At 63.6% G+C, this 226,914-nt stretch carries 209 protein-coding genes, 3 pseudogenes and 1 riboswitch (1 of these 213 only partly in view); of the genes and pseudogenes, 104 read left to right on the top strand and 108 right to left on the bottom strand.

Annotation, left to right across the window (positions count from 1 at the left end; translation table 11 throughout):
* Positions 1 to 1,214 carry the 3' portion of an HlyD family type I secretion periplasmic adaptor subunit gene (locus tag EOA16_RS01795; RefSeq protein ID WP_127255061.1) on the top strand. The gene continues 163 nt to the left of window position 1, outside the view, so the window shows 1,214 of its 1,377 coding nt (coding positions 164-1,377); the start codon falls outside the window, past its left edge; its stop codon occupies positions 1,212 to 1,214.
* 366 nt (positions 1,215 to 1,580) lie between these two features.
* Here the strand turns inward: EOA16_RS01795 and EOA16_RS01800 are convergent, their stop codons facing one another.
* A complete protein-coding gene (locus EOA16_RS01800) occupies positions 1,581 to 2,531 on the bottom strand; it encodes a LysR family transcriptional regulator (RefSeq protein ID WP_127255062.1) in 951 nt (316 codons plus the stop codon).
* A 93-nt stretch (positions 2,532 to 2,624) separates the two neighbouring features.
* Between EOA16_RS01800 and EOA16_RS01805 the strand changes: the two genes are divergently transcribed.
* The 34 genes from EOA16_RS01805 to EOA16_RS01970 all read left to right on the top strand — a co-directional run bounded on the left by EOA16_RS01805 (position 2,625) and on the right by EOA16_RS01970 (position 38,471).
* Positions 2,625 to 3,530, top strand: a complete 906-nt coding sequence (locus EOA16_RS01805; protein WP_127255063.1) for a dioxygenase — start codon at positions 2,625 to 2,627, stop codon at positions 3,528 to 3,530.
* Positions 3,531 to 3,533: 3 nt separating this feature from the next.
* Entirely contained in the window at positions 3,534 to 4,493 is a 960-nt protein-coding gene (locus EOA16_RS01810; protein WP_127255064.1) for a VOC family protein, read from the top strand.
* Positions 4,490 to 5,149, top strand: coding sequence for a dienelactone hydrolase family protein (locus tag EOA16_RS01815; protein ID WP_127255065.1), 660 nt, complete (start codon positions 4,490 to 4,492; stop codon positions 5,147 to 5,149). Before EOA16_RS01810 ends, EOA16_RS01815 begins: the two co-directional genes overlap by 4 nt.
* Positions 5,146 to 6,210 carry a maleylacetate reductase gene (locus EOA16_RS01820; RefSeq protein ID WP_127255066.1) on the top strand — a complete coding sequence of 355 codons (1,065 nt, stop codon included), beginning with the start codon at positions 5,146 to 5,148 and terminating at the stop codon, positions 6,208 to 6,210. Before EOA16_RS01815 ends, EOA16_RS01820 begins: the two co-directional genes overlap by 4 nt.
* Before the next feature lie 26 nt (positions 6,211 to 6,236).
* Positions 6,237 to 7,511 (top strand): ABC transporter substrate-binding protein, encoded by a 1,275-nt coding sequence (locus EOA16_RS01825; protein WP_127255067.1) that lies wholly within the window; start codon positions 6,237 to 6,239, stop codon positions 7,509 to 7,511.
* Positions 7,512 to 7,570: 59 nt separating this feature from the next.
* The gene (locus EOA16_RS01830) at positions 7,571 to 8,287 is read left to right on the top strand and encodes an ABC transporter ATP-binding protein (protein ID WP_127255068.1); all 717 of its coding nucleotides are present in this window, start codon (positions 7,571 to 7,573) and stop codon (positions 8,285 to 8,287) included.
* Positions 8,287 to 8,988, top strand: coding sequence for an ABC transporter ATP-binding protein (locus EOA16_RS01835; RefSeq protein ID WP_127255069.1), 702 nt, complete (start codon positions 8,287 to 8,289; stop codon positions 8,986 to 8,988). Before EOA16_RS01830 ends, EOA16_RS01835 begins: the two co-directional genes overlap by 1 nt.
* A 67-nt stretch (positions 8,989 to 9,055) precedes the next feature.
* Positions 9,056 to 9,919 carry a branched-chain amino acid ABC transporter permease gene (locus EOA16_RS01840; protein WP_127255070.1) on the top strand — a complete coding sequence of 288 codons (864 nt, stop codon included), beginning with the start codon at positions 9,056 to 9,058 and terminating at the stop codon, positions 9,917 to 9,919.
* Positions 9,920 to 9,929: 10 nt separating this feature from the next.
* On the top strand, positions 9,930 to 10,979 hold the full coding sequence (locus EOA16_RS01845) for a branched-chain amino acid ABC transporter permease (RefSeq protein ID WP_127255071.1): 1,050 nt from the start codon (positions 9,930 to 9,932) through the stop codon (positions 10,977 to 10,979).
* On the top strand, positions 10,979 to 12,733 hold the full coding sequence (locus EOA16_RS01850; RefSeq protein WP_127255072.1) for an FAD-dependent monooxygenase: 1,755 nt from the start codon (positions 10,979 to 10,981) through the stop codon (positions 12,731 to 12,733). Before EOA16_RS01845 ends, EOA16_RS01850 begins: the two co-directional genes overlap by 1 nt.
* 10 nt (positions 12,734 to 12,743) lie before the next feature.
* Positions 12,744 to 13,634 carry an intradiol ring-cleavage dioxygenase gene (locus EOA16_RS01855; RefSeq protein ID WP_127255073.1) on the top strand — a complete coding sequence of 297 codons (891 nt, stop codon included), beginning with the start codon at positions 12,744 to 12,746 and terminating at the stop codon, positions 13,632 to 13,634.
* Positions 13,634 to 14,452 carry an SDR family NAD(P)-dependent oxidoreductase gene (locus tag EOA16_RS01860; RefSeq protein ID WP_127255074.1) on the top strand — a complete coding sequence of 273 codons (819 nt, stop codon included), beginning with the start codon at positions 13,634 to 13,636 and terminating at the stop codon, positions 14,450 to 14,452. Before EOA16_RS01855 ends, EOA16_RS01860 begins: the two co-directional genes overlap by 1 nt.
* A gap of 73 nt (positions 14,453 to 14,525) precedes the next feature.
* Positions 14,526 to 15,833, top strand: a complete 1,308-nt coding sequence (locus tag EOA16_RS01865) for an ABC transporter substrate-binding protein (RefSeq protein ID WP_127255075.1) — start codon at positions 14,526 to 14,528, stop codon at positions 15,831 to 15,833.
* Positions 15,834 to 15,858: 25 nt separating this feature from the next.
* Positions 15,859 to 16,587: an ABC transporter ATP-binding protein gene (locus tag EOA16_RS01870; RefSeq protein WP_127255076.1), complete on the top strand. Its 729-nt coding sequence runs from the start codon at positions 15,859 to 15,861 to the stop codon at positions 16,585 to 16,587.
* Positions 16,584 to 17,312, top strand: coding sequence for an ABC transporter ATP-binding protein (locus EOA16_RS01875; RefSeq protein ID WP_127255077.1), 729 nt, complete (start codon positions 16,584 to 16,586; stop codon positions 17,310 to 17,312). Before EOA16_RS01870 ends, EOA16_RS01875 begins: the two co-directional genes overlap by 4 nt.
* Entirely contained in the window at positions 17,299 to 18,162 is an 864-nt protein-coding gene (locus EOA16_RS01880) for a branched-chain amino acid ABC transporter permease (protein ID WP_127255078.1), read from the top strand. Before EOA16_RS01875 ends, EOA16_RS01880 begins: the two co-directional genes overlap by 14 nt.
* Entirely contained in the window at positions 18,159 to 19,184 is a 1,026-nt protein-coding gene (locus EOA16_RS01885; protein WP_127255079.1) for a branched-chain amino acid ABC transporter permease, read from the top strand. Before EOA16_RS01880 ends, EOA16_RS01885 begins: the two co-directional genes overlap by 4 nt.
* Positions 19,185 to 19,197: 13 nt before the next feature.
* Complete coding sequence (locus EOA16_RS01890) at positions 19,198 to 20,214, top strand: alcohol dehydrogenase catalytic domain-containing protein (protein ID WP_127255080.1); 1,017 nt, start codon at positions 19,198 to 19,200, stop codon at positions 20,212 to 20,214.
* A 27-nt stretch (positions 20,215 to 20,241) separates the two neighbouring features.
* Positions 20,242 to 21,030: an alpha/beta hydrolase gene (locus EOA16_RS01895; RefSeq protein WP_127255081.1), complete on the top strand. Its 789-nt coding sequence runs from the start codon at positions 20,242 to 20,244 to the stop codon at positions 21,028 to 21,030.
* A 27-nt stretch (positions 21,031 to 21,057) separates the two neighbouring features.
* Positions 21,058 to 22,278 (top strand): acyl-CoA dehydrogenase family protein, encoded by a 1,221-nt coding sequence (locus EOA16_RS01900; RefSeq protein ID WP_127255082.1) that lies wholly within the window; start codon positions 21,058 to 21,060, stop codon positions 22,276 to 22,278.
* A gap of 80 nt (positions 22,279 to 22,358) precedes the next feature.
* Positions 22,359 to 22,889: a flavin reductase family protein gene (locus EOA16_RS01905; RefSeq protein WP_245455829.1), complete on the top strand. Its 531-nt coding sequence runs from the start codon at positions 22,359 to 22,361 to the stop codon at positions 22,887 to 22,889.
* 393 nt (positions 22,890 to 23,282) lie between these two features.
* Complete coding sequence (locus EOA16_RS01910; RefSeq protein ID WP_127255084.1) at positions 23,283 to 24,818, top strand: FGGY-family carbohydrate kinase; 1,536 nt, start codon at positions 23,283 to 23,285, stop codon at positions 24,816 to 24,818.
* Complete coding sequence (locus EOA16_RS01915) at positions 24,815 to 25,591, top strand: DeoR/GlpR family DNA-binding transcription regulator (protein WP_127255085.1); 777 nt, start codon at positions 24,815 to 24,817, stop codon at positions 25,589 to 25,591. Before EOA16_RS01910 ends, EOA16_RS01915 begins: the two co-directional genes overlap by 4 nt.
* Before the next feature lie 50 nt (positions 25,592 to 25,641).
* A complete protein-coding gene (locus tag EOA16_RS01920) occupies positions 25,642 to 27,300 on the top strand; it encodes a glycerol-3-phosphate dehydrogenase/oxidase (RefSeq protein WP_164754084.1) in 1,659 nt (552 codons plus the stop codon).
* Between the two features lie 385 nt (positions 27,301 to 27,685).
* Positions 27,686 to 28,696, top strand: coding sequence for a sugar-binding transcriptional regulator (locus EOA16_RS01925; RefSeq protein WP_127255087.1), 1,011 nt, complete (start codon positions 27,686 to 27,688; stop codon positions 28,694 to 28,696).
* A 33-nt stretch (positions 28,697 to 28,729) separates the two neighbouring features.
* Positions 28,730 to 29,386: a DUF2291 domain-containing protein gene (locus EOA16_RS01930; protein WP_127255088.1), complete on the top strand. Its 657-nt coding sequence runs from the start codon at positions 28,730 to 28,732 to the stop codon at positions 29,384 to 29,386.
* Positions 29,383 to 30,924, top strand: a complete 1,542-nt coding sequence (locus tag EOA16_RS01935; RefSeq protein WP_127255089.1) for a sugar ABC transporter ATP-binding protein — start codon at positions 29,383 to 29,385, stop codon at positions 30,922 to 30,924. Before EOA16_RS01930 ends, EOA16_RS01935 begins: the two co-directional genes overlap by 4 nt.
* Positions 30,925 to 30,949: 25 nt before the next feature.
* A complete protein-coding gene (locus tag EOA16_RS01940) occupies positions 30,950 to 32,080 on the top strand; it encodes an ABC transporter permease (RefSeq protein WP_127255090.1) in 1,131 nt (376 codons plus the stop codon).
* A gap of 32 nt (positions 32,081 to 32,112) precedes the next feature.
* Complete coding sequence (locus EOA16_RS01945) at positions 32,113 to 33,060, top strand: D-ribose ABC transporter substrate-binding protein (RefSeq protein ID WP_023756738.1); 948 nt, start codon at positions 32,113 to 32,115, stop codon at positions 33,058 to 33,060.
* Positions 33,061 to 33,156: 96 nt separating this feature from the next.
* Entirely contained in the window at positions 33,157 to 34,716 is a 1,560-nt protein-coding gene (locus tag EOA16_RS01950; RefSeq protein WP_127255091.1) for an FGGY-family carbohydrate kinase, read from the top strand.
* A complete protein-coding gene (locus EOA16_RS01955) occupies positions 34,713 to 36,230 on the top strand; it encodes a glycerol-3-phosphate dehydrogenase (RefSeq protein ID WP_127255092.1) in 1,518 nt (505 codons plus the stop codon). Before EOA16_RS01950 ends, EOA16_RS01955 begins: the two co-directional genes overlap by 4 nt.
* Positions 36,230 to 37,168, top strand: coding sequence for a TIM barrel protein (locus EOA16_RS01960; protein WP_127255093.1), 939 nt, complete (start codon positions 36,230 to 36,232; stop codon positions 37,166 to 37,168). The genes EOA16_RS01955 and EOA16_RS01960 overlap by 1 nt, the downstream gene beginning before the upstream one ends.
* Positions 37,169 to 37,231: 63 nt before the next feature.
* Positions 37,232 to 37,999 carry a triose-phosphate isomerase gene (locus EOA16_RS01965; RefSeq protein ID WP_127255094.1) on the top strand — a complete coding sequence of 256 codons (768 nt, stop codon included), beginning with the start codon at positions 37,232 to 37,234 and terminating at the stop codon, positions 37,997 to 37,999.
* Between the two features lie 34 nt (positions 38,000 to 38,033).
* Positions 38,034 to 38,471, top strand: coding sequence for an RpiB/LacA/LacB family sugar-phosphate isomerase (locus EOA16_RS01970; RefSeq protein ID WP_127255095.1), 438 nt, complete (start codon positions 38,034 to 38,036; stop codon positions 38,469 to 38,471).
* Positions 38,472 to 38,493: 22 nt separating this feature from the next.
* Here EOA16_RS01970 and dhaL read toward each other — a convergent pair whose 3' ends face one another.
* The 4 genes from dhaL to oiaX form a co-directional block, all read right to left on the bottom strand.
* Complete coding sequence (gene dhaL, locus EOA16_RS01975) at positions 38,494 to 39,135, bottom strand: dihydroxyacetone kinase subunit DhaL (protein ID WP_127255096.1); 642 nt, start codon at positions 39,133 to 39,135, stop codon at positions 38,494 to 38,496.
* A 26-nt stretch (positions 39,136 to 39,161) separates the two neighbouring features.
* On the bottom strand, positions 39,162 to 40,169 hold the full coding sequence (locus EOA16_RS01980) for a dihydroxyacetone kinase subunit DhaK (protein WP_127255097.1): 1,008 nt from the start codon (positions 40,167 to 40,169) through the stop codon (positions 39,162 to 39,164).
* Between the two features lie 131 nt (positions 40,170 to 40,300).
* A complete protein-coding gene (locus EOA16_RS01985; RefSeq protein ID WP_127255098.1) occupies positions 40,301 to 41,635 on the bottom strand; it encodes a four-carbon acid sugar kinase family protein in 1,335 nt (444 codons plus the stop codon).
* Positions 41,636 to 41,639: 4 nt separating this feature from the next.
* Positions 41,640 to 42,890: a 3-oxo-isoapionate-4-phosphate decarboxylase OiaX gene (oiaX, locus tag EOA16_RS01990; protein WP_127255099.1), complete on the bottom strand. Its 1,251-nt coding sequence runs from the start codon at positions 42,888 to 42,890 to the stop codon at positions 41,640 to 41,642.
* 173 nt (positions 42,891 to 43,063) lie between these two features.
* Here oiaX and EOA16_RS01995 point away from each other — a divergent pair, with 173 nt between their 5' ends.
* The gene (locus EOA16_RS01995; protein WP_023808899.1) at positions 43,064 to 43,777 is read left to right on the top strand and encodes a transcriptional regulator NanR; all 714 of its coding nucleotides are present in this window, start codon (positions 43,064 to 43,066) and stop codon (positions 43,775 to 43,777) included.
* Between the two features lie 2 nt (positions 43,778 to 43,779).
* Here EOA16_RS01995 and EOA16_RS02000 read toward each other — a convergent pair whose 3' ends face one another.
* From EOA16_RS02000 to EOA16_RS02050, 11 genes are all read right to left on the bottom strand, one after another.
* A complete protein-coding gene (locus tag EOA16_RS02000; RefSeq protein ID WP_127255100.1) occupies positions 43,780 to 45,618 on the bottom strand; it encodes a hypothetical protein in 1,839 nt (612 codons plus the stop codon).
* Positions 45,615 to 46,649, bottom strand: coding sequence for a Gfo/Idh/MocA family oxidoreductase (locus EOA16_RS02005; RefSeq protein WP_127255101.1), 1,035 nt, complete (start codon positions 46,647 to 46,649; stop codon positions 45,615 to 45,617). The genes EOA16_RS02000 and EOA16_RS02005 overlap by 4 nt, the downstream gene beginning before the upstream one ends.
* 2 nt (positions 46,650 to 46,651) lie before the next feature.
* Entirely contained in the window at positions 46,652 to 47,716 is a 1,065-nt protein-coding gene (locus EOA16_RS02010; protein WP_127255102.1) for an ABC transporter permease, read from the bottom strand.
* Positions 47,709 to 49,265: a sugar ABC transporter ATP-binding protein gene (locus tag EOA16_RS02015; RefSeq protein ID WP_127255103.1), complete on the bottom strand. Its 1,557-nt coding sequence runs from the start codon at positions 49,263 to 49,265 to the stop codon at positions 47,709 to 47,711. Before EOA16_RS02015 ends, EOA16_RS02010 begins: the two co-directional genes overlap by 8 nt.
* The gene (locus EOA16_RS02020) at positions 49,262 to 49,906 is read right to left on the bottom strand and encodes a DUF2291 family protein (protein ID WP_127255104.1); all 645 of its coding nucleotides are present in this window, start codon (positions 49,904 to 49,906) and stop codon (positions 49,262 to 49,264) included. Before EOA16_RS02020 ends, EOA16_RS02015 begins: the two co-directional genes overlap by 4 nt.
* A gap of 92 nt (positions 49,907 to 49,998) precedes the next feature.
* Complete coding sequence (locus tag EOA16_RS02025; RefSeq protein WP_024502459.1) at positions 49,999 to 50,940, bottom strand: D-ribose ABC transporter substrate-binding protein; 942 nt, start codon at positions 50,938 to 50,940, stop codon at positions 49,999 to 50,001.
* 330 nt (positions 50,941 to 51,270) lie between these two features.
* Positions 51,271 to 52,098, bottom strand: coding sequence for a phosphogluconate dehydrogenase C-terminal domain-containing protein (locus EOA16_RS02030; RefSeq protein ID WP_127255105.1), 828 nt, complete (start codon positions 52,096 to 52,098; stop codon positions 51,271 to 51,273).
* Positions 52,099 to 52,208: 110 nt separating this feature from the next.
* Positions 52,209 to 53,228 carry an ABC transporter permease gene (locus tag EOA16_RS02035; protein ID WP_127255106.1) on the bottom strand — a complete coding sequence of 340 codons (1,020 nt, stop codon included), beginning with the start codon at positions 53,226 to 53,228 and terminating at the stop codon, positions 52,209 to 52,211.
* Entirely contained in the window at positions 53,225 to 55,708 is a 2,484-nt protein-coding gene (locus EOA16_RS02040; RefSeq protein WP_127255107.1) for an ATP-binding cassette domain-containing protein, read from the bottom strand. The genes EOA16_RS02035 and EOA16_RS02040 overlap by 4 nt, the downstream gene beginning before the upstream one ends.
* 74 nt (positions 55,709 to 55,782) lie before the next feature.
* A complete protein-coding gene (locus EOA16_RS02045; RefSeq protein ID WP_127255108.1) occupies positions 55,783 to 56,805 on the bottom strand; it encodes an ABC transporter substrate-binding protein in 1,023 nt (340 codons plus the stop codon).
* A gap of 204 nt (positions 56,806 to 57,009) precedes the next feature.
* Positions 57,010 to 57,684 (bottom strand): GntR family transcriptional regulator, encoded by a 675-nt coding sequence (locus EOA16_RS02050; RefSeq protein WP_127255109.1) that lies wholly within the window; start codon positions 57,682 to 57,684, stop codon positions 57,010 to 57,012.
* Between the two features lie 226 nt (positions 57,685 to 57,910).
* On the opposite strand from EOA16_RS02050, the gene EOA16_RS02055 reads away from it, so the two are divergent.
* The 8 genes from EOA16_RS02055 to EOA16_RS02090 all read left to right on the top strand — a co-directional run bounded on the left by EOA16_RS02055 (position 57,911) and on the right by EOA16_RS02090 (position 67,424).
* Positions 57,911 to 59,038: a sugar ABC transporter substrate-binding protein gene (locus EOA16_RS02055; protein ID WP_127255110.1), complete on the top strand. Its 1,128-nt coding sequence runs from the start codon at positions 57,911 to 57,913 to the stop codon at positions 59,036 to 59,038.
* A gap of 83 nt (positions 59,039 to 59,121) precedes the next feature.
* Positions 59,122 to 60,654 (top strand): sugar ABC transporter ATP-binding protein, encoded by a 1,533-nt coding sequence (locus EOA16_RS02060; protein ID WP_127255111.1) that lies wholly within the window; start codon positions 59,122 to 59,124, stop codon positions 60,652 to 60,654.
* A complete protein-coding gene (locus EOA16_RS02065; RefSeq protein ID WP_127255112.1) occupies positions 60,651 to 62,735 on the top strand; it encodes an ABC transporter permease in 2,085 nt (694 codons plus the stop codon). The genes EOA16_RS02060 and EOA16_RS02065 overlap by 4 nt, the downstream gene beginning before the upstream one ends.
* A 13-nt stretch (positions 62,736 to 62,748) precedes the next feature.
* Positions 62,749 to 63,555, top strand: coding sequence for an SDR family oxidoreductase (locus EOA16_RS02070; protein WP_127255113.1), 807 nt, complete (start codon positions 62,749 to 62,751; stop codon positions 63,553 to 63,555).
* A 10-nt stretch (positions 63,556 to 63,565) separates the two neighbouring features.
* Positions 63,566 to 64,513 carry a 3-hydroxyacyl-CoA dehydrogenase gene (locus EOA16_RS02075; protein WP_127255114.1) on the top strand — a complete coding sequence of 316 codons (948 nt, stop codon included), beginning with the start codon at positions 63,566 to 63,568 and terminating at the stop codon, positions 64,511 to 64,513.
* Positions 64,510 to 65,472, top strand: a complete 963-nt coding sequence (locus EOA16_RS02080) for a 3-keto-5-aminohexanoate cleavage protein (RefSeq protein ID WP_063167527.1) — start codon at positions 64,510 to 64,512, stop codon at positions 65,470 to 65,472. Before EOA16_RS02075 ends, EOA16_RS02080 begins: the two co-directional genes overlap by 4 nt.
* Before the next feature lie 47 nt (positions 65,473 to 65,519).
* A complete protein-coding gene (locus EOA16_RS02085) occupies positions 65,520 to 66,398 on the top strand; it encodes an SMP-30/gluconolactonase/LRE family protein (RefSeq protein ID WP_127255115.1) in 879 nt (292 codons plus the stop codon).
* Between the two features lie 369 nt (positions 66,399 to 66,767).
* Positions 66,768 to 67,424, top strand: coding sequence for a GntR family transcriptional regulator (locus EOA16_RS02090; protein WP_127255337.1), 657 nt, complete (start codon positions 66,768 to 66,770; stop codon positions 67,422 to 67,424).
* Positions 67,425 to 67,454: 30 nt separating this feature from the next.
* Here the strand turns inward: EOA16_RS02090 and EOA16_RS02095 are convergent, their stop codons facing one another.
* The 8 genes from EOA16_RS02095 to EOA16_RS02130 form a co-directional block, all read right to left on the bottom strand.
* The gene (locus EOA16_RS02095; RefSeq protein WP_164754085.1) at positions 67,455 to 67,910 is read right to left on the bottom strand and encodes a MaoC/PaaZ C-terminal domain-containing protein; all 456 of its coding nucleotides are present in this window, start codon (positions 67,908 to 67,910) and stop codon (positions 67,455 to 67,457) included.
* A complete protein-coding gene (locus EOA16_RS02100) occupies positions 67,907 to 68,983 on the bottom strand; it encodes a Gfo/Idh/MocA family oxidoreductase (protein WP_127255117.1) in 1,077 nt (358 codons plus the stop codon). The genes EOA16_RS02095 and EOA16_RS02100 overlap by 4 nt, the downstream gene beginning before the upstream one ends.
* Positions 68,976 to 69,305 (bottom strand): L-rhamnose mutarotase, encoded by a 330-nt coding sequence (locus tag EOA16_RS02105; protein ID WP_127255118.1) that lies wholly within the window; start codon positions 69,303 to 69,305, stop codon positions 68,976 to 68,978. The genes EOA16_RS02100 and EOA16_RS02105 overlap by 8 nt, the downstream gene beginning before the upstream one ends.
* Positions 69,306 to 69,314: 9 nt before the next feature.
* Complete coding sequence (locus EOA16_RS02110) at positions 69,315 to 70,427, bottom strand: mandelate racemase/muconate lactonizing enzyme family protein (RefSeq protein ID WP_127255119.1); 1,113 nt, start codon at positions 70,425 to 70,427, stop codon at positions 69,315 to 69,317.
* A 5-nt stretch (positions 70,428 to 70,432) separates the two neighbouring features.
* The gene (ugpC, locus tag EOA16_RS02115) at positions 70,433 to 71,530 is read right to left on the bottom strand and encodes a sn-glycerol-3-phosphate ABC transporter ATP-binding protein UgpC (protein WP_127255120.1); all 1,098 of its coding nucleotides are present in this window, start codon (positions 71,528 to 71,530) and stop codon (positions 70,433 to 70,435) included.
* Between the two features lie 4 nt (positions 71,531 to 71,534).
* A complete protein-coding gene (locus tag EOA16_RS02120; RefSeq protein ID WP_127255121.1) occupies positions 71,535 to 72,401 on the bottom strand; it encodes a carbohydrate ABC transporter permease in 867 nt (288 codons plus the stop codon).
* 2 nt (positions 72,402 to 72,403) lie between these two features.
* Positions 72,404 to 73,300, bottom strand: a complete 897-nt coding sequence (locus tag EOA16_RS02125) for a sugar ABC transporter permease (RefSeq protein WP_023808865.1) — start codon at positions 73,298 to 73,300, stop codon at positions 72,404 to 72,406.
* Between the two features lie 153 nt (positions 73,301 to 73,453).
* Positions 73,454 to 74,773, bottom strand: a complete 1,320-nt coding sequence (locus EOA16_RS02130) for a sugar ABC transporter substrate-binding protein (protein WP_127255122.1) — start codon at positions 74,771 to 74,773, stop codon at positions 73,454 to 73,456.
* Positions 74,774 to 74,942: 169 nt separating this feature from the next.
* Between EOA16_RS02130 and EOA16_RS02135 the strand changes: the two genes are divergently transcribed.
* Together EOA16_RS02135 and EOA16_RS02140 are read left to right on the top strand one after the other, a co-directional pair.
* Positions 74,943 to 75,728 carry an IclR family transcriptional regulator gene (locus EOA16_RS02135; protein WP_127255123.1) on the top strand — a complete coding sequence of 262 codons (786 nt, stop codon included), beginning with the start codon at positions 74,943 to 74,945 and terminating at the stop codon, positions 75,726 to 75,728.
* Between the two features lie 65 nt (positions 75,729 to 75,793).
* Positions 75,794 to 76,633: an amidohydrolase gene (locus tag EOA16_RS02140; RefSeq protein ID WP_127255124.1), complete on the top strand. Its 840-nt coding sequence runs from the start codon at positions 75,794 to 75,796 to the stop codon at positions 76,631 to 76,633.
* 9 nt (positions 76,634 to 76,642) lie between these two features.
* On the opposite strand, the gene EOA16_RS02145 is transcribed toward EOA16_RS02140, so the two are convergent.
* The 8 genes from EOA16_RS02145 to EOA16_RS02180 all read right to left on the bottom strand — a co-directional run bounded on the left by EOA16_RS02145 (position 76,643) and on the right by EOA16_RS02180 (position 84,227).
* Positions 76,643 to 77,614 (bottom strand): ABC transporter permease, encoded by a 972-nt coding sequence (locus tag EOA16_RS02145; protein WP_127255125.1) that lies wholly within the window; start codon positions 77,612 to 77,614, stop codon positions 76,643 to 76,645.
* Position 77,615: 1 nt separating this feature from the next.
* Complete coding sequence (locus EOA16_RS02150; protein WP_127255126.1) at positions 77,616 to 78,566, bottom strand: ABC transporter permease; 951 nt, start codon at positions 78,564 to 78,566, stop codon at positions 77,616 to 77,618.
* Positions 78,563 to 79,321, bottom strand: coding sequence for an ATP-binding cassette domain-containing protein (locus EOA16_RS02155; RefSeq protein WP_127255127.1), 759 nt, complete (start codon positions 79,319 to 79,321; stop codon positions 78,563 to 78,565). The genes EOA16_RS02150 and EOA16_RS02155 overlap by 4 nt, the downstream gene beginning before the upstream one ends.
* A complete protein-coding gene (locus tag EOA16_RS02160) occupies positions 79,314 to 80,051 on the bottom strand; it encodes an ATP-binding cassette domain-containing protein (protein ID WP_127255128.1) in 738 nt (245 codons plus the stop codon). Before EOA16_RS02160 ends, EOA16_RS02155 begins: the two co-directional genes overlap by 8 nt.
* 82 nt (positions 80,052 to 80,133) lie before the next feature.
* Positions 80,134 to 81,321, bottom strand: a complete 1,188-nt coding sequence (locus EOA16_RS02165) for an ABC transporter substrate-binding protein (RefSeq protein ID WP_127255129.1) — start codon at positions 81,319 to 81,321, stop codon at positions 80,134 to 80,136.
* A 25-nt stretch (positions 81,322 to 81,346) separates the two neighbouring features.
* Positions 81,347 to 82,516, bottom strand: a complete 1,170-nt coding sequence (locus tag EOA16_RS02170; protein ID WP_127255130.1) for an extracellular solute-binding protein — start codon at positions 82,514 to 82,516, stop codon at positions 81,347 to 81,349.
* Positions 82,513 to 83,673 (bottom strand): CaiB/BaiF CoA-transferase family protein, encoded by a 1,161-nt coding sequence (locus tag EOA16_RS02175; RefSeq protein WP_127255131.1) that lies wholly within the window; start codon positions 83,671 to 83,673, stop codon positions 82,513 to 82,515. Before EOA16_RS02175 ends, EOA16_RS02170 begins: the two co-directional genes overlap by 4 nt.
* 2 nt (positions 83,674 to 83,675) lie before the next feature.
* Complete coding sequence (locus EOA16_RS02180; RefSeq protein WP_127255132.1) at positions 83,676 to 84,227, bottom strand: MaoC family dehydratase; 552 nt, start codon at positions 84,225 to 84,227, stop codon at positions 83,676 to 83,678.
* Positions 84,228 to 84,426: 199 nt separating this feature from the next.
* Here EOA16_RS02180 and EOA16_RS02185 point away from each other — a divergent pair, with 199 nt between their 5' ends.
* Positions 84,427 to 85,524: a lactonase family protein gene (locus EOA16_RS02185; RefSeq protein ID WP_127255133.1), complete on the top strand. Its 1,098-nt coding sequence runs from the start codon at positions 84,427 to 84,429 to the stop codon at positions 85,522 to 85,524.
* A 45-nt stretch (positions 85,525 to 85,569) separates the two neighbouring features.
* Here EOA16_RS02185 and EOA16_RS02190 read toward each other — a convergent pair whose 3' ends face one another.
* The 3 genes from EOA16_RS02190 to EOA16_RS02200 form a co-directional block, all read right to left on the bottom strand.
* Positions 85,570 to 86,556 (bottom strand): Tim44 domain-containing protein, encoded by a 987-nt coding sequence (locus EOA16_RS02190; protein WP_127255134.1) that lies wholly within the window; start codon positions 86,554 to 86,556, stop codon positions 85,570 to 85,572.
* Positions 86,557 to 86,630: 74 nt separating this feature from the next.
* Positions 86,631 to 86,933: a zf-TFIIB domain-containing protein gene (locus EOA16_RS02195; protein WP_127255135.1), complete on the bottom strand. Its 303-nt coding sequence runs from the start codon at positions 86,931 to 86,933 to the stop codon at positions 86,631 to 86,633.
* Positions 86,934 to 87,165: 232 nt separating this feature from the next.
* On the bottom strand, positions 87,166 to 88,155 hold the full coding sequence (locus EOA16_RS02200; protein WP_127255136.1) for a zinc-dependent alcohol dehydrogenase family protein: 990 nt from the start codon (positions 88,153 to 88,155) through the stop codon (positions 87,166 to 87,168).
* A gap of 102 nt (positions 88,156 to 88,257) precedes the next feature.
* On the opposite strand from EOA16_RS02200, the gene EOA16_RS02205 reads away from it, so the two are divergent.
* Genes EOA16_RS02205 through EOA16_RS02215 form a run of 3 tightly spaced genes read left to right on the top strand, consistent with a single transcriptional unit; the run spans position 88,258 to position 91,256 of the window.
* Positions 88,258 to 89,160, top strand: a complete 903-nt coding sequence (locus EOA16_RS02205) for a LysR family transcriptional regulator (protein WP_127255137.1) — start codon at positions 88,258 to 88,260, stop codon at positions 89,158 to 89,160.
* 42 nt (positions 89,161 to 89,202) lie between these two features.
* The gene (locus EOA16_RS02210; protein ID WP_164754064.1) at positions 89,203 to 89,577 is read left to right on the top strand and encodes an SRPBCC family protein; all 375 of its coding nucleotides are present in this window, start codon (positions 89,203 to 89,205) and stop codon (positions 89,575 to 89,577) included.
* Positions 89,578 to 89,609: 32 nt separating this feature from the next.
* A complete protein-coding gene (locus EOA16_RS02215; protein WP_127255138.1) occupies positions 89,610 to 91,256 on the top strand; it encodes an acetolactate synthase large subunit in 1,647 nt (548 codons plus the stop codon).
* 48 nt (positions 91,257 to 91,304) lie between these two features.
* Here EOA16_RS02215 and EOA16_RS02220 read toward each other — a convergent pair whose 3' ends face one another.
* From EOA16_RS02220 to EOA16_RS02255, 8 genes are all read right to left on the bottom strand, one after another.
* Entirely contained in the window at positions 91,305 to 92,474 is a 1,170-nt protein-coding gene (locus EOA16_RS02220) for a substrate-binding protein (protein WP_127255139.1), read from the bottom strand.
* 42 nt (positions 92,475 to 92,516) lie between these two features.
* On the bottom strand, positions 92,517 to 93,218 hold the full coding sequence (locus EOA16_RS02225) for an ABC transporter ATP-binding protein (RefSeq protein ID WP_127255140.1): 702 nt from the start codon (positions 93,216 to 93,218) through the stop codon (positions 92,517 to 92,519).
* A gap of 2 nt (positions 93,219 to 93,220) precedes the next feature.
* Positions 93,221 to 93,925: an ATP-binding cassette domain-containing protein gene (locus EOA16_RS02230; RefSeq protein ID WP_127255141.1), complete on the bottom strand. Its 705-nt coding sequence runs from the start codon at positions 93,923 to 93,925 to the stop codon at positions 93,221 to 93,223.
* Positions 93,922 to 94,908: a branched-chain amino acid ABC transporter permease gene (locus EOA16_RS02235; RefSeq protein WP_127255142.1), complete on the bottom strand. Its 987-nt coding sequence runs from the start codon at positions 94,906 to 94,908 to the stop codon at positions 93,922 to 93,924. Before EOA16_RS02235 ends, EOA16_RS02230 begins: the two co-directional genes overlap by 4 nt.
* A complete protein-coding gene (gene urtB, locus EOA16_RS02240; RefSeq protein ID WP_127255143.1) occupies positions 94,905 to 95,762 on the bottom strand; it encodes an urea ABC transporter permease subunit UrtB in 858 nt (285 codons plus the stop codon). Before urtB ends, EOA16_RS02235 begins: the two co-directional genes overlap by 4 nt.
* Before the next feature lie 4 nt (positions 95,763 to 95,766).
* The gene (locus EOA16_RS02245; RefSeq protein WP_127255144.1) at positions 95,767 to 96,888 is read right to left on the bottom strand and encodes a class II histone deacetylase; all 1,122 of its coding nucleotides are present in this window, start codon (positions 96,886 to 96,888) and stop codon (positions 95,767 to 95,769) included.
* Between the two features lie 84 nt (positions 96,889 to 96,972).
* Entirely contained in the window at positions 96,973 to 99,699 is a 2,727-nt protein-coding gene (locus EOA16_RS02250) for a LuxR C-terminal-related transcriptional regulator (RefSeq protein WP_127255145.1), read from the bottom strand.
* Positions 99,700 to 100,398: a GNAT family N-acetyltransferase gene (locus tag EOA16_RS02255; protein ID WP_127255146.1), complete on the bottom strand. Its 699-nt coding sequence runs from the start codon at positions 100,396 to 100,398 to the stop codon at positions 99,700 to 99,702.
* A gap of 159 nt (positions 100,399 to 100,557) precedes the next feature.
* On the opposite strand from EOA16_RS02255, the gene EOA16_RS02260 reads away from it, so the two are divergent.
* From EOA16_RS02260 to EOA16_RS02275, 4 genes are read left to right on the top strand one after another with little or no spacing between them, the layout of a single operon-like run.
* The gene (locus tag EOA16_RS02260) at positions 100,558 to 101,853 is read left to right on the top strand and encodes an ArgE/DapE family deacylase (RefSeq protein WP_164754065.1); all 1,296 of its coding nucleotides are present in this window, start codon (positions 100,558 to 100,560) and stop codon (positions 101,851 to 101,853) included.
* Positions 101,850 to 102,908 carry a phosphotransferase gene (locus EOA16_RS02265; protein ID WP_127255148.1) on the top strand — a complete coding sequence of 353 codons (1,059 nt, stop codon included), beginning with the start codon at positions 101,850 to 101,852 and terminating at the stop codon, positions 102,906 to 102,908. Before EOA16_RS02260 ends, EOA16_RS02265 begins: the two co-directional genes overlap by 4 nt.
* On the top strand, positions 102,909 to 104,219 hold the full coding sequence (locus EOA16_RS02270) for an aspartate aminotransferase family protein (protein WP_164754066.1): 1,311 nt from the start codon (positions 102,909 to 102,911) through the stop codon (positions 104,217 to 104,219).
* A 16-nt stretch (positions 104,220 to 104,235) separates the two neighbouring features.
* Positions 104,236 to 104,892: a GntR family transcriptional regulator gene (locus EOA16_RS02275; RefSeq protein ID WP_127255150.1), complete on the top strand. Its 657-nt coding sequence runs from the start codon at positions 104,236 to 104,238 to the stop codon at positions 104,890 to 104,892.
* An 8-nt stretch (positions 104,893 to 104,900) separates the two neighbouring features.
* Here EOA16_RS02275 and EOA16_RS02280 read toward each other — a convergent pair whose 3' ends face one another.
* Genes EOA16_RS02280 through EOA16_RS02300 form a run of 5 tightly spaced genes read right to left on the bottom strand, consistent with a single transcriptional unit; the run spans position 104,901 to position 109,633 of the window.
* Complete coding sequence (locus EOA16_RS02280; protein WP_127255151.1) at positions 104,901 to 106,205, bottom strand: FAD-dependent oxidoreductase; 1,305 nt, start codon at positions 106,203 to 106,205, stop codon at positions 104,901 to 104,903.
* The gene (locus EOA16_RS02285; protein ID WP_164754086.1) at positions 106,202 to 107,185 is read right to left on the bottom strand and encodes a branched-chain amino acid ABC transporter permease; all 984 of its coding nucleotides are present in this window, start codon (positions 107,183 to 107,185) and stop codon (positions 106,202 to 106,204) included. The genes EOA16_RS02280 and EOA16_RS02285 overlap by 4 nt, the downstream gene beginning before the upstream one ends.
* On the bottom strand, positions 107,182 to 108,090 hold the full coding sequence (locus EOA16_RS02290) for a branched-chain amino acid ABC transporter permease (protein ID WP_127255153.1): 909 nt from the start codon (positions 108,088 to 108,090) through the stop codon (positions 107,182 to 107,184). Before EOA16_RS02290 ends, EOA16_RS02285 begins: the two co-directional genes overlap by 4 nt.
* Positions 108,087 to 108,836 (bottom strand): ABC transporter ATP-binding protein, encoded by a 750-nt coding sequence (locus EOA16_RS02295; RefSeq protein WP_127255154.1) that lies wholly within the window; start codon positions 108,834 to 108,836, stop codon positions 108,087 to 108,089. The genes EOA16_RS02290 and EOA16_RS02295 overlap by 4 nt, the downstream gene beginning before the upstream one ends.
* Complete coding sequence (locus EOA16_RS02300; RefSeq protein WP_127255155.1) at positions 108,833 to 109,633, bottom strand: ABC transporter ATP-binding protein; 801 nt, start codon at positions 109,631 to 109,633, stop codon at positions 108,833 to 108,835. Before EOA16_RS02300 ends, EOA16_RS02295 begins: the two co-directional genes overlap by 4 nt.
* 126 nt (positions 109,634 to 109,759) lie before the next feature.
* Between EOA16_RS02300 and EOA16_RS02305 the strand changes: the two genes are divergently transcribed.
* The 6 genes from EOA16_RS02305 to EOA16_RS02330 are packed head-to-tail and all read left to right on the top strand — an operon-like array spanning position 109,760 to position 114,114.
* Positions 109,760 to 110,494 carry a GntR family transcriptional regulator gene (locus EOA16_RS02305; protein WP_127255156.1) on the top strand — a complete coding sequence of 245 codons (735 nt, stop codon included), beginning with the start codon at positions 109,760 to 109,762 and terminating at the stop codon, positions 110,492 to 110,494.
* Positions 110,491 to 110,973, top strand: coding sequence for a DUF3830 family protein (locus EOA16_RS02310; protein WP_127255157.1), 483 nt, complete (start codon positions 110,491 to 110,493; stop codon positions 110,971 to 110,973). The genes EOA16_RS02305 and EOA16_RS02310 overlap by 4 nt, the downstream gene beginning before the upstream one ends.
* A 1-nt stretch (position 110,974) precedes the next feature.
* On the top strand, positions 110,975 to 111,328 hold the full coding sequence (locus tag EOA16_RS02315) for a TIGR04076 family protein (protein WP_027036144.1): 354 nt from the start codon (positions 110,975 to 110,977) through the stop codon (positions 111,326 to 111,328).
* Complete coding sequence (locus EOA16_RS02320) at positions 111,325 to 112,380, top strand: aldo/keto reductase (protein ID WP_127255158.1); 1,056 nt, start codon at positions 111,325 to 111,327, stop codon at positions 112,378 to 112,380. The genes EOA16_RS02315 and EOA16_RS02320 overlap by 4 nt, the downstream gene beginning before the upstream one ends.
* Positions 112,377 to 112,805, top strand: coding sequence for a hypothetical protein (locus EOA16_RS02325; RefSeq protein WP_127255159.1), 429 nt, complete (start codon positions 112,377 to 112,379; stop codon positions 112,803 to 112,805). The genes EOA16_RS02320 and EOA16_RS02325 overlap by 4 nt, the downstream gene beginning before the upstream one ends.
* A gap of 49 nt (positions 112,806 to 112,854) precedes the next feature.
* Complete coding sequence (locus EOA16_RS02330) at positions 112,855 to 114,114, top strand: ABC transporter substrate-binding protein (RefSeq protein ID WP_127255160.1); 1,260 nt, start codon at positions 112,855 to 112,857, stop codon at positions 114,112 to 114,114.
* Positions 114,115 to 114,206: 92 nt separating this feature from the next.
* Here EOA16_RS02330 and EOA16_RS02335 read toward each other — a convergent pair whose 3' ends face one another.
* From EOA16_RS02335 to EOA16_RS02370, 8 genes are all read right to left on the bottom strand, one after another.
* Entirely contained in the window at positions 114,207 to 115,007 is an 801-nt protein-coding gene (locus EOA16_RS02335; RefSeq protein ID WP_127255161.1) for an ABC transporter permease, read from the bottom strand.
* A complete protein-coding gene (locus tag EOA16_RS02340; RefSeq protein WP_127255162.1) occupies positions 115,004 to 115,876 on the bottom strand; it encodes an ABC transporter permease in 873 nt (290 codons plus the stop codon). Before EOA16_RS02340 ends, EOA16_RS02335 begins: the two co-directional genes overlap by 4 nt.
* Complete coding sequence (locus tag EOA16_RS02345; protein ID WP_127255163.1) at positions 115,873 to 116,976, bottom strand: ABC transporter ATP-binding protein; 1,104 nt, start codon at positions 116,974 to 116,976, stop codon at positions 115,873 to 115,875. The genes EOA16_RS02340 and EOA16_RS02345 overlap by 4 nt, the downstream gene beginning before the upstream one ends.
* Before the next feature lie 75 nt (positions 116,977 to 117,051).
* Positions 117,052 to 118,077: an ABC transporter substrate-binding protein gene (locus EOA16_RS02350; protein ID WP_127255164.1), complete on the bottom strand. Its 1,026-nt coding sequence runs from the start codon at positions 118,075 to 118,077 to the stop codon at positions 117,052 to 117,054.
* 52 nt (positions 118,078 to 118,129) lie between these two features.
* Positions 118,130 to 119,128: an AraD1 family protein gene (araD1, locus tag EOA16_RS02355; RefSeq protein WP_127255165.1), complete on the bottom strand. Its 999-nt coding sequence runs from the start codon at positions 119,126 to 119,128 to the stop codon at positions 118,130 to 118,132.
* Between the two features lie 32 nt (positions 119,129 to 119,160).
* Positions 119,161 to 119,937 (bottom strand): SDR family oxidoreductase, encoded by a 777-nt coding sequence (locus EOA16_RS02360; protein WP_127255166.1) that lies wholly within the window; start codon positions 119,935 to 119,937, stop codon positions 119,161 to 119,163.
* Positions 119,938 to 119,948: 11 nt separating this feature from the next.
* Positions 119,949 to 121,676 carry an IlvD/Edd family dehydratase gene (locus EOA16_RS02365; RefSeq protein ID WP_127255167.1) on the bottom strand — a complete coding sequence of 576 codons (1,728 nt, stop codon included), beginning with the start codon at positions 121,674 to 121,676 and terminating at the stop codon, positions 119,949 to 119,951.
* Complete coding sequence (locus EOA16_RS02370; RefSeq protein WP_164754067.1) at positions 121,673 to 122,464, bottom strand: FadR/GntR family transcriptional regulator; 792 nt, start codon at positions 122,462 to 122,464, stop codon at positions 121,673 to 121,675. The genes EOA16_RS02365 and EOA16_RS02370 overlap by 4 nt, the downstream gene beginning before the upstream one ends.
* 61 nt (positions 122,465 to 122,525) lie before the next feature.
* On the opposite strand from EOA16_RS02370, the gene EOA16_RS02375 reads away from it, so the two are divergent.
* Positions 122,526 to 123,452: an aldose 1-epimerase gene (locus tag EOA16_RS02375; RefSeq protein ID WP_127255168.1), complete on the top strand. Its 927-nt coding sequence runs from the start codon at positions 122,526 to 122,528 to the stop codon at positions 123,450 to 123,452.
* A gap of 18 nt (positions 123,453 to 123,470) precedes the next feature.
* Here EOA16_RS02375 and pcaQ read toward each other — a convergent pair whose 3' ends face one another.
* Positions 123,471 to 124,388 (bottom strand): pca operon transcription factor PcaQ, encoded by a 918-nt coding sequence (gene pcaQ / locus EOA16_RS02380; RefSeq protein WP_127255169.1) that lies wholly within the window; start codon positions 124,386 to 124,388, stop codon positions 123,471 to 123,473.
* A 93-nt stretch (positions 124,389 to 124,481) separates the two neighbouring features.
* Between pcaQ and pcaD the strand changes: the two genes are divergently transcribed.
* From pcaD to pobA, 6 genes are read left to right on the top strand one after another with little or no spacing between them, the layout of a single operon-like run.
* Complete coding sequence (gene pcaD / locus EOA16_RS02385) at positions 124,482 to 125,291, top strand: 3-oxoadipate enol-lactonase (protein WP_127255170.1); 810 nt, start codon at positions 124,482 to 124,484, stop codon at positions 125,289 to 125,291.
* Positions 125,284 to 125,691, top strand: a complete 408-nt coding sequence (pcaC, locus tag EOA16_RS02390) for a 4-carboxymuconolactone decarboxylase (protein ID WP_127255171.1) — start codon at positions 125,284 to 125,286, stop codon at positions 125,689 to 125,691. The genes pcaD and pcaC overlap by 8 nt, the downstream gene beginning before the upstream one ends.
* Positions 125,681 to 126,436, top strand: a complete 756-nt coding sequence (gene pcaH, locus EOA16_RS02395) for a protocatechuate 3,4-dioxygenase subunit beta (RefSeq protein WP_127255172.1) — start codon at positions 125,681 to 125,683, stop codon at positions 126,434 to 126,436. Before pcaC ends, pcaH begins: the two co-directional genes overlap by 11 nt.
* The gene (gene pcaG, locus EOA16_RS02400; RefSeq protein ID WP_127255173.1) at positions 126,436 to 127,050 is read left to right on the top strand and encodes a protocatechuate 3,4-dioxygenase subunit alpha; all 615 of its coding nucleotides are present in this window, start codon (positions 126,436 to 126,438) and stop codon (positions 127,048 to 127,050) included. The genes pcaH and pcaG overlap by 1 nt, the downstream gene beginning before the upstream one ends.
* Positions 127,051 to 127,069: 19 nt before the next feature.
* On the top strand, positions 127,070 to 128,122 hold the full coding sequence (locus tag EOA16_RS02405; RefSeq protein WP_127255174.1) for a 3-carboxy-cis,cis-muconate cycloisomerase: 1,053 nt from the start codon (positions 127,070 to 127,072) through the stop codon (positions 128,120 to 128,122).
* The gene (gene pobA, locus EOA16_RS02410) at positions 128,122 to 129,294 is read left to right on the top strand and encodes a 4-hydroxybenzoate 3-monooxygenase (RefSeq protein ID WP_127255175.1); all 1,173 of its coding nucleotides are present in this window, start codon (positions 128,122 to 128,124) and stop codon (positions 129,292 to 129,294) included. Before EOA16_RS02405 ends, pobA begins: the two co-directional genes overlap by 1 nt.
* Positions 129,295 to 129,304: 10 nt before the next feature.
* Here pobA and EOA16_RS02415 read toward each other — a convergent pair whose 3' ends face one another.
* The gene (locus tag EOA16_RS02415) at positions 129,305 to 129,775 is read right to left on the bottom strand and encodes an NUDIX domain-containing protein (RefSeq protein WP_127255176.1); all 471 of its coding nucleotides are present in this window, start codon (positions 129,773 to 129,775) and stop codon (positions 129,305 to 129,307) included.
* Between the two features lie 173 nt (positions 129,776 to 129,948).
* Here EOA16_RS02415 and EOA16_RS02420 point away from each other — a divergent pair, with 173 nt between their 5' ends.
* Positions 129,949 to 130,482: a sterol desaturase family protein gene (locus tag EOA16_RS02420; protein ID WP_127255177.1), complete on the top strand. Its 534-nt coding sequence runs from the start codon at positions 129,949 to 129,951 to the stop codon at positions 130,480 to 130,482.
* Between the two features lie 26 nt (positions 130,483 to 130,508).
* On the opposite strand, the gene rsgA is transcribed toward EOA16_RS02420, so the two are convergent.
* Complete coding sequence (gene rsgA, locus EOA16_RS02425) at positions 130,509 to 131,519, bottom strand: ribosome small subunit-dependent GTPase A (RefSeq protein WP_164754068.1); 1,011 nt, start codon at positions 131,517 to 131,519, stop codon at positions 130,509 to 130,511.
* 435 nt (positions 131,520 to 131,954) lie between these two features.
* On the opposite strand from rsgA, the gene EOA16_RS02430 reads away from it, so the two are divergent.
* Positions 131,955 to 132,989 (top strand): LacI family DNA-binding transcriptional regulator, encoded by a 1,035-nt coding sequence (locus EOA16_RS02430; protein WP_127255179.1) that lies wholly within the window; start codon positions 131,955 to 131,957, stop codon positions 132,987 to 132,989.
* Here the strand turns inward: EOA16_RS02430 and EOA16_RS02435 are convergent.
* The 3 genes from EOA16_RS02435 to EOA16_RS02445 all read right to left on the bottom strand — a co-directional run bounded on the left by EOA16_RS02435 (position 132,986) and on the right by EOA16_RS02445 (position 136,118).
* On the bottom strand, positions 132,986 to 133,933 hold the full coding sequence (locus EOA16_RS02435; protein ID WP_127255180.1) for an alpha/beta hydrolase: 948 nt from the start codon (positions 133,931 to 133,933) through the stop codon (positions 132,986 to 132,988). The genes EOA16_RS02430 and EOA16_RS02435 overlap by 4 nt on opposite strands.
* A gap of 10 nt (positions 133,934 to 133,943) precedes the next feature.
* Complete coding sequence (locus EOA16_RS02440; protein WP_127255181.1) at positions 133,944 to 135,092, bottom strand: Gfo/Idh/MocA family oxidoreductase; 1,149 nt, start codon at positions 135,090 to 135,092, stop codon at positions 133,944 to 133,946.
* A 264-nt stretch (positions 135,093 to 135,356) separates the two neighbouring features.
* Positions 135,357 to 136,118, bottom strand: a complete 762-nt coding sequence (locus EOA16_RS02445; protein ID WP_127255182.1) for a DeoR/GlpR family DNA-binding transcription regulator — start codon at positions 136,116 to 136,118, stop codon at positions 135,357 to 135,359.
* A 162-nt stretch (positions 136,119 to 136,280) separates the two neighbouring features.
* On the opposite strand from EOA16_RS02445, the gene EOA16_RS02450 reads away from it, so the two are divergent.
* The 12 genes from EOA16_RS02450 (at position 136,281) to EOA16_RS02505 (ending at position 147,874) form a co-directional block, all read left to right on the top strand.
* Entirely contained in the window at positions 136,281 to 137,081 is an 801-nt protein-coding gene (locus EOA16_RS02450; RefSeq protein ID WP_127255183.1) for a class I fructose-bisphosphate aldolase, read from the top strand.
* Positions 137,082 to 137,084: 3 nt separating this feature from the next.
* On the top strand, positions 137,085 to 138,035 hold the full coding sequence (locus EOA16_RS02455; RefSeq protein WP_127255184.1) for a PfkB family carbohydrate kinase: 951 nt from the start codon (positions 137,085 to 137,087) through the stop codon (positions 138,033 to 138,035).
* 89 nt (positions 138,036 to 138,124) lie between these two features.
* The gene (locus EOA16_RS02460; protein WP_127255185.1) at positions 138,125 to 139,270 is read left to right on the top strand and encodes an ABC transporter ATP-binding protein; all 1,146 of its coding nucleotides are present in this window, start codon (positions 138,125 to 138,127) and stop codon (positions 139,268 to 139,270) included.
* Between the two features lie 110 nt (positions 139,271 to 139,380).
* Entirely contained in the window at positions 139,381 to 140,628 is a 1,248-nt protein-coding gene (locus EOA16_RS02465; protein ID WP_127255186.1) for a sugar ABC transporter substrate-binding protein, read from the top strand.
* A gap of 137 nt (positions 140,629 to 140,765) precedes the next feature.
* The gene (locus EOA16_RS02470) at positions 140,766 to 141,662 is read left to right on the top strand and encodes a sugar ABC transporter permease (protein WP_127255187.1); all 897 of its coding nucleotides are present in this window, start codon (positions 140,766 to 140,768) and stop codon (positions 141,660 to 141,662) included.
* A gap of 5 nt (positions 141,663 to 141,667) precedes the next feature.
* Complete coding sequence (locus EOA16_RS02475; protein WP_027036113.1) at positions 141,668 to 142,510, top strand: carbohydrate ABC transporter permease; 843 nt, start codon at positions 141,668 to 141,670, stop codon at positions 142,508 to 142,510.
* Positions 142,511 to 142,569: 59 nt separating this feature from the next.
* Positions 142,570 to 143,391, top strand: a complete 822-nt coding sequence (locus EOA16_RS02480) for a sugar phosphate isomerase/epimerase (RefSeq protein WP_127255188.1) — start codon at positions 142,570 to 142,572, stop codon at positions 143,389 to 143,391.
* Positions 143,392 to 143,402: 11 nt separating this feature from the next.
* Positions 143,403 to 144,479, top strand: coding sequence for a Gfo/Idh/MocA family oxidoreductase (locus tag EOA16_RS02485; RefSeq protein ID WP_127255189.1), 1,077 nt, complete (start codon positions 143,403 to 143,405; stop codon positions 144,477 to 144,479).
* Positions 144,479 to 145,297, top strand: coding sequence for a sugar phosphate isomerase/epimerase (locus EOA16_RS02490; RefSeq protein WP_127255190.1), 819 nt, complete (start codon positions 144,479 to 144,481; stop codon positions 145,295 to 145,297). Before EOA16_RS02485 ends, EOA16_RS02490 begins: the two co-directional genes overlap by 1 nt.
* The gene (locus EOA16_RS02495) at positions 145,297 to 146,130 is read left to right on the top strand and encodes an alpha/beta hydrolase (RefSeq protein ID WP_127255191.1); all 834 of its coding nucleotides are present in this window, start codon (positions 145,297 to 145,299) and stop codon (positions 146,128 to 146,130) included. The genes EOA16_RS02490 and EOA16_RS02495 overlap by 1 nt, the downstream gene beginning before the upstream one ends.
* Positions 146,127 to 146,849, top strand: coding sequence for a ribulose-phosphate 3-epimerase (locus tag EOA16_RS02500; protein WP_127255192.1), 723 nt, complete (start codon positions 146,127 to 146,129; stop codon positions 146,847 to 146,849). The genes EOA16_RS02495 and EOA16_RS02500 overlap by 4 nt, the downstream gene beginning before the upstream one ends.
* Positions 146,846 to 147,874, top strand: a complete 1,029-nt coding sequence (locus EOA16_RS02505; protein ID WP_127255193.1) for an ROK family protein — start codon at positions 146,846 to 146,848, stop codon at positions 147,872 to 147,874. Before EOA16_RS02500 ends, EOA16_RS02505 begins: the two co-directional genes overlap by 4 nt.
* A gap of 69 nt (positions 147,875 to 147,943) precedes the next feature.
* On the opposite strand, the gene EOA16_RS02510 is transcribed toward EOA16_RS02505, so the two are convergent.
* On the bottom strand, positions 147,944 to 149,272 hold the full coding sequence (locus EOA16_RS02510) for a dicarboxylate/amino acid:cation symporter (protein WP_127255194.1): 1,329 nt from the start codon (positions 149,270 to 149,272) through the stop codon (positions 147,944 to 147,946).
* Between the two features lie 302 nt (positions 149,273 to 149,574).
* Here EOA16_RS02510 and EOA16_RS02515 point away from each other — a divergent pair, with 302 nt between their 5' ends.
* The 3 genes from EOA16_RS02515 to EOA16_RS02525 are packed head-to-tail and all read left to right on the top strand — an operon-like array spanning position 149,575 to position 153,205.
* On the top strand, positions 149,575 to 151,395 hold the full coding sequence (locus EOA16_RS02515) for a sensor histidine kinase (protein ID WP_127255195.1): 1,821 nt from the start codon (positions 149,575 to 149,577) through the stop codon (positions 151,393 to 151,395).
* Complete coding sequence (locus EOA16_RS02520) at positions 151,392 to 152,783, top strand: sigma-54 dependent transcriptional regulator (protein ID WP_127255196.1); 1,392 nt, start codon at positions 151,392 to 151,394, stop codon at positions 152,781 to 152,783. Before EOA16_RS02515 ends, EOA16_RS02520 begins: the two co-directional genes overlap by 4 nt.
* Complete coding sequence (locus tag EOA16_RS02525) at positions 152,780 to 153,205, top strand: GNAT family N-acetyltransferase (RefSeq protein WP_127255197.1); 426 nt, start codon at positions 152,780 to 152,782, stop codon at positions 153,203 to 153,205. Before EOA16_RS02520 ends, EOA16_RS02525 begins: the two co-directional genes overlap by 4 nt.
* On the opposite strand, the gene EOA16_RS02530 is transcribed toward EOA16_RS02525, so the two are convergent.
* A complete protein-coding gene (locus tag EOA16_RS02530; protein ID WP_127255198.1) occupies positions 153,206 to 154,321 on the bottom strand; it encodes an anhydro-N-acetylmuramic acid kinase in 1,116 nt (371 codons plus the stop codon). It lies immediately after the preceding gene.
* Positions 154,322 to 154,694: 373 nt separating this feature from the next.
* Here EOA16_RS02530 and EOA16_RS02535 point away from each other — a divergent pair, with 373 nt between their 5' ends.
* On the top strand, positions 154,695 to 155,384 hold the full coding sequence (locus tag EOA16_RS02535) for an SDR family NAD(P)-dependent oxidoreductase (protein WP_127255199.1): 690 nt from the start codon (positions 154,695 to 154,697) through the stop codon (positions 155,382 to 155,384).
* Between the two features lie 283 nt (positions 155,385 to 155,667).
* On the opposite strand, the gene EOA16_RS02545 is transcribed toward EOA16_RS02535, so the two are convergent.
* Together EOA16_RS02545 and EOA16_RS02550 are read right to left on the bottom strand one after the other, a co-directional pair.
* Positions 155,668 to 157,023, bottom strand: a complete 1,356-nt coding sequence (locus EOA16_RS02545; RefSeq protein ID WP_127255200.1) for a glutamine synthetase family protein — start codon at positions 157,021 to 157,023, stop codon at positions 155,668 to 155,670.
* 246 nt (positions 157,024 to 157,269) lie between these two features.
* Positions 157,270 to 157,968: a GntR family transcriptional regulator gene (locus EOA16_RS02550; protein WP_127255201.1), complete on the bottom strand. Its 699-nt coding sequence runs from the start codon at positions 157,966 to 157,968 to the stop codon at positions 157,270 to 157,272.
* A gap of 386 nt (positions 157,969 to 158,354) precedes the next feature.
* Between EOA16_RS02550 and ftsZ the strand changes: the two genes are divergently transcribed.
* On the top strand, positions 158,355 to 159,392 hold the full coding sequence (gene ftsZ, locus EOA16_RS02555; RefSeq protein ID WP_127255202.1) for a cell division protein FtsZ: 1,038 nt from the start codon (positions 158,355 to 158,357) through the stop codon (positions 159,390 to 159,392).
* Positions 159,393 to 159,444: 52 nt separating this feature from the next.
* On the opposite strand, the gene fba is transcribed toward ftsZ, so the two are convergent.
* Positions 159,445 to 160,509 (bottom strand): class II fructose-bisphosphate aldolase, encoded by a 1,065-nt coding sequence (fba, locus tag EOA16_RS02560; protein WP_013532928.1) that lies wholly within the window; start codon positions 160,507 to 160,509, stop codon positions 159,445 to 159,447.
* Between the two features lie 296 nt (positions 160,510 to 160,805).
* Between fba and EOA16_RS02565 the strand changes: the two genes are divergently transcribed.
* Entirely contained in the window at positions 160,806 to 161,321 is a 516-nt protein-coding gene (locus EOA16_RS02565; protein ID WP_127255203.1) for a hypothetical protein, read from the top strand.
* A gap of 95 nt (positions 161,322 to 161,416) precedes the next feature.
* Here the strand turns inward: EOA16_RS02565 and EOA16_RS02570 are convergent, their stop codons facing one another.
* Together EOA16_RS02570 and EOA16_RS02575 are read right to left on the bottom strand one after the other, a co-directional pair.
* Positions 161,417 to 161,890: a 6,7-dimethyl-8-ribityllumazine synthase gene (locus tag EOA16_RS02570; protein WP_127255204.1), complete on the bottom strand. Its 474-nt coding sequence runs from the start codon at positions 161,888 to 161,890 to the stop codon at positions 161,417 to 161,419.
* Positions 161,891 to 161,966: 76 nt separating this feature from the next.
* Positions 161,967 to 162,111: riboswitch (FMN riboswitch) on the bottom strand.
* Between the two features lie 67 nt (positions 162,112 to 162,178).
* Entirely contained in the window at positions 162,179 to 163,348 is a 1,170-nt protein-coding gene (locus tag EOA16_RS02575; RefSeq protein WP_127255205.1) for an MFS transporter, read from the bottom strand.
* A gap of 49 nt (positions 163,349 to 163,397) precedes the next feature.
* Here EOA16_RS02575 and EOA16_RS02580 point away from each other — a divergent pair, with 49 nt between their 5' ends.
* Complete coding sequence (locus EOA16_RS02580; RefSeq protein ID WP_127255206.1) at positions 163,398 to 163,937, top strand: Lrp/AsnC family transcriptional regulator; 540 nt, start codon at positions 163,398 to 163,400, stop codon at positions 163,935 to 163,937.
* A gap of 135 nt (positions 163,938 to 164,072) precedes the next feature.
* On the opposite strand, the gene mtnA is transcribed toward EOA16_RS02580, so the two are convergent.
* Together mtnA and mtnK are read right to left on the bottom strand one after the other, a co-directional pair.
* Positions 164,073 to 165,167: an S-methyl-5-thioribose-1-phosphate isomerase gene (gene mtnA / locus EOA16_RS02585; RefSeq protein WP_127255207.1), complete on the bottom strand. Its 1,095-nt coding sequence runs from the start codon at positions 165,165 to 165,167 to the stop codon at positions 164,073 to 164,075.
* On the bottom strand, positions 165,164 to 166,438 hold the full coding sequence (gene mtnK, locus EOA16_RS02590; RefSeq protein WP_127255208.1) for an S-methyl-5-thioribose kinase: 1,275 nt from the start codon (positions 166,436 to 166,438) through the stop codon (positions 165,164 to 165,166). Before mtnK ends, mtnA begins: the two co-directional genes overlap by 4 nt.
* A gap of 135 nt (positions 166,439 to 166,573) precedes the next feature.
* Here mtnK and EOA16_RS02595 point away from each other — a divergent pair, with 135 nt between their 5' ends.
* From EOA16_RS02595 to EOA16_RS02610, 4 genes and pseudogenes are all read left to right on the top strand, one after another.
* A complete protein-coding gene (locus EOA16_RS02595) occupies positions 166,574 to 168,085 on the top strand; it encodes a sugar ABC transporter ATP-binding protein (protein WP_127255209.1) in 1,512 nt (503 codons plus the stop codon).
* 78 nt (positions 168,086 to 168,163) lie between these two features.
* Positions 168,164 to 169,159, top strand: coding sequence for an ABC transporter permease (locus EOA16_RS02600; RefSeq protein WP_127255210.1), 996 nt, complete (start codon positions 168,164 to 168,166; stop codon positions 169,157 to 169,159).
* Positions 169,160 to 169,209: 50 nt separating this feature from the next.
* A complete protein-coding gene (locus EOA16_RS02605; RefSeq protein ID WP_127255211.1) occupies positions 169,210 to 170,262 on the top strand; it encodes a substrate-binding domain-containing protein in 1,053 nt (350 codons plus the stop codon).
* A 101-nt stretch (positions 170,263 to 170,363) separates the two neighbouring features.
* Positions 170,364 to 171,207, top strand: a pseudogene (locus tag EOA16_RS02610) (acyl-CoA thioester hydrolase/BAAT C-terminal domain-containing protein).
* 14 nt (positions 171,208 to 171,221) lie between these two features.
* Here EOA16_RS02610 and EOA16_RS02615 read toward each other — a convergent pair.
* From EOA16_RS02615 to EOA16_RS02630, 4 genes and pseudogenes are all read right to left on the bottom strand, one after another.
* A pseudogene (locus EOA16_RS02615) lies at positions 171,222 to 171,535 on the bottom strand (type II toxin-antitoxin system YafQ family toxin).
* On the bottom strand, positions 171,507 to 171,764 hold the full coding sequence (locus EOA16_RS02620; protein WP_023758994.1) for a type II toxin-antitoxin system RelB/DinJ family antitoxin: 258 nt from the start codon (positions 171,762 to 171,764) through the stop codon (positions 171,507 to 171,509). The pseudogene EOA16_RS02615 and the gene EOA16_RS02620 overlap by 29 nt, the downstream one beginning before the upstream one ends.
* Positions 171,765 to 171,836: 72 nt before the next feature.
* Positions 171,837 to 173,891: a bifunctional aldolase/short-chain dehydrogenase gene (locus EOA16_RS02625; RefSeq protein ID WP_127255212.1), complete on the bottom strand. Its 2,055-nt coding sequence runs from the start codon at positions 173,889 to 173,891 to the stop codon at positions 171,837 to 171,839.
* Positions 173,892 to 173,981: 90 nt separating this feature from the next.
* Positions 173,982 to 174,947, bottom strand: a complete 966-nt coding sequence (locus tag EOA16_RS02630) for a sugar-binding transcriptional regulator (RefSeq protein ID WP_127255213.1) — start codon at positions 174,945 to 174,947, stop codon at positions 173,982 to 173,984.
* 190 nt (positions 174,948 to 175,137) lie between these two features.
* On the opposite strand from EOA16_RS02630, the gene EOA16_RS02635 reads away from it, so the two are divergent.
* The 4 genes from EOA16_RS02635 to EOA16_RS02650 all read left to right on the top strand — a co-directional run bounded on the left by EOA16_RS02635 (position 175,138) and on the right by EOA16_RS02650 (position 182,162).
* Complete coding sequence (locus tag EOA16_RS02635) at positions 175,138 to 176,778, top strand: acyl-CoA synthetase (protein WP_127255214.1); 1,641 nt, start codon at positions 175,138 to 175,140, stop codon at positions 176,776 to 176,778.
* A gap of 231 nt (positions 176,779 to 177,009) precedes the next feature.
* Complete coding sequence (locus tag EOA16_RS02640; RefSeq protein WP_023808749.1) at positions 177,010 to 177,615, top strand: TetR family transcriptional regulator; 606 nt, start codon at positions 177,010 to 177,012, stop codon at positions 177,613 to 177,615.
* Between the two features lie 55 nt (positions 177,616 to 177,670).
* Positions 177,671 to 178,822, top strand: a complete 1,152-nt coding sequence (locus EOA16_RS02645; RefSeq protein WP_127255215.1) for an efflux RND transporter periplasmic adaptor subunit — start codon at positions 177,671 to 177,673, stop codon at positions 178,820 to 178,822.
* A gap of 199 nt (positions 178,823 to 179,021) precedes the next feature.
* Complete coding sequence (locus tag EOA16_RS02650) at positions 179,022 to 182,162, top strand: efflux RND transporter permease subunit (protein ID WP_127255217.1); 3,141 nt, start codon at positions 179,022 to 179,024, stop codon at positions 182,160 to 182,162.
* 49 nt (positions 182,163 to 182,211) lie between these two features.
* Here EOA16_RS02650 and EOA16_RS02655 read toward each other — a convergent pair whose 3' ends face one another.
* Together EOA16_RS02655 and EOA16_RS02660 are read right to left on the bottom strand one after the other, a co-directional pair.
* A complete protein-coding gene (locus EOA16_RS02655) occupies positions 182,212 to 182,745 on the bottom strand; it encodes a cytochrome b/b6 domain-containing protein (protein WP_127255219.1) in 534 nt (177 codons plus the stop codon).
* Complete coding sequence (locus EOA16_RS02660) at positions 182,726 to 183,202, bottom strand: MarR family winged helix-turn-helix transcriptional regulator (protein WP_127255221.1); 477 nt, start codon at positions 183,200 to 183,202, stop codon at positions 182,726 to 182,728. The genes EOA16_RS02655 and EOA16_RS02660 overlap by 20 nt, the downstream gene beginning before the upstream one ends.
* A gap of 98 nt (positions 183,203 to 183,300) precedes the next feature.
* On the opposite strand from EOA16_RS02660, the gene EOA16_RS02665 reads away from it, so the two are divergent.
* The gene (locus tag EOA16_RS02665) at positions 183,301 to 183,669 is read left to right on the top strand and encodes an antibiotic biosynthesis monooxygenase family protein (RefSeq protein ID WP_127255223.1); all 369 of its coding nucleotides are present in this window, start codon (positions 183,301 to 183,303) and stop codon (positions 183,667 to 183,669) included.
* A gap of 150 nt (positions 183,670 to 183,819) precedes the next feature.
* Here EOA16_RS02665 and EOA16_RS02670 read toward each other — a convergent pair whose 3' ends face one another.
* The 16 genes from EOA16_RS02670 to EOA16_RS02745 all read right to left on the bottom strand — a co-directional run bounded on the left by EOA16_RS02670 (position 183,820) and on the right by EOA16_RS02745 (position 201,388).
* Positions 183,820 to 185,529, bottom strand: coding sequence for an APC family permease (locus tag EOA16_RS02670; RefSeq protein WP_127255225.1), 1,710 nt, complete (start codon positions 185,527 to 185,529; stop codon positions 183,820 to 183,822).
* 389 nt (positions 185,530 to 185,918) lie between these two features.
* On the bottom strand, positions 185,919 to 188,288 hold the full coding sequence (locus tag EOA16_RS02675) for an aminomethyltransferase family protein (protein ID WP_127255227.1): 2,370 nt from the start codon (positions 188,286 to 188,288) through the stop codon (positions 185,919 to 185,921).
* Positions 188,289 to 188,429: 141 nt separating this feature from the next.
* A complete protein-coding gene (locus EOA16_RS02680; protein ID WP_127255341.1) occupies positions 188,430 to 189,059 on the bottom strand; it encodes a sarcosine oxidase subunit gamma family protein in 630 nt (209 codons plus the stop codon).
* Positions 189,052 to 192,033, bottom strand: coding sequence for a sarcosine oxidase subunit alpha (locus tag EOA16_RS02685; RefSeq protein WP_127255229.1), 2,982 nt, complete (start codon positions 192,031 to 192,033; stop codon positions 189,052 to 189,054). The genes EOA16_RS02680 and EOA16_RS02685 overlap by 8 nt, the downstream gene beginning before the upstream one ends.
* Complete coding sequence (locus EOA16_RS02690; RefSeq protein ID WP_127255231.1) at positions 192,033 to 192,308, bottom strand: sarcosine oxidase subunit delta; 276 nt, start codon at positions 192,306 to 192,308, stop codon at positions 192,033 to 192,035. Before EOA16_RS02690 ends, EOA16_RS02685 begins: the two co-directional genes overlap by 1 nt.
* A gap of 17 nt (positions 192,309 to 192,325) precedes the next feature.
* Positions 192,326 to 193,579 carry a sarcosine oxidase subunit beta family protein gene (locus EOA16_RS02695; protein ID WP_127255233.1) on the bottom strand — a complete coding sequence of 418 codons (1,254 nt, stop codon included), beginning with the start codon at positions 193,577 to 193,579 and terminating at the stop codon, positions 192,326 to 192,328.
* Positions 193,580 to 193,615: 36 nt separating this feature from the next.
* Positions 193,616 to 194,923: a type III glutamate--ammonia ligase gene (gene glnT, locus EOA16_RS02700; RefSeq protein ID WP_127255235.1), complete on the bottom strand. Its 1,308-nt coding sequence runs from the start codon at positions 194,921 to 194,923 to the stop codon at positions 193,616 to 193,618.
* Between the two features lie 61 nt (positions 194,924 to 194,984).
* On the bottom strand, positions 194,985 to 196,313 hold the full coding sequence (locus EOA16_RS02705; RefSeq protein ID WP_127255237.1) for an FMN-binding glutamate synthase family protein: 1,329 nt from the start codon (positions 196,311 to 196,313) through the stop codon (positions 194,985 to 194,987).
* Positions 196,314 to 196,319: 6 nt separating this feature from the next.
* Positions 196,320 to 197,045, bottom strand: coding sequence for a GXGXG domain-containing protein (locus tag EOA16_RS02710; protein WP_127255239.1), 726 nt, complete (start codon positions 197,043 to 197,045; stop codon positions 196,320 to 196,322).
* Positions 197,046 to 197,049: 4 nt separating this feature from the next.
* Positions 197,050 to 197,946: a glutamine amidotransferase family protein gene (locus EOA16_RS02715; RefSeq protein ID WP_127255241.1), complete on the bottom strand. Its 897-nt coding sequence runs from the start codon at positions 197,944 to 197,946 to the stop codon at positions 197,050 to 197,052.
* Between the two features lie 103 nt (positions 197,947 to 198,049).
* On the bottom strand, positions 198,050 to 198,373 hold the full coding sequence (locus tag EOA16_RS02720; protein ID WP_127255243.1) for a hypothetical protein: 324 nt from the start codon (positions 198,371 to 198,373) through the stop codon (positions 198,050 to 198,052).
* A complete protein-coding gene (locus EOA16_RS02725) occupies positions 198,370 to 199,059 on the bottom strand; it encodes a hypothetical protein (RefSeq protein ID WP_164754070.1) in 690 nt (229 codons plus the stop codon). The genes EOA16_RS02720 and EOA16_RS02725 overlap by 4 nt, the downstream gene beginning before the upstream one ends.
* A gap of 45 nt (positions 199,060 to 199,104) precedes the next feature.
* Complete coding sequence (locus tag EOA16_RS02730; RefSeq protein WP_127255245.1) at positions 199,105 to 200,499, bottom strand: amino acid permease; 1,395 nt, start codon at positions 200,497 to 200,499, stop codon at positions 199,105 to 199,107.
* A gap of 13 nt (positions 200,500 to 200,512) precedes the next feature.
* Entirely contained in the window at positions 200,513 to 200,674 is a 162-nt protein-coding gene (locus EOA16_RS02735) for a hypothetical protein (RefSeq protein ID WP_013532900.1), read from the bottom strand.
* Positions 200,675 to 200,710: 36 nt separating this feature from the next.
* Positions 200,711 to 201,088 (bottom strand): hypothetical protein, encoded by a 378-nt coding sequence (locus tag EOA16_RS02740; protein WP_013532899.1) that lies wholly within the window; start codon positions 201,086 to 201,088, stop codon positions 200,711 to 200,713.
* 12 nt (positions 201,089 to 201,100) lie between these two features.
* Positions 201,101 to 201,388: a hypothetical protein gene (locus tag EOA16_RS02745; RefSeq protein ID WP_127255247.1), complete on the bottom strand. Its 288-nt coding sequence runs from the start codon at positions 201,386 to 201,388 to the stop codon at positions 201,101 to 201,103.
* Between the two features lie 287 nt (positions 201,389 to 201,675).
* Here EOA16_RS02745 and EOA16_RS02750 point away from each other — a divergent pair, with 287 nt between their 5' ends.
* The 4 genes from EOA16_RS02750 to EOA16_RS02765 are packed head-to-tail and all read left to right on the top strand — an operon-like array spanning position 201,676 to position 205,458.
* Positions 201,676 to 202,809, top strand: coding sequence for an aminomethyltransferase family protein (locus EOA16_RS02750; RefSeq protein ID WP_127255249.1), 1,134 nt, complete (start codon positions 201,676 to 201,678; stop codon positions 202,807 to 202,809).
* Positions 202,810 to 202,849: 40 nt separating this feature from the next.
* Positions 202,850 to 203,446: a dimethylamine monooxygenase subunit DmmA family protein gene (locus tag EOA16_RS02755; protein ID WP_127255251.1), complete on the top strand. Its 597-nt coding sequence runs from the start codon at positions 202,850 to 202,852 to the stop codon at positions 203,444 to 203,446.
* Positions 203,443 to 204,408, top strand: coding sequence for a PDR/VanB family oxidoreductase (locus EOA16_RS02760; protein WP_127255253.1), 966 nt, complete (start codon positions 203,443 to 203,445; stop codon positions 204,406 to 204,408). Before EOA16_RS02755 ends, EOA16_RS02760 begins: the two co-directional genes overlap by 4 nt.
* Positions 204,409 to 204,417: 9 nt before the next feature.
* Complete coding sequence (locus EOA16_RS02765; protein WP_127255255.1) at positions 204,418 to 205,458, top strand: DUF3445 domain-containing protein; 1,041 nt, start codon at positions 204,418 to 204,420, stop codon at positions 205,456 to 205,458.
* A 128-nt stretch (positions 205,459 to 205,586) separates the two neighbouring features.
* On the opposite strand, the gene EOA16_RS02770 is transcribed toward EOA16_RS02765, so the two are convergent.
* Entirely contained in the window at positions 205,587 to 205,958 is a 372-nt protein-coding gene (locus EOA16_RS02770) for an endonuclease domain-containing protein (RefSeq protein WP_127255257.1), read from the bottom strand.
* A 161-nt stretch (positions 205,959 to 206,119) separates the two neighbouring features.
* Complete coding sequence (locus EOA16_RS02775; protein WP_127255259.1) at positions 206,120 to 206,836, bottom strand: XRE family transcriptional regulator; 717 nt, start codon at positions 206,834 to 206,836, stop codon at positions 206,120 to 206,122.
* A 315-nt stretch (positions 206,837 to 207,151) separates the two neighbouring features.
* On the opposite strand from EOA16_RS02775, the gene EOA16_RS02780 reads away from it, so the two are divergent.
* Positions 207,152 to 208,510, top strand: a complete 1,359-nt coding sequence (locus EOA16_RS02780) for an NAD(P)/FAD-dependent oxidoreductase (RefSeq protein ID WP_127255261.1) — start codon at positions 207,152 to 207,154, stop codon at positions 208,508 to 208,510.
* A 14-nt stretch (positions 208,511 to 208,524) separates the two neighbouring features.
* Here EOA16_RS02780 and EOA16_RS02785 read toward each other — a convergent pair whose 3' ends face one another.
* The 6 genes from EOA16_RS02785 to EOA16_RS02810 form a co-directional block, all read right to left on the bottom strand.
* Positions 208,525 to 210,507: an ABC transporter permease subunit gene (locus EOA16_RS02785; RefSeq protein ID WP_127255263.1), complete on the bottom strand. Its 1,983-nt coding sequence runs from the start codon at positions 210,505 to 210,507 to the stop codon at positions 208,525 to 208,527.
* A complete protein-coding gene (locus tag EOA16_RS02790; protein WP_127255264.1) occupies positions 210,504 to 211,589 on the bottom strand; it encodes a glycine betaine/L-proline ABC transporter ATP-binding protein in 1,086 nt (361 codons plus the stop codon). The genes EOA16_RS02785 and EOA16_RS02790 overlap by 4 nt, the downstream gene beginning before the upstream one ends.
* Before the next feature lie 78 nt (positions 211,590 to 211,667).
* The gene (locus EOA16_RS02795) at positions 211,668 to 212,642 is read right to left on the bottom strand and encodes an ABC transporter substrate-binding protein (RefSeq protein ID WP_127255266.1); all 975 of its coding nucleotides are present in this window, start codon (positions 212,640 to 212,642) and stop codon (positions 211,668 to 211,670) included.
* Between the two features lie 421 nt (positions 212,643 to 213,063).
* Positions 213,064 to 213,828: an SDR family oxidoreductase gene (locus EOA16_RS02800; RefSeq protein WP_127255268.1), complete on the bottom strand. Its 765-nt coding sequence runs from the start codon at positions 213,826 to 213,828 to the stop codon at positions 213,064 to 213,066.
* Positions 213,829 to 213,917: 89 nt separating this feature from the next.
* Positions 213,918 to 214,808, bottom strand: coding sequence for a DUF427 domain-containing protein (locus tag EOA16_RS02805; RefSeq protein WP_164754088.1), 891 nt, complete (start codon positions 214,806 to 214,808; stop codon positions 213,918 to 213,920).
* On the bottom strand, positions 214,805 to 216,460 hold the full coding sequence (locus EOA16_RS02810; protein WP_127255270.1) for an ABC transporter substrate-binding protein: 1,656 nt from the start codon (positions 216,458 to 216,460) through the stop codon (positions 214,805 to 214,807). Before EOA16_RS02810 ends, EOA16_RS02805 begins: the two co-directional genes overlap by 4 nt.
* A 113-nt stretch (positions 216,461 to 216,573) precedes the next feature.
* Here EOA16_RS02810 and EOA16_RS02815 point away from each other — a divergent pair, with 113 nt between their 5' ends.
* Positions 216,574 to 217,476, top strand: a complete 903-nt coding sequence (locus EOA16_RS02815) for a LysR family transcriptional regulator (RefSeq protein WP_127255272.1) — start codon at positions 216,574 to 216,576, stop codon at positions 217,474 to 217,476.
* Between the two features lie 33 nt (positions 217,477 to 217,509).
* Here EOA16_RS02815 and EOA16_RS02820 read toward each other — a convergent pair whose 3' ends face one another.
* From EOA16_RS02820 to EOA16_RS02850, 7 genes are all read right to left on the bottom strand, one after another.
* Entirely contained in the window at positions 217,510 to 219,540 is a 2,031-nt protein-coding gene (locus EOA16_RS02820; protein WP_127255274.1) for an ABC transporter ATP-binding protein, read from the bottom strand.
* Positions 219,533 to 220,411 carry an ABC transporter permease gene (locus EOA16_RS02825; RefSeq protein ID WP_127255276.1) on the bottom strand — a complete coding sequence of 293 codons (879 nt, stop codon included), beginning with the start codon at positions 220,409 to 220,411 and terminating at the stop codon, positions 219,533 to 219,535. The genes EOA16_RS02820 and EOA16_RS02825 overlap by 8 nt, the downstream gene beginning before the upstream one ends.
* On the bottom strand, positions 220,408 to 221,361 hold the full coding sequence (locus tag EOA16_RS02830; protein ID WP_127255278.1) for an ABC transporter permease: 954 nt from the start codon (positions 221,359 to 221,361) through the stop codon (positions 220,408 to 220,410). Before EOA16_RS02830 ends, EOA16_RS02825 begins: the two co-directional genes overlap by 4 nt.
* A 71-nt stretch (positions 221,362 to 221,432) precedes the next feature.
* Positions 221,433 to 223,097 (bottom strand): ABC transporter substrate-binding protein, encoded by a 1,665-nt coding sequence (locus EOA16_RS02835; RefSeq protein WP_127255280.1) that lies wholly within the window; start codon positions 223,095 to 223,097, stop codon positions 221,433 to 221,435.
* A 249-nt stretch (positions 223,098 to 223,346) separates the two neighbouring features.
* Positions 223,347 to 224,531: a mandelate racemase/muconate lactonizing enzyme family protein gene (locus EOA16_RS02840; RefSeq protein WP_127255282.1), complete on the bottom strand. Its 1,185-nt coding sequence runs from the start codon at positions 224,529 to 224,531 to the stop codon at positions 223,347 to 223,349.
* Between the two features lies 1 nt (position 224,532).
* Positions 224,533 to 225,639 carry a mandelate racemase/muconate lactonizing enzyme family protein gene (locus EOA16_RS02845; protein WP_127255284.1) on the bottom strand — a complete coding sequence of 369 codons (1,107 nt, stop codon included), beginning with the start codon at positions 225,637 to 225,639 and terminating at the stop codon, positions 224,533 to 224,535.
* Between the two features lie 35 nt (positions 225,640 to 225,674).
* Positions 225,675 to 226,367, bottom strand: a complete 693-nt coding sequence (locus EOA16_RS02850; RefSeq protein ID WP_127255286.1) for a GntR family transcriptional regulator — start codon at positions 226,365 to 226,367, stop codon at positions 225,675 to 225,677.
* Between the two features lie 247 nt (positions 226,368 to 226,614).
* On the opposite strand from EOA16_RS02850, the pseudogene EOA16_RS02855 reads away from it, so the two are divergent.
* Positions 226,615 to 226,914: pseudogene (locus EOA16_RS02855) on the top strand (IS110 family transposase); the annotation flags it as partial.

Below are 226,914 nucleotides of genomic sequence, written 5' to 3' on the forward strand. Positions count from 1 at the left end.
GCCTGTGGCTGGGGTTGACCAACATCGCCGGCGCTGTGGTTGCACCAGCCACCGTGGTGGTAGAAACCAACGTCAAGAAGGTCCAGCATCAAACCGGAGGCACAGTGGGCGGGATCTTCGCGCAGGACGGAGATCATGTACGAGCCGGCGACGTGCTGGTCAGGCTGGATGACACGCTGACTCGCGCGAACCTGCAAATCATCAGCGAGGATCTCGATCGCGCGACCGTCCGCCTCGCCCGGCTGGAGGCCGAGCGCACGGGCCTGGCGGAAATGCAGTTGCCGGTCGGCCTGAAGGCGCGAATGAACCAACCGGAGCTGGCTGCGCTCGTCAACGGCGAGCGCGCCCTCTTTGAAACGCGCGCCTCGGCTTTGGCTGGGCAGAAGGCACAGTTGAGAAGCCAATCCCAGCAACTTGAACGTCAGATCGACGGTCTTAAAGCGCAACAGAGCGCGGTGGATGAATCGGTTGCTCTGCTGAATAAGGATTTTGCCGATGTTGATTCCCTCTACGCCAAAAAACTCGTCTCCAAGGAGAGGGTGAGCAACATCAGGCTGGATGCCACCCGGGCCAGGGGAGAATCGGGGCGCCTCGCTGCATCAGTAGCTGAAGCCCAGGCGCGCATCAGCGAAACGGGGTTGCAGATGCTGCAGCTGGATGACCAAAGGCGCACTGACGTGACGACCGAACTCCGCGAGACGGAAGCCAAGCAGACCGAACTCAACGAACGCAGGATTGTGGCGCAGGATGAATTGACCAAAACAACGATCCGCGCGCCGCAGTCCGGAACGATACAGGAATCGGCTGTCCACACTGTCGGCGGCGTTATCGCGCCTGGCGAGATGCTTATGACCATCGTACCTGATGCCGACGATCTTGTGGTGGACGCACTGATCCCTCCGTCGCGGGTCGACGACGTCCGGCCTGGGCAGCCGGTATCGATCCGTTTTCCGGCGTTCGACGTGGGAACCACTCCGGTCTGCCAAGGGTCGGTGAAACACATCTCGGCAGATCTGATTAAAGACCCGCAACGTCAGCTTTCCTATTTCTCGGCGCGTATCAAGGTTGAAAGCAAATCGAACTGCCTGACTGAAGCGAAGGTGCTGAGGCCAGGTATGCCCGCCGAGGTTCATATCCGCACCGACGAACGCAATGTCTGGTCTTATCTGTTGAAACCCTTTGCGGATCAGATGTCCAAAGCGTTTACGCAGTGATGGCGAGGTGGAGGAGGGCGTAACCAATAGGATATCGGGATTTCTGGCGGCCCGACGGCTTTTGGGGGCGGGCGGCCGTCGAGCCTAACCGGCGACGCGGGGATGAAGCGCCTCCGGCTGGAGGAAACATGCGCGTTGTGTGACGCTACCGCATCATTCGAATAGCGCGGCAGCTTGTCCGCTGTTGGCAGTGTTTTGCTCAACGAATAAACGAACGCGGATGGCGTCTTGAACGCCGCCCGAACGGAACCGCAAGATCACCCATTAAAGATTACCTTGCTATGGTGCGGATGGTCGGGACCCAACCGCCGGAGGCGGCGTCGATGGCAGGAGCTGGCGCGGCCAAGGGGCGCTATGTCGGCTGGATTACCGCCCCCAGACGACGGCATTCTCGTGCCGTTTGATGATGTGCTTCAGATTCTCGAAGGCGGTCGTGACGTGGCCCGCGAAGCGCTCTGCCGCCGGTGAGCGTGGCCCGCTGACCCGGCGCAGGATGCCGAGTGAGCGGCTGGGCTGCGGGATTTCATAAGGCAGCACGGTCACCCGGTTTTCCCTGCGCTGTGCGAAGACCACGGAGAAGGGCAGCACGGCCAGCGCATCGGTTTCGGCAAGGAAGTTGATCACGCTCATCAGCGAGCCTCCTGAATAGCGGATGTTGAGATCCGACATGCCGATGCTCATCAGGATCATCTGCAGGTCCGACATCAGCGGAGAGCCGGGCAAGGGAGCCACCCAGGGAAAGCTGGTCAGGTCATGCGCCCTGAGGCGGCGATTTCGCAGCAGGGGATGGTCTGGCCGGCAAGCCACGACGTTGCGTCCGGGCAGGATTTCGGTGAATTCGAAGCCGGGCCCGAGGTCGAGCACGCCGATCGGTACGATGCCGAGGTCGATCTGGTTGCTCTCCAGCGCCGCGACCATCTCGGGCAGGTTCATATAGCTTTGCTGAACGGTGACCTCTGGCTCGAGCTTCTGGAATTCTCCGATCATCCGGCTGATCATCGCATCCATGAAGAAAGGCACGCCGCCGACACGGACGACGCCTTTGGTGCCTTTCATAAAGCCCTGCACCGCATCCGAAGCCTTGCGCGACGCGGTGATGATCGTGCGGCCCTGCGCCGCCAGCTGGAAGCCGAGCGGTGTCGCCTGCAGCGGCCGGCGGCCCTTGAGGAAGAGCGGCTCACCCACCCGCGCCTCCAGCATGGCCAGCGATCGGCTGACCGCCGGCTGGGTCAAGCCCAGCATGGCGGCCCCTTCCGACACGCCGCCGGCATCCAGCACCGCGGCGAGCTGCATCAGGTGGCGCTCGTTCAGCTTCATAGCAAAACGCTATACAAGGGACGCCACATCTCATCAAGCATCGCGTCGGGCCGTGCTATCCCGCTTGGCAAGGGGAAGGGAGGCCCCGGCGGAATGCACGGCCAGCACGACCCGAAGCGGGATGAGTTCACCAAGGCGATCTCGACGCAGGCCGAGGAATTCTCGCGGCGCCTGACAGCAATGGGCCAGTCCCGCCTGGCAGCGGCGGCGCAGGCTGCTGTGGATGGTTTGCACGCGCTGATCGTGGAGTTGCGGCCCTCCGGCGAGGAGTTCCGCCAGGCGATCGATTTTCTGACCGAGCTTGGCCACTACGCCGATGCGCGGCGCCAGGAATGGGTGCTGTTCGCCGATGTCCTGGGTGTGTCGTCGCTGATCGAGGATCAGAACAGCCCGCGCCCCGCCGGGGCGACACCAAACACCCTGGCTGGGCCCTTCTACCGCGCCGATGTGCCGGAGATGGCGCCCGGCGCGAACATCTCGCGCGATCACAAGGGCGAGCCGCTGGAGGTTGCGGGCAGGATCGTCGCGCTCGACGGCGCAGGGATCGGCGATGCGACGGTCGAGATCTGGCAGGCCAATGCCGAGGGTCTCTACGAGAACCAGGAACCCGACCGGCAGCCGGAATTCAATCTGCGCGGACGGTTCCGTACCGATCCGCAGGGGCGGTTCCGTTTCGCGACGGTGAAGCCGAAGGGCTACACGCTGCCGTCGGACGGACCGGTCGGTCAATTGATGTCAGCGCTTGGCCTTGGCCTCGAGCGGCCGGCCCATATCCATTTTCGCGTCTCGGCGGAGGGCTTCGAAACGCTGACCACCCACATCTTCGACCGGTCCGACCCTGCGATCGGCCGGGATGCCATCTTCGGGGTCAAACCCGAACTCATGGCCGAGTTCCGCGCGCTGCCGCCCAATGCAGGAAAGCGGAAGTACGCGCTCGACCTCAACCTCGTGCTCTGCCCGCAACGGCGGGGCGAAACCGAAACCTCTGGGAGGAGATGACCGATGGCACGTGTCAGCGGCTACCACCATTTGACGCTCTCGACCGACAGCGCTCAGGAAGATTTTGATTTCTATACCAAGGCACTGGGCCTGCATTCGGTGAAGCGCACCGTCTTGTTCGACGGCGTCATCCCGGTCTACCACCTCTATTACGGCTCGCCCTCTGGCGATGCCTCGACGATCATCACCACCTTCCCGTTCCGCAAGCCAGGCGTCTATGGCCGCCGTGGGTCCAACCAGTCGCGCACCATCATGCAGTCGATCCCGAAGGGGGCCGCGGATTTCTGGGTGGATCGGTTGAATGCGCGCGGCATCGAGGCGATCAAGATCACCCGTTTTGGCGCCGACCGTGCGGCTTTCGCACATCCCTGCGGTATCCCGCATGAGCTGGTGGAAAGCGACAGGGATCCACGCGCGCCCATCACCAACGAGGCGCAGGGCATCGGCAAGGCTCACGGCATCAAGGGAATCTACGGCGCCGTGGTGGCGGTGATGGACCGCACCGCCATGGACGACTTCCTGACCATCGCATTGCCGCTGGAGAAAGAGGCCGACGACCATGAGGGGCTTGTGTTCCGCGTGCCCGACGCGGCCGGCGTCGCACAGCGCGTGGAGGTCATTGTCGACCGCGACAGCCCGCAGGGCACCTGGACGCTGGCGGGCGGCACGATCCACCACCTCGCCCTAAACACCGGCGACGAAGAGAACCAGCTGAAGCTGCGCGCTCATATCGAGGGCCTCGGCTTCACGGATATATCGGAGCAGAAGGACCGCAACTACTTCAAGTCCTGCTATGTCCGCTCACCCGGAGGCGCGCTGTTCGAGATCGCCTGGACCACGCCGGAAGGCTGGGCCAAGGACGAACCCCCGGGCCAGATCGGCAAGACGCTGGTCTTTCCGCCATGGTTCAAGGACCGCGAAAGCGAATTGCAGGCCGGCCTGGAAAAGGCGGATTTCACGTGAGTTCAGGCAGCGGTCCGCTCCGGCTTGGGCCAAGAGGCCCGGAGGCAAAGGCGATCTGCGTCTTCGTCCACGGTCGCGGCCAATCGCCCGAAGAGATGCAGTCCCATGTGCTGTCACGACTATCCGCGTCGGCCGTGGCCTTCATCCTGCCGCGCGCACCGCTCGGCATGTGGTGGGAGGCGCGTGCCGTCGACCCGCTGACGCCGGTCGCCCGCGCGCAGCTTTCGGATGCGCTCGATCACCTTGCGGCCGCAATGGCCGCGGCGCGGGCTGAACTGCCCGGACTGCCGCTGCTTCTCGCGGGCTTCTCGCAAGGGGCGTGTCTCTCGATCGAATATCTCTGCGCGGGGCTGCCGCCGCCCGACGCCTTGGCGGCCTTCACGGGCTGCCGTGTCGGTGTACCAGCGGACGAAAGATCCGAGGCGGCGCCGGCCGGAATGCCGATCTATCTTTCCGGCGGCGATGCCGATCCCTGGATACCGGTCTCGGCGTTTGCCGATGCCGCGCAGTCGCTGGGCCGGATTGGCGCAAGCCTGCGGGCCGATCTGTTCCCGGGCCGCGGCCATGAGGTCTCGGACGCCGAGATCGCTATGCTGGGCACGATCCTCGACGACCTCGCCGCCGGGCGTGGCCCGCGCATGGAGGCGGCGCGATGATGGACGGCTTCACCTTTCCAGGCCTGACGACACGGGTGGTCTTCGGTGCCGGCACCATGGATCGTGTCGAAGAAGAAGTCCGGCGGCTCGGTCATAACAAGGTGATGGTGCTGTCGACACCGCATCAGAACGGCGATGCGGAAAGACTGGCCGCAAGTCTTGGCGGCCTCGCCGCCGGGATCTTTGCCGGCGCGGTCATGCATACCGCTGTCGAAGTTACGGAAAAGGCCGTCGATGCCTTCCGCACCAGCGGCGCTTCGGCGGTCGTCAGCCTCGGCGGCGGCTCGACTACCGGGCTCGGCAAGGCCATTGCCGTGCGCACGGGCGCCGACCAGGTGGTCATTCCCACCACCTATGCCGGCTCGGAAATGACCGACATCCTCGGCGAGACGGCGGCCGGCGAGAAGACCACTCGCCGCTCGCCGGACATTCGCCCCGAGACGGTGATCTACGACGTCGATCTGACGCTGAGCCTGCCGGTAAGCCTCACCGTCACCTCGGCGATGAACGCGATCGCCCACGCGATGGAAGCCTTGTATGCCCCCGATCGCAACCCGGTCATCGTGCTGATGTGCAGGGATGCCATGGTTGCCTTCCGGGACGGCATTCCAAGGCTGATCGGCAATCCGCAGGATCGCGCGGCGCGGACGCAGGCGCTCTATGCCGCGTGGTGCTGCTCGACCGCACTCGGTTATGTCTCGATGGCGCTGCATCACAAGCTGGCGCATGTCTTCGGCGGCTCGTTCGACACGCCGCATGCCGAAACCCACGCCATCCTGCTGCCGTACACGACCGCCTTCAACGAAGCGGCGGTGCCCGATCTGCTGCGCCCGATCACTGAGGCATTCGGCGGTGGCTCGGCGGGTGGTGGGCTCTGGGATTTCGCGCAGTCGGTCGGCTCTCCGCTGAGCCTGAAGGCGATCGGCATCGAGGAGGCCGATCTCGACCGCGCGGCGGCGATCGCGGTCAAGAATGCCTATGCGAATCCGAGGCCAATCGATCCGGGATCGATAAGGGAACTCCTTCAGGCGGCGTGGGAGGGACGCCGTCCGGGGGCTTGAGGAAAAATAAGAGGGAGGAACTACACATGATCACAAGACGCAGCCTACTGAAAGCCTCGGCGGCGACAGGCCTGGCGCTCGCCGGTTCGCGCCTGGCGACGCCGGCCATCGCGCAAGGCGCCAAGATCCGCCTGGGCTATGTTTCGCCGCAGACGGGGCCGCTCGCCGGCTTCGCGGAAAGCGATGCCTACAACATCGAGGCCTTCCTCGCTTCCGAGGCGGGCAAGAACTTCGAGGTCATCGTCAAGGACAGCCAGTCGAACCCCAATCGCGCGGCCGAGGTGGCGAAGAGCCTGATCGTCGATGACGAGATCAACCTGATGCTCGTCGGCTCGACGCCAGAGAACACCAACCCGGTGGCCACCACCTGCGAAGCGGAGGGCGTGCCGGTCATCTCGACGATGGCGCCATGGCAGCCCTGGTTCATCGGCCAGCAAGGCAATCCGGCCGATCCGTCGTCGTGGAAGCCTTTCAATTTCGCCTATCATTATTTCTGGGGCCTCGAAGACATCATCGCCGTCTACACCGGCATGTGGAAGCAGCTTTCCACCAACGGCAAGGTGGGCGGGTTGTTCCCCAACGATGCCGACGGCAATGCCTGGGGCGACCCGAAGAACGGGTTGAAGCCGGGTCTCGATGCTGCCGGTTTCAGCCTTGCCGATCCTGGCCGCTATCAGAACCTTTCGGACGATTTCACCGCGCAGGTCAACGCCTTCAAGGCGGCCAATGCCGAGATCGTCACCGGTGTGGTGATTCCGCCCGATTTCACCACCTTCTGGAACCAGGCCCGGCAGCAGGGTTTCAAGCCCAAGGCGGTGACGGTGGCCAAGGCGATCCTCTTCCCGCAATCGGTCGAGACGCTCGGCGACGCCGGCCACAACCTTTCGTCCGAGGTCTGGTGGTCGGCCTCGCATCCGTTCAAATCGTCCGTGACGGGCGAGAGCTCGGCGGAACTCGCGGCGGATTTCACCGCCAAGACCGGGCGTCCCTGGACCCAGCCGATCGGCTTTGTCCATTCGCTGTTCGAGGTGGCGGCCAATGTCATGGGCCGTGTTTCGGATCCGACCAACGCCGAGGCGATCGCGGCGGCCATAGCGGCCACCGACATGACGACCGTGGTGGGCAAAGTGGCCTGGAGCGGTGCGGGACTGCCGCCTTTCGCCGCGAAGAACGTCTGCAAAACGCCGCTCGTTGGCGGGCAGTGGCGGAAGAAGGCCGGTGGTGGCTTCGATCTGGTGATCGTCGAAAACGCCGGCGCCTCCGAGATACCCACCGCCGGCAAGATGGAAGCCCTGGCCTGACGCTGCCGAGGGCGGCTGATACCGCCGCCCTCGTTCGGCGCGACCCAAGGATGACAGTGATGATACTCAGGCTGGAAAACGTTTCGAAGTCCTTCGGCGCCCTGAAGGTTGCGGATTCCGTGACCGTCAGCGTGCCGCGCGGCGAAGCGCTGGGCATTATCGGCCCTAACGGCGCGGGGAAATCGACGCTCTTCAACCTGATCACCGGCAATTTGTTTGCCAATGAGGGTCGCATTGAATTCCTCGGCCGCGACGTGACCCGCGCTCCGGCGATGGAGCGGGTGCGCATGGGCGTTGGCCGCAGCTTCCAGATTCCGCAGCCTTTCGAGGGGCTGACCGTGTTCGAAAATCTCCTGACCGCCGCCGCCTTCGGCCGGGGCGGTCGCGAAGCCGAGATGGTTGACGATTGCGCTGGTATCCTCGAGGAGACAGAGCTTCTCAGGAAGGCCAATTTCGTGGCCGGCTCGTTGAGCCTTCTCGATCGCAAGCGCCTGGAACTCGCCCGCGCCCTGGCGACGGGCCCTGAGCTTCTGCTTCTGGACGAGATCGCGGGCGGTCTGACAGAGGGCGAATGCAAGGCCCTTATCGCGACGATCAGAGCCGTCCACGCCAGGGGAACCACCATCATCTGGATCGAGCATGTGCTGCACGCCCTGACGTCGGTGGTCGAGCGGCTTCTCGTGCTGGATTTCGGGCGTGTGATCGGGATCGGTGCGCCTGATGAGATCATGGGCTCGAAGGCGGTTCGCGAAATCTATCTGGGGCTCGAGGTCTGATGCTGGAAACGCGTGGCCTCACCGCGAATTACGGCCAGTTCCGGGCGCTGTTCGGTGTGGATATCACCGTGGCCGCGGGCGAATGCGTGGCGATCATCGGCGCCAACGGCGCCGGGAAATCCACGCTGATGCGCTCGATCACGGGCGTGATCGGCAACGCGCCCGGTATGGTGCTGCACAGGGGCGAGCCGATTGGCGCGCTGTCTTCGGCCGAGATCATGAAGCGCGGCATCGCCATGGTGCCGGAAGGGCGCCGGCTGTTTCCTTCGCTGACCGTCGAGGAAAACTTGCTGGTCGGCGGGCAGGCGCGCAAGGTGCCCGGACCGTGGAGCCTCGACGCGGTTTATGACCTTTTCCAGATCCTGCGCGAACGGCGCAAGAGCCCCGGCATCGCGCTCTCGGGCGGCCAGCAGCAGATGGTGGCGATCGGCCGGGCGCTGATGTCGAATCCCGAATTGCTGCTCTGCGACGAGATCAGCCTGGGCCTCGCGCCGGTCGTCATCCGCGATATCTACGCAGCACTTCCCAGGATCCGCGAAGGCGGCGCCGCGATCGTGCTGGTGGAGCAGGATATCGGCAAGGCGCTGGCGGTCGCCGACCGCGTCTACTGCATGATGGAGGGTCGCGTCACGCTGGCCGCCAGGGCGGCCGAGGTCACGCGCGAAGATATTCACTCTGCCTATTTCGGAGTGGCGGCATGACGCGGGAACCAAGGCTCGGTCGTCTGCTCGCACGGCGCTCTTGTGGCCTGATCGAGGTGGCGCGGCGATGATCTGGCTGGACACCCTCGTGCAAGGGATTCTGCTGGGCGGGCTCTATGCCCTGTTTGCAGCAGGGTTGAGCCTCGTCTTCGGCATCATGCGGCTGGTGAACCTCGCCCATGGCGACCTCATCGTTCTTGCCGCCTATCTGGTTTTGATGGGCGTCACGCTGCTCGGCCTGTCGCCCTGGATCGCTACCCTGGTCGCCATGCCGATGATGTTCGCGCTCGGCTGGCTGCTGCAGGCCGCCGTTCTGAACCGCGTGCTGGGCAAGGACATCCTGCCGCCGCTTCTCGTCACGTTCGGCCTGTCGGTCGCCCTGCAGAACGGCCTGCTCGAGGCCTTCTCCGCCGACAGCCGCCGCATTCCGGTGGGCGCGTTGGAAGGGGCGTCGCTCGATCTCGGGCTGGTCACGGTGGGGATTATGCCGTTGATGACCTTTGCCTCGGCGATCGTGATGATCATTGCCCTGAACGGGCTCTTCTACCACACCGCCCTTGGCCGTGCCTTCCGCGCCACCTCGGACGACGCGGTGACGGCGGGGCTGATGGGGATAGAGCCGAAGCAAATCTTCGCCATCGCCACCGGGATCGCCATGGTCGTGGTGACGCTGGCGGCGCTTTATCTCGGCATGCGCGCGAACTTCGATCCCTCGATCGGACCGGCGCGGCTGATCTATGCCTTCGAGGCGGTGATCATCGGCGGCCTCGGCAGCCTGTGGGGAACGCTTGCCGGCGGGATCATCATCGGCGTGGCGCAGACATTCGGTGCCGCGCTCAATCCGGAATGGCAGATCCTGGCCGGCCACATCGCCTTCCTGGCCGTGATGCTGCTCAAGTCGCGCGGGCTTTTTCCGCGCGCAGTGGATTGAGGGGGGCGGCATGTATCGACTGACAACCCGCACCCGCGCCGGAACCGTAACCGCGATCATCGTGCCGATCTTCATCGTCGCCGCGCTCGCGCTCCCTATCGTGGCCTCGCGTGGCGTCATACAGGATCTGTTCTTCATCCTCACCATGCTGACGCTGGCGCAGATCTGGAACCTACTGGCGGGCTATGGCGGCCTGGTCTCGGTGGGCCAGCAGGCCTTCGTCGGCATCGGCGCCTATGCGATGTTCGCCGGCGTGATCCTGCTCGGCTGGAATCCGGTCTTGGCGATCCCGCTGGGCGGCCTTGCGGCGCTGGTGCTGGCGGTTCCGACGGCCTTCTTCGCATTCCGTTTGCAGGGCGCCTATTTCGCCATCGGCACCTGGGTGATCGCCGAAGTGACGCGCCTGCTGGTTGCGCAATGGAAGGCACTTGGCGGCGGCACCGGCACTTCGCTGCCGCGCGAGGCGACGAGCAGCATCCTGGGTACCGATGCGATCCGGGCGCTGTTCGGCGTCCGCGAGGCCGCGGCACGCGATGTCATGGCCTACTGGCTGGCTTTGGCGCTGGTCGTGGTCGTGACGGGCGGCATCTATTGGCTGCTGCGCAGCCGCCTCGGGCTGGCGCTGGCGGCGGTGCGCGACAATGTCGACGCGGCGCAATCGGTGGGCGTCGATACCGGCCGGCTTAGATGGGCGGTCTTTCTGATCGCCGCAGCAGCCACCGGGCTGACCGGCGCGCTGATTTTCCTGCAGACGGCCCGCATCTCGCCGAGCGCGGCCTTTGCCGTCACCGACTGGACCGCCAACGTCATCTTCATTGTCGTCATCGGCGGCATCGGCACCATCGAGGGACCGATCCTCGGTGTGCTGGTCTTCTTTGCGCTGCGCTCGGCGCTGGCCGATTACGGCAGCTGGTACTTGATGACGCTCGGCCTCATCGCCGTCGTCGTGATGCTTTTTGCGCCAAAGGGGCTGTGGGGCCTGATCGCGTCCCGCAATGGCCCGCACCTGTTTCCGGTCCGCCGCAGGCTGACCGGTCCGAAGATCGAGGGAGGAATTTGATGGCGGATATCGAAACCGACGTGCTGATCGTCGGCACTGGCCCGGCAGGCTCGACCACCGCCGCGCTGCTGTCCAGCTACGGCGTGGCCAACATGATCGTCAATCGCTATCGCTGGTTGTCGAACACGCCGCGTGCCCACATCACCAACCAGCGCACGATGGAAGTGCTGCGCGACCTCGGTCCGGATGTCGAGGCAGAGGCCATGATGCACGCCTCGCCGCAGGAACTGATGGGCGAGAACGTGTTCTGCGAAAGCCTGGCCGGCGAGGAGATCGGCCGCATGAAGAGCTGGGGCATCCACCCGCTCTCCAAGGCCGAACATCTCCTGTCGTCTCCCTGCCTCATGAACGATCTGCCGCAGACCTTCATGGAGCCCATCCTGTTCAAGGCGGCCTGCGCCCGCGGGGCGCAGGCACGCATGAGCACGGAATATGTCAGCCATGTCCAGGATTCGGACGGCGTGACCACGACCTGCCACGACCGGCTGTCGGGCAAGGATTTCACCGCGCGGTCGAAGTTCCTCGTCGGCGCCGACGGCGGCAACTCGCTGGTGGCAGAGCATCTGGGCCTGCCGCTCGAGGGCAAGATGGGCGTCGGCGGCTCGATGAACATCCTGTTCAGGGCCGATCTTTCGAAGTATGTCGCCCACCGGCCGAGCGTCCTCTACTGGGTCATGCAGCCCGGCGCCGACGTCGGCGGCATCGGCATGGGTCTGGTTCGCATGGTGCGGCCGTGGACCGAGTGGCTCATCGTCTGGGGCTACGACATCAACCAGCCGCCGCCTGAAGTGACGCCGGAACTGGCTACCGAGGTCGCGCGTCAGCTGGTCGGAGATCCCGCGCTCGAGATCGAGCTCCTGGGCGCCAACACCTGGACCGTGAACAACTGCTTCGCCACGCAGATGCAGAAGGGGCGGGTGTTCATCATGGGCGACGCCGCGCACCGGCATCCACCCTCGAACGGGCTCGGCTCAAACACCTCGATCCAGGACGGGTTCAATCTCGCCTGGAAGCTTGCCATGGTCGTCAAGGGCCAGGCGGGGGTAGGGCTTCTGGACAGCTTCTCGGCCGAGCGCGCGCCGATCGCGCGCCAGATCGTGACACGCGCGAACCGGTCCATCGCCGAATTCGGACCGATCTTCGAGGCGCTCGGGATGGATGGCGGCGTCGATCACGACAAGATCCAGAGGAACATGGAGGCTCGCGCCGATGCCACCCCTGCGGCCGAGGCGCAACGCGAGGCGCTCCGCAAGGCCATCGCCTTCAAGAAGTACGAATTCGACGCCCATGGCGTCGAGATGAACCAGCGCTATGCGTCGGGCGCGGTGGTGACCGACGGCCAGAGCGAGCCGGCTTTCGAGAAGGATCGTGAACTGCACTATGCACCAACGACCTGGCCGGGTGCGCGCTTGCCGCATGTCTGGGTCTTCGAGCGCTCGGGCAGGAAGGTCTCGACGCTCGATCTTTGCGGGCATGGCGAGTTCACGCTGTTGACCGGCATTGGCGGCGAAGCGTGGGTCGCCGCGGCGGAAACGGTGGGCGCGGAGCTCGGTCTGCCGATCCGCTGCCATGTGATCGGCCCGCGCCGCGCGATCGAGGATCATACCGGCGACTGGGCCGGCGCACGGGAGATCCGCGACACCGGCTGCCTGATCGTCCGTCCCGACCACCACGTCGCCTGGCGCTCCGAAACGCTGGCGGCCGATCCGGCGGCCGAACTGCGCCGGGTCTTCAAATCCGTTCTGGCGCGCTGAGGAGGATCCCATGATCGACGAACACGAATCCGGCTATTTCACCGAAGCGAACTCGGCCGAGGTCGTGGTGGCGCGGAACAGGAACGCCAAAGACGAGCGGCTCAAAGAGGTGATGGAGGTCGTCACCCGCAAGCTGCACGAGGCGGTGAAGGAGATCGAGCCGACACAGGAGGAATGGTTCGGCGCGATCATGTTCCTGACGCAGACGGGCCAGATCTGCAACGAGTGGCGGCAGGAGTACATCCTGCTGTCGGATGTTCTCGGCGTCTCGATGCTGGTCGATGCGATCAACAACCGCAAGCCGTCGGGCGCCTCGGAATCCACGGTTCTGGGACCCTTCCACGTCGCCGATGCGCCGGAACTGCCGATGGGATCGAACATCTGCCTCGACCAGAAGGGCGAGCCGATGTTCGTGCATGGCCGCATCCTCGATACCGAGGGCAAGCCGATCGCAGGCGCCAAGATCGACGTCTGGCAGGCCAATGACGAGGGCTTCTACGACGTGCAGCAGAAGGGCATCCAGCCCGACTTCAACCTGCGCGGCGTGTTCCGCACCGGCGCGGACGGACGCTACTGGTTCCGCGGCGTGAAGCCCAAATACTACCCGATCCCGGATGACGGCCCGGTCGGCAAGTTGCTCGGCGCTCTGGGACGCTACCCCTTTCGTCCAGCGCACCTCCACTACATCGTTGGGGCTGAAGGCTTCGATGCGCTGACCACGCACATCTTCGATCCGGACGATCCGTACATCGATTCAGATGCCGTCTTCGGCGTGAAGAAGAGCCTGCTCGCCGAATTCCGCAAGGTCGAGGACGCCGAAGCCGCCGCCAGGGCCGAGGTCGCGGCGCCGTTCTACGACGTGGAGTTCGATTTCGTGCTGTCGCGCAAGGGAGAAAACTGATGGCCGCACTTGAGAAGATGTTCGATGTCAGAGGCAAGTCGGTGATCGTCACCGGCGGCGCCAGCGGCATCGGGCAGGCCTATGCCGAGATCATGGCCGAGCACGGGGCGAAGGTCTGCATCTTCGACCTGAACCCTGCCGGGTTGGAGAAGACCGTGGCGGCGATCAGGGCGGCGGGCGGCGATGTCTGGGGCCAGGTCGTCGACGTCGGCGACCGTGCGGCCATGGAAGCAGCCTTCGACAAGGTGGCCGAGAAGGCCGGCTTGATCGATGTCGTGTTCGCCAATGCCGGGATCGACGCCGGTCCGGGATTCAACACCCCGACGGGCGAAAGGAACCCCGACGGCGCCATCGAGAACCTGCCCGATGAGCACTGGGACAAGGTGATCGAGATCAACCTGACCTCGGTCTACACCACGATCAAGCATGCCGTGCGGCACATGAAGCCGAATGGCGGCGGCCAGATCATCGTCACGTCGTCCATCGCCTCGCTGATCAACGAGAGCATCGTGGGCACACCTTACATGCCCGCAAAGGCCGCGGTGAACCATCTCGTCCGCCACATGGCGATGGAACTCGGCGCCTACAACATCCGCATCAACGCCATCCTGCCAGGTCCGTTCATCACCAACATCGCCGGCGGCCGGCTGCGCAATCCGGCGGACCGCAAGGCCTTCGAGGCCCAGTCGCTTATCGGCCGGATCGGCGACCCGGAAGAGATCAAGGGCCTGGCGCTTTATCTGGCCTCGCCGGCCGCGTCCTACGTCACGGGCTCGCTGATCGTCATCGATGGCGGCTCTCTGCTGCGGATGACCTAGGCCTTGTCGAATTGAGGCCGGCACCGTCGATGAGGGCGGGCCGGGGAGAGCTTAACAACGGGAGGAACCGACAATGACCTATTACAACAGACTGGTGAAATCGGGCTTGCGGCCCAGCCGGCGAAGCGTCCTGAAGGGGATTGGAGCCGGCGTTGCCGCCAGCACGCTGGGCATGCCGACCTATCTGCGCGCCGCGACGGCGGGGAAGATCAAGCTCGGCTATCTCAGCCCGACGACCGGGCCGCTCGCCCTGTTTGGTGAAACGGATGGCTACACCTTGCAGAAGATACGCGCCCTGCTCGGCGGCCAGCTGCAATGCGCCGACGGTAATACTTACGAAATCGAGATCCTCGATCGCGACAGCCAGTCCAATCCGAACAAGGCATCGGAAATCGCCGGAAACCTGATCCTCAACGACGAGGTGCATCTGCTCGTGCCGGCCTCGACCACCGACACGATCCTGCCCGCGGCCGAGCAGGCCGAGCTTTATGAGACCCCCTGCATTTCCTCCGGTGCTCCCTGGCAGGCGGTGATCATGCCGCGCGGCGGCGGCAAGCAGACCTTCGACTGGACCTATCATTTCTTCTGGGGCCTCGACGAGGCGTTGAACACCTTTGTCGGACTCTGGAACCATCTGGAGACCAACAAGAAGGTCGGGATGCTATTTCCGCAGAACATTGACGGCGAGACCTGGGGCAACGACGAATACGGTCTGCCGGCGCCGACCCGCAAGGCCGGCTACGAGGTCGTGGTGCCCGGCTATTTCCAGCCGCGCACCAATGATTTTTCCGCACAGATCGCCGAGTTCAAGAAGCAGGGCTGCGAGATCATCGGCGGCATCACCTATCCGGACGATCTGAAGACCTTCGTCACCCAGTGCAACCAGCAGGGCTTCAAGCCGAAGGCGGTCACGGTGGCGGCGGCACTCTTGTTCCCGGGTGGCGTCGAGGCCATGGGTCCTCTAGGCAACGGCATGTCCTCGGAGGTCTGGTGGACCCCGGCGTTCCCGTTCAGGTCGTCGCTGACCGGGCAGGTCAGCAGCGACATCGCCAGCCAATGGGAAGTCGATTCGAAGCGCCAGTGGACGCAGCCGCTGGGCTATTCGCATGCCTTGCTAGAGGTCGCGCTCGACATCCTGAAGCGCTCTTCCAATCCGCTGGACCGTACGGCCAACCGTGACGCTTTGGTCGCTACCGATCTGCAGACGCTGGTCGGTCATATCAAGTTCGATGGCTCGCCCCACAAGAACATCTGCAAGACGCCGATCTTCGGCGGCCAGTGGGTGAAGGGCGAGAAATGGCCTTATGACCTGAAGATCGTCGACAACACGGTCAATCAGCTCTTCGCGCCGCAGCAGGCTATTCAGCCGATCGCCTGGTGACATGAGCGGGGACGCGGGCAGAGTTATGGGTAGGGAAATCCTGATGAAAGCGCACGGCGTGTCGAAGTCCTTCGGCGCTGTCCGCGTCCTGCATGACGTGACTTTCGACGTGCATCGGGGCGAGGTGCTTGGCATCCTCGGCCCGAACGGGGCGGGCAAAACGACGCTGTTCAACATGATCAGCGGCGATTTGAAGACGTCCGGCGGCGAGATCCAGCTCGGCGACACCGCGCTTCGCGGCGAGCCGCCCTTCCGGCGCTGCCAGATGGGGATCGGGCGGACCTATCAGATCCCGCGTCCCTATTCCGGCATGACCACCTTCGAAAACCTGCTGGTCGCCGCCGCTTTCGGCGGCGGCCGGTCCGAGAAGCAGAGCTATGCTTTCTGCGCCCAGGTCCTGCGCGATTGCGAGCTCTCCGATAAGGCCAATGTCTCGGCCGGCGCTCTGACGCTGCTCGATCGCAAACGGCTGGAGCTGGCGCGCGCGCTGGCGTCGGATCCGAAGCTGCTGCTGCTGGACGAGATCGCGGGCGGGCTGACCGACGACGAATCGAAGGCGCTGGTAGCGCTGGTGCGCCGCATCCGCGACCGCGGCATCACCATCGTGTGGATCGAGCATGTGCTGCACGCGCTGCTGGCGGTGGCCGACCGGCTGCTGGTGCTGAATTTCGGCGAGAAGATCGCCGAAGGCGTGCCCGCCGAAGTGATCGCGCTGCCCGAGGTCCAGCGCGTCTACATGGGGATCGAGGGATGACGGCCGTTCTTTCCACCCACGGGCTGTTGGCACGCTATGGCGATTTTCAGGCGCTCTACGGCGTCGACATCGAGCTGCACCAGGGTGAGGCCGTGGCTCTGATCGGCGCCAACGGGGCCGGAAAATCCACCCTCCTGCGTTCGATTATGGGCCTGCTCCCGGTCGGGCGCGAGATGGTGTTGCTGCACGGCGAGCCCGTCGGCGGCACCGCCACCGACCGCATGGTGCAGAAGGGTGTCGCCATCGTGCCGGAGGGCCGCCGGCTCTTCACCGGCATGTCGGTCGAGGACAATCTGCGCGTCGCCATCGACCAGGCCGCGCGCATGGGCGCCAAGGGCGGATGGACGCTGCCACGGTTGCATCAGCTGTTCCCGATCCTCAAGGAAAAGGCCCGCACGCAAGTGCAGAGCCTCTCGGGCGGGCAGCAGCAGATGGTGGCGATCGGCCGCGCGCTGCTGTGCCAGCCGCGGGTGCTGCTCTGCGACGAGATCAGCCTCGGCCTCGCGCCCAAGGTGATCCGCGAGATCTATGCCGCCTTGCCCGAAATCCGCGCCACCGGAACGGCGATGATCGTGGTCGAGCAGGATGTCGGCCTCGCTCGCACCGCCACGGACCGCCTCTACTGCATGCTGGAGGGCCGCGTGACCCTGACCGGCAGGTCCGCCGAAATCACGCGCGAGCAGATCGGCAAAGCCTATTTCGGAGCGGATCATGGAGTGGTTTGACGCCTTGGTGCAGGGTGTCCTGCTGGGTGGCATGTATGCCCAGTATGCGCTCGGCATGGCGCTGATGTTCGGCGTCATGCGGATCGTCAACATCAGCCATGGCGATCTGGTGATCCTTTTGTCGCTGATAGGCATCTCGATCGCCACGGCCTGGGGTCTGGGACCGCTGCCTGTGCTAATCGTGCTGGTGCCGCTCGCGGTGCTGATGGGCTGGGTGCTGCAGAAGGCCGTGCTGAACCGCGTGGTGGGCAGCGATCCGCTGCCCTCGCTGATCGCGACCTTCGGACTGTCGATCGCGCTGCAGAATCTGATGCTCCAGATATGGTCTGCCAACAGCCGGTCGTTGCCCGGCCATGGGATCGAGAGCCAGTCCATCGAGATCGGAGGTATCTATGTCGGCCTCCTGCCGCTGATCGTGCTCGCCGTCGCCACGGGACTGACATGGGGCCTCGACCTGGCGCTGAAGCGCACGCGCTTAGGCCGGGCGCTCCGCGCCGCGTCGGCCGATGTCGAGGCGGCGGCGATGACAGGCATCAACCCGCGCGCCGTCTATGCGATGGCGACAGCGGCGGCGGTCGGCATCCTCGGCTTTGCAGCCGTCTTCCAGGCGTTGCGGTCGACCGTTGCGCCGGCCGATGGACCTGCCCAGCTGATCTACGCGTTCGAAGCGGTGATCATCGGCGGCATGGGGACGGTATGGGGCGCCTTCGCCGGCTCGATGGTGCTCGGCATCTCGCAAGCCATCGGCTTCCGCATCGATCCGGGCTTCGGCGTGCTTGCCGGACATATCGTCTTCCTGATCGTGCTGGCGACCCGCCCTCAGGGCCTGTTTGGAAAGGCATTGTCATGAGTGCGATCCCCTATACGGCAACCGAGGTGCCCGAGGTCCTGGTCCAGCGCCAGACCCGGTCCGGTCGCATCGCGATGACGCTGGCGGTACTGGCCATGATCGGTGTCGCTGCCATGCCGTGGTGGGCCTCGACTGGCACGATCCGGTCGGTTCTGGTGCTTTGCTGCTATATCGCCGTCGCGCAGATGTGGAACCTGCTCGCCGGCTATGCCGGCCTCGTCTCGGTGGGCCAGCACGCCTTCATGGGTGCTGCCGGCTACGCGCTTTTCGTGCTGGCGCAGACTTACGGCATCAATCCGTTTGTGGCGGTCTTCCTTTCGCTTCTGGTTCCGGCCGCGCTGGCTGTGCCGATCTACCTGCTGCTGCATCGCCTGGATGGCCCCTATTTTTCGATCGGCACATGGGTGGTGGCCGAGGTCTTCCGGCTGACCGCTTCGAACCTGCCGCTCGTCAATTCCGGTGCCGGCATGTCGCTGCGCGTGATGAAGGACTATTCGGCCTTCGAGCGGAATGTCGCCATGTCGCTGCTTTGCGCGGGGATGCTGCTCGTCACGCTGGGCGGCAGCTACTGGCTGCTTCGTTCGCGCTTCGGCCTTGCGCTGATCGCCATGCGCGACAATCCGGTCGCGGCCGCCAGCCAGGGCGTGAATGTCGTCAAGCTGCGCTTCCTGATCTACGTCGCCTCGGCGGTCGGTTGCGGCCTCGCGGGCGCGATCTATTTCATGGCGCAGCTGCGCATCACTCCGGGTTCGGCCTTTGATCCGATGTGGGCGAACGTCGCGATCTTCATCGTCATGGTCGGCGGGATCGGGTCCATCGAGGGCGTTCTGATCGGATCGCTGATCTTCTTCATCGCGGACCGCTGGTTCGGCGAATACGGCGCAACCTATTTCGTCGTCCTCGGCCTAATGACGCTTCTGGTCGCGCTCTACGCCCGGACGGGCATCTGGGGCCTGATCTCGAAACGGTGGGATGCACCATGGTTCCCGATCCGACGCAAGCTCGTCGACCCGAACCGCTGACGAGGAGGATTTCATGAGAGCCGCCATCTTCGATAGGGTCGGCGTCCCGCTGCGGATCGGCACGGTGCCGGACCCGACGCCGGCACCGGACGAGGTCGTCTTGCGTGTCGCCGCCTGCGGCATCTGCGGCAGCGATCTGCACATCACCGAAGATCCCGTGCCTTTCGGCATTGAGGCAGGCTTCGTGCTCGGCCATGAATTCTCTGGTGACATCGTCGCGGTCGGATCGGAGGCAACGGGCCTTCGGACCGGCGACCGTGTCGCTGTCGCGCCTATGCGCGGTTGCGGACACTGCGAGGCCTGCGAGCGCGGCGATCCGGCGCGCTGTCACGAGATGGAGCTGATCGGCGGCGGCTATGCGCAATACGCGACCGTGGCCGCACGCCAATGTCATATCCTGCCCGACGATGTGGCGCTCGAGGATGGTGCGTTGGCCGAGCCATTGTCGGTCGCTCTGCATTGCATCGTCCGCTCGGGCATGAAACCGGGAGATCGGGTCGCCATCCTGGGCGCCGGGCCGATCGGACTGCTCGTCGCCTTCTGGGCGCGGCGGATGGGGGCGTCGCGTGTCGTGGTGGCCGACATCCACGGCCATCAGCGAGAGCGTTCGCTTGCTCTCGGCGCGACCGGCTTCGCGCTTTCGGGCGAAAGGCTGACCGAGAACCTCGCCGATCTCTGCGGCGGAGCGCCCGACATCGTCTTCGAATGCGTTGGCAAGCGCGGCCTCATCGGCGCGGCGGTCGAAGCGGTGCGGCTGCAGGGTACGGTGGTCGGGGTCGGCCTCTGCATTGGCGGAGATCAGTGGGACCCGTTCATTGCGCTGATGAAGGAAGTGAACCTGCTGTTCTCGGTCTTCTTCCATCAGCGCAACGAATTCGGCGTTGCCCTCGATGCGCTGCGCGGCGGACCTTTCGCGCCGCAGGCTCTGATCACCGATCGGATCGACCTCTCGCCGGTTCCGCAGATATTCGAGAGCCTTCGCCGTCGCACCACGCAATGCAAGGTGCTGATCCAGCCGGACCTTGTTTGAGGCCGGACCTGTTTGAGGAGAGTGTAAATGGCCGTTCAATTCGAAACGCTCGAATACGATATCGGTGGCACGAAGACAGTGGTGAAGACCATCGGTCAGGGCAAGCCCGTGCTGTTCCTGCACGGCGCCTCGACGCTTGAAGGCTTCGACTTCGCGGAGGGCCTCGCCGACCGCTTCCGCGTGCTCTGTCCGAGCCATCCGGGCTTCGGCTTTTCTGGTCCGGCGCCGCATGTGGCAGGGATGTCCGACATGGTTCTGCACTATCTGAACCTGCTCGATGTCCTGGATCTGCCGGAGAAACCTCATCTCATCGGCTTTTCCATGGGCGGCTGGATGGCGACCGAACTCGCCGGCCTTGCACGCGAACGCTTCGACAAGGTCGTGCTGATCGCGCCGGCAGGGCTCAACGATCCCGCGCACCCGGCCACCGATCTGGGCGCGGTCGCACCGCAGGAGCTGCCGGCCTATCTGGCGCATGATGTCTCGGTGGCGCTGCGTTATTTCCCGGATGGATCGGACCCCGCCTTTGCGGAGGCCTTCGGCGCCGATCGCGCCCGCGAAGGCGAGACGCTCGGCCGGCTGCTGGCGTCGTTTGGCATGGGCCATCCGAACCTGCGGCGCTTTCTGGCGCGCATCGCCAATCCGACGCTGGTCGTCTGGGGCACCAGGGACCGTCTGCTGCCGGCGAGCCAGGCGCCGCTCTTCGTCGAAGCCCTGCCCGACGCACGGCTGATCCTGGTCGAGGACGCCGGTCATTTCGTCATGCAGGAAAAACCCGAAACGCTCAGGAAGATCGGCGACTTCCTCGCCGGCTGACCGCATTTTAAAAAGGAGGAGAAGACGATGAACAAACCCATCAAGCACGGCTCGTGGGGGACGACCACCGACTATCGCGACTTGCTCAGGCAGATCACGGAGATCGGGCCGGCCCTGGAAGCCAACGCCACCGCCGATGAGGAGAGCGGCGAACTGACTGCGGCCACGTTCGAGCTGCTGAAGCCGCTGCGCATGTCGCATATCTTCGCCGCGGAGAGCCTCGGCGGTGCGCAGTTGCGACCCACCCAGGGTCTCGAACTGCTGGAGACGATCACCTGGTATTCGGGAGCGGCTGGCTGGGTTTCCATGGTGCATTGCTGCATCGGTGCGATGTCGGCGGCCTTTCTGCCGGACAGCGCGGTCGAGCGGCTGTTCGCGCCGGGCACCGACAACCGTTTCTCGGGGCAGGGCGCGCCGCTTGGCATGCTGAAGAAGGTCGACGGTGGTTACCGGCTGAACGGCAAGTGGAGCTATGGCAGCGGCTTCAGCCACGCCACTTATAGCCACAGTGCCGCCTTCGTCGATGACGGCACCGGCAAGCCCGCCAAGGACGAGAAGGGCAACTTGATCATCATGTGCGCCCATGCGCCGATCTCGCAGCACAAGCAGCTCGGCAATTGGGACGTTCTGGGCCTCGGCGGCACCGGCAGCATCGACTATGCGGCCGAGGACGTCTTCATCGCCGACGATCTCGTCTTCCCGATCCTGACCGCACCGCCGCTGCGCCAGAAGGAGTTCTTCAGTCTCGGGGTCGTTGGCCTCGCCGCCATCGGTCATACCGGCTGGGCGCTCGGCACCGGGCGGCGGATGCTGGACGAGATCGCCAAGTTCGCCCGCTCGAAGTCAGGCCGCGCCGGACTGATCGGCGAAAGCGAGAAGTTCTGGCACGACTATGGCCGCGCCGAAGCCCGCTATCGCGCTGCTCGCGCCTTTGTCTTCGAAGTCTGGCGCGACATCGAGGCGACGGTCGAAGCCGGCAACAGCGTATCGACGCGCCAGATCAGCCTTGTCCATCTGGCCAAATCCGAGATTCACGAGGTGGGCGTCGATATCTGCAACTTCGCTTACCGCGCCGGCGGCGGCGCGTCGCTGCGCGCCGGTGTGATCCAGCGCACCTTCCGCGAAATGATGGTGGCTGCCAACCACTTCACGATCGCGCCGTCGATCGTCACCTCGGCTGGTCGCGATATCGGCGGCCTGTGGAGCGATCGCACCTGGCAGTTCTACGACCTGATCGAGAAGAAGTAGTCGCAAGGCCGGACCGCGGACGCTGTCCGGCCCTTATTTTACGCTGCAGAAGAGAGACGTCGATGAGCTTCCCGCATCCGATGACCAACGCCTTCCGCGAAGCGTTTCGCCACCACCCGGCCGGCGTTGCCGTGATCACGGCCGATCCCGGCGACAGACCGGTGGCGATGACCGTATCCTCGCTGATCTCGGTAAGTGCCGCGCCGCCGGTCGTCGCTTTCTCGCTTTCGATGAAGTCAACTTCGTCGGAGCCCTTGCTACGGGCCGAGACCATGGTGATCCACCTGCTGCGCTTCACTGATATCGACCTGGCGCAGCTCTGCGCGTCGAGCGGCGCGGAACGCTTCCCTCCGGGAGGCGCCTGGGCGCGGCTGCCCACGGGCGAACCGCGCTATACCGGCGTTTCGACCTGGTTCCGCGCCCGCCGGCTTGGTATCTTGCCGATCGAGGGCGCGACGCTGGTCGCGGCCGAACTCCTTGACGGCGAGGTGCAGCCGGACGAGGTCCCCCCGGAGGCGCATTCGCTGGTCTATCTCGACCGTCGCTGGCATCGCCTGCACAAGGAACTGGATGGGGTGGCTGAGCTTCTTGAGTCGTCGCGTTTTCTTTGAACGGCGCCGAAGCGGCGCGGGTTGTCCGGTCGTTGCGCACGGAACTCGCAAAGCCAGTCGAAGCGCGTCCGGCGTCAGTCGCACCGCGCTCCCTGGCTCGCCGCGCAGGGTTGAGGGTCATCAGGCCAGCTGGCACTGGCCGGAACTTCGTCCCGCATCGGATGCCGTGCGAGTGGATGGCAATTTTTTGTCGCAGATGATGTAAGAGTTTTCCGCAAAATATCTCACATGTTGACGTTAACTTAACATGCTATTATGGTCTGTTTGCCGCGCCGGATGCGTCGCTTTTGTATCACCGTTGCTCGTTGATTGTCGTCATGTCTGTCATCCCTATCCCAACCTGCAGGATTGCCTTGCAGCGCCCTTCACCAGTTGCTGAAAGCGGCGGCGCCCATGCCCAGTTTGCTCGGAATCGATAACGGTCTCACGGTCACCAAGGCGGTGATCTTCGATGCCGATGGCACGCAGTTGTCCGTGGCGCGTCGGCGGGTTCCGCAATCGATGCCCCATGCACACTGGGTGGAGCGCGACATGGCCGGCCTCTGGCAAGCGACCGCCGATGCAATCAAGGAGGCGATCGCGCTGTGTGGCCGCCCGGCGGACGACATCAGGGCGGTGGCGGCGACCGCGCATGGCGACGGTCTCTATTTGCTCGACAAGGATCGTCGGCCGCTAGGCCCCGGGATCCTGTCGCTCGACAGCCGCGCCGGCGAGATTGTCGAACGATGGTCGGCGGACCGGGTCTTCGGAGACGCGCTAGCGCGAACAGGCCAGGCGCCCCACGTCTCGGCGCCGTCGGCGCTGCTGGCCTGGATCAGGAAGCACGAACCGGAACGCTTTAGTCGCATCAGACACATACTGGCCTGCAAGGACTGGCTGCGCTTTTGCCTGACCGGCACGATCGGCACCGACCGTACCGAGGCCAGCACCTCATTCACGGATTTCCGCACGCAGGATTACGCGCCGGAAGCAATGCGCATCTTCGGGCTGGACGATCTTTTTGACGCGCTGCCTCCGATAGCGCATTCGGCTGAAATCGCCGGGCATGTCACGGCCGAGGCAGCCGAAATGACCGGCCTTGCCAAGGGAACACCGGTTGCGTGCGGGCTGCATGACGTGACTGCCTCCGCACTTGGCATGGGCGGTCATGAGGAGGGCGTGCTCGCCATCGTCGCCGGGACCTATTCCATCAACGAAGTCGTCTCTTCGCAACCGCGCGTCGACCCGCGTTGGCTCTGTCGCAACGCCATCGACGCAGGCCGCTGGAACAACATGGCGATCTCGCCGGCCTCGACCGCGAACTACGACTGGTTTCTCGACACGTTCTGCCGCTCGGAGCAGGAAAAGGCATCGGTCGATGGTGACTCGATCCACGAGTTTCTGGCAGGGGAGATCGACGCGGCGCTGAAAAAGCGGTCGACCATCCTGTTTCATCCCTATCTGTTCGGCTCCCCCTTTGGCGATGTTGCCAGCGGCAGCTTTGTCGGCCTGCACGGCTGGCACGATCGCGGCGATATGCTCAAGGCGGTTCTGGAGGGCATTGCTTTCAATCATCGCACCCATGTCGAAGCCTTGCGCGACGGATTTGCCATCAGCGAAATCCGCCTGACCGGCGGCGGCTCGCGCAATCCGGCCTTCGTTCAGATGTTTGCCGATGTACTGAACGCCCCGGTCATCGTCACCTCGACCGACGAGGCCGCGGCCTTTGGCGCTGCGCTTTGCGCCGGTGCGGCGGTGGGCATCTTCGCGACGCCGCAACAGGGCGCCAGGCAGGTCGGCATGACGGTGCGCCAATACGAGCCTGTGCCCGCCTCGAGTGCTGTGTTCAACGAGCGCTTTTCCCTCTATGGCCGCATAGCCGGTGCGCTCGAACCGCATTGGCCTGAGATCGAGAAGCTGGCGCGGCCAGACACTGGGAGAACCGCATGATCAAGGCCGATGAACGACGCGAAGAGATCGCCGACTATGTGATCAAGCTCGGCCAGGTGCGCATCGACGATCTGGTCGAGCATTTCGGCGTGTCGCGCATGACCATCCACCGGCACATCGACCGGTTGGCGCAACAGGGCGTGCTGCGCAAGCTGCACGGTGCGGTGACGGTTCAGCCTTCCGGCCTCTACGAAAGCGCTTTCCGCTACCGGGTGACGGTCAACCGGGCCGAGAAGGATGCCCTGGCGCGGGCAGCACTCGATTATGTCGAAGCCGGCCAGGTGGTGATGCTGGACGATTCCTCCACGGCAAACGCCGTCGCCACACTGCTGCTCGACGTCAAGCCGCTAACCGTCATCACCAATTCAGTGGCGACGGCTTCCCTGCTGACCAATGTCGACGAACTCGACTTCATCTGTCTCGGCGGCCAGTACCACGGCACCTACAACGCCTATATCGGCATCGTCTGCGAGAACGCCGTGGCGCAGCTGCGCGCCAATGTGCTGATCTGTTCGGCTTCGGCCATCACCGGAACCACGGCCTTCATCCAGGATCCCAATGTGGTGCGGGTCAAGCAGGCGATGATGGCCGCATCGGTCAAACGCATCCTTCTGATCGACCATGCCAAGTTCGACAGAATCGCACTGCATGTCTTCGACGATCTGACCAGCTTCGATGTCGTGCTGGTGACCGAAAGCCTGGGCGATGCGCGGGCGCAAGCCCTCGAACGGGCAGGCGTGAAGCTGCGCATCGTCAAGACGAAAGCGTCATGAGCTCGAGCGAAGCAATACGTACGGAAAATTCCGCCGGGCGTCTGGCCGCCATGGCCGGGACCGGCGAGGTCGACGTCGTCATTCTCGGCGCCGGCATCAACGGGGCTGGTCTGTTTCGCGATCTGTGCGCGCAAGGCGTCAGCTGCGTGATCGTCGACAAGACGGATTTCGGCTCGGGCACCAGTGCCGCGCCATCGCGGCTCATTCATGGTGGCTTGAAATACCTCGAAACCGGCGAGTTCGGTCTGGTGGCGCAGTCGACGCTCGAACGCAATCTGCTTTTGAAGAACGCGCCACACTATGTCAGCCCGCTGCCGACCGTCATCCCGATCTTCTCCTGGAGCAAGGGAATGCTGGCGGCGCTGCGAACGCTGTTCGGCTCGACCAGTGCGCCACGCAGCCGCGGCGCCATCCTGATCAAGATCGGCCTGATGATCTATGATTTCTACGGCTCGCGAAACCAGGTCATGCCGCGCCACCGCATGGTCGGGCGGCGCCACGCGCTCAGCGAGATGCCGGCGCTCAACCCCTCGATCGTCGCCACCGGCACCTACTACGACGCCAAGATAAGCCACCCCGAAAGGCTGGTGCTCGAACTGATCCTCGATGGGTTGCAGGCAAACGTGGCCTCGGCCAGCGCGAACTACACGGCGCTTGTGAAGTCCACCAATGGCATTTTGACCTTCCAGCCGGAAAACGGCGCGGCTTTTTCGGTCCGGCCGAAGCTGGTGGTCAATGCCGCCGGTCCGTGGATCGACAATGTCAACGATTTGCTTGGCGCGCCGTCGAAGATGATCGGCGGCACCAAGGGTTCGCACATTCTGTTGAAGCACGACGAATTGGTCAAAAGCCTTGCCGGGCGCATGCTTTATTTCGAGGCTGATGACGGCCGTATCTGCCTCGTCTACGACTATCTCGGCCTGGCGCTGGTCGGCTCCACCGACATCAAGGCCGACAATCCCGACGCGGTGCGCTGCGAGCCTGACGAAGTCGAATACCTGCTCGACAGCGTACGGACGCTGCTGCCGGGGATGGCGTTCGAGCGCGACCAGATCGTCTACGCCTATAGCGGCATCAGGCCGCTGCCAGCCTCGGATGCATCGGTGCCCGGGCTGATCAGCCGTGACCACTCGGCGCCGGTCGCCGAGCCGGATCGAAACAGACCTTTCGCGGTGATCTCGCTGGTCGGCGGCAAATGGACGACATTCCGTGGCTTCGCCGAGGAAGTCGCCGACACCGTGCTCGATCGCCTGCAGCGCTGCCGCAAGGTGACGACGCAAGCCATGCCGATTGGCGGCGGCAAGGATTTCCCGCTTGACACCGCAACGCGAGCAACCTGGCTGGCTCTGGCTCACTCGGAGACGGGGGCCGAGGAACGGCGTCTCGATGAGCTGCTGTCGCGATACGGCACCAGAGCCACGCAGATCGCCACGCACGGGTCGGGTGATGAGGGTCGGCTGCCGGATTCAGAAAGCTACAGCCGGTCGGAAATTGACTACATCGTCCGCAACGAGTTCGTCGAACATCTGGCTGATATCGTTATGCGCCGCAGCACCCTGGCGATATCAGGTTCCCTGACAGGCCGGGATCTGCAGGAGATCGCCGCGATTGCCGGACGGGCGCTGGGCTGGAGCGCCGTGCGCCTTGCAGAGGAAGTCGCGGCCGCCGTTGTGGAACTTGAGGGCCGGAACCTGATGCGGTTGGACTGATCGTTCCGTCGCCGGTGCTCTTCCCACGGCAATCCGGTCGGTTTGCCCAGGGATGTGCCGCGTGCGCAATCGCCCAGCTCACAGACAGATTGGGATTTCCCCAGAGCGGACATTATTTATTAAAAACAAATAGTTGATGCAAAACAGAATGGCGTCAGACTGTCCAATTTTGCTCGTTTAAGAAGGAGGTAACACAGATTGACGTTAAATTAACAGCGTCATACGATCGAATAATATGCTTATCTCCTAATAGGCCGATGCTGCCTGCCGAGATCTGTGAATCTCCGCAGGCGTGCGCCAAATCCAGCGAGGGATTGACAGCAATGCAAGGATGTGAAAATTTTTGCAGACAAAGATAATAATATCATCTCAGGGAGGAGATGGCTTGAAATCCGGCGGAACCGCTAACCGCGACCATGAATCCAGCCTCGCCACCCGCGCGGCCTGGCTTCATTATGCTGGAGGTCTGACGCAGGCCCAGGTGGCCAAGCGGCTCGGCCTGACCAGCCTCAAGGCGCATCGGCTCATCACCCGGGCCACCCAGGATGGCCTTGTCAGGGTGATCATCGACGGCGACGTCGGCGAATGCATCGACCTTGAGCAGCAGCTGATCGATGCCTACGGGCTCGATTACTGCGAGGTCGTTCCTGATCTCGATCAGGACGAGCTGCCGCTGAAGCCGCTTGGCATCGCCGGCGCTCAGTTTCTGAAGCGGGAGATCGATCGCGGCGAGGACATGCTGATCGGCGTCGGCCATGGCCGTACCCTTGCCGCAAGCGTCGAGTATCTGACGCGCACAGCCGCCGCCCATATCCGTTTCGTCTCGCTGCTTGGCGGCGTGACGCGCAAATTCGCGGCCAACCCGCACGATGTCATGCATCGTCTGGCCGAGCGGACCGGCGCGCAGGCCTACGTGATGCCGGTGCCCTTCGTCGCCAACACCGCCGAGGACCGTGAGGTGCTGCTTGGCCAGCGCGGCATCAGCGATGTCTTCGACCTCGCAAGCCGGTCCGACCTGATGTTTGTCGGCATAGGGACCGCCGAGCGGGAAGCTTCGCTGGTCGCTACCGGCATGATCGAACATTCCGAAATCGATGAGGTCAAACGGGATGGCGGCGTCGGCGAGCTGCTCGCCCACTTCTTCGATGACAACGGACGCCCGGTGGAAACGGCGCTGTCGGACAGGATTTTGGCGCTTCCGCGGGACCAGTTGAAAGGCCGCCGGATCGTCGCTGTCGCCGGCGGCAAGGTGAAGATACGCGCCGTCAAGGCGGTGCTCGAAAGCCGTTATCTCAGCGGCCTGATCACCGACGAGTCCACCGCCCGTGCCCTTGTCGAACAGAACAAACCCAATGGTGCCAAGCGCCATGTGAACGGAGGATCGTCAAATGCGTGACAAGCGCGGATCAGCCTTGCTGGCGGTTGCGTCATGAGCGCGAAGGCCGCCACCGCATCGACCAGGCCGGCTTCGCCCGGCCTGCGTCGGGCACTTGCGGGCGCCGCGGTTGTCGTCCTGCTCGGCGCCATGGCGCTCGACACCAAGGTGGTCAGGATCGGCTCTGCCGGCGATGTCCGCAGCGCCGTCTTTTCCGCCGCCGACTACGGCAAGTCGGAGTTTCCCAAGGTGCAGGCCGATGTCGAGGCGCGTGCCGCCGACGCGGTGACGGTGGCGAGGGCGATCGCCAAGGACAGGGCAACGGCGGAAAAGGAATACGGTGTGCCTGCGGGCGTCGGACCGGTCATCTCGGTCAAGTTCACCGGTATCGTCGGCGAAGGAAAATCCGGCATCTACAAGGTCGCAGTCGAGGGCGTGCCGGACACGCTGATGATCCGCGTGCAGACCGGGCCGGCGATCAACGGCACCGAGCTTCGTGACGCCACCGGCAAGATCACATTCGGCCAGTTCACCAATCAGATCGAATATCAGGACGCCGGCTCGGCGCTGAACAACGAGATGAAGAAGGAAGTGCTGGCGAAGGTCGACACCAGCGCCTTGACCGGCAAAACCATATCGGTGGTCGGTGCGTTCAAGCTGGTCAACCCGAAGAGCTGGCTCGTCACCCCCGTGAGGCTGGACGTCAAATGAAGCCGGCTGCCGACAACGGACCCGCGAATGGCGACGCCGTGCTTTCGGCGCGCAACATCGTCATGTCGTATGGCGGCGTCCATGCGCTCAAGGGCGTCAATTTCGACATCCATCGCGGCAAGGTCACCACGCTGTTCGGAGAAAATGGCGCCGGCAAGTCGACGCTGATGAAGATCCTCTCCGGCGTGGTCACGCCGACATCCGGCGAAATCGTGCTCGACGGCAATCTCGTCAGTTTTTCCTCATCCTCGGACGCACGCGATCGCGGCATCTCGATCATCCACCAGGAACTGAGCCTGGCGCCCAATCTCAGCGTTCGCGACAACATCTTCATGGGCCGCGAACTGCGCACCAGGACCGGCCTCGACTTCGCCGAAGAATCGCGCCAGGCGCGCGCGCTGATGGCCGACCTTGAAGAGGACATCGACCCGATGACCCTCGTCGAGGATCTGCGCCTCGGCCAACAGCAGATCGTCGAGATCGCCCGGGCACTGTCGGTCGATTCCCGGATCCTGATCATGGACGAGCCGACCTCGGCGCTCAGCGCGACAGAGGTGGAGGTGCTGTTCAAGGTGATCCGCGATCTGACCAGCCGCGGCGTCTCGATCGTCTACATTTCACATCACCTCGAAGAGGCGCTGCAGATCACCGACTATGCCGTTGTCCTGCGCGACGGCGCGATAACGGCGACGGCCGAAGCCAAGGATATCGATCTCGAGTGGATCGTGCGCAACATGGTCGGCGAGAATTTCGATCTCGGCTCGCCGCCGAGCGGTCATGAATTCGGCGAAGTCGCCCTGTCGATCGAGGATGTCAGCGTCGTCGACACTTCGGGCTCAGGTTATTCCGTCGTCGATCACCTGTCGCTGGATGTGCGAGCAGGCGAGATCGTCTGCATCTACGGGCTGATGGGCGCCGGGCGCACGGAGTTGCTGGAAGCCGTCGCCGGACGAGTGCCGATGGCGGGCGGCCGCGCGCTGCTGGAAGGCGAGGACGTCTCGGGGTTGAGCATTGCCCAGCGCATCTCCAAAGGGCTTGTGCTGGTTCCCGAGGACCGCCAGCGCGACGGGCTGGTGCAAACGATGACCGTCGGCCGCAATCTCTCGCTCGCCAGCATCGAAGCGTTCGCCAAGGGCCTGTTTCTGTCTCGTTCGAGAGAGCGAGAGCTGGTCGAAGACTCGATCCGCAAGGTGACCGTCAAGACCGCTGGCGGCAACGCCATGATCGGATCGCTGTCTGGCGGCAATCAGCAGAAGGTCGTCATCGGCAAGATGCTGACGACCAACCCGAAGGTCATCCTTCTCGACGAGCCGAGCCGCGGCATCGATGTCGGCGCCAAGGCCGAGGTCTTCCGCTTGCTGAGCGAACGCGCTGCGCAGGGCCTTGCCGTCGTCTTCTCGACCTCCGAGGTCAACGAGTGTCTCAGCATTGCACACCGCATCGTCGTCATGCGGCGTGGCAGGATTTCAGCTGAATTCGGCGCCAACGCCACCAAAGAGCAGATCATGGCCGCCTCCGGCGAAGCCGTGGTCGCCTGATCACCAGAATTTCGGAGCCCACACCATGACCGATGTCAGCCAGGCCAGAAAACAGTCCAGTCCAAGCGCGAGCGAAGGCTTCGATCTCGCCAAGCTGCTGCTCGAGGGCCGCGCTTTCTTTGCCCTGATCGTCATCATTGTCGTCTTTTCGATCCTGTCGCCCTACTACCTCTCGGTGGCCAACTTCCTGACCATGGCCTCGCATGTCGCCATCTTCGGAATCCTCGCGATCGGCATGCTGCTCGTCATCCTCAATGGCGGCATCGATCTGTCGGTGGGATCGACTCTGGGCTTGGCCGGCGTCGTTGCCGGTTTCCTGATACAAGGGGTGACGCTGACCTGGCTGGGCGTCGTTCTCTATCCGCCGGTCTGGGTGGTCGCGGTGCTGGCCTGCATGCTGGGCGCCGTCGTCGGGCTGATCAACGGCGTGCTCATCGCGCGATTCAAGGTTCCGGCGTTCGTTGCCACGCTCGGCGTCATGTACATGGCGCGCGGCCTGGCGCTGCTGATGACCAGCGGTCTGACCTACAACAATCTCGGCGGCAAGCCGGAGCTCGGAAACACCGGCTTCGATGCGCTTGGCTTCAACCGCCTGTTCGGCGTGCCGACGGGCGTCGTGGTTCTCGTGGTCATCGCGCTCGTTGGCAGTATCGTCCTGAACCGCACCGCTTTCGGGCGCTGGCTCTACGCCTCGGGCGGCAATGAACGCGCGGCCGAACTCTCCGGCGTTCCGGTCAAGACGGTGCAGATTTCCGTCTATGTGCTGTCGGGTATCTGTGCCGCCATTGCCGGTCTGATCCTGTCCTCGCAGTTGACGTCGGCGGGACCGACCGCCGGCACCACCTACGAATTGACGGCCATCGCGGCCGTCGTCATCGGCGGCGCGGCACTGACCGGCGGCCGCGGCAACATCCGCGGAACCCTGCTCGGGGCCTTCGTCATCGGCTTCCTGTCCGACGGTCTGGTGATCATCGGCATCTCATCCTACTGGCAGACAGTGTTCACGGGCGCGGTCATCGTGCTCGCCGTGCTCCTCAATGCCGTTCAGTATCGCCGCCGCAGCAAGCTCCCAAGCGCGACAGGTGGCCAACCGACTTCTCAGAAACGGGGGAAGGCCGAACCGGCCAATCCTGCCCAAGGGAAGACTGCCAGGTGAACTGGCAGCAACACCGCGTAATCATTGGAGGAATGTACATGAAAACCATGCTGAAAAGTCTGCTCGCCGCCGCGATGGTCGTCGGGTTCACGGCCGCCGCGTCGGCCGCGGGCCTGATCTCGATCATCGTCAACGATCCGGCCAACCCCTACTGGCTGACCGAGGGCAACGTCGCCAAGGCCGAGGCCGAGAAGCTCGGCTATACGGCCAATGTCGGCGCCCACAAGGGCGATACCAATACCGAAAGCAACCTGATCGACACTGCCATCACCAACAAGTCGGTGGCGATCATCCTCGATCCGGCCAACGCTGACGGCTCCGTCGGCGCGGTGAAGAAGGCGATTGCAGCCAACATCCCGGTGTTCCTCGTCAATGCCGAGATCAATCAGGAAGGCCTCGCCAAGGGGCAGCTCGTCTCCAACAACGCGCAGGGTGCTGCTCTCGGTGCCCAGCAGTGGGTGCAGGCCGTCGGTGAAAAGGGCAAATATGTCGAACTGCTCGGCGCCCCGTCGGACAACAACGCGGCCACGCGCTCGAATGGTTACGCGACTGTGCTGAGCCAGTATCCGGATCTCGAAAAGGCTGCCTCGCAGGTCGCCAACTGGGATCGTACCCAGGGCCACGACAAGATGCAGAGCATGCTGCAGGCCAATCCCGACATCATCGCGGTGATCAGCGGCAATGACGAAATGGCTCTCGGCGCGGTTGCGGCGCTGAAGGAAGCCGGCAAGCTCGCCGGCATCAAGGTCGGCGGCTTCGACGGTTCCCCGGACGCGGTTGCGGCGATCAAGTCTGGCGAACTGCAGTACACGGTGCTTCAGCCGGTCGCCATCTTCTCGGCCAAGGCCGTGCAGCAGGCGGACTCGTTTATCAAGACGGGTGCCACCGGTGCGGCGACCGAGAAGCAGCTGTTCGATTGCCTTCTCATCACCAAGGACAATGTCGACAAGTACACCGCTCCCTTCGTGCTGTCGGAATGAAACCTGCACAGGGGGTGTCCTTGCGGACACTCCCTGCCTCTTCTACGAAATGACTGCCCTCGTGAACTGCCTTCGAAACCAATCGGAATTTGCGGCATGAAAGACCTGCTGATCGGCATCGACGCGGGAACGTCGGTGATCAAATCGATCGCTTTCGATCTGTCCGGGCGGCAGCTCGCCATGACGTCGGTGCCCAACAGCTTCGTCACGCTGGAAGGCGGCGGCGCCGAGCAGGACCTCGATCAGACCTGGCGCGACATGGCGCGGACCGTTCGCGATCTCGCGGCCAAGATTCCCGACCTCGCGCAACGAACCGCGGCGGTGGCCATCACCGGGCAGGGCGACGGAACCTGGCTGATCGATGGCGACGGCTTGCCTGTCTCGCGCGCCTGGCTGTGGCTCGACGCCCGCGCCGGACATTTGGTGGACGAGATGCGCGCCGATCCCCGGGATCGCAGGCGGTTCGATCTGACCGGCACGGGGCTGAATTCCTGCCAGCAAGGCGCCCAGCTTGCCTTCATGAAAAAGAACCATCCCGACATGCTGGAGCGGGCGGCGACCGCACTGCATTGCAAGGATTGGCTCTACTTCAAGATGACGGGCGAACGCGCCACGGATCCCTCCGAGGGAACCTTCACCTTCGGCGATTTTCGGTCGCGCACCTATTCCGACGAAGCCCTCGACATCCTGGATCTGACGACGCATCGCCGCCTGTTGCCTCCCATGCTCGAAGGCACCACCGACCATCATCCGCTGTCGCGATCGGCGGCGGCGGAGACTGGCCTGCTCGAAGGCACGCCGGTGGTGCTGGGTTACGTCGATATGGTCATGACAGCGCTTGGAGCCGGCCTCTATGATCCCTCGGGTAATGTCGGCTGCACGGTCATCGGCTCGACCGGCATACACACGCGCTTCGCCGCCACTCCCGACGATGTCGTGCTGAACGACGATGGCTCCGGCTACACGATCGCCATGCCTATTCCGGGCGCCTTTGCACAATTGCAATCCAACATGGCGGCGACGCTCAACATAGACTGGGTGCTTGGCCTTGCGCGCGACGTGCTCACGACGGCTGGCGGCAAGCCTTCCCATGACGAGTTGCTGAAGGCCCTCGACGCTTGGGTGGAAGCATCGGAGCCGGGATCGCTGATCTACCAGCCCTACATATCGCTGGCCGGTGAAAGAGGGCCTTTCGTCGACCCTGACGCACGCGCCGGCTTCATCGGCCTTTCGGTCAAGCATGGCTTTGGCGATCTGGCACGCGGCGTGCTCGAAGGGTTGGCCTTCGCCGCCCGTGATTGCTACCAGGCGATGGGCGCCGTGCCGAGCGAGATCCGCCTGTCGGGCGGCGCCGCACGCAGCCCGTCGCTACGCCGCATCATCGCGGCGGCGACCCGGGCGCAGGTGCGCACCAGCAGCCGCCAGGAAGCAGGTGCTGCGGGTGCCGCGATGATGGCCGCGGTCGGGCTCGGCGTCTATGGCTCCATGGAAGACTGCGCCGCCGAGTGGGTGACACCGCTTCTCGGCGACTGCGATGCCTATGACGAGGCGCTGTCGCAAACCTACGATGCGCTCTTCCCTTCCTTCGTTGCGGCGCGCCAGGCGCTTCGACCGGTGTGGAAGGGCATGGCGCACCGCACAGGAGCAAGATCTTGAGCAATACAACAGATGTCGTCGATCTCTTCGTGATCGGCGGCGGCGTCAATGGGGCAGGCATAGCGCGTGATGCGGCAGGTCGCGGGCTGTCCGTCATCCTGTGCGAAAAAGACGATCTCGCCCAGGGCACCAGTTCGCGCTCTGGCAAGCTGGTGCATGGCGGCCTGCGCTATCTCGAATATTATGAATTCCGGCTGGTTCGCGAAGCGCTGATCGAACGCGAGGTGCTGCTCGAGGCGGCGCCGCACATCATCTGGCCGATGCGCTTCGTTCTTCCGCACAGCCCGCAAGACAGGCCGGCATGGCTGGTCCGGCTCGGCCTGTTTCTCTACGACCACCTTGGCGGCCGTAAACGCCTGCCGGGGACAAGAACGCTGAACCTCAGGACGGCACCCGAAGGCGCGCCGATCAAGGACGAATTCAGGCGCGGTTTCGAATATTCCGACTGCTGGGTCGACGATGCGCGCCTGGTGCTGCTCAACGCCCTGGACGCCAGGCAGCGCGGCGCCAGAGTGCTCACGCGCACCGCCTGTGTCGCGGCCCGCCGAGAAAACGGACTGTGGTCGATCGACATGCAGGACGGCCGCACGGGCGCCGTCACGAAAGTCCTCGCGCGCGCGCTCATCAACGCGGCAGGGCCCTGGGTCAACGACATTGTCAGCCGCGTTGCCGGGCAGAATTCGACGCGCAATGTTCGGCTTGTAAAGGGTAGCCATATCGTCGTGCCCAAATTCTGGGAGGGACGGCAGGCCTATCTCATCCAGAACAGCGACAAGCGGGTGATTTTCGTCAACCCCTATGAAAACGATCTGGCGCTGATCGGCACGACCGACATTCCCTATGAAGGCAGGCCCGAGGAAGTGGCTGCCGAGGCAAGCGAAGTCGATTACCTGATCAAGGTGGTCAACCGCTATTTCAAGCGGCAGCTGACGTCACAAGACGTGGTCTACAGTTTCTCGGGCGTGCGTCCGCTCTATGACGACAATGCCGACAATCCAAGCGCGGTGACGCGCGACTATATTTTCGAACTCGACGCCTCCAACGGCAACGCACCGCTGCTTTCGGTGTTCGGCGGCAAGATCACCACCTTCCGCAAGCTCTCCGAACACGCGCTGGAAAAGATCCAGCCGTTCTTTCCGGCGATGAAGAAAGCCTGGACGGCCAAAATTCCCTTGCCGGGGGGCGACCTCCCCAATGCGGACTTCGAGCAGTTCCTGAGCGATCTGCATTCCGAGTTTTCATGGCTCAGCCCGTCGCTGGTGAAGCACTACGCTCGAAGCTATGGAACCCGTGCCAGACAATTGCTCGCCGGCGCGCAAAGCGAGGTTGATCTCGGCCGCCGTTTCGGTCCCGATCTCTATGAGCGGGAGGCAAGGTTCCTGGTCGAGACCGAATGGGCAAGCACTCCTGCCGATATACTGGAACGCCGCACAAAACATGGCCTGCATATCAATGCAGCCGAGCGCAAGACATTTGAAGACTGGTTCTCCAACATCATGGCGAGGGCGGACTGATGGCCTTCACGCTTTCCCTCAACACCAATCCGCTGGTCAACCGCTTCGCCGATCCGGACGATCTGATCGACGCGATCGCCTATGGCATCGGCATCCGCGACGTGCAACTGACGCACGAATTCGTCAATCCGGGCTGGCCGGCGGCGGCGATTGTCAAATTCCTGCGCCTGTTCAACAGCGCGCTGTCGCGGACCGGTGTCAGGATCACCTCCGGCATGACCGGACCCTATGGCCGGCTCAATCATTTCGGCCATCCGGACGCGGATGTCCGGCACTACTATGTCGACTGGTTCAAGACGTTCGCCGACATTTCCGCCGAACTCGGCGCCTCAGGCATGGGCACGCAGTTCGCCATCTTCACCTACAAGGACTTTGACGATCCGCAACGGCGGGCAGCGCTTCTCGACATCGCGCTTGAATGCTGGCGCGAGGTGGCCGAACACGCCAAGGCGGCGGGCCTGTCCTATCTGTTCTGGGAGCCGATGTCGGTGGGTCGCGAGTTCGGCCACACGATCGAAAGCTGCGTCACGCTGCAAGGCGCCATCGATGCCGCGAAGCTGCCTATCCCGATGCAGATGATGGTGGATATCGATCATGGCGACGTGACCTCACCCGATCCTGCCGATACCGATCCCTATGCCTGGGCGAAAGCGTTTCCATTGCAATCGCCGATCATCCACATCAAGCAGTCTTCCATGAACAAGGGCGGGCACTGGCCGTTCACGGCCGCCTACAACAAGGACGGCCGCATAGTCCCGCAGAAGCTGCTGGATGCGGTCCGGCAGGGCGGCGGAACCGACAATGAAATTTGCCTTGAACTTTCCTTCAGGGAGAGGGAACCAGTCGATCATCAGGTTATCGAGATGATCCGCGAGTCTGTGGATTTCTGGGCGCCTTACGTCGACAGCGGCCGCGACAGTCTCAAGCCTCGGGCCTGAACGAATACGCCGCCCGAAAGCCGGCGCCGATGTCGGCCGGAAAAGTATCGAAGGAGAAAAAGAATGGCCCCATATTGGGTCGGCACGAGCTGGAAGATGAACAAGACGCTGGTGGAGGCGCTGCAGTTCGCCGATGCGTTGGCGGCCTTCGTGCCGGGTTTCGATCAGGCGGTACAACCTTTCGTCATTCCACCGTTTACCGCTGCGCGGCAGGTGAAAGCGGCGCTGGCCAACACCCACGTAAAGGTCGGCGCCCAGAACATGCATTGGGCTGACGCCGGCGCCTGGACGGGCGAAGTCTCGCCGGTGATGCTGAAAGATTGCGGGCTGGATGTAATCGAACTCGGCCATAGCGAGCGCCGCGAGCATTTCGGCGAGACGGATGCGACTGTGGGACTGAAAACGGCGGCGGCTGTCAGGCACGGTCTCGTGCCGCTGATTTGCGTCGGCGAGACGCTGGCTGAGCGTGAATCAGGCCGCGCCGGGGCGGTGTTAACGGCACAGGTTCTCGGCGCGCTGCAAGAGCTGAGCGGCGATCAACTGAAGGCGGAAATCCTCTTTGCCTACGAGCCCGTCTGGGCGATCGGCGAGAAGGGCATTCCCGCAAGCGCCGACTACGCCGACAGGCAGCAGCAGCTGATCAAGAAGGTTGCCGCCGACCGGCTGCCGATTGCCCCGCCTGTGCTCTATGGCGGCAGCGTCAATCCCGGCAACGCGGCCGAATTGATCGGCCAGCCGCATGTGGATGGTCTGTTCATTGGCCGCTCGGCATGGCAAGCGGAAGGCTACATCGACATTCTGAAAAAGGCGTCGGCCGCCATCGCGCGTTGACTGCTACGACACGGAAGAAAAGGAGTTCATCATCATGAAGATCGCACTCGGAGCCGACAGCGCCGGCAAGCCACTGCTCGACGTCATCGCCAAGCATCTCGCCAGCAAACCGGAGCTGCAGGTCGTCGACCTCAGCCAGGCCGGATTCTACGCCGATATCGCTGCTGCGGTCGGCCACGAAATTCTCGACGGCAACTACGACCGGGCCATCCTGTTTTGCGGCACCGGCATCGGCGTCAGCATCTCCGCCAACAAGGTGCCGGGCATTCGCGCCGCATTGACGCACGATACCTATTCCGCTGAGCGCGCCGCCAAGTCCAACAACGCCCAGATCATCACCATGGGCGCGCGCGTCATCGGTCCCGAACTGGCGAAATCGATCGCCGACGCATGGCTGGCCTCGGAGTTCGATCCGAACGGCCCCTCCGCCACAAACGTGCAGGCCATCGACAAGCTCGACGCCAAGCGCTGAGGCGCGGAAGGTCCGTTGCTGATCATGTGGTCAAGGCGACCCGCATCGCCTCGATCACGGTCACGGCGGAGGCGGCACCCGGGTCCATATGGCCAAGCGAACGCTCGCCAAGGCGGGAGGCCCGACCCTTGGTGGCGACCATTGCCTTGGTCGCTTCCGCGCCTGCCTTTGCCGCTTGTGCAGCAGCTTCGAGACTGCCCGCCAGATCCTTGCCGGAGGTCAGCGCTTCGCCCGCCGCCTGTGCGGCCGGCACCCATGCATCGATCATCGTCTTTTCGCCAAGCTCTGCCTTGCCGCGATCCTGAATGCCCTTGGCCATGGCCTGGAACAGGGCGACCACGTCCGCGTCGTCGAGCGTCGCCTTGCCCTTGACCGCTGCCGCGCCGCGCATGAACGCGGTCGCATAGAGTGGACCTGAGGAGGCGCCGACGGCATTCAGGAACGATTTTGCCGCCGTGTTCAGCAAGGTGGCCGGATCGGTGGTCTCGGTGTCCAGTGCGGCGACTGCATCGCGTGCCGCGGAAAATCCAAGCTCCATCGCGATGCCGTGGTCGGCGTCGCCGATAACTCCGTCAAGCGCACATAGTCGGTCCCTGTCGGCGGACATTGCGGTTGCGATCGCCGCGAACATCGCGACAAGGTGGGAGGTGTCGATTGTCGTCATGTCTAGTCCTTGCCACAGAAGTGGGTTTAGCCGGCGCGAAACATGGCGCAGTCGCAGGGGTGGTCCAGCATCGTCTGCAACTCGCCGTCCAGCCGATGCAGAGTGATCGAGGCCCCGGCCATTTCGAGCGAGGTGCAGTAATTGCCGACCCAGCTTGCGTGTATGGACACACCGATCTGATCGAGCCTCTGCTTCACGCGCCGGTTCATGATGTAGAGTTCCATCAGCGGCGTTGAGCCCAGCGAATTGACGAGCACCGCGACCTTGTCGCCGCGCGCCGGCGCCATCTCGTCGAGGATCCTGTCCAGCATCTCGTCGGTGATCTCGTCGGCTGTTTTCAACTTTTCGCGCGCGATGCCGGGCTCGCCGTGGATGCCCATGCCGATCTCCATCTCATCCGGCCCGATCTCGAAATTCGGCCGGCGTGTCTGCGGCAGCGAACAGGGCGACAGCGCCACCCCCATGGTGAAGGTGTGGTCGTTGGCCTTGCCGGCGATGCGCTCGCATTCGTCGAAGGACAACATCCGGTCGCAGGCGGCACCGGCCGCCTTGAAGATGAAGAAATTGCCGGCGACGCCGCGCCTCTTGTGCCGCTGGTCGCGCGGTGCCGAGGCGACGTCGTCGGTGCTCAGCACCGTGCGCACCTCGATGTCGTCCATGGCGGCCATCTCGGCCGCCATGTCGAAATTCATCACGTCGCCGGCATAATTGCCGTACATGAAGAGCACGCCGGCGCCGCCGCTGACTGCCTTGGCGCATTCGAGGATGGGGTCCGGCGGCGGCGAGGCAAAGACATTGCCGATGGCCGCAGCGTCAGCCAATCCCTTGCCGACAAAGCCGAGAAAGCTCGGCTCGTGGCCCGAGCCGCCGCCGATCACGAGGCCCACCTTGCCCTGGCGCGGTCCGTCGCGGGCGACGATGGAGCGTGGACTGCCGTCCACGCTTTTGAGATGGCGGGGATGCGCTGCCAGGATGCCTTCCAGCATCTCGTCGACGGCGCGGTTGCCATCGTTGATGATCTTCTTGGTCTGCACCCGGCATCCTCCCGATTTCGGCATTTTCGCAGATAATACCGGGTGTTACCGGGATTTCCACCCGGCAAGGCGCATTTCGCGTGTTGAAGTGCTCTCGCACAGCGGCACCTGAAATCCAGGTGTCGCCTGGTTCAAGTGCCGAGGCCGTCGCGGATGGCTGAGAAATAGCGATCGGTTCCGACCTGGCCGCCCTTGAGGGCGACCTCCAGTCCGTCGATCGCTTTGACGCGCGAGTGGGCAACGCAGAGCGGCGAGCCAGGCGAAGCGGGCAGCGGCATGCGGATTGTCAGGGCATCGACACCCATTTCGCCGAGTGCATGGCTCGACGTGTCGCCGCCGGCAATGACCACGCGTCGCAGGCTCTGTTCGATCGTCAGCGCTCGAAGGATTTCTCCAAGGCCGCGGCCAAGCTTGTGGCGGGCGCCTTCCTGCCGGTCGATTTCGGCGCCCCTGTCGGCACTGGGGCCAAGCGCGGTGTAGAGGATGACGCTGCGCCCGGCTTGCAGACTGGCACGGCCGCTTGCCATTGCGCGCGTGATAGCCTGCTGCGAAGCCTCCGAAACCAGTTCGACGGGATCGACCTCGATGCCGTCGAAACCGTCAGTCAGGGCATGCCGGATCTGCCGTTCGGTGGTCGGCGAACAACTGCCCGACACGACAGCTATTCGGTCGGCAGCGCCCGGCGGCATGAAACCTTGTCCATCGCCGACAATGTCATTCGACGCCCATTCGCCCAGCAACGCATACTCGACCCCGGACGAGCCGACGACAAAAGAACCGCCGGGCTTGCGAACGCGCCACAGCTCCTTGCCGGCCAAGGCCTGGGTTTCCAGATTGTCGACATCGACAAGCACGATGGCGGCGCCGTTTCCGATCAGGCGATCGAACGCCGCCGACCGTGACGCGGACTGCAGCGTCGCGAGGTCTACCAGCCCGGAACTCAGCGCCGTCTGCCGCGACAGATGGATCAGCAGATCGGATTCATCCATCGGTGTCGTCGGGTGGCGGCTCATCACTGGGTGGCGGTCGATGCGGAAATATCGATCGCGATAGGCGGCGAACAAATGGCCGAAGGCGGTGTAGCGCTTGAGCTGCGGCGCGCCGACCAGCAGCGGCACGCTGTCCTGCGCGAACACCGAGCGGCCGATTTCGATGGCCCGGCCGATGCTGCCGATCGTCGGGCTGGAATCGAAGGTCGAGCAGACCTTGTAGTGGCAGATCGCGGCGTTGAGCGTCTTCAGCCAGGCGAAGGCGTCGCGCAGATGCGTATCCATCCACTGCGGCGCCTCGCTGCGGCTGGTGCCGGCCAGCCCGATCGCCCGGCAATGGCCAAACCGGGACAGCAGGGCCGCGTCCGGCTGGCGCATGAACAGCACGGTCGATACGCCACCGAGCTCGAGCGCTTCCATGACGTCGGTCGAGCCGGTCAGGTCGTCGCCATAATAGCTGAGAAGCAGGTTCTGCATGGCGTCAGGCTGCCTTGCCGTCGCCGAATTTTTCGATCGACCGCGCCAGTTCGGGATGGTTCAAGGCGAAGTCCGCCAGCGGAATGCCGTCGACCGCTGCTTGCCAGGCTTGCTGCACGGCACGCACGCCGGCGCCCGGTCCGTCCGGATGGCTGACGATGCCACCGCCGCAGAGATAGAGAAGATCGACGGTCCGGCCGGTCCGCGCATATGTCTCAGGCGCCTGACCGCCCCACTGGCCGGAGCCCGCCACCGGCAAGGCGCAGTCCTCGGGTGAAAAGATCGGCATCGTCACTGACTTGAAGGATTCGACGAAAGAGTCATCCGGCTCCCAGTATTTCGAGGCGATGCCGTTGATCTGGAATTGGTCGACGCCGAGGAGCCGCCAGAACTGCTGCCAGACCTTGAAGTCCATGCCGAGGCCCGGGTGACGGGTCAGGATGTCCCAGCCGTTGCGGTGGGCATGCAGCACCAGACTGGAGCGCTTCCTTAGGAACGCCATGCCACCGAAGCCGATCGAATTGATGTTGATAACAGCGCAATTGCCGCCAGCCTTCGCCACCAGATCGTGGTTGCGCATCATCTCGTCCGGATCAGCGTGCGAAATGCCGAAGGCATACATCACCTTCTTGCCGGTCTTCTGCTCGTGATCGAGGATGAGCGGCATGATCGCATTCACCCGCTCGGCTAGCGGCGAATAGGCCGGGCTCATCAGTTTCTCATCGTCCTTGATGAAATCGACGCCGGCGGCGATCAGTTCCGCCACCATTGCCGCCGTCTCATGTGGCCGCAGGCCGAGCGCAGGCTTGACGATGGTGCCGATAATCGGGCGGTCCGTCACACCGGTTAGCCGGCGGCTGCCGGCGACACCGAACTGTGGACCGGGATGCGCGCCGCGAAAATCCTCCGGCAGCTTCATGTCGACGACGCGAATGCCGGTGAGGCCCTTGATCGAATAGGTGCCGCCGATGGCGATGGTCATCAGCGCCGAAAGGTCGGTGCCGATGGCATCGAACGGAAAGGTGATGTCTACATCCGCACGCTTGAACGGCCCGTTGCCGTCATCGGGCAGCGATGGCCGCTCGGCGTCGGGCAGAGGCCGGATCGCCAGCACGCGCGCCGCTACCCGGGCCTTTAGTTCCTCGGTCTCGCCGGGCAGCGCGACGAAGGTACCGGTCGACTGGTCGCTGGCGATCTTGGCCGCCAGCGCTTCGATGCTTCCAGGCGTTTCGATGCGGTAGGTGAGGGTGATCATGGTCCGCTGTTTCAAGCCGAGGCGTTCGAAAAAGGTTCACTGGTGTTTCAAATCTGGTATAATGAGTACATAAGTATTGCAAGTCATATCGGCAGCGGGATCGACAGACGGCAATTCCGGGAATTGCGGCGGCAGTGTTAGATAGGGCCGGGTCAAGGGAGTGATTCGCGACGATGAACCGTTCGGAACCGATTGTCCGGCGCAAGCTTTCCGATGAGGTCTTCTTGCGGCTGAAACGCCTGATCACCAGCGGCGAGCTGATGCCGGGCGACGACATGCCGTCGGAGCGCGAACTGATGGAGCGCTTCGAGGTCGGCAGGCCGGCGATTCGCGAGGCGATGCAGGCGCTGAGCAATATGGGCCTGGTCGCGATCTCGCATGGCGAACGCGCCAAGGTGCTGCAGCTCACCGCCAAGTCGATCATCAAGCAGGTCGACGGCGCCGCCAAGATCATCCTGTCGTCGTCGAAGGACACGCTGGAACACCTGAAGACCGCGCGCATCTTCTTCGAACGCGGCATGGTCAGGGAAGCCGCCGAAAAGGCCACCGCCGAGGATGTGCAGCGGCTGCGGGCAACCGTTGCCGAACAACGGGGCTTCCGGGGCGACTCCGAAGCCTTCATCTCCGCCGACATGAAATTCCATACCCAGATCGCGGCGATTTCCGGCAACCCTATCTATGTCGCCGTCAGCGAGGCGATGCTGGGCTGGCTGAAGGAATATCACACCGAGATGCTGATCTGGACCGGCAAGGAAAAGTTCACGCTCACCGAGCACGAAGAGATCATCGGCCGCATCGAGAAGAAGGATGCCGACGGCGCCGAGAAGGCGATGATCAAGCATCTCGAACGCTCGCGCGCGCTCTACGTGATGAATTCCGAAAAGTAACTTCAGCCGATCCGAACGATCGCGTAAGGCGTCATGACGAGATGGCCTCGGCCAAAAGCTGAAATGTCGACCGGCACGTCGTCCGCCGTCAAGTTCGCCAGCCACACGACAGTGTCGCCTGAGGCCGAGCGCCCAGCCAGCGCCAGCACCTTGGTCTCATCGCTCGTCCTTGCCGCCACGTGCGCAAGGCCGGCCAGTTCGCAAAGCCCCCTGATGGCCTTGAAGAGCGGTCGGGGCGATCCTTCCACGACGGGTTCTCCGGATGACGCCAGCACGCCGAAGGGTCCAGTGAAGCTGGAGAGCGTGAGCTGTTCCAGTCCAGCGGGCGCGACGCACGCGGCATAGCCGATCGTCCATGCCGCCGCGAACAGGCCGGCATGGCGAGGATCGCTGTCGGCCATGGCGATGCGCTGTCCCTCGGGATTGGGTTTGGTCGCGCCGCCATAGGGGTTCTGACGCATGGCAATCGTCGACGGGCCGATCCGATAGGGTTTTGCCCCGAAGATCGCCCGCGCCGATTGGGTGATGAAAGGCAGCGCTTCCAGCGACTGCATGATGCTGAGATCGTCGGCGGCGTGCACGATCGGGCAGGTACAATGGGTGATGAAATCGAGCTGGTCCGCCGGCACGCGCTTGCGGTTGAGTTCGGTGAAATAACTGAACATGCCGCCGCCGAGGCGGATATCGGGAAAGGCGCGCCGCGCCGCGGCATAGACGTCGTCGAGCGGCGGGCAATCCGGCCACGCGCTGCCCGGCGGCGTCGACTGCCGGTCGACCGAAGGCGACACGGCAATGGCCGAAAGCTTCAGCCCGGCCCGACGCACCAAGCCGGCGACGCCTGACAGCTCGGCGTCAAGATCGCCAGCGCAGGCAGCGACGCATTCGAGGGTCGTTTCAGCTGGGCAAGCGGTTGCAAGTCGGGCGAAAGCGCGCAAGGCGTCGAGCCCATGGCCGCGCGTCGGATCGTAATGGAACAGCAGCTGTTGTGGGCCGAGTGTCGAGAGCGTGGAAAGGTTCGCCAGTGCCGTCTCGACATCCTCGGGATAGATGATCACGCCGACATCGGGCAGCCTTGGTCCGGCCTCGCCGAGTTCGACGCGGACCGGTTCGCTGGCCACTGCGGCAGCCGGGGCTTTACCTTCACCCGTGATGCGTAGGCTGATCGTCTGGCGCAGGGGATGGCCGGCAGGCAGCACATAGGGCCAGGGCAGCGCCAGCGGCCGCACATAGGTCTTGTAGGATGCATCCGACCAGTTGCGCTGGTCTTCCATCTCGAATGTATCGCCTTCCATCCGGCATTCGGCAGCGACACCAGGCCGAACCTGATGGGTGATGGCGCGGATATCCTTGAAAGGCTGCCAGGGGTCGATCAGTTCGGGAAGCTTCGTCGCCATCACACTGCCGTCTGTGTGCTCGACTGTGACCGGGCCGCCGGCGAGGTCGGCAATCGGGTGCAGGATGCAGAAGCCGCAACGGTTGGTTTCGAAATCGCTTTCGGGAAGGGCGCTTACGTCGAAGACCAGACGGCCATCGGCAGAGCCTTTGATGGTGGCGCGGAAGCCGAGCCGGCTTCCATCGGGGGCCAGGCAGCTTGCCGAATAGCTGACCGAAAAAACGTCGGCACCCTGGTCGATGATCAGGTCCGTTAGCACCGGTTCGTAGGTACCCCAGTCGCGGTCCCTGACGATATAGGCGATGGCGCGCAGCACTTCGGTGCCGCCACGGCGGATGGTGCGCAGATTGCCGTTGACGAAGTCGGCGCTGAGCGCGCCTGCGCTGAGCCTGACCGGCTCGGCCTCGACCGCACGCGTGCCGTAAAGGAGGAAGGCGTCGTCGGTCATTTCAGCAAGGCGTCGAGTTGCACCGGTTGCCGGCTCGCGGCCCCAGCATAGGCTGCCTCGACCAGCGCGAACGTCTTGAGATTGTCCGCGCCCGAGGTCGCCGGTTGTAGGCCCTTTACCAGGCAATCGACCCAATGCTGCTGGATGGCGACGACGCTTTCCTGGATGTTGTGCCAGGGCCGCGACGCCCATGGCAGCAGCGGCGGCGAGACGTCGGTGACGGCCGTGCCGCTCTTGCCGGTGACAGTCAGTCGGTAGCCCTGCGCCAGCCGGATCGTGCCGTCGCTGCCGTCGATCTCGATCAGCGTTTCGGGAAATGGCTCCGTGGCGAGCTTCGTCGCGTAGCTGCAATCGACCACAGACGTCGCACCGCTGTTGTGATCCATCAGCATCGTCGCGACGTCCTCGCCTGATATGCCGGGGTTGATGCGCACCGTTCGCGTGGTGATGACAGACACGTCGCCGAGCAGGAAACGGGCGATGTCGAGGATATGGATGCCGAGGTCCTCGATGATGAAGCGTTTTCCCGTCGCCAAATAGGGCTGACCGGAAAACACGTCATAGCCGGAGCGGAAGGAGATACGCCCGAAGAAAGGCGTGCCGATCTCGCCGCTGTCGAGCACGGCCCGCACCGCCTGGATTGGCGACTGCCAGCGAAAATTCTCATGCACCATCAGCGGCACGCCGGCTTCCGCGCAGGCCCTGACCATCCCCTTGGCGTCGGCAAGCGTCGGCGCGAACGGCTTTTGGCAGATCACCGGAACGCGATGGGCGGCCGCCATTTCGACCAGCGGGCGATGGCTGGGCGCAGTGGTGGCGATATCGACGAAATCCAGGCTTTCGCCGGCAAAAAGTTCCGCCGCATCGGTGTAGCGCTTCGCAACGCCGAACTGGTCGCCGACGATCTTGAGGCGTTCCGGATCGCGGTCGCAGATGGCGACGATCGAGGCGCCCGCTATGTCGCGCCAGGCATGCATCTGGTTGACGGCAAAGAAGCCGCAGCCAATCACGGCTCCCCGCAACTCCGCCATGCTCAGCCTGCCTTTGCCATCTGCATCAACGTCACCCGGCTCTGCAGCCGGCGCTGTGCCTGGTCGACGACGACGGCGACGATGATGACGAGGCCCTTGATCACCATTTGCCAGAACGAACTCACACCCATCATCACCAACCCGTCCGAAAGAATGCCGATGACGAAGGCGCCGACGATGGTGCCGCCGATCGTGCCGCGACCACCCGACATCGAGGTGCCGCCGAGCACTGCCGCCGCAATGGCGTTGAGCTCGAAACTCTCGCCCGTTGCCGGATGCGAGGCCATCAGCTCGGACGAGATGATCAGGCCGACGATCGCCGCGCAGAAACCGGAGAACATATAGACGAACATCTTCACCATGTTGACACGGACGCCCGAAATCCGCGACGCCCTTTCATTGCCGCCGACGGCGAAGATGTGGCGGCCGAGCGGCGTGTATTTGGCGAGATAGGCGGCTCCCAGCGCAACCACGATCAGGATCCAGATCGCCACCGGCAGGCCGAGCAGCCGGCCGGCACCGAGGAAGCCGAAGCCGGTGGTGCCCAGTTCCGGCTTGCCGACGAGGTTGGGGAAGGTGCGGCCGTCCGACGACAGCAGCGCCAGGCCGCGCGCGACATAGAGCACGCCGAGCGTGGCGATGAACGGCGCGACGTTCAGCCTGGTGATCAGCAATCCGTTGACGGCGCCGATCAATATGCCGACGGCCAGCGTGATCAGCGCGATCTCGAAGACGTTGAAATAGATGGTGTAGCCGATCTGCAGGTCGATGCCGTTGAGCACGAGATAGCCGGCCACCATGCCGCACAGGCCGACGATCGAGCCGACCGAAAGGTCGATGCCGCCGGTGATGATGACGAAGGTCATGCCCATCGCCAGGAACGCGTTCAGTGCCACGTGCTTCGACATCAGGATCAGATTGGCGGTCGACAGGAAATTCGGCGCCGCGATCGAGAAGAAGATCAGCACGGCGATGAGCGCGATGAAGGTCCTGAGCTTCATCAGCGTCAACAACACCGAGCCGCTGGAAGCCGAAGGAACTGACGCCTTGGCTGGGATGTCAGTCATGGGCGGGGCTCTCCGTGTATGGGGCCGGTCCGTGGCCAAGCGCCGACGCGGCGACGAGTGCCGCCTCCGTCGCTTCAGTGCGATCGAATATGCCGGTCAGTTTTCCGTTGCTCATCACTGCGATGCGGTCGGACAGCGCCATCACCTCATCGAGGTCGGAGGTGGCGAACAAAATCCCCAATCCGTCGCGGGACAGTTTGCGCATGGTGCGGAAGACGTCGGCCTTGGCGCCGACATCGATGCCTCGGCTGGGTTCGTCCATCAGCAGCACCTTGGGTTCGGTGAGCAGCGCCTTGCCGATCACCACCTTCTGCTGGTTGCCGCCCGACAGCGAGGACACCTCCTGCGCCGGGTCGGCGACCTTGATCGCCAGCTCCCTCACCATTTGCGTCACCGCCTGCCTTTCGGCGGCGCCACGGATATGGAATAGGCGGGCAAATCGCGACAGGCTGGCCAGTGTCAAATTGCTGGCGACCGAGAGGATCGACACCAGCCCTTCGCGCTGGCGATCCTCGGGGATCAGCGCCAGCCCGCGCCGGATGCGCCGCGTCGTATCGCGCTCCTTGACCTTTATGCCGCCAATGAAGATCTCGCCCGTCGAATGGCCGTGACGGCCCATGATGCAGTCGAACAATTCGCTGCGCCCTGCGCCCATCAGGCCGTAGATGCCGAGGATCTCGCCGGCACGCAGCGATAGCGAGACATGGTCGACGGCAAGCCCGCCGGTGGCGCGCGGCAGGCAGATCTCCTCGGCGCGGAAGATCTCCTCGCCCGGAAGATGGCCGTCGGCCTTGGCGAAGTCCTTGGCGTCGGAGCCGATCATCTGGCGAACGATCCACTGCGTGTCGACGTTCTTCATCTCTTCCTGGCCGGTGATGCGGCCGTCGCGCAGCACGGTGATGTAGTCGCCGATGCGGATCAGCTCTTCGAGCCGGTGCGAGATGTAGACGATCGCCACGCCGCGCGCCTTGAGGTCGGCGATCACCTTGAACAGGATCTCGACCTCAGCCGCGCTCAGCGCCGAGGTCGGCTCGTCCATGATCAGGATGCGCGCGTCGAGCGAAACCGCCTTGGCGATCTCGACCAGCTGCTGCTGGCCGATGCGCAGGTCCTCGACCAGCATGTCGGGCCGTATGCCGGCTTGCAGGCGTTCTAGAAATTCCGCCGCGCGGTTTTCCTGTTGCTCGCGGTCGATTTTGCCGAAGCGGTTGGTAATCTCCCGGGTGGCGAAAATATTTTCGGCGACGCTCATATTGCCGAACAGGTTCAGCTCCTGGAACACCATGCCGATGCCACGGTTCACCGCATCGCCCGATGACGAGAAGGAAACCTCTTCGCCTTCCAGCAGGATGCGGCCGGCGGTCGGCCGTTCGACACCGGCGATGATCTTCATCAGCGTCGACTTGCCAGCGCCGTTTTCGCCGACCAGCACGTTGACCGCGCCCTTGCGCACCTCGAAATTGGCGCGCTTGACCGCGACGGTGCCGGAATAGACCTTGGAGACGTCCTCGAGCTTCAGGATGATTTCGCGCTCTGCGGCAGCACTCATGGCTTCGGTCCGATCTCTGCCTCCGCCGGCGTCACCAGCGGCAGGTCCTGGCCACTGCCCAGCGTATAGGCGCCCACCACCTTGGCGGTGCGGCCTTCCAGCGCTTCGCGCGGCAGCTTCGACAACACCGTCTTGTCGGTGTAGCTGTTGAACGCCTTGCCGAACTGGGCGAAGTCGATCTGATTGGTGAAGTCGTTGAACTGGATGAAGTCCAGGCTGTCGCGCAGCGCGGTGCCCCGCACCGCCGGTCCGATCTGGACCCGCGCATCGGCCTTGCCATCGCCGTCGACATCGACATCGACGGTTGCCGCCCGCGACTGCGTGTTGGCCGCGACGATCTTGCCTTCCAGGCGAACAGCGAAGGTCCACGGCGAATTCGCCTGCTTGTTCGGATTGCCATATTTGGCGCCGGCAGAAGCGGCATCGGTCGTTGCCAACGCATGAACCTGCGGAAGCGGTCCGGCTTTCTGCTGCAGATAGGGCACGACCTTCGCCGCCCAGATCTCCTCGACCATCTTGTCTGGATTGAAGGCGGGAGCGTTGTTGCCGTCGTCCGATTTCGTCGGCAGGATCTTGCAGGCGGTCAGGCTGATGCCAACCATCACGGCAAGGATCGGCCAGTTCGGCTTGTTGTTCAGCATGGCGGCCTGTTCAGGATTTGGTCGGCATCCACGGAAAATGGAGACGAGGGGCGAAACCGATGTTCGCCCCTCGCTATTCATCTCGCGCGGGCTCAGTTCGTCAGCGCGAAGGTCTCCAGCTTGGCGGCATTGTCGCCATTGACCAGGACGCAGTCCATCAATTGCTTTTCCTTGGCCGGCGACTTCTTGTTCTTGATGAAGTCGTTGGCCTGCTCGACGGCCATCTGCGCCTGCGCGAAGGCAGGCTGCAACACGGTCGCCTTGATGCCGCCGGAAGTGATGGAGTCGCGCACGTCGTTCGATCCGTCGAAGCCGACGACGATGACATCCTTGCGGTTCGCCGCGGCAAGTGCCGCATAGGCGCCCATCGCCATCGTGTCGTTGCCGGAGATCACGCCCTTGATGTCGGGATTGGCCTGCAGGATCGATTCCATCTTGGAATAGGCTTCCGTCTGGCTCCAGTTGGCCGACTGCTGCGCGACCATCTTCAGGTCGGGATAGTCGTCGATGACGTCGTGATAGCCTTTGGAGCGAATGCCGGCATTGGTGTCGGATTCCTTGCCGACCAGCTCGACGAAATTGCCCTTCTCGCCCATCAGCTTGACGAATTCCTGCGCGCCGAGCTGGGCGCCCTGGTAGTTGTTGGAGACGATCTGCGCCACAGCGACGCCGGTGGCGTTGATCTCGCGGTCGATCAGGAAGGACGGAATGCCTGCGTCCTTGGCCTTCTGCACGGCGGCGACGGTGGCGTCGGCGCCGGCATTGTCGAGGATGATCGCCTTGGCGCCGCGGCCGATCGCGGTGTCGATCAGCTCGGATTGCTTGTTGGCGTCGTCGTCATGGACCAGCACCAGCGCCTCGTAGCCGAGTTCCTTGGCCTTGGCTTCGGCACCGACGGCTTCGGCCTTGAAGAACGGATTGTCGTGCGAGGGCGTGATGATGGCGATGAGATCCGCCGCGTAGGCAGGAACGGCCGTGCCAAGCGCCAGCATGCCGGCGAAAGCCGCAAGCGTCATTCTGCGTGTGAGTTTCATGAAGTCCTCCCATTTGAAAAAATGCCTTGGTCAACCAAGGCCTCTGTCGGCTTCCGAATTCGTCAGCGGCGCGGGTGGCGGATCGCTTTCGGGCCCAAAAGCCGTCGTCGGCTTCCCCTCGACGGATCGTTGCTCCCCAGCCATCCTCCACTCGCCCAGGCTTCGAACTCCCTGCGAAACCTTGTCGATCCGAGCCATCAACAGCTAAGCCAACTGGTATGATGAGTCAATCACAAATTCAGATGACATGTACCTGATGAGCGGAAAGAACCGAGCGTCGGCCACGGTACGCCGACGCATCGAGGCGCTGCGGCGCGCGCTTGTCCTCTTTCAGGTGATGCGCTGAATGCTGGCGGCGATCTCTTCCGGCTCGAACACGCGTTTCCAGTCGTCACGCATCAGCACCGGCTTGCCGAATTCGATCGCCTTGTTGCAGGCGTCCGAGAAAACGCCCTTGGTCTCGCCGAAGATGACGGCGCCGAGCACGTTCATGTGGCCGAGCAGGAAGTCGAGCGCCGCCTGCTTGTCGACGCCGCGTGCCACGACCTCGTCGACGGCTTCCTTCATGACAACCAGCAGTGAGGCGCACACCGTCTCCGAAAGGCCGGGCTCCAACAGCGCCATCTGATCGACGGTGACGCGGTGCGAGCGCATGACCGGCGCCCAGATGATTTTCGCGATCGCCTCGCCCTTGGCGTAATCCTCTTCCGGTCCCTGCATCAGCGCGCTGACCATATGCTGCTTGGCCTTGACGCCGCCGAAATAGTCCTTCTTGGCCGCCATGTCCGTCTCGTCATTGAAGATCGGCGGATGGCAGGGGTGGGTGACGAAATAGGTGAGGTCCGGACGCTTCGGCAGATGGCCGGCAAAGGGTGCCGCCGCGTCGAGCACCACCACCATCGTGCCTGGCGCCAGCTTGCTCTCGATGCTGGTCGCCACCTTGCCGATATGCGTGTCGGGAACCGCCAGGATCACCACGTCGGCGCCCTTAAGCGCCTCGTCGGCGCTGACCGTATCGAAACCCAGTCCGGTCTTCAGCCGTTCGCGGCCGGCATCGCTGACCTCGACATGGCGTATCGTGTAGGGCGATCCGCGAAAATTGGTCGACAGGCGGTAGCCCATTTTTCCGCCGGCACCGAACAGCGCAATCGTTGTCATCTGGTCACTACTCCTGATCTCGGTCGACGGTATCGCCCGTCGTCAACTTATCAACTGGTATAATCACGCTACCAGATTTTGGCAATCCGATAATGGCGAATGCGGTGCGGTCATGACTGCCGGTCTCCCGCCGGCACCGCGACGTCGCCGCCTGCAGGCTCGACCGGCGCTCGCCGCGTCATCGCCTGTCGTCCGGCAAGCGCGAGCACGAAGATGACGACGATGCCCTGCACGATGTCCTGGGCGCCGGGAGGCAGGCCGATAATCTGCATCGTGGTGACGATCAGGATCAAAAGGATGCTGGCGAACAGGGTGCCGACGGCGGTTGCAGAGCCGCCGAAGATCAGCGTTCCGCCGAGCACCACCGCGGCGATCGACTGCAACAGGTAGGGCTGGCCCATTTCGAGGAAGGCGCCGCCGATATAGGCGCCGAGCAGCAGCCCGTTGAGGGATGCCAGTACCGACGAGATGATGAAGGCCGATGCGATCACCGGGCCGGTCCTGATGGCGGCGAGCCGCGCGGCAGTGCGGTTCTGGCCGACCGCCGACAACAGCTGGCCGAACACCGTGTAGCGCAGCGCGAACGAGGTTGCCGCCACGCCAAGGATTGCAATGACCGCCATGATCGGCACGCCCAGAATGCGGCCCGATGCCAGGTATTTCAGCGCAGGGCTGACGGCGAAGCCCGAGATCGCCCGGTTAGACAGCAGCGTCGCGGTGGCCAGCACGTAGCCGGTGGCCAGCGTGGCGATGATGGCTGGGATGCCGAGCCCGACGACTAGCAGCGAATTGAGCGCACCGACAGCAAGGCCGAGCAGGACCGCGGCGGCAACGCCGATGGCGAGATTGGCATCCTGGCCCTTGATGGTGAGCAGCGCGACGAAGGCGCTGAGCGTGATCACCGAGGCGACCGAGAGGTCGATGTTGCCTCGCCCTGTCGTCACCACGAACATCTGGCCGATGCCGACAATCGTCAGGAAGGACGCCGACAGGACGATGCCCGACAGGCTGGACAGGCTGAAGCGGTTGGTGACGATCGACAGCACCAGCCACACAAGCAGCACGCCGATCGCCGCCCAGATCCAGCGGTTCCTCTGCGACCAGAGGCTGAAGACGGTCAGAGCGTTCACTGTTCGCTCCTGCGGTCGGCGGTCAGGCTGCGCAGTGTCAAAAGAGCAATCAGGATCAGGCCTTGTGTCGCGGCGTTGAAATCGCTGCTGACGTTCAGCGTGCCGAGAAGCGCACCGATCAGCGACAGCGTCACCGCCCCGGCAACGGCGCCGACCGGCGAGATGATGCCGCCCAGCAGCGAGCAGCCGCCCATCACCACGGCGGCGACGCTGAGCAGCGTGAACGAATTGCCGGAGTTGATGTCGCTTGCCGTGTTGATCGCCGTCAGGGACAGGCCGGCTGCACCCGCAAACAGCCCGGCGATGAGATAGCGCACCAGCGCATGGCGCGTCGGCGACCATCCCGAACGGATCATCGCCGTCGGATTGTTGCCGAAGCCGCGCAGCACCACCCCAAGCGGCAGCCGGTCGATGACGAAGACGATCAGCGCGACGGCCGCGATGAGGATGATGGAGGTTGGCATGAAGCCGAGCGACCAGCCAAAGAGCGCCGTCAGCCATTCCGGGCTGGCGCCGCCGGGCGTCGGCTGCAGCGCATAACCCAGCCCGACCCAGATGAAGGACGCGCCGAGCGTGACGACGATGGCCGGGATCTTGCGCGCCTGGATCACCCCGCCAAGCCCGGCATAGGCGGCGAGCGCCGCCACCAGCGCCAGCGCGCCGAGCCATGGCTGGTCGTAGAGCAGTGTGGCGCCGAGCACGCTGACGAGGCCGGCGAAGGCGCCGACGCCGAGGTCGATCTCGCTGCCGCCGACGATGAACATCTGTGCCGCCGTCACCAGCACCAGCGACAGCGCCGGCATCAGCAGCAGATCTAGCCCGAAGATCGATGCGACGGCCGGATTGGCTGAGATCATCACGGCCAGCACGGTGGCGAGCCCGATGAAGGGTGCCGCATCCACCAGCCTGCGGCCGAGCCTCGTCGCTGGCGCATCCTTGTGTCGGGCAGATGCGATCCGGTCCGCCGGCTGGGCGAAAGATGCGCCGACAACAGCCGATTCCGTGATCGCATCGCCAGTGAGTTCCCTGACGATGCGTCCGCCGGCGAAGACCAGCACGCGGTCGCAGGCCAGCAGTTCGGCATCCTCGGTCGTATGCCAGACCAGTGCGCGGCCGCTGCGCGCAATCTCGTTGCACAGCCGGTAGAAATCCTGCTTGGTGGCGATGTCGACGCCGCGCGTCGGGTCGTCGAGCAGGATGATCGGGGTGTCGGCGACCAGCGCTCTTGCGACCAGCGCCTTTTGCTGATTGCCGCCGCTGAGTTCGGTGATGTTGGACTGGAAGCGGCTGTCGTCCAGCCGCAGTTTGCTGGCGGCACCGGCGGCCATCTCGCGGTTGGCGCGATCGGAAACCAGGCCCAGCGCCGGGCGGCGAGCCAGTGCGCCGATGCTGATGTTTCCCAGCACGCTCCACAGCGGGAACACGCCTTCCTTCTGCCGGTCGCCGGCGACGAAGCCGGCCTGCGCATGTCTTGTGACCGCGCCATTTTGCTTGGCGTCGGCGCCGAAGATCCCATGCAGCAGCTCCTTCTGGCCGCTGCCTTCGAGACCGGCAAGCCCAACGATCTCGCCGCGCACGATCTCGATGTCGCGGCCGAGTTCCGATGTCAGCGGGCCGGAGAGCCGCACCAGCACATCCTGGGCCGAGGCGGCGGAGACGGCGTGCTGGTGCACCGGGTTGGCATCGCCGCCCATCAGCTGCACAAGCCTGCCGATCGAGGCGTCCGCGACCTGGCCCTGCCATGCCGTGCGTCCGTTGCGCAGCACCACGATCTCGGTGGCGATGTCGATGATCTCCTGCAGCTTGTGGCTGATGAAGATGAAGGCAAGGCCCGCCTTTGCCCGCTCGCGAATGAAGGCGCGCAACTGTTTCGAGCGGTCGAGATCGAGCGACGAGGTTGGCTCGTCGAGCACGATCAGCCTGACGCCGGGCGTTGCCGCGGCACGCGCGATCTCCACCATCTGCCGTTCGGCGATGGAGAGGTGGCCGACTTCAGCGTTGGCATCGATGCCGTTGCCTGGAAAGACGGCGTCGAGTGCTGCGCGGGCGCGGGCGCGATAGAGTGCGCGCCAGCCGGGCCGGCTCGCAGCGTCGCCGGGAGTTTCCAGAAAGAAGTTCTCGGCGACGGACAGATTGGCGCAGAGCGAAAGCTCCTGATGCACCATGCGGATGCCGCGCCGTTGCGCTTCGCCGGTGCCGTAGTCGGCGAAGTTGACGTCGTCGTCGGCGAAGGAAATCGAACCCAGCGTCGGCCACATCGCACCGCACAGGATACGCATCAGCGTCGATTTGCCAGCGCCATTGCCGCCGACCAGCCCGATCACGTTGCCGGCACCGACGCAGAGGTCGATGCCTGCATTGGCGAGCGTCGGTCCAAAGCTCTTGGTGATCCCGGTGAGCGAAACGACGCTTTGCCGGACTGGAGCGGCAGGCGCCTTGGCGGCGGCCCTGTCCTGATCGGCGACGACAGGCTGGGACATTCGTCCTCCGTTTCTTCGACAGCGACGATCGAACGGTGCTGCGGCACCGCTCGATCCGGCAGCGCTGGGTCGCGTTACTTGCTCAGCAGGTTCTGTTTCACCCAGTCCAGCGAATAGCTGGGGCTGATGATCTGGCCGCCCGGCAGCTTGGCGTACTCCTTGAGGTTGCCGGCATCGACCGTCGCCACTGGCATGATCATCAGCTTGGGCGCCTGGGCGCCCTTCAGCAGCGACAGGCCGAGCCAGAAGGCAGCACCGCCGATGCCGGGCGTGGTGTTCATGGACACCGTCTGGTAGCCGTTCTTGGCGTTCTCCTCGGCCCACCATTTGACGAAGTCGGTGCCGCCGCCGCCTTCGATGATCGGCATCTTGCCGGCGTAGTCGCCGCCATACTGGACGAAGGCCTGCGCTATGCCGACATCGTCGCTGCCGCCCTGGCCGAGCACGGCGTCGACATGCGGCAGCGAGGGCAGCACATTGGCGATCGCCGCCTGCGCCACCGAGGCGGTTGCCTGGCCATAGACGGTCGCGACCACCTTGATGTCAGGATATTTGGCCAGCACCGACTGCTGCGCGTTGAACATATCGTTGTCGGGCGCCGAGCCCTTCACACCGCGCACCTGCAGGATGTTACCCTTGCCGCCGAGCATCTTGAAGACGGCCTCGGCCTGGGTTGCCTTGTAGCCCTTGAAGTCGAAATTGAGCTGGTAGTTGCAGGGCGCCGAGGCCACCGAATCGAAAGAGATGACGATGATGCCGGCTTTGCAGGCCTTTTCGATGATGCCATTGACCGCCGTTTCCGAGGCGGCGTCGACGGCGAGCACGTCGACCTTTTTCAGGATCAGCTCGGCGATCTGGCTGTTCTGCTGCGCCACCGAACCGTCGCCGTTCATGACGATATAGTCGGCGATCTGACCGGCGGCCTTCGCTTCCTTGGCGGAGGCTTCGAACGCTTCGACCATCTGGTGCCGCCAGGTGTTGCCGTAATAGGCGTTGGCGAGCGCGATGACCGGCGCGTCCGGTGATGCCATTGCCGGCAACACGGAGACACTCGCCAGCGCGGCGCCGGCAAGCGCCGCCACAGTTACAAATCTCATGGTATTTCCTCCCAAAAACACGATCGGCTTGGCTTGCCACGCGATCATAGCGCAACCTCCCAGAGACACGCTATGTCAGGTACATATTATACCAGCATACCAAATAGGCAAGCGTCGGCGTGACACTGCCCTGCATCGCCTGTTGTTGCGGCTGCCACCTCGGTGGAATGGTAATTCGTGATCGCTTTCTAGGGAGTCGGGGCGCTACTTCAAAAGATCGACCAGTACGTCGAAAGCTGCATCGATATCGCCGCGGACCGCCGCCTGAACTGCCTGCTCGTTTCGGTCGCGCAGGGCCGCAAACATCTGTTGATGGTACGTGTTCGCGGTCGAGTAGGACCCATGCAGCATATTGAAATAGGGGCTGATCTGCAGCCATAGATCCTTGATAATCTTGAGCAGGGTTTCGGATCCCGCTGCTCGGTAGATTGCGAAGTGGAAGGTGTAATTCGCCCTGAGGTAAGCCTTTACGTCGTCCGCGCCATTCGCCCGTTCCAGCGAGTCCAAATCGCGCGCGAAAATCGCAAGATCCGCTTCACTGCGGTTCTGTGAGGCCCAGCCGGCAGCAATAGCCTCTATCTCAAAACGTACATTGCGCAAATCGGTGAGCCGCTCGCGGCTGAGCGCCGGAATACCGATGGAGCGCCCAGATACTACGGTCAGCGCGTTGGCTGCCGTCAGTCGCCGCAGCGCTTCCCTGACCGGCATCGGACTGACGCCAAAGGCGTCCGCGAGGCTCTGAACCGTGACCATCTCGCCCGGCACGATGCTGCCGTCGAGGATCAGTTCGGTGACCTGATTATAGACCCGGTCCTGCAGAGTTTCCTTGGACAGTGGAATGATCTCGACACCAGGCTTCCTGAACGCGGATCCAGCCATCTCCTGTCAACCTTCCCGCCTGAGGGCGACACCTTGCTTGTGTGCTTGTGTCGGAATGCAAGGTTCGCGGTGCCACGTCAAGCGGCTGACATAGCCTGTTTTGATATAAGCACTTTCATCATTGATATTTGATCAAATCATGTTACGGTCGCGGGCATCGAATGACAAGGGTTACGTTTTGTGCCCTTGGGAGGCATTCGATCGTTCTGTTTGGGAGGAGTTTCACATGGGTATCGGATCGAAAGTCCGGCGGCTCGCGCTGCTGGCCGGCATGGCTGCGTGCGCCTTCGGCCTCTCCGCCGCGCAGGCCGCCGAGAAGCACAAGATCTTTCTCAGCATGAGCTACATCGGCAATGATTGGCAGGCGGAGGCGGCCAACATGGTCAAGGCCATGGCCGCCCACAAGAGCCTGGCCGACAAGGTCGACTTGCAGGTCCAGGTCGCTGGCCCCAACGCGCAACGCCAGATTCAGCAGATCAACGCAATGGTGCAAAGCGGCGCCGAAGCGATCGTCGTGTATCCGATTTCACCGACCGCGCTCAACCAGGTCGTCAAGAATGCCTGCGACAAGGGTGTGAAGGTCTTTGCCTACGACGCCGAGATCACCGAGCCTTGCGCCTACAACGTCCACATAGACCAGTTGGAAGCGGGCAGGGTGACCGCCGAATGGCTGGTCAAGAAGCTCAACGGCAAGGGCAACATCATCGCCATCACGGGCGTCCCGGGAACATCCGTTGACGATCAGCGGACAAAGGCCGCCAAGGAAGTCTTCGCCAAATACCCTGACATCAAGATCGTCGGCGAGGCTGTCGGCATGTGGAGCCAGGCGGTCGCCCGCACTGAGCTTTCGAAGATCCTGGCCACCCGCAATTGGGACGACATCAACGGTCTGTGGATGCAGGTCGGCTGCTTCACCGCCAACTCGATGCAGCTCGAGGCTGGCAAGAAGACCAGCGAACTCCTGCCTTGCGCCGGCGAAGGTTCCAATGGCGGCCGCATCCAGATGCTGCCGGAGGGCACCGAAGTCGAAGGTGCCGCTCCCCCTTATGCACCTGCGGGCGCACAACGCATTTCCTATGCCTCGCCGCCTTATTCGGGTGCGCTGGCGCTGAAGCTTGCCGTCGAGGCGATCGAAGGCAAGGACGTGCCGAAGACCACCATCCTGCCGCTGCCGGTCGTCACCAATGAGACGATCAAGCTGTGCGACGAAGGCACATGGGCGGAGATGAAGGCCGGCTGCAACGCCTTCAAGCCGTCGCTGGTCTCCAATCCGGGCTGGTTTGCCTCGATCTTCTCGGACCAGACACCCGAGGTCGGCCTCGCGGCTGCCCTCGTCGGACAACCGGAAGAATAAGCCTCCCAAGGCGATCTTGACGATGCGCGGACATTTTCTGTCCGTGCATCGTCGGTCCATGCCAAGCCCGGCGATCGAGGACAATGACAGAACATTCCGAGCTTCCCGCCATCGAGATCGACGGCATCAGCAAGGCGTTCGGCCCGACCGTCGCGCTGGATGGCGTGTCGTTTCGGATCGCGTCCGGCAGCGTCCATGCCCTGCTCGGTGAAAACGGAGCCGGCAAGTCGACACTGGTGAAACTGCTGTCCGGGCTGGTCCGGCCGAGCCAAGGCCATGTCCGTGTCCTCGGCAAGGAGATCGCTTACGGCGCGCCGCGCGCAGCACATGCGCTGGGCATGCAGACAGCGTTCCAGGAGATGACCCTGGTGCGCGACCTCTCGGTCCTCGACAACATGATGCTGCCTTATGCCCCCATCGGCATCTCCGGCCTGATCCGCCGCGGTGCTGCCCGCAAGGCCGTCCGTCGCCATATCGAAGATCTCGGTTTTTCCGTCGATCTCGATGCCGAGGTGAGCGAACTCGAGCTTTCTGTGCGCCAGAAGATCGAAATCGCGCGCGCTGTCTACAGAAAGCCGCGCATCCTTTTGCTCGACGAACCGACCTCGACGCTCGCCGGCCGCGACGTTGACTGGCTGGGCGACATCATCGCCAGGCTGAAGGCGGCGGGCACCACCATCGTCTTCATCACGCACCGCATGCGCGAGGTCCGCGCCTTTTGCGACGCGCTGACGATCCTGAGAAACGGCCGCCACATCGTCACCGCGCCGGTTGCCGACGTCTCGGATGGCGACGTCATCGAAAAGATCATCGGCCGCAGCATCGAGCAGACCTTCCCGCCCAAGCCGGACAGCGCCCAGGCTTTCGGTCCGCCGGTTCTGGGCGTGCGCGACCTCAAAGTCGGGCGCAAGCTCGACGGCGTCGGCTTCGACCTGCGCAAGGGCGAAATCCTCGGCGTCGCCGGATTGCAGGGCATGGGCCAGCAGGACCTGTTCCTGGCCTGCTTTGGCATGGCCGAGATCGAGCGCGGCCACATCCTCGTCGACGGCCGCAAGGTCTGGCTCGGTTCGCCGGCCGATGCCCTGCGCCCCAACATGGCCATTGGACTGGTGCCGGAAGACCGCAAATCCGAAGGCCTGTTCCTGAAGCTGTCGGGCAGCCAGAACGCCACCCTGCCGGTGATATCGCGCTTCACACGGCTAGGCCTTGTCGACGCGCAGGCTGAGACCCGCTCCGTCGAGGCGGCATTCGCCACTGTCGAGGTCGACCGTCGGGCGCTGTGGACGCGGGCCGGTGCGTTTTCCGGCGGCAACCAGCAGAAGATCGCCATCGCCAAATGGCTGGTGGCGCAGAGCCGCATCCTGCTGTTGTTCGATCCCACCCGAGGCATCGACGTCGGCACCAAGCACGAGCTTTATGTGATGATGCGAAACTACGTGGCTTCGGGCGGTTCGATCCTTCTGCACTCGACCGAGATTCCCGAACTCGTCCACCAATGCGACCGGGTCCTGGTTCTTTACGACGGGCGCATCGCGGCCGAACTTGAAGGCGACGCCATCACCGAACCGGCCATCATGCGCCCGGCGCTCGGGCATGCCGGGGAAGCCGCCGCATGAGCAGCGCAGCAGCCTCATCCCCTGTTCCCGGCGGCTTCGGACTGCGCCGTGCGCTGATGCGCAATCGCGGCGCGCTGATCGCAGCTGTCGTCCTGGCGATCCTGCTCTTCGTTGTCGACTGGATCAGCGCCGGGCCGCTGACCTATTTCGATGTGTCGTTCCTGTCGAGCGGCGGCGCCACCTCGGCGCTCGCGGCGATCGGCCAGACCATCGTCATCCTGTCGGGTGGCTTCGACCTGTCCGCCGGCGCGGTGATATCGCTGGTCAATGCCGTGATGGCATCGAGCATGGATCCGATGGCGCCAGGCGCCAGCATCATCCTGTGGACCGCCGTCGGCATCGGCGTCGGCATGGCGGTGGGCGCCTTCAACGGCTTCTTCATCGCCGTGCTGCGCATGCAGCCCATCGTGGTGACGCTGTCGACCATGTTCATCCTGCAAGGCGTGACGCTGCTTGTGATGGACAAGCCCGGCGGCTTCGTGTCGCCCGATCTCGGCACCTTCTATCTTGGCGACGCGATCACCGGCTGGCTGCCGATGCCGCTGGTGGTGATCGGTGTCGTGCTGCTCGCCTGGTTCTGGCTGAAGGGAACCCGCTTCGGCACAGCACTTTACGCGGTCGGCAGCGATCCGGAGTCTGCCGCTGCCGTCGGCATCAATGTCGTGCTGGTGCGCTTTGCCGTCTACGTGATCGCCGGCGGCTGCTATGGCCTGGCCGGCGTGTTCATCAGCGCCCAGACCGGCAGCGGCGATCCGCTGGTCGGCAATCCGCTGCTCTTGTCGATGTTCGCGGCGGTCGTCGTCGGCGGCACGCGTCTCGGCGGCGGGCAGGGTGGCCCGGTGGGTTCTGTCTTCGGTGCCTTTATCCTGATGATCGTGGTGAACATCCTGCTGGTGCTCAATGTGTCGGCCTATTATGCGACCATCGCCGAAGGCACCATTCTGGTGCTGGCGGCACTTGCCGGCTCGATCTCGCACGCATCGGTACTTGCCGTGCAATTGCGCGCCGCGCGCGCCCGGCTTGCTGCCTGGCGCGCCGGCATATTGCCCTCGCAGCTCGAGCGCGTGGACCGGCGTCTCAAGATCGCCGAACCAGCCCATGGCCAACGCAGTCCGGCATCGCCGCGCCCCGCCTTCCATCTGCGCAACGCGGAAACGCTGCGCTATGCGCTGCCCGCCTATGTCTGCCTGCTGCTCATCGTGGTCGTCACCCAGATCTGGCTCGGCCGCGCCATTCTCAATCCGGGCTACTGGAATTCCCTGCTGGTCCTATCGTCCTTCCTCGCCGTCCTGGCGCTCGGGCAGGGAACCGTCATCTTGACCGGCGGCCTCGACCTCTCCGTGCCGTGGACTATCGGCATCTCCGGCATCATCCTGGCCGGCATGGTCAACGGCTCCGACGCGGCCCTTGTCTACGCCTTGCCGGTCGTTCTGGTGATGGCTTGCGCCATTGGCTTCGCCAATGGTTTCGGCATCGTCTATCTCGGCATCTCGCCGATAGTCATGACGCTCGCCACCAACGGCATTCTCCAAGGCTGTGCGCTGCTCTATTCGCAGGGAACGCCGGCCGGGTTTTCCTCGCCGATGCTGCGCTGGGTCATGACGGCCAAGCTCGCCGGCCTGCTGACCCCAATCGTGCTGCTGATGGTCGTCTTTGTCGTCGCAGCGGTACTGCTGCTTGGCCGCACCCCGTTCGGTAGGCGCGTCTACGGCATCGGCAACGGGCTGCGCGCGGCGCGATTGTCGGGCATCGGCGTCGAGCGTACGCTGATCCTGGTCTACATGCTCTCGGCCGTCTGCGCGGCTGTTGTCGGCATCATGCTGACCGGCTTTTCCGGCCAGGCGAGCCTTGGCATGGGCGACGACTATTTGTTGCCGTCGATCGCCGTGGTGGTGGTCGGTGGCGCGCTGATCACCGGCGGGCGCGGCCACTATCTCGGCATGCTGGGCGGCGTGCTGTTGCTGACGGCATTGCAGATGCTGCTGGCCGGCACCACGCTTCCCTACGCCACGAGGGCAATTCTTTACGGACTGGTCGTTCTGGGCGCCGTCATGGCGCTGCGCGAACGGCGGCTGCAATGAGAAGGACAGGACCATGAGCACAAGGGCGCCGGCATCGGCGGACGAATTTCTGACTGGGCTGAAAGGCCAGCGCGTGCTGGTGACGGCAGGTGCCGGTGGTATCGGTTTTGCCATAGCCGACACGCTGTCACGCCTCGGCGCCCGCATCGTGGTCTGTGACGTTTCCGACGAGGCGCTGGCCGCTGCTCCCGGCAAGATCGGCCTCGTCGCCGCGGTCAAGGCCGATGTTTCGCGCGACGAGGACGTCGACCGCCTGTTCGAGACGGTCGAGAAAAAACTCGGAGGGCTCGATGCGCTGATCAACAATGCCGGCATCGCAGGGCCGACCGGCGGTGTCGACGAGATCGATCCGGCCGACTGGCGGCGCTGCATCGACATCTGCCTGACCGGCCAGTTCCTGTGCGCCCGTCGCGCCGTGCCGCTGATCAAGGCGGCGGGCGGCGGTTCGATCGTCTCGATGTCGTCGGCCGCCGGCCGCCATGGCTACGCCTTCCGCACGCCTTATTCGGCGGCCAAGTTCGGTGTCATCGGTTTCACGCAAAGCCTGGCCAAGGAACTCGGGCCGCACGCCATCAGGGTCAACGCCATCCTGCCCGGCATCATCGAGGGACCACGCATCGAAGGTGTTATCTCGGCGCGCGCCAAGCAGGTCGGTATCAGCCACGAGGAGATGACCGGACGCTATCTCCAGAACATCTCGCTGCGCCGCATGACCAGCCCCTATGATGTCGCTGCGATGGTCGCCTTCCTGCTCTCCGATGCGGGCATCAACATTTCCGGCCAGTCGCTCGGCGTCGACGGCAACGTCGAAACACTTTGAGGAACAAGCCATGGCCAATGTCGCGATCGTCGGAAGCGGGTTCATCGGGCGAGCTTGGGCGATCAGCTTCGCCCGCGCCGGCCATGATGTGCGGATGTGGGACCAGTCGCCGGCAGCGACAGGTGGCGCCCGCGACTACATTGCCGGCGTGCTCGGCGATCTCGTCCAGAACGACCTGCTGCGAGGACAGGCGGTCGACACCGTGCTCGGCCGGATCGCCATTGTCGCCGAGATGGCAGAGGCGCTGGCTGGTGCGGTCCATATCCAGGAGAACACGCCTGAAAACCTCGAGGTGAAGCGGGAGGTGTTCTCGCTGATCGACAGCCTTGCCGATCCGCAAACAGTCATCGCCAGTTCCACTTCGGCGCTGTTGCCGTCGAAATTCACCGACCATCTGCAAGGACGGCATCGCTGTCTGGTCGTGCATCCGATCAATCCGCCCTATCTCATTCCGGCGGCTGAGGTCGTGCCGGCGCCGTGGACGTCTGCTGACACGCTCGAGAGAACCCGCGCCTTTCTTGTCGACGCCGGTCATGCGCCGCTGGTGATGAAGCGCGAGCTCGACGGCTTCATCATGAACCGCCTGCAAGGCGCATTGCTGGAGGAAGCTTTCCGGCTTGTCGCCGACGGCTTTGCCAGCGTCGAGGATGTCGACATCGGCATTCGCGACGGGCTGGCGCTGCGTTGGTCGTTCATGGGGCCGTTCGAGACCATCGATCTCAATGCACCCGGCGGCGTGCGCGACTATGTCGAGCGCTATCAGGGCATCTATTCCAACATCTTTCCCCAGACGCAGCGGCGCGTCGACTGGGCCGGCAAGGTCATCGACACGGTCGAGGCTGATCGCCGCAAGCGACTGCCACAGCAAAGCCTAGGCGACCGGCAGGTGTGGCGTGACCGCCGGCTCATGGCGCTCGCCGCCCACAAGAGAAAATCGGATCAGGAGTTTGGAGAATGACGCAAACCAGCCGCAAGCCGGGGCCTGCACAGACCAGGGGCAAGGTCATCATCACCTGCGCGGTGACGGGCGCCATCCACACGCCGACCATGTCGCCCTATCTGCCGATCACGCCCGACCAGATCGCCTCGGAGGCGATCGCCGCTGCCGAAGCCGGTGCCGCGATCCTGCATCTGCACGCCCGCGACCCGGAAACAGGCAAGCCCGACCAGACGCCGGAGGCCTTCGCCCGCTTCCTGCCGCGCGTCAAGCAAGGCACCAACGCCGCCATCAACATCACCACCGGTGGCAGCCCGTACATGAAGGTCGAGGAGCGCGTGCGCCCGGCCGCCCAGTTCAAACCCGAAGTCGCCTCGCTCAACATGGGCTCGATCAATTTCGGGCTCTATCACCTCGCCGACAAATACGAGACCTTCAAGTTCGACTGGGAAAAGCCGCATCTGGAAGCGACCCGCGACCTTGTCTTCCGCAACTCGTTCAAGGACATAGAGTACATTCTGGCGACCTGCTACGACAACGGCACGCGCTTCGAGTTCGAGTGCTACGACATCGCCCATCTCTACAATCTTTCCCACTTCGCCGACCGCGGGCTGGTGAAGCCGCCTTTCTTCGTGCAGTCGGTGTTCGGGCTGCTTGGCGGCATCGGCACCCACCCCGAAGACGTCGCCCATATGAAGCGAACCGCCGACCGGCTGTTCGGCGACCAGTTCCGCTGGTCGGTTCTCGGCGCTGGCGCCAGCCAGCTGCGCATCGCCGCGCAATCGGCAGCCCTTGGCGGCAACATCCGCGTCGGGCTGGAGGACAGCCTTTGGGCGGGCAAGGGCAAGCTTGCCAAATCGAACGCCGAGCAGGTCTTGCTGGCCCGCAAGATCATCGAAGGGCTCGGCATGGAGGTCGCGACGCCCGACGAGGCACGCGAGATCCTGTCATTGAAAGGCGGGGACAAGGTCGCTTTCTGAGGCAGCCCGAACAATCGCCGCGAGACACAAAAACGGAGGAGGACGGCATGAAGATCGAAGTCGTGGTGGACGTGAAGACCACATTGGGCGAAGGACCGTTGTGGGACGTCGAACAGGAGCGCCTCTACTGGATCGACAGCTTCGACGGGCGCGTGTTTCGGGCGACCGCCGACGGACGCGAGATCCGGTCATGGGACGTGCCGATGAAGATCGGCTCAATGGCGCTGCGCAAGGACGGTAGCGGCGCCGTGGTGTCGCTGCAGCGCGGTTTCCATCTGCTCGATTTCGCCTCTGGCGATGTGACGCTGATCCACGATCCCGAGCCGGACAAGCCGATGAACCGGCTCAACGACGGCAAGGTCGACCGGCACGGCCGCTTCTTCGCCGGCTCCATGGATACGATGGAAGAGGGGCCGTCCGGCGGGCTCTACAGGCTCGATCCGGACTTCTCCGTCACCCGGATCGATTCTGGCATCATCTGTTCCAACGGTCCATGCTGGAGCCCCGACGACCGCACCTTCTATTTCGCCGACACCTGGACCGGCGAGATATGGGCCTACGACTACGACATCGCCACCGGTGCCGCCACCAACAGGCGTACCTTCGTGCGCGTCGACACCAGCCGGGGCGGTGCGGCGGACGGCTCGACCGTCGATGCCGAGGGCTATCTGTGGAATGCGCTGGTCTATGACGGCCGACTGGTGCGCTATGCGCCCGATGGCAGCATCGATCGCATCATCGACATGCCGGTCAAGAAGATCACCAGCGTCATGTTCGGCGGACCGAAGCTCGACACCCTCTATGTCACCTCGATGGCCAAGCCGCCGCTGCCGCGTTTCCCCGGCGACGGCGTCTTGCGCGGCAGCCTGTTCGCCATCACGGGTCTTGGCGTCAACGGCGTTGCGGAACCCCGCTTCGGTGGTTGACGCCAGGCAAGCGAAGCGCCCGTAGCATACGCGGATCAGCCCTTGGCGCGCAGGTTCCTCGCTGAAAATATGGGCCGAAACCAAGCTGCGTTCGAGAAGTCGCCTGTGCGCGGCTTCTACGGTCGGATCAGGTCTCAGGGGGAGCGTGAGGGCCGCAGAGGTCGAGCGTCCACAGGATGGTTCCGCAACGGTCCCGACATAGCCGTGGTAACTGCCATGGCCATTGCCATCTATCCAACCGGGTAAGTTCGGCAATTAATGCCGGACGTGGCGTATACAGGCATACATATATCCACACAGAGGGGTTTCCGTTAGACTGAGCGTCGCGTGAATTGGGAGCATCGATTGCGAGGATTTGCGGAAAGCGTGATGCAGGGGCCGCGGACCGTGGCCGAACAGGTCGCCAATGTCCTGCGCGAAGCGATTGCCGGTGGAACCATCAAGGCGGGCACTCCGCTGCGCCAGGATGAATTGGCCGAGCAGTTTGGCTTTAGCCGCATGCCAATCCGTGACGCCCTTCGCCAATTGGAAGCCGAAGGTATTGTTTCCATCCATCCGACAAAAGGCGCGCAGGTCGCCCGGATGGACAGCGCCGAGATCAGTGAAATCTACTCACTGCGCGAACTGCTCGAAAGCGAGGCACTCCGGCTCTCTGTACCCAACCTCGCCGGTGCCAGGCTCGATGAGGCGGAACAGGTGCTCGATCAGATCGACGCTGAGCGCAATGTCGGCCGATGGGGCGCGCTGAACCGTGCCTTTCATCTGGCTCTCTACGACGCCTGTGGCAACCATCGATTGCTGGCCTTAATCGAGGCGCACCACAATGCCGCCGATCGCTACGTCCGCATCCTGCTGTCGAACCTGGACTATCGCAGCCGCTCGCAGAGGGAGCATCGCGACCTGCTGGCCGCCTGCCGGCGGCGCGACGGCGACAGGGCCACAAGCATTCTGAGGCAGCATCTTCGCGAGGGACGCGAGACGCTGGTCAGCGCGATCAGGGAAGATGGCCTGTCGCGAAAATCCTGACGGCGTGGCTCATGGGTATCGCGCTGGGCTTCAGCCCTGCGCCGGCCTGCGTTCGACGATGTAGATGTGGTCGGCCGCCAGCACCACTTCGCCGCGCTGGTTGATCACCTCGCAGTGCTCGATCACCCGTCCTGAACCCGGCCGCTTGGGATCGTCCTCCTTGGCCGCGATAGTGGTGCGGGTGCGGATCGTGTCGCCGATGAACACCGGCTTGATGAAGCGCAACCGGTCGTAGCCATAGGAAAATGCGACGGGATTGACGATGCTTGCCGTCAGACCGATGCCGACCGAGAACACCAGCGTGCCGTGCGCGATGCGCTGGCCGAACGGCGTCGTCTTCATGAACTCGGCGTCCATATGATGCGGAAAGAAATCGCCGGTGTGGCCGGCATGGACGATGAAGTCGGTCTCGGTGATGGTGCGGCCGCTGGTCAGGCGTGACGAGCCGATCTCGTAGTCCTCGAAATACTGGATCTGTTCCATCAGGGTCTTTCCGCGATCGGTGTCGCCGGTGCCGCACTCGACTGATACGCTGCCTCGACCAGCGCCATCGTGCCCCACGCATCCTCGACGGGGCTTATCAGCGTAGCATCTTCGCCTGCGGCAAAGCGCTGGACATTGGCCATGCGGCCGACGAAGGCATCGGGAAACCACTCGCCGGCCAAGGGCACCGCGATCCAGTCCGTCCCGCCCTTCGGATAGATCTCCAGAATATCCGGCTCGCCTGTGGGATAGTCGAGGTTGAGGCCGAGCTTGAGGTAGGCGGCACCCTCGGTGCCACAGATGCGGAACTCGCAGGCCTGATATCGGCGGCCGAATTTGTGGTCGTGGTTGATCGACAGGGCGCAGCGCACGGTGTCGCCATAGTCGAGAATGGCGCTGGTGCGCGTCTGCGCCACCTTATGGTTGGGATGGCCGAGCGTCTTGGCGTGGACGCCCTTGGGATCGCCGAGTAACTGCCGGATCAGATCGAGGTAGTGGATCGAATGCATGGCAATCTCGACGCGCGGCGCCTTGAGCAGGAATTCCCACAGCTCCCACGGTGTCGCCAGCGCCAGCCACGCGTCGAAGTCGACGATCTCGCCGAGCCAGCCCTTGGCGATGGCGTCCTTGAGCGCCAACATCATCGGCGCGAAGCGCAGCTGGAAGTTCACCGCCGCATGGAGCTTCCTGGCGCGGCAGATCTCGAGGATCGTGGTTGCCTCGGCAAGGTTGCTGCCCATCGGCTTCTGGATCAGCGCCACCGCGCCATCGGGCAGGGATTTCAGCACATCGGCATGACGCGAGGGCGGCGTCGCGAGGTCGAAGATCGCACCCTCGACGGCGGCTGCCTCCTCGGCCGAGCGAAAGGCTGTCACGCCCCATTGACTGGCCAGTTTTTCAGCTCTGGCGTGGTCGGGGTCGTAGAGGCCGGCGATAGGAAAGCCGGCCTTCCGGTAGGCCGGGAAATGCGCGTCGCCGACGATCGACCCGGCGCCGAAGGTGACGATTGGGCGGGGCTTGGAGGGTTTTGGCCAGGATTGAACGAGCAAGGCAGGGTCGAAACCGCCTTCAGTCATGATGGAAGACCTCATCCATCTCGGCCCACCACTCGCCTTCCCCACGCGTCGCCAGCGGCTCCTGGCAGGGCATGCAGACTGCCCACCATTCCTGCGTCGTGGGGTCGGCTGCCATCTTGGCCATGTCGGCTTCGTAGTCGCTGCCGTGATATTCGAAAGTGCTGAACAGCAGGTTCTCCGGACGCTTCAGGTAGATGGAATAGTGCTTGATGTTGCAGGCCGAGATCATGGTCAGCACGCCAGGCCAGACGGCGGCATGCAGGCGGACATACTCCTCGACCTTTTCAGGCTTCAGCCCCAGAACCATTCCCATCCGCTGCATGCCCGTCTCCTATTTCGTGATCGCCGTGGTGAATTCGGCGATGCTCATGGCCTTGACCGCGTCCCAGTCCCAATCGATGCCGATGCCAGGCTCGTCGGGCGCCAGCGCCTGGCCATCCTCGATGCGCATGCGCTTACCGGTCAACTGGTCGAGTTGCGGAATGTACTCGACATATCGGCCGTTCTGAACAGCGCAGGTCAGGCTGACATGCAGCTCCATCAGGAAATGCGGACAGACCGGAATGTCGAAGGCCTCCGCCGCGTGCGCGATCTTGAGCCAGGGCGTGATGCCGCCGATGCGGCCGACATCGACCTGCACGATCGAGCAGGCGCCTTTCTGCATGTATTCGCGGAAATGGCGGATGGAGTAGAGCGATTCGCCAATGGCGATTGGCGTCGGCGTCGAGTTCGACAAGCGCACATGCCCGTCGATGTCGTCGGCCGGCAGCGGCTCCTCGATCCAGGCGAGATCGAGTTCACGCAGCCTGGACGCGCGGCGGATCGCCTCATCGACCGAAAATCCCTGATTGGCGTCAGTCATGATCTCGTAGCCGTCGCCGACCGCCTTGCGTACCGCCGACAAGCGCGCCAGATCTTCCGAGCCGTGCGGCCTGCCGATCTTCACCTTCGAGCCTCGAAAGCCCTTCGCCTTGGCGGCGAGCGCGTCGTCGACCAGCGCCTGCGTCTCGATGTGCAGCCAGCCGCCTTCGGTCGTGTAGAGCGGGCAGCGGTCCTTGGCGCCGCCGGCCAACTTCCACAAAGGCAGGTTCTGCTTCTTGGCCCGCAGATCCCACAGTGCGGTATCTATGGCCGCAATCGCGATGGCCGTGATCGCTCCAATCGTGGTGGCATGCGTGGCAAATTCGAGGTCGTGCCAGATCGCCTCGATCCTCTCGGGGTCGCAGCCGATCAGGCGTGGCACCAGATGGTCAGAAAGTAGCCGCATCACCGACGAGCCCCCGGTGCCGATCGTGTAGCTATAGCCGGTGCCGACCGCGCCGTCGGAATCGGTGATTGTGACGATCGGCGTTTCCTGGCTGACGAAGCTCTGGATGGCGTCGGTGCGCTTGACCTTGGGCACAAGGTCCACCATGCAAAGGTCGACTTTCTCAATTTTGGCCATGCCGATCAGCTCCGCAATGTCTTTCCGGTCTCAGTGGCAAACAGATGCGCCTGCGACATGTCGAGGCTCATGGCGACCCGCTCGCCCGGCCTCAATGGCCTCGGGTTCAGCATGCGCGACACCCAGTCCGTACCGTTGAATTCGACGAACACCAGCGTCTCGTTGCCGAGCGGTTCAGTCACCGTGATCGGCAGTTCGATCTGGTGGACGTCTGCCGCGCCACCGGAACTGATACCATGGCCGGTCGGATAGATGTCGTCCGGCCGCAGCCCGAACACAACCTTGTCGCCGGTCGTGACATTGGCCTTGAACTGAGCGGGCAGCGGCAGCTTTTCACCGCTGGCGAAAACCATCTGGCCGTCATCGATCGTGGCCTCGTGCAGGTTCATCGGCGGCGAGCCGATGAAGCCGGCGACGAAACGCGTTGCCGGCCGCCGGAAGACCTCGTCGGGCGTGCCGACCTGTTCGATATGGCCGTCGCGCATGATGACGATACGGTCGGCCAGCGTCATCGCTTCGACCTGGTCGTGGGTGACGTAGATCACCGTCGACTGCACCTTGGCATGCAGCTTCTTGATCTCGGTGCGCATCTGCGTGCGCAATTTGGCGTCGAGATTGGAAAGCGGTTCGTCGAACAGGAAGACATCGGGGTCGCGCACGATGGCGCGGCCCATGGCGACGCGCTGGCGCTGACCGCCGGACAGTTGTGAGGGGCGGCGATCGAGCAACATGTCGAGGCCGAGGATGGCCGAGGCTTCGGCGACACGGCGGACCATGTCTTCCTTGGCGGCACCGGCGATCTTCAGCGAGAAGCCGAGATTCTCGCGCACCGTCATGTGCGGATAGAGCGCGTAGGACTGGAACACCATCGAGATGTTGCGCGAGCGTGGCGGCAGGTCGTTGACGATGCGCCCGCCAATCTCGATCGAGCCGGCGCTGATCTCTTCCAGCCCGGCGATCATGCGCAGCGTCGTCGACTTGCCGCAGCCGGACGGGCCGACCAGCGCGATGAATTCGCGGTCGGCGATATCGAGATCGATGCCGTGCACGATCCCGATGTTGCCGTAGCGCTTGGTCAGCTTGGTGAGGGTAACGGTTGCCATGGTATCAGCCTTTCACCGCGCCGGAGGTCAGGCCGCCGACAAGGTGTTTCTGGACGACGTAGGTGAGCGTGAGCGCCGGGATGATCATCACCACGGCGAGCGCGCACATGCCGCGCCAGTCGATGGTGAACTCGGCGGTATAATCGAGCAGGCCAACCGGCAGCGTTTTGGCGCTGACCGAGCGGGTCAGCTGCGAGGCCAGCGCGAATTCATTCCAGCAGGTCAGGAAAGCGAAGATCGCCGCGGAGGCGATGCCCGGACCGGCGAGCGGAAACTCGACCTGCCAGAACGCCTGCCAGCGCGTGCAGCCGTCGATCTGCGCGGCTTCCGCGAGGTCCTTGGGCACCTGGCGGAAGAAGCCGTCGATCAGCCAAATCGTGAACGGCACATTGAGCGCGACATAGGCAAGAATCAGTCCGAAATGGGTGTCGATGATGCCGAGCCGCACATAGAGGAAGAACAGCGGCAGCGAGAGCGCAATGCCCGGCACGGTGCGCGTCAGCATCAGGCCGAGGAAGACGCTCGATTTGCCGCGGAAGCGGTAGCGCGCGAAGGCATAGCCGCCGGCCATGCCGATGGCCACCGCAATGACCGTGGAGGTCACCGAGATGATCAGCGAGTTGCGGAAATATTCGATCACAGGGATGCCGCCCTTGCCGATGCCTGAGAACATCGCGACATAGGCATCGAACGAAATCTCCTGTGGGATCCACACCGGCGGCTTGGCCATGATCTCGACGGTCGGCCGCAGCGAAGAGATGACGATCCACAGGCCCGGCAGGCAGATCGTCAGCATCGCCAGGAACAGGCCGATGCGATAGACGATATCAAGCAGCCGGCGCTTCAGGCGGGCGGAAGAATTCTCGTCCATCTTCACCACTCCGCACCGATCTGCGTGCGCGCCGCGGCGAGCTTGTTGAAGAAATAGACGGTGAAGGCGATCGACAGCAGGATCGAGAAATAGGCCATGGCGTTGGCCATGCCCATGCGCCCGTCGCTGTAGGCGGTGCGTGCCACCAGGGTCCAAAGCAGTTCGGTGCGGCCCGCCGGTCCGCCATCGGTCATGATCTTGACGATGTCATAGGCGCGCGCGACGTCGAGCGAACGGATGGTCATGGCGATGTAGGCGAAGGGCATGACGAATGGCCAGGTCACATAGCGGAATGTCTGCCACGGCGTGCAGCCGTCGACCCGCGCCGCCTCGATCGGCTCCTTGGGCATGGCGAGCAGACCGGCGAGGATCAGGATGGCGAAGATCGCCGTCGACGACCAGATCTCGGCGATCGAAATGGCGATGAAGGCGAGATGGCCCTCGATCAGCCACGGTATGGCGTCCTGCGTGATGCCGAGCGACTGCAGCGCATTGTTCACAAGGCCGATATTGTCGTTGAACATGAACTTGAATTGGAAGCCAACCAGGATCGGCGAAAACATCATCGGGAACATCATCAGCGTGCGCAGGATGCGCTGGCCCCGCGTCGCCTTCTCGACCAGCATGGCCAATCCGAGGCCGAGCAGCATTTCAAGATTGAGCGCGATGGTCAGCAGCAGCACAGTGCGGCCGAAGGCCCACCAGAAATCGGTGTTGGACAGGATCGAGAGATAATTCCGGATGCCGATGAAGACATAGAATGTCTCTGGCCGCGTCAGGCGGAACGGCGTGAAGCTGGAATAGAGCGACAACAGCAACGGCACCACGACAACTGCCGCCAGCACGATCATGGCCGGAAGCAGCAGCAGGAATGGCGCGGATGGCTTGAAGCCCTTCATCAGAATCCTTGAGGTGTTTGCATTCGGACGGCGGTGCCTGGGCCGGGAGATGCGTGGGCGAGGGACGTAGGATTAGCGCGAACCGCCTAGCATCCTGCGAAACGCGATCGCCTCCCCCATTGCTGATGGGGGAGGCAGCCTTGGGAGCCGTTGCTAGAGCTTGCCGGCGTCCTGGAGGATTTGCGTCGCCTTGGCCGCCGCTTCATCCAGTGCCTGCTTCGACGTCTTGTCGCCGAGGATCGCCGCCTGCAGTTCAGGATAGACGGCGTTCGAGATCTCGATCCATTCAGGCGTCTGCGGCACGGCAAACGCGTGCTTGGCCTCTTCCTGGAAGGCGGTAAGAACCTCCTTTTTGTAAGGATCGTTTTCGGCCTGCTTCAAATCCCAGTCCCAGACCGCGGTGCGGGTCGGCAGCGGGCCGGCGGCGGCCTCGAGCTTCTGGCTGTCCTCGTTGGTCAGCCACCACACCAGGGAAGCCGCGGCCTCCTTGTTCGGGCAGTTCTCGGTCACCGAGAAGCCGTGGAAACCGGACCAGCCGGTGCGCTTGCCGGACGAACCCTTCGGCGCGACTTTCACGCCGACATTGCCGGCGACCTTCGACGACTTCGGATCGTTGAAGAAGCCTGCCCAGCCCGGCCAGTCGAGGTTGATGGCTACGGTTCCGGAAGCAAAACCCTGGCCGAGATCGTCCCACAAATAGTTGGTGGTGCCGGCCGGCACGGCCTTGGCCTTGTAGAGGTTGACGAACCAGTCGAGCGCGCGGATGCCGGCCTCGGAGTTGAAGACCGGCTTGCCGTCCTTGTCGAGATACTCGCCACCCTCGGCGACCACCATCTCGTAGAAGCGGCCGTTGATCGCCTCTTCCTTGCCGGCGAACTGCGTGCCGTAGAAATTGGGTGGGTTGGCGAAGAATTCGGCCTGGTCTGTGACTTCTTTCCAGGTGTCCGGCGGTACCAGATCATAGCCGTATTTCGCCTTGAACCTGGTCTTGTTGTCGGCGTTCTCGTAGAGGCTCTTCTGGTAGTAGAGCGCCGAAACGTCGAACTGCGCGCGCGGCAGCATCTCCAGCTTGCCGTCGATGGTCGCCGACTTGATGGTCGACGGCACGAAGGCGTCGATCTCTTCCTTGGGCAGCAATTTGCTGAGGTCGGTGTAGAGGCCCGTATATTGCGGCGCGAACGACGAATGGTTCCAGCCGACGCACCAGTTGGTGCTGCCCGAGGCGATGTCGGATTTGAGCTCCTTGTCGATGTCGAAGCCGTTCTTCTTGGTCAGGATGTTGACCTTGGCGCCGGTCGCCTTTTCCCATTCGGGAATGCGCTCGTAGAGCTTTTCATATTGCTGGCCGCCGATCAGCTTCACGTCGATGGTCACGCCTTCGAACTTGCCGGGCAGGTCGCCGGCAAGGGCAGCGCCCGCACCTGACGCAAGCAACAATGCACCGGCGCACACGCCGGAAAGCAGTCTGTTCATTGGTATCCTCCCTTGGTGCCGCCTCCGCGGCGACCGCAACTCGTCTGATGACAAGAAGTGCTACATTCATATACAAACAAAACATTCATATAAACGTCAAGGCGAAATTTGTTTCCGCCTCGCACGTTCCTGCGTATATGAAGGGTGAAATTCACTGGAGGATGAGCCCATGGACGACAGCGAAGACGAGCGCTATCGCGCGCCGGCGCTCGACAAGGGGCTCGATATCCTTGAACTGCTGGCGGGCGTCGACGGTGGCCTGACCCAGGCCGAAATCGCCAAGAAACTCGAGCGCAGTCCCAACGAATTCTATCGCATGCTCGACCGGCTGGTGCGGCGCGGCTACGTCACGCGCCTCGACGGCGACCGCTATTCGCTGACGCTCAAGCTGTTCGGCCTGGCACAGTTGCATGCACCGGTGCGGCGGCTGGTATCCTACGCCACGCCGCTGATGCGCGAACTGGCCGAGACCTCGCAGCAGGCCAACCAACTGGTTGTTTTTGATCGCGGTTCTGCCGTCGTCATCGGTCAGCAGGAAGCGCCAAACTACTGGGGCATATCGATCCGGGTCGGCTCCCATATCAGTCTGTTCGACACCGGCTCGGGACATGTTCTGCTCGCCTTCCGCTCACCGGAAGAGCGCCAGATGATGATTTCCGAACACGTCCGCAGCACCGACAAGACGGCGCAATCGACCGAGTTCTTCACCCGTCTCGACCAGATCCGCGACCGTGGCTACGAGATGATGGCCTCGATGCAGACAGCCGGCGTCTTCAACCTGTCGGCCCCGGTGCGCAGTTCCGACGGCAAGGCGATCGCCGCGCTGTCGATTCCTTACATCACGGTGGTCAATGCGCCTTCCGCGCCCGACATCACCAGGACGATCGAACTGTTGCTGGCAACGTGTGAAAAGCTGTCGCACCTCGCTGGATCAGCAGTCGGCTCATCGGTGTGAATTCTTATTTGAATGAGGAATTCTCCCGTGAGATGATTTGAAAATCCATAGGGAGGAGCCTCACCATGATCATCGATACCCATCTTCATCTCATCGATCGCTCGGCCCTGCGCTATCCCTGGCTCGCCGGCGTGCCGGCGCTCAACCGCGATTTCTCTTATGAAGACTACGCGACGGAGGCGCAGCGTGTCGGCATCGGGCGTGTGCTGCATATGGAGGTCGATGTCGATGCGGCCGACATCGAAGCCGAGACCGCTCGTGTGGAAGGACTGTCACGGCAGCCCGGCAGCATGCTGGCCGGGGTGATCGCGTCCTGCCGTCCTGAGGAAGGGGACTTCGCGGCCTATCTCGAACGGCAGCGGGCAAACCCGTTCATAAGGGGCTTTCGCCGCGTCCTCCATGTAGTGCCCGACGAGCTCTCGGAAGGTGCGGTGTTTCGCGACAGCATCAAGCGGCTTGGCGGCACCGGCCTGACCTTCGATCTCGTCGTGCTGCCGCACCAGATCCCCAGGGCGATCGTGCTTGCCGACCTGGCACCCGATGTGACGTTCGTCCTTGATCATTGCGGCGTCCCCGACATCAAGGGCAAGAGCGAACATCCATGGCGCGAGCATATAAGCGACATCGCCCGGCGCCCAAATGTCATGGCCAAGATTTCCGGTGTCGTCGCCTATGCCGATGCCGGTAGCTGGACGGTCGAGACGTTGCGGCCGTACGTTGAGCACACCATCAATTCATTCGGCTGGGACCGCGTCGTCTGGGGCAGCGACTGGCCGGTCTGCACGCTTGGCGGCGGCCTGTCGACCTGGGTGGCGGCGACCCAAGCATTGCTTGAGGGCTGCAGCATTGGCGAGCGCGACAGGCTGTTGTCCGGCAATGCCCGCAAGCTGTGGCGGCTCGACTGATGGGTCCTTTCAGATGGTTGTCGAGACGTGCCGTTCGCGGCCATAGAGCGAAACCAGCAGCACGATGACGAAGCCGAGCGCGGCCTGCACCGCTGCGGGCTGAAAGCCGAGGCCGATCAGCAGCGTGTTGATCTCGGTCAGCACCAGCACGCCGGCGATCGTGCCGAGATAGCTTCCCCGGCCACCGACAAGTGCTGCGCCTCCTACGACGACCGCCGCGATGGTCTGGAACAGATAGGGTTGGCCGACATCGCCATAGGCCGAACCGGTGAAGCCGAGCAGCAGCACCCCTGCCACGGCGGCGAAGAAAGCGCTTGCCGCATAGGTGATCACCCACATGCGAACCGGATCAATCAGCGCCAGCGGCGCCGCGCCCGGATTGCTGCCCAGCGCATAGAGCCGGCGGCCATAGGGTGTCCGCTCCAGCACCAGCACGACGAGCGCGGCCAGCACCACCAGGCTCGGCACCAGCCACGGCACCGGCAGCGGTCCGGCCGACCCGCCGATCGAGACGAAGCTGGATACCGCTTGCGGTGCGGAGCCTGACGGGAAGCCGGCTGTCCACAGCAACACCAGCCCTTGCACGACCATGCCGACGCCGAGCGTGACGATGAGCGGCTGGATGTCGAGGCTGCGCGAGATCAGCCCGTTCAGCCCGCCGATGAAGAGCGCCAGCATGCCGACAAGGCCGCAGACCAGGACAAAATTCCAGCCATCGCCATAGAGCTGCGCCGCCACGACATTGGCAAAGCCGATGACGAAGGGGATCGAAAGGTCGATGCCGCCCATGATGACGACCAGCGTCTGGCCGATCGACGCGACGGCGAGCAGCGAGGCGAGCACCAGCATGGCGCGTATGGCAAACGGCGCGGAGTAGCCAGGAATGAGGACCGTGCCAGCGAGATGCAGAAGGGCGGCGACGCAGAAGGCGCCGACGACGCGGGCGTTGGTGGTTGCGAAGAGATTTCGGCGCAAAACCATGTCAGCGTCTCCCCATGGCAAGACGTTCCTGCAACGCTGTCAGCATCACGGCCAGCACCAGGATCGCGCCGTAGGCGATCTGCAGCACGAAGGTCGAGACGTTGAACGTCGTCAGCACGCTTTGCAGCAGGAAAATGTCGATGGCGCCGATGGCGGCACCCGCCACGCCACCACGGCCGCCGACTAGGCTGACGCCGCCGAGCGCTACGGCGGCGATGGCGATCAGCGTGTAGGTCGGCCCGATGTTGGGGTCGGCGGAACCGATCAGCGCGGTCAGCATCAGCCCGGCGCATCCGCCGAGGACGCCAGTCATGACATAGGCGATGAAGCGCACGCGCGTGACGTCGACGCCGGCGGTGTAGGCGGCGCGGTCGTCGCTGCCGACCGCCATCAACTGGTCGTAGTAAGGGGTGCGCCGCACCAGCCACCAGGCGATGCACATCAATGCCAGCGGCAGCATCGACAGCGGGCCGGACAGTGCCTTGAGCCAGGCCGGCGCCGGGCCGATCGGCGCCGGCAGGATTGTCAGCGTCACGCCGGTGAGGATCAGATAGGTGCCGAGCGTGGCGACGATCGGCTGGATGCGCACGATTGTCGCCAGAAAGCCGTTCGCGGCACCCACCAGCGCGCCGACGAGCAGCGCCGCCGGAACGAGCACCAAGGGCGATGAGATGCCGGCGCCGAGGAACAGCAACTGGATCGCGAAAGCATTGACGAAGCCCATCAGCGGCCCGACCGAAATGTCGATGCCGCCACGGCCGGCGAGGATGACAGGCGTGGACGCAATGGCCGCACCGACCAAGGGCGCCGCCAGTCCGACCAGCGCGCCCCAGGAACCCGGCTGGAACCGTCCGGGGCTGAGGATAAGATTGACCGCAAGCAGGACGACCAGCAGCACGACGGCGAAGCCGAAATTTCGCCCAAGGGATAGGAGACGCGCAACAGGGCTCATGCCGCACGTCCGAACATGGCTGATATCACGCCGTCGGTGGTGAGCGTGTCGCCGGCGATCTCGGCCGCGATTTCATTCTCACGGAACACCAGCACGCGCTGGCACAGGAGAAGAATCTCCTCGATCTCGCTGGACAGGATGACGAGCCCCATGCCGTCGGCCGCCAACCCGCGAAACACGTCGTAGAGCACATGCCGCGTCGCCACGTCGACGCCACGCGTCGGATCGTTGAGGAGCAGGATCGCGGGCTCCAGCGCCAAGGCCCGCGCCAGCAGCACCTTCTGCTGGTTGCCCCCCGACAAAGTGGTGATCGGCGCATCGGGCCGGGGGGCGGCGATCGACAGTTTTTCGCGGTAGATGTCGTAGCGCGCCTTGCGCGCCGCCGGGCTGATCAGGCCGAGCCGTGTGTCGCGCGACAGAGTCGAAACGGCGAAATTGTCGAGCACCGACTGCGTCGGGAAAATGCCGTTGGCGCGTCGGTCGCGCGGCAAATAGGCGATGCCGCTGGCGACAGCCTTGCGAAACCCGGTGATCTTGCGGGACACACCCGATGCACCGAGTTCGATCGAGCCGCCATGCGGCGGTTCCAGGCCAGCAAGCATCTTGAGGAACAGCTCCTGGCCATGACCATCGAGGCCGGCAAGCCCGACGATCTCACCCGGAGCGATTGCTTGGGTGATCGGGCTGGCGCCGGGCGCGATGACGAGCTCGCGAACGGCAAGACCACCAAAATCGAGCGCGGTGCGATCAGCCATGCGCAAGCTCCGCGGCGGTACGTGGCGCCATCGCCTTGAGAAGTTCCGCCGGCGTTGAAGCGCCGCGCTCTTCGGTGCGCACCACGCTGCCGCCTCGCAGGATCGAGATGCGATCCGAAAGCGACATCACCTCGTCCATGCGGTGGGTGATGAACAGGATCAGGCAGCCTTCACCGGCAAGCGCATGCATCAACGAAAAAACGGATTCGCGATCGGCGAAGTCGAGCGCGGCGGTGACCTCGTCGAGGATCAGGATCTTTGGGTTGCGCACGATCGCGCGGGCAAGGACGACCAATTGCTGCGCGGCTAGCGGCAGCAGCCCGGCTGGCTTGTCGAGGGGGACGTCGGTGACCGCAAAGCGCTTCAGCGCAGCTTCCGCCTTGTCACGGCGCTCATGGCGGGGAACGGCACGCCGGACCAGTCCGTCGAGGCCGAGCAGGATGTTGTCGGTGACGCTGCGGTCCGGTGCGATCAGCACCTCCTGGAACACCGTGGCGAAGCCTTGCGCCTGGAAGGCAGATGGATTGGCGCCAGAGAATGGTTTGCCGTGCAGCAGGATCGCACCGCTGTCCGGCTGGACGATGCCGGACAACAGCTTGACCATCGTGCTCTTGCCCGAACCGTTCTCGCCCAGGATGGTGTGGATGGTTCCCGCCCGAAACGCGATCGATGCGTCCGCGAGCGCGATCGTCTCGCCATAGCGTTTGGATATGGTTTTGATTTCAAGCATGTCGCATTTCGATGCTGGCAGGCCGGCTCCCCGAAAGGAGCCAGCCTGTTGAGAGATTGGCAGACCTCACTTTGCGCAGGCGTCACTTTGCACAGGCGTCGGGCACTTTCGAATAATCCCAGCCCTTGGTCGGCGCCGGGTTCGAGAAATAGGCGTCGAGCCATTCCTCCGGCATCGGATCTTTCGGTGGGATCGGGAAGATCGACACGGCATCCGTCGTCATGCAGTCCCTGTACCAGGCACCGAGATCGGCGGTGTGGACAGGCGGGATCGGGATCAGCAACGTGTTCAGCTTCGGCTTCTGTCCGTCGAGCATGCGCTCGCCGACGCGGAACAACGTTTCGGCGGTCCAGTGCGGCAGAACCGCATGGCCTTCGAAGCGGTACTTGTCGGGGTTGGCCTTCCAGTAGCCCAGTGCATCGCCGGTGATCGAGCCGGTGATCAATGGCGCCGGTCGGCCGGCTTCCGCGAAGGCCTCGGCAACGACGCGACTTTCGCTGCCTGTCGTCCACACCGCATCGATCGGCGCCGGGTTGGTGGCGATCGCCTGAAGCACCACGGTCTTGGTGACGTTGGCTGTCCAGTTGCCGTTGACGTTGCGTGAAACCTTCAGCTTCGGATTTTCGGCCAGCGCCTTGTCCGCGCCCTGGCGCTCCTGCACCACGATCGGGTGTCCGGCGATGCCTTCGACCAGAAGGATGCTGGCGCCGTCCGGCTGCGCCTTGCCGATCGCCGTCATCATGTCGTAGCCCCAGCGCGCATAGTTGGAATCGACATTGATGGCGTTCGGGCTGGTCACCGAGCCGGCCGCGGTGATAAACGGAATGCCGGCTTTGGCGGCAGCGTCGATCGCATCATCGAGTGCCGTCGCCGAGCCCGGGATCGAGGTGATGATCGAGCACTTCTTGTCGATGAAGGCGCGGATCTGGTTGATCTGCTGGCTGGCGTCGTTGTTGGAATCAGACACTTCGAAGCTGGACACCGTTCCGTCGGCGATCAGCCCGTCAACAAGACGCTTCAACTCCTTGGTCACCGTGACCCGCCACGGATTGCCCTGGTAGGATTCCGAGTGGCACCATTTCCACGGCTTCGGCGGCGCGGTGAAATTGTCCCAGGCCGAAGGCAGCACCTTCTGCGGCGCGCCGTCATACTGTGCCTTGAGTTCGGTCGGCAGTCCGCCGATGACGCCTTGCACATCCTGGGCAAAGGCGGTCGTCGCAAGCGAGGCAAGCGCCGTTGCGGCCAGTAGGCCGCGGATCATTCCTGTCATCTCGTTCTCCTCCGTTCGGTTTGGTTCAGGCTCCTCCACCGGCAGCGCCGGACACCTGCGCCGGGGAACTCTCCCGAAACAGGCGATTGAGATCGGCAACGACCTGTCGGGCTTGATGCCGGGAGGTCATGCCGGAAAGGATGCGTTCGGACGCGGCCTGCTGGAACGCCATGTAGCCGTCATGGCGCGGCCGCACCCATGCGCCCTCCAGCGTCGCGCGCGTATCCCGATAGAAGTTGCCGGTTGCCGCATTGACGGTCTGGTCCTCCCAGGCCGCTGCATGGCCGGGCTGGCCGCCGGCGGCGGCATAGGGGCCGCGCTGGACATCGCCGCTCGCGACCCAATAGGCAAAATCGATCGCGGCATCCCTGGCCTTGGAGAATGCCGATACGGCTATGCCGGTGCCGCCAAGCGCCGAACCGATCGGGCCGCCGGAACCGATGACCGGAACATCGGCAAAGGCCAGCCGGTTCGCCCGAAAGCCAGCCGTCGCATAGGAAACGTAACCGTAGATCAGTGGCGCGCAGACGAGCCTGGAACCGGCCTCCGCCATACGTTCGGAGACGGCAATCGGATCCATCTCGAAACACGCGGGATCGACCAGCGCTGCAATCTCGCGCATTGTCTCGAAGACCTGGCTACCGATCTCCACATCGATCAGATCGTGGGACGGATCGGTCATGCAGGCATGCCCGAGATTGCCGGCAAGCGTGTAGAACACCATCAACACGTGAGGCGGTCGCAGCGGCAGCAGCACGCGGCCTTGCCGGGCGAGATCGAGCACCTCGCTCCAGCGCGCCGGCGGCGCCTCGAGCGCATCCGGACGCCATGCCTGGGCCTGGGTTGCCGCATCGATCGGGAAAGCCCATTGCCGTCCTTGCCAGTTGTAGCTCGGATAGGATTGGCCGACGCTGCCCGAGGCAAGGGCTGTGCGCTCCGCCTCGCGGCCGGTGACATCCAGCGGCTCGAGGCAACGCTCAGCCGTGATCTGGCCGACATGCGGATGGTCGATGACGATGAGGTCATAGGCGCGCGCCAGTTCTTCGACCGGAAAGGATTCGAAGTCCTGCAGCGATCGCTTGTCCCATTCGATGGCAATACCGGTCTTCTGCTGCCACAGAGCCGAGCAGGCGACCATCGGATCGTAGCCACGCGGATGGCTCCAGGTCATACCTTTGAGCTTGGGCGAACTCACAGGCCGAACTCCGCGCGGATGGCGGCACTGTGCTCGCCGATGCGGGGCGCCGCCCGATCGACCTTGGCCCTTATGCCATCGACCCGGAGCGGCGAACTGGTGGTGAGGATCGACACATCGTCCTCGCGCGTCACAGTCTGCAGCATGTCGAGGGACTGGAACCCTTCGCTCGCCAGCATCTCCGGCCAGGTCAGCACTTTGGCGCACCAGATGTCGGCCGGCTCGAGGATATCAAGCCACTCGTCGATCGTCTTGGTGGCGATCCGCTGTGCGATGATCGCCTTGATGTCGTCGCGCGCGGTGAACCACGACGCGGGCTTGTCGCGATAGGGTGCGAGTTCGCTGAGCGACAGGAGATCGGCCAGCTTGGGGATCGGCGTCATGGCGATGGCGAGGTATCCGTCCTTGGCCGGGTAAACACCGTAAGGCGCCGACAGATAGGCATGCGCGCTGCGGAAGCTGGAGCGCCTGGGCAGCCGGCGGCCGTCATTGAGATGCGTCGTCAGCACCTCGAATTGGAAATCGACCAGCGCTTCCAGCAGGCTGGTTTCGATATGGCTTCCCTGGCCGGTGATGCCGCGCCGCACCAGCGCCGCCAGTATGCCTTGCGCGCAGGCAGCACCGGCGAGCATGTCGCCGATGGCGAGGCCGAACGGCACCGGTCCCTGGTCCTCGTCGCCGTTCAGCCACATCACGCCGGAACGCGCCTGCGCCAGGAGATCCTGGCCGGGTCTCTTGACCCATGGTCCGTCTTCGCCATAGCCGCTGATCGAGGCATAGACCAGCCGCGGATTGATCTTGCGGACCGCCTCATAGTCCAGGCCGAGCCGCTCGATGACGCCCGGCCGGAAATTCTGGATCAGCACATCCGCCTTGGCCAGAAGGCCGCGCAACGCCTCGAGATCGGCCTCGTTCTTGAGGTCGATGGCAAGACTTTCCTTGGCCCGATTGATGGCGTGGAAGATGGTGGAATCGCCGCCGATCTCGGTGTCGCTGAGGTAGAGCCGGCGCGACAGGTCGCCGCCATCCGGACGCTCGATCTTGATGACGCGGGCGCCGAGATCGAGCAGTCTGAGTGAGCAATAAGGTCCTGACAGGAACTGGCTCATGTCGACGACGACGAGACCGGCGAGCGGCAATTCGGCTGCTGCCGGCATCTTCACTTCTCCGTCTTACCGACAAAGTCGGCCGGGTTGCGGTACTTCACCGTCTGCAGGTGTTCGCAGTAGAGAACGAGTTCGCCTTCGCCCTTGAACACCTCATAGCTGGCGCGGATCAGCCCCATCTCCTTGTAGCGGGGTGTCTTGTCGAGGTTGGAGCGGATCGAATAGATCGTGTCCCCAATGAAGACGGGCTTTATAAAGCGGAGCCTGTCGTAGCCATAGGAAAAGGCGTTGATGCAGTTGGTGGCGACCAGTCCCAGGCCAGCCGAAAAGACGAAGGCGCCGGCGATCAGTCGTTTGCCGAAAATGCCTTCGCTCTCGGCAAACATCTGGTCCTGCACATAGGGGTGGATGTCGAGCACCAGCGTGTTGAACAAATGGCTGTCGCCTTCAGCCATGGTGCGTCGCAACGAGCGGATCTTCTGGCCGACCGGCCAGTCCTCATAGAACCAGTTTTCGGCGTTCCACACCGGCAGCGCGGCATGGTCCCTAGGCATGTTGTTGGGATGCGTCGAGGCGACGCCGACGGTGGGCGCGAAATCGTTCATGGCCGGCACCGCCAGGCGTGGATGAGGTACGTCACAGCTGTCGGAGAACGCATCAAGGCGTCGAAATGCAAGGCGTTTCCTCCCATCAATCTTCTTTTGTGAATAGTATTTTCACATATGGGATTGCCTTGCAAGCGTGAACAGGCGAATTTTGGCTGCTCCCGCGCGCCGAAGCGCAGGCGGGCAGGGGAGGAAAATCATGCGCAAGGATTGTCTGGTCTTTGTCGGCAGCCTGAACCGCGAGGCGCCGTATTTTCAGGGCGCTCGGGGCGTCGGCCTCAGCGTCTACAGCTTTGACGAGACGACGCTGGGAACACGAAAACTGGCCGAGACCAACGACGTCGACAATCCGACCTTCCTCTCGGTGACACCGGACGGCTCGCACGTCTATGCCAATTCGGAAGTGTTCACCTGGCGCGAGGGAACTGTCTCCGCCTACAGCTTCGACCGAGCTTCGGGTACGCTCATTTATCTGAACAAGCAGCCGTCGCTCGGCAGCATCACCGCCCACAACACCATCACCCGCGATGGGACGAAACTGCTGGTCGCCAATTACGGCATGGGCGAGGGCGGTCCGGATCGTGCCGTGGCTGTCTATGGTTTCGAGAAGGACGGCGCGCTGTCGGCGCCGCTGGCCAGCATCTCGCATAAAGGCAGCGGCCCGAATGCCGCGCGGCAGGAACGTTCGCACGCCCATAGCGTCACCGAAACCATTGCCGGCGGCACAGCCATCGTCGCCGACCTCGGCATCGACCGGCTGGTGTCTTACCGGATCGAGCGCGACGGCAATCTGGCCAAGCTAGCCGAATCCGGTTTGCCATCCGGCGCCGGTCCACGCCACCTCGCACTGCATCCGAACGGACGCTTCGTCTTCGTCATGAACGAACTGGATTCGACCATCGTGTCGATGGCGCTGGACGAAGCCTCGGGCAAACTCACGCTCATCGACGCCAAGCCGGCGGTGCCATCCGAGGCGCGTGACAGCAACCATTGCGCCGACGTCCAGATCTCACCGGATGGCCGTTTTGTCTACGGCTCCAACCGTGGCCACGACAGCGTCGTCATCATGGCGGTCGACCAGCAGGCAGGGTCTCTAAGCCTCGTCGGCTACGTCCCTTGCGGCGGTGCCACGCCGCGCAACCTGGCCCTGACGCCGTCAGGCGGCCATCTGTTCTCAGCCAACCAGAATGCCGACCGCATTTCGATTTTTGCGCGCGACGCCGACAGCGGCATGCTGACCGACACCGGATGCGCCATCGAGATCGGCACGCCGATGTGCGTCAAGCTCGTGCGCTGAACCACCGCAACTCGCATCGAAGCCTCGGAGACGGCCAGCCGGGGCTCAGGCCTGTTGTATTGCCGAGAGCTTCCAATTCGAGCCATTATCACGCACGAAGGTCCACAGCTCGGTCGTCTCTGTCGGATGGTCCTCGTCGCCCTCGACGATTTTGCCGCTGGCCCGTTCGCGCGTTACGTCGCGAGACTCGTAGCGCAATGCGGCCGTGGCGTAGTCGCGCTCATCCTCGCGCCAGCTTTCTGCAATGTCAGCCTGCAGCAAGGTGATATCAGTCACCTCGTTCCTGAGACCTTTCTGAGCATTGTCGGCCAGTTCCTCGGACAGATAGGACACCATTTCGGGGGTCACCGCCCGGCGCAGAGCAGCATGGTCTTCGCGCCCGAATGCTTCCTGGACATCAGTCAACAGCTGCTGGAATGCGTCGAGGTCGGCCTGGGCCAGCGTGATCTCATCGGATACGGTGGCCGCAGAGCTTCCGCCCGAACCGCCACCGAAACCGGGAATTGTGAAGGAGCCTGCAGTCTGCTGCCCTGCCGTTGCGCGGTTCTCAAATCGCGAAGCCTGGGCATTACCGGCACCAGCGAACGCAGGGGTAGGACCGCGCGCCGATTGCGACCGGAAGAACCTGATGGCCAGCATGATCGCACCACCGATGAGCAGGGCCTGAAGCAGGAAACCGAACATGCCGGCCAGGCCGCCGAAGCCTTGGCCGACGAGCAAGCCGATCAGGCCGCCGAGCAGCAGGCCGCGCATCATTGTTCCACCGAAGCCGCCCATGAAGCCGGGCCTCTGCAGGCCGGCCTGCGGCTGCCGGGCCGCGTTGTTCACACCGGTGTTGGGCGTCATCGACCGCTCGACCGGAGCGGTCGGCGCTGGTGCGGTCCTGGTCGGCGGTGCCGATTGGAACGTACGCATGCCACGACTGCCGAAACTGCCGCCGCGACGGGCCTCGGCGTGATCCATCGCAACCATGGAAAATGCAAGGAACAGTCCTGCAAAGAGGGCTGCAAATCGGCTGGTGCGGGAAATCATCAGAGATGGACCTTTGTCGATGCGGTTTCGGAAGTTTCCAGCAGGCGCCGGCCTGGACGCCGGGCGTCATGCGGTCAGTCGAACAACTCTTCGAAGAACGATTTCTTCCGCTTCGGATAGCGGTGACCGTGCGAGCGGGAATAATCGTCGTCGCGGCTCTGGCCATGCTGCGGCAGGGAGAATGCTGCCGGCTGTGGCTGCGGCGCGGGCGCCGCTTCCCTGCCGGACCGCTCGATGATCTTGTCGAGTTCTCCTCGATCAAGCCAGACGCCGCGGCACTGCGGACAGTAGTCGATTTCGATACCCTGGCGTTCGCTCATCACGAGCGCGACGCGGCAGGAGGGGCAAGTCATGCCAAGGAGGGAAGTAGATGTCATACGGGGCTCCAAACCGAAAAAGATTGAGCCCGCTTGACCGAAAGAATGGAAACGGGCCCGTTAAAGCGGTCCGACATCACGATCGCCAAAAGCGACAGTCAGAGGGGCCCGGCCCGCACCGGACAGTTAGGAATGCAGAGCCGTGCCTTCAAGAGCGATATTGCCCTGCAAGAATGATTTGTCGCCATCGTTGCTCAGACCGTCTCCACGATTTCAGATCGTGACCACGATCTCAGATCGTGACCACGATCTTGCCGAACTGCTCGTTCGACTCCAGGTAGCGGTGCGCCTCGACGATCTGGTCGAACGCATAGGTCCGGTCGATGATCGGCTTTAGAGTCCCGGTCCCGAGTCCTTCGAGGATGAACGCCTTGGCGGCCTCCAGTTTCGCCGGGTTGCCGGTGATCTCGTGGACGAGGTAGCCGCGCAGTGTCAGGGTCTTGCTCAGAACGGTCGACAGTGGAAACGGCGTCGGCTCACGGCTGAGGCCGCCATACTCGATGAGGATCCCGCCACGCGACATCGCCGCTGTGAGCGGCTCGAAGATCGGGCCGCCGATCGGATCGAACACGACGCGCACGCCTTCAGGCCCAGCGATCCCGTTCAGCCGTGCCGCCGGGTCCTCCTCGGCCAAGGCGATGACATGCGCCGCGCCGGCGTTGAGCAGGGCCTGCCTCTTCGCCGATGTCCGCGTCACCGCAATCGCGGTCGCGCCGACCTTGTTGGCGATCTGGATCGCCGCAAGCCCGACACTGCTCGATGCTGCTGTGATGACGAGCGCGTCTCCGCTGTGCAGCCTGGCGATATCGATCAGCGCGCCGTAGGCGGTGAGATACTGCATCCAGACGGCCGCTGCCGTCTGCCAGTCGAGCGACGGCGGATGCTTGACGACAAGTCCGGCGGGGTAGGTGGCAAACTCGCCATAGGCCGGCCAGCGGATCATCGATTGCGGCGGGATGACACTGACGCTGTCGCCCGGCGCGAAATCCTTCACGCCGTCGCCAATAGCCTCGATGACGCCCGCCGCTTCAAGACCAAGCCCCGAGGGGAGCGTCGGCGTCTCGATATAGGAACCCGCGCGAAGCAGCGCTTCGGCGCGATTGAGGCCGAGTGCCTTGACCCGGATTTGAACTTCGCCCGGACCCGGTGGGGAAAGCGCGACGTCCTCGATGCGCAGAACCTCGGGGCCACCATGCTGGCGAAAGCGAACTACGCGTATCATTCGGGATACTCCAAATCATCTGAACCGAATGAGCTATGCAGCTAGGCTTGCCGGGGATAAATGGCTGTAAGGGAAGAACAGTAGAAACCAGGAGTTCCGAATATGGATCGGCTTGAGAGCATGGCCGTGTTCGTCAAGGCGGTCGATCTCGGCTCGTTCGCGGCCGCGGCGGTCGCGCTCGACCTGTCTGGCCCGATGGTCGGCAAGCATGTCCGGTTTATCGAGGAGCGGCTGGGCGTGCGGCTGCTCAACCGGACCACGCGGCGGCAGAGCCTGACCGACTTCGGCCGCGCTTACTATGAACGCTGTCGGGTGGTGCTGGCCGAGGCCGAAGCCGCCGATGCGCTCGCCGCTGACCAGTTTTCGGAACCACGTGGAAAACTGCGGGTCACCATGCCGGCGCATTTCGGCCGCCACTGCGTGACCCCCGTGCTGCTGAAGCTCGCCCGGCAATATCCGATGCTGGAACTCGACCTGTCGCTCAGCGATCGTTTCGCCGATCTCGCCGAGGACGGCTACGATCTGGCCATCCGCACCGGTGTCTTGGACAACAAGGCGGGAGTGATCGCGCGTCGCGTTGCGCGTCAGGGCATGGTCGTCTGCGCGGCGCCCCCCTATCTCAGAGTTCATGGCGAACCGCGGCGTATCGAGGATCTCGCCGACCATCAGGCGATTGTCTACCGCCGGCTCGGCCAAGTCGTTCAGCCGTGGCTGTTTGTGCGCGAAGGGCAACCCACGCTCGAGATCACGCCAACCGGGCGGCTGCGGCTCGACGATCTCGATGCCATCGCCGATGCAGCTGTTGAGAGCATGGGGCTTGCCTGGCTGCCCTGGTGGCTGGTGCGCGAGCGCATCGAAGCCGGCGCGCTGGTGGCGCTGTTGCCGGACCAGCCGCGATATCTCTACGACTGCCACGCGCTTTGGCTGCAGACGCCGCATCTGCCGCTGAAGGTGCGGCTGGCCGTCGATGCGCTGGCGACGGCCCTGCCGAAATCGATGGAGTGATCGTCAATCGCCGCCGCTCAGTTGAGATCGCGCGGATACTCCTTGACCTCGCTGCCCGGCATCCAGCCTGTCGCGGACGGACTGACCGGCGGCTTGCGCGAAAACGGTCTTGACCGTGCACGCATCGTCGCGCGCAAGAATTATCTCACCAAGGCGAACTGGAAGCTGGTGCTCGAGAATTTCCTCGAATGCTATCACTGCCGGCCGGCCCATCCGGAATATTACCGCGTCAACGGCCATGTCAAAGTGACCGCGACCCGCGACGCCGACAAGGCGGTCGAGTGGCAGAACGAAATCGAAGCCTGGCACAGCGTCATTGGCGATGCCGAGTTCCACAAGGGTGCATGGCAGGCGGGCGACCTCGACACCCGCGGCCGAAGATGCCTCTTTGAGGCGTCGCATTCCGATGCCATATGAAGGTGGCCGACGGAATGTTGCGGGAGACGGTTATGACCAAAGGTTCGGATTTGTTCGTCGCGGCCCTCGAGAACGAAGGGGTCGAACGGATTTTCGGCATTCCGGGCGAAGAAAATCTCGATATCGTCGAATCCATCCGCCGCTCCTCGATCCAGCTGATCCTGACCCGCCACGAACAGGCGGCGGCCTTCATGGCCGCCACCTATGGCAGGCTTACCGGCAAGCCGGGCGTGTGTATCACCACGCTTGGCCCAGGCGCGCTCAATCTCTCGACCGGTTCGGCCTATGCGCTGCTCGGCGCGATGCCGATGATCATGATCACCGGCCAGAAGGGCATCCTGTCATCCCGGCAGGCGCGCTTCCAGATCGTCGATATCGTCGCGGCGATGAAGCCGCTGACCAAGCTGTCGCGCCAGATCGTCTCGCCGAAGATGATCCCCTCGCTGGTGCGCGAAGCTTTCCGTGTCGCCCAGGAAGAGCGTCCCGGCCCCGTGCATCTGGAACTGCCGGAAGACATTGCAGCGGCCGAGTGTGAACCGATCGCGCTTGTCCCGACGCACCCGGTCGAACTGCCGCTGGCCAGCCCGGGTGCGCTTGATCGCGCCGCCCGTATGATCATGGAAGCCAGGCGCCCGCTGCTGATGTTCGGCGCGGCGGCGTCGCGACCGCGCGTGACCCCCGATGTCGCCCAGTTCGTGCTGCGCACGCAAATTCCCTATTTCACCACGCAGATGGGCAAGGGCACCGTGCCCGGCGGCACGGAGCTCTATATGGGAACGGCAGCCCTTTCGGAGCGCGACTATGTGCACGAGGCCATAGAGCAGGCCGATCTGATCATCACCATCGGCCACGACACGGTCGAGAAGCCGCCCTTCATCATGGGGGCCAAGGGGCCGCAGGTCATTCATGTTGGCTACCAGTCCGCGGATGTCGAGCAGGTCTATTTCCCGCAAGCCGAGATCGTCGGCGACCTTGGCCCTTCGCTGGCGCTGCTGGCCGATCGCATCGAGGGCAAGATCCCCAATGCGCAGGCCCTGCTGCCGCTGCGGGAAGGCATTCTGAGCCGGATCGCCGCGCGCGCCACCGAAGACCGCTTCACGCCGCAGCGCATCGTGCATGACGTGCGCGCCGTGATGCCGCCGGACGGGATCCTCGCCCTCGACAACGGCATGTACAAGATCTGGTTCGCGCGCAACTACCGGACGCGCATGGCAAACACGATCCTGCTCGACAATGCGCTGGCCACCATGGGCGCGGGCCTGCCGTCGGCGATGATGGCGGCACTGCTCTATCCGCAGCGCCGTGTCATGGCCATCTGTGGCGACGGCGGCTTCATGATGAACAGCCAGGAACTGGAGACCGCCGTCAGGCTCAAGCTCAACCTCGTCGTTCTGCTGCTCGAAGACCATGCCTATGGCATGATCCGCTGGAAGCAGGCGGTCGATGCGTTCCCGGATTTCGGCATGACCTTCGGCAATCCCGATTTCGTCAAGTATGCCGAGGCGTATGGCGCCAAGGGGACCAGGGTTGGCGAGATCGCCGACTTGCGGCCGGTGCTGGAACAGGCCTTCACCGGCGGCGGCGTGCATCTCGTCGTCGTGCCCATCGACTATTCCGAAAACACCAGGGTGCTCGTAGACGAACTGCGCGAGCGGCTGCCTGCGCCGCAAGCGAGCTGACGGCGGCAAAGCCGCCGTCAGGATTACCTGGAGCCGTTGCCGAAGCTCCTACAGCTTGCAGTAAGGCGTGACCGGCGCGATCGTCCCGAAATCCTTGACGATCTCGTAGCCGATGCCGTCTGCCGCCGCCTTGCCGACATAGGAATGGCAGAGCGTGTGGTTGTTGCTGGCGTCGACACGGATCTTGCCTTGCGGCGCATCGAACTCGATGGACGGCAGCGCCGCCAGCACATCGTCATCCTTCAGCGATCCGGCCTTATCGGCGGCCAGCGCGTACAGATGCAGGCCGTTGTAACCGGCCTCGCCGATACCATTGACCATCTTCTCCTTGCCGAATTTTTCGCGGAAGCTCGAGATGAACTTCTTGTTGACCGGATTGTCGAGCGCCATCCAGTAGGGCTGCGGCGCGTAGGTGCCGGCCGCGACGCCCGGCGGCAGAGCGTCCTTGTTGAAGACTTCGTCCAGCGGCGCGATCAATGGCTGCTTGATGTCGAAGCTGCGATACTGCTTGAGCTGGGTGACGGCGTCGTTGCCGACCACCATCGACCAGACGACATCGGGCTTCAGCGACTTGATCTTCTGGAAGGCCGGGCCGAAATCCGTGGTGCCGAACGGATAGTAATCGGCGCCGATGATCTTGCCGCCGGCCTTCTCATAGGCCGCTGTGATCGCCTCGGTCATCTTCTGCGGCCAGGCATAGTCGGAGGCCATGACATAGATCGTCTTGCCGAGGTTCTCGGCCACCCATGGCATCATCGGATCGACCTGCTGCATCGGGATCGGGCCGGTGGCGACGAAGTAGCGGTTGCATTCACCGCCTTCGAAATTAGTCGGGTAGAAGAACAGCTTCTTGGCCTTCGATGTCACTGACAGCGTCGCACTGCGCTCTGGCGAAATGATCGTGCCCATGATCACGTCGACCTTGTCTTCGTTGATGAGCTTGCGCGCCTTGTCGATGGAGCCCTTGGTGGTGGTCTGGTTGTCTTCGATGATGAGCTCGACCTGACGCCCTCCAATGCCGTTGGCGGCGTTGAGTTCGGCGGCGGCGAGCTTGTAGCAATTGAGCAGCGTCTCGCCGAGGATCGCCTGCAGCCCGGTGATCGGGATCGACAGGCCGACCTTGACGGTGTCGGCGGCGCGCAGGATCGATGGCGCGCCGATGATGGCGAAAGCGGCGGCAGCGCCACCTGATTTCAAAACAGTTCTTCTGCTTATCATTGTTGTGTTCCCTTCCAGTCCCAGGCGCGCCCCATGCACGCCTTACAAAGCCAACAGGTCCTTCAGCAGGGTTTCGTCGGCGAACGCCTCCGGTGCGCCTTCATGGACGATCCTGCCCTTCTCCATCACCAGGCAGCGGTCCGATGCCTTGAGAACGAGATCGAGATTCTGCTCGACCAGAACGATCGCGATGCCGCGCTCGCGGGCGATGCGCGGCACCAGTTCGGCGATCGATTGCACAATGTTCGGCTGGATGCCTTCCGAGGGTTCGTCGAGCAGCAGCACCGACGGCAGGCCGCACAATGCGCGGCCGATCGCCAGCATCTGCTGCTGGCCGCCCGAAAGTGTGCCGGCGATCTGCGCTTCGCGCTCCCGCAGGATCGGAAAATAGCCGAAGATGTCGGCCGGAATGCCGCTGTCGCCACGGTCCTTGGCCGCGCGGGTGCCGACCTCCAGGTTTTGCCGCACGGTCAGCTGGTTGAAGATGCCACGTCCCTGCGGCACATGCGCGATGCCTGCGCGCGCGCGGCGGAAAGCCGGCGCGTTGGTGAGGTCCTTGTCACCGAGAACCACCGCACCGCCACTTGCCCGCAGCGCACCGGCGATGACGCGCAGCAGCGTCGTCTTGCCGGCGCCGTTGCGGCCGAGCAGGCCGACGACCTCGCCCGGGGCGACACTCAGGTCGATGCCGTTCAGCACCGGGAGCAGGCCGTAGCCGGCCGAGACCGCAAGCGTCCGCAGCATGGTCAGCGCCTCCCCAGATAGACGTCGCGGACCATCTCGTCAGTCTCGATGTCATGGAAAGGACCGCTGCGCAGCCGGCGTCCCTGGTGCAGCACCAGCGTCTCGCAGTTCAGTGCCCGGACGAAGCGGATGTCGTGCTCGACGGCGACGATCGAGAATTCGCCCTTAAGCCGCAGCAGCATCTGCGCCGTCGCCAGCGTTTCCTGCGGCGTCATCCCGGCGGTCGGCTCGTCCAGCAACAGAAGCCTCGGCTCGATTGCCAGCGCCATGCCGATCTCCAGCCATTGCTTTTGGCCGTGCGCGAGTTCACCGGCGAGTGTGGCGGCGCGGTTGGTCAGCGCGACCAGTTCCAGCAGTTCACCAATCGGGCGCACAGGCGAGGGCGCGCCCCAACGCGCGACTTTCACATTGTCCTCCACCGAGAGGCTGGGGAAGACCGACGGGATCTGGAATTTGCGGGCGATGCCGAGCCGGGCGATGCGATGCAATGGCAGGCCTGCTATGTCGTGGCCGAGGAAGCGCACGCTGCCGCTGGTCGGCCGAAGCGTGCCGGTCAGCACGTTGAGGAAAGTGCTCTTGCCGGCGCCGTTCGGCCCGATGATGCAGCAGAGCTCTTTGTCGCGCACGGTGAGGTTCAAGGCTTCCAGCGCCTGCAGCCCGCCGAAGCGGATGCCGACATTCTCGGCCTGGAGCAGGATGTCGCTCATTGCGCCCGCCTTCCGCCTTTGAACAGGGCCTTCAGCCGTGCGTAGATCGACAGGATGCCATCCGGCAGGACGAAAACGATGATGACGAAGACGCAGCCCAGCAGCAATGGCCACAGGCTCGGATTGAAGCTGCTGATCGTCTGCTGCGCCCGCTGGATGAAGATGGCGCCGAGCACCGGCCCAAGCAGCGTGCCGCGGCCGCCGACCGCCACCCAGACGATGACCTCCGTCGACAGAAGCAGCCCGGACAGATCCGGCGCCACCAGTCCTGCCATGCAGACATAGAGCGCGCCGGCAAGTCCGGCGATGGCTGCGGACAGAACGAAGGTGACGAGCAGCCGCAACGGCGCATTGTGGCCGAGCGCTGCCGCCCGGATCTCATTGTCCTGTATGGCGGTCAGCACCGTACCCCAGCGGCCACGGCTGATCGACCACAGCGCCAGCACAACCACCGCAACGATGGCTGTGACAAAGATATAACTGGGTAGATCTTGGCTCAGATCGACGTGCAGCCCGCCAAGATCGAACTCGATCGGCGGGATGCCGATCAGGCCGCTGTCGCCGCCGGTGACCGAGCTCCACGAGACCGCGGCCTGCTGGCAGATGACGCCCATGGCCAGCGTGACGATGGTGAAATAGCTGCCACGGATGCCGCCGAAGAACAGGAAGTAGCCGATGATCGCGGCGACGAAGGCCGCACCGGCCACCGCACCGACGATGCCAAGCAGGCTTCCGAAGGGGATGGCGTCGTTGAGCGTGACCAGCGCCATGATGTAGCCGCCAATGCCGAAGAAGGCGGCGTGGCCGAAACACAGGATTCCGGTTCGGCCCCAGAAGAAGTCGAGGCTTGCGGCGAACAGGCCGAAGATCAGCGCATCGCGGATCACGGTCAGCTGATAGCCGCCGGCAAAGAACGGATAGACGACCGCGAGCGCCACGCAGACGGCGAAGATCAGCAGCCAGTTGCGATCGCGGGCGATCATCGCGACGCTCCGTTGAACAGGCCGTTGGGTCGCAGACGGACAGCGACGATGGCCGCCAGCAGCACGATCGCCTGCGCCAGCGACGGCGAGATCTGATAATTAAGGATGCTGGTCAGCCCGCCGACGAAGACGCTGCCGGCGACAAGGCCGCCGATCGAGCCTACGCCGCCGACGATGACGACGAAGAAGGCGTTGGCGAGATAATTCACTCCCATCTGCGGCAGCACGATCGCCAGCGGCGCGACCAGTCCGCCGGCAAGCCCGGCGATGGCTGCGCCGAAGGTGAAGGCGATGGCGTAGGTGCGCCGCGTGTTGATGCCGACGCCTTCGGCCATCTCGCGGTTCTGGATGACGGTGCGGATGTCGAGCCCGAAGGAGGTGCGGCTGATCAGCAGGACGACGCCGAGCAGGGTCAGCATGGCGATGCCGATCAGGATCAGCCGGTAGGCCGGATAGACGGTGAAGACGAGATCGAGCGTGCCCTCGATCGGCGGCGTCACCGGCTTGGCGCCAAGACCGAAGGTCAGTTCAAGCCCTTGCTGCAGGATCAGGCTGACGCCCCAGGTGGCGAGCACGGTCGAGACCGGTCTTGAGTAGAGATGGCGGATGATGGCGAATTCGAGGATACAGCCGACCACCGCGCCGGCGATAGGCGCCGCGGCCAGCCCCAGCCAGAATGAGCCGCCCATGCTCTGGACGAAATAGACCGCGAAGGCGCCGACGGTGACGAACTCGCCATGCGCCAAATTGGTCACGTTCATCAGCCCGAAGCTGATCGCCAGCCCGAGCCCAACCAGCATCAGGATACTGATCAGCGTCAGCGCATTGAGCAGCGTGGTGATGACGAAATCCATCGCGTCAAGCCGCACTGGCGAGACGTTGGCGCAGGCCGACGAGCAGCCCCTCCGCGGCATCGATCACCGCGGCCTGATGTGGTTGCAGGCCTTGCCCCGCCCATTCGTCGATATGGTCCGACAAAGGGTCGACCACTTCGGTCCGATGGTTGGCCAGGGTCTCGATGACGGCATGGCCGCAGAACGGCACGTAGCCTTCGGAGTAGCCGCCTTCATGGGTCATCATCAGGCGCCCTTGCGAGGTTTCGGCGGCCAGCGCCACCATGCGCGCGGTGAGACGCCGGAAGCATTCGCTGTTGAGCATCATGCGGCCGAGCGGATCGAAGCCGGACGCATCGAAGCCGGAAGCGACGATGACGAGGTCCGGTCTGTAGGCGCGCAGCGCCGGCGCGACGACGCGGTCGAAGGTCGATTCATAGGCGCCTGTGCCGCTGCCGGCCGGCAGCGGGATATTGATGTTGTAGCCTTCGCCGGCATCTTTCCCGCTGTCGGCCAGCGCACCGCGCCCGGTCGGATAGAGATTGTCCTGATGCACGGAAATGGTCAGCACTGAAGGGTCGGAATAGAACACCGTCTCGGTACCATTGCCGTGGTGCACATCCCAGTCGACTATCGCCGCGCGCCCGAGCAGGCCTTCATGCTGCAGCCGGCGGACAGCGACGCCGATGTTGGAGAACAGGCAGTTGCCCATCGCCTGGTCGGGCTCGGCATGGTGTCCCGGCGGCCGCGCCAGCGCATAGGCATTGTCGACCCGGCCGGTCAGCACGGCGCGCATCGCGGCATAGGTGGTGCCGGCCGACAGCAGCGCGATGTCGAAACTGTTGAGACCGATCGGCGCCTGCGGACCGGCGAAACCGCAGCCACGTTCGCTGAGCATGCGGATATCGTCGACATGGCGTTGTGTGTGCACGCGCAGCAGGTCCTCGACCGAGACCGGCTCGGGGATGATCGGCACCAGATGGCGCGACAGGCCGCTGACCTGGATGAGGTTGTTCAGCCGGCGCTTCGAGCCGGGCGATTCCAGATGTCGGCCGGGTTCCACAAAGCGGCCGGGCGGCATCATGTCGGCGCTGGAGCCGGTGTCATGCCACATCAGCTGTTCGTGAAAAACGTAGCCTGTTGCCATCCGCAGCGTCCTCTGAAAACCAGGTGACGCTAGCAGGCTAACGATCATGTGGCCCGACCCGAAAGAGGGGGTTGTGCCTGTTATCTATGCCCCTCCTTTCGGAGGGGTATGGGCACCTGCGGACCCTTGCGCGGCGCGCACCGCCTGGACCCGGTTGGTCACCGCCAGCTTGCCGAAAATGTTCTTCAGGTGCCACTTCACCGTGGTTTCGCTCACCGACAGCGCAAGGGCGATATCGCGATTGGACATGCCCTCGGCGAGATAGCGCAGCAGTTCGGCTTCGCGCTGGGTGAGCTGTTCCTTCTCAACAGCTGGTGCGGCCAACTTGCGCGTCGAGACGGGCATCGCCTGCGCTGCATCGATGATGCGCGTCGCATAGGCCGACAGCGCGGGATCGGTCTTTGCCTGGGCCGCACGCAGCCGCATCAACGCTTCGACGACAGGCCTTCCCTCGTCGACGAAGGAACGGATGAAGCCGGAGGATTGGGCAAGGCGCAACGCATCGAGCAGTGTGCGGTCGGCCTCGCGTTGGTCGTGGGCAGCGCTGGCCGCTTTGGCGCGCAGGATCAGCGCCAATATATGGCGGCGCATACGCCCGCTGTCTTTCGTGCGCTCCAGCAGCGCGTCGAAAATCCGCGCGGCATCGGCATAGGATTTCTCCGCCGTCAGCAGGCGGGCCTCGGCGAAGAATTCGAACTCGTTGGCGGTGGTGATGGCCATCGAAGCCTCGGTCCCTTCGCCGCGATGCTCGGTCAGCAGCGCGCGCGCTTCGGCGGCACGGTTCTGGTCGAGCAGCACACGTATGCGGTCATGCATGACCATCGATGCCAGGCGGCGATACACAGTGCCGCGTACGCGCTGATAGACGCGCTCCAGCATATCCAGTGCCGCTTCGGTGCGACCGGTCAGCTGCAGCACGCGGGCATAGGTCGGCACGCTGGCCAAGGGATAGACGATGACCGCCGCGCCTTCGATCTGCGGTCCGAGATTCTCGACCAGGGTCAGCGCCTCGCCCGACGCATTGGTTTCGTAGGCAAGTTCGGCAAGCAGCGTTCCGGCCAGGGCCTCGGCATAGGAGTTTGCGCCGATCCGCGCCCTGGCCTCGATGATGGCGTTGCGCAGCAGCCGCTCGGCGGCGGGCAGGCGCCCCGCCGAACGCTCGATCACGGCCATGTAGCAATTGGCAATGGTGACGCCGAGCAGGCTGCCGCTGCGCTCGTGCGCCCGTCGCGCGGCATCGATCGCTGCGCGAGCCCCATCGAGATCACCCAGCGCATAGAGGTTGTAGCCGACAACGTTGGCGGTAGCACCCTCCATGAACCAGGCATCGGGCGCGATGACGCGCAGGGCCGCAAGGGCTGTGTCGCGCGCCTGATCGAACTGCTCCAGCGTGCTGTGGACGGCAGCGGCGAGAACCATGAGCTCGGCCTCGATCGTTGTGCCGGTCACGGTGCCCGGGTCATTGCTGTCGGTCGGTCCGGCCTCGACCAGTTTGCGCGCATTGCTCAGCGTTTGCTGGGCGATCTCGGGCTGGCTGCTGTGCACCGCCAGCCACAGCACGACGAGTTGCAGCCGGATGCGCTGGTCGATGAGCTGCCTCGGCAGCAGCGCCAGCAACTGGCGCACGTAAAGAAGCTGGCACTGGGCGATGAGGTCGAGCGCGTTGTTCTCGACGAACACCGCCGCGCGTGCCTGGTCGCCGGCCGCCAGCGCGTGCCCGATCGCCTCGGTCAGCATCTTGCGCTCGCCGAACCATTCGGCTGCCGCCAGATGCAGCGGCGCGATCATCTCCGGTTCGCGCCGTTCCATTTCGCGGCTGAGGAAATCGCGGAACAGATGATGGTAGCGGAACCAGCGCCGTTCTTCATCGAGCGGCACCAGGAACAGGTTGCGCGTCTCGACCTCGGTAATAGCCGCCTCGGCATCGGCCGCCCGCATCACCGCCCGGCAGGCTTCGGCGCTGAAGCGTTCGAAGATCGAACTGTAGAGCAGGAACTTCGCGATTGCCGGCGGCAGTTCCAGGAACACTTCGCCCATGAGGAAGTCGGCGACGTTTCGGTTGGCGCCGGTGAAATTGCCGATCACGGTTTCCGGTGCGTGCGCGGCACTCAGCGAGAGCGAGGCCAGTTGCAGGCCGGCGGCCCATCCTTCAGTGCGCGAGCACAAGGTTTCCACCGTGCCGCTGCTGACGCTCAAGCCCAGCTTCTCGTTGAAGAAGGCTTCGGCCTCGGACGAGGCGAAACGCAGATCGTCGGGGCCGATCTCGAAAACGTCGCCAAGCACCCGGAGCTTGCCGAGCTGCAGATCAGGCAGGCTGCGCGAGCCGATGATGAAGGCGACGTTTGCCGGCGCCTGCCGGGTCAGACGCTCCATGAACCGCTTCACCGCGGGTGCCTCGATGGCGTGGTAGTCGTCGAAGAACAAGGTGATGTCAGCCTCGCGCGCCGCCAGACCCGCCACAAGTGCTGCGAGCATGACATCGAGCTGCGGGATTGGGCTCGACTGGAAGGCGAGGTCGAGTTCCGCCGGGCTCTGCACCAGATGGCGCAGCGCGCCCACCAGATGCGACAGGAAGGCGCCCTCATCATTGTCCGTTGCCTCGCAGGACAGCCATGCTGTCAGCCGGCCGTGGCGCGCGACTTCCGCGGCCCACTGCGCCATCGTCGTCGACTTGCCGAAGCCGGCGGGCGCGGCGAACAGCACGATGCGCGTGTCGATATGGCGCTCCAGCGTCGACAGGATGGTCTCGCGGCGCACCCATCGGCGATGGTGCGGCGACGCTGGGCTGACGGATTGCGGAGCTGCTCTCATCTAGGTCCGCGCAACCTGTCGCTTTTCCGGGGAGAGTGAGGCTCCCTTCCCATTGCTCCACTCCGTTTCGATCAGGGGAATCTGCGGTGCGGCATGGCGCGGCAAGGTTCCCTTGATCCGGGGATCGTCGACGATTTCAAATCCTGTCGCGAAGGGCACGAACCCGCAGGCGCTGTAGAAACCGATGACACTGTGATGATCAAAGCTGCTTGTATGCAGCCAGATGCGGCTCGGGTTGAGACGCCATGCAAGGTCCAGGGCCCCGGCCATCAGCCGTTTGCCGAAACCCCTGCCGGTCAGGGAGGGGAACAGGCCGAAATAGGTGATCTCGATCTCGCTGCTGTCGGCAACGAAGAATTCGACCATGCCGAGATGGGCGCCGGTTTCGTCATGGGCGTAGTAGAGATGCTGGCGTGGGTCGGCGAAATGCTCGGTGATTTCGGCATCGGACATTTCGGAAACGCGGTCCCAAAGCCAGGGCGCGCCGATCTCGAGGAAGATCGCCCGGTAGGAAGCGCAGTCTGGCGTCGTGATCCGTGTCATGGCCAAGGGGTGCGCGAGACCGGGCTGCGGCGCGCACGCTTCCATCCACGTCACCGCATTGGCAAGCTTGCCCGCCGGCAGGCGATGGTAGCCAATGGCGAGATCGGTGATTTCGGCCGGCATCGTGTCTTCGGTGATCAACGCATTCCTCGTCATGTCTTCCAGAGATAGCAGTATCGGCTTGCTGCATCCGATGCCAACTCCCCAAGCATCGAACGGCAAGTCCTGGACTGAAAGTTTGGCGCGTATACCTCTTGCATTTCACAGGAATGGCATATGAGATATGATACACCATCCAGATGAAAGCGAAATATGATGCCTGAGCGGATTGCGGACGAGGCCATTCTCAGCGCGGTCGATGACGGCTTCGCCCGACAGGTCGCGTTCCTGGCCGATCTCGTGCGCTTTCCCTCGCAGCGCGGCGAGGAACATGCCGCGCAGTCGTTCATGGCCGCTGCCTACGAGGCGGATGGCTACGCGGTCGACATGTGGCGCGTCGATGTCGATGCGATTCGCGACTTGCCGGGTTTTTCACCTGTGACGGTGTCCTATGCTGATGCCTTCAATGTCGTTGCCTCGCACACGCCGACAAACGCGACCGGCCGCTCGCTGATCCTCAACGGCCATATCGATGTCGTGCCGACCGGACCGCTCGACCGCTGGGTGCGCGACCCCTACGATCCGGTGATCGAGGACGGCTGGATGCATGGCCGCGGCGCCGGCGACATGAAGGCCGGCCTGTCCGCCTGCCTCTATGCGCTGGCCGCCCTGCGCGGCCTCGGCTATCAGCCGGCCGCGAACGTGTACCTCCAGTCGGTCGTCGAGGAGGAGTGCACCGGCAATGGCGCGCTTGCATGCCTGCAGCGCGGCTATCGCGCCGATGCCGCCTTCATTCCCGAACCGCTGGAGCCGAGACTGATGCGGGCGCAGGTCGGGCCGATCTGGTTCCGGGTCGAGGTCGACGGCGATCCGCAGCATGCCTCTGGTGCATTCTCGGCCGGCGCCAATGCCATCGAAAAAGCCTTCGTCATCATCAAGGCGCTGAAGCAGCTCGAAATCGTCTGGAACGCGCGCAAGGTCGATGATCCGCATTTCCATGATCATCCGCACCCGATCCGCTTCAATCTCGGCAAGATCGAAGGCGGCGAATGGACATCGAGCGTTCCGGCGCGATGTGTCTTCGAGATGCGCGTCGCCACCTATCCCGGCCAAAGGCTCGAAGACGCCAGAGCCGAGCTTGAAGCCTGCGTTGCCGACGCGGCGCGCGCCGATCCGTTCCTGGCCAATCGTCCGCCGACGATGACCTACAACGGCTTCATGGCCGAGGGCTATGTGCTGGAGGGCGCCGACGAGATGGAAGCGGTGCTGCGCCGCAGCCACACCGCCGTCTGGGGCGAGCCGCTGACCGAGCACGTCACCTCGGCGACGACGGATGCACGCTTCTTCGGCCTCTATGCCGACACGCCGGCGATCGTCTACGGCCCGATCTGCCGCATGCCGCATGGCTATGACGAGGCCGTCGATCTCGACTCGGTGCGCAAGGTCACCCAGACGATCGCGCTCTTCATCGCCGACTGGTGCGGCCTCGAGCCTATCGAGGCTAAGCCATGAATGCGGCCGTCCCCGATGCGTTCGGCGAAACGCTCGCCGAGGATGCGCCTGACGTGTCGACGGCCGACGCGCTCGCCATCCTGCGCCGGCACTATGGGCTCACCGGCACCGCGCGTCCGCTGCCTGGCGAACGCGACCACAACTTCCACATCCAGACCGACGGCGCAGGCGAGTTCGTCCTCAAGATTTCCCATCCGGCGGAAGAGGCCTGCTTCACCGACTTCCAGAACAAGGCGCTCGACCACATCCTTGCGGTCGACCCCACCTTGCCGATTCCCTCGGTGCGCAATAGCCTTGAAGGCGAAGCGCAGTTCGCGGTCAGCGTCGCTGGCTCGGCGCCACGCATCATCCGGGTGGTCACCTATCTGCCCGGCCAGCTGCTGTCGCGATCGCCGACTTCCGAGGCGCAGGATCGCAATCTCGGCGTCTTCCTCGCCCGCCTCGGCAGGGCGCTTCGCGGCTTCTTCCACCCGGCCGCCGGCAGCGATCTGCTCTGGGACATCCGCAAGGTCGCCAAGACACGGCCGATGATGGCCCATATCACTGACGTTGGCCAGCGGGCGATGGTCGAACGCGCGATCGACTCCTTCGAGGAGCATGCTGCGCCGGTCATCCCGACCCTGCGCGCGCAGATCGTCCACAACGACATGAATTCCTACAATGTGGTGATGGACGCGTCGCGGCCGGAGGTCGTCAGCGGCATCCTCGATTTCGGCGACATGATCCATTCGCCGCTGATCTGCGACCTCGCCATCGGCGCCGTCTACCGCTGGCCGTCGAAAGGCCATCCGCTGGCGCCGGCAGCGCGCTTTGTCGCCGGCTATCAATCGGTGCAGCCGCTCGAGGAGGACGAGATCGGCATTCTCTTCGATCTGATCCGTGCCCGGCTTGCGCTCATCGTCAACATCGCCAGCTGGCAGGCAGAGCGGTTCCCGTCCAAGCGCGACTATGTGCTGCGCCTCGCCACCGAGGTCTGGGCTTCGCTCGAACGGCTGGACGGCCTGTCGTCCACTGATGCCCGCCGCTATTTTCTCGACCATTCCAATCCGGAGTAGATGCTCGTGTCCCAGTCCTCGCCTTACCCTGCAAATGCCGACGCGGCTGCATCGGAGCGCGCGCTGCTTGAACGCCGTGCCAGGCTGCTCGGGCCCACCTACCGCGCCTTCTACCGCAACCCGACCCATCTGGTGCGCGGCAGCGGTGTGTGGCTCTACGACGCACAGGGCCGCAAATTCCTCGACGCCTACAACAACGTCGCCTCGGTCGGACACTGCCATCCGCGTGTCGTCGAGGCGCTGTCCGCGCAGGCCGCCACGCTCAACACCCACACGCGCTATCTCAGCGAGATCATCCTCGATTACGCGGAAAAACTTCTGGGCACCGTTCCGGCCCATCTCGGCCATGCCATGTTCACCTGCACCGGCAGCGAGGCCAATGATCTCGCCATCCGCATCGCCCAGCATTCCAGCGGCGGCACCGGGGTGATCATCACCGATTTCGCGTATCACGGCGCCACCATTGCGACGGCGCAACTGTCGCCGGCGGCGGTCGGGGCTAAGGGCGTGCCCGCACACCATCGCACCGTGTCGGCGCCGGACACATTCCGAGATCATGGCCGGGCCGCGCATGATTTCGCCAAAAATGTCGCCGCCGCCATCGAGGACATGCGCACAAAAGGCATCAAGCCGGCGGCGCTGCTTCTCGACTCGGCCTTTTCCAGCGACGGCATCTTCTTTCCCGATGCGGCGGTGATGCGCCAGGCGGCGGACCATGTGAAAGAGGCCGGTGGTATTGTCATCGCCGACGAGGTCCAGTCCGGCTTCGGCCGGCTCGGCCAGGGCATGTGGGGCTTTGCCAATTATGGCATCGAGCCGGATATCGTCACGATGGGCAAGCCGATCGGCGATGGCCATCCGATAGGCGCCGTGCTGGTGCGGCCGCAGCTTGTCGCCTCCTTCGGCTCGAACACCGGCTACTTCAACACTTTCGGCGGCAATCCGGTCGCTGCCGCCGTCGGCCTCGCCGTGCTGGACGTGATCGACGGCGAGGGGCTGATCGAGAATGCGCGCAACGTCGGCGCCTATACGAGTGAACTGCTGCGCGCCCTGCAGGGCAGGCATGGCGCGGTCGCCGACGTCAGGCACAACGGCCTTTATTTCGGCGTCGAACTGACGGCGGACGGTAACGAGGCACTGGCCGCCACCAAGACATCGGCGGTCGTCGAAGCCATGCGCGAGGACGGCGTGCTGATCTCGTCCTGTGGTCCGCGCGGCAATGTGCTGAAGATCAGGCCGCCACTGCCGTTTGCCAGGGACAATGCCGAGCAACTGGCCGAGACGCTCGATCGCGCGCTGTCGAACTGGTGATCGGAGCAGGCCGCGCATGCTGAAGCTTGAACATCAAACCCTGAATGACCGCGCCTATGGCGCGCTCAAGCAGGAGTTGATTTCAGGAGGCTTCAGCCCGGGCCAGACGCTGGTCATCCGTAAGCTCGCCGAGACCTTCGGCATATCGACGACACCGATCCGCGAGGCGCTGCAGCGGCTTGTCGCCGAGCGGCTGCTCGAGATGCAGAACAACCGCTCGGTCATCGTGCCGTTGCTGTCCGCGCCTGCCTTCGAGGAGCTGACGCGCATCCGCATCGCCGTCGAGGGACTGGCGGGCGAGATGGCGGCGACCAGGATGAGCAAAAGCGGGCTGGCTGACATACAGGCGACGCTCGCCGGCATGCAGCGAGCCATCGAGGCCGGCGATGCCGGGACCTATCTCTCGTTGAACGAGGCTTTTCACTTCGCCATCTACCAGCATGCCGGCGCGCCGATCCTGCTCAACATGATCCGCGACCTCTGGGGGCGGGTAGGACCTTATCTCAAGCTGCTGATGCAGGCCGACCGCTACATTCCGCGGTCGAACGACGCCCACCGCAAGATCGTCGCCGCGCTGGAGCGGCGCAACGGTCCCACGGCGCGGATGTTCATAGAAGAGGACATCATCATGGCAGCCGCCGTGCTGTCGGCAAACCTTGACCCTGCCGGCTGACTATCCGCCTAGCTCGTCCCGTCCAGCCGGTCGCGCAGCATGCTCCAGCCGAGCAGCATGTTGGGCGCGTGCCGGAGCACGGCGTGGAACGGGATCGGCGCCGGCGCAGCAAAGGGCAGCGGCAGGTCGCGGGCGTCGGTTCCAGCGGCCCACTCGGCGAGCACCTTGCCCATCGCCGTGGTCATGGCGATGCCGCGCCCGTTGCAGGCGCGGCCGGCGATCAGGTCTGGCCCGAGGTCGATCAGGTGCGGCAGGAAATCCGGTTCGACCGCTGCCATTCCCGACCAGCTGTAGGCAAGCGGCGGCAGATCGGGCAGGTCGAGATGCCGGCCAAGCCGCCGCCAGATCGACTGCGGTACGCGCGTATCGGCACCGGCGCCAAGGATATGCATGCCGCCGCTGATCAGCCGGTTTTCGGCGTCGAAGCGGAAGGTGAACAGATTGCGTCTGGTGTCGCCGACGCCTTGCCCGCCGGGAAGCAGCCGGCTGCGCACTTCACGAGGCACTGGCGCTGTCGCGATCTGGAAGACTTTCAGCGGAAAATAGGTTCGCTGCAATGACGGATTGAGGGACCAGCCATAGGCGTTGGTGGCGATCAGCACCTTTGCGGCGCGTACCGATCCTGCCGGTGTTTTCAGCATCCAACCATCGGCTATGCGATCAACCGAGGTGACGCGCGTCTGCTCGAAGATCTTCGCGCCGGCCTTCTCCGCCGCATCGGCAAGCCCGCGCGCATAGGCGACCGGATTGAGCACGCCGCCGGAACGATCCATCCAGCCGCCGACATAGCCTGGCACGCCCGTCAGGGCTTCGATTTCCTGCCGATCCAATGTGACTGCCGGTCGGCCGCGCTGCGCCCATTGCCCGGCACGTGATTTGACCTTCTCGAAGGCGGCAGGCGAATGCGCCGGCTGGACCCATCCGTTCTGCACGGCGTCGCAGTCGATGCCGTGCTGCCGGATCAGGCGGAAAACCAGGTCGGCGCTGCGGGCGGCGAAATCGATCAGCCTGTCGCCGCGCGACGGTCCGAGATGGGCCAGTATGTCGACTGGATCCATCTTGGCGAAGTTCGGCACGACAAAGCCCGCATTCCTGCCGGTCGCACCCCAGGCGATGAATTCGGCTTCGAGAACGGCGACGGAAAGGCCTTTGCCCGCCGCATGCAGCGCGGTTGAAAGGCCGGAAAACCCGCCGCCGACGATGGCGAGGTCCACATCGAGTCCGCTCTGCAGCGCCGGCCGGCCACGGCGATTGCGGCTGACCGCGTGCCAGAGCGAAGCGTCATGCGCCTCCTGCCGGATCGCGGCATTCATGACGGGGAGATGCTCTTGGCCGTCGCTACCTTCGCCCGCTTGCCAAACCACGGCCGCCGCGGCCTGTCGCCGAGCAGGCCGTTCGGCCGGATCAGCAGGATGACGCAGAGCATGACGCCGATCGCGGCGATCTGTAGCGCGGCGGCGCGCGCCTGCTGTTCCGGCGGGAACAGGATGCTGGTCAGCGTGCCTGATCCGGCCCATATCGCCCACACAAGGATGCTGCCGATGACGGCGCCGAGATTGCTGCCGGAGCCGCCGACGATCAGCATTACCCAGACCTGGAAGGTCAGGATCGGCAGGTAATTGTCCGGCGCGATGAAGCCGGTGAAATGCGCCTGCAGCGCGCCGGCCAGTGCCATGATGGCGCCGCCGACGGCAAAGGCTTGGACGCGATAGAAACGCGCGCTCTTGCCAAGCGAGATCGCCGCCCGCTCATCCTCGCGCAGCGCCTTCAAGACACGTCCCCACGGGCTGCGCGACAGGTGCTCCAAAGCGAGATAGGCGATCAGTGTGACGACCGAGACCACTGCAAGGTTGGACAGGTTGAACAGCAGCGGCGTCTCGGCAAGGCTGCCGAAGGGGCGCGGGATGAAACCGATGCCGAACGGCCCGCCGGTCAGCTTCTGCGCGTTGAGCGCGACCAGTTGCACGACGACGGCGACGCCGAAGGTGGTGATCGCCAGATAGTCGGATCTGAGCCGCAGCGTCGCCATGCCGGTTAGCGCCGCGGCGATGCCGCCGACGACCATGGCGCCGAGCCAGCCGACAAGGATCGGCAGGCCGAAGCCGCCAAGCCGCGCAGCATCGTCCGGAGTGGTCAGCAGCGCCGAGGTGTAGGCGCCGATGGCGACGAAGCCGGCGAGGCCGACATTGAACAGGCCGGTCAGCCCCCATTGCAGGTTGAGCCCCAGCGTGACCAGCGAAAAGATCAGCGCGGTGGTCAGGAAGAAGGCGCCGTAGCCGAGCAGATCCATCAGCGTTCCCTCACACCAAACAGGCCGATCGGCCGCACGAACAGCACCGCCATCAGGATGATGAAGGAGACGGCGGCGCGCCACTCGGCGCCGATCAGTTGCACGGCACCGGCTTCGGCGAGCCCGATGATCAGGCCGCCGAGCACCGCGCCGGGGATGCTGCCGATGCCGCCGAGAATGGCGGCGGCAAACATCGGCAGCAGCATGTCGAAGCCCATGAACGGGCGGATCTGCACCAGAATGCCGATCATCACGCCGGCGACGCAAGCCAGCGCGCCGCCGATGATCCAGGTGACGCGCACCACGCTGGCGACGTCGATGCCGACGATGCGGGCCAGTGCAGCGTTCTGGCTCAACGCTTGCATCGAGCGGCCGGTCTGCGTGCGCGTCATCAACAGATGCACGCCGAGCACGAGCACGGCGGTCAGCAATAGCAGCGCGATCTGGTCGGGCGTGATGCGGATGCCGAAGCCGACCGGCATGGCGATCTGGATCGCCCGGCTGAAATAGGTCGGCCGCGAGGTGAAAGTGAATTCGAGCAAGCTCCTCAGCGCCATCGAGGCGCCGAAGCTCGCCATCACCACGATGATCGCCTGGCCTTGCGAACGAAGCCGCGAAAACAGCACTCTGTCGAGCAGCAGCGCCAGCAAAGCGGTGAACGCCATGCCGACGACCAGCGCGACAATCAGTGGCCAGCCGAAGGACAGCGGTGCGATCGGGGCCACCTTCCCGAATGTTGCGCCGATGGCGCCGACGACGGCCAGCGTCGCATAGGTGCCCCAGGCCATGAAGTCGCCATGGGCGAAGTTCGAGAAGCGCAAGATCGAATAGGTGAGCGTCACGCCAATGGCGCCCAAGCCGATCATCGAACCCGTCAGCAATCCGTCGACGACAAATTGCAGGCTCATGCCGCGCTTCCTCCTTCGGACTTGAGCGGGCGCTGGCCGAGATAGAGTTCGGCGACGACCGGATCGTTCCACAGTTCGGAGGCAATGCCCTCGTGCCGGTCCTTGCCCTCGACCAGCACATAGGCGCGGTCACCGATGGCGAGCGCCGCCTTGGCATTCTGCTCGACCAACAGGATGGTGACGCCGGACTTGCGAATGTCGGCCAGCATCTCGAACACCATCGAAACGAATTTCGGCGACAGGCCGGCCGACGGCTCGTCGAGCACCAGCACCTTGGGGTGGACAATCAGTGCGCGGGCGACGGCCAGCATCTGCCGCTGCCCGCCCGACAAATTGCCGGCGGCGGTGCGGCGCTGGCGGACAAGGTCGGGGAAGGCGGCATACATTTCCTCGATGCGGCCGGGGATTTCGCGCCGCTCGAGGATGCCGCAGGCAACCCTGAGATTGTCCTCGACCGACATCAGCGGGAAGATGTTTTCGGTCTGCGGCACGAAAGCCAGCCCAAGGCGTACCATGGTGTGCGCGGGGGCGGCCGTGATGTCCCTGCCGTCCAGAAACACCGTGCCGCGGGTGATTGGGACGAGGCCGGCGATGGCCTTGATGAAGCTCGACTTGCCGGCGCCGTTGGGGCCGAGCACGACGACGATCTCACCCTTGGCGACGGTGATCGAGGCGCCGCGCACGATCGGCACGCCGGGCTCGTAACCGGCTTCGAGGTCGCGGACTTCGAGGACGGTCTCGCTCATGCCGCTCCTCCGAGATAGGCCTCGATGACACGCGGGTCGCGAGCGACTTGTTCCGCCGTGCCTTCGCTGAGCAACTGGCCGCTCGCCATGACGAGAACGCGATGGCAGAGCCGTGTCACCATGTCGATGTTGTGCTCGATCAGCAGGAAGGTGATGCCGCGCGCATTGATGTCGCGGATGCGGTCGATGATGACTTCGAGCAGCGTCGCGTTGACGCCCGCCGCCGGTTCGTCGAGCAGGATGATCGCCGGGTCGGCCATCATCACGCGGGCGAGTTCGAGCAGCTTGCGCTGGCCGCCGGAAAGCACGCGCGCCGGCTCCTGCGCGAGATGGGTGAGGGTGACCAGTTCCAGCAGTTTGAGCGCCTTTGCCCTGGCGGCTCTTTCCTGCGCCGCCACCCGCCATGGCGTGACGAAATTGGCGAGCAGCTTTTCGCCGGCCTGGCCCTGTGCCGCCAGCATGATGTTTTCGATCAGCGTCAGATTGGGCAGCGGGCGGGGAATCTGAAAAGTGCGGCCAAGGCCACGACCGATGCGCAGATGTGCGGCTTCGCCCGAGACTGGCGTGCCGTTGAGAAGGATTTCGCCGCTGGTCGGCAATATGCTGCCGGCGAGCAGATCGAACATCGTCGTCTTGCCGGCGCCGTTCGGTCCGATGAGGCCAAGGATTTCTCCCGCTTTGACGTCGAAGGAGACATCGTTGACGGCGACGAGGCCGCCGAACCGCCTGACGACATTTTTCGCCGTCAGAACTGGCGCGCGGGTCTCCTGCTTTTGCCTTTCGGCTGACTCGCTCATCAAACCCTCTGGCCGAAGACGATCGTTGCCGTCTCCTGATTATGATTTGTGATCACACTTGCTTTGATCACGCTATTCGGCTTTAATTTCATCCGCAAGCCGAAAACCGGCCAAGAACGGAATTCCATGCAAAAGGCTGCCATCGAAAAGAACAACGAGGCGATCGCGGCCCAGCTTGCGCCGGTCGGCCGCGAAACGGTGCAGGACCGCGTCTACTCCGAACTGCGCCGTGCCCTGATCGGCGGCCTGTTCGAGCCGAGCCAGGTGCTGACCATCCGTGGCTTGGCTGACGCTTTGGTCACCTCGACCATGCCGGTGCGCGAAGCGCTCGGCCGGCTGATCACGGAAAAGGCGCTGGAGGCGCTGCCCAACCGTTCGGTGCGCGTGCCGCCGATCACGCTGGAACGCCTCGATGATCTCTTGCGCGCCCGCATCCTGATCGAGGGCGAGGCGATCGCGCTTGCCGCCGCCCGCATGGGGCCGCGCCAGATCGCCACCATCGAGACCATTCTCGGCGAATGGGACGAGATGCGGGCGCTGAAGCACAAGAAGGACGTCGATCGCGAAGTGACGCTCAACCAGAGCTTTCACTTCGAAATCTACCGCTCCTGCGGTTCGGCCGTGCTGATCCCGATGATCGAGAGCCTGTGGCTGCAATCGGGCCCCTGCATTCGTGTCGCCATCTATGCCTTCTCGGAAGCCGGCGAAGTCGACACCGCCCAGTATCACCGCCGCATCGTCACGGCGCTGTCCACACAAGATGCGCAGACCGCGCGCGAGGCGCTGGTCGCCGACATCAGCCGCCCCTTCACCTTCCTGCGCAGCAAGCTGCAGGCAGCCGCCGCGAAAGACCAGACATGACCGCCATCAGGATCACCGAGCCGCGCTCACAGCTTTCCGTCACCGCGCTGTTGCTGCCCGAGAAGGCCCCGGAAAACGCTGCCTTCCTCTTGGCCTATCTCGGCACGCCACGTGTCGTCCCGGGCATCCATGCGATGTGGACAGGGCCGGAAATCTCCTGTCCGGTTCCATCAGCCGATCTCGAGGGCCAGGCCTATGCCAGGCCGTTGCCAGCCGAGAACGCGACGCTGACGCCGCAGCCGGGCGACATCGTGCTGTCCTATGTGCCGCCACGCATGTGGGGCGGCAATCCCAATGCGATCTTCGACATCGGCCTCTATTACGGACAGGGCGCGCGGCTTTTGTTCCCGATCGGCTGGTTGGCCGGCAGCGTGGTGGCGCAAGTGCGTGGCGAAGAGCGCGATCAATTCGCCGCCGCATGCGGTGTCATCCGCCGCAACGGCGCCTGCGATGTCACCTTCAGCCTGGTGGAGGCCTGAAATGGCCGACGACAGTTTCGAGCTGTTCGATCTTCGCGTCGAGGCGGTCATTCCTGAGGGCAAGCCGATCTATTGCGGCGCCAAGGCCGGCGACTATTTCGAGCTCAAGGGCGAGATGCTGTCGATGCCGGCAGGGCAGGGGTTTTCGATTTATTCGCTCGCCGCCGTCTTGCCGCTGCTGGCGGCCAAGCAGCGCCCGACCCACCCGAACGACTGGATGACATCGGACGCCGAGATCGCTTGTCCCGATCCCAATTGCGCCAGCCGCCTCCGGATTGTCAGGGTGGCCAAGCGACGGTTCAGCCACGCCGAGACCACGGCGGTGCCGCTGCCGAAGGAGGATGACCTGACATGACCGCCAAGACCTTCGACCTCGGCCCCGGCTACACCATCTCGCGCGTCATCCGCGGCGGCTGGCAGTTGGCTGGCGGCCACGGCGCCATTGACCGCGGCCAGGCGGTAGCCGACCTGATCGCCACCTTCGATGCCGGCATCTGGACCTATGATTGCGCAGACATCTACACCGGTGTCGAAGAACTCATAGGCGCGGCGCGTCTGCGGCTGGCCAGCGAGCGCGGTCTCGACGTCGCGGCCAGGATGAAGGTGCACACCAAGCTGGTGCCGGACCTCGAACGGCTGGCCAGCATAAGCCGCGATTACATCAGGGGCATCGTCGACCAGTCGCTGCGGCGGCTGAAGACCGAACGGCTCGATCTCGTTCAGTTCCACTGGTGGGACTATGCGCAACCTCGCTATGTCGAGGCGATGGGCTGGCTCGACGAGCTTCGGCTGGAAGGCAAGGTGCGCAATCTCGGCGCCACCAATTTCGACACGCCGCGGCTGGCCGAAATTCTGGCGGCCGGCATCCCTCTTGTCAGCCAGCAGCTGCAATATTCGGTGCTCGACCAGCGGCCCGGCAACAGCCTTGCCGCACTCGCAAAGCAGAACGGCGTCTCCTTCCTCTGCTACGGCTCGGTGGCCGGCGGCTTCCTCAGCGACAAATGGCTCGGTGCGGTCGAGCCCGCCACGCCGCTCGAAAACCGCTCGCTGGTCAAATACAAGCTGATCATCGATGATTTCGGTGGCTGGGACCTGTTTCAGCACTTGCTTCAGGCGCTGAAGGCCGTTGGCGACCGCCACGGCGTCGATATCGCCACCATCGCCAGCGCTTGGGTGCTGGAGCAGCCGCAAGTGGCGGCCGTCATCGTCGGTGCCCGCAATCAGGCGCATGCGCTGGCCAATGCGAAAATCATGGACGTTGCGCTCGACGCCGAGGACCGGGCGCGGATTGCGGCCGTCATCGCGCAAGGCACCAGCCTCGAGGGTGATGTCTACACGCTCGAGCGCGACCGCCGCGGTCGCCACGGTTCGATCATGCATTACAACCTCAATGCGGGGAAGAAATGAGCGGCGAACCCTCCCTGTTTTCACGCGCAAGTGCCGAAATCATCGACCTGCACCGCTTCTTTGTCGACTGGTTCGTTGCCGCGCGCGCCAACACGGTAGATTTCGGCCGCTTCGAACGCGCGATGGGCGAAGACCTCAGCATGGTGGCGCCGGACGGGCAGGCCCTCGATCGCGAAGCGGTCGTCGACCATGTCCGCTCAAGCCGCGCCTCTTGCGACGACGGTTTTGCCATTTCGATCGAGGATATCCGGCCCGGCTGGCAGGACGCCGATACCATCGTCGTCCTTTATGTCGAAGCGCAGCTGCGCGCAGGCAAGCACAGCCGCCGCCAGTCGAGCGCCGTCTTCACCACCAGTTCATCGGCGCCCAACGGCGTCGAATGGCGACATCTGCATGAAACCTGGCTGCAGGTGCCGGAACGCTGAAACAGGTTCCAGAGATCAAATACAGTTGAGTAACGAAAGGGGAACAACAATGAGAAAGACGATACTCCAACTCACCACCGCACTCGCCCTCGTGACGATGACGGGTGCCGCGCAGGCAGCCGATTGCAAGATCACCGTCGGCCTCGTCATGGAGCTGACCGGCCCGGCTGGCGAATACGGTCAGGCCGGCGCCAAGTCGGTCGAGATGGCCTTCCGCGACATCAACGAAGCCGGCGGCGTGCGTGGCTGCGATCTTGTCACCGATACGCGTGACAGCCAGAGCCAGGGCAACATCGCCGTCGACGCCGCGACCCAGCTGGTGCAGGTCAAGAAGGTGCCGGTCATCATCGGCGGCATCATCTCCTCGGTGTCGATCCCGATCCTGACCTCGGTTACGGCACCGGCCAAGATCGTCCAGGTCTCGCCGGCGTCGTCCTCGCCGACGCTGACCGCGCTCGGCCGCGACGGCAAGACCAACGGCATCTTCTTCCGCACCATCACTTCGGATGCGCTGCAGGGCGTCGCCGCCGCCAAATACGCCATCGACAAGGGTTTCAAGAAGCTGTCGATCATCCACGTCAACAACGATTTCGGCGTCAACATGGTGGCCGAATTCTCGCGTGCCTACAAAGCGCTCGGCGGCACCATCGTCTCCGACACGCCTTACAACGAGAAGCAGTCGAGCTATGCCTCGGAAGTCACGGCTGCCATGGCCGGAGAGCCCGACGGCCTTTATCTAGTCAGCACGCCGGTCGACGGCGCAACGGTCGCTCGTACCTGGATCTCGCAGGGCGGCGTGCAGAAATTCCTCCTCAATGACGGCATGAACAGCCCTGACTTCATCGAATCCGTCGGCGCCGATTATTTGAAGGAAGCCTATGGCACGTCGTCGGGCACCAGCCCGACCGCCTCGACGGAGTATTTCACCAAGAACTACAAGGAATTCTCCGGCATCGAACCGACCAATCCAGCGGCCGACCGTTCCTATGATGCCGGTGCGATTGTTGGTCTGGCCATCGCCATTGCCGGCTCCGAGGATCCGGCCAAGATCAAGGACGCGATGTACAAGGCGGTCGATCCGGCCGGCAAGCCGATCTTTGCCGGCAAGGAAGAGTTCGCCAAGGCGCTCGGCCTGATCAAGGACGGCAAGCCGATCCGCTACGAAGGCGTCATCGGCCCGGTCGCCTTCGATAAATATGGCGACATCACAGGCCCGTTCCGGCTGTGGAAGATCGTCGACGGCAAGGTGGCGACGGACGGTGAAATGACCACCGACGATGTCAACGCCTTGCAGGCGAAACTTCAGTAGGCGTCATTCTGTTTTGTCCGGCATCGATTGCGCCAGCGTCGATGCCGGGCGAAGACTATGGCTGCTTCGTTGCACCTCTTTTGTCCAGCGACTCAGCTTCGTTCCGTCGCGACTTGCCTCGGGATGAGGAAGCGAGCGGCGAGCGCGCAGAGCAGCACGGTGAACATCAGGATCAGCGCCACCAGCGCGTTGATGTCGGGTGAGAAACCAAGCCGCATCATCGCCCACAGCCTGACCGGCAGGGTGCTTTGCGTGCCGGTGACCAGGATGGTGATCATGGTCTCGTCGAACGACAGCGCGAAGGCCAGGATGGCGCCGCCGACCATGGCGCTCGACAGGTTCGGCAGGGTGATACGCCAGAAGGTTTGCCAGCCCGTGGCGCCGAGATCGTAGGACGCTTCGACCAGCGTGCGGCTCATCGACTGCAGGCGCATCAGCACCGTGCGGTAGACGATCGCCAGCACGAAAACCGTATGGCCGATGACGACCGTCAGCAGCGAGCGTTCGAGACCGATTTCGCGAAAGAAGATCAGCAGCGCCAGGCCGCTGATGATCGGCGGCATCAGGAATGGCAGGAAGATGATGAACTGCAGCAGCGAGCGTCCGGAACGGCGCCCATGATAATAGAGCGCCAGCAGCGTTCCGCTGACCACCGACAGGATCACGGTGCAGACGCCGACGATCAGTGTGGTGCGCAAGGCGACCAATATGTCGTGGTTTTCAGCCAGCGCCACATAGGTCGACAGGGTCGGGGACGACCAGTCGACGGAGCCATGCGAAATGGTGAAGAACGACGACACGATCGGCACGAACAGCGGGCTGTAGAGCAGGACCGCAACCAGTGTCGTGATCGCGGCCAGAAAGATCGTGGACAGTCGGGGCGGGGCGCTCATACCGAAGTCCCCCGGTTGCGGCCAAAGCGTTCGCCGACGAGGATTGCGGCGATCACCACGACGGCCAGCGCCACCGACAGCGCCGCGCCGAACGGCCAGTTATAGGCCGTGCCGAACTGGCTGTAGAGGATGCGGCCGAAGGTGAAGCCGCTGATCCCGCCGACCATCTGCGGCGTCAGGAAATCGCCGATCGCCAGCACGAAGACGAAGCTCGCCGCCGAGGCGACGCCGGGCAGGCTGAGCGGCAAGGTGATGCGCAGGAAAGTCTGGGAGCCGCTGGCCCCCAGATCGTCTGAAGCTCGCAGCAGCACCTGCGGAATCCGCTCCAGCGACAGGAAGATCGGCAGGATGGCGAAGGGAATCAAGAGCAGCGTCAGCGTCAGCAGGATGGCGTTCATGTTGAACACGAAAAGCGTCGACGGTTCCTGCAGGATGCCGAGGGCCACCAGCGCCTTGTTGAGAAAGCCGTTGAGGCCGAGGATGCTGCGGATCGCATAGATCTTGATGACATAGCTCATCAGCAGCGGCACCAAAAGCAGCATCAGCAAGGCGTAGCGCCAGCGGCCTTTCAGCGTCGTCAGGAAGTAGGCTGCGGGATAGGCAAGCAGGATGCAGATGATGGCCACCGAGACGCACAGAACGATGGTGTTCCAGAACACCGGGAGAAAGACCGGATCGGTGAAGAACCTGACATAGTTGCCCAGTGACAAGTCGTAGACGATCGTACCCTGGTCGACGCTGAAGAAACTGTAGCCGAGGAAGATCGCCAGCGGCACCAGGACGAAGACCACCGGCAAGGCAAACGCCAGCACTGTCACCAGCAGCGACAGCCGTCTTTCCGCAGGCTGTGTCGATCCGGCTTCGCTCATGCCAGCACCAGATGGCCTTCATGCGGCGCAAACGAAAGCGATACAGCTTCGCCGGATTTGAGCGCGCTGCCGTCCACCCGGCTCGGCACGCGCAGCCGCAAGCGTTGCGCGGCATTGTCGGCGCCGGCCGTGATGGTGGCGACGGTCGACGACCCGGCAAACGCCAGATCGGAGATCGTGCCGGAAAAATGGTTGTCGGTGTCCTTTGCATCCGCAAGGTGCAAGGCTTCTGGACGGAACGCGGCGAAGGCGCTGGCGCCTTCGGCTGCGGCTTTCAAATGCGGCTGGCTGCTGATCGAGCAGACCAAGCGCCCGAGCGCCGTCTCGATCGATCGCAGCTCGCCTTGGACAGCCCCAAGTTTTCCGGCCACCAGATTGTTCTCGCCGAAGAAGCGCGCGACGAACTCGCAGTTCGGTCTGTAGTAAAGGTCGTGCGGCGTGCCGAGCTGGCGAATATGGCCGGCCTCCATGACACAGATCCGATCGGCCATGCCGATGGCTTCCTCCTGGTCATGGGTGACGAACAGGAAAGTGGTCTTGATTTCGCGCTGGATGGATTTCAGGAAGACCTGCATCTGCCGGCGCAGTTCGAGGTCGAGCGCCGCCAGCGGCTCGTCGAGCAGGATCAGGCGCGGCTGGCAGATCAGCGCACGGGCGAGTGCGACGCGCTGGCGTTGGCCGCCGGAGAGCTGCGCGGGAAAGCGGTCGGCGAAACGTCCGAGCTGGACGAGCTCCAGCGCCTCCGCGACACGGCGCGCAATCTCCTTGCGCTGGATATGGCGAACCGAAAGACCGTAGCCGACATTGCCGGAAACGGTCAGGTGCGGAAACAGCGCATAGTCCTGAAACACGGTGTTGAACGGCCGCCGGTTGATCGGCATGCGGCTGATATCCTGGCCGTCGAGGCGGATCTCGCCCGACGTCAGCGGCTCCAGCCCGCCGATCAGCCGCAACACCGTGGTCTTGCCGGAGCCGGATGGTCCAAGAACGGTGAGGAACTCACCGTCCCGGATCGACAGGTCGATGTCGTGCAGCACGGGGACCGTGCCGTAGGATTTCGAGACGGACCGCAGCGTCAAGAGGTCGGTGTTCTGGTTCATGAAATACTCTCGCATACGCTTCGGCGGTCCGGAACTCCGGACCGCCGGGTCCTTCGAAGACATGGTGCGGAAAGATCAGGGCGTCGCCTTGACCTCGTTCCACATGTCCGAACGCTTGAGCGGGTCCTCGACATTGTTGAGCCAGACCAGCTTGTCGTTGCCGCCGGCGCTGCCGGTTTCCGTCACCGTGTTGCCGAAGCCGGTGCGCTCGGAAAGCTCGCCGCCGACCTTCTTGCTCAGCATGAAGTCGATCCATTTCTCGGCCGCCGCATTGTCGCGGACACCCTTGGAAATGACCCAGTTGTCGAGCCAGGCGAGCGCGCCCTCGCTTGGATTGACGTAGGCGACATGAGCGCCGATCTTCTGCAGTGCCTTGACCTGCTGTTGGCCGTAGTTGGCCCAGATCAGGGCCACATCATTGTTCTGGTAGATCTGCTGCGCCTCGTCGGCGGTGGTGTAGAAGCTCAGCACGTTGCGCTTGAGTTCGACCAGCTTGGCCTTGACTGCCGCCATCTGCTCTTCGTTGAGATTGAACGGATCCTTGTAGCCGAGCGTCAGTGCGGTGAACGAGAAATTGTGCTCGCCATTGTCATAGGCCAGCACCTTGCCCTTGTAGGCCGGGTCCCACAGAACCGACATCGAGGTCGGCGCCGGCTTGACCTTGTCGGTGTCGTAGATCAGGCCGATGGAGTCGAAGCAGAACGGAATGCCGTAGACCTTGCCGTCCTTGGTCACTCCGCTGACCGCCGTCAGGTCGCGGAAGCGCGGCAGCACTTCCTTTTGGTTGGCGAGCTTCGTCACATCGATCGGCGACACCAGGTCGGCCTTGATGTAGCGCTGCAACTGGGCGGTGTTGACGGCGAAGACGTCGAAGTCCTGGCCTTCGCTGCCCTTGATCTTGGCCCAGATCTCATCATCGCTGCCGATGAAGACGACATCGACGCCGATGCCGGTCGCGGCGGTGAAGTCCTTGACCCAGTCGGCATCGGCGTAGCCGTCCCAGGCCAGTACCCGCAGGTTTGCGGCGAGCGCCGCCGATGTCATCAGGCCGATGCCGAGCCCGATTGTCGCCAGTCTTAGAAACGCTTTCTTCAGTCCCATTTTTAATCTCCCATTGTCGTTCTGGTGGACCGTAATTTTCGGGCCTGCGCCGTCACAGCTGGGTAACAGCGACCAGTCCCTCGTCCGGCACCGACACCATCCGGTTGCGCAGTGGCTTGCCGAATATCGGTGCTTGGATTTCATACTCGTCGCCGGAAGCCGTCTTGACGCCGGAGGCGTAGCTCATCACCGCCGCGCCGAAGAAATAGGCGTGCAGGTCGCCCGCCCTGCGGTGCATCGGGTAGCGGAAATGGAAGTGTTCGAGATTGGCGATCGAGTGCGACATGTGCGCTTCGCCCGACAGGAACTCCTGCTCCCAGAAGACAGTGCCGTCGCGCAGGATGCGCGAATGGCCGCGCACTTCTTCGGGCAGGTCGCCGATCAGCAGTTCCGGACCGATCGAGCAGGAGCGCAGCTTTGAATGGGCGAGGTAGAGGTAGTTCTCGCCCTCCGTAACGTGGTCGGAATATTCGTTTCCGAGCGCATAGCCGATGCGGTAGGGGCGGCCGTCCGGCCCGTTGAGATAGAGGCCGACGATCTCAGCCTCTTCGGCGCCGGCGCGCGCGAAGGCCGGCATCGGCAGGTCGGCGCCGGGCGGTACGACACAGGTGCCGACGCCCTTGAAGAACCACTCCGGCTGGATGCCGATCTTGCCAGCGCCAGGCTTTCCGCCCTCCAGCCCCATGCGGAAGATTTTCAAGGAATCGGATTCGTCGCCACCTTCGCCATGGGTCAGAACATGCATCTGGTTGCGGGCGGCGGCGCTTCCGGTGTGGGTCAGGCCAGTCCCGGTGACCAGGAAGCGCGCCGGTTCCGGATGGTCGACCGGAGCGAGCACCTGGCCATCGCGTAACAGCTGGTCGTAGTCGATCGTTGCGGCGCCCGCCCGCTTCTCGACCAGTGCGGCGATCGACGTGCCCTCGGCGATTGCCGCTTCGGCCAGCTCCAGCACGCTGCCGGTCCTATCGAGCGGGTGCAGGTGATTGCCGTCGTCGGAGACGCGGCCGACCCGTCTGCCGCCGTCGGCCATTCTGAACTGAACAAGACGCATGAACTAACCTTCTTTCCCTAGGGCTGTACGGGTCACACCCAGCCCGCATCGACGATGAACTGCTGGCTCGTGCACATGCGGCTGTCGTCGGCTGCGAGGAACAGCGCCATGCGCGCGATATCCGAGGGTTGCAGCCGGTCGGGCAGGCACTGCCTTTCCGCGATCTGGCGTTCGCCGGCCGGGTTCAGCCACAGGCGCATCTGGCGCTCGGTCATCACCCAGCCCGGCACCATGCAGTTGACGCGGATGCGTTCGGGGCCGAGTTCGCGGGCCAGCGCCCGCGTCATGCCGTAAACGGCGGCTTTCGCGGTGACATAGGCCGGGCAATCCGGATCGCCGACCATCCAGGTGATGGAGCCGAAATTGATGATCGAGCCGCCGCCCAGCGTGCTCATCTGCGGACGCACCGCCTGCGCCGCGAAGAACTGGTGGCGCAGATTGACCGCCATGCGGTCGTCCCAATAGGCAACCGTCACATCCTTGGTCTGGTGACGGTCGTCATTGCCGGCATTGTTGCACAGCGCCTGGATCGGGCCGTTGTGCTGCATCGCCTGGACGGTTGCCGCCTGCAACTCTTCGACGTTGCGCAGGTCGCAAGGAATGAACAGCGGCGCGGCATGTCCCTCGGCCGCAATCGCATCGACCAGACGCCGTGAAGGCTCCTCGGCCATATCGACGAAGGCGACGCGGCTGCCTTGCGCGCAGAAATGGCGTACCAGGCTTTCGCCGATGCCGCTGCCGCCGCCGGTGATGAACACGCTGCGGCCCTTGAGGCTTGGATAGATCGCGTAGCCGATTTCATCCGTCATCGCGCGCCTCTCTAATGCGAATGCCGAGGAATGCCGGCATCGCGCCGGCCGACGAGAAAGTCGAAATCGCAGCCCTTGTCGGCCTGCAGAACACGCTCGACATAAAGGCTCTGATAGCCGCCTTCCGGCGGCGCCGGGGGCTTCCAGTCACGCCGGCGGATTGCGAGCTCTTCATCCGATACCAAAAGCTCCAGCCGACGGCCGGCGACGTCGAGCTCGATGAGGTCACCGTCGCGCACCAGCGCCAGCGCGCCACCCGCGGCCGCTTCCGGTGCCACATGCAGAACCACGGTGCCGTAGGCGGTGCCGCTCATGCGCGCGTCCGAAATGCGCACCATGTCGGAGACGCCTTGCTTGAGCAGTTTGGCCGGCAGCGGCATGTTGCCGACCTCGGCCATTCCGGGATAACCGCGCGGCCCGCAATTCTTGAGCACCATCACCGAGGAGGCGTCGATGTCCAGCTCCGGATCGTCGATGCGGGCGTAGTAGTCCTCGATGTTTTCGAACACCACCGCTTTGCCGCGATGCTGCATCAGTTCGGGCGTTGCCGCCGACGGCTTGATGACCGCCCCGTCAGGCGCCAAATTGCCGCGCAGGATCGAGATGCCGCCCTCTTTGGTCAGCGGCTGGCTCAGCGGCCGGATCACCTCACTGTTGTAGTTGGGCGCGCCGTCGATCAATTCGCCTATGGTCTTGGCGCTGACGGTCATGGCGTCGCGATGAAGAAGCCCCACTTCATCAAGCGACGCCATGACCGCAGCTAGCCCCCCGGCGTAGTAGAAATCTTCCATCAGGAACCGGCCCGACGGCATCAAATCGACAATGGTTGGAACGTCGCGGCCAAGGCGGTCCCAGTCGTCGAGGCTGAGGTCGACACCGACCCGGTTGGCGATGGCGATCAGATGCAGCACCGCGTTGGTCGAGCCACCGATGGCGCCGTTGACGCGAATGGCGTTCTCGAACGCTTGCCTGGTAAGGATCTGCGCGATCGTCACGTCCCTGCGGACGAGATCGACGATCTGGCGTCCGGCCATCTGGGCGAGCACTCCACGGCGCGAATCCACCGCCGGGATCGCGGCATTGTCCGGCATGCCGATGCCGAGTGCTTCGACCATGCTGGCCATGGTCGAGGCCGTTCCCATCGTCATACAGCTGCCCGCCGATCGGCTCTGACCCTGCTCCGCGGCGAGGAAGTCGGCGACCGGCATGCGGCCGGCCTTCACTTCCTCGGCGAATTTCCAGACATGGGTGCCCGAGCCGATATCCTGTCCGCGGAACTTGCCGTTGAGCATCGGCCCGCCGGAAACGGCGATGGTCGGCAGATTGCACGACGCAGCACCCATCAGCAGCGCCGGCGTGGTCTTGTCGCAACCGACCAGCAGGATGACACCGTCGATCGGATTGCCGCGGATGGACTCTTCGACATCCATGCTGACCAGATTGCGAAACAGCATGGCGGTGGGGCGCATGTTGCTCTCGCCCAGCGACATCACCGGGAATTCGAGCGGCAGGCCGCCGGCTTCATAGACGCCGCGTTTGACGTGATCGGCCAGCGCGCGCAGATGGGCGTTGCACGGGGTCAGTTCCGACCACGTATTGCAGATGCCGATCACCGGCCGGCCGTCGAAAGCGTCGGCGGGGATGCCCTGGTTCTTCATCCAGCTGCGGTGCATGAAGGCGTTCTTGCCTTCGCCGCCGAACCAGGCCTCGGACCGCAGTTTGTGTTTGGTGTCGGTCACGATGTCTGTTCCCGATCCTGGCGGCGCTTGTTGCGGTTCTCGACGCTGCGGCGCACGTCTTCCTCGGCATTGTCGATGAGCACCAGCAGCGCTTTCTGCGCGCCTGCCGCGTCGCCGGATGCAATCTTTTCGGCCACTTCCCGATGCAGCGGCAAAGAGTGGCGCTGCCCGTCCGGATTGTCGTTGGAAAGACGAAAGCTCATCACCAGTGCGGTTTCGACCAGTGCCGCCAGCGAGCCGATCAGCTCATTGCCGGTCATGCGCAGAATGGTCTGATGGAACAGAAGGTCGGGCTTGGCGAAGCGGTCGCCATCGTCGACCACGGCCTCCATTTCGGCCAGCGCGGCATTGATCTCGGCGATTTGCGCCGGCGTGGCGCGTTGGGCCGCGAGTGCGGCCGACATCGGCTCGATGGCTCGCCGCAATTCGAACAGCGCCCTGACATCGTCGGCGCTGACACCGCCGGCGTAGCGCCATGACAGTACATCCGGATCGAGGAAATTCCAGTCGGCACGGGGACGCACCCTTGTGCCGGTCTTCGGCCGCGATTCGACCAGTCCCTTGCCGGCCAGCACCTTGATCGCCTCGCGCAGCACCGTGCGGCTGACCCCCAGCATCTCGCTGGAATCGTCGGCATTGGGCAATGCCTCGCCGGGCAGGAAATCGCCTTGCACGATGCGCAATCCGATCTGCTCGACGACAGTCGCATGCAGCGCCGTCGAGCCGCTGGAGACCGCCACCGCAACCCTTGACGTGCGCGCCGTGCTGAAAGATTTCTTATTCTTCATACTATTCATATGATATGTCTTATCGGCATTATGATGGGAGTCAAGGGATGGGGGAGTGCCGATGACGAAGAATTCCGCTGCCGTTGCCGAGCGGCATCAAGAGCTGGTCTCGATTAGCGACGGCATTGCGACTGTAGAGATAGCCCCGGCCGCCGGCGGCGCCCTGGCCTCGTATCGCTGGCGGCAAAACGGATCCGTCGTGGACTGGCTGCGCCCTGCGGATCAGGCGGCGATCGACAGCCGCGATGCCGGCGCAATGGCCTGCTTCCCGCTGGTTCCCTATTCCAACCGCATAAGGGGCGGCCGCTTCGCATTCGCCGGCCGCACCGTCGAACTGCCGACCAGCTCGGACGATCCGCATCATGAGCATGGCCATGGCTGGCGTCGGCCATGGACAGTCGTGCGGCACGAAGCTGGCGCCACCGTCCTGTCCTATCGCCATGTCGCCGATTCCTGGCCGTGGAGCTATGAGGCAAGGCAAGCGATCTCGCTGGTCGATGGCGGCCTGGTCATCGCCCTCTCGCTGCGCAACCTCTCGGACGCGCCGATGCCGGCAGGCTTCGGCCTCCCTCCCTATTTCCCGTCGACATCATGGACACATGTCCAGGCGCAGGTATCCGGCATGTGGGAGACCGATGCGGAAATCTTGCCCACCCGGCACGTCCTACCACCCGCTGGCGCGAACCCGACCACGGGCTTCGACGTGTCGGAGACGGACTTCGACACGGTCTTTACCCGATGGTCGCGCCGCGCCCGGATCTCCTGGCCGGAGCATGGGCGGCAACTGGACATCGAGGCCGAGGCGCCACTCGATTTCCTTGTCCTCTACACGCCGCCCGGCGAGCCGTTCTTTTGCGCCGAACCGGTCAGCAACATCACTGATGCCTTCAATCGCAGCGACGCGGGCATCGACACTGGCTGCATCGTACTGGCACCCGGACAGATGCGATCCGCAAGCGTTCGCTTCACGCCTTCGCAGGCGATCTGATCGCCAGTCTGAGCCGCATCAGCTGCCTTGCCTTGCCGCTTCGCGGATGGTCTGCAGCAGGATGGAGAAGGCCGGTGAGGGCGCCATGTCGGTCCGCATCGTCAAGCCGACCGGTCCCTTGGTTTCCTCGGTGTTGACCGGCAAGGCGACGAAGGCGCCGCTGCCGAGTTCGTTGGCAACGACGCCAGCCGAAATGATCCAGACGGCATTGCTCTGCCGCAGGAAGGCGCGGCCGAAGGAGTCCGAGACGGTTTCGATCTCGGTTGCCGGCGCGGTCATGCCGTTGGTGATGAACAGGCGGTCGACAAACGGACGGATGACCGATTCCCGCGTCGGCATCAGCATCGGGAATTCGTCGAGCCGTGCGAACACATCCTGTCCCGGGTCAAGCAGCGGATGTCCGGCTCGCACCACGAACAGTACCGGTTCGGAATAGAGGTGCTCGAAGAAGAAGCCGGTCATGTTTTCCGGCGCCGCCAGCCGTCCGACGACGAGATCTAGCGCGCCGGTGCGCAACTGTTCGAGCAGCACCGCATTCTCGCCGGTGACGATCTTGATCGCCGCACCGGTACCCTCTTTGAGGAACAGGCTCATGGCGAGCGGCATCACCCGCGCCGACACCGTCGGCAGCGCGCCGATGCGGATCGGATGCCGGCTGACCGCTCCGTCCTGGCGAACGGAATCGACGCCTTGCTTGAGCGCCGTGATCGCCGTGCCGGCATGGCGAAGGAAGATTTCGCCGATGCGCGTCAGTCGGATGCCGCGGCCGTCGCGCTCGACCACCGCAACACCCAGCGCCTCTTCCAACTCGCGCAATGTCTTGGTCACCGCTGGTGGGCTGACATGCAGCAAGTCAGCCGCCCGCGCCACGCTTCCTTGTCGCGCAACTTCAAGGAATGCCTGCAGGTGACGGAACCGGATGCGGCTCTCGGACATGGATTTGATAACCCCTGAGTTAATGAAACGGCGCAAAATATCATTTTACTGAACCAAACGCCTTGTGCAATGTGGGGGCGGAGGACCGAAACCGTGCCATTCGTCACCATCGGCGGCATCACGCTGCACCATCGCCACATCAATGCGGCCGGCAATGCGCGCCCTATCATCTTCATCAATTCGCTCGGCACCGACTTCCGGATCTGGGACGAAATTGTCTCGGCGCTTGGTGGTGAAATACCGCTGCTGGTCTACGACAAGCGCGGTCATGGGCTGTCCGATATCGGCGACATCAGATCGATCGACGATCATGTCGACGACCTCTCGGCGCTCATCGATCATTTCGGGTTGAGCAAGGTCGTGCTGTGCGGACTGTCGGTCGGTGGCCTGATCGCCCAAGGCTTCTATCGCAGGCGCCCCGATATCGTAGAGGCCATGATCCTGTGCGACACGGCCCACAAGATCGGCACGATAGAGAGCTGGAACACACGCATCGCGACGGTCGAAAGCAAGGGTATCCAAGCCATTGCGGATGGCGTGCTCAAAGTGTGGTTCACGCCCGCCTTCCACGCAACGCGTCTGGCCGAGCTGGACGGTTATTGGAACATGATGACGAGGCAAGCGCTCGCAGGTTACATCGGGACTTGCGCGGCCGTTCGCGATGCGGATTTCACCGACAGCGCGCGCCGCATCGCGGTGCCGACGCTTTGCATCGCCGGCGATCAGGATGGCTCGACGCCTCCCGATCTCGTCCGCTCGCTTGCCGAGTTGATCCCCGGCGCGCGCTTCGAGATCATCCGCGACGCCGGACACATTCCGTGCGTCGAGCAGCCCGAAGCGCTGACCGCGCTGATCCGCGATTTCATCGCATCGCTTGCCCCTGGAGCGGAAACCCATGGATGAAGTCCCCGGCAACGCAGCCAGATATCGCACCGGCCTCGCGGTGCGGCGCTCCGTGCTCGGCGACGGGCATGTCGACCGGGCCGAGGTCGCGGCGACCGATTTCGACCAGCCTTTCCAGGAGTTGATCACCGAAGCCGCCTGGGGAACGGTGTGGGCGCGGCCGGGCTTCACCAAGCGTGAGCGTTCTATCGTCACGCTGGCGCTGCTGGCGGCACTCGGCCATGATGAGGAGGTTGCCATGCATGTGCGCGCCACCGTCAACACCGGTGCTTCGCGCGACGATATCTGCGAGGCGTTCCTGCATGTCGCCATCTATGCCGGCGTGCCGGCCGCCAACCGCGCCTTCAGAATAGCCAAGGACGTGTTTTCGGAAATGGACGGAAGCCAGAATGCCCGCTAAATCCGGCTCGAACCGGAGACCCGAGACCGGCGCCTTCTTCCAGCGCGACCGGCCCTGGCATCCGCCGGCGCTGACGCCGAATTACAAGACCTCCGTGCTGCGTTCGCCGCAGAAGGCGCCGCTGTCGTTCGACAACACGCTGTCGGAGATTGCAGGCCCGGTCTTCGGTCACGCCATGCTCGGCGAACTCGACGCCGACCTGATCCACAATTTCGCCAGACCCGGCGAGAGCGCGCTCGGCGAACGCATCATCGTCTACGGCCGGGTGCTCGACGAACGCGGCGTTGGCGTGCCCGGCGCGCTGCTCGAATTCTGGCAGGCCAATGCCAGTGGCCGCTATCGCCACAAGAAGGACGGCTATCTGGCGCCGCTCGATCCGAATTTCGGCGGCTGCGGCCGCGCTATATCAGGCGATGATGGCGGCTATGCCTTTCGCACCGTCAAGCCCGGCTCCTATCCCTGGCCGAACGGGCCAAACGACTGGCGGCCCTCGCATATCCATTTCTCGGTCTTTGGCCACGGCTTCGCGCAGCGGCTGATCACGCAGATGTATTTCGAGGGCGACCCGCTGATCTGGCAATGCCCGATCGTGCGCGGCATCCCCGACAAGGCAGCCGTTGAGACGCTCATCGCCACGCTGGACATGCAGTCGACAATCCCCTTCGACGCGCGCGCCTACAAGTTCGACATCGTTCTGCGCGGCCGGCGCGCGTCGCTGTTCGAAAACAGGCTGGAGGGCAATTGATGGCCAAGTCGCTCGACCGGCTCAAGGAGAGCCCTTCGCAGACCGCGGGACCTTATGTCCATATCGGGCTGACGCCCAATTTCTGCGGCATCGGCGGCGTCTATCCCAGTGATCTCGGCGCGACCATGGTCAATGACAAGACCAAGGGCGAGCGCATCGGCCTGCGCATCCGGGTGCTCGACGGTCCCGGTACGCCGCTCAAGGACGCGCTGATCGAGATCTGGCAGGCGGATGCGGACGGGCTCTACAATTCGCCGGCCGAACTGCGCGGTGCCGCCGACCCGAACTTTTTTGGCTGGGGCCGTTGCCCGACCGACATGGACACCGGCCTGTGCGCGTTCGAGACGATCAAGCCGGGCCGCGTGCCGTCCAGGGATGGCAGCCTGATGGCGCCGCATATCACGCTGTGGATCGTTGCGCGCGGCATCAATCTCGGCCTGCATACGAGGCTGTATTTTTCCGATGAGGAAAAGGCCAATGCCGGGGATGCGATCCTGGCGCGCATCGAACACCGCGTTCGCGTGCCGACGCTGATCGCCGAGCGCAAGGGCGATATTTACGTCTTCGATGTCCATCTCCAAGGGGAGAAGGAAACGGTCTTCTTCGACAGCTGATGGTCAGGAGGAGCAGGACATGACCGTATCGCCCTTCGACCACCCACTGCTCTCCGCTCTTCTCGGCGACGAAGAAGCGGCGAGGCATTTTTCCGTCGAGGCGGAAATCGACGCGATGCTGGCCTTCGAGCGTGCGCTGGCGGAGGCGGAGGCCGAAAACGGAATCATAACCAAGGATGATGCCGCAGCTATCGTGGCGGCGCTGGCCAAGTTCCGTCCCGATACCGCCTTGCTGCAGGTTGCCGTCGCCAGGGACGGCGTCATCGTGCCGGAACTCGTGCGCCAGATCAGGGCAGCGGTTGGCGAACCGTATGGCCAGAAAGTGCATTTCGGCGCGACTAGCCAGGATGTCGTCGACACCGGCCTGATGCTTCGGCTCAAATCCGTTGTCGAACATCTCGATCTGCTGTTGACCGAAACAGTCATGCGACTCGTCTCGCTCGAAGAGCGCTTTGGAAGCAGGGCGCTGACTGGCATGACGCGCATGCAGAAGGCGATTCCGATCAAGGTGCAGGATCGTGCGACAGCGTGGCGGGCGCCGCTACAACGACAACAGGAGAGGCTGTCGGAACAGTCGAGGCGCCTGCTGGTGGTGCAGTTCGGCGGTGCCGCCGGCACACTGGAGAAGCTCGATGACAAGGGGCCGGCGGTGCGCGCAACACTAGCCGCAAAGCTCGGCCTTGGCGACGCCCCGCAATGGCAGAGCCAGCGTGAGTCGCTCGCCGATTTTGCCGGCCTGATGTCGCTGGTTTCAGGCAGCCTCGGCAAGTTCGGCCAGGACATCGCGCTGATGGCACAGGGTGGGACCGAGATCGAGCTTTCCGGTGGCGGCGGCTCGTCGGCCATGCCGCACAAGCAGAACCCGGTGAAGGCCGAGGCGCTGGTGGCGCTTGCCCGCTTCAACGCCACGCAGCTTTCCGGCATGCATCACGCGCTCGTGCATGAGCAGGAGCGGTCGGGCGCGGCCTGGACGCTGGAGTGGCTATTACTGCCGCAGATGGTCGTCGCAACGGCCGCGTCGCTGCGCCTTGCCGCTGAGCTGGCCGCACAGGTCGAAAGTCTCGGCCGCTGATGCGCACGCAAATCGTCATCGTCGGGTCCGGACCGTCCGGCCTGCTGCTTGGGCAGCTGCTGGCCGGCATCGGCGTCGAGACGGTCATTCTGGAACGTGCGAGCCGCGAGCACGTTCTTGGCCGCGTGCGGGCAGGGGTGCTCGAACAGGGCACGGTCGAACTGCTGGAACAGGCCGGCGCGGCGGCAAGGCTGCATGCCGAAGGGCTGCCGCATTCCGGCATCTCGCTCGCCTTCGACGGACGCCTGCACCGCATCGACCTCAAGGCACTGACCGGCGGCAGGCATGTCACCGTCTATGGCCAGACCGAGGTGACGCACGATTTGATGGACAAGCGCGACGCCGCAGGGCTGACCACGATTTACGAGGCGGCAAATGTAGCTCTGCACGATTTCGACGGCGCCGCACCTTTCGCCACCTATGGCCGGGACGGGGTCACGCATCGGATCGATTGCGACTTCATTGCCGGCTGTGACGGTTATCACGGCGTCAGCCGCAAATCGGTGCCCGAGCGTGCGCTGAAAATCTTCGAGCGGCAGTATCCGTTCGGCTGGCTCGGCGTGCTGGCCGAAGTGCCGCCGGCCGATCACGAACTGGTCTATGCCAATCATGAAAGGGGTTTTGCGCTGTGCTCGATGCGCTCGACGCACCGGAGCCGCTACTATGTGCAATGCCCGCAAGACGATCGCGTTGAGGCATGGTCTGACGACCGCTTCTGGGACGAATTGCGCCGCCGCTTGCCGGAGCAGACAGCCGCAAATGTCGTCACCGGGCCATCCTTCGAGAAATCGATCGCGCCGCTGCGCTCCTTCGTTGCCGAGCCGCTGCGTTTCGGCAGGTTGTTGCTGGTCGGCGATGCCGCCCATATCGTGCCGCCCACCGGAGCCAAGGGCCTCAACCTCGCCGCCAGCGACGTTCGCTATCTCTTCTCGGGTTTGCGCGACTTCTACCGCGACAAAACCATGGCCGGCATCGACGTCTATTCCGGCAAGGCGCTGGCGCGAGTCTGGAAGGCGGTTCGCTTTTCCTGGTGGATGACGACGATGCTGCACCGTTTTCCCGACACCGGCGACTTCGGCCAGCGCATCCAGGAGGCCGAGCTCGACTATCTCGTGCAGTCGCGTGCCGCATCGACCGCACTCGCCGAGAACTATGTCGGCCTGCCCTACTGAGGGCTGCGGATCATCCGGCGCCTTGCTGCCTGGCAAAATCCAAAAGCATCGGACGTTGTCCCCTGAGGATTTTCACCTCGGCCTCGGGCAAGGTGAACCAGCCCGCTCTGTCGACCTCCGGGAACGCCTTTAGGGATCCCGACCTTGGCGGCCATTCCATGGTGAAGCTGTTGCTCTTGATGGCGGCTACATCGATGTCGATGGTCGCCTCGACAGACCAGGCCGTGACGATCTTGCCGCCCGGTTGCCTGTAGTCGCCAAGCCGCGCGAAGGTGCCGTCGACCCTGACGCCGAGCTCTTCCTCGGTCTCGCGTTGCGCTGCCGTCAACTCATCCTCGTCCTCGCCGACGAGGCCCTTCGGTATCGACCAGGCACCATCGTCCTTCTTCGCCCAGAACGGTCCACCCGGGTGGACCAGCAGCACCCTGAGATCGTCGTCGCTGCGGCGATAGATCAGCAATCCCGCACTGCGTTTTGCCATTTTTGCATGTCCATTTGCGAAGCCGGCAGCCTGCCGATGGTCCTTGAATCGTTGACGCGAACATTGCACTAGGGGATTGCGACGCTATGTCAGGCACGTCTGCATTGCACCTCACCCGCGAGTCCGGCAATCTGATACCATCGCTTATTTGGCGGCTCGAAGGCTAGGTGACGATGCAACTCGGTCTTATTGGCTACTACAGCGACTTCGTCGTGTATCCGCTGGTGATCGCCGTTCTGGCAGTGGCCGGGCTGCTCGAGGCCGGCGAAGAGAGTGCGCCAGGATGGATAGGCACTGTCCTCGCCTGTCTAGGCCTCTGGACGCTGATCGAGTATGTGCTGCACAGGTTCGTTCTTCACCATATTCCTTACATCAAGGACCTGCACGACCGTCACCATGTCGAGGAACGCAGTTCTGTGGGCACGCCGACCTGGCTCAGTCTCGGGGTGCATGCCCTGGTCGCGTTCCTGCCGGTATGGATGGTCTCCGATTTCGCCACCGCGAGCGCGGTGAGCTGCGGGTTGATGCTGGGATACCTCTGGTACATCAGCATCCACCACATGATCCATCACTGGCATCCCGCGCATCCGAGCTACCTCTACACCCTCAAGCGCCGTCATGCAGTGCATCACCACATTGAGGAAACGGCCAATTTCGGTGTGACGTCGGCGTTCTGGGATCGCGTTTTCGGCACGGCGCGGCTCTAGTCTGAAGCCAGTTCAGCCTCGGCCGTTCAGCGCCTCTTGCCGCGACCGCCGGGGGATTTGGCCCCGCGGGGGCCGCTCTGAACCGGCGTGTTGTTCTGGTTCTCGTCGGACAGTTTTCGCCAGCGAGCGAGGCGCTCCGGATCGAGGGTTCCTGCCTTCAAGGCAGCCTGCACCGCGCAGCCCGGCTCATGCACATGCGTGCAGTCGCGGAACTTGCACAGCGGCGCGAGCTCGGTGATTTCGGCAAACAGCGTGTCGATGCCATGGCCGACATCGCTGACCTGCAGCGTCCGCATGCCCGGCGTGTCGATCACCCAGCCGCCGCCGGCAATGGAATGCAGCGATCGCGACGTCGTGGTGTGGCGTCCCTTGGCATCGTGCTCGCGAATGCCTCCGGTCTGTTGCGGCGATTGCTGCGCCGATCCGGCCAGCGTGTTGACCAGCGTCGATTTGCCGACGCCGGAGGAGCCGATCAGCGCCACCGTCTGGCCGGCACCGCACCATGCAGTCAGGACGGCTGCCGCATCCGATGTGCGGGGGTTCAGCATCACGACCGGCAATCCACGCTGCAACGCGGCAGCCTGCCTTGCATACGCCTCGGCGTCTTCAGCGGTATCGGCCTTGGTCAGCAGGATCACCGGCGTCGTTCCGGCCTCGTTGGCCAGCGCCAGATAGCGCTCGAGCCGGGCTGGGTTGAAGTCGGCATTGCACGAGGTGACGATGAACAGCGTGTCGACATTGGCCGCGGCAAGCTGCGGCACCCTGCCGCCCTGGGTGCGGCGCTCCAGCACCGACTTGCGGGATAGGCGGCGCTGCACAAGGTGTTCATGCCGATCGACCAGCACCCAATCGCCGACGGCATAGTCACCGGTATTCGCCTGCGCCGGCAGCGTCAGATCGACCGGCCCTGCCTGGGACAGGCCGGTCAGGCGATCGCGGTGGACGGTGGCGATCCGCGTCGGGACGAGATCGGCGTCGCCGGGCTCGAGCTGATCAGTGAAAAAATCCGTCCAGCCCAGGCTGGCGAGAGATGGCATGGAAGAATCCGTCACGGCTTTGACCACGGCGTCGCAGACATCGGACAGTATCCCTGGCAGGTGAGACGCGAATGCGGCGGGCGATCGCCCAGGCCGTGTATGGGCGGCATGGCGACTTTTGGCAAGCAGGCGCGTAGCCGGGGGCCGAACAGCAAGCTTCTGCAGCCTAACCCATGATCGTCGACCGATGATGGGGTCGATGAAACAGTGCCGTCCGAAGGCGTTGGCGCGAAATGGCGAGCTGCGTCGGTTTTTCTGCTGACGCCATCAGTTTTTGAAGTGTTAACAAATAATTTGACGCATGGAATGTTTTTGCGTTCTATTGGGAACTGTGAAAATTGACTGAATAAGTGCCGTCGAGCATTGTCGCGTCCGGTCAACGGCCGCATGACTGGTGGCGGCTCCGATCGTTGGCAAGGGATCAGGAATATACCGATGGCGGAGAAGACGCACCGCACGATGGATGACTTCGCCCAGGCATGTGGCGTGTCCCGCCCGACGCTGTCCAAATATTTCGACGATCCGGCGAGCGTGAAGCCGGCGACGCGGGCGCGCATCGAAGCCGCCCTGCGCTCCTCGGACTATCAGCCCAACCTTTTCGCCCGCAACCTCAACCGCAAGCGCACCCGCAACATCGGTATCGTCGTGCCGACGATCACCGATCCGTTCTACGCCGAGATGGTCAGCCGCATCGAGTTTCGCTGCCGCGACGAAGGCTACTGGCCGATCGTCATCTCCTCGCATGGCTCGCCGAAGCTGGAAGCGGAGTCGGTCAGGACGCTGCTGTCGCTGAAGGTCGCCGGCGCGATCATCGCCCCGCTCGGCCTGGCCTCCGACCGCAGCGTTTTCGACAAGCTCGGGCAGGACATTCCGATCGTCTATTTCGACACCTATATCGAGGGCGATACGCCGTTCGTCGGCAACGACAACCGGCAGAGCGTGTCGACCATCGTCGACTATCTCTGCCGCTCGGGCGAACCGCCTGCCTATCTCGACATTCCCCATGTCAACCACAACTCCGGCGAACGCCAGGAAAGCTATATCGTCGCCATGGAGACCGCCGGTTTCAAGCCGGTCGTCATCGAGGCCGCGCGTGATTACACCTGGGACTTCGAACGCATCGGCTACGAGCAGACGGAAAAAATGCTGGAGGCCGGCACCTTGCCTGGCCGGACCATCCTGTGCGCCAATGATCGGCTCGCCTTTGGCGTGATGGCGGCCGCGTACTCGCGCGGCCTGAAGGTCGGCCGCAGGCCCGATTGCGATCTGCGCGTTGCCGCACATGACGATCATCCGCTGAGCCGTTACACCTGCCCGGCGCTGACCACCATGGCGCAGGATTTCACCGCCATGGCCGGCCGCAGCGTCGAGATCCTGCTGGCTCTGCTGGACGAGGCCGATCCGCCAAAGCAGGGCATGGCGCGCACCGTCAAGCTCGGCGCCACCCTGGTGATGCGTCAGTCGGCCTAAGCGTCGCTATCCTTCTCGAAGTGACGCCAGGCAGCCACCGCCTCGGCCACCGCTTGCCGGGCAGCGGGAATATGGCGTCCCATCGAGACGAAGCCGTGGATCTGGCCCGGCCATTGCCTCAGGATCACAGACACGCCCGCGGCTTGCAGGCGCGCCGCATAGGCTGCTCCTTCGTCGGCGAGGATGTCACAGCCGGCAAGCGCGACGTATGCCGGCGCGACATCGGCGAGATCAGGCGCCAGCAAGGGCGAGACGCGCCAGTCCATGATGTCGCCGGGCGTTCGCACATAGTGGTCACGGAACCATGCCATGGTGGTTGCGGTGAGGCCGAAGCCGTCGCCGAAACGCTGGTAGCTATCCGATGTCTGCCGCGCGTCGGTGTTGGGATAGATCAGGAGCTGCGCCGCAAGCGCTGGAGCCAGCCCATCGCGGGCAAGCAGCGCCAGCACGGCGGCGAGATTGCCGGCGCTGTCGCCGGCGACAGCGATGCGGACCTTGTCGATGCCGAGATCGGCGGCATTCTCCGCCATGAAGCGCAGCGTCGCCAGCCCATCCTCGAGCCCTGCGGGAAATTTGTGTTCCGGCGCCAGGCGATAATCGGGGCAGACAATGACGGCGGCGCCGAGATTGGCCATCTGGCGGCAGATCTCGTCATGCGAATCGAGATTGCCGATGACCCAGCCGCCGCCATGCAGATAGAGCAGCGCCGCCGCCCCGCTTTGTGGCGCGCCGATGCCGCGATGGATGCGGAGCACAACAGGCCCGTTCGGCCCTTCGATCTGCTGTTCCAAGGTCGTTGCGACCGGCTCGTGCTCACCCTGTAGAGTCGGGGAAGAAGCATTGTAGGCGGCTCGCGCCGCCGCCACGCTGCCGGTCTCGAACGGCTCGCCACCCGCTGCACGACCGATTTCGAGGACGCGCAACGCGTCCGGATCGAGCGTCATGATCATACCTTCAGGCCAGCAGGTCGCTTGCCTCTTCCTCGGTCAGCAGGGCCGGCTGGACGCCATCGCCCGCGATGGCGACCGAGCCCTGTGTTTCACCGGAGCGCAGGATCGCCTCCATGATCTCCAGCACATGCAGCGCCAGATTGCCGGAGGCGCGTGGCGCGTTGCCGGTTTGAAGCGATCGCACCAGATCGGCGACGCCGAGCATGCGGTAGTTGGCGCGGTCTGGCGCGGCATAGGGCCAGTTGCGTGCGCCGTAGAGCTCGCCTTCGCTGGCGAAGTCCTTCCACTCAGTGCCGCGTTCGGACAGCGACACGGTGCCGCCGAACGTGTCGGGGTCGGGCAGGCGCAGCGAGCCCTCCGTACCGTGCAGCTCGATCGGGTGGTTGGAGTGGCGAAAGACATCCCACGAGGCGCCGAAGGTGACGGTCGCACCGGAGCGGAACTCGAGCAGCGACAGCACATTGGTCGGCGTGCCGACCTTGAATGTGGTGTTCTTGAATGGACCGTCGGCAGTGATCAGCCGCTCCTCCTGGCCGCGTGTTGCCATAGCCATGACGCGCTCGACCGGGCCGAGCAGATTGACCAGCATGGTCAGATAATATGGGCCCATGTCGAACACCGGGCCGCCGCCCGGCTGGTAATAGAATTGCGGGTTTGGATGCCAGTGCTCCATGCCGCGTCCCATCATGAAGGCCGTGCCGGTGACCGGGCGGCCGATGGCGCCGTCGTCCATCAGCCGCCGCGCCCGGCGTCCGGCAGCGCCGAGAAAGGTGTCGGGCGCCGAGCCGAGCAGCAGGCCGCGTGACCGCGCCTCGTTGACCAGGCGCCGTCCATCGGCGGCCGAGGTGGCGAGCGGCTTTTCGGTGAAGACGTGCTTGCCGGCCGAAAGCGCGGCAAACGAAATATCGAAATGCGCCGCCGGAATGGTCAGGTTGAGGACAAGATCGATCTCGGGGTCGGCCAGCAGCGCATCGACGCCGAGCGGTCGGATGCCATATTCCTTCGCCCGCAGCGCCGCCATGTCGGCGGAAATATCGGCGCAGGCGCGCAACTCGACGCCGCCGAAGAGGGCGGCATTGCGCAGGTAAGTCATCGAGATATTACCGCATCCGATAACGCCGATTCCGAGTTTCGTCTTTGATTTTCCGTGCATTTTCGATCGTACCTCCCCGACGCGGTCATGGTCTGCCGGATCCGCCCACCGGTAACGGATCGCTTTCCCAACGGCTATACAACATTTTAAATATTGACGCGCGTAAAATTTTTATACAACATGCGAAAACGCTGGCGCGATATCGGGAGGCTGCCAGCCTAGGAGGAGAAAATGACAGACATGAAAAACGGCCGACTGCCGATGCGAATCCCGTGGTTCATGCGCGCATTGGACATTTCCGCCGTGGCTAGGGACGGCTGCGGGTCAGGCATAGATCACCTTGGCCCCGGTCCTATCAAGCTGGCTGCGTATTGGGCCGGACAGGCCATCGTCCGTGATCACGACATCGACGCTCGACAGCGAAAAGGCCTTGGAGGTTCCGCTGACGCCCCATTTGCTCGAATCCGCAAGGAGGACAACGCGCCGGGCCATACGCACGAGGTTTCGCTTCGTTCGCGCCATGTCTTCGTTCACGTCGACCACATCCAGTGACGAGTCAATCGCATGCGCTCCAACAAAGACCTGATGCGCTACCAAGCCGCCGAGAGCCGTGTCGGCATCGGTGATCAGCGTGCTCACCGTGTCTGGATAGACCCGGCCACCGATCATGTGAACGTCGAGCCCGGGCCGATGCATCAGATGCTGCACGATATTCATCGCCGTGGCCGCGACCACGACATTGCTGAGCGGCGGTAACTGCATGGCAACCTGCATCAATGTCGAGCCGCCGTCGAAGATGACCGATTGGTTGTCCTCGAACAGTTCTATCGCTGCCCGGGCGATGCGTTTCTTTGCATCGAGGTTCGTTTGCATCCGCCGGGCGAACGCGGCCGTGGTCGAATCCGTGGTCCGGGTCACCGCGCCTCCGCGGGTCTTGGTCAGCAGTCCCTTGCGGTCCAGTATCTCGAGGTCGGAGCGCACCGTGACCTCCGACACGCCAAAATCGTCAGACAGGTCCTTGATGCGAACCTGTCCGCTGCGTTGCACTTCACCCAGGATCGATTGGCGTCTCTGCTCTGACAACATTTCCCTGTCCTTGCCTCCATGCGCCAAGCAATCACCCTGGCCTCGGTCCACTCTACCAAAAATATGCAAATTCGAAAGATTTCGAAAGATTGCGTTTGTCTTTTCTTTCGCAAACACTGAGGTCAGGATTTTGAAATCAATCGATTGGAGAGTTTTGGACTCATGAGCCTCGGAACCAAGGTGCGCCTGGCGCGCCTCTTCTCACATCCATCGGGTAATCTTTTTGGCGGCGCGGTCGACCACTTTGTCGGCTATGGCGACGTGCGCAAAGGAGGTCTTGCCGACCTGCCGGGCGCGCTTGCACGCGTCATGGTAGGCAAACCCGACTATGTCAGCATCCAGCCTGGCACCGCGCGCCATCTGTGGCCGCAATACGCGGGCAAGGCTTGCCTGGTGATCCAGGCCGGCTGCTTCACCCCGGACGATCGCATCAGTGAACTGATTGCAACGCCCGAGGATGCGGTGCGCGCTGGCGCCGATGCGTTGGCCGTGGCCATTCCGGTGCGCGGCGCGACCGAGGGAAAATACATACGCTGGCTGACCGATTCGGTGAACGCGGCGGCCCGTTACGGCATGCCGGTGGTGGCGCATATCTACCCTCGCGATTTCACCGACGGGGCAAAAATCGTCTTTACCCCCGACGAGATCGCCTATGCGGCACGCATCGGCTACGAGTCCGGCGTCGACGTGATCAAGATCGGTTACACGGGCGATTTCGAGTCTTTTCGAGAGACCGTTCGGACCTGCCCGGTGCCGGTTGTGATCGCCGGTGGTCCGAAGACCGACACGCTGCTCGGCGCCCTTCAGCAGACGGCGGACGCCATCCGTGCCGGCGCGCGCGGTGCCGTGGTGGGCCGCAATCTCTGGGGGCACGGCGATCCGGAAAAGGCAGCGATCGCCTTTCGGGGCGTCATCCATGACGGCCTTTCGGCGCAAGACGCCCTGGCGAAGGCGGGTGCCTGAACGATGCCCACTGTCCCTTCAATCCTCGGCTTCGGAGCTATTGCGATCGACGACATCGTCTATGTCGATCAGCCGTTGTCGGCGGGCAAGGGGAAGGTTGTGCAAAGCGCCCGAGCTTTCGGGGGAAATGTCGCGACGGCACTTGCCGCCGTCGCGCGGCTCGGCGGAAGCGCCGGGTTCGTCGGATGGTTGGGCAGTGCCGCCGACGACGCCGTGTTGTGCGATCTCGTTGCGAGCGGCGTTGAAACCGCGTTCGCGCCGCGCCACCCGCACGCGCGCCCGGTGCGCTCGCGGATCACCGTCGGTTCGGATGGGGAGCGATTCATTGCGTATGACGACGAAGCGATGCTGGGCACCGCGCCGGACTTTCCGGACGAGGTTCTCAGCCGCGCGACCGTCCTGATCGTCGACAGTTACGGGATCGGGTCGCTGGATGTCGTGGCTCGGGCTCGTGATCTCGGCCTTGCGATCCTCGGCGATGTCGAATGGAGCCACGGCCCAGCCACCGAGAGACTGATCGGGCTCTGCGACCATCTCATTCTTCCGCTCGGCTTTGCGCGGACCGCCACAGGCCGCCGGGAGCCGGCCGAGATACTCGATGCGTTGTGGTTGCCGTCGCGGTCCGCCGTGGTCCTGACGGATGGCGGCAGGGGCGTCTTCTATCGCGGACGCGACGAGACAGGGCTCTGGCACCTGCCTCCGCACCGGGTTGCCGTCGTCGACTCGACCGGCGCCGGTGACTGCTTTCATGGCGCCTATGCCCTTGCATTGACGCGCGGGGCCGACACCGCAGGCCGGGTCGCGTTCGCGGCCGCGGCGGCGGCCCTTTCGATAACGGGGCGGGGCGGGCGCGAGGCGCTTCCGACCGACGCCCAGGTCACGGAACTCCTGGCATCGACGAACGCGCCGTCGGCAGTCGAACTGAAATGTGCGCGGCCCCATACCGGAACATAGCCCGAACTATCCGAGGAAATATTTCGCAGGTGAACGTAAGCCGAGGACAATCATAAAAATCAGTGGCTTGGACTTGTGGAGGGAGGAATATGGCAGAAGTCGTTCTTGAGAATATCTGCAAGACATACGGGAACAATTTTCACGCAATCGACCAATTGAACCTGTCGGTCAAGGACGGCGAGTTTTTGATTCTCGTCGGGCCGTCCGGCTGTGGCAAATCCACCGCGTTGCGGATGATCGCGGGATTGGAGGACGTCACCAGCGGCAGCCTTCGGATCGGCGGAATAGACGTCGTCGACATGCCCCCCAAGGACCGCGACATCGCGATGGTCTTCCAGAGCTACGCCCTCTACCCGCATATGACGGTGTTCGAAAACATCGGCTTTTCGATGCGGCTGGCAGGCAAGCCCAAGGCCGAGCGCAAAAAGCGCGTGGACGAGATCGCCAAAACCCTTCAACTGACGTCTTTGCTGGACAGCAAACCCGCGAACCTTTCAGGCGGACAGCGTCAACGGGTTGCCATGGGCCGCGCCATGGTGCGCGAGCCGGCAGCGTTTCTCATGGACGAACCCCTTTCCAATCTGGACGCGAAACTACGTGTTCAAATGCGCGCCGAAATCACCAGTCTGCAAAAGCAGCTCGGCGTAACGACCATATATGTGACCCACGACCAAACCGAAGCCATGACGATGGGCGACAGGGTCGCGGTGTTGAAAGGCGGCGTTCTGCAGCAGGTCGACACACCCAAGAGGCTCTATGAATCTCCGGTGAACGCCTTCGTTGCCGGCTTCATCGGATCTCCTTCGATGAACCTTTTCGAGGCGGCCCTGACGGGCGACGAGCTGATGTCCGGCGCCTTGGCCATCCGGCTGCAGGATGCAGCCTTCGTGCGCAGGCCGGGCTTGAGGTCGTATGCGGGGCGCAAGGTCGTGTTCGGGATACGGCCGGAGGATCTCTATGACAGCAGCCTCGAATCCGGCCGCAAGTATCAGACGATACCGGCAAAGGTGACCTCGATCGAAGAACTTGGATCCGAACAAATCGTCCATCTCAACATCGACGCGGTCCGGGTGGACTCCGGCGACCCTGACGCGGTGCAGGATTTCGGCCTGGCGTCGAATGCGGTGGCGAAATTCGAACCGGTCAGCACAGTCCGCTCCGGCTCGGAAATCAGGTTGGCCCTGGATGATACCAAGCTCCATTTCTTCGACCCGGAGACGCATCTGGCAATCTGAATATCAGCGATAAGATCCGCGGGTGAGGGTGAGGCGCCTGCATAAGAAGACTTCTGAATAATCAGACGATCGGCCGCATTGTGCGGGCGAATATAAAGAAGGAGGAGAAAATGACGTTTCGTATTAAACCCGCGATGCTGAAAATAGCCGCGGCCGCATGGTTGCTTGGCGCAACCGGCGCCATGGCGGATACGACGCTTGAATTCACCCAATGGTGGGAGCCCGAATTGCCGGCAGGCTCGCTCAGGGCAATCATGGATGACTTCGAGGCCGCAAACCCCGGAATCAAGGTGACGCTGGTCAGCGGCCCCTACGCGACCACGCGAGACCAGATCTCTGTTGGTGCTGCAACCGGAACGCTCAGCGACGTCGTAGGTCTCGACGGTGCCTGGGTGAACAATCTGAATGCGCAGAACGCACTCGCCGACATGAATCCGATGATGGATGCGGGCGGTTTCGACAAGAGCCAGGTCGCGGACATCATCAAGGTGGACGGCAAGGCGGTGATGTTTCCAGTGGCTTCCTTCGTCTATCCGGTCTTCGTGAATTTGGACCTCGCCGCCCAGGCAGGCGTGACCAAGCTGCCGTCGACCCGTGCGGAGTTTCTCGAAGCCGCCAAGAAGATGACGAAAGCCGACAAGAACCAGTATGGCTGGGTGCTGCCCCTGTCACTGCAAACGCCGTCCGGCGTCCAGAACGACATGATGTCGTGGGTTTGGGCTTCGGGCCAGTCGATGATGGCGAACGGCAAGCCAGACCTTGAGGGCAGACCGGTGGTGGATATGCTCACCTTCGTCAAATCACTCAACGACGCCGGCACCATCTCGCCCGGCATCGCCACCAAGACCGAGCAGGAAAAGGTCGAGGAGTTCGTCAACGACCGCGTCGGGATGATGATCGACTCGCTCGCGCATGTGAACCTCATCCGCAAGCGCAATCCCAAGCTGAACTTCGACCTGATCCCCGTCCCGGTCGTGGAAAACTATACCGGCAAGCGCGGCCTTCCCTATGCTTCCTGGGGCATCGGCATCTCTGCGGCTTCGAAACATCAGGAAGAGGCCTGGAAACTCGTCCAATATGTGATGAGTGAAAAGGTGAACGCCAAGCTCGTGTCGCTTGCAAACGCCTTCCCGGGCAACGTCAACGCCAAGCCCGATTTCGTGACCTCGGACAAGGCTTTTGGCAAGGCTTTTGAAATTTTCAAGACCGGTTATCTCGCCAATGAGTTCACGGGTCTGCCGGTGGCTGAAGACCTGATGACCCAGTTCGACGTGCAAGCCCAGAAGATGCTCGCCGGCGAGCAGTCTCCCGAACAAGCCGCGGCGGCCGCTCAGAAGGGCTGGATGGCGAAATTCTGATCGGCCTGTTCCCGTTTGCTGTCTTAGACCGGGTGGCCTGACTTCGGACAGGCCACCCGGCAACAACGGATCGGCAATTAGAGTGGACCTGTTTTTGAAGCTTACCTTCCCTTGAAGGCGTATCCCAAGGTTGGCACATGACCCAGCACAAGCGCTCCCACCACAAGCTCAAACGAGCGGTCGCGCCCTACCTCTATCTGTCGCCCTCACTGCTCATAATCGGGCTTTTGATGCTGCTGCCGATGGTGACGGTGATCGGCTACTCGTTCCAGAACAGCGCGGTGCTGCGTCGTGACCCATCCTTTGCCGGACTGAAACACTACCAGGCGATCTTCAACGACCCCGTGTTCTGGGCTTCGCTATGGCACACGCTCTACTTCACATGCATGAGTGTCATTTTCCACATGACCATCGGCATGGTTTTCGCGCTCATGCTGAACAGCGACCGCATCAATCCGACGCTGCGCAATATTCTGCGCGTGCTCTATATACTGCCCTGGCTGTTCACCGCGGTGATTATCGCCGTGATCTGGCGCCTCCTGCTTGAGCCGAACGGTGTCGTGAATAGCATTCTCATGCAAATCGGCATCATCGGTTCCAAGGTCGAATGGTTTTCCTCGCCTGCGACCGCCCTGCACGCCGTCACCTTTGCCAATATCTGGGCGGGCTATCCGCTCTTCATGGTCAGCCTGCTCGCGGGTTTGCAGGGCATTCCCAAGGATTTCTACGAGGCCGCCGATATCGACGGGGCGAAAGCCTACCAAAAGCTGATCTTCATCACCATTCCGCAGCTGATGCCGATCATCATCAGCATCTCGCTGCTCGACTTCATCTGGACCATGCAGGTCTTCCCGTTAATCTGGATAACGACGGGCGGTGGCCCGATCTATTCGACCGAGGTCCTCAGCACCTACACGTACAAGCTGGCGTTTTCGAGCTACAACCTGTCGCAGGCTTCAGCCAGCGCTGTGGTTATCTTGCTGATCTCTCTCGGCCTGACGCTGTTCTATATTCGCTATCAAAAGGCTCGGTAGTCATCATGAGGAAAAGGCACACGCCGAAAGACAGGCTGATCACCGTCGCGCTCCATGTGGCGCTTGCAGCGGGGCTCTTTTTCGCGGCATTCCCGATCTACTGGATGCTGAGCAGTTCGTTCAAATCGAATACCGAAATCTTTGCCCTGCCACCAACCATCCTGCCAAAGGCGTTCACGCTGGAAGCGTATGCAGCCATTCTTGGCGACCCGGTAAAGCTGCGCTTCTTCTTCAACAGCTATTTCGTGGCGGGAGCGGTGACCGTGCTGACGGTGCTGATCGCCTTGCTGGCGGCCTACGGATTCAGCCGCTTCAACTTCCGCGGCAAGGGCATCCTGAACACAATCATCATCAGCACGCAGACGATTCCGCCGATCACACTTTTGATCCCCTTCTTCGGGCTTGTCGTCTCATACGGTATCTTCGATACCTACGTCGCACTGATCCTGACTTACCTGGTGTTCACGCTGCCGTACGCGATCCTGCTGATGACGGGATATCTGAACACCTTGCCCCGCGATCTCGATGAAGCCGTGGCTGTCGATGGCGGCTCCAGTTGGACAGCGCTTTGGCGGGTGATCGTCCCGATTTCACTGCCTGGTATCGTGGCGACGTCGGTCTACACCTTCCTGTTGTGCTGGAACGAATTTCTCTTTGCGCTGACGCTGACGAAATCGACGTCCATGCGCACCGTCCCGATCGGCATCCAGCTGTTGATGGGGCAGCACGCCTTCGAATGGAACCAGATGATGGCGATGAGCGTGCTCGGCTCGCTACCGCTCTTGCTCATCTACCTCGTTGCCCAGAGGTACTTCCTCGCCGGCATGACCGCGGGCTCGGTCAAGTAGGATGTTCATCCCAGGGCGACGGTGGCATCAAGCAATAAGCGGTATCAAGGAATGAAAGGATGAACGTGAAAGACCTCAAAGTCGGCTGCCAGACCTTCACCTGGGAAATGCTGGGAGAGCGGTTCAGCGGCGGCCCCGACGATCTGCTGAAGGCGATCTCTGACGGTGGCTATGCCGGCATCGAGATCACCGACACCATGATCGGGCACTATGGCGACAAGCCGGAGGAGTTCGCCGCCGCGCTGAAGGTTTCGGGGCTGACTCTGGTTTCCTTCGCCTTTGGCTCGAACAGTGGTTTTACGCTGAAGGAGGAGATCGGCGCCGACCTCGAAACCGCCAAGCGCTGGATCGACTTCGCCTCCGCATTTCCTGGCGCGCTGGTGTCGATGGGTTCTGCGACGGTGGTGTCCGACGGTCCGCGCGAGGACAAATTCGCCATCGCGGCCGAGGTCTACAACAAGGCCGGCGAGATCGGACGCAAGGCCGGCGTCCAGGTTGCGGTGCATCCAAGCTCGCACCACAACACGCTGCTGTTCGACCGCGCCGATTACGACGCGATCTTTGCCTTGCTCGACCCCGACCTGGTCGGCTGGGTGCCGGATACCGGCCATATCCTGCGCGGCCACAGGGACATGGCAGACACGCTGCGCACCTACCGTGATCGCATCCGCTACATCCACCTCAAGGACGTCGATGCCAACGGTACCTGGGCCATGCTCGGCAAGGGCGTCTGCGACACCCCGGCGGTGATCGAGATCGCCAACACCGCACCGCGCTTCAACGGCTGGCTGGTGCTGGAGGAAGAATCCGAAACGGCCGCCGCCGATCCCGCCGGCGCGGTCAAGACCAACCGCCAGACAATGCGCTCCTACGGCGCCTGAAGAACGAGACGATGATCAAGAAACAGGACAGACGCCTCAGGGTCGGCGTGCTCGGCTGCGGCCCCATCGCGCAGTTCGCGCATCTGCAATCCTGCGTGAAGGCCGGCAATGCCGACCTCTACGCCATTTGCGACGCGGCGCCCGATCTGCTTGCTCGCATGGGCGCCACTTACGAGCCGCAGAAAATGTATTCCGACTATGAGGCAATGCTCGCCGATCCTGAGCTGGAAGCGGTGATCGTCGCCACATCGGACGCCTATCACGTTCCGATGTCGATCAGGGCGCTCAACGCCGGCAAGCATGTTCTCTGTGAAAAGCCGATCGGCACCTCGGTTGAGGAAGGCGAGGCGCTGGCCGAAGCGGTCAGGCGCTCGGGCAAGATCCTGCAGGTCGGGCACATGAAGCGCTTCGATCCGGCACTGGAGGCGGCGCGCGACTTCGTTCGCGACGAGATCGGCGAAGTGCTGGCGCTGAAGGCCTGGTATTGCGATTCAACCCATCGCTACACCAACACCGATGCCGTGCAGCCGCTGCCCGTCACCAGCAAGCTGGCGAAGAAGCCGGCGGGCAATCCCAAAGCCGATCTCAGGCAATACTTCATGCTGGCCCATGGCTCTCATCTCGTCGATACGGCGCGCTTCCTGTGCGGCGATATCGTCGCCGTGCGAGCCCGCCTCAATGAGAAATTCGGCGCCTGTTGCTGGTTCGTCGAGACCGAGTTCGCCAGCGGCGCGCTCGGCCACCTCGACCTTACTGTCGCCGTCCGCATGGATTGGCATGAAGGCTTTCAGCTCTACGGCGAGAACGGCTCGGTCATCGCCAGGACATTCAACCCCTGGTACTTCCGCGCCAGCGAGGTCGAGATATTTCACGAGAAGACCGCCACCGCCCACAAGCCGCTCGGCGCCGACGGTCATTTCTTCCGCCGCCAGCTGGAAGGCCTTGCCGACACGGTGCTGAACGGCGCGCCGATGCGCGGTGCCAATGTCGAGGACGGCATCGCCTCGATCCGCGCCATGGTCGCCATTGCGCGTTCGGTCGAGACTGGTGAGCGGGTCGAACTCGCCTCGGTTTCGGGGGCGGTGTGATGCGTCTCGGCATTTTCGCCAAGACTTTTCCGGGCACTGAGCCGGCTGCCGTGCTGACGACGGTGCGCCAGGCTGGCTATGAGACGACGCAGTTCAATCTCGCCTGCGCCGGCCTGCCGTCGATGCCGGATGCGGTGCCGGCAAATGCCGTCGCTTCCATCCGCATTGCGGCGCAATCGAGCGGCATTTCACTTGCAGCGCTATCGGGCACCTACAACATGGCGCATCCCGACAAGGCTGTCCGCGACGATGGCCTCAGGCGTCTCGCGGTCGTCATCGAGGCTGCTGCTGCCCTGGACATCCCGCTGGTCACACTCTGCACCGGCTCGCGCAGCGCCGCCGATCAGTGGGCGTATCATCCCGACAATGCCGATCCGGCCGCCTGGTCCGACATGGCCGCCGAGATGGCGAAGGCGCTGGCGTTGGCCGAAGAGGCCGGCGTTGATCTCGGCATCGAGCCCGAACAGGCCAACGTCGTCACCTCGGCCAAGGATGCGACGCGGCTGATCGCCGAGATGGGATCGAAGCATCTGAAGATCGTGCTTGATCCGGCGAACCTGTTTGAGCACGCGACGCCGGACGAGGCCCGCGCCATCATTGCCTCTGCGATCGACGAGGCCGCCGGTCATATCGCCATGGCGCACGCCAAGGACCGTCATGGTGACGGCCGCTTCGCCACCGCGGGACAAGGCATCGTCGACTTTCCGGATTTCGTCGCGCGGCTGAAGGCAGCGGGCTTCGACGGATCGCTCGTCACCCACGGCCTGTCCGCCGATGAAGCTCCCGGCATCGCTGCCTTCCTGCGAGGGCTGCTCTGATGGGCGCCACGCCAACGATCCTGCTTGGCGACGATGCAGCGCTTCGTGTCTTCGATACGGGGCAGGGCAGGCTTCCCGTCGTGTTCCAGCATGGCCTCGGCGGTGACGCAGCGCAGGTCGCGCAGAACTTTCCCGACAGGCCGTCATACCGCCGGCTCACCGTCGAATGCCGCGCGCAGGGCGGTTCCGACGCCGGCACGACACGTCCCTTTTCGATCGTGATGTTCGCCGACGATGTCCTGGGCGCCGCGGATGCGGCCGGCCTCGACCGTTTCGTCGCCGGCGGCATCTCGATGGGTGCGGCCATCGCCTTGCAGCTTGCCGCCCGGCACCCGGACCGCGTCCTGGGTTTGGTGCTTGTTCGCCCTGCCTGGGCTTTCGATACAGCGCCGCAAAACATGCGTCCTTACGTGGAGGCGGCGGAGCTCATCCGCAGTCGTCCACTGGATGAGGCGCGCGATGCCTTCGCGGCCTCGGCGACAGCGGCCCGCTTTCGCATCGAAGCGCCGGACAATCTTGCTTCCTTGCTCGGCTTCTTCGCGCGCGAGAACGCGGCCGTCTTTGCCGAGGTGATGCAGGCGATTGCAACCGACGGGCCCGGCGTCACGCGGGCAGCGGCCGCTGGGCTCGCGCTCCCCACGCTCGTCATTGGCAGCGGCATCGATCTCGTCCATCCGCTGGCCACCGCTCGCAGCCTTGCCGATGCTATCCCCAACGCGGCCTTTAACGAGGTGACGCCGAAGGCTGCCGACAAGGATCGTCATTTCGCCGAGATCCGCGCCGCCATCGGCAGCTTCCTCGAAGATCGTTTCAACAACCAGGACCAATCATGATCTCGAAATCTCTCTCCGGCCCAGCCGCCATCGCCGCATTGCCGCGTGACCGTATGATCGCCGAATTCTCGCTGTGGTCCGCCGATCTCGTCAATTTTGAGAGCGATCTCAGACGTATCGAACCCTATGTCGATCTTCATCACATCGATGTGGCGGACGGGCATTTCGCCCCGTCCTTCCTGTTCTTCCCCGATCTCGTCGCCCGCATCGCCGGACTGACGGAGAAGCCCATCCATGTCCATCTGATGGTCGATGACGCAATCGTCGAGGCGCAGACGCGCCAGTTCATCGAAGCCGGCGCCGACATGGTCAGCGTCCATGCCGAAAATGGCGAGGCGGGATTGCGCGCCGTTCGGCTGGCACGCGAACTCGGCGCCGAGGCCGGCGTCGTGCTCAGGCTGGAAACGCCGGTCGAGGTGGTGACGCCTTTCGTCCCGGAGGTCGCGTTCGTTACGCTTCTGGGAACTGCCATAGGCGTCAAGGGCCAGAGCCTGTCGGACAAGGCCTGCGACAGGCTGGGCGCTGCCCGCGCCATCCTGAGAAAGGCCGGCCGCGAGGCGCAAGTGGTTCTGGCCGCTGATGGCGGCATCCGCCATGAGACCGTGCCGTTGCTGCGTGCAGCCGGTGCCGAAACCGTGGTTCTCGGTTCGCTCGCCTTCGGCGACAAGGATCTCGCCGGCCGCATCGGCTGGCTACACGGATTGAAGGTCGCGGCATGACAATGGAAGCCGCCCTCGCGATCGATCTTGGCGGGACGGAGCTTCGTGCCGCCCTGGTCGACCGTGAAGGCAAGATCCTCGCATTCGGTGCTGTGGCGACTCAGGCGCAGGCTGGCCCCGACGTGGTGATCGGCCAGATCGAGGCGCTGGCGGCGACCGTCCATGCCGGGGCCCCGGCACTTTCGATCGTCGGCGTCGGCGTCGGTGCGCCGGGACCGCTCGATCCGCTGGCCGGCATCGCCGTCGGCCCGCCGACACTCGCCGGCTGGCTGGATGTGCCGCTTGCCGACATCCTCGAACGCCGGCTCGGCCTGCCGGTGCGGCTGGAGAACGATGCCAATGCGGCGGCGCTCGGCGAATGGCGCTTCGGCGCCGGCCATGGCGCTCGCTCGCTGGTCTTTGTCACGGTTTCCACCGGTATCGGCGGCGGTGTCGTCGTCGACGGGCGCATCCTGCATGGCCGCCGTGGCCTGGCCGCCGAGATCGGTCACATGACCATCACCAATGAAGGCGAGCGCTGCGTATGCGGTGTCGTTGGCTGCTTCGAGGCCATCGCCTCGGGAACAGCACTTGGCCGCCGAGCCAGCGCCGCCACGGCCGCCGGAGACGGCTCGGCCTTGCGGCGCTTGTCATCGGACGCGGAGGTGACCGGCCGCCATGTCGTCGACGCGGCACGGCTGAGCGACGCTCTTGCCTCGGTCTTGCTGGAGGAGGAAGCGCGCTGGCTGGGCGTTGGCTTCACCAACCTCTTGCATCTCTATTCGCCCGATGTGCTGGTCGTCGGCGGCGGCATTGCCAATGGGCTCGACCTGATGCTGCCGACCATCGAGGCGACGATCAGGCAGCGGGCCATGCGCGCCTATCGCGACGTGCCGGTTGTTCCAGCCCAGCTCGGCCGCCATGCCGGGCTGGTCGGCGCGGCCAGCCTTGTCCTGTTCGACGACGTCGGCACGATTGCCGCCCGTATGCCCGTCGGCCCAAGCACATTTCCGGACACGCTGCTGAGCAAGGCCGGCACCGTCTGACGTTGCGACCTGCATGACAAAGGCCGGAGGCAGCTCGCCTCCGGCCTTTTACGCATTGACCGCGCGTGATTACTCGGCGGGAACAATATCAGCCGGCAGGCTGTCGTCGGCCGTGCCCGCCAGGGCCCTGGCCAGCTTGGCTTCGTCGAGTTCGCCTTCCCAGCGCGCCACCACCAGCGTGGCGACGGCATTGCCGACGAAGTTGGTCAGCGCCCGGCACTCCGACATGAAGCGGTCGACGCCGAGGATCAGCGCCATGCCGGCGACCGGCACCGCCGGAACCACCGACAGCGTGGCGGCAAGGGTGATGAAGCCTGCCCCGGTGATGCCGGCGGCGCCCTTGGACGAGAGCATCGCAACCAGCAGCAGCAGGATCTGGTCGCCGATCGACAGATGGATGTTGGTTGCCTGCGCGATGAACAGCGCCGCCAGCGTCATGTAGATGTTGGTGCCGTCGAGGTTGAAGGAATAGCCGGTCGGGATGACCAGACCGACCACCGAGCGCTTGGCGCCGGCCTTCTCCATTTTTTCCATCAGCGAGGGCAGCGCGGCTTCAGATGAGGAGGTGCCCAGCACCAGCAGCAACTCTTCCTTGATGTAACGGATCAGCGACAGGATGGAGAAGCCGTTGTAGCGGCAGACAGCACCCAGGACGACGAACACGAACAGAAACGCCGTCACGTAGAAGGTGCCGACCAGCATGGCGAGGTTGATGACCGCGCCGATGCCGTATTTGCCGATGGTGAAGGCCATGGCGCCAAAGGCGCCGATAGGGGCTGCCTTCATCAGCACGCTGACCAGCTTGAAGATCGGCGTGGTCAGCGCCTGCAAGAAGTTGAGGACGGGCGTGCCCTTGTCGCCGACCAGCGCCAGCGCAATGCCGAACAGCACCGACAAGAACAGCACCTGCAGGATGTCGCCGTCGGCGAAGGCGCCGACGATGGTCGACGGGATGATGTTCATCAGGAAGCCGGTGACCGACTGGTCGTGCGCCTTGGCGGCATAGGTGTTGACGGTCGAGGCGTCGAGTGTCGCCGGGTCGATGTTGAAGCCGGCGCCCGGCTGCACGACATTGGCCACGACCAGGCCGATGATCAGCGCCAGCGTCGAGAAGGTGAGGAAATAGAGCATCGCCTTGCCGGCGACGCGCCCGACTTTCTGCAGATCGCTCATGCCGGCAATGCCCGTCGTCACGGTCAGGAAGATGACCGGGGCGATGATCATCTTGACCAGCTTGATGAAGGCGTCGCCGAGCGGCTTCATGCTCTCGCCGACCGAGGGATAGAAATGGCCGAGCAGGATACCGACGGTGATCGCGACGAGCACCTGCACGTAGAGTTGGGCATAGAAAGGTTTGCGCTGCGCGGTAAGCGCGCCTGATTGGTCTGCGATGTGCATCGAACTCTCCCTGGCCGGATGGGCGGACCGCCCTGCGTGACTTCTCCCGTCGCGGCGCTCCGGTCGCACGCCGCTGCCAGGGAGTTTTGCAAGCGCTGTGCCAATTCGCGGAAAGGCCGGAATCCCGGCAATTCCGCCTTTGCTCGAAGCCATGCGGCAAATGTCTGTGCGGATTTCCGCACAAGCAACGTTTGCCTGGGCGGATTTTCGCATTACACTGATCGGAAAGCCGCGAAGAAAAGGAGAGGGCAACGCAGCAGGTAGGTACCGATAGCGAATCCCCTGGATTTGCCGGCCGTGAAATGCTGCGCGAAGCGGTGGCACGGCTGCGCGATGGCCGCTGGCTTGCCGTGGTCGTCGCCTTTGCCTTCCTGGCCGGCGCGATCGCTATCGCCGGCCGCATCGCCTCCGGCCAGGCTGCCGACAATCTGCGCGACACAGCACTTGCCGCACTGCCGCTGGCGGCGGGAACGTTGACCGGCGAAATCGAAAAGCAGCGCTTGGTTCCCCTGGTGCTGGCCCGCGACGATGCTGTGCGCGGCGCGCTGCGCCGGGCCGGAAAGATGCAAGAAGCGGCCCTCAACGACAAGCTCAAGGCGATCGCCGGCGATGCCTCGGCATCCGCCATCTATGTCATAGACACAGCGGGCATCGCGATATCGGCCAGCAATGCCGGCGAACCGACGAGCTTTGTCGGCATCGATTATAATTTCCGTCACTATTTCCAGGAGGCGATGGCGAAGGGCGCGGCCAGCCAATATGGCCTCGGCACGATCAGCGGCAGACCGGGTCTTTACCTCGCGAGCCGCGTCGACGACGGCGGCAAGCCGCTTGGCGTTGCGGTGCTGAAAGTCGAACTCGACGGCGTCGAAGCCAATTGGCGCTCCAGCGGCTTTCTGGTTTTCGTCACCGATGAACGCGGTGTGGTGCTGGCCACCAGCCAGCCCGACTGGCGGTTCCGTGCACTGGCGCCACTCTCCGCCGAAGACGCCGCCGCAGCCCATGACCAGCTTCAACTGGCCGATGCCGGCTTCGAACCGCTGCCGATATGGCGCGGCGCCGGCGACGGCCTGGCGACGATCGACAACGCGGGAAGACCACGCCAGTTCGTCGAGGTGGTGCAGGATTTGCCCGGTGCAGTCCCAGGCTGGCGTCTGTGGCTGCTGACGCCCGCCGACGCTGCCCTCTCCTCCGCCGCCAACACGGCGCGGCTGACCACGTTGCTCGGGCTCCTGCTGACGGGCCTGCTTGCCTACGTGCTCACCCGCCGTCGGCGCACCCGCCGGCTGCGGCAGGAGGCGCTGGCGCGGATGAATGCCGAGCTGGAGAGCCGGGTCAGCACGCGAACGGCCGAGCTGACGCGCTCCAACACCGCACTTGCCGGCGAAATCGCCGAGCGTGAAAATGCTGAGGCCAAAGTCCGCCGGCTGCGCGACGACCTCGCCCAGGCCAACCGGCTTTCCATCCTCGGCCAGATCGCCGCCGGCGTAGCGCACGAGATCAACCAGCCGGTCGCCGCCATCCGCACCTATGCCGAGAACGCCGGCCGCTTTCTCGAAACCGGCAAGACCGGACCGGCGAGCGGCAATCTGACGTCGATCGTGTCGATGACCGAGCGCATCGGCGCGATCACGGGCACCCTGCGCACCTTCGCCCGCCGGCCGGGCGTCGCCGCGTCGCCGCTGCCGGTGCGCGAGGCGATCGACGGCGCGCTGTCGCTGCTGTCCGGGCGCATCCGCGATTCCGGCGTGACCATCGTCAAGCCGCGCGGCAGCGCCTCGCCGGCGGTCATGGCGAGCCGCATCCGGCTGGAGCAGATCCTTGTCAATCTGTTGCAGAATGCGCTGGATGCGATGAAGGACCAGCCCGATCCCCGCATCGAGATAGACCTTGCGGAGCGAGACGACAGGGTGCTGATTTCGGTGCGTGACAATGGTCCCGGCCTCGGCCCGGAAGCAGCCGGCAATCTGTTCATGCCGTTCCAGACCACCAAGGAGAAGGGGCTCGGTCTCGGGCTGGTGATCTCGCAGGAGATTGCCCAGGAGTTGGGCGGCACCTTGCAACTCGATCCCGGCACCGGCACCGGCGCATCCTTCACCATCGACTTGAGGCGAATTGAATGATTGAGGGATCGGGGCTGGTGGCGCTCGTCGACGATGATGCGGACCTGCTGCACGCCACAACGCAATTGCTCGAGCTTGCCGGCTTCACCGTGGTCGCGCGCGACGCCGCCGAGGCAGCGCTTGCCGTCGTCGACAGGATCTTTGAAGGCGTGGTGGTCAGCGACATCCGCATGCCGGGCATGAACGGGCTCCAACTGTTCGATCGCATCAAGGCGATCGACCCGGATATACCGGTGATCCTGGTCACAGGGCATGGCGACGTCGATCTCGCAGTGGCCGCGCTCAAGGACGGCGTCTACGATTTCATCCCGAAACCCTATGCCGGAGACCGTCTTGTCGAGGCGCTGAAACGGGCATCGGAAAAGCGACGGCTGGTGATGGAGAACCGGCGGCTGCGCGAAGCCGCGGCACTGGCCGCCGACGGCCTGCCTCTGATCGGCGAGGCGCCCGCCATCAAACGGTTGCGCGAGACCTTGCGCCAGATCGCCGACATGGATGTCGATGTGCTGGTCGAGGGAGAGACCGGAACCGGCAAGGAAGTGGTGGCGGACCTCCTGCACAGATGGGGGCGGCGGCGCGCAAAACCCTTCGTGGCGCTGAATTGCGGCGCCCTGCCGGAGACGGTCATCGAGAGCGAACTGTTCGGCCATGAGGCGGGCGCGTTCACCGGCGCGCAGCGGCGGCGGATCGGCAGCATCGAGCATTCGAGCGGCGGCACGCTGTTTCTCGACGAGATCGAATCCATGCCGCCGGCGCTCCAGGTAAAGCTGCTGCGGGTGCTCGAAACGCGCAGCCTCACCCCGCTTGGCTCGAACGAGATCCGGCGCGTCGACCTCAGGGTCGTCGCGGCGACGAAGGTGGATCTCGGCCGGCCGGACCAGCGCGGCGATTTTCGCGAGGATCTGTATTTTCGCCTCAACGTGGTGACGCTGCGCATTCCTCCGTTGCGCGAACGGCGCGGCGACATCCCAATGCTGTTTGGGCATTTCCTCGGCAAGGCGGCGGAACGGTTCGGCCGGCCTGTCGCCAAGGTAAACGCCGCAGTCAGCGACCATCTCCAGTCGCATGACTGGCCAGGCAATGTGCGCGAGCTTGCCCATTTCGCTGACCGCGTCGCGCTCGGTCTCGGCCCGGACGATGAGGTGAGGGCGGTCTCCGCGCACGCGCCGGAACCTGCGGCAGCATTGCCTGAACGGGTCGGCCAATACGAAGCGCAGCTCATCCGTGACGCGCTGCGCGATCATGCCGGCGACGTGCGCTGCGCCATCGACGCGCTCGGCGTGCCGCGCAAGACTTTTTACGACAAGCTCAAGCGCTACGGCATTGCCGCGTCCGAATTTCGCAATGGCGGTGATCCGGATCCACAACCTGTCTCGGAAAAGCGATGAACAGGACACTGGAAACGACGGCAAATCCCTTGCCGGAAGAACTCGTCTTTCTCGGCGAAAGGCTGACAGCGTTCAACGACGGCGATGTCGGCGCTTCCGAAAGGAAGGCGCTTGCCGTGTTCGTGCGAGACGAGGATGGCGCGGTCGTCGCCGGCATCTCTGGCTATACCGCCTGGGGATGGCTTTATGTGCAATGGCTCTGGGTGGATGAGCGGCTGCGCGGCCAGCACATGGCCGGCACAATGCTGGACGCGGCTGAACAGGAAGCCGTCGTACGTGGCTGCCGGAACGCCTGGATCGACACCTTCAATCCGAACGCCGCCAAGGTCTATCAGCGCCAGGGATATCAGCCCTTTGGCACGCTTGCCGATTTCCCTGTCGGCCGCAGCCGCATCTTCCTGCAGAAGAAGCTGGCTGGCTGATTACCCTGCGAGTTTTCCGCCGCGCATCGGCTGCGGTGCGCCGGTCGTGCTCGGGAAACTGATCGGCAGGCCACGCAGCACGCGAACCGCGAGGAAGGCAAAACACTCCGCCTCCACCGCGTCGCCGCTCCAGCCAAGGGTCTCGGCCTGCACCACCTCGACGCCGGCGCGGCTGGCTAGCATCGCCATCATCGTCGGGTTGTGGCGGCCGCCACCGCTGACCACCAGTTTTTTCGGCCGGCTTGGCAGAAGGTCGAGAGCCTTGCCGACCGCGGCGGCGGTGAAGGCGGTGAGCAGGGCCGCACCATCCGGAGCGTTCAGGCCGTCCGCCATCGCGGCGCCGAAGTCGAAACGGTCCAGCGATTTCGGATAGGCTTTGCTCAGATAGGGGTGCAGCAGAAGCTTGGCCAGCCGCGCCTCGTCGAGCGTTCCCGCTCGGCCAAGGGCGCCGTCGCGGTCCATTTCGCCGAGCCCTTTCGACTTGATGAAATCGTTGAGTGGCGCGTTGGCCGGCCCGGTGTCGAAGGCGACAACATTGTCGGCGCCGTCCCACCAGGTGATGTTGGCGACACCGCCGAGATTGAGCACGGCCACCTCGCCACTGGCGCCGGCGCTGCGCATCAGCGCGGTGTGATAGGCTGCGGCCAGCGGCGCGCCTTGGCCGCCCGCGCGTATGTCGGCCGAGCGGAAGTCGTATGCGACCTTGGTGCCCAATATGGCGTGCATCAGCTCACCGTCGCCGAGCTGCCGGGTCTGGCCCAGCCGTCCAACCTGCGGTGCGCGATGCAAAACGGTCTGGCCGTGAAAACCGACGATGCCGATATCGGCCATCGTCATGCCATAGCCTTCGACCAGCTCCTTGACGGCCGCCGACTGCGCGCGTGTCAGGGCTTGCTCGGCGGTACGAAAGATTGCCGGCTCCGGCCCGACGAAATTCCACGCCCGCGCCTCGGTCAGCGTCTCTTCCAGCAGGGAGCGGATCGACGCGGGATAAGGCATCAGCCGATAGGTGCCGAAATCCTCGATGCGCTCGCCATCGGTCTTGATCAGCGCGACGTCGATGTTGCCGTCCAGCACCGTGCCGGTCATCAGGCCGACGGCCCAGATTGGTTCCATAGTCGTTTCCTTGTTGAACATGATCTTTTCCGAAAACCGTTTCCCACTTTTCAGGACCATGCTCCAGTCCCCATTGATGAGATCGCCGACAGCTTTACGAAGCCTAACGATTCTATCGTCAAAATGTCGGTCGGATGAATCCGGTGGCGGGCAAGGTCAAGCCTTGCCACTGTCGAAGTGGCGGTCTCGGTGCTGAAGGCCGAGCAGCGGCCTTCGTAGCGCCACAGGCGATGCTGGACCGCGCAACGCCGGTTCTGCAGCCCGTCTGGCTCAACAGCCGCCGAGATGCCACCTCTTGCCTGTCAGCGCGGAAGGCGCGACCTTGCCTGATCTGGCGAACGCTTCCGCCGAAATCCGCAAGGAGAGAAAAATCATGACATCCGATGTGGTCGTTATTGCAGGCGCCGGCGCCGGTCTGAGCGCCTCACTTGCGCGCCTTCTCACCCGGGAAGGCTTTCGTGTGGTTCTGGCCGCCCGCAACGTCGAGAAGCTAAGCGCGCTGGTCGACGAGACCGGCGCGCTGGCCGTCGAGACGGATGTCGCCGACGTTGCGTCCGTTGCCAGGCTGTTCGACACCGCCGACAAGGCCGGCTCGCTGGCACTTGCGGTGTTCAACGCCAGCGCGCGCACCCGCGGCCCGGTCGCCGAACTCGATGCCGAAGCGGTCAAACAGGCATTGCTGGTCGGCGCCTATGGCGGCTTCCTGGTCGGCCAGCAGGCGGCGCGCCGGCTGCTGGCGCGGGGTTCCGGATCGATCCTGTTCACCGGCGCCACCGCCAGTGTGAAGGGGTTTTCCGGTTCGGCCGGCTTTGCCATGCCGAAATTCGGCCTGCGCGGCCTGGCGCAGTCCATGGCCCGCGAACTCGCTCCGCAGAACATCCACGTCGCCCACTTCATCATCGACGGCCAGATCGGGCCGCCCGGACAGGTGACCGATCCCGAACGGCCGGACCGCCGCCTATCGCCGGATGCCATCGCCGAGGCCTATCTCACAACCCATCGCCAGCATCGCAGCGCCTGGAGCTCGGAGCTTGAGCTGCGGCCCTGGATTGAGACGTTTTGACAATCCAGATGATCGCCTAAGGGCCAGCTGATCGCCTGGCGGGAAGTAAGCGGCCGGCGCCGATGCCGCCCTGCTCGGCTGCACCGAACTGTCGGTGGTGGCGGCCAGCCTCAACGACGTGAATGGATTGCTCGTCATCGACAGCAATGCGGCCCTGGCGCGAGCCTGCCTGACGCGATTGGGTTTCGGTGCGCAGGAAGCCCGAGGGTTGCCGACCGTATCGCGGCTGCCAGGACATGACCGACCGATGCGCGCCAGCGTGGCCGTACTGGCCTAGGCCGATCTAGACGCTTTCGAGGTATGTCTCGATCTCGAAATCGCTGACATTGAGCGCGAACGTGTTCAGCTCCTGGCGTTTGCAGGCCACGAAAGAGTCGCGCAGGATTGCCGGGAATATCTCCGCCACATACGTCCCGCTCTCGAAGGCGGCAATCGCGGACGCCCAGTCCGGCGGCAGCTTTGCCGGCGGAAGTCCCTGGCCGTCAGTGCCGATCGGATCACCTGGCGACAACTGTCTTTCAATGCCTGTCAGCGCGGCGCCCAATATGGCCGCAAGCACCAGATAGGGATTGGCGTCGGCTCCCGAAACGCGATGCTCGATACGGCGCGCAGCGGTCGGTCCGCCCGGAATGCGGATCGCGACCATGCGGTTCTCATAGCCCCAGGCGACCGCGGTTGGCGCATAGGATCTTGGGCGCAGCCTGCGGTACGAATTGAAGTGCGGTGCGAACACCAGCGTGCTTTCGGCCATTGCCGCGAGCAGGCCGCCGACCGCATGGCGCATGGTCTCCGAGCCCTGGTCGGTGCCGTCGTCGAAGACGTTGCGCCCTTCACCGTCGACCAGGCTGAAATGGACGTGGAAGCCATTGCCGGCGCGGTCGCCATAGGGCTTGGCCATGAAGCAGGCGGCAAAGCCGTGCTTGCGGGCAATGCCTTTCACCGTGCGCTTGAACAGCACCGCATCGTCAGCCGCCCGCAAGGCGTCCGCGACATGGTTCAGATTGATCTCGAATTGACCGACGCCGTTCTCGGCGATGGCGGTGTCGACGGGAATGCCTTGCGTCCGGCAAGCCTCGTAGACGTCATGGATGAAGGATTCGAAATCGTCGATCTCGTCGATCGACAGCGCCGCGTCGGAATCGAGACGGCGTCCAGTCACCGGCGAGACAGGTCCGACCGGCCGCTGCGATTGCGGATCGACGAGATAAAATTCGAGTTCCGTTGCCGCGACCGGGGTCAGGCCCAAGGCCTTGTAGCGATCCAGGATGCGGGCCAGCGCCCGTCGCGGGTCGCCGAGATAGGGCGCGCCGCTTTCGTCGGCAAGCCAGAGCGGGACAAGTGCCGTTGGATGCGCCGTCCAGGCCACCGGCAGAATGCCGCGTCCTGTCCACTGGCACAGTCCATCGGCATCGCCGGTCGAGAAAACCAGGCTATTGCCTTCGATGTCTTCGCCCCAGACATCCAGTCCGATCAGCGAAAAAGGCATGCGCAGCTTGCCTTCCAGCGCCTTCCTTGCCTGCTCGACGGGAATGCGCTTGCCACGCATGATGCCGTTGAGGTCGCACACCGCGGCCCTCAGGCTCTGGATGTCGGTCCTGCTTTCAAGCCAGTTCAAAACGTCCGCAATTGCATCGCTCAATTTATAACCTCTGGTTTTTGAAGGTGCCGCAGCCTGACCGGCCGCACGTCCCCGGTAAAAATAGCTCGTGAGTTTCAGGAAACCAGACTTGGCTATGGCCAAGTGCTTTTCCTTATTTTTTCAATTCACTAGCTGGGATGTCGGGAGGCATTTCAAAACCAATTGCGCGATCTGCGATCGCAACATAGAGGGAAGAGGGCGGAAAGCCAAGGGGCGTTGCCCGAATCCGCACAAACGCGACGCGCATCAGTTTCTCGCCTTCGGAAATCTCGCCTGCTGCAGTATGTGCGAGGCCCCTTCGTCAATGTCGCGCACGATGGCCGCGCGGGCGCGCTCCCCGTCCTGGGCCTCGATCGCCGCGACGACTTCCTCGTGAAAATCGATGTCGAGGATGGAAGCGAGGTTATCCTCGAAACCCATGGCAAGGTTCCTGAGGAAAGGGCCGACCTGCATCCATACGGTTTCGATCAGGAATATCATCTGCTCGTTGCCGCAATGGCGATAGATCGAGAATTTGAAGTCGTGGTTCTTGCGCAGATAGTCGTCGATATCGCCTTTGCGGGCCGCCAATGTCAGGTCGGTGGCGTGGCGTCGGATCGTGCGCAGATTGTTGCCGTTGATGCGTTCTGTCGCCAGTTCGGTCGCCGAGCCTTCGAGGATCGTCCGCACCGCGGTCAACTGCGAAAACCGTTCGGCCGATATCGCCGGCACCTCGACGCTGCCGTTCGGCATCGGGCTGAGCGCCCGCAGCGCCTGCAGCCGCATGAAGGCGCTGCGCACCGGCATGTCGCTGGTGCCGAGTTCCCTTGCGAGTTTTCGCGACGTCAGCTTCTGGCCCGGCGTGAACTGGCCGGACATCAGCGCCCGCACAAGTTCCAGATAGACTTTTTCATGCAAGGGAACGGTGTCAACGGCGGTCAACCCGAATTGTGTTTTGTCGGCCATTGGCGGGGCGCTGCTTCATCGGTTCAGAAATCTGTACGGCCGGCTGGTTTCGCCGCTGGGGATTCTGCGTGGCCGAGCCCGACGAGAACGCCGAAGTCAGCGATTTATCAAGTACATGATAGACGCTTCGATCGTTGCGCGGCAAGCCGACGCGTCGCACCAAGGCTGACGCTTGATTGTCAGGCATGCGGCGTCTCTGCCACGCTGTGCAAAACGGTCATCACAAATCTTGACCTCGCATGCACTTGCACCTCTGGCCGCTGTCTGGCTTTTTGGGGTACCCATCGCAACGGACTGATTCGCGTCATGCCGCTCGATTGCAATATGCCCAAGGCAGTCTGCGGGTGGGTCGTGAAGCGCGCGCAATTGACGAAGGAGAAACAGGCATGGCCGAGTTCAAGAAGCCCGAAATCTCCGAGATGAGACCCAAGATCACCGTTATCGGCGTTGGCGGCGGCGGCGGCAATGCCGTCAACAACATGATCGCCGAGCAGCTTCAGGGCACCGAATTCATCGCCGCCAACACCGATGCGCAGGCGCTGACCATGTCCAAGGCAACGCGGCTGATCCAGCTTGGCGCGCATGTCACCGAAGGATTGGGCGCCGGATCGCTTCCCGAGATCGGCCGCGCCGCGGCCGAGGAATCGCTTGACGAGATCATGGACCATCTGGCCGGCACGCATATGTGTTTCGTCACCGCCGGAATGGGCGGCGGCACGGGAACCGGTGCAGCTCCAATCATCGCCCAAGCGGCGCGCAAGGCCGGCATCCTGACTGTCGGCGTCGTCACCAAGCCATTCGCCTTTGAAGGCCGGCGCCGCATGCAGATGGCCGAAGAGGGCATTGAGCGGCTGCGCGAGAGCGCCGACACGGTGATTGTCATCCCGAACCAGAACCTGTTCAGGATCGCCGATGCCAAGACCACCTTCGCCGACGCGTTCGTCATCGCCGACCGGGTGCTCTATGCCGGCGTCAGCTGCATTACCGACCTCATCGTCAAGGAAGGCCTGATCAATCTCGACTTCGCCGATGTGAAATCGGTGATGCGCGACATGGGCCGCGCCATGATGGGCACCGGCGAGGCGTCCGGTGAAGGTCGGGCGATGAAGGCGGCGGAAGCCGCGATCGCCAACCCGCTGCTCGACGAAGTGTCGATGAAAGGCGCCAAGGGCGTGCTGGTCTCGATATCGGGCGGCAGGGACATGACCCTGTTCGAGGTCGATGAGGCTGCCACCCGCATCCGCGAAGAAGTCTACGAGGATGCCGACATCATCGTCGGCGCGATCTTCGACAAGGGCATGGAAGGCCGCTTCAGGGTCTCGGTGGTGGCGACGGGCCTCGATCGTGCGTTTGGAGCAGAAGATGCCGATGCCGGCATCGCCCGCGACCACGCCGGCCAGCCGCCAGCGCGGACGCTTCAGTAGGATCTGACAAAAGGGCAGGGGGCCGTCGCGCTCCTGCCCTCAGGCGTTCAGTTCAGCCGAACTTCGGATCGAGGCTGCCTGACTTGTAGCGCTTGGCCATCTCGGCAACCGGCAGCGGCTTGATCTTCTGCGCGTTGCCGGCGGTGCCGAACTGTTCGAAACGCTCCTTGCAGAGCTTGCGCATGGCCGCCATGGCCGGCGTCAGGTACTTGCGCGGATCGAACTCGCTCGGATTCTCGGTCAGCACCTTGCGGATCGCGCCGGTCAGCGCCATGCGGTTGTCGGTGTCGATGTTGATCTTGCGCACGCCGTGCTTGATGCCGCGCTGGATTTCCTCGACCGGCACGCCCCAGGTCGGCTTCATCTGGCCGCCATATTTGTTGATGATCTCCTGCAAATCCTCCGGCACCGAGGACGAGCCGTGCATGACCAGATGCATGTTCGGCAGGCGGCGATGGATCTCCTCGATGACGTTCATGGCCAGCACCGCGCCGTCGGGCTTGCGCGAGAATTTGTAGGCGCCGTGGCTGGTGCCCATGGCAACAGCCAGCGCATCGACATGGGTGTCCTTGACGAACTCGACCGCTTGTTCCGGATCGGTCAGCAACTGGTCGTGGCTGATGGCGCCTTCGACGCCGTGGCCGTCTTCCTGTTCGCCGCCGCCGCTCTCCAGCGAGCCGAGCACGCCGATCTCGCCTTCGACGGACACGCCGCCCCAATGCGCCATGTCGACGACACGCTTGGTGATGCCGGAATTGTAGGCGTAGTCGGCCGGCGTCTTGCCGTCTTCCTTCAGCGATCCGTCCATCATGACCGAGGTGAAGCCGTACTGGATAGCCGTCACGCAGGTGGCTTCGTTGTTGCCGTGGTCGAGATGCATGCAGACCGGAATGTCGGGATGGATTTCGACCAGCGCGTCGATCAGCTTGGCCAGCACCACGTCATTGGCATAGGCGCGCGCGCCTCGGCTTGCCTGCAGGATGACCGGCGACTTGGTCTCCTCGGCGGCCTCCATGATGGCGAGGCCCTGTTCCATGTTGTTCATGTTGAAAGCGGGCACGCCGTAGCCGTATTCGGCGGCGTGGTCGAGCAATTGTCTCAGTGTTATGCGAGCCACCCAATAGTCTCCCGTATCTGGTTTCAAGCGCAACGTCGCGGGCCGGCCGGCCCTTGATGCTTCTGGCCGGATTTCGGCGGAACCGCAACCTTCAGAAGTCGTCTCGATCGCAATTCTTGTTGCAGGGCTGAAATCCGGGCTCTTTGGTCATGTAGCGCGCGAGCAGGTCGGACCTTGGTCTAAGATATGGCGAGCATAGGTCCTATGCGTCGCCTCAATGGCCTTTCCTGGGCAGGCTCAGGAATATTCGAACATTTGGCTGCGTTGCCTCCAGGTTAGCAATGGAGAATCCAGCCATGCATAAATCGACCTCAAGCCGGTTCATTTGGTTCGCACTGCGTGCTTCGACGGCGTTGGCCCTGACCGTAGCGCCTTATCATCTCAGTCTGGACGCCGCGTCCAAGATCGCACCCGCGGCGGCTTACGCTGAGAGTGGGGATGGCGGTAGTGGCGGAGAAGGCCATGACGGTGGGGGGGCAGGCGGCTCGGGTTCCGGTGGCAATTCCGGCTCCGAGGGTGGCGATGACGGTGGTGGCCATGACAGTGGCAATTCCGGGTCCGGGGGTGGTGGAGATGATGACCCAGGTGACGATCACGACGCAAACGACAGCGGCCACCACGGCCACGAGCATGTGAACCCTGCGACTGGCGACAAAGTCGAAGTGGACGGCAACAAGATCGAGGTCACTCATCCTGACGGGACCAAGGAGGAGATAGAGAACGGTAGGCTTGAGACAAAAGATGCGTCAGGCCGCACCATTGTCGAGCGTCGAGCCACTCCTGAGGACATAGCCCGGCTCAGCAGCCTGTAATTCCGCTGGACCTTTTCAAATCAGCAAAGGCCTGCCGCCCGAAGGGAGGCAGCAGGCCTAGTTTAGGCAGCGTGAGCGATCTTGCGCGTCACACCTCACGCCGCGATCTGTTCGCGCGCCGCCAGGATCTGCACGCAGGCATTGGCCGCTTCCTTGCCCTTGACCGTGAAGTGCTCGAAGAAGAAGCGGTGGTGCTCGGCGCTGTCGTGGTAGTTGTGCGGGGTGAGTACCGCCGACAGTACCGGAACGCCGGTCGACAGCTGCACGTTCATCATGCCGTCGATGACAGCACTTGCGACGAACTCATGCCGGTAGATGCCGCCATTGACGACAAAGGCGGTGCCGAGAATCGCGGCATAGCGGCCGGTCCCGGCCAGGGTCTTGGCATGCAGGGGAATTTCATAGGCGCCCGGCACGTCGAAGACGTCAACAGTGAAGCGCTCGCCTCCGATGTCGGCCAGTTCCGCCTCGAAGGCCTGCACGCACTGGTCGACGATGTCGGCATGCCAGCGCGCGCGGATAACGGCGATGCGAACAGTTTCATAGTCTTTATGGGAATGCTGATTCATGGGTCCATCCTTCCGTTTCGAACCAGAATCAGGACGCACGATACGGATTAGACCCGCGAGAGCGGGCCGGCTTCCGTTTCGTTCTCTTCCATCCGGACTGTAACCGTCGGCTCCGGAATCACACCGGATCTGCTGACCTTTCCGAAACCGGAAAGCGCTCGCGGGCTTGGGCCGAAACCCTTACCGCCGGTGGGGACTTTCACCCCGCCCTGAGAACATTAACGAGCTTTGTATGAAAGGGCAGGGCCCTGCTGTCAACCGTGAGAAGGTTGGGCCAACAACGTTCGACTACCGCGTGCGCCATGCCGCCGCCGATGCGGCTACCAGCGTCAGCAACGCTGCAACCATCGTGCAGACAGCAAAGCCGAAGTTGGAGTAAAGCGGTCCGAAGCTGGTGGTGCCGACGAAGACCGCGAGGTAAGTCACCGCGCTGTTCAGGCCCATGATCGTGCCGCGCCGCGACGGATCGAGTGCAGACAGGCGCGTCACCAGGACATTCAGGCCGAAATGATTGGCCAGTCCCCAGATCGCCACCATGGCCAGGATCAGGCTGAAGCTGTTGCTCGTCACGGCCATCGCGACATAGACGGCGGCGACAAGAAGATAGGCAAATGGCATGACGCGGCGCGCGCCAATCCGGTCGATGACACCGTCGAGAAGTGCTGCCATGCCGAAACCCACGCCATAGGCAAGCGCCGCCAGGCCATTGGCGCTCACCGGCTGTCCAAGCCCGACATGAAGATGGTCGCCGAGATAGCCATAGACGCCGTAGAACGAAGTCATGAAGGCCGCGCACGCGACCAGCAGCGGCAGGATTCCGGGAATGCCGAGCGCTTCCAGCGGAGCTGGCGCCGGCCCGGCCTTCCTGATGTCGCTGAGCGAGGTCACTGTCAGCCCCATCCATGCAAGGGCCGCAAGCACCGCGACCGCGGCAAAGACGGCGCGCCAATGCACGAGATCGGCAAGCACGGCCGACAGCGAGACGCCAGCCACCATGCTGAGCGTCCATCCGGTCAGCACGACGCCGATCGTGCCGCTTTCCCGACCGGGCGGAGCGATGGCCGCGGCGCTGGCATAGATCGCCGGCATGGCGATGCCGGCAGCGATGCCGGCCAGCAGCTGTGCGGAGACCAGCAGGATCACCGTGGGTGCCGCGGCGCTTGCAACCAGCGCCAGTGCCAGCAGCAATAGGGCGCCCTGCAGCATCCGGCGGGCGCCGAGCCGGTCGATGTAGCGGGCCAGGAACAGGGCGCTTGCGGAGGTGCCAAGGCCGAATGCGGCCGCCGCAATCATCACGGCCGGCACGCTGGTACCGAACGACGAGGCCACGGCCGGTGCGATCGGACCCAGCACAAGCGAGTTCGAGCCGATGACGGCGATGCAGCCCGTCAAGAGATAGGCAAGCGCCGGAATCGGTGCTCGGGCAGTCAATGGTGCAACTTGATCAATGTTCGACATATCAGCATAATGGCCGTATTCTATTCAGCGGAGAACCAGGAATTTCGCCATGGATCAAGAAACAGATGGCATTCTGCAGAACAGGCCAGCGGCCCGCGACCTCGACGCGATAGACCGAAGAATATTAGGCGTCCTGGTCGATGATGCCACGATCAGCTACGCCGAACTCGGCGATCGCGTCGGCTTGTCGCCGCCGGCGGCGCATGAGCGGGTCAAACGGCTCCGGCGCAGCGGCGCCATCCGCAACACGGTCGCCATCATCGATCCCCGGGCGGTGAAAAAGCCTTTGCTTGCCTTTGTCCACATCGACACCAGGGGCTGGGGAAAGACGCCGGAACTGATGGCGGTCTCGCAATATCCCGAAGTCGAGGAGATCCATACCGTCGCCGGTGATACCTGCATGCTGCTGAAGGTCCGCACGGAAGACACCAGAGCCCTCGAAGGTCTTTTGGCGCGCCTGTACGAAACGCCGGGGGTCACCTCGACGCGCAGCTATGTGGTTTTATCGACCTATCTGGAGCGGCCGGTGCAGCCGGGCATTACCGAGACATGGCCGACGCCGAAGCACATGGCCGAGCCTCTGTACTGAGCAATTCCAGGAAAAGTGTGAAACGGTTTTCTCGGGAAAAGCGCGTAGCGCTTTCCCTTGGGAGTTGCGTCAAAACGAGGAGTTAGAGCGGCTAGCCGTTTCCGTGAAACTGTGAGCTGCTCTGGAAGCGAGCGGCTACGCGCGCTCGGGAAACATCGCCTTCAGGCCCTCGCGCGACGCCTTGGCAACGCCGCGTTCGGTGATCAGGCCGGTCACCAGCCGCGCCGGTGTCACGTCGAAGGCCGGGTTTGCCGCCGGCGTCGTCTCGGGCGAAATGCGCACCTGGGCAATCTCACCGGCGGCGGTCTTGCCCCAGACCAGCGAGACCTCGTCGGCCGAGCGCTGCTCGATCGGGATCTCGGCCAGGCCGTCATGCACAGTCCAGTCGATGGTCGGCGACGGCAGCGCAACATAGAACGGCACGTCATTGTCGGCGGCGGCGAGCGCCTTCAGGTAGGTGCCGATCTTGTTGCAGACGTCGCCGTCGGCGGTGGTGCGGTCGGTGCCAACGATGACCATGTCGATTGCGCCGCGCTGCATCAGATGGCCGCCGGCATTGTCGACGATCAGCGTGTGCGGCACGCCGTGGCCGGCCATCTCCCAGGCGGTCAGCTGGGCGCCCTGGTTGCGCGGCCGTGTCTCGTCGACATAGACGTGGACCGGAATGCCGGCCTCCGTCGCCAGGTAGATCGGCGCGGTCGCCGTGCCGTAATCGACTGTCGCCAGCCAGCCGGCATTGCAATGGGTCAGGATGTTGACCGGCTCGCCCTTCTGCTTGCGCGCCGCGATCGCCTTGATGATGGCAAGACCGTTCTCGCCGATGGCGCGGTTGAGGCCGACATCTTCGTCGGCGATCTCACCAGCGCGCCGATAGGCGGCTTCAGCGCGTTGTTCCCTTGGCAGGGGCCGCAGAAAGCGCCGCATTTCGTCGAGCGCCCAGCGCAGATTGACCGCGGTGGGGCGCGTCTCGTGCAGTGTTTCCCAGACCGCATCGAGCGCTGCATCCGACGCATCGTCGGCCATCTGCATGGCGACGCCATAGGCAGCGGTGACGCCGATCAGCGGCGCGCCGCGCACCCACATGTCGCGGATGGCGGTGGCGATGCCGGCAACCGTGCCGATGGTCTCGATGCGGAAATCATGCGGCAGCCAGCGCTGGTCGATGATATCGACCGAACGGCCGTCGTCGCTCAGCCAGATGGTGCGATAGTGGCGGTCGCCGACGTTCAAATGCTGTTCTCCTGTTCGATCAGCGTGGCCAGTTTGTTGACCTCGTCGATGCTGTGGATCTGGCGCCGGTTGACGGCGAGATGGCGGCCGAATTTCAGCGCCTTTGCTTCACAACTGGCGCGCAGATCCTCGTCGGCAATGGTCTCGAAATCGGCATTGTGAGCGAGGCCGAGGATGCGCCTGTGCACCTCGATGCCGGCAAAGCCGAGCAGATCCGTCCACATCTGGTGCAGCACATGGTCGAGCGCCTGCTCTGAGGCAAGGATGTCGCCCTGATCCTCGAACAGGCTCTTCTGGTAGAGCATGCCGGTGCGCTCGGTGCGCCATAGATGCGAGAACTCGGCGCGGAACACCGCCCAGGTCTCGGTCGTCACACCGAGCAGATAGGCGCGCATGGCGTCGCGCTTTCCCTCCTGCTCGTGGCCGCGCTGCGAGAAGAAGGACATCCAGAAATTGGCAAGCAGCATGCCGACATCGAAGGCCATCGGACCGTAGAAGGCGAACTCCGGGTCGATCATGCGCGTCTCAGTGTCGGTGACCATGATCGAGCCGGAATGCAGGTCGCCATGCAGCAGCGTTTCGGCATTGGCGGCGAAGATGTGCTTCAGCCGCTGCGCCTCGACCTTGAGGTCGCGGTCGGCGCGCAGTTCCGCGACGAGGCCGTCGAGCTGCGGCGAAGTATGCCGGTTCAGCTTGGCGTCGAAATAGGGGTCGGAAAACACCAGGCTCTCGGTGATGTCGCAAAGCTCGACATTGTCGGCGAACAGCGCCAGATCGGCCTTGCGGTCCTTGGCAGCCATATGCAGGTCGGAGCCGCGAAACAGCGTCCGGGCCATGAACAGGCCGATATCCCGGGCGATACCAGGCAATTGCCGGCCGTCGATCAGCGCACGGCGCAGGATGATATGCGGCGGCGCAAGATATTCCATGATGATCAGCGCCTGACCTTCATCGAAATAATGGATCGCCGGCACCGAGCCCGGCGCGCGTGCCTCTTGCCTGGTCAGCGCGTGATATTCGAAGAAGGAGCGTTTTAAGGGCAGCGGCCAGCTGTCGCCGACCAGGCGAACATAGGGCAAGGCCTGCTTGACCACTGCGGCACCGCCGGCGCCCTCGACGATGAACACCAGGTTGAGATTGCCGTCGCCGACCTCGCGGACCTTCCAGGCGCCAGTGTCCTTGCCGATTTTCGCGCGCAACGCGTCGTTGCCGCCAAGGCGGGCAGCCAGGGTTTCGACCGACAGGGCTTCGAACGGCAATTTTTCAGTCATGGTCATCCTCCCGCATATGCGCTCCGAACATAATTGAGGCATGGCGGCCGGGCCAAGCTAGGAAGCGATCTGGCAATTGTCAATCGTGTTGACAATTGCCGATGCAGCCCATAGCGTCATGTCAGGGAGGAACGCATGGTCGGCAATGCCGTGTTCCGCGTAGAGGGACTGAGGAAATCCTTTGGCCATAACGAGGTGCTTGGCGGCGTCTCGCTGGAACTGCATGCCGGTGAAGTCACCGTGCTGATGGGCGCCAATGGCGCCGGCAAATCCACCCTCGTCAAGATCATCTCCGGTGTCTACGAACGCGGCGGTGGGACGATGGCTCTTGCCGACCAGGATTTCGCGCCGAAAACCCCGGCTGAAGCGATCCGCGCCGGCGTCGTCACCGTGCACCAGAACATCAATGACGGTGTCGTCGCCGATCTCGACGTCGCCACCAACCTGACGCTGGACCGGCTGAGCGGCAGCGGTGCGCCGACCCTGTTCAATCCAATGCGCGTGCGGCGAGAGGCCAAGGCGGTCGCTGACCGCATGGGGCTAGCCATCGATTTGAAGGCGCGGGTGAGCGATCTTTCGCTAGCCGATCGCCAGATGGTGGCGATTGCCCGCGCGCTGGCGCACAAGCCGAAAGTGCTGATCCTTGACGAGCCGACCTCATCGCTCTCCAGCGCTGAGGCTGATCGGCTGTTTGCACTGATCGACAGGCTGCGCGAGCAGGGCGTGGCGATCCTCTACATCTCGCATCGCATGTCGGACATCAGGCGGTTGGCCGATCGCATCGTCTCGATGCGAGACGGGATCATCTCAGGCATTCTCGACAGGAAGCCGCTCGACTATGAAGGCGCGGTCAACGCCATGCTCGGCCGCAAGATCCATCTCGACCAGATCGTCGTCAGGAATTCGGCCAAGGCAGTCCTGACGATCGAGGGTCTACGCATTGCGCCAGGCGCCCGGCCGATCTCGCTGACGCTCGGCGACGGCGAGGTCGTTGCCATCACCGGCCTCGTCGGCGTCGGCAAGACGGCGCTTGCCGAGACGCTGTTTGGCGTGCGCCGGCCGCTCGCCGGCACAATGACGCTGAACGGCAGGCCTTATGCGCCTGAAACAGCCGGCGAGGCGATCGCCGCCGGCGTGTTCCTCGTCGCCAAGGACCGCGGCGAGAACGGCATCGTCCAAGGCTTCAACATCCAGGAAAATATCAGCCTGCCGTTTCACAAGCGCATGTCACGGTTCGCTGTTCTCAAGCGCCGTCTCGAACGCGCCACTGCGCGCCGGCAGATCGAGGAACTGGGCATAGTCTGCCGCTCCGAGAAGGACGAGATGTCGGAGCTTTCCGGCGGCAATCAGCAGAAGGTGATGGTCGCCCGCTGGATGGCGCAGGATGCAAGGCTGTTCATTCTGGATGAGCCGTTTCAGGGCGTCGATATCTCGGCCCGGCGCGACATTGCCGCCAAGCTCAGGGCCAGTGCCAACGGACGCGCCACGCTTTTGTTCGTCACCGAGCTCGACGAGGCGCTGGAGACCGCCGATCGCATACTGGTCATGTCGGAGCAGACCATCGTCGGCGAGCACCGCAATGCCGATGTTGATCTCGACCGCCTGCTGGCCGAGGTCGCCGGCGGGCCGTTGCACAGCGCGGCCTGAGCGCGGCGATAGGAATTGGAATGGAGAGAGCATGGGTTCGGGTTGGGTAAAGACGGCAGCAGCGCGCGGGAGCGCCGAATGACATTGCGTGACCACGCCATCCGCTACGGCTTCATCGTGCTCCTGTTCGGGCTCGTCGCCTATTTCTCGATCGCGGCCGACGGTTTCGTTTCGCCGCAAAGTGCGGTGTTCATCTTCCAGTCGGTCGCCATCACCGGCGTGCTGGCGCTCGGTGTCACCGCCACGCTGGTCGTCGGCGGCTTTGATCTCTCGATCGGCTCGGTCGCCACGTCAGCCATGATGGCGGCCGCCTATGTGATGGTGGTGCTGGAGCAGAACGCCCTTGTCGCGGTCGTCGTCTGCCTGCTCATCGGCGCCATTGTCGGCCTGATCAACGGCTGGCTGATCGTCTACATGCGCGTGCCCGATCTGCTGGCGACGCTCGGCATGATGTTCCTGCTCGTCGGCCTGCAGCGCATTCCGACCGAAGGCCGCTCGATCGCCACCGGCATGACCATGCCCGACGGTTCGGTCGCCAACGGCAAATTCTCCGACGCCTTCCTGGCGCTCGGCCGCCACCGCTTCGACTTCTTCGTCCCGAACCTCATTCCGGTGTCGGTGGTGGTCTTGCTCGTGCTCGCCGTGCTGATCTGGTTCTTCCTCGAATACACGCGTTTCGGCCGCATGATGTATGCGGTCGGCTCCAATGAACGCGCCGCCGAACTCGCCGGTGCGCCTGTCAAGGCATACAAGATCTGGGCCTACGTTATTTCAGGTGTTTTTGCCTCGATCGGCGGCATTTTGCTGGCTGCCCGGCTTGGACGCGGCGACATCGCCTCGGGTAATAATCTGCTGCTCGATGCGGTCGCCGCTGCGCTGATCGGCTACGCGGTGCTAGGTGCTGCCAAGCCGAACGCCTTTGGCACCGCCATCGGTGCGCTGTTCGTCGGCATCTTGCTGCAAGGCCTGACGATGATGAACGCGCCCTATTACACGCAGGATTTCGTCAAGGGCGTCGTTCTGGTCGTCGCCCTTGTCTTCACCTTTGCGCTTTCGGGCAGGGGCAGGAGGTAACTTTCGGCCGGAACAGGATTTTGGGTTCAACAAGAGTGGAGGAAAACAAAGTGAGCATTACAAGAAGACTTCTGGGGAAGGTGGCGCTCGGATTGGCCGGCGCAACCATGCTGATGCAGTTCCCGGCGCTGGCCGCGGACAAGCCGGCGCCTTTCGACAAGCCCGGCGTCAAGATCGCGCTGGTGCGCTATCTCTCGACCGGCGACTTCTTCCAGGCCTATCTCTCGGGCGTCGAGACGCAGTCGAAGGCGCTCGGCATCGATCTGCGCGTGCTCGACAGCCGCCAGGATGCAGCCCTTCAGTCCGACATGGTCGACCAGGCCATCGCTCTCGGCGTGCAGGGCATCATCATCCAGCACGGCCTGACGGAATCGATGAAGGACGCCGCCCAGCGTGCGGTCGACGCCGGCATCAAGGTTGTGGCCTTCGACGTCAATGTCGAAAACCCCAAGATCCCGCAGATCGAACAGTCCGATCGCGACCTGGCCCGCCTGGCGCTCGAGCAGGCGGTCAAGGACAATGGCGAGAGCTGGAATGCCGGCTATGTCTATGTCGCCGGCATCGCGCCGCTCGACCGCCGCAACGAGACCTGGGTCGACGTGAGGAAGAAGTATGCCGGCATCAAGGAAGTCGCGATGTTCGGTACGCTCGACAATCCGATCGCCAACTCCGTCGCCAACCAGGCGCGTTCGGTGCTGACGGCGCATCCCGACATCAAGGTGATGTTCGCTCCCTATGACGAATTCGCCAAGGGCGTGAAGATCGCCGTCGACGAAGCGGGCCTCAACAAGGGCATCAAGATCTATTCGGCCGATATCTCGACGTCCGATATCGCTGCGATGCGTGAGCCCGACAGCGCCTGGGCCGCGACCGCCGCGACCAACCCGGCCGTCGTCGGCCAGGTCTCGGTGCGTGCCCTGGCGCAGTTGCTGGCCGGTGAAGATCCGGGCCACAACGTCGTCGTGCCGCCGACGCTGATCACCCAGAAGGACCTCATCGATAAGGACATCAAGAACATGGAGGACCTGTCGGCCAAGCTGCCGCAGTTCGCCCACGCCGATGTCGCGATGCCGGCCTGGATGCCGAACCCGAACGCCAAGTAAATTTCGCTATCGAAGGCCGTCTGCAGCCGCTTGCTGCAGGCGGCCTTTTTGCCGAATATCTGCAGCCGGCGCCAGGTTCCGGCCCAAGGTTCGGTGCGTATATGGAAGCTCAGGCGGTAATCGAGGAAGACCTGTCCGGTGCCGTCGCCGGAACCTTGCTTCGATGCCCGCAGGCCACCACCGGTGTCGTGGTGTTGGGTGGGTCGAGTGGCCGCATCGATGTCGCGCGCGCACGGCTCTTTGCAAACCAGGGTTCGTCGGCCCTTGCCCTGCAATGGTTTGGCGGTGAGGGCCAGCCTCCCGGAATATGCGAAATTCCCCTCGAAACCTTCTTTGCGGCAACCGACTATCTCAGGAACGGGATGCCACCGCATGGTCTATGTCGGCACATCCAAGGGTGCCGAGGCCGCATTGCTCGCGGCGGTCCACGATCAGCGTGTCAACGCTGTGGTCGCGATCAGCCCGTCATCGGTGACTTGGGGAAATATCAGTGCGGGCCGGGATGGCGTCAGCTGGCCTGAACGATCCTCATGGTCGCTTGACGGCGTCTCGTTGCCGTTCGTGCCGACGGACCCGAATTGGAGCCGAGAGTATGAGGATGGCCTGGTGTCCTACCGAGGGCTTTTCGAACATTGCTTGAAAACCTTCGAGCGCGAAGCAAAGGCGGCAGCCATCCCTGTTGAGACTGCATTGGCCGAGATCCTGCTGGTCGCAGGTGGCGACGATGCGCTGTGGCCCTCTCTGTGGTTCGCGAGGGATATCGTCCGGCGGCGCAGCGAAGCAGGTAAGCACACACATCTCGTTTCGTTGCCGGATGCGGGTCACCGCATTCTCTTGCCGGGCGAGGACACACCGCGCTCGACATTGCATGCGCATGGCGGCAATGACGACGCTGATTCAAGGCTGGGCAGAAAGGCTTGGGAATACATCCAAGGTCTGCTGTAGCGGACCGGTTTTGGCTACTCGTTGAACAGATCGGAGTGAGAGCCGGTGCGAGCAAGCTGTAATTCGTCGCTGGCCACCCGATAGATCAAGAGCCAGTCCGATTCTATGTGCGCGTCACGATAGCCTTTCCAGTCGCCTTTCAAGGGGTGATCCTTATATGATCCTTATAACTGGCCGGTAGCTCATCTCCGGCGATCAGCCGGCCGAGCAGTTCGCGCAATTTGCCAAGGTCTTTGCCGCGCTTTTCCGCACGTTTCACGTCGCGACGGAATTGCCCGGAGCGAACAGGCGTCAGCACATCAGATGCCCAAATCCTTGAACAGCTCATCGGCCGAGGCGAAACGCTTGCCCTTGCCCTGTTCCAATTCGGCCATGGCCTTTCGAGTGGTTGCGTTAGGCACCTTCACCGGAAAGGGAAATTCCTTGTCGGCAGCGACGCGGACCAGCAACAGGCGGATGGCGTCGGAAACGGACAACCCCATTGCCGCCAGGGCTTCCGTTGCCTGATCTTTTGTCGCCGTATCGATCCGAGCGCGGACTACGGTATCTGTTGCCATGCTATGACTCCTCTAGTCGAGCCACAATGTAGCTACAGACCACCAACTACGCAAGCCTTTTGAGATTTTCGTCTACCGCATAGCCGCCGCGATGTTGCCGCCATCGACCGTCGTCACATCGGCGGTGGTCCTGTCGGCCAGCGCGTGATGCAGGAAGGCCTGCGCCACGTCTTGCGCCGTCACTTCCTGGCCGAGCAGATTGCCGGACATGTAGTCCTTCTCCGACACGCCGCGCGCGCCCGAACGGCTGGCGATCATGGCGTCGGTCAGAAGCCCTGAGCGGATGCGATCGGCGTTGACGGCGTTCGAACGGATGCCGTGCGCGCCATAGTCGAGCGCGTATTGCCTGGACAGGAACAGCGTCGCTGCCTTCGGCACGCCATAGGCGCCGAACTTCGGCCCCGGATTGACCGCCTGCTTGGAGGTGTTGAACAAAAGCACGCCGCCGGTGCCCTGTTCGAGCATGATGCGCACGGCATTCTGCGCCACCGACTGGTGGGCGAAGAAGTTGAGCTCGAAACTCCTGCGCAAAAGTGCGTCGTCGAGCTCGCCGATGCGGCCTTCCCAGGCCGCCCCTGCATTGGACACCAGGATGTCGACACCGCCGAACACGGCGACGGCCCTGTCGAAGGCAGCACGCACCTGGTGCGGGTCGGTGATGTCGGCGGCGACACCGATCGAATTGTTGCCGGCTTTCTTCGCCGCGTCAGTGGCCTTTTCGGCGTCGAGATCGACGACGACTGCATGGGCGCCATTGTCGGCGAACAGTTTTGCCGTCGCCGCACCGATCGCACCGGCGCCGCCGGTGATCAGCACCACCTGGCCGGTCAGCGGCTTCGGCTTGTTGGAAGCGAGCTTGGCCTGCTCCAGCGACCAGTATTCGAGCGGGAACAGGTCGGCCTTGGAGAGCGGATGGAACCGGCCGACCGCCTCGGCGCCGCGCACCGCCTCGATCCACATCTCGCCGACATCCGACGCGATCCTGGCGTCCTTCAGCGTGCGGCCGTGGCCGAACATGCCGAGGCCCGGCACCAGCGTCAGCCGCGGCATCTGGTCGAGCATGGTGCGCTTGACGTCGTCGAGCGCATCATTGGTTTCGAAATAGGCGCGGTAATCCTTGGCGAAGGCGTCGACATGGCTCTTGATCACCGCCTTGTAGTCGCCGGCCTTGTCGGCATCGGGCGCCGGCAGCGCCATCGGCCCGGTCTTGATGCGGATCGACAGATCCGGTGTCGACACGCCGCGCCCGGCATAGTCGGCAATCTCGGATGAATTGATGAAGTCGACGATTGCCGGCGAAGTGCGGAAATCGCTGACCATACGGTCGAAGCGGCCTTCGCCGCGCGCCACCGCCACCGCGCCACGCAGCATCGGCGCAATGGACGCCGGTGTCGCGAGCTTTGCCGGCAAGGCTGCCTTTGCCGCCTTCGGCTTGCCGCTTGCGGCAATGAAGTCCTCGGCGACGTTCACATAGTGGATCATCCGGTCGTAGGCTTGTTTGGCGTCGTCGCCGAAGGTGAAGATGCCATGCTTGTCGAGGATCAACCCTTCGACGGTCGGGTCGGCATCGAAGATGTCGGCGGCCGCCTTGGCGAGGTCGAAGCCGGGCATAATGTAGGGTACGTAACCCATCTTGCTGCCGAACACCGTCTTCACCAGCGGCTTGGAGTCCTCCTGGTCGACGATGGCCAGGATGGCGGTCGAGTGCGTGTGGTCGACGAATTTGTGCGGCAGGAAGGCATGCAGCAGCGTCTCGACCGACGGGTTGGGCGAGGACGGATCGATGAGGTTGACGCGTTGCAGGGCAACCATGTCCTCGTCGGCCAGCCTGTTCAGCGCGCGCGCCTTGAGCAGCGGCTTGAGCTTGACCGCCGGCAGGCCCTGCGGCTCGATGACGCCCATGTCCCAGCCGCTGCCCTTGACGCACAGCACGTCCCACTGGTCGCCGACGAGGTCGGTTGCCGTCGTCTTGCACGAGGTGTTGCCGCCGCCATGCAGCACCAGCCGTGGTTCGCCGCCGAGCAGCCGGGTCGTGTAGACGCGCAGTGCCAGGTCGCGGCCGACACCTTTTTTCGCGTAGTCGGCGACGAGTTTTTCGGCTGCTTCGTCATTCCACAAATTCTTCATGTTCGCTTCGTCCGGTTGCTGTCTTTGATGGTGAAACAGGAATGCCGCGACGCTTTGATGACAATGCGCCGGCGACGGAGAGGGGATTTCCTAGGAGGCCTTTTCTGTCGTGGCAGCCGCATGATCCAGGAGCCGCTGCGCCATGCGCGCGCCGACCACCAGATGCGTGCAAAGGCCGCCGGCGATCGCCGCGAGCAGCGGTTCGAACTTGCTGTCCTCCTGCACCACCACCAACCGCCTGGCGATGGCGCGCAGCGAGGCAAGCTCGGCGGAGATCACCCGCCTGTTATAACTGCAGTCGAGCACCTTGCCCTCGGCGTCTATGATCTGCCCGGCAATCACGCCGGCAGCGCCTTGGCTGCGCAGATCCGCCATTTCACTTGGCGTCAGCGCGCCGCATTTGACCAGATGGCTGTCGGCGTCGACCGCGCCGACCGAGTACAGCGCCAGGTCGCATTCGCTGACACCCGACAATTGTTCCCGGATCACCGGCTCGGCACGCAGCGCACGCGCGAGTTCTTCCGTAGACAGCACCAGCGGCGCGTAGAAATTGAGCCCCTTGGCGTTGAGCCGCCGCGCGATTTCCATGGTGCATTGGTCGGGGCGATAGGAATAGGGCGCGCCGAGATTGCCGCAGAGCTGCACCACCGTGACGTCCTGCAGATCGGCATAGGACATGACGTCGGCGATCATGTAGACGGTGCGGCCCCAGGCGACGCCGATGCGGTCGCCCTTCTTGACCAGTTCGAGAAAGACGCTCGCCGCCAGCACGGCGATTTCCGTCGACGGGTCGGCAATATGATCATTCTCCGGGGCGATCCAGACGGCGTCGAGGCTCAACGCATCCTCGAGCTTGCGCGCCAGAACGTCGTCGGTGAAAAGCTGGGTCGAGGTCGAGATGTTGACGATGCCGGTCTCGCGCGCCTTGCGCAGATACATGGCGACCGAGGCACGGGAAATGTTAAGCTGGCTCGCCACCTGGTCCTGCCGCAGGCCATGGGCATAGTAGAGCCAGGCGGCCTTGTGGATGAGTTGTTCTGCCGGTCGGATCGCCATGCCGTCTCCTCGGCTGACATTATTCACGGCTCTCGACAAAAGTCAAACTGGGCGGAGGTATGCGATACTCCCGCTGACGCCGAATCTGGTTCATCATTGTGCCAAATGCGCTCTCTCGTGGCATCGTTTGTGGTGACGCGGCCCGAGCCTGTGATTAGAACGTCTGAAAGAAAATCGCGGGGAGCATGGGATGGGCAGTCCTTACGAACAGGATCTCGACAAGAACGCGGCCAACCATCAGCCGTTGACACCGCTCACCTATCTGGAGCGCGCGGCCAAGACGTATCCCGACCATATCGCCATCATCCATGGCCGCCAGCGCATCGACTATCGCACTTTCTGGCAGCGGTCGCTGAAGCTTGCCTCGGCGCTCCACAGGCGCGGCATCGGCAAGGGCGACACCATCACCGTCATGCTGTCAAACACGCCGCCGATGCTGGAGGCGCATTTCGGTGTGCCGATGACCAAGGCGGTGCTGCATTCGCTCAACACCCGCCTCGATGCCGCGGTCATCGCCTTCCAGCTCGATCATGCCGAGACCAAGGTGCTGCTAGTCGACCGCGAATTCTCCGTCGTCGTCAAGCAGGCCCTTGAACTGGCCAGGGTCAAACCGCTGGTCATCGACTATGACGATCCCGATTACGCCGCCGACGCGCCGTATCCGAAGGGTGAGCGCATCGGTTCGCTCGACTATGAGGACTTCATCGCTGGGGGCGACGCGGACTTCGCCTGGGCGATGCCCGACGATGAGTGGGGCGCCATCTCGCTGAACTACACTTCCGGAACGACAGGCAATCCGAAGGGCGTCGTCTACCACCATCGCGGTGCCGCGCTGATGGCCTACACCAACACCATTCATGCGGGCATGGCTAAGCACGCCGTCTATCTCTGGACGCTGCCGATGTTCCACTGCAATGGCTGGTGTTTTCCATGGACGCTTGCCGTCCAGGCCGGCACCCATGTCTGCCTGCGCTGGGTGCGGCCGAAGCCGATCTACGATGCGATCGCCGATCACGGCGTCACCCATCTGTGCGGTGCGCCGGTCGTCATGTCGGTGCTGATCAATGCCAGGGACGAGGACAAGCGCGCATTTCCACAGACGGTCACTTTCAATACGGCCGCAGCACCCCCGCCGGAAGCGGTGCTATCCGGGATGGCGGATGCCGGATTTGCCGTCACCCATCTTTACGGCCTGACCGAGACCTATGGCCCGGCGGTCGTCAACGAATGGCATGGCGCCTGGGACGATCTCGAAAAGGGCGAGCGCAGCGCCAGGAAGGCGCGACAGGGCGTGCGCTATGCAGCGCTCGAAGGCCTGACGGTCATGGATCCCGAAACGATGCGGACGACACCGGCCGATGGTGAGACCATCGGCGAAGTCATGTTCCGCGGCAACATCGTCATGAAAGGTTATTTGAAGAACCGCAAGGCGAGCGACGAAGCTTTTGCCGGCGGCTGGTTCCATTCCGGCGATCTTGGCGTCATGCACCCCGACGGCTATATCCAGCTCAAGGACCGCTCCAAGGACATCATCATCTCCGGTGGCGAGAACATCTCCTCTATCGAGGTCGAGGACGCGCTTTACAAGCACCCGTCGGTTGCCTCTTGCGGCGTCGTCGCCAGGCCCGACGACAAATGGGGCGAGGTGCCTGTCGCCTATGTGGAGCTGAAGCCCGGCAAGGCCACGACGGAAGCCGAGATCATCGAGCACTGTCGCGCGCTGCTTGCCCGGTTCAAAGTGCCGAAGGCGGTGACCTTCGCCGAAATCCCGAAGACCTCGACCGGCAAGATCCAGAAATTCCGGCTACGGGAAATGGCGAGGGGGACTTAGGCCCCGTCGCTGCTCTCCTCCAGTTACGACTTTTGCGATTAGCAAAAAGCCTCCGCGACTTCATCATCCTAGGATGGAGCAGTCGCGAAGCGACGTCGCGGAAACTCGCCAGTCCCTGTCACCATCTGTCACCATTCGTACGTGTACATCGAATCCGCATTGACAGGTCGCTCATTTCAATTTACGAGTGACGAAAATCGAAATTCGTCACTCGTAAATCGATAGAGGATCATGTCCGAAGCCGCCACCATAGTCGCCGAAGCCGCCCGACAGGAAAATGTAACGCGCATTCTCGATTGCGCCGAGCGCCTGTTCCGGCACTATGGCTACGGCAAGACCAATGTCGCCGACATCGCGCGTGAACTCGGCATGTCGCCGGCCAACATCTACCGTTTCTTCGCCTCCAAGGTCGAAATCCACCAGGCCGTCTGCGGCCGGATGCTCGGCGCCAGCTACAAGATGGCCTACGAGATTTCGCGCCTGCCGATCAGCGCCGAGGAGCGGCTCCGGCGCTACGTGCATGCGCAATACAAGATGACGATGGAGGTCATGCTCGACGACCAAAAGGTCCACGAGATGGTCATCGTCGCCCTCGAACGGGACTGGGGTGTGATCGACAAGCATGTCGACAGCATTCACGACCTGTTTGCGGAAATCATTCGTGACGGCATCGAGGCCGGTGAGTTCAGAAAACAGGATCCGGTGATCGCGTCCCGCTGTTTCGGCGCCGCGACCGTCATCCTGTGTCATCCGCAGATGGTGGCGCAATGCCTTGCCAAGACCAACCGGGCAATGCCTGACGACCTCATCGACTATGCAATCAAGGCCTTGAAGTAGCCTCCGCTCATCGGGCGCCGGTTCAATGATTCATCTCCATTTCGGGAGTACGCGCGTGTCTTCGTTCAGTTCAATCATCAGCAGGCTGCCGGCTGTGGGCACGGTGCTGCTTGTCACCGCCACTCTCGGGCTTGCCGGCTGCAGCCAGGAAAAAGCCGAAGTCAAGGATATCATCCGCCCGGTCAAGGTTGTCGAGATCGCGAAGGCGCATGACACCCGCACGCTCTCCTATTCCGGCTCGGTGCGGGCCCGCACCGAGAGCGCTCTGGCGTTCCGCGTCAATGGCAAGATCACCGAGCGTCTCGTCGACATCGGCCAGCATGTGGCCTCGGGCGATGTGCTGGCCCGCATCGATCCCATTGACTACGATCTTTCGGTCAAGAGCGCGCAGGCAGCGCTCGATGCCGCCGAGCGGCAGGTCGAGACCGTGGAGCTTGCCCGCAAGCGTGCCGAGCAGCTTTTTGCCAAGAATTTTGCGCCGAAATCGCAGCTCGAACAGGCGACCTTGACCTATGACCAAGCGGTCGCCACCCGTGATTCCGCCCTTTCGACACTTGCTCAGGCGAAGAATCAGGTCGGTTATACCGATCTCAAGGCCGACAGGGATGGCATCGTCACCACGGTCAGCGCCGACGTCGGCCAGGTGGTCGGTTCCGGCACGCCGGTTGTCACTGTCGCCGTCGACGGCGAAAAGGAAGTGCTGATCGCTGTCCCCGAAATGGAAATCGCCGAATTCAAGCCGGGCAAGGCCGTCAAGGCGGGCTTCTGGTCCGACGATGCGCTGGCGCTCGATGGCAAGGTCCGCGAAGTCGCCGGCAGCGCCGATCCGCAGTCACGCACCTTTGCCGTCCGTGTCAGCCTGCCCAACGATCCGCGTGTGCTTCTCGGCATGACCGCCAGCATCGAAGCCTCGGCGGCCAATGAGCGGCAGCTGGTCTCGATCCCGCTGAGCGCACTGGCCGAGCAAGGCACCCAATCGATCGTCTGGACCGTCGATCGTGGCGCCGACACCGTTCATGCCCGTCCGATCAAGGTTGCCGAGTTCGCCGCCGATGGCGTGCGTGTCGCAGAGGGTTTGAAACCCGGCGATGTCGTGGTCGCCGCCGGAACGCAATTCATGACCGAAAACCTGAAAGTGAAGCTCGCCGGCGATACGGCGCTGCAATCGGCATCCGCGGCAGACGGCGACGCCAAGCAGGTGCGCTGACGACAGACAACCGGCTGCGCGTTCCCGCAGTCGCTGGTTTCCGGGCGGCAGGCGCCCGACCGAGACGCTCGATTGATGTAACCCCCACATCGATTTCGCGTCCCACCGCGAAGAGTGCTTCTCCGCTCGGAGAGCCTTGCCGCCCGGAAGCCACTACGAACCCTCGATTTTGTTGCGCTAGATAGATGGACCAGCGTCGATGACCAATTCCACGGAAGAGAAGCGGCCCTTCAACCTGTCGCGCTGGGCAATCGGCCATCCCGCCATTGCGCGGTTCCTGTTCGGCCTGATCATCATTTCCGGCGCGCTCGGCCTGATGCGCATGGGCCAGAAGGAAGATCCCGATTTCACCTTCCGGGTCATGGTCGTCCAGGCAATCTGGCCGGGCTCCTCGATCAAGGAGATGGAAGACCAGGTCGTCAACAAGATCGAACGCAAGCTGCAGGAAACGCCGCATCTCGATTTCGTGCGCTCCTTCACCCGCGCCGGCAGCGCCATCATCACGGTGCAGATCAAGGGCGACACCAACACCGCCGAGGTGACCGACGCCTTCTACCAGGTGCGCAAGAAGGTCGGCGATATCCAGGGCGACCTGCCGCAGGGCCTGCTCGGCCCGTATTTCAACGACGAATTCGGCGACACCTTCATCACCCTGCATTCGATCAGCGGCGATGGCTTCAGCTATCCCGAGCTGAAGAAGTTCGCCATCCAGGCGCGCGACATGCTTTTGACGACGCCCGGCGTCGAGAAGGCCGTCATCATCGGCGACCAGCCGGAAAAGCTCTATATCGACGTTTCGTCCAAGGCCCTGGCCGAACGCGGCCTGACGCTGACCGATCTGCAGAATGCGATCAAGGGACAGAACAATGTCGACCCGGCCGGCTCCGTCGATACCGGCATCAACTCGGTGCGCATTTCCGTCGAGGGCGATGTCGGCAAGGTCGAGGATATCAGGAACCTGCGCCTGCGTGCCGGCGGACAGGTCACAAGGCTGGGCGACATCGCCACCGTGACCTCGGGGCTGGAAGATCCGTTCCAGCGCAAATACCGCTTCAACGGTCACGACAGCGTGCAGTTGGGCGTCGTCATGGCCAAGGGCTTCAAGGTTACCGACGTCGGCAAGGATGTCGAGGCCACTTACAAGCGCTTCGAGGAGGCGCTGCCCTACGGCGTTTCGGTCGACCAGATCTCCGACCAGCCGGGCGTCGTCACCGACGCGGTGGCGGAGTTCATGCATGCGCTTGGCGAAGCGTTGCTGATCGTGCTCGTCGTCTCGTTCCTGTCGATCGGTTGGCGTTCCGGCCTTGTCATCGCCATCGCCATCCCGCTGGTGCTGGCTGCGACCTTCGCCATCATGTACGAGCTCGGCATCGACCTGCAGCGCATCTCGCTCGGCGCGCTGATCATCGCGCTCGGTCTCCTGGTCGACGACGCGATGATCGTCGTCGAGATGATGGAGCGCAAGCTGGAGGAGGGGATGGTCAAGGTCGAGGCGGCGAGCTTCGCCTATTCCTCGACCGCCTTCCCGATGCTGACCGGCACGCTGATCACCACAGCCGGCTTCATTCCGGTCGGCTTCGCGGCCTCGACCGCCGGCGAATATGTCCGGACCCTGTTCTATGTCGTCGGCATCGCGCTGATCGTCTCCTGGTTCGTCGCGGTCTATTTCACGCCATGGCTCGGCAACATGATCCTCAAGCAGCGCAAGCATGCCGGCAGCCATCACGATGTCTTCGACACGCGTTTCTACCGCCGGCTTCGTGCTACCGTCAGCTGGGCCGTGCGCCATCGCATCATCGTCCTGGTGATGACGCTGGTCACCTTCGGCACCAGCCTGTGGGCTTTCCAGTTCATTCCGCAGAACTTCTTCCCGCAATCGTCGCGGCCGGAAATCCTCGTCGACCTTTGGCTGCCGGAAGGAACCAGCATCAAGGAAGTCGAGGCGCAGGCCAAGGCGCTCGAGACCAGGATGATGGACGACAAGGACAAGCGTTTCATCGCCACCTATATCGGCGAGGGCGCGCCGCGCTTCTTCCTGCCGCTCGACCAGCAGCTGAGCAATCCCAACTTTGCCCAGATGCTCGTCATGGCCAATGACGAACCGGCTCGCGAACGTCTGATCGTCAAGTTGCGCACCGTTCTGGCTGAAGACTTCCCGTCCATCCGCGCCAAGGTCGATCGTCTGTTCCTCGGCCCGCCGACCGGCTGGCCGGTGCAGATGCGCGTCATGGGGCCGGATCGCCAGGAGGTGCGCCGCATCGCCGACCAGGTGAAGGCGAAGTTCCGTGAGGATCCGCTGCTTGGCGCCGTGCATGATGACTGGCTGGAGCCGGTTCCGGCGATGAAGCTGGTCATCGACCAGGATCGTGCCCGCGCACTCGGCGTCACCTCGCAGCGCATCCGCCAGATGCTGCAGGCGACGATGTCCGGCGCGCCGCTCGACGATTTCCGCGACGGCGAGGAGACGGTGTCCATCGTCGCCCGCGAGCCGGATGCCAGCCGCAGCCTGCTGTCCTCGGTCGACTCGGTCTATATCCCGACCGACTTCGGCGGCTTCGTGCCGCTGTCGCAGGTGGCCAAGGTGGTGCCGGTGCTGGAGCAAGGCATCGAGTGGCGCCGCGACCGTCTGCCGACCATCAGTGTGCGTGCGACGCTGCCTGACGGCGTGCAGTCCAATGACGTCGTCACCAAACTGTACAAGGATATGCAGGGCCTGCGTGACGGATTGGCGCCCGGCTACAAGATCGAGATCCAGGGCGGTGCGGAGGATTCGGCGGAAAGCCAGGCGTCGATCGCCGCCAAGGCGCCGATCATGCTGGCCGTCATTGTCGTGCTTTTGATGATCCAGCTGCAGAACTTCGGCAAGGCGATGCTGGTGCTGGCGACGGGTCCGCTCGGCATCATTGGTGCTGCCGCGGCACTCTTGATCAGCGGCGCGCCGTTCGGCTTCGTCGCCATTCTCGGCGTCATCGCGCTGCTCGGCATCATCATGCGCAACTCGATCATCCTGGTCGACCAGATCGACCAGGACATCGCCGCGGGCATGGACCGCTACGAGGCGATCATCGGTTCGGCCGTGCGCCGTTTCCGGCCGATCACGCTGACGGCGCTGACGGCGGTGCTGGCGCTGATCCCGATCTCGCGCGGCGTCTTCTGGGGACCGCTCGCCTACGCCATGATGGGCGGCATCCTGGTTGCCACGGTGCTGACCATCCTGGTCCTGCCGGCCGGTTACGCCCTGTTCTTCGGCCGGGAGCCCAAGAAGCGCGGGGCCGCGGAGCGGGCCGACGATATGGAGCTGGAAGCCGACAGACCGCAACTGGCCCTGGCGGCTGAATAGGTGTTGCCGGCCGAGCGGATGCCGTCCGGCCGGCAGGGCTTGCTGTTGATCAGTTGCCGAACCACATCCGCCGAAGTAGGCGATCACGGCGAATGAACTGGTGGTAGAGGGCTGCTCCGGCATGAAACACCAGCAGCGCGACAAGCAGGAAGCCACCCAGGCCATGCAGCGCGCGCGGCGGATAATCAGTGAAGTTCGGCAACATTGCGCCAGGCTGGCCGAAGACAGCGGCAGCCGCGCCGCTTAAGACCACCATCGCGATGCCGCTGGCGACCATGCCGAAGATGACGACATAGAAGGCGACGTGGATGCCGTGTGCAATCCGCTCTTGCCAGGCCGGCGATCCTGCGACGGGACGCGGCTTCAGATCGAAACGCCACCGCCAGACAATGCGGAATGCCGTGAGAAGCAGGACGACGGTCGCTACTGGAATATGGAAACGCAGGATGTCAATTTTGGTGGCCGCGTCCATGGCATTGGCCGCCCGGAAGCCAGAGCCCATCAAGGCCAGGATCAGGACGGCGCTTAGCCAGTGAATGGATACCGCCAGAGTGCCGTAGCGGTCAGGTTTGCTCTTCTGCATCCACGTCTCCCTCGAGTTTCCGACGCAGCGCCGTGATCACGCCGTGCATGGTGTTGATATCCTTGACCAGCAGGCCATCGGCGAGATTGTTCACCCAGGGAGCCTGCAGCCGCATCGCAGCGTCGAAGGCCTGCCTTCCCTTGTCGGTCAGGACGACGAGTTGCGCCCGCTGGTGATGCGGGTTGGCCTCGAACGCGACGAGCCCTTCCTTGTGCAGGTCGTTGACGATCCGCTGCACATTCTGGCGGTTGGCGCCGAGATCGCGCGCCAGCCACGCCACCGGCTGCGGGCGTTCGGCGATGACGATGGCGCCGAGGATCTGCCAACGGGCGCTCGTCAGGCCGAGGCCGGCGACCAGCCTGTCTCCGGCGGCGAGCATTCGGCTGTTGAGCCTGAACAGGTCGAGAATGAGATCGTTCAAGGCATCAGCGGCCGGCGTTCGAGGGATCTTGTTCATTTGTCATCCTGTATCTAAATTGACATCATAGTGTCAAGTTGGTATGTATGTATCGTAACAGATTGACATCATACAACCAATGAAATGGAGCCTTTATCATGCCGCAGATGCGCCCAATGGATCCTGCCTTCCCCATCGACCGGCAGGTCGGGATCGACGCCGCCGCCGTCGTGCTGGTCAACCTCTTCACACTCGACAGGGCCGACGAGCAGACCTTCCTCCAGGTGTGGCAGGATGATGCGGCGTTCATGAAGCAGCAGCCCGGCTTTATCTCGACCCAGCTTCACCGCGCGGTCGGCGAAAGCGCGACATATCTGAACTATGCCGTATGGGAATCGACGGCTGCCTTCCGGGCAGCGTTCACCCATCCTGAGTTTAGGGCGAAAATCTCCGCCTATCCCACCTCGGCGGTCGCTTCCCCGCATTTGTTCCAGAAGCTCGCTGTGCCGGGCATCTGCGTCGCATAGCCTGAGCTTGGCACCGATTCGGGAAAAATCGTCCTTGAACAAAAAGGCAGAGCCTGAACCATCCGGGATGGTTCAGGCTCTGCCAGGATGGTTCGGCTCCGGCTCGGAAGCAGAAGGATCGAGCGCGTCGACGCGCCCGATCCTTTCAGGTCAGATGACGAAGAACCAGTTGGCGAGCAGCATCACCACCACGCCGGCGACCAGCGTCAGATAGGGCAGCATGCCCGCCTTCTTGACCGAGAGGTCGGCCCCCGTCATGCCGAGATCGGCCAGCATGTGGTCGGGGAACTTGCCCTTGTCCTGGATGTAGTGGCGGAAGCAGAACACCGGGATGATCAAGGCCGCGGTGATCAGGCCGGCCCACAGCGCCATCGGATTCCACACCTTGGCGCCCGCGCCCATGAAGATCGCGTTGACATAGGCAAAGATCGCCCCGATCCCAAGCAGCCAGCTCGGCGCCTTCCATGGCCGTGCGATATGGCCGTTGTCGATGCGGTGGATCCAGCCGGCGTTGAGGTTGAGGAAGTTGAAGATGATGTAGCCGCAATTCGACACGGCGAGGATGAAGAAGAAGCTCGTCGCGTCGGCCGAGGCGATGGCCAGCACGATCAGGTTGAAGACGAGATCGGTCCACATTGCCCGTGTCGGCGCGCCATGTTCGTTGACATGGCTGAGATAGCGCGGCAGCCAGCCATCGACCGAGCCCTGGTAGAGCGTACGCGAAGAGCCGGCCATCGCCGTCATGATGCACAGCACCAGCGCCAGGATCATCAGCATCACCAAGAGGCTGTGGATCAGCGCCCCGCCGCCGACCATGCCGGCCAGCGCGTCGGCGACACCGGAGCCGTCGACGATCGGTGTCGCCAGCATGCCGTTGAGGCCAAGCACGCCCTGGAAGGTGAACGGCACCAGGATGAACAGCAGCATGCACAAAAGGCCGGAATAGAAGATGGCCTTGAACGTGTCGGTGCCGGGGTTCTTGAACTCGGATGTGTAGCAGACGGCGGTTTCAAAGCCGTAGGTCGACCATGCGGCGATGAACATGCCGCCAAGCACCAGCGTCCAGCCGGCGATGTTCCAGGCGCCGGGCTCGGGCGCATAGGCGGCGGCCAGCGGCACCAGCGGCGAAAAATTCGCCCAGTTGATCTGGCCGGTGACGATCGGCACCACGCCGACGATCAGCATCGGGATGATGACCAGCAGGCCGATATATTTCTGCACATTGGCCGTGCCGAGGATGCCGCGATGCTGGATGGCGAAGATGATCAGCATCAGCACCGCGCCGATGAAGAAGGTCGCATTGAACGTGAACGAGACCGGTCCCAGCGTGTGGCTGTAAAGCGTCCAGTTGCGGATCGCCGGCGTCGCCGCCGCGGTCACCGCCGTGATGGCGTCGGCGGCACTCGTCCCGGCATGCGCCGCGATATAGGCGACGACATCCGGCGAGGCGTCAGTGAACAGCGGCACCGGCGCCAACGCGTTGAGAATGTAAGCGGCGGCGATCGAGCAGCCGAGCGACAGCACAGGCGACCAGGCGAACCAGTTGCACCAGACCGACAGCGGCGCGATGAACTTGGAATAGCGCAGCCAGGCGGTGGCGCCGTAGATCGACGCGCCGCCCGACTTGTTCGGAAACAGGCCGGCGATTTCGGCATAGGTGAAGGATTGCAGGAAGCCCATGATCATGGAGAATATCCAGATCGCGAAGGCCAGCGTGCCGGTCGTGCCGGCAATGCCGCCGATCGAGAACAGGACGAGGGCAGGCACGCCGCTCGCCACCCAGAAGGCGCCGCGCCAGTCGATATTTCGGTGCAACTTGCCTTCGGCAAGCGGCTCCAGGACGGTCGTTATCGTGCTCATATGTTTGGCTTCCCCATTTTGATGTTCCCCGTTCGTGACGGCCGCGACTTCGCGAGGCTTCATCATCGACGCATGCTTGACGACTGCCGGTGTTTCCACTCAGTTGCATTTTTTTCTTAACAGTGAAGATTGATCCGCCGCGCTTTCACGTCAAGCGATTTGTCGCGCCGTGCACATCACGCTTGCGAAACATGTCAGCTTCACACTGCCGCGGGCGGGATTGTTCGGAAAGGAACAGGGGTCTGGAAACGAAAAACCCGCCGGAGGCGGGTCGCGGCGCAAGTCGGCACCATGGACGAATATGTAGCATAGCTGCCCTCAGCAGGTCAAGAAAAAATTCCTATCACAGACTGCCAGCACGGCCTCACTGTCTTGGGAGAGGAGGGCTGTCAGGAGCGTGGCTTGGTCTTTTGCGGATCGTAGTGGGCGAAGGCGACGACGCGCGCCGGCAGCCGCTTGGCATGGCCGTCGAGCTTGCCGATTTCGACCTCGGTGCCAATGGCCGAATGAGTGACATCGAGCCTGGCCAGGGCGATGGTCTTATTCAGCACCGGCGAGCGCATGCCCGACGTGACGACGCCGATCTGGGCGCGGCCGACATGCACGCAGTCGCCATGGCCGACGTCGACATTGGCATCGATGTCGAGGCCGACCAGCTTCGTCTGCGGGTGCTCCTTGCGGCGGATCAGCGCCTCGCGCCCGATGAAATCGTCGGTCTTGCTCTTCAGCGGCACGGTGAAGCCGATGCCGGCCTCGAACGGATCGGTCTGGTCGGAGAATTCATAGCCGGCAAAGATCAGCCCGGCTTCGATGCGCACCATGTCCAGCGCCTGCAGCCCCATCGGCTTCAGCCCATGCGGCTGGCCGGCCTCCCAGATGGCGTCGAAGACTTTTTCGGCATCGCGCGGATGGCACCAGATCTCGTAGCCGAGCTCGCCGGTGTAGCCGGTGCGCGAGACGACGACCGGGATGCCGTTGCCGCCACCGATGCGGGCGACGGCGAAGCGGAACCACTCGAGCTCGTCGATCGACGGCTGCAAAGGCGAAGTCCAGATCACTTCTCGCAGGATGTCGCGGCTCTTCGGACCCTGCACGGCGACATTGTGCATCTGGTCGGTGGAGGAACGCACCAGCACGTTGAGACCCAGCTTGGCGGCCGTCTCGCGCAGCCATTCGCCGGACAGATCGTCGCCGCCGACCCAGCGGAAATTGTCCTTGCCGAGCCGCAGCAGCGTGCCGTCGTCGATCATGCCGCCATGCTCGTAGCACATCGCTGAATAGACCACCTGGCCGACGCCAAGTTTCTTGACGTCGCGGGTCAGCGTGTACTGCAGCAGCGCTTCGGAATCCGGGCCGGTGACCTCGAATTTGCGCAGCGGCGACAGGTCCATGATCACCGCGTCCTGCCGGCAGGCCCAGTATTCGGCGATCGGCCCGTCCTTGGCGAAGGAATTGGCGAGCCAATAGCCCTTGTACTCCTGAAAGTTACGGGTTTGCTTGGCAAAGCTCGAATGAAAAGCTGTCTCGCGGGTCATTTTCGGTTCCGAATCGGGCGTCATGCGTCTGGCGATCGCTCGCGAGAATTTGTGCTGGCCGGAATAGGTCCGCACATAGATGTCGGTCGGGTTCCAGCCATTGGCCGGCGTCGTGTCGTCGGGGCAGGCGGAGGAAACGCAGACGATGTCGGTGAGCGCCCTGAGCAGCACATAGTCGCCCGACCGCGACCATGGCTCATCGGACACCATGACGCCATGCGCGTCGATCGCCGTGTTGAAGAAGAAGTTGATCGCCATCCAGCCCGCGCGCGGCGTGACGCCTTTGTCCAACAACGCGCGATTGAAGTTCTCCGAGCAGTTGGTGTGGCCGGGGTAGCCGATGTCGTCATAATATTTGGCCGCGCAGGCGAGCGCGAACGCGTCGTGCCGGCCGCATGTGTCCTGTACCACCTCGACCAGCGGCTCCATGTCCTGGTCATAATATTTGGAATGCAGGCCGGGCATCGGGTAGCTCGCACCCATCAGCGTGCGCGTCGTCGTCACGTCGAGCGGATGATCCAGACCCCTGTCCAGCTTACGCGCCGAAAAGCACTGGAAGTCAGTGCATTGGCGACCGTCGACATCGATGATCTGCAGATAGTCGCCCGCCTTGACGAAATAGGCCTCCGCGGTCGCCGAATGGACGCGCAAATCGAGCACCGGATCGGCCAGCGGATCGGCCAGCTGCGATTTCGCCGCCGGACGGATCGTGGCGCGGCGGACGATGGCGGTCAGCGGCGTCGCTGTGTCATGGCCATCGACCAGCATAGGCCCGCCAGGGGCGGCGATGACCATCGAGCCGTCTCGCGCAATCGTGAAGGCCTGTTCGGTGCCGGCCGGTGTGGCGCCGCCGAAGACGCGCACCGCCTTGGCCTGACCAAGCTGCACCTGCCGGCGCGCGAGCCCGCTCCGTAGGGATGCGAGGCTGTCGTCACTCTCTATGAGCAGCGCCTTGATGCCAGCAGCGTTGCTGTTTGATGCTTCCCCAAAAATGCCGGGATCGGTCGCGCCGGTCCTGTCCCAGGCCAGCAACTCGCAGGCTTGGCCACCCTCGACATTGCGCACGGTGACCGTGTCGCCGGCTTCGATCTCGATGAGCACCGCGCCATTGCCCTGGATCGTATAACGCTCCATGCCCGGCGGCAGCGCGATCTGGCCGGGCCTCAGGATGAGGCTCGGCCGGGGCGGTCCGGCAGCAATTGCGGGGTAGGGCGACTGGCTCATCTCAGCCTTGCGGTTCGAGAAACAAGTTTGCCTGTGTGTGAAATTATTTTAGCTGCAAGAATAGCAGTGCGCGTGCGTTTGGCAAGGCGAAGCGCACTTCTTCCTTCTCCCACATGGGGAGAAGGAAGGGCGCGCACAACGCTACGCGAAATCCTCGGAATGGCTGATCGTAACGCCGTACTCCCCAGCCGAGTCGAGCATCGTATGCCAAAGGCTTTCAGCAAAGGTCGCGAACATCAGGAGGTTGAACGCGGGCAATCCATCCTCCCGGTCGGCGCCGCGCCAGAGCGTGACGCTGGTGTGATCCATCGACGTCGCAGCGGCGGCACCAATCGGAAACGAGGCAGCATGCAGGTCGATCGACGACAGCTTGGCGAGCATGGCGCGCGCCTGGATTCCGGAGACGCTGATCAACGCGCGTGCGTGTGATTGATCCGACAACGAGGCAGACCCGGACAATGCCGGCGCCAGTGTGTCCATCGCGTGCTTGCCGCCCTTCGACAGCACGAAGAACTGATCCGGCCCTGACCAGATCAGCGTGGCGTCCGGAGTTTGCAACGCCTTTGGCGCATCCGGTGGCGCAACGCCGAAGCAGGCCTTGGCCGCTTTCGCCATGTCAGCCGCCTTACCGCGCCGCGCCATCACCTGGACGAGATCGAAGTTGCGGATCTCGGTCAGCGAGACGCCGGCCTCGATACCGCGTGCACCATGCGCACCGGTGACAAGCGCCTTTTCTAGCGGACTGCGAGGAGTCCAGGAAAAATCAACCACGCTGGCGCCCTCCATCCGGGTCGTAGAAGACGGGATTGCAGAGTTCGACGTCATAGTCTTCGCCGCGCAGCGGGTCATGCGCATGGACGATCTCGCCGATGCGTTCGCGCCCGCGTTCGACAAGTGCGAGCCCGATCCACTGATCCAATGTCGGCGAGAAGCAGACCGAGGTGACATAGCCCTGGTCATTGCCGGGGCCGGGCGTCTGCCCCTTCGGGATGATGTGTGCGCCGGAGCGCAGCCGGCGTGCCTTGTCGACCGGTTTGATGCCGACAACGACCTGGCGATCCGGCGCCACCAGCGCCTCGCGTCCGGCCATGACGCGGCCGATATAATCCTTCTTGGTCGACATCATCTTGCCGAGGCCGAGATCGGCCGCCGTCGTCGTGCCGCTCAGTTCCGGTCCGGCGATGTGGCCCTTTTCGACGCGCATGACGCCGAGCGCCTCGGTGCCGTAGGGCGTCACGCCGAATGGCGCTCCGGCCAGCATCAGATTGCGCGCCATGGCATCGCCGAAGCGCGCCGGTACCGAGATCTCGAACGCCATCTCGCCTGAGAATGAGATGCGGAACAGCCGCGCCTTGAGGCCGCCGCGCAGGGCGACTTCGCGTGCGCCCATGAAGGGAAAACCCTCGTTGGAAAGATCCTCGGCCGGGTCGACGATTTCCCTGAGCAGGTCGCGTGTCTTCGGCCCGGCGATCGAGAATTGCGCCCACTGGTCGGAGACGGAAGTGAGCTGCACGTCGAGCTCCGGGAACAGCACCTGGCGGCAGAATTCGAGATGCTGCATCACCAGCCCGGCCTTGGCCGTGGTGGTGGTGAGAAAATAGTGGTCCTCGGCCAGCCGCGACGTCGTGCCGTCGTCATAGACGATGCCGTCCTCGCGCAGCATCAGCCCGTAGCGGGCTTTGTCCACCGCAAGACTGGAGAAGGTGTTGATGTAGACGCGGTCGAGGAAGGCGCCGGCATCGGGGCCGTGCACGTCGATCTTGCCGAGCGTCGAGACATCGCAGAAGCCCACGCCTGAGCGCACAGCCTTGACCTCCCGCGTGACCGATTCCAGCCAGTCCTTCTCGCCGGCGCGGGGGTACCACTGCGCCCGCTTCCACAGGCCGGTGTCGACAAAGATCGCGCCCTGTTCGACGGCCCAGTGATGTGACGGCGTCAGCCGCGTCGCATGGAAAGTCTCGTCGCGGTGATGGCCGGCGAAGGCGCCGATGGCGACCGGCACGTAAGGAGGCCGGTAGATCGTCGTGCCGGTCTCGGGGATCGAACGGCCGCTGACCGCAGCCATGATGGCGAGGCCGGCGACATTCGAGGTCTTGCCCTGGTCGGTGGCCATACCAAGCGTCGTGTAGCGCTTCAGGTGCTCGACCGATTCAAAGCCTTCGCGCTGGGCGAGCTCGATATCGGAAGCGGTGACATCGTGCTGGTAATCGACAAAGGCTTTTCCCTTGCCGGCCACGTGCCAGAGCGGGGCCAGCGAAAAAGCCTCGTCGTCGGCGACAGGTGCGATGCCCGCCTTGTCGTTGTGGCCCGTGTCATGCGCCGCTGTCGCGCCGGCGGCAAATCCCTGGCTCAGGCAGGCGCCGAGCCCGAAATCGCCGTTGGCGGCGCCCACGGCAACCATGCCTGGAGGGGCGCCATCCGGCACGAAGGCGGAGATGTCGTCGCTCCATTTCGGCCGGCCGCGATGGAAGGAGGTCAGCCCGACCGCCGGGTTCCAGCCGCCTGAAACGGCGAGGCCGTCGGCTTCGACCTCGGCGCGCGAGCCGCCGGTGAGCGAGACCGCGATTTTCCTGACGCCATCCTTGCCGCCATCGACGCCGCTGACGGAACCGTGCAGCACCGGGAAGCCGCCCTTGGAGGCCAGCGAACGATGCGCCGGCGATACTTCGGGCCGTGCGTCGATGACCGCCGCGATCTGCAGGCCGGCACCGAGTGCCGTCTCGACCGTGCGCCAGCCATCCTCATTGTTGGTGAACAGCGCGATGCGTTTGGCCGGCGTTGCGGCGTAGCGCGCGACATAGGTGCGCATGGCGGACGCCATCATCACACCGGGCGTGTCGTTGCCGGCGAAAACGATCGGCCGTTCGATGGCGCCGGCCGCGACGACGCAGCGCTTGGCCACGATCCGCCACAGGCGCTGGCGCACCTGGTGCTCGGGCGGCGAGGGCAAATGGTCGCTGACCCGCTCGATCGCGCCATAGGTACCGCCATCATAGACACCGAACAGCGTCGTGCGGGTCGTGATGCGGACATCAGGCATTGCCGCGAGTTCGTCCAACGTCTTCGAAAGCCATGCGGCTGCCGGCAGGCCGTCTATGGTGCCGCCGTCCGACAGCAGACGGCCGCCGAGCGTGAAATCTTCCTCGCACAGGATGACGCGGGCGCCAGAGCGGCCGGCTGCCAATGCCGCGGCCAAACCGGCCGGACCTGAACCGGCGATCAGCACATCGCAATGTGCCCAAGCCTTGTCGTAGTGGTCGGGATCGGCGACGCCGGCGGCGCGTCCGAGGCCGGCAGCGCGGCGGATCGCCGGTTCGTAGATCGCTTCCCAGAATTTCGCCGGCCACATGAAGGTCTTGTAGTAGAAGCCGGCGACGAAGATCGGCGCGAACAGCTGGTTGACTGACATCACGTCATGGCGCAGCGACGGCCAGCGGTTCTGGCTGGCGGCCTCGAGCCCGTCATAGAGTTCGGCCGTCGTCGCCTTGGTGTTCGGCTCGCGCCGTGCGCCGGTGCGCAACTCGACCAGTGCGTTTGGCTCTTCCGAACCTGATGTCAGGATGCCGCGCGGGCGATGGTATTTGAACGAGCGGCCGACCAGCTTGACGCCATTGGCGATCAGCGCCGAGGCGAGCGTGTCGCCCTGGAAGCCGGAGAAAGCCTTGCCGTCGAAACGGAAGTTCAGTGGTGCCGAGCGGTCGACAAGGCCGCCATTGCTCAGCCGATGTGTCTGCGCGCTGGCCATCACGCACCAACCTTGGCGGCGCCGGCACCCGCCGCCGGCTCAACGGCGGAAATCTCGTGCGTCAGCGTGTTGCGGCTGACCTTCAGCCAGGCCCGGCAACCACCGCCATGGTACCAGTATTCGCTGGTCGCGCCGGCGACATTGTCGCGCAGATAGACATAGTCGAAGACCTCGTCTTCCGAGGCGCCGGCCACCGGCCGCACAGGCTTGGCGTCGCCGAGATAGGTGAACTCGCCGAGTTCCCGTTCGCCGCAGAAAGGACAGACAATCCGCATTTTCTTCTAAACCGCCTTCAATGCAGGTTCGGTTGGGCGCCCTGGCCCTTTTCGTCGATCATGGCGCCAGTCCGGAACCGGTCGAGGCGGAACCGTGCCGCCTCCTTGTGGGATTCGTCGCGGGCCAGCAGGTGGGCAAAGACAAAGCCCGAGCCTGGTGTCGCCTTGAAGCCGCCATAGCACCAGCCGGCGTTGATAAAGAGCCCGTCCACCGGCGTCTTGTCGATGATCGGCGAGCCGTCCATCGACATGTCCATGATCCCGCCCCACTGGCGCAGCAGGCGTACGCGGCCGATCATCGGCATCAGCGCCATGCCGCCTTCGCAGACGTCCTCCATCACGGGCATGTTGCCGCGCTGAGCGTAGGAATTGTAGCCGTCTATATCGCCGCCGAAGACCAGCCCGCCCTTGTCGGACTGGCTGACATAGAAATGGCCGGCGCCGAAGGTCATGACACCAGGGATGAGCGGCTTGATCGCCTCGGAGACGAAGGCCTGCAGCACATGGCTTTCGATCGGCAGGCGCAGACCGGCCATCGCCGCGACGCGTGACGAACTGCCGGCGACAGCCATGCCGACCTTGCCGGCGCCGATCTTGCCGCGGGATGTCTCGACGCCGGTCACCTTGCCATTGGCGTCTCTGACAAAACCGGTGACTTCGCAGTTCTGGATGATGTCGACACCGAGCGCGCTTGCCGCATGCGCGTAGCCCCAGACCACCGCATCGTGACGCGCCGTGCCGCCGCGCCGCTGCAACAGCCCGCCTTGCACGGGGAAGCGTGCGTTGTCGAAGTTCAAGAACGGGATCATCTTCCTGACCGCGGCGAGGTCGAGCAGTTCGGCATCGATGCCATTGATGCGCATGGTGTTGCCGCGCCGCGCATAGGCGTCGCGCTGTGCGTCGGAGTGGTAGAGGTTGATGACGCCGCGCTGGCTGACCATCGTGTTGTAGTTGAGATCCTGCTCCATCCTTTCCCACAGCTTCATCGACAGTTCGTAGAAGCCAGTGTTGCCGGGCAGGCCGTAATTGGAGCGGATGATGGTGGTGTTGCGGCCAGCATTGCCGGAGCCGATCCAGCCCTTTTCGAGCACGGCGACATTCTTGATGCCGTACTCGCTGGCCAGGAACCATGCGGTGGCCAGGCCGTGGCCGCCGCCGCCGATGATCACCACGTCGTAGCGGTCCTTCGGCGTGGCATCGCGCCAGGTGCGTTGCCAGTTCTTGTGGCCGGACAGGGCGGCGCGGGCGAGCGAGAAGATAGAATATTTCATCAGTTCATTCCGAGGTCGCTCGCACCGCTGGGTCCACTAGATGTCCAGCGTGTGGTCGCGCTCCCATTGCGTGAAGTGCGAAGCATAGGAATTCCATTCCTGGTGCTTCAGCTTTAGGTAGGCCGACGAGAATTCCTCACCCAGCGCCGCCTTGAGCGATTTGTCCTTGTCGAACTCGCGCAAGGCGTCGAGCAGGTTGAGCGGCAGCTTCGGTGCGCCCTTCACCGTATGGCCGTGCTGGTACATGTCGATGTCGTAGCGCTTGCCGGGATCGGCCTTCGAGCGGATGCCGTCGAGGCCGGCCGCGATGATGACCGCCTGCAGGAGGTACGGGTTGGCAGCACCATCCGGCAGGCGAAGCTCGAAGCGGCCGGGGCCGGGCACGCGCACCATGTGGGTGCGGTTGTTGCCGGTCCAGGTCACCGTGTTCGGCGCCCAGGTCGCGCCCGAAATGGTGCGCGGCGCGTTGATGCGCTTGTAGGAGTTGACCGTCGGGTTGGTGATCGCGGCCAGTGCGGAGGCATGCTTCATGATGCCACCGAGGAAATTCCGGCCCTTGGCCGACAGGCCGAGCTCCATCGCATTGTCGGCGAAGACGTTGGTCTTGCCGGCCTTGTCCCAGACCGAGATATGGGCATGGCAGCCATTGCCGGTCAGGCCCTGGAAGGGCTTGGGCATGAAGGTCGCGCGCAGGCCGTGCTTTTCCGCGATCGACTTGACCATGAACTTGAAGAACGAGTGCTTGTCGGCGGTGGCCAGCGCGTCGTCGAAGGCCCAGTTCATCTCGAACTGGCCGTTGGCGTCCTCGTGGTCGTTCTGGTAGGCGCCCCAGCCGAGCGCCAGCATATGGTCGCAGATTTCGGCGATGACGTCGTAGCGCCGCATCACCGCCTGCTGGTCGTAGCAGGGCTTTGAGGCCGTGTCGTACTCGTCGGAAATCGTCTTGCCGTCCGGCGAGATCAGGAAGAACTCGGCCTCGACGCCGGTCTTGACGTGCATGCCGTCGCTGGCGGCTTCCGCGATCAGCCGCTTCAGCGTGTTGCGCGGCGCCTGGTCGACCTCCTTGTCGTCCATGATGCAGTTGGCGGCGACCCAGGCCACTTCCGGCTTCCACGGCAGCTGGATCACCGAAGCCGGATCCGGCACCGCCAGCATGTCGGGATGTGCCGGCGTCAGATCCAGCCAGGTGGCGAACCCGGCAAAGCCGGCGCCGTCCTTCTGCATGTCTGATATCGCCTGTGCCGGCACCAACTTGGCACGCTGACCACTGAACAGGTCAGTGTAGGAAATCATGAAATATTTGACGTTTTTCGCCCTTGCGAATTCTGCAAGATCAACTGTCACGGAAGTTCCCCATTTTTTGTCGATTGTGGCCCCAGAGCGTGTGGTTTCGGCCCTTCGTTGATCAGAAGCCGTTCTTCCCCGGTATCCAGTTGGTGCCGGCCAGCGGTACGCCGGCCATGGCGGCTGCCTCGATCGTCAGCGCGACGAGGTCCTCGGGTTCGAGATTGTGCAGGCTGTTCTTGCCGCACGCGCGGGCGATCGTTTGTGCCTCAAGCGTCATCACCTTGAGGTAGTTCGCCAGCCGGCGTCCGGCGGCCACCGGGTCGACCCGCTTCATCAATTCGGGGTCCTGCGTGGTGATACCCGCGGGGTCGCGGCCCTCGTGCCAGTCGTCATAGGCGCCGGCCGTGGTGCCGAGCTCGTTATACTCCGCCTCCCAGCGGGGATCGTTGTCGCCGAGCGCGACAAGGGCAGCCGTGCCGATCGAGACGGCGTCGACGCCGAGCGCCAGCGCCTTGGCGACATCGGCGCCGTTGCGGATGCCGCCGGAGACGATCAGCTGCACCTTGCGGTGCATGCCGAGGTCCTGCAGCGCCTGCACCGCCGGCCTGATGCAGGCAAGCGTCGGCATGCCGACGTTTTCGATGAACACTTCCTGGGTCGCCGCGGTGCCCCCCTGCATGCCGTCGACGACGACGACATCGGCGCCAGCCTTAACGGCAAGCGCGGTGTCATAATAGGGGCGGGCGCCGCCGACCTTGACGTAGATCGGCTTTTCCCAGTCGGTAATTTCGCGCAGTTCGAGGATCTTGATCTCGAGATCGTCGGGTCCGGTCCAGTCCGGATGACGCGAGGCCGAGCGCTGGTCGATGCCTTTCGGCAGCGTGCGCATTTCGGCGACGCGGTCGGAGATCTTCTGGCCAAGCAGCATGCCGCCGCCACCTGGTTTGGCGCCCTGGCCGACGACGACTTCGATCGCATCGGCCCGGCGCAAATCGCGCGGGTTCATGCCGTAGCGCGACGGCAGATATTGATAGACCAGCTGCTTGGAGTGGCCGCGCTCCTCCTCGGTCATGCCGCCGTCGCCCGTCGTGGTCGAGGTGCCCGACAGGGTCGCACCACGGCCGAGCGCTTCCTTGGCGGGGCCTGACAGTGAGCCGAAGCTCATGCCGGCGATGGTGATCGGGATCTTCAGTTCGATCGGCTTCTTGGCATGGCGAGAGCCCAGCACCACGCTGGTGTCGCAGCGCTCGCGATAGCCTTCGAGCGGGTACCGCGATATCGAGGCGCCGAGGAACAACAGGTCGTCGAAATGCGGCAGCTTTCGCTTGGCGCCAGCGCCACGGATGTCATAGATGCCGGTCGCTGCGGCGCGGCGGATTTCGGAAAGCGTGTAGTCGTCGAAGGTCGCGGATTTGCGCGGCGTCGTCGGCGGGTTGCGATAGGTCATGCTGCCTCAATACGCGTCGGCGTTGTCGATATTGAAATTATAGAGGGTGCGCGCCGAGCCATAGCGCTTGAACTCCGACGGCTTGACACCGGTGACGCCGGCGCGGTCGAGCAGGCCTTGCAGCAACTCCAGATGCTCGGGCCGCATCTCCTTGGCGATGCAGTCGGCGCCGAGGCTGTCGACCTTGCCGCGCACGAACAGACGCGCCTCGTAGATGGAATCGCCCAGTGCGTCGCCGGCATCGCCCAGCACCACCAGATTGCCGGATTGCGCCATGAAGGCCGACATGTGACCGATATTGCCGTGGACGACGATGTCGATGCCCTTCATCGAGATGCCGCAGCGCGACGAGGCGTTGCCTTCGATGACCAGCAGGCCGCCCTTGCCGGTGGCGCCGGCATACTGGCTGGCGTCGCCTTTGATGGTGATCGAGCCCGACATCATGTTCTCGCCGACGCCGGGGCCTGCCGAGCCATGCACGGTAATGGTGCTGCCGGAATTCATGCCGCCGCAGTAATAGCCGACGCTGCCCCGCACATCGATGGCAACAGGCTGGTCGACGCCGACGGCGACCGAATGACTGCCTTTCGGGTTCAGCACTTCCCATGCCGTTTCGTTCGAGCCGGGAGCCAGATTGTGCAGCGCCTGGTTGAGCTCGCGCAGTGACAGCTGGTCGAGATCGAAGACCCGAGGGTCGTGCGCCGCAGTCTTTGAGAGCGTGGTTGCCGGCATGAATTCAATGCTCCCAGAAATAGACGGTTGCGGGTTCGGGTTCCCAGACCCTCGCATTGTCTATGCCAGGCAGCTTGGTCAGCGCGCGATACTCCGAGCCGAAGGCGACATACTGGTCGGTTTCGGCCATGACGGCGGGCTTGCAGGCGATCGGGTCGCGCACCACGCCAAAACCGTTCTTGGTGCCGACGACGAAGGTGAAGAAGCCATCAAGATCGGAGAGCGTGCCTTCCAGCGCCTCGCCGAGATTCTTGCCATGCGCCATCTGCGACGAGAGATAGGCGGCGGCCACTTCAGTGTCGTTCTCGGTCTCGAAGGTCATGCCTTCGCGGATCAGCTCGCGGCGGACATTGTTGTGGTTGGACAGCGAGCCATTGTGCACCAGGCACTGGTCGGCGCCGGTGGAGAACGGATGCGCGCCCATCGTCGTCACCGCCGATTCGGTCGCCATGCGGGTGTGGCCGATGCCATGCGTGCCGGTCATCTTGCGGACGTCGAAGCGATCGACGACCGCCTCGGGCAGGCCGACTTCCTTGTAGATCTCGACCACGTCACCGGCGCCCATGATGCGGATGTCGGGACGCAGCGTCTGGATGGTCTCGCGCGCTTCATCGATCTTGGCGGGCGTGGTCCTGACGACTGCATGGGTGGACTTCACCGCGATCGTCACCGGCGTGCCGATGGCCTTGGCGAGCTCCGCCTCGAGGCCGCGGAAATCACGGTCGGGCTTGGCCGACTGGATGGTGATCTTGGCCTCATTTTTGGAGGGCGCGCCATAGATGGCGATGCCGGCGCTGTCGGGACCGCGATCACTGAGCGAGATCAGCATCTGCGACAGCATCGCACCAAGCTGGGGTTCCAGCGACTTGTCCTTCAAAAACAGTCCGACAATTCCACACATGTCAGCCTCCCGGTGTTTGTAGCGGAGAGATCGTTTGTAGCTAAGAGATGATGTATCGAATGAGTCCCATAAATTCAATCATATGAAAAAAATATTCCTCTAGTTACGTATGCGGCCCAATGCCGCTCTGCGCACTGTCGCCGTCTCGCCCGGCATTGTGAACCCATTTGGCGGTGCGAATGCGCGCAATCTTGTAGGCGTCGAGGATCGACAAGGCATAGATGAGAAACCCGCCGGCATGACGGCCGACGAAACTGGTATCCGGCGGCGCGATCTTGGCCGTCACCCATGCCAGGATCACCATGAAGAAGAGGAACTGGAGGCCGCGCACCGGCACGCCCAGAATGACGTGCCCGCTTGCCGGCAGGGCGATTGCGGCGCCGAGAACCAGATAGGGGCTGGTGGGTGCAGTGGCGGAACTGGTCATGCGGCCTGCCGTTCGCTTTTGTTGATCGCGTCGCGCAGCGCCGACGCCGACACCAGCAGCCTTTCGATCAGCGCGGGATCGAGCGTGGCGTCGCCGAATTCGGCCTGCCGGAACACGCCATAGCGCGCCCGTTCGGCCTCCGCCAGCAGCCAGACGATACGTATACCCTTGGGCATGATCAGCAGTTCCTTGGCGCGCCCCTCGGAAAAGATCCCGATATGGCTAGCGATGAGGCCTTGCGGAAAGCGCGCCGCCCTGCGGTCGGTGCGCAGCACCGCCTCGGCTGGAAATCCCGGAGCCTTGGGCAGCGTATGCTCAAGGTGATCGAAATTGGAGAAAGTCGTCGGCGAGCCCGGCCGCATCATCATGTCGAACGTCGTCGGAACCGCGACCTCTTCGATGATCGAGACACTGAGCCAGCGCGCCGGCAGTTTCCGCGTCGCCAGCGTATCGACGATGGTGCGTACCTGGACACGTTTGCTGTTCCAGGACCCTTCCCAAGTCATGACGCCGGCGGTGCCATCCGAAACATCGGCAGCGTCGGCGATGACTGTGCGGATGCGGCCTTGCTCGACGGCGAGTGCCGTCGATGCCCTGCTGCGGCTGGCACGCGCCTGCCAGGCAAGGTGGAGAACGACAGCCAGGACAATGGCCCCGGCCAGCAGTGCTGATGTCACCTCGGACATTTTCTCATGCCAGGCCCGCCCGGGATGCGGACGGGCCTACTCCCATCAATAACCCTGCGGCTTTGGCCACGGCATGGTGAACTGGTCGCCGCGCCGCACGAATTTGTAGCGATAGAAATGGAACCACAGCGAGATCAGGAAGTAGAAGGCGACCATGGCGATCAGCTGCGAGCCGAAGCCGAGGAAGATGGCGAAGAACGTCACCACGCACAGGCAGAACAGCACGATGGCCGGGATCGGATGGAAGGGGTGCGTGTAGCCGCGCCGGATCGAGCCGAGCGGCCACTTCTTGCGGAACATGATGATGTTGATGCTCATGAACGTGTATTGCAGCACCCCCGACAGGATCGAGAAGGTGATCGCCTGGTTGAGGTCGGCGATGAAGGCGAAGGCCAGCGCGATCGGCAGCAGGAACAGGATCGAGCGATAGGGGGTGCGATATTTCGGATGCACGGCCGAGAACCATGTCGGCAGATAGCGGTCACGGCCTAGCGAGAACCAGGCGCGCGCCGCATCGTTGATGCAGCCATTGGCCGACGCCAGCGCGGCAAGCAGCGTGGCGACGAACAGCAGGTTCTCGAGCAACGGGCTGCCGGTCAGCTTGCCCGCGTCCCACAGCGGATAATAGGTGATGCCCAGATACTCCCACGGCATCATCGAGGCGCAGACATACCAGGTCATGGCGGCTGCGATCAAAAGCGTGATCATGCCGGCCATGGTGCCGTAAGGCAGCGAGCGGGCGGGCGAGCGCACTTCCTCGGCGGCCTGGGTGGTGCCCTCGATGCCGAGATAGTACCAGATGCCGAACTGGAAGGCGGCGATGACGCCGATCCAGCCATAGGGCAGCGCATTGCCGGGCGTGACCAGTTCGTTCAGCTTCAGCACCGCGCCTTGCGTCCACGGGCTGACCGAAAAGAACAGGATGACGATCGAGATATAGGCGATTGCGGTGATGACGAAGTTGACGTTGAGCGTCATCAGCACGCCGCGATAGTTCAGCCAAGCCAGCACGACGATGGTGGCGGCGATGAAGGAATTGTGGGTGAGCCCTTCGACCCCCGCCTTGGCGACGATGGTGTCGCCGAGCAGGATGGCGTCGGACACTTCGAGCATGGTGTAGGCAAAGACCAGGAACAGCGCGACGTTGAACGCCATCAGCGGTCCGACGATGTGCTTTGCCTGCGCATACTGGCCGCCGGCGGCGGCGACGGTCGATGTCACCTCTGAATCGATCATCGCGACCGAGGTGTAGAGCAATCCGACGACCCAGCAGACGATCAGCGCGGCAAGCGCACCACCCTTGTCCGCCGAGAAATTCCAGCCGGTGAATTCGCCGACCAGAACGATGCCGACGCCGAGCGCCCAGACATGGGCCGGGCCGAGGACGCGGAGCAGGGAAACCCTGTCGCCTTGCACTGCCGGTTCAACCGCGATCGTCATTGTTCATCCTCACTCAGATCCGGTGTTTTTCGGAAGTGGCTTCCAGCTCGCCTTCGCGCGAGGAGGTCAGCACCTCTTCGGAGAAGGTCGTGTCGACCTTGAACCAGTCGTAGAGCATCCACAAAGCGAGCACGATCGAGATGCCCCAGCATGCGTAAGAGAGTGCCACCCACATGATCGTGTCCCCCGAATTAAATCGTCCCCAGAACTCTTACTTGTCGTCGAATTTTTCGTTGATGACGTCGCGATATTCGCGGTCCGATGCGCGAAACAGGAAGACGAAATAACCGATCAGCACCGCCGCCATGATGATCAGCGTCGGCCAGTCGATGACATAGTGGAAGCGGTTCTGGATGATGTCGTGCGCAGTCTCGGGCGTGTAGCCGAGCTTTTCCCAGATCGAGGCCATGGTCGGGTTCTGGCCGAGCGCTTCCCACGTCTTGGCGTCGAGCGCGTCGATGGATTTCGCCGCACCAGCGAGGCCCAGCTTGAGCGGCAGCCACAGCGCCACGAAAATGGCGACGACGACGACGGCGATGTCGAAAACCTGCCCGGCTTTGCTCTGCTCCGGTGGCGTATAGCGGGACATCTCTTCTACCCCTCAGGACTTGCGGTTGCGGAATGCGTCGGCGTTCTTGATGTCGAGCCCGTAGATGAATTCCTTGTCTTCCTTGTAGTGCTTGACCATCGCCAAGATGGCGGCCGTATTGAAGATCAGCACGGCGGCGGCGGCGATAGCCACCACGGCCTTGATGCCGCCGTGCGGGATGTAGGGCCATGTCATCAGGAGGACGAAGAGGATCGTCGCCCACAGGCAGACGATCAGGAGCGCGGATCCGCGCACGTCGGAACGGTACAGCGCTTCGATGCGCTGATGCATGTCTGACATCGGTTTTCCCCTTTTTTCCAGCGCTCGACCCCGAATTGGCCGTCCACTGCCCTCTTTCAACAGAGTGAAATTTTTTTCATAAATTCAGTCCGAATCCCGCAATTGTCAAGCGCCATTTACGCGAGGTTAACTGTTTGCTTGGCGCAACGGATTTTGCCTGACAATGAAATTAATTGCTTATGGGTATTGCGGCGCCCTGGCGTTTGCGATCAATATTCGGCCAAAGCTCCCGCCGCTGCGCAGGGGGCAGGGAACAGCAGAGCACTATCGAAACGGAGGACGAGCGGATGACGGCATCCTGGAGATTTTCGACCCTGGCGGATCGCCACCGAGCGCTCGGTTCGAAGCTCGAAGACTGGAGCGGCATGGGAACCGCCTGGACCTACGACAAAGATGCGGACGAGGAGTACATCGCCATCCGCACCAAGGCTGGCCTGATGGACGTCTCCGGCCTCAAGAAAGTCCACATCACCGGGCCGCATGCCTCACATCTCATCGATCTCGCCACCACCCGCGACGTCGAAAAGATCTACCCCGGCAAGTCGGCCTATGCCTGCATGCTGAACGAGGCGGGAAAATTCACCGATGATTGCATCCTCTACCGCACCGGGCCGAACGCCTGGATGGTCGTGCATGGTTCGGGCACCGGCCATGAGGAGTTGCAGCGTGCTTCGGTAGGGCGCGACGTGTCGCTGCGCTTCGACGACAATCTGCACGATCTGTCGCTGCAGGGGCCGACAGCTGTCGACTATCTGGCCAAGCACGTGCCGGGCATCCGCGACCTCAACTATTTCCATCACATGCAGACGCAGCTGTTCGGCTTGCCCGTGATGATCTCACGCACCGGCTATACCGGCGAGCGCGGCTACGAGATCTTCTGCCGCGGCCAGGATGCCGGCACGATCTGGGACAGGATCCTCGACGAGGGCAAGAGCGCCGGTATCATTCCGTGCCGCTTCACCACGCTCGACATGCTGCGCGTCGAAAGTTATCTGCTCTTCTATCCCTACGACAACTCCCAAAAGTATCCGTTCGACAATGAAGGCCCAGGCGACACGCTTTGGGAACTTGGCCTCGACTTCACCGTCAGCCCCGGCAAGACCGGCTTTCGCGGCGCCGAGGAGCACTATCGCCTGAAAGGCAAGGAACGCTTCAAGATCTATGGCGTGCTGCTCGACGGCAAGGAGCCGGCCGATGAGGGAGCGCCGGTCTACCGCGACGGCAAAAAGGTGGGCGTGGTGACCTGCGCCATGTATTCGCCGCTGGTCGAGAAATCGATGGGCATCGCCCGCCTCGACGTCGACTGCGCGGTCAAGGAGACCAAGCTCGAAATCCGCAACAAGAGCGGCGCCATCAAGGCCACCGCCCAGCCATTGCCATTCGACGATCCCAAGAAGACCAAGCGCACGGCGAAAGGTTGAGGCATAGTCGACGGCGAGAGGTTCGAGGCACGAAGAGCAGATGGCAGTCAAAAGCATCATCAGCCGGCCCGTTTACGGAACCCTGTCTCCGCAGCCCGGCAAGCACCATCTTTTCATCGCGGATGCAGAAGGGGCGCTGGCAATAGCGGAGATGGCCCGGAGGGCGCCGCCCGGGTTTTTCGACGACGCCGAAATCGTCTTCATTCCTGGGCCTGACGGCAAACATGTCGCCGCCCTCGAAGCGCTGAAACCGGAGCAGTTTCATCAGGCGCCGTCCTTCGCCAGCCTGCTGCCACGGCTCAGGCAGACACTGGCCAATGCGCATATGGGCTTGCGCCTCTACCTCGCTGGCACCGAGGGTCTGATCGGCCAGGCGATGCAGGTGGCACTAGAAGCCGGCATCGACCACACTTCGATGCAGACCGAGCACCGCGGCTCGCTGGCGCGGCGCATGCAATGCGTGCACTGCAAGGGCATCACCGAGAATGTGACGACGCAACCGGCGACCTGCGCGCATTGCGGCCTGCTGCTTCTGGTGCGCGATCACTATTCCAGGCGCATCGCCGCCTTCCAGGGCGTCTGCATCAATGCGGAAGATCGCTCGGAGGTCCCTCCGATGGAGGAGATTTTCCGATGAGCACCGGAACAACAAAACTCGATGTAGTCGTCAGCGATGTCGTCCCGGTCAACGACCTCGTCACCCGCTTCCATTTCCGCCGGCGCGACGGCGAGCTTTTACCGACATTTTCCGGCGGCGCCCATGTCGTGGTCGAGATGCGCGACGGCGAGCGCACCCGGCTCAATCCCTATTCGCTGATGGGCTCGCCGCTCGACACGCGCGAATACACGATCTCGGTGCGCCGCGACGACGTCGGCCGTGGCGGCTCGCTGTTCATGCACCGGAACGTCAAGCCCGGCATGGAGATGGTGGTCAGCTATCCCGTCAATCTGTTCTCGCTCGACCTGCGCGCCAAAAAACATCTGATGCTGGCCGGCGGCATCGGCATCACGCCGTTCATGGCGCAGACCGCGCAACTGGCGGCGGAAGGCGGCAATTTCGAACTGCACTACACCTGCCGCACCGCATCGCTCGGCACCTATGCCGATGTGCTGCGCGAGCGTTACGACCGTCGGGTCAGGCTCTATCATGACGACCTTGACGAGCGCATCGAACTCGACCGGTTGCTGTCGACGCAGCCGCTCGGCACGCATCTCTATGTCTGCGGCCCGGCGGGTATGATCAACTGGGTGCGCGATCGCGCGGCCAGCCTTGGCTGGCCGGCGGAAACCGTGCATTTCGAGCATTTCGCGGCACCCCAGCCCGGGCTGCCGTTCGATGTGACGCTCGCCGTCAGCGGCAAGTCGATCAGGGTCGATGAGCAGCAGAGCCTGCTGGAGGCAATCGAGGCGGCCGGCGTCGATCCGCCCTATCTCTGCCGCGGCGGTGTCTGCGGCCAGTGCGAGACCAACGTCATCTCTTGCGACGGCAAGTTCATCCACAACGACCACTGGCTGAGTGAGGAAGAGCACCGTTCGGGCAAGAAGATCATGCCGTGCGTGTCGCGCTTCGAAGGCCGGTCGCTGGTCCTGGAGCGCTAGGAGAAAATCATGGGCATCACCTTTCGCAAGGAAACGTTCCGCGACGACTTCACCTTCAGGAACAGCCCGGAGCACATAAGGCGCTTTCCGTTCCCGTTCCACGAAGACGCCTACATGTATGCGGTCAACATCGAGCCGCATGTCGTCGGACCGAAGGGCAGCGTGCTGGAAAACCTGATCGACGTCGACGAGCACTATGTCGCCGAGATGCAGGACCGGGCGCTGGTGCTGGCCGAGGACCCGCTGCGCTGCCAGTCGCTGCCGCACATGACGCTGGCCGGCTGGGACCTGCTCGAACTGCTGATGGAGCAGCAGGCGCTGGGTTATCCCGAGCATTTCACGCTCACCCGCGACGGCGATCGCTGGCGCTGGATCAATCGCCCGCTCGGCATCGACGACACCTTTACCTTCGGCGACACCTCGACGCTGCCTTACGGACCGATGGAATACATCACCCGGCAGAGTCAGGGCGATTTCTGCATCCTCGACCAGCGCGACGGCAATCTATGGATGGATGCCGGCATGGTCACCACCCAGGCCGACTGGTCGCTCGATTTCGACATCGGCATGAACTTCTTCGAATGGCACGCGCCGGTGCCGCTGGCGCATGAGAAGGGAATTTTCGTCAGGGCGCTGAAATTCCTCACCAACATCCAGCAAGGCAAGCCGGCGCGGCGCCTGAACTGGACGATGACCATCAATCCGCGCCTCGACACCAGCCCCGAAAACTACCACAAATGGGGACCGGACCGGGCGACGGTGACGCCGGAGAATGTCGGCGACAAGGTGCATCTGCGGGTCGAGCTGCAGAGCTTCTGGCGGCTGCCGCGCTCCAACGGCATCGTCTTCCCGATCCGCTGCTATCTGATCAAGATGGACGAGCTGGTGACGCAGCCGAAATGGGCCCGGCGCCTGCATCGGGTGATCCGCGATTTGCCGGAGGAGTTGGCGACTTACAAAGGCTTGACGCGGTTTCGTCCGACGTTGGTCGAGTGGCTGTCGAAACTGGATGACGGGAGTGTGACGAGTTCGGGGTTTGGGCCGGATTGAATAGCTTATGTTGGGGCTGCCCCTGAAGCAGCCAATCTCCCCCAAGAGGGGGAGATGCCCGGCAGGGCAGAGGGGGCGCCGTGGAGCGCCGGCCTTGCCCAATGTCCACCCCAGCGCTTCCGCGAAGCTCACGACGCGTCGCCCAGCCCGGCCATAATCACGACGTGCTGGCAGACATTGTCGATATCGCGAATGACATCGTCATTCCAGAAGCGCAGGACCGTCCAGCCCAGCGCTTCAAACTTGGCGGTTCTTGCAGTGTCCGATTCCGATGTTTCGGCCTGGCCATGCTGGGAACCATCAAGCTCGACGATCAGCTTTTTGTCCGGGCATGCAAAATCGACGACATGGCCGGCGATAGGCATCTGACGCCGAAACCCCAGTCCCATCAGCCTGTGTGCTCTGATCTCATTCCAAAGCTTGAGTTCGGCATCGGTCATCACCTTGCGCATCCTGCGCGCATTGTTGCGGTTATTGGCGGATACTAGATTATGCGTCATCGCGGTTCGCCCCCCTCTGTCCTGCCGGACATCTCCCCCTTCAAGGGGGGAGATCGAATGTCACTTCGGCTTTCGCCAATCGCCAGTGCTGCAAAAGAGGAGGCCGTCGCGAAGCCGTCGATCTCCCTCAGGAGGAGACCAAGGGGAGATCGACCTTCTGTTCACCCCGCGCTCTGCGGATAGCAGATGATCGACAGATAGCGCATCGGCAGTTTCGTCAGCTGTTCCGGCCCGTGCGGTGCGTCGGCATCGAAGAACAGGCTGTCGCCTGGCTTCATCGGGTAGAGGTTGCTGCCGTGCCGGTATACGACCTCGCCTTCGAGCATGTAGAGGAACTCCATGCCCTCATGCTGGAAGGTCGGAAACACATCGGAATCCTCGGTCAGCGTGATCAGGTAGGGCTCGACGACGACGCCGCTGGTGTTGGAGCCGATATGGCCAAGCAGATTGTACTGATGGCCGGCGCGGGTGCCGCGGCGCTCGACATCGAGGCCTTGGCCGGCCTTGACGAAGACGGCGCTGCGCTCTTCCTCGAAGCGGCGGAAGAAGGCGGTGACCGGAACGCCCAGCGCCCGCGACAGCGCCTGCAAGGTGGTCAGCGATGGCGAGGTGATACCGTTCTCTATCTTCGACAGCATACCCAGCGAAATGTCGGTGGCGACCGCCAGGTCGGCAACGGTGATGCCGAGCTTCTTGCGGAAGGCCCGCACCTCGCGGCCGATCGCCACCTCCAGCACTTTTTCGCGGGTGTCGCGAATGGCATGCGGGTTCTGCGTCAGCGGCGCGCGGATGGTCTTGCCGTCGGCCGAGACCTTAGGCAGCGGCTTGGCCGTTGCACCGGCGAGACCAGCCTTGGATTCGGAAACCTTCTTCGCCATGTCGCCCCCGGCACTCCTGCGGATTTATTTCACTCTAGGTGAACATGTCAGGTGCCGATACAGGAGCGCAACTGCGACGGCAAGTCGCCTGAAAGCGCATGCGCACGATCCGGCGTTTGGCCGCGTACGCTTTTTCTCAGGAAATCCACTGCGCGGAACCCAGTTTCAGCACCGGACTGTTGACAGCGCGAAAGGGCCAATTACTGTCCCTGTGAGTGAAATTTGTTTCGTAAGAGCAATTCCAGGAAAAGTGTGAAACGGTTTTCGTCCGGGATTGCGTCAACACAAAGTCGAATTCAGATCGGGAGGCCTGCCATGAAAAGTCGCGTTGCCGTCATCGGAGCCGGCCCGTCCGGCCTGGCACAGCTCAGGGCCTTCAAGTCGGCGGCCGACAAGGGCGCCGACATTCCCGAGATCGTCTGCTTCGAAAAGCAGTCGGACTGGGGCGGCCTGTGGAACTACACCTGGCGCACTGGCCTCGACGAGCATGGCGATCCGGTGCACGGCTCGATGTACCGCTACCTCTGGTCGAACGGACCGAAGGAATGCCTGGAATTCGCCGACTACACCTTCGAGGAGCATTTCGGCCGGCCGATCGGCTCCTACCCGCCGCGCGCCGTGCTGTGGGACTACATCAAGGGGCGCGTCGAAAAATCCGGCCTGCGCGAACGGGTGCGGTTCAACAGTCCGGTGCGCATGGTGACGTTTTCCGACGAGACGAAGAAATTCACCGTCACCGCGCATGACCGCACCAATGACGTCACCTATTCCGAAGAGTTCGACAACGTCGTTGTCGCTTCCGGCCATTTCTCGGTGCCCAACGTGCCCTATTTCGAAGGTTTTTCGACCTTCAACGGCCGCATCCTGCACAGCCATGATTTCCGCGACGCGATGGAATTCAAGGGCAAGGACATCCTGATCATCGGCCGCTCCTATTCGGCCGAGGATATCGGCTCGCAGTGCTACAAATACGGCGCCAAATCGATCACCTCCAGCTACCGCTCGAAGCCGATGGGCTTCAAATGGCCTGAGAATTGGAAAGAGGTGCCGCTGCTGCAGAAGGTCGTCGGCAAGACCGCGCATTTCAAGGACGGTACCACCAAGGATGTCGACGCCATCATCCTGTGCACCGGCTATCTGCATTCCTTCCCCTTCCTCACCGACGATTTGAAGCTCAAGACCGCCAACCGCATGTGGCCGCTCGACCTCTATGAAGGCGTCGTCTGGGAGAAGAACCCGCAGCTCTCCTATATCGGCATGCAGGACCAGTTCTACACCTTCAACATGTTCGACGCGCAGGCCTGGTTCGCCCGCGACGTCATCATGGGTCGCATCAAGCTGCCTTCGGCCGAGGCGATGGCGGAGCACGGCGCGAAATGGCGCGCACGCGAGGAAACGCTCGAAGACGCCGAGCAGATGATCTGGTTCCAGGGCGACTACACCAAGGAATTGATGGACCAGACCGACTATCCCGGCTTCGACGTCGAAGCGGTCAACCAGACCTTCATGGAGTGGGAGCACCACAAGGCGGAGAACATCATGGGCTTCCGCGACCACGCCTACCGCTCGCTGATGACCGGCACCATGGCGCCACTGCATCACACGCCGTGGCTGCAGGCGCTGGACGATTCGATGGAAAGCTATCTCGAGGTGAAGGGCGTCGCGGCGGAATAGGGCGGTGCGCCTGGCTACCCGAGCCTCGCCCTGGCCTTCGCCGTCCAGGCGCTGAACAGCCGGTCGGCGACGATGCCGATGAAGGCAATGGCGAGGCCGGCGACGATGCCGCGGCCGGAATCGGCCTTGGACAGCGCGATGAACACTTCCTGGCCGAGATCGCGCGTGCCGACCATGGCGCAGATGATGATCATCGCCAGCGCCATCAGGATCGTCTGGTTGACGCCAAGCATGATCTCCGGCAGCGCCAGCGGCAATTGAACGCGAAAGAAGGTCTGGCGCGGCGTGCAGCCCGAAACCTTGGCCGCCTCGATCAGTGCCGGCGGCACCTGCCTGATGCCGTGATTGGTGTAGCGGATCGCCGGCACCACGGCGAAGGCGATCGTTGCGATCATCGCTGTGACATCGCCGACCCGAAACAGCATCACCACCGGAATGATGAAGCAGAAGGAAGGCAGCACCTGCAGCGTGTCGATGATAGGTGTGACGATCTTCTCGAAGCGGTCGCTGCGCGAAGCCATCAGCCCGATGGGGATGCCGATCAGGCAGGCAATGAAGGCTGAGATGCCGCAGAGATAGACGGTCGCCATGGTCTTTTCCCACAGGCCGGTGACGGCGCAGAAGGCGGTCAGCGCCGCGACAAGGACGGCCAGCCGCAGGCCGGAGAGCTGATAGCCGGCAAGGCCGAGCAGGAACACCGCGCCCAGCCACGGAAAGCCCTCGCAAAAGGCGCGCAGCGGGTTCAGCACGTTCAGGATCAGCGCCACGCGGAACGCTTCGATCGTGTCGAAGAAGTTGATCGTCACCCAATTCACCGCCGCCTTCCACAGCGGTGCGGTGGTGAAGGTGATCGCTTTCGGCACCGCTGCGAAGGCCGGCACGAACAGGCCGAGCAGCGTCGTCACGACGAGAATAGCGATGGCCAGCGTCAGGTTGGGGTAGCGCCGCCAGAGGCTCGGGCTGATCTCCTGATGAACATGGCCCTTTGCCTGTTTGTGCGCGATGGCCTGGCTCAGCCGGTCGAGCGCGATGGCCAGCGCCACGATGGCAAGGCCGGCTTCCATCGCCTCGCCGACCTTCAGCGCGCGGAGTGCCAGAAGCACGTCGTAGCCGAGGCCGCCGGCGCCGATCATCGAGGCGATGATGACCATGTTCAGCGCCAGCATGATGACCTGGTTGACGCCGACCATCAGCGTCGGCCGTGCCGAGGGCAAAAGCACTCGCCACAGTTTCTGCCGCGCCGTGCAGCCGGCCATCTCGCTGAAATCGTCGATCTCTGACGGCACCCGCGACAGCCCCAGCATCGTCGCCCGCACCATCGGCGGCGTGGCGAAGATGGCGGTCGCGATCATCGCCGACACCGGGCTGTTGCCGAACAGCAGCAGCATCGGAATGAGATAGGCGAAGGTCGGGATCGTCTGCATCAGGTCAAGGGCAGGGGAGACGATGAGCCTTTCCGCCCATGGCTTGCGCCATGCCCAGATGCCGGCGAACAGCCCGGTGACGATGCAGAACGGCACCGCGATGGAGATCAGCGCAAGCGTCAGCATGGCACTGGTCCATTGGCCGAACAGGGCGATGTAGAGGAAGCAGCCGCCGACCAGCAGGCTGAGCTTTCTGCCGCCAACGGCATGTCCGGCAAGGAATGCGGCGGCGCAGACGCCGACCCAGGATAGGCGCGGCAGGACATAGGCGTCAGCGCCGTGGCCGATCTTGAAATTCTTGGCCAGCAGATTGAGCGCGAAATCGAGGGGAACGCCGAGTACCGCGGTGATCGAGCGGGTCAGCCACGACAGGTTCGACTTGATCCAGCGCATCAGCGCGCTGACCCAGTCGGCGACCGGCACGACGGCGCTGGCCGGATAGTTGACGGCCCAGGGCAGGCGGTCCTGCAGCAGGAAGACGACAAGCACGGCGGCAAGCGCTGCCGCCCAGACCAGCAGCCAGACCTGAATCGGCCGCGACCTTGCGTCGCTGGCGCTTGCCGTCACTGTCATGCGCCGGCTCTTGAACGATCGATGCCGGCCAGCAGATCGATCACCGCTTGCGGTGTCACCTCGCCGATCGGCTTGCCGGTGCCGTTGACCACCGCGAACGGCTTGTTGGCCGAAACGATGCTGGCGGAAAAGCTCGATATCTTGGCCTCGGCCGCCACCGTTCCGCCATGCTCCGAGCCGTCGCAGGCGCGCATCAGGCTGCGTGCCGAGATCACCTTGGCGCGGTCGACGTCGCGGGTGAACTCGGCGACATAGTCGGTCGCCGGATTGACCACAAGCTCCTCCGGCGTGCCGATTTGGATGACCTCGCCATCCTTCATGATGGCGATGCGGTCGGCCAGCCGGATGGCCTCGTCGAAATCATGGGTGATGAAGACGATGGTCTTGTGCAGCATGGTCTGCAGCCGCATCAGCTCGTCCTGCATTTCGCGGCGGATCAGCGGATCGAGCGCCGAGAACGGCTCGTCGAGGAACCAGATTTCCGGTTTGGTTGCCAGGCTGCGGGCGATGCCGACGCGCTGCTGTTGGCCGCCGGACAGCTCGCGAGGATAGAAATGCTCGCGCCCCCTCAAGCCGACAAGCTCGATGACCTCGCGCGCCCGCGCTTCGCGCGTCGGCCGGTCCTGCCCCTGGATGCTGAGCGGGAAGGCGATGTTCTCCAGCACGTTGAGATGCGGCAAGAGCGCAAAATTCTGGAACACCATGCCCATGCGGTGCCGCCGCAATTCGATGAGTGCCGCATCGGAGATTTTCAGGAGGTCATTACCTTCGAATTCGACCTTGCCGTGGCTCGGTTCGACCAGCCTGGACATGCAGCGCACCAGCGTCGATTTGCCGGAGCCCGACAGGCCCATGATGATAAAAATCTCGCCCTGGCGGATTTCGAGATCGACCGCGCGCACCGCGCCGACCAGCCCGGCAGCAGTGACGTCGGCCATGCTGGCCTTGCCGTCGCGTTCGCGGATGAAGCTGGCGGCATTCGATCCGAACAGCTTCCAGACATTGCGGCAGGCAAGCTTTACCGGACGGACATCGTGCGGCGTGCCCGCCCCAATGGACCCCTGTTCAGTCTTGTCCGTCATTCAAACGTCCTTCTGGAACATCAACGAGTGAGGCCCGGCTGATCGAGCAGCCGGGTCTCAATTTTCCAGTCGGAAGGATCACTGCGCCCAAGCTTTCCAGTCGGCCTCGTGAGCGGCGATCCAGGCGGCGGCGACGTCTTCCGGCGTCTTGCCACCGAGATCGATCTCGCCGCTCATCTTGTTGAGTTCGTCGGTGTCGACCGTGTAGGCCTTGGCCACCTTGTAGGCGACCGGCCATTTGTCCTTCATGCCGGACCAGGAGTACTTCCAGATCTCGCCATGCGGCTTGCCGCAATCATATTTGGCGTCGGGGTTCACGCCCCATTTCGGGTCGTTGTAGCACTCGGGCGTGTATTCGGGGAATTCCACCCACTCGCCCTTGTACTTGGCCGGCGCCCAGTGTGGCGAATAGATCCACAGCATGATCGGCGCCTTGCGCTGATAGGCCGAGTCCAGTTCGGCGAACATCGCCGCGTCGGTGCCGGCATGGATAACGGTGAAGGGCAGTTTCAGCGCCTCGACGCGCTCGTCGTCAAAGCCTTCCCATGTCACCGGGCCGCCCAGATAGCGCCCCTTCGGCGCGGTCTCCGCCGTCGAGAAGGCTTCGGCGCATTTCGGATCCTTCAGCGCTTCCCAGTTGGGCAGGCCGGGGCATTTTTCCTTCATGTATTCGGGAAACCACCATTCTTCCTTGGCCTTCGGTCCAAGCTTGCCCAGCCGCTCGGTCTGGCCGGTGGCGTCGGAGGCCTTCATGGCCTCGCCGGCGGTCGTGTCCCAGAATTCCAGACCGACATCGAGGTCGCCATTGGTGAGACCTGTGGTCAGGCTGGAGAGGTAGTCGGCTGTCGGATATTCGACGGTATAGCCGAGCTTTTCCAGGATACCGCCGAGGATCTTGGCGTTCAGATTGACGCTGGTCCAGTCAAACAGCGCGATCTTGATCGGGTCATTGGATTCGGGTGCGGCGGCTTGGGCGGAAGGCGTCAGTGCACTCGCCGCGGCGAGTGCGAAGGCTCCCATTGTCAAGTTCGAAATCACACTGCGAAGTGACATGCTTGTTCTCCTTCAAGCTGTGAAAATTATCGTTCGTTCCCTTCTTGCGGCTTTTCTTGATTGTGTTGGAAAGGCTGGTCTTTGCGCAAGGCCGTCGGCGCCGAATTGTTGCCCCGGCTTTGGCCAGCGCAGGCAAGATGATGCTCAATTCTAGTGATGATGGGATAGGCCCGCAGTGTCGGCGTCATGGCTGCCGACGGATCGCTGCGGGAGCGGTCATCTGCGGATCGATTTCCAGTCCTGCGGCGCCCTGCAAGGTGCGAGCCATCAAGGTCCCATGTTCTCGGCTGTCGACCCGGGCAAGCCCCATCTCGCCAAGGCCGTTTCATAGGATGAAATTATATATACCAAGGTTCATGTCGCGCAACGGCCTAACGCCTCGTGGGACGTATAAATTCAGACTGCAGGCGAAGTCGAACCCTTACCAGCAGACGTAGCCGCCATCGACAATCAGGTCGAGGCCGGTGACGAAACTCGCGGCGCGGCTGGCCAGGAACACTGTCGGTCCGACCATCTCCTCCGGCGCCGCCATCCGTCCCATCGGCGTGTCGCGCTTGAAGATCTTCACCTCTTCGGCCACCTCCGGCCGCTTGTTCATCGGCGTCAGCGTGTAGCCCGGGCTGACGACATTGACGCGCAGGCCGCGGTCGGCCCACTCCATGGCGAGGCTCTTCGACATGTGAATGACGGCGGCCTTCGAAGAGTTGTAGTGCGCCTGTGTCAGGCCCCGGTTGACGATGGTGCCGGACATCGAGGCGATATTGATGATCGAGCCCTTGCGCCGCGCCAGCATCTTGCGCGCTTCGGCCTGGCAGGACAGGAACACGCCGGCGACATTGACCTCGTGCACCTTCTGCCATGTTTCCAGCGGCATCGTCTCGGCCGGTTCGGAGCCGGCAACGCCGGCATTGTTGACGGCGACCGTCAGCGCGCCAAGTTCGCTCTCGACGCGATCGATCGCCGCCGCGAGATCGCTCTCAGACGTCACCGTGCCGGTCAGCACCAGCGCCTTGCGGCCGAGCGCCGTGATCCGGTGCGCCGTTTCGTCCAGCCCACCCTTCGATGCATGGCCGAAACAGGCGACGTCGGCGCCCGCCTCGGCCAGTCCGATCGCGATTGCCTGGCCGATGCCGCTGCCGGCGCCGGTAACCAGCGCGACATCGCCGTCCAGCTTGAAAAGATCCATCGAGTGCCCTCCCTGTCTCAGGGAGCGTATGCGCTGAGCCGTGCTTCGATCAAGCGCCCACGTGAACGCGGCTCAAGGGGCGTCGATGCTCAGAAATATCCGCTCGACGCGGCCGTGGCTTCCTTCGGGATTTCGACGCCATCGACCAGGATCTTGTCGACCAGTTCGTGGTGGAAACAGACCAGCCCCTTGATGCGCTCCGCCTCGTGCACCGGCTCCGGATAGTACCAGACGAGGTTCTCGTGGCGCTTGGCCTTGGTCGTCACATGGTAGTAGTTGGAGATGCCTTTGTAGGGGCAGCGCGAAATGTAGCGGCTGGGCGCGAACATATCGAGCCGCGTGTCCGCGATCGGCAGATAGTGGCGCACCGGATGGCCAGTCTCGAACAGGAACACGCCGCGGCGTGAATCGGCGACCTGTTCGCCGTCGAGGATAACCTGTACGCGCCGCGACGACGGCAGGCAGTCGACCCGGCGGAACGGATCGCGGGCGTGGACGAAAATCTCCTCGTCCTCCTCGAACCAGTGGCCCATCTTGCTCCAGGTGAACGACATGTAGTCCGATATCGGTGGACAGCCCTTCACCGGATCGAGATAGCGCCAGGCCGCGTCCTCGACCAGCGTGATGCCGGTGTTGAGCGAATAGTGGGTGGCTGTGCCCTTGAATGGGTCCTCTGTCGTCGTCTTGCTCGGCAGCAGGAACTCCTCGCGCACATCGCCGATCGGGAAATAGTAGACCGGCAGGTGATCGGATTCGTAGAGCACCAAGGCGTTGGTCGTATCGGCCACGGTCATTGACCCGACCTGCACACGCAGGCGCTTCTGCGTCGGCATGGTGAAGGCTATGTAGCCCGGCTCGAATTCGTACTGCACGATGTTATCGAGCAGCGGAAAATGCGGCCCACGGCCGCGCAAATGAGGCTTGCGAATGGTAGTCTCCCGTTTCTTTTCTTTCGCGATCGGGCGCTGGGGCACGATCAGCTCAATGACACGCGATCGAGCAGCAGCCCGGCGGCGATCGGCGGCAAGCCGCTGACATTCTTGCGCACCGGCACCAGCAGATCGGGGAAATAGCTGAAGATGACAGGCGTTTCGTCGAGCAGCAGTTTCTGGATGTCGGAGGCGGCACTGCGCTGCGCGCCGACATCGAGCGCCTTGAGATAGCTGGTGACCATGCCGTCATAGGCCGGACTCTTGAAATGCGCCGCGTTCCACGGGCCGTCGCTGACCAGCGGGCTGTTGAGGAAGACGTTCGGCACGCTGCGATGCGCGTAGTCGGTGATGCCGAGCGGGCTGTCCAGCCAGTCCGACTGGCCGAACACCGCCTTGCCGTAATATTTGTCCTGGTCTTCGATGTTGAGCGAGATGCGCGCACCGATTTCCTTGGCGAAATTCTGGAACAACTGCGCGTAGCCGGGAATGTCGGAATAGCGCAGCGTCGTCAGCGTGATGTCGAAGCCGCTGGCGAGGCCCGCCGCCTCCAGCAACTGCTTGGCCTTGGCGATGTCCTGGACGCGCTGCGGCACCGTCTTGTCGGTCGCAGGGAAGGCCGGCGCGAACGGGCTGTCATTGCCGGTCGCCGCCATGCCGCGGCACAGGCCGTCGACCAGCTTGGAGCGATCGATGCACAGCGCCAGCGCCTGGCGCACACGCTTGTCGGTGAAGGGGTCCGTGTCGCAGCGCATGTGAAGCTGGCGGTGGGCGGTCGAAGCGACGCGCAAGACGGTGATATCAGGACTGTTCAGCACCACCTGGCTGACATCGAGCGGAACCGCGTCGAGAATGTCGACCTCGCCGGCCTGTAGCGCCAGGATGCGCGGCTGCACGTCACCGTAGAACTTGAATTCGAGCCGGTCGGGCAGCGCCTTCTCACCCCAATAGTCGGGATTGCGGATGAAAGTCGCGCCGACCTTTGGCGTGTAGGTCTCCAGCCGAAATGGCCCGGTGCCTTCAAAAGTCTTTTCGTAGTCGCCCTTATAGCTCGCCGGCAGGATGACGGCGTTGTAATTGTCGATCGACACCGAATAGGGAAAGCTGCCATTCGGCGCATCGAGGTGGAAGGCGACAGTGTGATCGTCGACCTTCTGCGTGCCGCCCTTCGACAGCAATCCCTTGAACACCGAAAGCGCGTTCGAGGCCCCGTTGGGATCGGCCAGCCGGTCGAAGGTGGCGACGACGTCGTCGGCCTTGAAGTCCTCGCCATTGTGGAATTTCACGCCTTTGCGCAGCTTGAAGGTCCACACGCTGCCGTCTTCGTTTGGCGCCCAGCTCTCCGCCAGCACCGGCTTCAGGGTGAGGTCCGGCTGCGTGACGCAGAGAAACTCGGCGGTCTGGAAAACCAGCTGGTAGCTGCCGCTGTCATAGTAGGTGACGGGATCGATGGCGCCGCCCGGCGTCGCCACGCCGGCGCGCACCGTGCCGCCCGGCTTGCCCTCGGCGCGAGCCGGCTGCGTGCCAAAGCCAGCTGCCGCGACAAGGCTGCCCAGAAAGGGCAAGGAAAGACCAAGCACGCTGCCATGGCGCAGGAAGTCGCGCCGGCCCAACCTGCCGGCCAGCAATTCGTCCACAGCGGAATTTTCGATTGCGGTGAGCGTTCTGCGAGCGTTGTCGACGATCCGGAAATGCTTGGGCATGGCTGGATTCCTCGCTTGTCTTGGGGCTCGGCCATCTAGTTCATTGTTGACTGCCGCCGGAAAGCGATATTTTTTGATAGGGGTCATCGAAATTTTCGATGCAAGAGGTGGGCATGGACACTGAAAATCTGCGCAGCTTTCTCGAGGTCGCCGCCCATGGCAGCTTCACCGTCGCGGCTGGCCGGCTCAACCTCGCCCAGTCCACCGTCAGCGCGCGGATCAGGGGGCTGGAGGAGCAGTTGGGCCGCCGGCTTTTCGTGCGCGACCGCGATGGCGTCACGCTGACGCCGGCCGGCCGGCAGTTCCTGCCGCATGCCTCGTCGATCACCCGCACCTGGGAGCAATCTAGACAGGACATCGCCGTTCCCGATGGCTACGAGACCTTGCTGCGGCTCACCGCCCCTGCCTATCTGTGGGACCGCATCACCTCGCCATGGGTCGAGTGGATGCGCGCCAGGCGGCCGAACGTGGCGCTGCGGCTCGAAGGCAGTTTCCCGGATCTGGCGATCGACCAGCTGGCGGAAGGCCTGCTCGACATCTGCATCCTCTATCTGCCGCGACCGCATCCCGGCATCGTCTACGAAACGCTGGCCGTCGATCAGGTCGTGCTCGTCCAGCATGCCGCGCAGACCAAGCCTTGGACCGAAAATTACATCCTGATGGACTGGGGACTGGAATTTCGCATCGAGCACGACCGCGCCTTTGCCGGCACGGTCAAGCCCGCCATATCGGCCGGGCTGGTCTTCATCGGCCTGCAGCATGTGCTGTCGCAGCAGGCCGCCGCCTATCTGCCGCTCAGCGCCGTCAGCGGTCATATCGAGCGCGGCGAGATGCGGCGCATCGACAACGCGCCTGTGTTCCAGCGGCCGATCTACCTCGCCTATCCCTCGAACCCCGTCTCTTCGGATGTCCTGGATGTCGCGCTGACTGGGCTGCGCACGCTGCCCAGAGACTGGGCGGAGGGGCAGGGCTTTTCAGAAGGTGATCGTTCCCTCAGCATGGCCGGCCAGATCTGACTGGCCAAGCCGCCCTAGCGACGGTGACGCCCGCTATGCCGGCTCGGTTGCGACCGCCCTCTGCAGCCTTGCCAGTTCGGTGTAGGGAATGTGGCAGCGGATCGAGTGTCCAGGCTGGGCCTCGCTGAGCGGCGGTTCTTGCTGCTCGCAGATCGGGCCGATCTTGCGCGGGCAGCGGGTGTGGAACACGCAGCCCGACGGCGGGCTGGTGGCGCTGGGGATCTCGCCGTCGAGACGAATGCGTGCCGTCTCGGTCTGATCGAGTTTGGGCACCGCCGACAGCAGCGCTTCGGTGTAGGGATGATGCGGCCCGGAAAAGACGTCTTCGGACGGTCCGAGCTCCATGATGCGGCCGAGATAGAGCACGGCGATCTTGTCGGAGAGGTAACGCACCACGGCCAGATCATGCGAGATGAAGATGTAGCTGACGTCTTCCTTCGACTGCAGGTCGGCGAGCAGATTGAGGATCGCCGCCTGCACCGAGACGTCGAGCGCGGAGGTCGGCTCGTCGCACACCACGATGCGCGGGTCGCCGGCGAAGGCGCGCGCAATGGCGACGCGCTGCTTCAGGCCGCCGGAAAGCTGGCGTGGCTTGACGGCAAGATGCCGGTCGGTGAGCCGCACCGAGCGGACGAGGTCGTTGAGGCGCGCCTCCAGCGCCTTGCCGGAGAGGCCCGCCAGCCGCTTCAACGCGCGGCCGATCAGGTGGCGGATCGAATGCGAGCGGTTGAGTGCGGAGTCCGGGTTCTGGAAGACGATCTGCATCGCCTTGATCTGGTCGTCGCTGCGGTTCTCCAGCCTGGGCGCCAGGGCCTTGCCCTCGAGCTCGATGGTGCCGCCCGCGTCAGGCGGCACCAGGCCGAGCAGCAGCCTGGCGAAGGTCGTCTTGCCGCTGCCGGACTCGCCGACCAGCCCCAGCGTCTCGCCGGGCCGCAGATCGAGTGACACGTCCTTGACCGCGCGCAGCGCGTGGCCATGGCTGGCATAGGTCTTGTTCAGCCCGGCGACCCGCAGCACCGGTGCGGCTGCCGCCTTTGGTGCCGGCGCAACATCGCTCGGTGTCGCGCGCGGCAGCGCCTGCGCCTTGTCGTGATGGAAGCAGCGCGACAGCCGGCCGCCCAGATCGTAGAGCGGCGGCAATTCGCTGCGGCAGCGGTCGTCGGCGAGCGCGCAGCGGTCGGCGAAGGCGCAGCCCTTGATATCGACCCCAATGCCGGGCAGAAACCCCGGAATGGTGTCGAGACGGCCCTGATCCTTGCGTTGGCCACCGCGCGGCAGGCAGCGCAGCAGGGCGACCGTGTAGGGATGGCGCGGATCGTTGAACACGACATCCGTCGGCCCTTCTTCGACCAGCATGCCGGCATAGAGCACGCCGACCCGATCGCACATGTTGGAAACGACGGCGAGGTTGTGGCTGATGAACAGGATCGAGGCCGACAATTCCTGCCTGAGCTGCGCGATCAGGTCGAGCACCTCGGCTTCCACCGTCGCATCGAGGCCGGTGGTCGGCTCGTCGAGGATCAGCATCGATGGATCGTTGGCCAGCGCCATGGCGATCGCCACGCGTTGCTGCATGCCGCCGGAAAGCTGGTGCGGGTAGCGCTGCATGACGCTCGTCGGGTCAGAAATGCGCACGCGGTTCAGCATCGCAATTGCCCGTTCGGTGGCCGCTTGTCCCGAGACGCCGCCGAGTTCAAAAATCTCGGTCAGCTGACGGCCGACGCGGATCGAAGGGTTCAGCGCCTTGCCCGGGTCCTGATAGACCATGGAGACGCTTTCGGCCCGCGCCCGCCTGAGCGCTTCGGCATCCAGCTTCATCACGTCCTGGTCGTCGAGCGAGATGGCGCCGCCGGTGATCGAGCCGTTGCGCGGCAGATAGCGCACGACGGTGAGCGCGACGGTGGATTTGCCGCAGCCGGATTCGCCGACCAGCCCATAGGCCTCGCCCTGGCCGATGGTGAGGCTGAGGTTGCGCAGCACGGCGCGATTACGGCCGGCGACGCGGTAGGCAACCGACAGATCGGTGAGTTCGAGTGCGTTTTCGGCCTTGGCGGAGTTAGTCATTGAGCGCTCCGTGAACGCCGTCGGCCGCCAGATTGACGCCGATCACCAGTGAAGCAATGGCCAGCGCGTCGAACAGCACCGTCCACCAGAAGCCGCCGCCGATCATGCCGTAATTGTTGGAGATCGACAGCCCCCAGTCGGGCGAGGGCGGCTGGATGCCAAAGCCCATGAAGGAGAGCGTGGCGACGGCGAAAATGGCATAGCCGAGCCGCACAGTGGTTTCGACCAGGATCGGCGGGACGACGTTGGGCAGGATCTCGACGAACATCGTATGCAAAGCGCTTTCGTGCCTGAGCTGTGCGGCGGCGACATAGTCGAGTTCGCGCTCGGCCAGCACTGCCGAGCGCACGGTGCGCGCGATGATCGGCGCGAAGCTCAGGCCGATGACGACGATGACCGTCGTCTTGGAGGTGCCGAGCGCAACGATCGCCAACAGCGCGACGATGACCACCGGGATTGCCATGAAGGCTTCCAGGATGCGGCTGACGACATCGTCTACGAGGCCGCGAAAATAGCCGGTGATGAGGCCGAGCGCCGTGCCGGCCACGGTCGCCAGCAAGGTCGCCAGCGGCGCGACGGTCAGGATGTCGCGTGAACCGACAATGACGCGCGAGAAGACGTCGCGGCCTATCTGGTCGGTGCCGAACCAATGTTCGGACGAAGGCGGCGCCAGCGCATTGATGATGTCGTCGGCGAGCGGATCGTAGGGCGCGAAATGCTCGCCGAACAGCGCGCAGGCGACCCAGAACAGCACGATGGCGAAACCGACAAGGAACGTTCGCGAGCGCAGCAGCGAGAAAAAGACCTCGGCCAGCGGGCCGCGCCGGCGCATGTCGTCGGGTGTGGGGGAGCTGGTCTGGACGGCGCTCATTGATCTGACCCCAGCCGGATGCGCGGATTGAGCACGGAATAGAGGAAGTCGGCGACAAGGGTGGCCACGGCATAGACGATGCCGATGGTTAGAATGCCGGATTCCAGCATCGGGAAATCCTTGCCGCGCGCGGCGGTGAAGATCAGCGAGCCGATGCCTTGGTAGCGAAACAGCGTTTCGATGACGACCAAGCCGCCGATGAGATAGCCGGTCTGTGTCGCGATAACGGTGATGGTCGGCAGCAGCGCGTTGCGCAGCACATGCCGCCAGATCACCGTGCGCCAGGGCAGGCCCTTCAGCACGGCCGTTCGCGTGTAGTCGGAATCGAGCGCTTCGATCATGCCGGAGCGCGCCATGCGAGCGATATAGCCGAACAGCACCAGGAACAGCGGCAGTGAAGGCAGGATCAGGTAGTAGAGCTGCGTGAAGAAGCCGGCGTCGCGCGGCCATGCAGCCGATATAGGCAGCCAGCGCAGCCACACACCAAAGATCAGGATCAGGATGATGCCTGTGACGAACTCGGGCAGCACCGTCACCGACAGACCGCCGAGGCTGATGATGCGGTCGAGCGGGCGGTTGAGATTGAGTGCGGCAACGACGCCTCCGAGAATGCCGATCGGCACCACCAGCACGAAGGCGACCGCCGCCAGCTTCATCGAATTGCCCAGCGCATCGATGACGAAGGGCGCGACCGGCGAGCGGAAGATGTAGGACGTGCCCATGTCGCCCTGGACGAAGTTGGAGATCCAGTCCCAGTACTGGGTCAGCAGCGGGCGATCGACGCCGAGCGTGTGATTGAGCGCATCGACCGCGCGCTGGTCGGCGAACGGACCCAATATGGCGCGCCCGACATTGCCGGGCAGCACCTGGCCGCCCAGAAACACCATGATCGAGAGCAGGAACAGCGTCACCAGCGACAGCGAGACACGCCGGACAAGGAAGGAGAGAATGGCTAGGACTCCTTGCGGAGCCAGCCCCCATGCGGGAGCTGGCTGTTAGAGGATTGGCTTTCTCTTTCCGTTCAGGCCTTCGATGCCTTGTCGAGGAACAGCTGCGACATGGCGGTCGGCTGTACGCCGGCCACGCCCTTCGCCGTCGCCGTCAGATAGTCGTAGAAATAGCCGAAGATGACAGGCGTTTCCTCGAGCAGCAGCTTCTGGATCTTGCCGGCGTCGGCCTTCTGCGCCTCGAGGTCGAGGGCTGCGATGTAGCTGGTCGCCAGCGCGTCATAGTCCTTGTTCTTGAAATGCGCCGCATTCCAGGTGCCTTCGCTCTTCAGCGGCGCCGCGAGATAGACGTTCGGCACGCCGCGGTGGCCGTAGTCGGTGATGCCCATCACCGAATCCAGCCAGTTCGATTTGCCGAACACCGCGTCTCCGTAATATCCGCTCTGGTCGAGGATGTTGAGATCGAGTTGGACACCGATCTCCTTGACCCAGTTTTGGATGAGCTGGGCGTATTCGGGAATTTCCAGATAGCGCTCGGTGGTCAGCGTTATCTTGAAGCCCTGGCCAAGGCCGGCTGCTTCCATGAGCTGCTTGGCCTGGGCGATATCCTGCTTGCGCTGCGGCACGCTCGTATCGGTCGAAGGGTAGACGGCGGCGAACGGGCTGTCATTGCCCAGAGCGGAGCGTCCCTTCATCAGGCCGGCGGCCAGCTTGTCGCGATCGAGGCAGAGCGCAATGGCACGGCGCACGCGCGCATCCTTCAACGGGCCCTCGTCGCAGCGCATGTGCAGTTGCTGATGGGCCGACGACTTCAGGCTGATGATGTCGACGTTCGGATCGTTGAGCAGAGCGACACCGGCCAGCACTGGCATCTGGTTGATGATGTCGACCTGTCCGCCCTGCAACGCCAGGATCTGAGGCTGCATGTCGGTGAAGAAGGTAAATTCGGTGCGCTCGGGCAATGCCTTCGGCCCCCAATAGTCCTCGTTGCGGACGAAGGACGCACCGACCTTTGCCGTGTATTTCTCTATTTTGAACGGCCCGGTGCCGTCGAAGCTCTTTTCGTAGTCGCCCTTGTAGCTCGCCGGGATGATGACGGCGTTGTAGTTGTCGGACGACAGCATGTAGGGGAAGTTGCCGTTCGGCGCATCGAGGTGGAATTCCACCGTGTAGTCGTCGACCTTCTTTGAGGCGCCCTTCTGCAGGATGCCGGTGAACACCGACAGCGCATTGGACGAGTTTGCCGGATCGGCGAGGCGGTCGATGCTGGCCACGACGTCGTCGGCTTTCATCTCGCCGCCGCTGTGGAATTTTACGCCCTTGCGCAGCTTGAAGGTCCATACCGTGCCATTGTCGTTCGGCTTCCAGCTTTCGGCCAATGCCGGCTGCAGAACGAGGTCGGGGCCGTCGACGCAGAGGAACTCGGCAACCTGCTGCATGACCAGCAGGCCGCCCGCGTCCGCGATGGTGACGGGGTCGATGGTCGCTGCCGGCACGCTGCTGGCAACGCGGATGGTGGCGCCGGGTGCGCCCTGCGCGCGCGCCAGCGACGGCATGCCGCCGAGGCCGGCGGCCATGCCGATGCGGCCCAGCAGCGGCAGCGACAGGCCGAGCAGGCTGCCGTGACGGACGAAGTCGCGGCGGCTGACACGGCCGTCGACGAGGCCATCGATCAGGTGATTTTCAAGCGGCGTGCGATTGCGCCGGATCAGGTCGAGAATGCTGTAGTTCTTGCTCATGGGTTTTTACCCTTTCCCCTATTTCTTATGGTTGACGAAATTTCGTGGATTGCTCCATTTTTCGGCCGCCAGAGAGGTCTGTCGACCGGAAATTTAGCATGCGGTTTTGTCCGGTCCATCCAGTCGTGGCGTGGACGCGCCGGATCGTTGGCTGCACTGCTTCCACCCCCTTTGTCCAACCTTCCCGACCGAAGTCGCGGCGGCCGGCTTCTCGTTTCTTGGCCACTTGTCTTGGCCGCTTGCCGTCATCTAGTTCAGCGGCAAACGGCGATAGGTTCCGGGCTTTGCCGGGTCATGATACTTGTTGCACGGTCCTTTCTCGGTAAAGTCTCTGTGACAGGCAGCGAGGTTTTCCCGCGACAAGGTGACGCCGAGACCGGGACCTTCCGGCACCCGCACGACGTTGTTTCTGGGCGAAAATCGCCCTTCCTCGGTGACATCCATCGGCAGCATGCGAAACAGCGACTGGTTTGGCTCCCTGATCCAGCCGAGTGCCGCGCACAGATGCAGATAGGCCGCGCTTCCGATGCCGCTGTCGCCGCTGTAGCACCAGAAATCGATGCCGGCGTGCTCGCAGGCGCCGACGAAGCGCAACAGCCGGCCAATGCCGCCATGCGTCGTCGGGTTGCCGACGAAGGCGTCCGGGACCTTGGTTTCCATGGCACGCGCAATGTCGATGTTGTGGGTCGAGAACGGGATCGAGCAATGGCGCCGCAACTCGCGCATCTCCTCGATGGTCGCCACCGGATCCTCCCAGTTGCGCACACCCAATTCTTCCAGCGGGCGCGCCAGCCGCCGCGCGGTGCTGAGTGAATAGGCCTGGTTGGAATCGATGCGGATCATCGCATCGTCGCCAAGTTTGCGGCGGATCAGCTCGACCATCCTGAGCGAGATTTTAGGGTCTTCAGTCGAAAATTTGCCTTCGAAGAAGGTCGTTCCATGTGTCTCGTGCAATTCGACGCAATAGTCGGCGACTTCCTCGGGCGTCCTCTCGCCCTTCACCTTTGGTCCGTCGCCACGCAACGAAAAATAGTCGGTGAACGGGATATCCTTGCGCACGGCGCCGCCAAGCAACTGGTAGAGCGGCTGGCTCCACGCCTTGCCGCGCAGATCCCACAAAGCCATTTCGATGGCGCCGAAAGCCATGATGCGGGTGCGGTCGTTGATCGACTGCACGCCGGTCCAAAAGGGCAGGCAGACATGCTCGGCGCCGGCGATGTCGAAGGCATCGCGCCCGACCAACCGTGGCGCCAGGACATCGTTGATGATCGCGGCCGCCGCCGGCGTCGGCGCTTCGCCGAGGCCGACCAGGCCATCCTCGGTCTCGACTTCGACGATGGTCGGCGAAAATCCGTCGAGTTCGCCGAACACCCAGGCGTAGGGCGCTTCGAGGCGCAAATTGATCGGCGTGGCTTTGATGCTGCGGATTTTCATCTCAGCGGCCGACCTCGAAGAACGGCACGCCGAGCAGATCGGGAACGACGTCGATACCGAGACCCGGCCCGTCTGGAATGCCCATGCGGCTGCCGGTGACCGGTGGCATGTTCGACGCCGTGCGCACCGTCACCCATTCATGGAAGGCGATCGCATGCAGCCGGCGCTCCTCCGGCGTCGACAACGACAGATGCGCCATCGCCGCCGTGTCGATCTCGGCACCGCCCGTGTCCTCGACCGTGATCATGAAGCCGAGGTCGACGGCGACGTCGCGGATCTGGCGCGTCTTGGTCACGCCGCCAAGGCGCGAGATCTTCAGGGTCAGTCCGTCGGCCGCGCCGAGGCGATGAATTTCCAGCATCGCCTCGAGCGAGGTGACGGATTCGTCGAGCACCATCGGCTTGTCCAGCATGCGGCGCACCGACATGTTCTCGTCGATCGTGGTGCAGGGCTGCTCGAACGTGTAGTCGATGGTGCGCGTGGCGTCGGCGAACTGGCGCGCCTGGTAGGGCGTCCAGCCGGCATTGGCGTCGCAGAAGATGACCGTGCCTTTCGGCACCGAGGCGGCGACCGCGGTGACGCGTTCGATGTCGTCATGGACATTGCCGCCGACCTTGACCTGCAGCCGGCGGAAACCGTCCTTGACGATGCGCTTGGCCAGCGCGGCCATGGCGTCGACGCTGCCGTGCGTGACGACCTTGTAGAGTTCCGCGGTGTCGCTTTCCTTGCCGCCGAGCAGCGTGACCAGCGGCACGTCGGCGGCTCGTGCCGCCAGATCCCAGCAGGCCATGTCGAGCGCCGACTTGATGTAGGGATGGCCCTTGAACACCGTGTCCATCAGCCGCCCTACGCTGGCCAGTCCGCGTGGATCGTGGCCGATCAGATGCGGCGCGATCTCGACCACGCCGGCGCGGGTACCGGCGGGGAAAGCCGCCGAGTAGAAATTGCCGAGCGGCGCCATCTCGCCCCAGCCGGTGATGCCGCTGTTTGATGTCATGGACACGATCACCGCGTCGAAAGCGTCGGCCTCGCGCCCTTTCGACATGCGGTATGGCCCGTCCACGAAGGGCTGCACGACATGGTAGGCCTTGACGGTCTCGATCTGCACGTGTGTTGTCCGCTGTCTGTGATGTTGGGAACGGGTCAGGCGCCCCTCGACGGGCGTTGTTCGAGGCCGCGCGCGTAGGCAAGCAACTCCTCGAAATCGAGATCGATGTGCTCCCTGGCATGGCGCTGGGCTGCACGCATGTCCTTGCCCTTCAGCAACCGCACATAGGTTTCGTGAACGTCTTCGGCCGGCACCGGCTCATTGCGGGCATGCTGGTGGAGCGCGAAATACATCTGCAGCCGGCTGGTCAGCCGCTGCCAGGTTTCCAGCAGCACCGAATTGTCGGCCCATTCGTAGATCAGGCCATGCAGTTGCAGCGCGGTTTCGATTTGGCGTGTCGTGTCCAACGCGCGGGTCGCCTGCTTCACGGCTTCGTGGCGCCGGTCGATCTCGTCGAAGAAGCGCTGGTCACGCAGCGGCCACGCCCGCTCGATGGCCAGCTCGTCCATCACCTTGTTGAACGAATAGGCATCGTCGATGTCCTTGGCTGTGACCTCGATGACGAAGGTGCCGGCATAGGGGATGCTGGTCAGGATGCCTTCCTGGACCAACTCGCGCATCGCCTCGCGCAGCGGCGCGCGGCTGACGCGCATCTGTTCGGAGATACGGAGTTCGTTGAGCTTCTGGCCGGGCGCGAGCTGGCCGGTCAGGATCGCGCGCCGCAACAGCGCGACGATTTCGGCGCGTCGCGTCGTGTCCGCGATCGGACTGAAATCCGCTTTCGCCATTCGGCCACTCCCAGGGAAACCGAAAGCAAGACAAGCAGATTGTCGACAATCTAACAAGAGGTTATTTCTGGACTGATTGGCGACGCTGCAGAGACCGTTTCGAAATTCGCTCTGGCGAGTCATATGGTGGTGGTTTCGAGAACCGGAGCGGAGCGTACTTTTGTACGTGTTGGGGTGGACGGCCCCCGACGGCATCGTGATGTGCCAGAATGAGGTCGTTGCAGATCTCAAACAAGGGAGACCGTCCGTGGAAAATCTTATTCGCATTGGCCTGGATACGTCAAAGAGCGTTTTCCAGTTGCATGGGGTGAATGAAGCTGAACAGCCGGTGTTGCGCAAGAAGCTGCGGCGCAATCAGGTACTGACCTTTTTTGCAGGGCTTTCGCCGCTGAAGATTGGCATGGAGGCCTGCGGCGCATCGCACTACTGGGCGCGGGAATTGCGCGCGCTGGGCCATGAGGTGATGGTGTTGCCGCCGCAGTACGTGAAGCCCTATGTGAAGCGCTCCAAGTCGGATGCGGCGGACGCCGGGGCGATCTGCGAGGCG

This window comes from Mesorhizobium sp. M7A.F.Ca.US.008.03.1.1, assembly GCF_003997495.1.
Taxonomy (GTDB): domain Bacteria; phylum Pseudomonadota; class Alphaproteobacteria; order Rhizobiales; family Rhizobiaceae; genus Mesorhizobium.

Excerpts from the sequence above, each read along its gene's own strand:
- EOA16_RS02055 (WP_127255110.1), top strand. The coding sequence starts at position 57,911 with ATGGGTATCGGATCGAAAGTCCGGCGGCTCGCGCTGCTGGCCGGCATG.
- EOA16_RS01800 (WP_127255062.1), bottom strand. The coding sequence starts at position 2,531 with ATGAAGCTGAACGAGCGCCACCTGATGCAGCTCGCCGCGGTGCTGGAT.
- EOA16_RS02825 (WP_127255276.1), bottom strand. The coding sequence starts at position 220,411 with ATGAGCGCCGTCCAGACCAGCTCCCCCACACCCGACGACATGCGCCGG.
- EOA16_RS02015 (WP_127255103.1), bottom strand. The coding sequence starts at position 49,265 with ATGAGTGCTGCCGCAGAGCGCGAAATCATCCTGAAGCTCGAGGACGTC.
- EOA16_RS02080 (WP_063167527.1), top strand. The coding sequence starts at position 64,510 with ATGACGCAAACCAGCCGCAAGCCGGGGCCTGCACAGACCAGGGGCAAG.
- EOA16_RS02290 (WP_127255153.1), bottom strand. The coding sequence starts at position 108,090 with ATGAGCCTGCAATTTGTCGTCGACGGATTGCTGACGGGTTCGATGATC.
- EOA16_RS02465 (WP_127255186.1), top strand. The coding sequence starts at position 139,381 with ATGACGTTTCGTATTAAACCCGCGATGCTGAAAATAGCCGCGGCCGCA.
- EOA16_RS01870 (WP_127255076.1), top strand. The coding sequence starts at position 15,859 with ATGGGTAGGGAAATCCTGATGAAAGCGCACGGCGTGTCGAAGTCCTTC.
- EOA16_RS02100 (WP_127255117.1), bottom strand. The coding sequence starts at position 68,983 with ATGACTGAAGGCGGTTTCGACCCTGCCTTGCTCGTTCAATCCTGGCCA.
- EOA16_RS02255 (WP_127255146.1), bottom strand. The coding sequence starts at position 100,398 with ATGACGAGGAATGCGTTGATCACCGAAGACACGATGCCGGCCGAAATC.
- EOA16_RS02435 (WP_127255180.1), bottom strand. The coding sequence starts at position 133,933 with ATGACGCTCGATCCGGACGCGTTGCGCGTCCTCGAAATCGGTCGTGCA.
- EOA16_RS02600 (WP_127255210.1), top strand. The coding sequence starts at position 168,164 with ATGACATTGCGTGACCACGCCATCCGCTACGGCTTCATCGTGCTCCTG.
- EOA16_RS01825 (WP_127255067.1), top strand. The coding sequence starts at position 6,237 with ATGATCACAAGACGCAGCCTACTGAAAGCCTCGGCGGCGACAGGCCTG.
- EOA16_RS01985 (WP_127255098.1), bottom strand. The coding sequence starts at position 41,635 with ATGCAGAACCTGCTTCTCAGCTATTATGGCGACGACCTGACCGGCTCG.
- EOA16_RS02300 (WP_127255155.1), bottom strand. The coding sequence starts at position 109,633 with ATGAGCGAGTCAGCCGAAAGGCAAAAGCAGGAGACCCGCGCGCCAGTT.
- pobA (WP_127255175.1), top strand. The coding sequence starts at position 128,122 with ATGCGCACGCAAATCGTCATCGTCGGGTCCGGACCGTCCGGCCTGCTG.
- EOA16_RS02030 (WP_127255105.1), bottom strand. The coding sequence starts at position 52,098 with ATGACAACGATTGCGCTGTTCGGTGCCGGCGGAAAAATGGGCTACCGC.
- EOA16_RS01855 (WP_127255073.1), top strand. The coding sequence starts at position 12,744 with ATGATCGACGAACACGAATCCGGCTATTTCACCGAAGCGAACTCGGCC.
- EOA16_RS02360 (WP_127255166.1), bottom strand. The coding sequence starts at position 119,937 with ATGACGGATGAAATCGGCTACGCGATCTATCCAAGCCTCAAGGGCCGC.
- dhaL (WP_127255096.1), bottom strand. The coding sequence starts at position 39,135 with ATGACGACAATCGACACCTCCCACCTTGTCGCGATGTTCGCGGCGATC.
- EOA16_RS01915 (WP_127255085.1), top strand. The coding sequence starts at position 24,815 with ATGATCAAGGCCGATGAACGACGCGAAGAGATCGCCGACTATGTGATC.
- EOA16_RS02475 (WP_027036113.1), top strand. The coding sequence starts at position 141,668 with ATGAGGAAAAGGCACACGCCGAAAGACAGGCTGATCACCGTCGCGCTC.
- EOA16_RS02180 (WP_127255132.1), bottom strand. The coding sequence starts at position 84,227 with ATGAACGATTTCGCGCCCACCGTCGGCGTCGCCTCGACGCATCCCAAC.
- EOA16_RS02785 (WP_127255263.1), bottom strand. The coding sequence starts at position 210,507 with ATGACAGTGACGGCAAGCGCCAGCGACGCAAGGTCGCGGCCGATTCAG.
- EOA16_RS02415 (WP_127255176.1), bottom strand. The coding sequence starts at position 129,775 with ATGGCAAAACGCAGTGCGGGATTGCTGATCTATCGCCGCAGCGACGAC.
- EOA16_RS02325 (WP_127255159.1), top strand. The coding sequence starts at position 112,377 with ATGAGCGGCGAACCCTCCCTGTTTTCACGCGCAAGTGCCGAAATCATC.
- EOA16_RS02265 (WP_127255148.1), top strand. The coding sequence starts at position 101,850 with ATGAATGCGGCCGTCCCCGATGCGTTCGGCGAAACGCTCGCCGAGGAT.
- EOA16_RS02020 (WP_127255104.1), bottom strand. The coding sequence starts at position 49,906 with ATGCTGAACAACAAGCCGAACTGGCCGATCCTTGCCGTGATGGTTGGC.
- EOA16_RS01995 (WP_023808899.1), top strand. The coding sequence starts at position 43,064 with ATGAACCGTTCGGAACCGATTGTCCGGCGCAAGCTTTCCGATGAGGTC.
- EOA16_RS02185 (WP_127255133.1), top strand. The coding sequence starts at position 84,427 with ATGCGCAAGGATTGTCTGGTCTTTGTCGGCAGCCTGAACCGCGAGGCG.
- EOA16_RS02695 (WP_127255233.1), bottom strand. The coding sequence starts at position 193,579 with ATGAAATATTCTATCTTCTCGCTCGCCCGCGCCGCCCTGTCCGGCCAC.
- oiaX (WP_127255099.1), bottom strand. The coding sequence starts at position 42,890 with ATGATCACCCTCACCTACCGCATCGAAACGCCTGGAAGCATCGAAGCG.
- EOA16_RS02125 (WP_023808865.1), bottom strand. The coding sequence starts at position 73,300 with ATGAAGGGCTTCAAGCCATCCGCGCCATTCCTGCTGCTGCTTCCGGCC.
- EOA16_RS02665 (WP_127255223.1), top strand. The coding sequence starts at position 183,301 with ATGCCGCAGATGCGCCCAATGGATCCTGCCTTCCCCATCGACCGGCAG.
- EOA16_RS02130 (WP_127255122.1), bottom strand. The coding sequence starts at position 74,773 with ATGAACAGACTGCTTTCCGGCGTGTGCGCCGGTGCATTGTTGCTTGCG.
- EOA16_RS02485 (WP_127255189.1), top strand. The coding sequence starts at position 143,403 with ATGATCAAGAAACAGGACAGACGCCTCAGGGTCGGCGTGCTCGGCTGC.
- EOA16_RS02750 (WP_127255249.1), top strand. The coding sequence starts at position 201,676 with ATGACGGCATCCTGGAGATTTTCGACCCTGGCGGATCGCCACCGAGCG.
- EOA16_RS02245 (WP_127255144.1), bottom strand. The coding sequence starts at position 96,888 with ATGGCAACAGGCTACGTTTTTCACGAACAGCTGATGTGGCATGACACC.
- EOA16_RS01940 (WP_127255090.1), top strand. The coding sequence starts at position 30,950 with ATGACCGATGTCAGCCAGGCCAGAAAACAGTCCAGTCCAAGCGCGAGC.
- EOA16_RS02335 (WP_127255161.1), bottom strand. The coding sequence starts at position 115,007 with ATGAGCGCCCCGCCCCGACTGTCCACGATCTTTCTGGCCGCGATCACG.
- EOA16_RS02195 (WP_127255135.1), bottom strand. The coding sequence starts at position 86,933 with ATGACATCTACTTCCCTCCTTGGCATGACTTGCCCCTCCTGCCGCGTC.
- EOA16_RS02660 (WP_127255221.1), bottom strand. The coding sequence starts at position 183,202 with ATGAACAAGATCCCTCGAACGCCGGCCGCTGATGCCTTGAACGATCTC.
- EOA16_RS02205 (WP_127255137.1), top strand. The coding sequence starts at position 88,258 with ATGGATCGGCTTGAGAGCATGGCCGTGTTCGTCAAGGCGGTCGATCTC.
- pcaC (WP_127255171.1), top strand. The coding sequence starts at position 125,284 with ATGGATGAAGTCCCCGGCAACGCAGCCAGATATCGCACCGGCCTCGCG.
- EOA16_RS01820 (WP_127255066.1), top strand. The coding sequence starts at position 5,146 with ATGATGGACGGCTTCACCTTTCCAGGCCTGACGACACGGGTGGTCTTC.
- EOA16_RS02770 (WP_127255257.1), bottom strand. The coding sequence starts at position 205,958 with ATGACGCATAATCTAGTATCCGCCAATAACCGCAACAATGCGCGCAGG.
- EOA16_RS02640 (WP_023808749.1), top strand. The coding sequence starts at position 177,010 with ATGTCCGAAGCCGCCACCATAGTCGCCGAAGCCGCCCGACAGGAAAAT.
- EOA16_RS02075 (WP_127255114.1), top strand. The coding sequence starts at position 63,566 with ATGGCCAATGTCGCGATCGTCGGAAGCGGGTTCATCGGGCGAGCTTGG.
- pcaG (WP_127255173.1), top strand. The coding sequence starts at position 126,436 with ATGGCCAAGTCGCTCGACCGGCTCAAGGAGAGCCCTTCGCAGACCGCG.
- urtB (WP_127255143.1), bottom strand. The coding sequence starts at position 95,762 with ATGGATTTCGTCATCACCACGCTGCTCAATGCGCTGACGCTGATCAGT.
- EOA16_RS01830 (WP_127255068.1), top strand. The coding sequence starts at position 7,571 with ATGATACTCAGGCTGGAAAACGTTTCGAAGTCCTTCGGCGCCCTGAAG.
- EOA16_RS01920 (WP_164754084.1), top strand. The coding sequence starts at position 25,642 with ATGGCCGGGACCGGCGAGGTCGACGTCGTCATTCTCGGCGCCGGCATC.
- EOA16_RS02345 (WP_127255163.1), bottom strand. The coding sequence starts at position 116,976 with ATGAACCAGAACACCGACCTCTTGACGCTGCGGTCCGTCTCGAAATCC.
- EOA16_RS02840 (WP_127255282.1), bottom strand. The coding sequence starts at position 224,531 with ATGAAAATCCGCAGCATCAAAGCCACGCCGATCAATTTGCGCCTCGAA.
- EOA16_RS02495 (WP_127255191.1), top strand. The coding sequence starts at position 145,297 with ATGGGCGCCACGCCAACGATCCTGCTTGGCGACGATGCAGCGCTTCGT.
- EOA16_RS02270 (WP_164754066.1), top strand. The coding sequence starts at position 102,909 with ATGCTCGTGTCCCAGTCCTCGCCTTACCCTGCAAATGCCGACGCGGCT.
- EOA16_RS02535 (WP_127255199.1), top strand. The coding sequence starts at position 154,695 with ATGACATCCGATGTGGTCGTTATTGCAGGCGCCGGCGCCGGTCTGAGC.
- EOA16_RS02630 (WP_127255213.1), bottom strand. The coding sequence starts at position 174,947 with ATGGCGATCCGACCGGCAGAACAACTCATCCACAAGGCCGCCTGGCTC.
- EOA16_RS01810 (WP_127255064.1), top strand. The coding sequence starts at position 3,534 with ATGGCACGTGTCAGCGGCTACCACCATTTGACGCTCTCGACCGACAGC.
- EOA16_RS02275 (WP_127255150.1), top strand. The coding sequence starts at position 104,236 with ATGCTGAAGCTTGAACATCAAACCCTGAATGACCGCGCCTATGGCGCG.
- EOA16_RS02550 (WP_127255201.1), bottom strand. The coding sequence starts at position 157,968 with ATGGCCGACAAAACACAATTCGGGTTGACCGCCGTTGACACCGTTCCC.
- EOA16_RS02140 (WP_127255124.1), top strand. The coding sequence starts at position 75,794 with ATGATCATCGATACCCATCTTCATCTCATCGATCGCTCGGCCCTGCGC.
- EOA16_RS02820 (WP_127255274.1), bottom strand. The coding sequence starts at position 219,540 with ATGACTAACTCCGCCAAGGCCGAAAACGCACTCGAACTCACCGATCTG.
- EOA16_RS02670 (WP_127255225.1), bottom strand. The coding sequence starts at position 185,529 with ATGAGCACGATAACGACCGTCCTGGAGCCGCTTGCCGAAGGCAAGTTG.
- EOA16_RS02740 (WP_013532899.1), bottom strand. The coding sequence starts at position 201,088 with ATGTCCCGCTATACGCCACCGGAGCAGAGCAAAGCCGGGCAGGTTTTC.
- EOA16_RS02060 (WP_127255111.1), top strand. The coding sequence starts at position 59,122 with ATGACAGAACATTCCGAGCTTCCCGCCATCGAGATCGACGGCATCAGC.
- EOA16_RS02375 (WP_127255168.1), top strand. The coding sequence starts at position 122,526 with ATGACGAAGAATTCCGCTGCCGTTGCCGAGCGGCATCAAGAGCTGGTC.
- EOA16_RS02330 (WP_127255160.1), top strand. The coding sequence starts at position 112,855 with ATGAGAAAGACGATACTCCAACTCACCACCGCACTCGCCCTCGTGACG.
- EOA16_RS02620 (WP_023758994.1), bottom strand. The coding sequence starts at position 171,764 with ATGGCAACAGATACCGTAGTCCGCGCTCGGATCGATACGGCGACAAAA.
- EOA16_RS02815 (WP_127255272.1), top strand. The coding sequence starts at position 216,574 with ATGGACACTGAAAATCTGCGCAGCTTTCTCGAGGTCGCCGCCCATGGC.
- EOA16_RS02450 (WP_127255183.1), top strand. The coding sequence starts at position 136,281 with ATGAGCCTCGGAACCAAGGTGCGCCTGGCGCGCCTCTTCTCACATCCA.
- EOA16_RS01905 (WP_245455829.1), top strand. The coding sequence starts at position 22,359 with ATGACCAACGCCTTCCGCGAAGCGTTTCGCCACCACCCGGCCGGCGTT.
- EOA16_RS02445 (WP_127255182.1), bottom strand. The coding sequence starts at position 136,118 with ATGTTGTCAGAGCAGAGACGCCAATCGATCCTGGGTGAAGTGCAACGC.
- EOA16_RS02570 (WP_127255204.1), bottom strand. The coding sequence starts at position 161,890 with ATGAATCAGCATTCCCATAAAGACTATGAAACTGTTCGCATCGCCGTT.
- EOA16_RS02480 (WP_127255188.1), top strand. The coding sequence starts at position 142,570 with ATGAACGTGAAAGACCTCAAAGTCGGCTGCCAGACCTTCACCTGGGAA.
- EOA16_RS02755 (WP_127255251.1), top strand. The coding sequence starts at position 202,850 with ATGGCAGTCAAAAGCATCATCAGCCGGCCCGTTTACGGAACCCTGTCT.
- EOA16_RS02370 (WP_164754067.1), bottom strand. The coding sequence starts at position 122,464 with ATGAAGAATAAGAAATCTTTCAGCACGGCGCGCACGTCAAGGGTTGCG.
- EOA16_RS02725 (WP_164754070.1), bottom strand. The coding sequence starts at position 199,059 with ATGTCCGAGGTGACATCAGCACTGCTGGCCGGGGCCATTGTCCTGGCT.
- EOA16_RS01885 (WP_127255079.1), top strand. The coding sequence starts at position 18,159 with ATGAGTGCGATCCCCTATACGGCAACCGAGGTGCCCGAGGTCCTGGTC.
- EOA16_RS02145 (WP_127255125.1), bottom strand. The coding sequence starts at position 77,614 with ATGGTTTTGCGCCGAAATCTCTTCGCAACCACCAACGCCCGCGTCGTC.
- EOA16_RS02795 (WP_127255266.1), bottom strand. The coding sequence starts at position 212,642 with ATGTCACTTCGCAGTGTGATTTCGAACTTGACAATGGGAGCCTTCGCA.
- EOA16_RS02745 (WP_127255247.1), bottom strand. The coding sequence starts at position 201,388 with ATGTCAGACATGCATCAGCGCATCGAAGCGCTGTACCGTTCCGACGTG.
- EOA16_RS02150 (WP_127255126.1), bottom strand. The coding sequence starts at position 78,566 with ATGAGCCCTGTTGCGCGTCTCCTATCCCTTGGGCGAAATTTCGGCTTC.
- EOA16_RS02525 (WP_127255197.1), top strand. The coding sequence starts at position 152,780 with ATGAACAGGACACTGGAAACGACGGCAAATCCCTTGCCGGAAGAACTC.
- EOA16_RS02635 (WP_127255214.1), top strand. The coding sequence starts at position 175,138 with ATGGGCAGTCCTTACGAACAGGATCTCGACAAGAACGCGGCCAACCAT.
- EOA16_RS02025 (WP_024502459.1), bottom strand. The coding sequence starts at position 50,940 with ATGAAACTCACACGCAGAATGACGCTTGCGGCTTTCGCCGGCATGCTG.
- EOA16_RS02575 (WP_127255205.1), bottom strand. The coding sequence starts at position 163,348 with ATGTCGAACATTGATCAAGTTGCACCATTGACTGCCCGAGCACCGATT.
- EOA16_RS02215 (WP_127255138.1), top strand. The coding sequence starts at position 89,610 with ATGACCAAAGGTTCGGATTTGTTCGTCGCGGCCCTCGAGAACGAAGGG.
- EOA16_RS02775 (WP_127255259.1), bottom strand. The coding sequence starts at position 206,836 with ATGGCGAAGAAGGTTTCCGAATCCAAGGCTGGTCTCGCCGGTGCAACG.
- EOA16_RS02625 (WP_127255212.1), bottom strand. The coding sequence starts at position 173,891 with ATGAAGAATTTGTGGAATGACGAAGCAGCCGAAAAACTCGTCGCCGAC.
- EOA16_RS02530 (WP_127255198.1), bottom strand. The coding sequence starts at position 154,321 with ATGGAACCAATCTGGGCCGTCGGCCTGATGACCGGCACGGTGCTGGAC.
- EOA16_RS02225 (WP_127255140.1), bottom strand. The coding sequence starts at position 93,218 with ATGCTGCGGACGCTTGCGGTCTCGGCCGGCTACGGCCTGCTCCCGGTG.
- EOA16_RS02510 (WP_127255194.1), bottom strand. The coding sequence starts at position 149,272 with ATGCACATCGCAGACCAATCAGGCGCGCTTACCGCGCAGCGCAAACCT.
- EOA16_RS02190 (WP_127255134.1), bottom strand. The coding sequence starts at position 86,556 with ATGATTTCCCGCACCAGCCGATTTGCAGCCCTCTTTGCAGGACTGTTC.
- EOA16_RS01845 (WP_127255071.1), top strand. The coding sequence starts at position 9,930 with ATGTATCGACTGACAACCCGCACCCGCGCCGGAACCGTAACCGCGATC.
- EOA16_RS02110 (WP_127255119.1), bottom strand. The coding sequence starts at position 70,427 with ATGGCCAAAATTGAGAAAGTCGACCTTTGCATGGTGGACCTTGTGCCC.
- EOA16_RS02675 (WP_127255227.1), bottom strand. The coding sequence starts at position 188,288 with ATGAGCCAGTCGCCCTACCCCGCAATTGCTGCCGGACCGCCCCGGCCG.
- EOA16_RS02730 (WP_127255245.1), bottom strand. The coding sequence starts at position 200,499 with ATGACGATCGCGGTTGAACCGGCAGTGCAAGGCGACAGGGTTTCCCTG.
- EOA16_RS02105 (WP_127255118.1), bottom strand. The coding sequence starts at position 69,305 with ATGCAGCGGATGGGAATGGTTCTGGGGCTGAAGCCTGAAAAGGTCGAG.
- EOA16_RS02050 (WP_127255109.1), bottom strand. The coding sequence starts at position 57,684 with ATGGCTGGATCCGCGTTCAGGAAGCCTGGTGTCGAGATCATTCCACTG.
- EOA16_RS01860 (WP_127255074.1), top strand. The coding sequence starts at position 13,634 with ATGGCCGCACTTGAGAAGATGTTCGATGTCAGAGGCAAGTCGGTGATC.
- EOA16_RS01835 (WP_127255069.1), top strand. The coding sequence starts at position 8,287 with ATGCTGGAAACGCGTGGCCTCACCGCGAATTACGGCCAGTTCCGGGCG.
- ugpC (WP_127255120.1), bottom strand. The coding sequence starts at position 71,530 with ATGGCAACCGTTACCCTCACCAAGCTGACCAAGCGCTACGGCAACATC.
- EOA16_RS02765 (WP_127255255.1), top strand. The coding sequence starts at position 204,418 with ATGGGCATCACCTTTCGCAAGGAAACGTTCCGCGACGACTTCACCTTC.
- EOA16_RS02315 (WP_027036144.1), top strand. The coding sequence starts at position 110,975 with ATGGCCGACGACAGTTTCGAGCTGTTCGATCTTCGCGTCGAGGCGGTC.
- EOA16_RS02685 (WP_127255229.1), bottom strand. The coding sequence starts at position 192,033 with ATGGCCAGCGCGCAGACACATCGGCTGAGCAATGGCGGCCTTGTCGAC.
- EOA16_RS02580 (WP_127255206.1), top strand. The coding sequence starts at position 163,398 with ATGGATCAAGAAACAGATGGCATTCTGCAGAACAGGCCAGCGGCCCGC.
- EOA16_RS02085 (WP_127255115.1), top strand. The coding sequence starts at position 65,520 with ATGAAGATCGAAGTCGTGGTGGACGTGAAGACCACATTGGGCGAAGGA.
- EOA16_RS02155 (WP_127255127.1), bottom strand. The coding sequence starts at position 79,321 with ATGGCTGATCGCACCGCGCTCGATTTTGGTGGTCTTGCCGTTCGCGAG.
- EOA16_RS02710 (WP_127255239.1), bottom strand. The coding sequence starts at position 197,045 with ATGCCGGCAACCACGCTCTCAAAGACTGCGGCGCACGACCCTCGGGTC.
- EOA16_RS02460 (WP_127255185.1), top strand. The coding sequence starts at position 138,125 with ATGGCAGAAGTCGTTCTTGAGAATATCTGCAAGACATACGGGAACAAT.
- EOA16_RS02810 (WP_127255270.1), bottom strand. The coding sequence starts at position 216,460 with ATGCCCAAGCATTTCCGGATCGTCGACAACGCTCGCAGAACGCTCACC.
- mtnK (WP_127255208.1), bottom strand. The coding sequence starts at position 166,438 with ATGACTGAAAAATTGCCGTTCGAAGCCCTGTCGGTCGAAACCCTGGCT.
- EOA16_RS02735 (WP_013532900.1), bottom strand. The coding sequence starts at position 200,674 with ATGTGGGTGGCACTCTCTTACGCATGCTGGGGCATCTCGATCGTGCTC.
- EOA16_RS01910 (WP_127255084.1), top strand. The coding sequence starts at position 23,283 with ATGCCCAGTTTGCTCGGAATCGATAACGGTCTCACGGTCACCAAGGCG.
- EOA16_RS02350 (WP_127255164.1), bottom strand. The coding sequence starts at position 118,077 with ATGGGACTGAAGAAAGCGTTTCTAAGACTGGCGACAATCGGGCTCGGC.
- EOA16_RS02470 (WP_127255187.1), top strand. The coding sequence starts at position 140,766 with ATGACCCAGCACAAGCGCTCCCACCACAAGCTCAAACGAGCGGTCGCG.
- EOA16_RS01900 (WP_127255082.1), top strand. The coding sequence starts at position 21,058 with ATGAACAAACCCATCAAGCACGGCTCGTGGGGGACGACCACCGACTAT.
- EOA16_RS01965 (WP_127255094.1), top strand. The coding sequence starts at position 37,232 with ATGGCCCCATATTGGGTCGGCACGAGCTGGAAGATGAACAAGACGCTG.
- EOA16_RS02220 (WP_127255139.1), bottom strand. The coding sequence starts at position 92,474 with ATGATAAGCAGAAGAACTGTTTTGAAATCAGGTGGCGCTGCCGCCGCT.
- EOA16_RS02655 (WP_127255219.1), bottom strand. The coding sequence starts at position 182,745 with ATGCAGAAGAGCAAACCTGACCGCTACGGCACTCTGGCGGTATCCATT.
- EOA16_RS01805 (WP_127255063.1), top strand. The coding sequence starts at position 2,625 with ATGCACGGCCAGCACGACCCGAAGCGGGATGAGTTCACCAAGGCGATC.
- EOA16_RS02405 (WP_127255174.1), top strand. The coding sequence starts at position 127,070 with ATGACCGTATCGCCCTTCGACCACCCACTGCTCTCCGCTCTTCTCGGC.
- EOA16_RS02690 (WP_127255231.1), bottom strand. The coding sequence starts at position 192,308 with ATGCGGATTGTCTGTCCTTTCTGCGGCGAACGGGAACTCGGCGAGTTC.
- EOA16_RS01865 (WP_127255075.1), top strand. The coding sequence starts at position 14,526 with ATGACCTATTACAACAGACTGGTGAAATCGGGCTTGCGGCCCAGCCGG.
- EOA16_RS02500 (WP_127255192.1), top strand. The coding sequence starts at position 146,127 with ATGATCTCGAAATCTCTCTCCGGCCCAGCCGCCATCGCCGCATTGCCG.
- EOA16_RS02165 (WP_127255129.1), bottom strand. The coding sequence starts at position 81,321 with ATGACAGGAATGATCCGCGGCCTACTGGCCGCAACGGCGCTTGCCTCG.
- EOA16_RS01875 (WP_127255077.1), top strand. The coding sequence starts at position 16,584 with ATGACGGCCGTTCTTTCCACCCACGGGCTGTTGGCACGCTATGGCGAT.
- EOA16_RS02520 (WP_127255196.1), top strand. The coding sequence starts at position 151,392 with ATGATTGAGGGATCGGGGCTGGTGGCGCTCGTCGACGATGATGCGGAC.
- EOA16_RS02490 (WP_127255190.1), top strand. The coding sequence starts at position 144,479 with ATGCGTCTCGGCATTTTCGCCAAGACTTTTCCGGGCACTGAGCCGGCT.
- pcaQ (WP_127255169.1), bottom strand. The coding sequence starts at position 124,388 with ATGTCCGAGAGCCGCATCCGGTTCCGTCACCTGCAGGCATTCCTTGAA.
- EOA16_RS02175 (WP_127255131.1), bottom strand. The coding sequence starts at position 83,673 with ATGCCGGCAGCAGCCGAATTGCCGCTCGCCGGTCTCGTCGTCGTCGAC.
- EOA16_RS02040 (WP_127255107.1), bottom strand. The coding sequence starts at position 55,708 with ATGTCCCAGCCTGTCGTCGCCGATCAGGACAGGGCCGCCGCCAAGGCG.
- EOA16_RS02440 (WP_127255181.1), bottom strand. The coding sequence starts at position 135,092 with ATGCACGGAAAATCAAAGACGAAACTCGGAATCGGCGTTATCGGATGC.
- EOA16_RS02295 (WP_127255154.1), bottom strand. The coding sequence starts at position 108,836 with ATGAGCGAGACCGTCCTCGAAGTCCGCGACCTCGAAGCCGGTTACGAG.
- ftsZ (WP_127255202.1), top strand. The coding sequence starts at position 158,355 with ATGGCCGAGTTCAAGAAGCCCGAAATCTCCGAGATGAGACCCAAGATC.
- EOA16_RS02010 (WP_127255102.1), bottom strand. The coding sequence starts at position 47,716 with ATGACTGACATCCCAGCCAAGGCGTCAGTTCCTTCGGCTTCCAGCGGC.
- EOA16_RS02090 (WP_127255337.1), top strand. The coding sequence starts at position 66,768 with ATGCAGGGGCCGCGGACCGTGGCCGAACAGGTCGCCAATGTCCTGCGC.
- pcaH (WP_127255172.1), top strand. The coding sequence starts at position 125,681 with ATGCCCGCTAAATCCGGCTCGAACCGGAGACCCGAGACCGGCGCCTTC.
- EOA16_RS02430 (WP_127255179.1), top strand. The coding sequence starts at position 131,955 with ATGGCGGAGAAGACGCACCGCACGATGGATGACTTCGCCCAGGCATGT.
- EOA16_RS02305 (WP_127255156.1), top strand. The coding sequence starts at position 109,760 with ATGCAAAAGGCTGCCATCGAAAAGAACAACGAGGCGATCGCGGCCCAG.
- araD1 (WP_127255165.1), bottom strand. The coding sequence starts at position 119,128 with ATGCGTCTTGTTCAGTTCAGAATGGCCGACGGCGGCAGACGGGTCGGC.
- EOA16_RS02070 (WP_127255113.1), top strand. The coding sequence starts at position 62,749 with ATGAGCACAAGGGCGCCGGCATCGGCGGACGAATTTCTGACTGGGCTG.
- EOA16_RS01960 (WP_127255093.1), top strand. The coding sequence starts at position 36,230 with ATGGCCTTCACGCTTTCCCTCAACACCAATCCGCTGGTCAACCGCTTC.
- EOA16_RS02850 (WP_127255286.1), bottom strand. The coding sequence starts at position 226,367 with ATGGCGAAAGCGGATTTCAGTCCGATCGCGGACACGACGCGACGCGCC.
- EOA16_RS02650 (WP_127255217.1), top strand. The coding sequence starts at position 179,022 with ATGACCAATTCCACGGAAGAGAAGCGGCCCTTCAACCTGTCGCGCTGG.
- EOA16_RS01840 (WP_127255070.1), top strand. The coding sequence starts at position 9,056 with ATGATCTGGCTGGACACCCTCGTGCAAGGGATTCTGCTGGGCGGGCTC.
- EOA16_RS02250 (WP_127255145.1), bottom strand. The coding sequence starts at position 99,699 with ATGAGAGCAGCTCCGCAATCCGTCAGCCCAGCGTCGCCGCACCATCGC.
- rsgA (WP_164754068.1), bottom strand. The coding sequence starts at position 131,519 with ATGCCATCTCTCGCCAGCCTGGGCTGGACGGATTTTTTCACTGATCAG.
- EOA16_RS02760 (WP_127255253.1), top strand. The coding sequence starts at position 203,443 with ATGAGCACCGGAACAACAAAACTCGATGTAGTCGTCAGCGATGTCGTC.
- EOA16_RS01930 (WP_127255088.1), top strand. The coding sequence starts at position 28,730 with ATGAGCGCGAAGGCCGCCACCGCATCGACCAGGCCGGCTTCGCCCGGC.
- EOA16_RS02000 (WP_127255100.1), bottom strand. The coding sequence starts at position 45,618 with ATGACCGACGACGCCTTCCTCCTTTACGGCACGCGTGCGGTCGAGGCC.
- EOA16_RS02135 (WP_127255123.1), top strand. The coding sequence starts at position 74,943 with ATGGACGACAGCGAAGACGAGCGCTATCGCGCGCCGGCGCTCGACAAG.
- EOA16_RS02420 (WP_127255177.1), top strand. The coding sequence starts at position 129,949 with ATGCAACTCGGTCTTATTGGCTACTACAGCGACTTCGTCGTGTATCCG.
- EOA16_RS02705 (WP_127255237.1), bottom strand. The coding sequence starts at position 196,313 with ATGACCTATCGCAACCCGCCGACGACGCCGCGCAAATCCGCGACCTTC.
- EOA16_RS02310 (WP_127255157.1), top strand. The coding sequence starts at position 110,491 with ATGACCGCCATCAGGATCACCGAGCCGCGCTCACAGCTTTCCGTCACC.
- EOA16_RS02505 (WP_127255193.1), top strand. The coding sequence starts at position 146,846 with ATGACAATGGAAGCCGCCCTCGCGATCGATCTTGGCGGGACGGAGCTT.
- EOA16_RS01970 (WP_127255095.1), top strand. The coding sequence starts at position 38,034 with ATGAAGATCGCACTCGGAGCCGACAGCGCCGGCAAGCCACTGCTCGAC.
- EOA16_RS02065 (WP_127255112.1), top strand. The coding sequence starts at position 60,651 with ATGAGCAGCGCAGCAGCCTCATCCCCTGTTCCCGGCGGCTTCGGACTG.
- EOA16_RS01935 (WP_127255089.1), top strand. The coding sequence starts at position 29,383 with ATGAAGCCGGCTGCCGACAACGGACCCGCGAATGGCGACGCCGTGCTT.
- EOA16_RS01850 (WP_127255072.1), top strand. The coding sequence starts at position 10,979 with ATGGCGGATATCGAAACCGACGTGCTGATCGTCGGCACTGGCCCGGCA.
- EOA16_RS02005 (WP_127255101.1), bottom strand. The coding sequence starts at position 46,649 with ATGGCGGAGTTGCGGGGAGCCGTGATTGGCTGCGGCTTCTTTGCCGTC.
- EOA16_RS02715 (WP_127255241.1), bottom strand. The coding sequence starts at position 197,946 with ATGTGTGGAATTGTCGGACTGTTTTTGAAGGACAAGTCGCTGGAACCC.
- EOA16_RS02235 (WP_127255142.1), bottom strand. The coding sequence starts at position 94,908 with ATGATCGCCCGCGATCGCAACTGGCTGCTGATCTTCGCCGTCTGCGTG.
- EOA16_RS02160 (WP_127255128.1), bottom strand. The coding sequence starts at position 80,051 with ATGCTTGAAATCAAAACCATATCCAAACGCTATGGCGAGACGATCGCG.
- EOA16_RS02515 (WP_127255195.1), top strand. The coding sequence starts at position 149,575 with ATGCTGCGCGAAGCGGTGGCACGGCTGCGCGATGGCCGCTGGCTTGCC.
- EOA16_RS02230 (WP_127255141.1), bottom strand. The coding sequence starts at position 93,925 with ATGAGCGACATCCTGCTCCAGGCCGAGAATGTCGGCATCCGCTTCGGC.
- EOA16_RS02595 (WP_127255209.1), top strand. The coding sequence starts at position 166,574 with ATGGTCGGCAATGCCGTGTTCCGCGTAGAGGGACTGAGGAAATCCTTT.
- EOA16_RS02320 (WP_127255158.1), top strand. The coding sequence starts at position 111,325 with ATGACCGCCAAGACCTTCGACCTCGGCCCCGGCTACACCATCTCGCGC.
- EOA16_RS02790 (WP_127255264.1), bottom strand. The coding sequence starts at position 211,589 with ATGACGGACAAGACTGAACAGGGGTCCATTGGGGCGGGCACGCCGCAC.
- EOA16_RS02120 (WP_127255121.1), bottom strand. The coding sequence starts at position 72,401 with ATGGACGAGAATTCTTCCGCCCGCCTGAAGCGCCGGCTGCTTGATATC.
- EOA16_RS02455 (WP_127255184.1), top strand. The coding sequence starts at position 137,085 with ATGCCCACTGTCCCTTCAATCCTCGGCTTCGGAGCTATTGCGATCGAC.
- EOA16_RS01945 (WP_023756738.1), top strand. The coding sequence starts at position 32,113 with ATGTACATGAAAACCATGCTGAAAAGTCTGCTCGCCGCCGCGATGGTC.
- EOA16_RS02835 (WP_127255280.1), bottom strand. The coding sequence starts at position 223,097 with ATGAGCAAGAACTACAGCATTCTCGACCTGATCCGGCGCAATCGCACG.
- EOA16_RS01890 (WP_127255080.1), top strand. The coding sequence starts at position 19,198 with ATGAGAGCCGCCATCTTCGATAGGGTCGGCGTCCCGCTGCGGATCGGC.
- EOA16_RS02720 (WP_127255243.1), bottom strand. The coding sequence starts at position 198,373 with ATGACCAGTTCCGCCACTGCACCCACCAGCCCCTATCTGGTTCTCGGC.
- EOA16_RS02045 (WP_127255108.1), bottom strand. The coding sequence starts at position 56,805 with ATGAGATTTGTAACTGTGGCGGCGCTTGCCGGCGCCGCGCTGGCGAGT.
- EOA16_RS02800 (WP_127255268.1), bottom strand. The coding sequence starts at position 213,828 with ATGGATCTTTTCAAGCTGGACGGCGATGTCGCGCTGGTTACCGGCGCC.
- EOA16_RS02565 (WP_127255203.1), top strand. The coding sequence starts at position 160,806 with ATGCATAAATCGACCTCAAGCCGGTTCATTTGGTTCGCACTGCGTGCT.
- EOA16_RS01880 (WP_127255078.1), top strand. The coding sequence starts at position 17,299 with ATGGAGTGGTTTGACGCCTTGGTGCAGGGTGTCCTGCTGGGTGGCATG.
- EOA16_RS02780 (WP_127255261.1), top strand. The coding sequence starts at position 207,152 with ATGAAAAGTCGCGTTGCCGTCATCGGAGCCGGCCCGTCCGGCCTGGCA.
- EOA16_RS02200 (WP_127255136.1), bottom strand. The coding sequence starts at position 88,155 with ATGATACGCGTAGTTCGCTTTCGCCAGCATGGTGGCCCCGAGGTTCTG.
- EOA16_RS02280 (WP_127255151.1), bottom strand. The coding sequence starts at position 106,205 with ATGAATGCCGCGATCCGGCAGGAGGCGCATGACGCTTCGCTCTGGCAC.
- EOA16_RS02260 (WP_164754065.1), top strand. The coding sequence starts at position 100,558 with ATGCCTGAGCGGATTGCGGACGAGGCCATTCTCAGCGCGGTCGATGAC.
- EOA16_RS02340 (WP_127255162.1), bottom strand. The coding sequence starts at position 115,876 with ATGAGCGAAGCCGGATCGACACAGCCTGCGGAAAGACGGCTGTCGCTG.
- EOA16_RS01950 (WP_127255091.1), top strand. The coding sequence starts at position 33,157 with ATGAAAGACCTGCTGATCGGCATCGACGCGGGAACGTCGGTGATCAAA.
- EOA16_RS01895 (WP_127255081.1), top strand. The coding sequence starts at position 20,242 with ATGGCCGTTCAATTCGAAACGCTCGAATACGATATCGGTGGCACGAAG.